General features: G+C 37.4%; 248 protein-coding genes and 1 pseudogene (1 of these 249 only partly in view). 122 read left to right on the plus strand and 127 right to left on the minus strand.

Features of this window, described 5'->3' with window-relative positions:
* Window positions 1–41: 41 nt before the first annotated feature.
* From CCAL9328_RS00005 to CCAL9328_RS00020, 4 genes are read right to left on the minus strand one after another with little or no spacing between them, the layout of a single operon-like run.
* Complete coding sequence (locus tag CCAL9328_RS00005; RefSeq protein WP_169938674.1) at window positions 42–602, minus strand: DedA family protein; 561 nt, start codon at window positions 600–602, stop codon at window positions 42–44.
* Between the two features lie 7 nt (window positions 603–609).
* Window positions 610–1,200: a lipid-binding SYLF domain-containing protein gene (locus CCAL9328_RS00010; RefSeq protein ID WP_169938672.1), complete on the minus strand. Its 591-nt coding sequence runs from the start codon at window positions 1,198–1,200 to the stop codon at window positions 610–612.
* A gap of 6 nt (window positions 1,201–1,206) precedes the next feature.
* Window positions 1,207–2,760 (minus strand): ribonuclease Y, encoded by a 1,554-nt coding sequence (gene rny, locus CCAL9328_RS00015; RefSeq protein WP_169938670.1) that lies wholly within the window; start codon window positions 2,758–2,760, stop codon window positions 1,207–1,209.
* Window positions 2,693–3,310, minus strand: coding sequence for a 5-formyltetrahydrofolate cyclo-ligase (locus CCAL9328_RS00020; RefSeq protein ID WP_169999628.1), 618 nt, complete (start codon window positions 3,308–3,310; stop codon window positions 2,693–2,695). Before CCAL9328_RS00020 ends, rny begins: the two co-directional genes overlap by 68 nt.
* 161 nt (window positions 3,311–3,471) lie before the next feature.
* Here CCAL9328_RS00020 and CCAL9328_RS00025 point away from each other — a divergent pair, with 161 nt between their 5' ends.
* Genes CCAL9328_RS00025 through radA form a run of 5 tightly spaced genes read left to right on the plus strand, consistent with a single transcriptional unit; the run spans window position 3,472 to window position 7,472 of the window.
* On the plus strand, window positions 3,472–4,044 hold the full coding sequence (locus CCAL9328_RS00025) for a TlpA family protein disulfide reductase (protein WP_169938667.1): 573 nt from the start codon (window positions 3,472–3,474) through the stop codon (window positions 4,042–4,044).
* Complete coding sequence (gene ftsY, locus CCAL9328_RS00030) at window positions 4,044–4,910, plus strand: signal recognition particle-docking protein FtsY (protein ID WP_169972208.1); 867 nt, start codon at window positions 4,044–4,046, stop codon at window positions 4,908–4,910. Before CCAL9328_RS00025 ends, ftsY begins: the two co-directional genes overlap by 1 nt.
* On the plus strand, window positions 4,903–5,250 hold the full coding sequence (locus CCAL9328_RS00035; RefSeq protein WP_169938663.1) for a VanZ family protein: 348 nt from the start codon (window positions 4,903–4,905) through the stop codon (window positions 5,248–5,250). Before ftsY ends, CCAL9328_RS00035 begins: the two co-directional genes overlap by 8 nt.
* Window positions 5,231–6,139, plus strand: coding sequence for a DMT family transporter (locus tag CCAL9328_RS00040; RefSeq protein ID WP_169999630.1), 909 nt, complete (start codon window positions 5,231–5,233; stop codon window positions 6,137–6,139). The genes CCAL9328_RS00035 and CCAL9328_RS00040 overlap by 20 nt, the downstream gene beginning before the upstream one ends.
* Entirely contained in the window at window positions 6,132–7,472 is a 1,341-nt protein-coding gene (gene radA / locus CCAL9328_RS00045) for a DNA repair protein RadA (protein ID WP_169938659.1), read from the plus strand. Before CCAL9328_RS00040 ends, radA begins: the two co-directional genes overlap by 8 nt.
* A 25-nt stretch (window positions 7,473–7,497) precedes the next feature.
* Here radA and CCAL9328_RS00050 read toward each other — a convergent pair whose 3' ends face one another.
* The 3 genes from CCAL9328_RS00050 to fliL are packed head-to-tail and all read right to left on the minus strand — an operon-like array spanning window position 7,498 to window position 11,720.
* Window positions 7,498–10,788, minus strand: a complete 3,291-nt coding sequence (locus tag CCAL9328_RS00050; protein WP_169999632.1) for a DUF748 domain-containing protein — start codon at window positions 10,786–10,788, stop codon at window positions 7,498–7,500.
* Between the two features lie 42 nt (window positions 10,789–10,830).
* Window positions 10,831–11,181, minus strand: coding sequence for a holo-ACP synthase (gene acpS, locus CCAL9328_RS00055; protein WP_169999634.1), 351 nt, complete (start codon window positions 11,179–11,181; stop codon window positions 10,831–10,833).
* Complete coding sequence (gene fliL, locus CCAL9328_RS00060; RefSeq protein ID WP_169972204.1) at window positions 11,178–11,720, minus strand: flagellar basal body-associated protein FliL; 543 nt, start codon at window positions 11,718–11,720, stop codon at window positions 11,178–11,180. Before fliL ends, acpS begins: the two co-directional genes overlap by 4 nt.
* Window positions 11,721–11,777: 57 nt before the next feature.
* On the opposite strand from fliL, the gene ybaK reads away from it, so the two are divergent.
* Entirely contained in the window at window positions 11,778–12,263 is a 486-nt protein-coding gene (ybaK, locus tag CCAL9328_RS00065; RefSeq protein ID WP_169938651.1) for a Cys-tRNA(Pro) deacylase, read from the plus strand.
* Window positions 12,264–12,275: 12 nt separating this feature from the next.
* On the opposite strand, the gene CCAL9328_RS00070 is transcribed toward ybaK, so the two are convergent.
* The 3 genes and pseudogenes from CCAL9328_RS00070 to CCAL9328_RS11235 form a co-directional block, all read right to left on the minus strand.
* Window positions 12,276–13,439 (minus strand): acetylornithine transaminase, encoded by a 1,164-nt coding sequence (locus tag CCAL9328_RS00070; protein ID WP_169999636.1) that lies wholly within the window; start codon window positions 13,437–13,439, stop codon window positions 12,276–12,278.
* A 1-nt stretch (window position 13,440) separates the two neighbouring features.
* Entirely contained in the window at window positions 13,441–14,055 is a 615-nt protein-coding gene (locus CCAL9328_RS00075; protein WP_169938647.1) for a trimeric intracellular cation channel family protein, read from the minus strand.
* Window positions 14,056–14,149: 94 nt separating this feature from the next.
* Window positions 14,150–16,416 (minus strand): annotated as a pseudogene (locus tag CCAL9328_RS11235) (molybdopterin oxidoreductase family protein).
* A 186-nt stretch (window positions 16,417–16,602) separates the two neighbouring features.
* Here CCAL9328_RS11235 and CCAL9328_RS00090 point away from each other — a divergent pair.
* The gene (locus CCAL9328_RS00090; RefSeq protein WP_169999640.1) at window positions 16,603–17,259 is read left to right on the plus strand and encodes a lipid-binding SYLF domain-containing protein; all 657 of its coding nucleotides are present in this window, start codon (window positions 16,603–16,605) and stop codon (window positions 17,257–17,259) included.
* Here CCAL9328_RS00090 and CCAL9328_RS00095 read toward each other — a convergent pair.
* A complete protein-coding gene (locus CCAL9328_RS00095; protein WP_169938641.1) occupies window positions 17,256–17,465 on the minus strand; it encodes a hypothetical protein in 210 nt (69 codons plus the stop codon). The two genes, CCAL9328_RS00090 and CCAL9328_RS00095, sit on opposite strands and share 4 nt — an antisense overlap.
* 133 nt (window positions 17,466–17,598) lie before the next feature.
* On the opposite strand from CCAL9328_RS00095, the gene CCAL9328_RS00100 reads away from it, so the two are divergent.
* The 9 genes from CCAL9328_RS00100 (at window position 17,599) to modD (ending at window position 23,197) form a co-directional block, all read left to right on the plus strand.
* A complete protein-coding gene (locus tag CCAL9328_RS00100) occupies window positions 17,599–18,045 on the plus strand; it encodes a Fur family transcriptional regulator (protein WP_169938639.1) in 447 nt (148 codons plus the stop codon).
* Between the two features lie 86 nt (window positions 18,046–18,131).
* Complete coding sequence (locus CCAL9328_RS00105) at window positions 18,132–18,455, plus strand: HMA2 domain-containing protein (protein WP_169972199.1); 324 nt, start codon at window positions 18,132–18,134, stop codon at window positions 18,453–18,455.
* Window positions 18,448–19,092, plus strand: a complete 645-nt coding sequence (locus CCAL9328_RS00110) for a ferritin-like domain-containing protein (RefSeq protein WP_169972198.1) — start codon at window positions 18,448–18,450, stop codon at window positions 19,090–19,092. Before CCAL9328_RS00105 ends, CCAL9328_RS00110 begins: the two co-directional genes overlap by 8 nt.
* A complete protein-coding gene (locus tag CCAL9328_RS00115; protein WP_228026746.1) occupies window positions 19,092–19,415 on the plus strand; it encodes a hypothetical protein in 324 nt (107 codons plus the stop codon). Before CCAL9328_RS00110 ends, CCAL9328_RS00115 begins: the two co-directional genes overlap by 1 nt.
* A gap of 10 nt (window positions 19,416–19,425) precedes the next feature.
* Window positions 19,426–19,734 (plus strand): hypothetical protein, encoded by a 309-nt coding sequence (locus tag CCAL9328_RS00120; protein ID WP_169999642.1) that lies wholly within the window; start codon window positions 19,426–19,428, stop codon window positions 19,732–19,734.
* Complete coding sequence (locus CCAL9328_RS00125) at window positions 19,735–20,043, plus strand: YtxH domain-containing protein (protein ID WP_169999644.1); 309 nt, start codon at window positions 19,735–19,737, stop codon at window positions 20,041–20,043.
* The gene (locus tag CCAL9328_RS00130) at window positions 20,012–22,102 is read left to right on the plus strand and encodes a heavy metal translocating P-type ATPase (RefSeq protein ID WP_228026853.1); all 2,091 of its coding nucleotides are present in this window, start codon (window positions 20,012–20,014) and stop codon (window positions 22,100–22,102) included. Before CCAL9328_RS00125 ends, CCAL9328_RS00130 begins: the two co-directional genes overlap by 32 nt.
* Entirely contained in the window at window positions 22,092–22,361 is a 270-nt protein-coding gene (locus tag CCAL9328_RS00135; protein WP_169938628.1) for a helicase, read from the plus strand. Before CCAL9328_RS00130 ends, CCAL9328_RS00135 begins: the two co-directional genes overlap by 11 nt.
* A complete protein-coding gene (gene modD / locus CCAL9328_RS00140; RefSeq protein WP_169972195.1) occupies window positions 22,358–23,197 on the plus strand; it encodes a ModD protein in 840 nt (279 codons plus the stop codon). Before CCAL9328_RS00135 ends, modD begins: the two co-directional genes overlap by 4 nt.
* Before the next feature lie 35 nt (window positions 23,198–23,232).
* On the opposite strand, the gene glyS is transcribed toward modD, so the two are convergent.
* From glyS to CCAL9328_RS00195, 11 genes are all read right to left on the minus strand, one after another.
* A complete protein-coding gene (gene glyS, locus CCAL9328_RS00145; RefSeq protein WP_169999645.1) occupies window positions 23,233–25,260 on the minus strand; it encodes a glycine--tRNA ligase subunit beta in 2,028 nt (675 codons plus the stop codon).
* 115 nt (window positions 25,261–25,375) lie between these two features.
* The gene (locus CCAL9328_RS00150; RefSeq protein ID WP_169938622.1) at window positions 25,376–26,302 is read right to left on the minus strand and encodes an endonuclease/exonuclease/phosphatase family protein; all 927 of its coding nucleotides are present in this window, start codon (window positions 26,300–26,302) and stop codon (window positions 25,376–25,378) included.
* A complete protein-coding gene (locus CCAL9328_RS00155) occupies window positions 26,299–26,778 on the minus strand; it encodes a tRNA (cytidine(34)-2'-O)-methyltransferase (RefSeq protein ID WP_169938620.1) in 480 nt (159 codons plus the stop codon). Before CCAL9328_RS00155 ends, CCAL9328_RS00150 begins: the two co-directional genes overlap by 4 nt.
* A complete protein-coding gene (gene purU, locus CCAL9328_RS00160) occupies window positions 26,778–27,611 on the minus strand; it encodes a formyltetrahydrofolate deformylase (protein WP_169938618.1) in 834 nt (277 codons plus the stop codon). The genes CCAL9328_RS00155 and purU overlap by 1 nt, the downstream gene beginning before the upstream one ends.
* Before the next feature lie 15 nt (window positions 27,612–27,626).
* Window positions 27,627–28,778 (minus strand): tRNA nucleotidyltransferase/poly(A) polymerase-related protein, encoded by a 1,152-nt coding sequence (locus CCAL9328_RS00165; protein ID WP_169999848.1) that lies wholly within the window; start codon window positions 28,776–28,778, stop codon window positions 27,627–27,629.
* Window positions 28,744–29,112 (minus strand): CiaD-like domain-containing protein, encoded by a 369-nt coding sequence (locus CCAL9328_RS00170; protein WP_322619346.1) that lies wholly within the window; start codon window positions 29,110–29,112, stop codon window positions 28,744–28,746. The genes CCAL9328_RS00165 and CCAL9328_RS00170 overlap by 35 nt, the downstream gene beginning before the upstream one ends.
* The gene (locus CCAL9328_RS00175) at window positions 29,094–29,339 is read right to left on the minus strand and encodes a hypothetical protein (RefSeq protein WP_169938614.1); all 246 of its coding nucleotides are present in this window, start codon (window positions 29,337–29,339) and stop codon (window positions 29,094–29,096) included. The genes CCAL9328_RS00170 and CCAL9328_RS00175 overlap by 19 nt, the downstream gene beginning before the upstream one ends.
* The gene (leuB, locus tag CCAL9328_RS00180; protein WP_169938611.1) at window positions 29,336–30,403 is read right to left on the minus strand and encodes a 3-isopropylmalate dehydrogenase; all 1,068 of its coding nucleotides are present in this window, start codon (window positions 30,401–30,403) and stop codon (window positions 29,336–29,338) included. The genes CCAL9328_RS00175 and leuB overlap by 4 nt, the downstream gene beginning before the upstream one ends.
* Window positions 30,404–30,422: 19 nt before the next feature.
* Entirely contained in the window at window positions 30,423–30,902 is a 480-nt protein-coding gene (locus tag CCAL9328_RS00185) for a 3-isopropylmalate dehydratase small subunit (RefSeq protein ID WP_169938609.1), read from the minus strand.
* Between the two features lie 86 nt (window positions 30,903–30,988).
* Window positions 30,989–31,165, minus strand: coding sequence for a YgaP family membrane protein (locus CCAL9328_RS00190; protein ID WP_169999647.1), 177 nt, complete (start codon window positions 31,163–31,165; stop codon window positions 30,989–30,991).
* A 65-nt stretch (window positions 31,166–31,230) separates the two neighbouring features.
* Window positions 31,231–31,875, minus strand: coding sequence for a Crp/Fnr family transcriptional regulator (locus CCAL9328_RS00195; protein WP_169999649.1), 645 nt, complete (start codon window positions 31,873–31,875; stop codon window positions 31,231–31,233).
* Window positions 31,876–32,039: 164 nt separating this feature from the next.
* Between CCAL9328_RS00195 and CCAL9328_RS00200 the strand changes: the two genes are divergently transcribed.
* Window positions 32,040–32,996, plus strand: coding sequence for an SLAC1 anion channel family protein (locus CCAL9328_RS00200; RefSeq protein WP_169972191.1), 957 nt, complete (start codon window positions 32,040–32,042; stop codon window positions 32,994–32,996).
* A 45-nt stretch (window positions 32,997–33,041) separates the two neighbouring features.
* Here the strand turns inward: CCAL9328_RS00200 and CCAL9328_RS10890 are convergent, their stop codons facing one another.
* From CCAL9328_RS10890 to CCAL9328_RS00235, 8 genes are all read right to left on the minus strand, one after another.
* The gene (locus CCAL9328_RS10890; protein WP_211436814.1) at window positions 33,042–33,188 is read right to left on the minus strand and encodes a hypothetical protein; all 147 of its coding nucleotides are present in this window, start codon (window positions 33,186–33,188) and stop codon (window positions 33,042–33,044) included.
* Window positions 33,157–33,822, minus strand: a complete 666-nt coding sequence (locus tag CCAL9328_RS00205) for an HpcH/HpaI aldolase family protein (RefSeq protein ID WP_211436815.1) — start codon at window positions 33,820–33,822, stop codon at window positions 33,157–33,159. The genes CCAL9328_RS10890 and CCAL9328_RS00205 overlap by 32 nt, the downstream gene beginning before the upstream one ends.
* 121 nt (window positions 33,823–33,943) lie before the next feature.
* Window positions 33,944–34,297, minus strand: a complete 354-nt coding sequence (locus CCAL9328_RS00210) for a ferritin-like domain-containing protein (protein WP_211436816.1) — start codon at window positions 34,295–34,297, stop codon at window positions 33,944–33,946.
* Window positions 34,298–34,314: 17 nt separating this feature from the next.
* Window positions 34,315–34,893, minus strand: a complete 579-nt coding sequence (locus tag CCAL9328_RS00215) for a nitroreductase family protein (protein WP_169972190.1) — start codon at window positions 34,891–34,893, stop codon at window positions 34,315–34,317.
* A 9-nt stretch (window positions 34,894–34,902) separates the two neighbouring features.
* Entirely contained in the window at window positions 34,903–35,448 is a 546-nt protein-coding gene (locus CCAL9328_RS00220) for a glutathione peroxidase (protein ID WP_169999651.1), read from the minus strand.
* 64 nt (window positions 35,449–35,512) lie between these two features.
* Window positions 35,513–36,502, minus strand: coding sequence for a sensor histidine kinase (locus CCAL9328_RS00225; protein ID WP_169972188.1), 990 nt, complete (start codon window positions 36,500–36,502; stop codon window positions 35,513–35,515).
* Window positions 36,503–36,541: 39 nt separating this feature from the next.
* Entirely contained in the window at window positions 36,542–37,213 is a 672-nt protein-coding gene (locus tag CCAL9328_RS00230; RefSeq protein ID WP_169972187.1) for a response regulator transcription factor, read from the minus strand.
* Window positions 37,214–37,359: 146 nt separating this feature from the next.
* Window positions 37,360–37,608, minus strand: a complete 249-nt coding sequence (locus CCAL9328_RS00235; protein WP_169938594.1) for a hypothetical protein — start codon at window positions 37,606–37,608, stop codon at window positions 37,360–37,362.
* A gap of 73 nt (window positions 37,609–37,681) precedes the next feature.
* Here CCAL9328_RS00235 and CCAL9328_RS00240 point away from each other — a divergent pair, with 73 nt between their 5' ends.
* Window positions 37,682–38,083 carry a hypothetical protein gene (locus tag CCAL9328_RS00240; RefSeq protein WP_169999653.1) on the plus strand — a complete coding sequence of 134 codons (402 nt, stop codon included), beginning with the start codon at window positions 37,682–37,684 and terminating at the stop codon, window positions 38,081–38,083.
* Window positions 38,084–38,561: 478 nt separating this feature from the next.
* Here CCAL9328_RS00240 and CCAL9328_RS00245 read toward each other — a convergent pair whose 3' ends face one another.
* From CCAL9328_RS00245 to CCAL9328_RS00260, 4 genes are all read right to left on the minus strand, one after another.
* Window positions 38,562–39,158, minus strand: a complete 597-nt coding sequence (locus tag CCAL9328_RS00245) for a LysE family translocator (RefSeq protein WP_169999655.1) — start codon at window positions 39,156–39,158, stop codon at window positions 38,562–38,564.
* A 128-nt stretch (window positions 39,159–39,286) separates the two neighbouring features.
* A complete protein-coding gene (locus CCAL9328_RS00250; RefSeq protein ID WP_502707290.1) occupies window positions 39,287–40,336 on the minus strand; it encodes a type II asparaginase in 1,050 nt (349 codons plus the stop codon).
* Window positions 40,337–40,430: 94 nt separating this feature from the next.
* Window positions 40,431–40,775 (minus strand): branched-chain amino acid transporter permease, encoded by a 345-nt coding sequence (locus tag CCAL9328_RS00255; RefSeq protein ID WP_169972184.1) that lies wholly within the window; start codon window positions 40,773–40,775, stop codon window positions 40,431–40,433.
* A 60-nt stretch (window positions 40,776–40,835) separates the two neighbouring features.
* A complete protein-coding gene (locus CCAL9328_RS00260; RefSeq protein ID WP_169999850.1) occupies window positions 40,836–41,456 on the minus strand; it encodes an AzlC family ABC transporter permease in 621 nt (206 codons plus the stop codon).
* Between the two features lie 200 nt (window positions 41,457–41,656).
* On the opposite strand from CCAL9328_RS00260, the gene CCAL9328_RS00265 reads away from it, so the two are divergent.
* A complete protein-coding gene (locus CCAL9328_RS00265) occupies window positions 41,657–42,169 on the plus strand; it encodes a YMGG-like glycine zipper-containing protein (RefSeq protein ID WP_169999657.1) in 513 nt (170 codons plus the stop codon).
* Between the two features lie 140 nt (window positions 42,170–42,309).
* Here CCAL9328_RS00265 and flgG read toward each other — a convergent pair whose 3' ends face one another.
* Together flgG and CCAL9328_RS00275 are read right to left on the minus strand one after the other, a co-directional pair.
* Window positions 42,310–43,098, minus strand: coding sequence for a flagellar basal-body rod protein FlgG (flgG, locus tag CCAL9328_RS00270; protein WP_169936569.1), 789 nt, complete (start codon window positions 43,096–43,098; stop codon window positions 42,310–42,312).
* 11 nt (window positions 43,099–43,109) lie between these two features.
* Entirely contained in the window at window positions 43,110–43,922 is an 813-nt protein-coding gene (locus CCAL9328_RS00275; RefSeq protein WP_169999659.1) for a flagellar hook-basal body protein, read from the minus strand.
* A 153-nt stretch (window positions 43,923–44,075) separates the two neighbouring features.
* On the opposite strand from CCAL9328_RS00275, the gene rpoD reads away from it, so the two are divergent.
* On the plus strand, window positions 44,076–45,935 hold the full coding sequence (gene rpoD / locus CCAL9328_RS00280) for an RNA polymerase sigma factor RpoD (protein WP_169999661.1): 1,860 nt from the start codon (window positions 44,076–44,078) through the stop codon (window positions 45,933–45,935).
* A gap of 115 nt (window positions 45,936–46,050) precedes the next feature.
* On the opposite strand, the gene CCAL9328_RS00285 is transcribed toward rpoD, so the two are convergent.
* From CCAL9328_RS00285 to CCAL9328_RS00315, 7 genes are read right to left on the minus strand one after another with little or no spacing between them, the layout of a single operon-like run.
* Window positions 46,051–46,800, minus strand: coding sequence for a flagellin (locus CCAL9328_RS00285; RefSeq protein ID WP_169999663.1), 750 nt, complete (start codon window positions 46,798–46,800; stop codon window positions 46,051–46,053).
* Between the two features lie 55 nt (window positions 46,801–46,855).
* Window positions 46,856–48,151: a histidinol dehydrogenase gene (gene hisD, locus CCAL9328_RS00290; protein WP_169999665.1), complete on the minus strand. Its 1,296-nt coding sequence runs from the start codon at window positions 48,149–48,151 to the stop codon at window positions 46,856–46,858.
* Entirely contained in the window at window positions 48,148–48,996 is an 849-nt protein-coding gene (locus CCAL9328_RS00295; protein WP_169999667.1) for a 1-aminocyclopropane-1-carboxylate deaminase, read from the minus strand. The genes hisD and CCAL9328_RS00295 overlap by 4 nt, the downstream gene beginning before the upstream one ends.
* Entirely contained in the window at window positions 48,993–50,081 is a 1,089-nt protein-coding gene (locus CCAL9328_RS00300) for an OmpA family protein (protein ID WP_169999669.1), read from the minus strand. Before CCAL9328_RS00300 ends, CCAL9328_RS00295 begins: the two co-directional genes overlap by 4 nt.
* Window positions 50,068–51,396 carry a MotA/TolQ/ExbB proton channel family protein gene (locus CCAL9328_RS00305; protein ID WP_169999671.1) on the minus strand — a complete coding sequence of 443 codons (1,329 nt, stop codon included), beginning with the start codon at window positions 51,394–51,396 and terminating at the stop codon, window positions 50,068–50,070. Before CCAL9328_RS00305 ends, CCAL9328_RS00300 begins: the two co-directional genes overlap by 14 nt.
* A 4-nt stretch (window positions 51,397–51,400) precedes the next feature.
* The gene (fbaA, locus tag CCAL9328_RS00310; RefSeq protein ID WP_169936553.1) at window positions 51,401–52,465 is read right to left on the minus strand and encodes a class II fructose-bisphosphate aldolase; all 1,065 of its coding nucleotides are present in this window, start codon (window positions 52,463–52,465) and stop codon (window positions 51,401–51,403) included.
* A 12-nt stretch (window positions 52,466–52,477) separates the two neighbouring features.
* Window positions 52,478–53,305 carry a peptidylprolyl isomerase gene (locus tag CCAL9328_RS00315; protein WP_169999673.1) on the minus strand — a complete coding sequence of 276 codons (828 nt, stop codon included), beginning with the start codon at window positions 53,303–53,305 and terminating at the stop codon, window positions 52,478–52,480.
* Between the two features lie 88 nt (window positions 53,306–53,393).
* On the opposite strand from CCAL9328_RS00315, the gene nth reads away from it, so the two are divergent.
* Together nth and CCAL9328_RS00325 are read left to right on the plus strand one after the other, a co-directional pair.
* The gene (gene nth, locus CCAL9328_RS00320) at window positions 53,394–54,029 is read left to right on the plus strand and encodes an endonuclease III (protein ID WP_169999675.1); all 636 of its coding nucleotides are present in this window, start codon (window positions 53,394–53,396) and stop codon (window positions 54,027–54,029) included.
* Window positions 54,030–54,103: 74 nt separating this feature from the next.
* A complete protein-coding gene (locus CCAL9328_RS00325; RefSeq protein ID WP_169999677.1) occupies window positions 54,104–54,346 on the plus strand; it encodes a hypothetical protein in 243 nt (80 codons plus the stop codon).
* Window positions 54,347–54,419: 73 nt separating this feature from the next.
* On the opposite strand, the gene CCAL9328_RS00330 is transcribed toward CCAL9328_RS00325, so the two are convergent.
* From CCAL9328_RS00330 to CCAL9328_RS00345, 4 genes are read right to left on the minus strand one after another with little or no spacing between them, the layout of a single operon-like run.
* Window positions 54,420–55,697 carry a M20/M25/M40 family metallo-hydrolase gene (locus CCAL9328_RS00330; protein ID WP_169936546.1) on the minus strand — a complete coding sequence of 426 codons (1,278 nt, stop codon included), beginning with the start codon at window positions 55,695–55,697 and terminating at the stop codon, window positions 54,420–54,422.
* 6 nt (window positions 55,698–55,703) lie between these two features.
* A complete protein-coding gene (locus CCAL9328_RS00335) occupies window positions 55,704–55,964 on the minus strand; it encodes a heavy-metal-associated domain-containing protein (RefSeq protein WP_169936544.1) in 261 nt (86 codons plus the stop codon).
* Window positions 55,957–56,280: an aryl sulfotransferase gene (locus CCAL9328_RS00340; protein ID WP_169936542.1), complete on the minus strand. Its 324-nt coding sequence runs from the start codon at window positions 56,278–56,280 to the stop codon at window positions 55,957–55,959. Before CCAL9328_RS00340 ends, CCAL9328_RS00335 begins: the two co-directional genes overlap by 8 nt.
* Before the next feature lie 2 nt (window positions 56,281–56,282).
* Window positions 56,283–57,368, minus strand: a complete 1,086-nt coding sequence (locus CCAL9328_RS00345) for a transglutaminase domain-containing protein (protein WP_169999679.1) — start codon at window positions 57,366–57,368, stop codon at window positions 56,283–56,285.
* Between the two features lie 89 nt (window positions 57,369–57,457).
* On the opposite strand from CCAL9328_RS00345, the gene CCAL9328_RS00350 reads away from it, so the two are divergent.
* From CCAL9328_RS00350 to CCAL9328_RS00360, 3 genes are read left to right on the plus strand one after another with little or no spacing between them, the layout of a single operon-like run.
* On the plus strand, window positions 57,458–57,634 hold the full coding sequence (locus CCAL9328_RS00350; RefSeq protein ID WP_169936538.1) for a hypothetical protein: 177 nt from the start codon (window positions 57,458–57,460) through the stop codon (window positions 57,632–57,634).
* Between the two features lies 1 nt (window position 57,635).
* The gene (gene cmoB / locus CCAL9328_RS00355; protein ID WP_349304181.1) at window positions 57,636–58,526 is read left to right on the plus strand and encodes a tRNA 5-methoxyuridine(34)/uridine 5-oxyacetic acid(34) synthase CmoB; all 891 of its coding nucleotides are present in this window, start codon (window positions 57,636–57,638) and stop codon (window positions 58,524–58,526) included.
* A gap of 8 nt (window positions 58,527–58,534) precedes the next feature.
* Window positions 58,535–59,062 (plus strand): PaaI family thioesterase, encoded by a 528-nt coding sequence (locus CCAL9328_RS00360; RefSeq protein ID WP_169999681.1) that lies wholly within the window; start codon window positions 58,535–58,537, stop codon window positions 59,060–59,062.
* Here the strand turns inward: CCAL9328_RS00360 and CCAL9328_RS00365 are convergent.
* Complete coding sequence (locus CCAL9328_RS00365) at window positions 59,055–59,657, minus strand: MBL fold metallo-hydrolase (RefSeq protein WP_169999683.1); 603 nt, start codon at window positions 59,655–59,657, stop codon at window positions 59,055–59,057. The genes CCAL9328_RS00360 and CCAL9328_RS00365 overlap by 8 nt on opposite strands.
* Before the next feature lie 115 nt (window positions 59,658–59,772).
* Here CCAL9328_RS00365 and CCAL9328_RS00370 point away from each other — a divergent pair, with 115 nt between their 5' ends.
* From CCAL9328_RS00370 to CCAL9328_RS00400, 7 genes are all read left to right on the plus strand, one after another.
* The gene (locus CCAL9328_RS00370; RefSeq protein ID WP_169936532.1) at window positions 59,773–60,528 is read left to right on the plus strand and encodes an NAD+ synthase; all 756 of its coding nucleotides are present in this window, start codon (window positions 59,773–59,775) and stop codon (window positions 60,526–60,528) included.
* 10 nt (window positions 60,529–60,538) lie between these two features.
* Entirely contained in the window at window positions 60,539–61,672 is a 1,134-nt protein-coding gene (locus tag CCAL9328_RS00375; RefSeq protein WP_169936530.1) for a DegT/DnrJ/EryC1/StrS family aminotransferase, read from the plus strand.
* Window positions 61,665–62,588: a tetraacyldisaccharide 4'-kinase gene (locus tag CCAL9328_RS00380; RefSeq protein WP_169999685.1), complete on the plus strand. Its 924-nt coding sequence runs from the start codon at window positions 61,665–61,667 to the stop codon at window positions 62,586–62,588. Before CCAL9328_RS00375 ends, CCAL9328_RS00380 begins: the two co-directional genes overlap by 8 nt.
* A 45-nt stretch (window positions 62,589–62,633) precedes the next feature.
* On the plus strand, window positions 62,634–63,479 hold the full coding sequence (argB, locus tag CCAL9328_RS00385; RefSeq protein WP_169972174.1) for an acetylglutamate kinase: 846 nt from the start codon (window positions 62,634–62,636) through the stop codon (window positions 63,477–63,479).
* 24 nt (window positions 63,480–63,503) lie between these two features.
* A complete protein-coding gene (gene thrC, locus CCAL9328_RS00390) occupies window positions 63,504–64,964 on the plus strand; it encodes a threonine synthase (RefSeq protein WP_169999687.1) in 1,461 nt (486 codons plus the stop codon).
* Window positions 64,961–65,671, plus strand: a complete 711-nt coding sequence (gene kdsB / locus CCAL9328_RS00395) for a 3-deoxy-manno-octulosonate cytidylyltransferase (RefSeq protein ID WP_169936522.1) — start codon at window positions 64,961–64,963, stop codon at window positions 65,669–65,671. The genes thrC and kdsB overlap by 4 nt, the downstream gene beginning before the upstream one ends.
* Before the next feature lie 73 nt (window positions 65,672–65,744).
* Window positions 65,745–66,107 carry a nitrous oxide-stimulated promoter family protein gene (locus CCAL9328_RS00400; RefSeq protein WP_169999689.1) on the plus strand — a complete coding sequence of 121 codons (363 nt, stop codon included), beginning with the start codon at window positions 65,745–65,747 and terminating at the stop codon, window positions 66,105–66,107.
* A 107-nt stretch (window positions 66,108–66,214) separates the two neighbouring features.
* Here the strand turns inward: CCAL9328_RS00400 and CCAL9328_RS00405 are convergent, their stop codons facing one another.
* The 7 genes from CCAL9328_RS00405 to dsbD all read right to left on the minus strand — a co-directional run bounded on the left by CCAL9328_RS00405 (window position 66,215) and on the right by dsbD (window position 72,890).
* Window positions 66,215–66,799 carry a cytochrome c3 family protein gene (locus CCAL9328_RS00405; RefSeq protein ID WP_169999691.1) on the minus strand — a complete coding sequence of 195 codons (585 nt, stop codon included), beginning with the start codon at window positions 66,797–66,799 and terminating at the stop codon, window positions 66,215–66,217.
* Between the two features lie 9 nt (window positions 66,800–66,808).
* A complete protein-coding gene (locus CCAL9328_RS00410) occupies window positions 66,809–67,201 on the minus strand; it encodes a cytochrome c3 family protein (RefSeq protein ID WP_169972169.1) in 393 nt (130 codons plus the stop codon).
* A 30-nt stretch (window positions 67,202–67,231) separates the two neighbouring features.
* Window positions 67,232–68,794 (minus strand): flavocytochrome c, encoded by a 1,563-nt coding sequence (locus tag CCAL9328_RS00415; protein WP_169999693.1) that lies wholly within the window; start codon window positions 68,792–68,794, stop codon window positions 67,232–67,234.
* 336 nt (window positions 68,795–69,130) lie between these two features.
* Window positions 69,131–69,340 carry a hypothetical protein gene (locus CCAL9328_RS00420; protein WP_169999695.1) on the minus strand — a complete coding sequence of 70 codons (210 nt, stop codon included), beginning with the start codon at window positions 69,338–69,340 and terminating at the stop codon, window positions 69,131–69,133.
* Between the two features lie 44 nt (window positions 69,341–69,384).
* The gene (locus CCAL9328_RS00425) at window positions 69,385–70,437 is read right to left on the minus strand and encodes a helix-turn-helix domain-containing protein (RefSeq protein ID WP_169999697.1); all 1,053 of its coding nucleotides are present in this window, start codon (window positions 70,435–70,437) and stop codon (window positions 69,385–69,387) included.
* Between the two features lie 38 nt (window positions 70,438–70,475).
* On the minus strand, window positions 70,476–70,871 hold the full coding sequence (locus CCAL9328_RS00430; RefSeq protein WP_169936486.1) for a hypothetical protein: 396 nt from the start codon (window positions 70,869–70,871) through the stop codon (window positions 70,476–70,478).
* 312 nt (window positions 70,872–71,183) lie between these two features.
* A complete protein-coding gene (dsbD, locus tag CCAL9328_RS00435; protein WP_169999699.1) occupies window positions 71,184–72,890 on the minus strand; it encodes a protein-disulfide reductase DsbD in 1,707 nt (568 codons plus the stop codon).
* A 92-nt stretch (window positions 72,891–72,982) separates the two neighbouring features.
* Between dsbD and ppk2 the strand changes: the two genes are divergently transcribed.
* The 6 genes from ppk2 to CCAL9328_RS00465 all read left to right on the plus strand — a co-directional run bounded on the left by ppk2 (window position 72,983) and on the right by CCAL9328_RS00465 (window position 78,182).
* The gene (ppk2, locus tag CCAL9328_RS00440) at window positions 72,983–73,792 is read left to right on the plus strand and encodes a polyphosphate kinase 2 (RefSeq protein ID WP_169972164.1); all 810 of its coding nucleotides are present in this window, start codon (window positions 72,983–72,985) and stop codon (window positions 73,790–73,792) included.
* 88 nt (window positions 73,793–73,880) lie between these two features.
* Window positions 73,881–74,147 (plus strand): hypothetical protein, encoded by a 267-nt coding sequence (locus tag CCAL9328_RS00445; RefSeq protein WP_169999701.1) that lies wholly within the window; start codon window positions 73,881–73,883, stop codon window positions 74,145–74,147.
* Window positions 74,148–74,162: 15 nt separating this feature from the next.
* Window positions 74,163–75,161: a S6 family peptidase gene (locus tag CCAL9328_RS00450; RefSeq protein ID WP_502707291.1), complete on the plus strand. Its 999-nt coding sequence runs from the start codon at window positions 74,163–74,165 to the stop codon at window positions 75,159–75,161.
* A 3-nt stretch (window positions 75,162–75,164) separates the two neighbouring features.
* Window positions 75,165–75,761: a S6 family peptidase gene (locus CCAL9328_RS00455; RefSeq protein ID WP_169972162.1), complete on the plus strand. Its 597-nt coding sequence runs from the start codon at window positions 75,165–75,167 to the stop codon at window positions 75,759–75,761.
* Window positions 75,762–75,798: 37 nt separating this feature from the next.
* Window positions 75,799–77,055 carry a hypothetical protein gene (locus CCAL9328_RS00460; RefSeq protein WP_169999705.1) on the plus strand — a complete coding sequence of 419 codons (1,257 nt, stop codon included), beginning with the start codon at window positions 75,799–75,801 and terminating at the stop codon, window positions 77,053–77,055.
* Between the two features lie 41 nt (window positions 77,056–77,096).
* Window positions 77,097–78,182, plus strand: coding sequence for an autotransporter outer membrane beta-barrel domain-containing protein (locus tag CCAL9328_RS00465; RefSeq protein WP_169999707.1), 1,086 nt, complete (start codon window positions 77,097–77,099; stop codon window positions 78,180–78,182).
* Window positions 78,183–78,278: 96 nt separating this feature from the next.
* Here the strand turns inward: CCAL9328_RS00465 and dnaK are convergent, their stop codons facing one another.
* The 3 genes from dnaK to CCAL9328_RS00480 all read right to left on the minus strand — a co-directional run bounded on the left by dnaK (window position 78,279) and on the right by CCAL9328_RS00480 (window position 81,543).
* On the minus strand, window positions 78,279–80,159 hold the full coding sequence (gene dnaK, locus CCAL9328_RS00470; protein WP_169999709.1) for a molecular chaperone DnaK: 1,881 nt from the start codon (window positions 80,157–80,159) through the stop codon (window positions 78,279–78,281).
* Between the two features lie 68 nt (window positions 80,160–80,227).
* On the minus strand, window positions 80,228–80,743 hold the full coding sequence (gene grpE, locus CCAL9328_RS00475) for a nucleotide exchange factor GrpE (protein ID WP_169999711.1): 516 nt from the start codon (window positions 80,741–80,743) through the stop codon (window positions 80,228–80,230).
* Window positions 80,740–81,543 (minus strand): HrcA family transcriptional regulator, encoded by an 804-nt coding sequence (locus CCAL9328_RS00480; protein ID WP_169972157.1) that lies wholly within the window; start codon window positions 81,541–81,543, stop codon window positions 80,740–80,742. Before CCAL9328_RS00480 ends, grpE begins: the two co-directional genes overlap by 4 nt.
* A 308-nt stretch (window positions 81,544–81,851) precedes the next feature.
* Between CCAL9328_RS00480 and CCAL9328_RS00485 the strand changes: the two genes are divergently transcribed.
* Together CCAL9328_RS00485 and CCAL9328_RS00490 are read left to right on the plus strand one after the other, a co-directional pair.
* Window positions 81,852–82,103 carry a helix-turn-helix domain-containing protein gene (locus CCAL9328_RS00485; RefSeq protein WP_169936468.1) on the plus strand — a complete coding sequence of 84 codons (252 nt, stop codon included), beginning with the start codon at window positions 81,852–81,854 and terminating at the stop codon, window positions 82,101–82,103.
* On the plus strand, window positions 82,100–82,276 hold the full coding sequence (locus CCAL9328_RS00490) for a hypothetical protein (RefSeq protein WP_169936466.1): 177 nt from the start codon (window positions 82,100–82,102) through the stop codon (window positions 82,274–82,276). The genes CCAL9328_RS00485 and CCAL9328_RS00490 overlap by 4 nt, the downstream gene beginning before the upstream one ends.
* Before the next feature lie 53 nt (window positions 82,277–82,329).
* Here the strand turns inward: CCAL9328_RS00490 and CCAL9328_RS00495 are convergent, their stop codons facing one another.
* From CCAL9328_RS00495 to CCAL9328_RS00525, 7 genes are read right to left on the minus strand one after another with little or no spacing between them, the layout of a single operon-like run.
* A complete protein-coding gene (locus CCAL9328_RS00495; RefSeq protein WP_169999713.1) occupies window positions 82,330–83,607 on the minus strand; it encodes a dihydroorotase in 1,278 nt (425 codons plus the stop codon).
* A 2-nt stretch (window positions 83,608–83,609) separates the two neighbouring features.
* Window positions 83,610–84,539 (minus strand): aspartate carbamoyltransferase catalytic subunit, encoded by a 930-nt coding sequence (locus CCAL9328_RS00500; RefSeq protein ID WP_169999715.1) that lies wholly within the window; start codon window positions 84,537–84,539, stop codon window positions 83,610–83,612.
* Between the two features lie 16 nt (window positions 84,540–84,555).
* Window positions 84,556–84,957 carry a tetratricopeptide repeat protein gene (locus CCAL9328_RS00505; protein WP_169999717.1) on the minus strand — a complete coding sequence of 134 codons (402 nt, stop codon included), beginning with the start codon at window positions 84,955–84,957 and terminating at the stop codon, window positions 84,556–84,558.
* Window positions 84,958–84,976: 19 nt separating this feature from the next.
* The gene (locus CCAL9328_RS00510) at window positions 84,977–85,207 is read right to left on the minus strand and encodes a hypothetical protein (protein ID WP_169972154.1); all 231 of its coding nucleotides are present in this window, start codon (window positions 85,205–85,207) and stop codon (window positions 84,977–84,979) included.
* Entirely contained in the window at window positions 85,204–86,220 is a 1,017-nt protein-coding gene (locus CCAL9328_RS00515; RefSeq protein ID WP_169999719.1) for a DHH family phosphoesterase, read from the minus strand. The genes CCAL9328_RS00510 and CCAL9328_RS00515 overlap by 4 nt, the downstream gene beginning before the upstream one ends.
* 10 nt (window positions 86,221–86,230) lie before the next feature.
* Window positions 86,231–88,420: a flagellar biosynthesis protein FlhA gene (gene flhA, locus CCAL9328_RS00520; RefSeq protein WP_169999721.1), complete on the minus strand. Its 2,190-nt coding sequence runs from the start codon at window positions 88,418–88,420 to the stop codon at window positions 86,231–86,233.
* Window positions 88,421–88,422: 2 nt separating this feature from the next.
* Complete coding sequence (locus tag CCAL9328_RS00525; protein WP_169936451.1) at window positions 88,423–88,827, minus strand: RrF2 family transcriptional regulator; 405 nt, start codon at window positions 88,825–88,827, stop codon at window positions 88,423–88,425.
* Between the two features lie 189 nt (window positions 88,828–89,016).
* Here CCAL9328_RS00525 and rpsO point away from each other — a divergent pair, with 189 nt between their 5' ends.
* Window positions 89,017–89,289 (plus strand): 30S ribosomal protein S15, encoded by a 273-nt coding sequence (rpsO, locus tag CCAL9328_RS00530; protein ID WP_169936449.1) that lies wholly within the window; start codon window positions 89,017–89,019, stop codon window positions 89,287–89,289.
* Window positions 89,290–89,322: 33 nt separating this feature from the next.
* Here rpsO and cmoA read toward each other — a convergent pair whose 3' ends face one another.
* From cmoA to CCAL9328_RS00575, 9 genes are read right to left on the minus strand one after another with little or no spacing between them, the layout of a single operon-like run.
* Entirely contained in the window at window positions 89,323–90,027 is a 705-nt protein-coding gene (cmoA, locus tag CCAL9328_RS00535; protein WP_169999723.1) for a carboxy-S-adenosyl-L-methionine synthase CmoA, read from the minus strand.
* Window positions 90,024–90,887, minus strand: a complete 864-nt coding sequence (locus CCAL9328_RS00540; RefSeq protein ID WP_169936443.1) for a bifunctional riboflavin kinase/FAD synthetase — start codon at window positions 90,885–90,887, stop codon at window positions 90,024–90,026. The genes cmoA and CCAL9328_RS00540 overlap by 4 nt, the downstream gene beginning before the upstream one ends.
* The gene (tlyA, locus tag CCAL9328_RS00545) at window positions 90,853–91,560 is read right to left on the minus strand and encodes a 23S rRNA (cytidine-2'-O)-methyltransferase TlyA (protein ID WP_169936441.1); all 708 of its coding nucleotides are present in this window, start codon (window positions 91,558–91,560) and stop codon (window positions 90,853–90,855) included. Before tlyA ends, CCAL9328_RS00540 begins: the two co-directional genes overlap by 35 nt.
* Window positions 91,550–93,493 (minus strand): NAD-dependent DNA ligase LigA, encoded by a 1,944-nt coding sequence (ligA, locus tag CCAL9328_RS00550; protein ID WP_169999725.1) that lies wholly within the window; start codon window positions 93,491–93,493, stop codon window positions 91,550–91,552. The genes tlyA and ligA overlap by 11 nt, the downstream gene beginning before the upstream one ends.
* Window positions 93,494–93,495: 2 nt before the next feature.
* Window positions 93,496–94,647 (minus strand): dihydropteroate synthase, encoded by a 1,152-nt coding sequence (gene folP / locus CCAL9328_RS00555; protein WP_169999727.1) that lies wholly within the window; start codon window positions 94,645–94,647, stop codon window positions 93,496–93,498.
* Window positions 94,644–95,264 carry a DNA polymerase III subunit delta' gene (locus CCAL9328_RS00560; RefSeq protein ID WP_169936435.1) on the minus strand — a complete coding sequence of 207 codons (621 nt, stop codon included), beginning with the start codon at window positions 95,262–95,264 and terminating at the stop codon, window positions 94,644–94,646. Before CCAL9328_RS00560 ends, folP begins: the two co-directional genes overlap by 4 nt.
* Window positions 95,265–95,807: a HobA family DNA replication regulator gene (locus CCAL9328_RS00565; RefSeq protein WP_169936433.1), complete on the minus strand. Its 543-nt coding sequence runs from the start codon at window positions 95,805–95,807 to the stop codon at window positions 95,265–95,267.
* On the minus strand, window positions 95,807–97,006 hold the full coding sequence (locus CCAL9328_RS00570) for an aspartate kinase (protein ID WP_169936431.1): 1,200 nt from the start codon (window positions 97,004–97,006) through the stop codon (window positions 95,807–95,809). The genes CCAL9328_RS00565 and CCAL9328_RS00570 overlap by 1 nt, the downstream gene beginning before the upstream one ends.
* Window positions 97,006–97,470, minus strand: a complete 465-nt coding sequence (locus CCAL9328_RS00575) for an RNA pyrophosphohydrolase (RefSeq protein WP_169936429.1) — start codon at window positions 97,468–97,470, stop codon at window positions 97,006–97,008. The genes CCAL9328_RS00570 and CCAL9328_RS00575 overlap by 1 nt, the downstream gene beginning before the upstream one ends.
* 98 nt (window positions 97,471–97,568) lie before the next feature.
* Here CCAL9328_RS00575 and hemW point away from each other — a divergent pair, with 98 nt between their 5' ends.
* The 5 genes from hemW (at window position 97,569) to CCAL9328_RS00600 (ending at window position 101,759) form a co-directional block, all read left to right on the plus strand.
* Window positions 97,569–98,615 carry a radical SAM family heme chaperone HemW gene (gene hemW, locus CCAL9328_RS00580; RefSeq protein ID WP_169972146.1) on the plus strand — a complete coding sequence of 349 codons (1,047 nt, stop codon included), beginning with the start codon at window positions 97,569–97,571 and terminating at the stop codon, window positions 98,613–98,615.
* Window positions 98,616–98,684: 69 nt separating this feature from the next.
* A complete protein-coding gene (tatB, locus tag CCAL9328_RS00585) occupies window positions 98,685–99,155 on the plus strand; it encodes a Sec-independent protein translocase protein TatB (protein WP_169936425.1) in 471 nt (156 codons plus the stop codon).
* Window positions 99,155–99,898, plus strand: a complete 744-nt coding sequence (gene tatC / locus CCAL9328_RS00590; protein ID WP_169936423.1) for a twin-arginine translocase subunit TatC — start codon at window positions 99,155–99,157, stop codon at window positions 99,896–99,898. The genes tatB and tatC overlap by 1 nt, the downstream gene beginning before the upstream one ends.
* Window positions 99,895–100,917: a tRNA preQ1(34) S-adenosylmethionine ribosyltransferase-isomerase QueA gene (gene queA / locus CCAL9328_RS00595; RefSeq protein WP_169972145.1), complete on the plus strand. Its 1,023-nt coding sequence runs from the start codon at window positions 99,895–99,897 to the stop codon at window positions 100,915–100,917. The genes tatC and queA overlap by 4 nt, the downstream gene beginning before the upstream one ends.
* Entirely contained in the window at window positions 100,914–101,759 is an 846-nt protein-coding gene (locus CCAL9328_RS00600; RefSeq protein ID WP_169999729.1) for a hypothetical protein, read from the plus strand. The genes queA and CCAL9328_RS00600 overlap by 4 nt, the downstream gene beginning before the upstream one ends.
* On the opposite strand, the gene ruvX is transcribed toward CCAL9328_RS00600, so the two are convergent.
* The 4 genes from ruvX to ilvC are packed head-to-tail and all read right to left on the minus strand — an operon-like array spanning window position 101,745 to window position 105,192.
* A complete protein-coding gene (ruvX, locus tag CCAL9328_RS00605) occupies window positions 101,745–102,128 on the minus strand; it encodes a Holliday junction resolvase RuvX (RefSeq protein WP_169972143.1) in 384 nt (127 codons plus the stop codon). The genes CCAL9328_RS00600 and ruvX overlap by 15 nt on opposite strands.
* Window positions 102,125–102,907 carry a DNA-processing protein DprA gene (gene dprA, locus CCAL9328_RS00610; protein ID WP_169972142.1) on the minus strand — a complete coding sequence of 261 codons (783 nt, stop codon included), beginning with the start codon at window positions 102,905–102,907 and terminating at the stop codon, window positions 102,125–102,127. Before dprA ends, ruvX begins: the two co-directional genes overlap by 4 nt.
* The gene (locus CCAL9328_RS00615; protein ID WP_169999731.1) at window positions 102,904–104,166 is read right to left on the minus strand and encodes a divergent polysaccharide deacetylase family protein; all 1,263 of its coding nucleotides are present in this window, start codon (window positions 104,164–104,166) and stop codon (window positions 102,904–102,906) included. Before CCAL9328_RS00615 ends, dprA begins: the two co-directional genes overlap by 4 nt.
* A gap of 3 nt (window positions 104,167–104,169) precedes the next feature.
* Window positions 104,170–105,192 (minus strand): ketol-acid reductoisomerase, encoded by a 1,023-nt coding sequence (ilvC, locus tag CCAL9328_RS00620; protein WP_169936411.1) that lies wholly within the window; start codon window positions 105,190–105,192, stop codon window positions 104,170–104,172.
* Between the two features lie 145 nt (window positions 105,193–105,337).
* On the opposite strand from ilvC, the gene CCAL9328_RS00625 reads away from it, so the two are divergent.
* From CCAL9328_RS00625 to rpsR, 6 genes are all read left to right on the plus strand, one after another.
* Window positions 105,338–106,156: an HDOD domain-containing protein gene (locus CCAL9328_RS00625; protein ID WP_169936409.1), complete on the plus strand. Its 819-nt coding sequence runs from the start codon at window positions 105,338–105,340 to the stop codon at window positions 106,154–106,156.
* Entirely contained in the window at window positions 106,153–108,081 is a 1,929-nt protein-coding gene (locus tag CCAL9328_RS00630) for an RNB domain-containing ribonuclease (protein WP_169999733.1), read from the plus strand. Before CCAL9328_RS00625 ends, CCAL9328_RS00630 begins: the two co-directional genes overlap by 4 nt.
* A complete protein-coding gene (holA, locus tag CCAL9328_RS00635; protein WP_169936404.1) occupies window positions 108,081–109,079 on the plus strand; it encodes a DNA polymerase III subunit delta in 999 nt (332 codons plus the stop codon). Before CCAL9328_RS00630 ends, holA begins: the two co-directional genes overlap by 1 nt.
* Window positions 109,080–109,152: 73 nt before the next feature.
* Window positions 109,153–109,575: a 30S ribosomal protein S6 gene (gene rpsF / locus CCAL9328_RS00640; RefSeq protein ID WP_169936402.1), complete on the plus strand. Its 423-nt coding sequence runs from the start codon at window positions 109,153–109,155 to the stop codon at window positions 109,573–109,575.
* 14 nt (window positions 109,576–109,589) lie between these two features.
* Window positions 109,590–110,150: a single-stranded DNA-binding protein gene (locus CCAL9328_RS00645; RefSeq protein ID WP_169936400.1), complete on the plus strand. Its 561-nt coding sequence runs from the start codon at window positions 109,590–109,592 to the stop codon at window positions 110,148–110,150.
* Between the two features lie 13 nt (window positions 110,151–110,163).
* Window positions 110,164–110,424, plus strand: coding sequence for a 30S ribosomal protein S18 (gene rpsR, locus CCAL9328_RS00650; RefSeq protein WP_169936398.1), 261 nt, complete (start codon window positions 110,164–110,166; stop codon window positions 110,422–110,424).
* A 216-nt stretch (window positions 110,425–110,640) separates the two neighbouring features.
* Here rpsR and lon read toward each other — a convergent pair whose 3' ends face one another.
* Together lon and CCAL9328_RS00660 are read right to left on the minus strand one after the other, a co-directional pair.
* The gene (gene lon, locus CCAL9328_RS00655) at window positions 110,641–113,052 is read right to left on the minus strand and encodes an endopeptidase La (RefSeq protein ID WP_169999735.1); all 2,412 of its coding nucleotides are present in this window, start codon (window positions 113,050–113,052) and stop codon (window positions 110,641–110,643) included.
* Between the two features lie 17 nt (window positions 113,053–113,069).
* Window positions 113,070–113,717, minus strand: coding sequence for an outer membrane protein assembly factor BamD (locus tag CCAL9328_RS00660; protein WP_169972136.1), 648 nt, complete (start codon window positions 113,715–113,717; stop codon window positions 113,070–113,072).
* A gap of 142 nt (window positions 113,718–113,859) precedes the next feature.
* Between CCAL9328_RS00660 and fliW the strand changes: the two genes are divergently transcribed.
* The 6 genes from fliW to hpf all read left to right on the plus strand — a co-directional run bounded on the left by fliW (window position 113,860) and on the right by hpf (window position 120,565).
* Entirely contained in the window at window positions 113,860–114,243 is a 384-nt protein-coding gene (fliW, locus tag CCAL9328_RS00665; protein WP_169936392.1) for a flagellar assembly protein FliW, read from the plus strand.
* A 44-nt stretch (window positions 114,244–114,287) separates the two neighbouring features.
* Complete coding sequence (locus tag CCAL9328_RS00670; RefSeq protein ID WP_169999737.1) at window positions 114,288–118,031, plus strand: hypothetical protein; 3,744 nt, start codon at window positions 114,288–114,290, stop codon at window positions 118,029–118,031.
* Window positions 118,028–118,606: a prepilin-type N-terminal cleavage/methylation domain-containing protein gene (locus CCAL9328_RS00675; protein WP_169999739.1), complete on the plus strand. Its 579-nt coding sequence runs from the start codon at window positions 118,028–118,030 to the stop codon at window positions 118,604–118,606. The genes CCAL9328_RS00670 and CCAL9328_RS00675 overlap by 4 nt, the downstream gene beginning before the upstream one ends.
* Window positions 118,603–119,481: a prepilin-type N-terminal cleavage/methylation domain-containing protein gene (locus CCAL9328_RS00680; RefSeq protein WP_169999741.1), complete on the plus strand. Its 879-nt coding sequence runs from the start codon at window positions 118,603–118,605 to the stop codon at window positions 119,479–119,481. The genes CCAL9328_RS00675 and CCAL9328_RS00680 overlap by 4 nt, the downstream gene beginning before the upstream one ends.
* Window positions 119,481–119,939 (plus strand): type IV pilus modification PilV family protein, encoded by a 459-nt coding sequence (locus CCAL9328_RS00685; protein WP_169936383.1) that lies wholly within the window; start codon window positions 119,481–119,483, stop codon window positions 119,937–119,939. Before CCAL9328_RS00680 ends, CCAL9328_RS00685 begins: the two co-directional genes overlap by 1 nt.
* Before the next feature lie 98 nt (window positions 119,940–120,037).
* A complete protein-coding gene (hpf, locus tag CCAL9328_RS00690) occupies window positions 120,038–120,565 on the plus strand; it encodes a ribosome hibernation-promoting factor, HPF/YfiA family (protein WP_169936381.1) in 528 nt (175 codons plus the stop codon).
* 34 nt (window positions 120,566–120,599) lie between these two features.
* Here hpf and CCAL9328_RS00695 read toward each other — a convergent pair whose 3' ends face one another.
* Genes CCAL9328_RS00695 through CCAL9328_RS00710 form a run of 4 tightly spaced genes read right to left on the minus strand, consistent with a single transcriptional unit; the run spans window position 120,600 to window position 125,253 of the window.
* A complete protein-coding gene (locus CCAL9328_RS00695; RefSeq protein ID WP_169972131.1) occupies window positions 120,600–121,139 on the minus strand; it encodes a DUF1523 family protein in 540 nt (179 codons plus the stop codon).
* A 29-nt stretch (window positions 121,140–121,168) separates the two neighbouring features.
* Entirely contained in the window at window positions 121,169–122,983 is a 1,815-nt protein-coding gene (gene recG / locus CCAL9328_RS00700) for an ATP-dependent DNA helicase RecG (RefSeq protein WP_169999742.1), read from the minus strand.
* A complete protein-coding gene (locus tag CCAL9328_RS00705) occupies window positions 122,980–124,206 on the minus strand; it encodes a M16 family metallopeptidase (protein WP_169999744.1) in 1,227 nt (408 codons plus the stop codon). The genes recG and CCAL9328_RS00705 overlap by 4 nt, the downstream gene beginning before the upstream one ends.
* Window positions 124,207–125,253 (minus strand): dehypoxanthine futalosine cyclase, encoded by a 1,047-nt coding sequence (locus tag CCAL9328_RS00710; protein WP_169936373.1) that lies wholly within the window; start codon window positions 125,251–125,253, stop codon window positions 124,207–124,209. It lies immediately after the preceding gene.
* 155 nt (window positions 125,254–125,408) lie between these two features.
* Between CCAL9328_RS00710 and CCAL9328_RS00715 the strand changes: the two genes are divergently transcribed.
* From CCAL9328_RS00715 to CCAL9328_RS00730, 4 genes are all read left to right on the plus strand, one after another.
* Window positions 125,409–125,597, plus strand: a complete 189-nt coding sequence (locus CCAL9328_RS00715; RefSeq protein ID WP_169972127.1) for a hypothetical protein — start codon at window positions 125,409–125,411, stop codon at window positions 125,595–125,597.
* Window positions 125,598–125,738: 141 nt separating this feature from the next.
* A complete protein-coding gene (locus tag CCAL9328_RS00720) occupies window positions 125,739–126,194 on the plus strand; it encodes a copper resistance protein NlpE (RefSeq protein WP_169999746.1) in 456 nt (151 codons plus the stop codon).
* A gap of 44 nt (window positions 126,195–126,238) precedes the next feature.
* The gene (locus tag CCAL9328_RS00725) at window positions 126,239–127,456 is read left to right on the plus strand and encodes a copper resistance protein NlpE (RefSeq protein WP_169999748.1); all 1,218 of its coding nucleotides are present in this window, start codon (window positions 126,239–126,241) and stop codon (window positions 127,454–127,456) included.
* A complete protein-coding gene (locus CCAL9328_RS00730) occupies window positions 127,457–128,650 on the plus strand; it encodes an MFS transporter (protein WP_169936366.1) in 1,194 nt (397 codons plus the stop codon). It begins immediately after the preceding gene.
* A gap of 1 nt (window position 128,651) precedes the next feature.
* On the opposite strand, the gene CCAL9328_RS00735 is transcribed toward CCAL9328_RS00730, so the two are convergent.
* From CCAL9328_RS00735 to CCAL9328_RS00780, 10 genes are all read right to left on the minus strand, one after another.
* On the minus strand, window positions 128,652–129,491 hold the full coding sequence (locus tag CCAL9328_RS00735) for a CheR family methyltransferase (RefSeq protein ID WP_169936364.1): 840 nt from the start codon (window positions 129,489–129,491) through the stop codon (window positions 128,652–128,654).
* Window positions 129,481–130,044, minus strand: coding sequence for a CheB methylesterase domain-containing protein (locus tag CCAL9328_RS00740; RefSeq protein ID WP_169999750.1), 564 nt, complete (start codon window positions 130,042–130,044; stop codon window positions 129,481–129,483). The genes CCAL9328_RS00735 and CCAL9328_RS00740 overlap by 11 nt, the downstream gene beginning before the upstream one ends.
* 36 nt (window positions 130,045–130,080) lie before the next feature.
* Window positions 130,081–131,760, minus strand: coding sequence for a methyl-accepting chemotaxis protein (locus CCAL9328_RS00745; RefSeq protein ID WP_169999752.1), 1,680 nt, complete (start codon window positions 131,758–131,760; stop codon window positions 130,081–130,083).
* Window positions 131,761–131,899: 139 nt separating this feature from the next.
* Window positions 131,900–132,166 carry an EscU/YscU/HrcU family type III secretion system export apparatus switch protein gene (locus CCAL9328_RS00750; RefSeq protein ID WP_249317970.1) on the minus strand — a complete coding sequence of 89 codons (267 nt, stop codon included), beginning with the start codon at window positions 132,164–132,166 and terminating at the stop codon, window positions 131,900–131,902.
* Window positions 132,163–133,809: a hypothetical protein gene (locus tag CCAL9328_RS00755; RefSeq protein WP_169999756.1), complete on the minus strand. Its 1,647-nt coding sequence runs from the start codon at window positions 133,807–133,809 to the stop codon at window positions 132,163–132,165. Before CCAL9328_RS00755 ends, CCAL9328_RS00750 begins: the two co-directional genes overlap by 4 nt.
* A 2-nt stretch (window positions 133,810–133,811) precedes the next feature.
* Window positions 133,812–135,032, minus strand: coding sequence for an MFS transporter (locus tag CCAL9328_RS00760; RefSeq protein WP_169972120.1), 1,221 nt, complete (start codon window positions 135,030–135,032; stop codon window positions 133,812–133,814).
* Window positions 135,022–135,537, minus strand: coding sequence for a hypothetical protein (locus CCAL9328_RS00765; protein ID WP_169936351.1), 516 nt, complete (start codon window positions 135,535–135,537; stop codon window positions 135,022–135,024). The genes CCAL9328_RS00760 and CCAL9328_RS00765 overlap by 11 nt, the downstream gene beginning before the upstream one ends.
* Window positions 135,534–135,812 (minus strand): AtpZ/AtpI family protein, encoded by a 279-nt coding sequence (locus tag CCAL9328_RS00770; protein ID WP_169936349.1) that lies wholly within the window; start codon window positions 135,810–135,812, stop codon window positions 135,534–135,536. The genes CCAL9328_RS00765 and CCAL9328_RS00770 overlap by 4 nt, the downstream gene beginning before the upstream one ends.
* A complete protein-coding gene (gene hemL / locus CCAL9328_RS00775) occupies window positions 135,805–137,088 on the minus strand; it encodes a glutamate-1-semialdehyde 2,1-aminomutase (protein WP_169936347.1) in 1,284 nt (427 codons plus the stop codon). The genes CCAL9328_RS00770 and hemL overlap by 8 nt, the downstream gene beginning before the upstream one ends.
* Complete coding sequence (locus CCAL9328_RS00780; protein ID WP_169936345.1) at window positions 137,085–137,468, minus strand: c-type cytochrome; 384 nt, start codon at window positions 137,466–137,468, stop codon at window positions 137,085–137,087. Before CCAL9328_RS00780 ends, hemL begins: the two co-directional genes overlap by 4 nt.
* 83 nt (window positions 137,469–137,551) lie before the next feature.
* On the opposite strand from CCAL9328_RS00780, the gene folD reads away from it, so the two are divergent.
* The 10 genes from folD (at window position 137,552) to CCAL9328_RS00830 (ending at window position 144,887) form a co-directional block, all read left to right on the plus strand.
* On the plus strand, window positions 137,552–138,415 hold the full coding sequence (gene folD / locus CCAL9328_RS00785; RefSeq protein WP_169936343.1) for a bifunctional methylenetetrahydrofolate dehydrogenase/methenyltetrahydrofolate cyclohydrolase FolD: 864 nt from the start codon (window positions 137,552–137,554) through the stop codon (window positions 138,413–138,415).
* 12 nt (window positions 138,416–138,427) lie between these two features.
* Entirely contained in the window at window positions 138,428–139,288 is an 861-nt protein-coding gene (lepB, locus tag CCAL9328_RS00790) for a signal peptidase I (protein ID WP_169999757.1), read from the plus strand.
* The gene (locus CCAL9328_RS00795) at window positions 139,275–139,916 is read left to right on the plus strand and encodes a site-2 protease family protein (RefSeq protein ID WP_169972118.1); all 642 of its coding nucleotides are present in this window, start codon (window positions 139,275–139,277) and stop codon (window positions 139,914–139,916) included. Before lepB ends, CCAL9328_RS00795 begins: the two co-directional genes overlap by 14 nt.
* A gap of 65 nt (window positions 139,917–139,981) precedes the next feature.
* The gene (gene rpiB / locus CCAL9328_RS00800; protein WP_169936335.1) at window positions 139,982–140,431 is read left to right on the plus strand and encodes a ribose 5-phosphate isomerase B; all 450 of its coding nucleotides are present in this window, start codon (window positions 139,982–139,984) and stop codon (window positions 140,429–140,431) included.
* Window positions 140,428–140,760 carry a hypothetical protein gene (locus tag CCAL9328_RS00805; RefSeq protein WP_169936333.1) on the plus strand — a complete coding sequence of 111 codons (333 nt, stop codon included), beginning with the start codon at window positions 140,428–140,430 and terminating at the stop codon, window positions 140,758–140,760. Before rpiB ends, CCAL9328_RS00805 begins: the two co-directional genes overlap by 4 nt.
* A gap of 25 nt (window positions 140,761–140,785) precedes the next feature.
* A complete protein-coding gene (locus CCAL9328_RS00810) occupies window positions 140,786–141,334 on the plus strand; it encodes an adenine phosphoribosyltransferase (protein WP_169936331.1) in 549 nt (182 codons plus the stop codon).
* 1 nt (window position 141,335) lies between these two features.
* Window positions 141,336–141,953: a DedA family protein gene (locus CCAL9328_RS00815; protein ID WP_169972116.1), complete on the plus strand. Its 618-nt coding sequence runs from the start codon at window positions 141,336–141,338 to the stop codon at window positions 141,951–141,953.
* The gene (locus tag CCAL9328_RS00820; protein WP_169936327.1) at window positions 141,931–143,382 is read left to right on the plus strand and encodes a leucyl aminopeptidase; all 1,452 of its coding nucleotides are present in this window, start codon (window positions 141,931–141,933) and stop codon (window positions 143,380–143,382) included. The genes CCAL9328_RS00815 and CCAL9328_RS00820 overlap by 23 nt, the downstream gene beginning before the upstream one ends.
* Window positions 143,382–144,485: a redox-regulated ATPase YchF gene (gene ychF, locus CCAL9328_RS00825; RefSeq protein WP_169999759.1), complete on the plus strand. Its 1,104-nt coding sequence runs from the start codon at window positions 143,382–143,384 to the stop codon at window positions 144,483–144,485. Before CCAL9328_RS00820 ends, ychF begins: the two co-directional genes overlap by 1 nt.
* A 192-nt stretch (window positions 144,486–144,677) precedes the next feature.
* Entirely contained in the window at window positions 144,678–144,887 is a 210-nt protein-coding gene (locus CCAL9328_RS00830; protein WP_169936323.1) for an alkylphosphonate utilization protein, read from the plus strand.
* Window positions 144,888–144,921: 34 nt separating this feature from the next.
* Here CCAL9328_RS00830 and CCAL9328_RS00835 read toward each other — a convergent pair whose 3' ends face one another.
* Complete coding sequence (locus tag CCAL9328_RS00835) at window positions 144,922–146,025, minus strand: FtsW/RodA/SpoVE family cell cycle protein (protein WP_169972043.1); 1,104 nt, start codon at window positions 146,023–146,025, stop codon at window positions 144,922–144,924.
* A 49-nt stretch (window positions 146,026–146,074) separates the two neighbouring features.
* On the opposite strand from CCAL9328_RS00835, the gene CCAL9328_RS00840 reads away from it, so the two are divergent.
* The 14 genes from CCAL9328_RS00840 to mnmC all read left to right on the plus strand — a co-directional run bounded on the left by CCAL9328_RS00840 (window position 146,075) and on the right by mnmC (window position 160,859).
* Complete coding sequence (locus tag CCAL9328_RS00840) at window positions 146,075–147,046, plus strand: RluA family pseudouridine synthase (RefSeq protein WP_169999761.1); 972 nt, start codon at window positions 146,075–146,077, stop codon at window positions 147,044–147,046.
* Window positions 146,979–147,653: a fibronectin type III domain-containing protein gene (locus tag CCAL9328_RS11240; RefSeq protein WP_349304182.1), complete on the plus strand. Its 675-nt coding sequence runs from the start codon at window positions 146,979–146,981 to the stop codon at window positions 147,651–147,653. The genes CCAL9328_RS00840 and CCAL9328_RS11240 overlap by 68 nt, the downstream gene beginning before the upstream one ends.
* Window positions 147,654–147,684: 31 nt before the next feature.
* Window positions 147,685–148,191, plus strand: a complete 507-nt coding sequence (locus CCAL9328_RS11245) for a fibronectin type III domain-containing protein (protein ID WP_322619344.1) — start codon at window positions 147,685–147,687, stop codon at window positions 148,189–148,191.
* Entirely contained in the window at window positions 148,191–149,393 is a 1,203-nt protein-coding gene (gene trmB, locus CCAL9328_RS00850) for a tRNA (guanosine(46)-N7)-methyltransferase TrmB (RefSeq protein WP_169999763.1), read from the plus strand. The genes CCAL9328_RS11245 and trmB overlap by 1 nt, the downstream gene beginning before the upstream one ends.
* The gene (locus tag CCAL9328_RS00855; protein WP_169936315.1) at window positions 149,368–150,039 is read left to right on the plus strand and encodes a cell division ATP-binding protein FtsE; all 672 of its coding nucleotides are present in this window, start codon (window positions 149,368–149,370) and stop codon (window positions 150,037–150,039) included. The genes trmB and CCAL9328_RS00855 overlap by 26 nt, the downstream gene beginning before the upstream one ends.
* Entirely contained in the window at window positions 150,026–150,841 is an 816-nt protein-coding gene (locus CCAL9328_RS00860) for a cell division FtsX domain-containing protein (protein WP_169999765.1), read from the plus strand. Before CCAL9328_RS00855 ends, CCAL9328_RS00860 begins: the two co-directional genes overlap by 14 nt.
* Window positions 150,838–152,079 (plus strand): murein hydrolase activator EnvC family protein, encoded by a 1,242-nt coding sequence (locus CCAL9328_RS00865; protein WP_169999767.1) that lies wholly within the window; start codon window positions 150,838–150,840, stop codon window positions 152,077–152,079. The genes CCAL9328_RS00860 and CCAL9328_RS00865 overlap by 4 nt, the downstream gene beginning before the upstream one ends.
* A gap of 69 nt (window positions 152,080–152,148) precedes the next feature.
* Window positions 152,149–152,865, plus strand: a complete 717-nt coding sequence (gene pyrH, locus CCAL9328_RS00870; RefSeq protein WP_169972048.1) for a UMP kinase — start codon at window positions 152,149–152,151, stop codon at window positions 152,863–152,865.
* Window positions 152,866–152,884: 19 nt separating this feature from the next.
* Complete coding sequence (locus CCAL9328_RS00875) at window positions 152,885–153,097, plus strand: DNA-directed RNA polymerase subunit omega (protein ID WP_169936307.1); 213 nt, start codon at window positions 152,885–152,887, stop codon at window positions 153,095–153,097.
* Window positions 153,084–155,267 (plus strand): RelA/SpoT family protein, encoded by a 2,184-nt coding sequence (locus CCAL9328_RS00880; protein WP_169936306.1) that lies wholly within the window; start codon window positions 153,084–153,086, stop codon window positions 155,265–155,267. The genes CCAL9328_RS00875 and CCAL9328_RS00880 overlap by 14 nt, the downstream gene beginning before the upstream one ends.
* 22 nt (window positions 155,268–155,289) lie before the next feature.
* Window positions 155,290–156,492, plus strand: a complete 1,203-nt coding sequence (gene tyrS / locus CCAL9328_RS00885; RefSeq protein ID WP_236860501.1) for a tyrosine--tRNA ligase — start codon at window positions 155,290–155,292, stop codon at window positions 156,490–156,492.
* Complete coding sequence (locus CCAL9328_RS00890) at window positions 156,492–157,589, plus strand: nitronate monooxygenase (protein WP_169999769.1); 1,098 nt, start codon at window positions 156,492–156,494, stop codon at window positions 157,587–157,589. The genes tyrS and CCAL9328_RS00890 overlap by 1 nt, the downstream gene beginning before the upstream one ends.
* Window positions 157,582–158,988, plus strand: coding sequence for an N-acetylmuramoyl-L-alanine amidase (locus CCAL9328_RS00895; protein WP_169999771.1), 1,407 nt, complete (start codon window positions 157,582–157,584; stop codon window positions 158,986–158,988). The genes CCAL9328_RS00890 and CCAL9328_RS00895 overlap by 8 nt, the downstream gene beginning before the upstream one ends.
* A complete protein-coding gene (gene mnmC / locus CCAL9328_RS00900; protein WP_169999772.1) occupies window positions 158,985–160,859 on the plus strand; it encodes a bifunctional tRNA (5-methylaminomethyl-2-thiouridine)(34)-methyltransferase MnmC2/FAD-dependent 5-carboxymethylaminomethyl-2-thiouridine(34) oxidoreductase MnmC1 in 1,875 nt (624 codons plus the stop codon). Before CCAL9328_RS00895 ends, mnmC begins: the two co-directional genes overlap by 4 nt.
* 7 nt (window positions 160,860–160,866) lie before the next feature.
* On the opposite strand, the gene putP is transcribed toward mnmC, so the two are convergent.
* Window positions 160,867–162,354, minus strand: a complete 1,488-nt coding sequence (gene putP, locus CCAL9328_RS00905) for a sodium/proline symporter PutP (protein WP_169999774.1) — start codon at window positions 162,352–162,354, stop codon at window positions 160,867–160,869.
* A 161-nt stretch (window positions 162,355–162,515) separates the two neighbouring features.
* On the opposite strand from putP, the gene CCAL9328_RS00910 reads away from it, so the two are divergent.
* The 5 genes from CCAL9328_RS00910 to thiE are packed head-to-tail and all read left to right on the plus strand — an operon-like array spanning window position 162,516 to window position 166,039.
* A complete protein-coding gene (locus CCAL9328_RS00910; protein ID WP_169936296.1) occupies window positions 162,516–163,226 on the plus strand; it encodes an amino acid ABC transporter permease in 711 nt (236 codons plus the stop codon).
* On the plus strand, window positions 163,219–163,947 hold the full coding sequence (locus CCAL9328_RS00915) for an amino acid ABC transporter ATP-binding protein (protein WP_169936294.1): 729 nt from the start codon (window positions 163,219–163,221) through the stop codon (window positions 163,945–163,947). The genes CCAL9328_RS00910 and CCAL9328_RS00915 overlap by 8 nt, the downstream gene beginning before the upstream one ends.
* Before the next feature lie 18 nt (window positions 163,948–163,965).
* Complete coding sequence (locus CCAL9328_RS00920; RefSeq protein WP_169936292.1) at window positions 163,966–164,679, plus strand: transporter substrate-binding domain-containing protein; 714 nt, start codon at window positions 163,966–163,968, stop codon at window positions 164,677–164,679.
* Between the two features lie 23 nt (window positions 164,680–164,702).
* On the plus strand, window positions 164,703–165,437 hold the full coding sequence (gene thiD / locus CCAL9328_RS00925; RefSeq protein WP_169999777.1) for a bifunctional hydroxymethylpyrimidine kinase/phosphomethylpyrimidine kinase: 735 nt from the start codon (window positions 164,703–164,705) through the stop codon (window positions 165,435–165,437).
* Entirely contained in the window at window positions 165,434–166,039 is a 606-nt protein-coding gene (gene thiE / locus CCAL9328_RS00930; RefSeq protein ID WP_169936288.1) for a thiamine phosphate synthase, read from the plus strand. The genes thiD and thiE overlap by 4 nt, the downstream gene beginning before the upstream one ends.
* Here the strand turns inward: thiE and CCAL9328_RS00935 are convergent.
* Entirely contained in the window at window positions 166,019–167,329 is a 1,311-nt protein-coding gene (locus tag CCAL9328_RS00935; RefSeq protein ID WP_169999779.1) for an aminotransferase class V-fold PLP-dependent enzyme, read from the minus strand. The two genes, thiE and CCAL9328_RS00935, sit on opposite strands and share 21 nt — an antisense overlap.
* Window positions 167,330–167,441: 112 nt before the next feature.
* On the opposite strand from CCAL9328_RS00935, the gene CCAL9328_RS00940 reads away from it, so the two are divergent.
* Complete coding sequence (locus tag CCAL9328_RS00940; protein WP_169936284.1) at window positions 167,442–168,278, plus strand: DUF234 domain-containing protein; 837 nt, start codon at window positions 167,442–167,444, stop codon at window positions 168,276–168,278.
* Window positions 168,271–169,260, plus strand: a complete 990-nt coding sequence (locus CCAL9328_RS00945) for a sensor histidine kinase (RefSeq protein WP_283240773.1) — start codon at window positions 168,271–168,273, stop codon at window positions 169,258–169,260. The genes CCAL9328_RS00940 and CCAL9328_RS00945 overlap by 8 nt, the downstream gene beginning before the upstream one ends.
* Before the next feature lie 46 nt (window positions 169,261–169,306).
* On the opposite strand, the gene dnaE is transcribed toward CCAL9328_RS00945, so the two are convergent.
* The 4 genes from dnaE to CCAL9328_RS00965 form a co-directional block, all read right to left on the minus strand.
* Window positions 169,307–172,912: a DNA polymerase III subunit alpha gene (gene dnaE / locus CCAL9328_RS00950; protein WP_169999781.1), complete on the minus strand. Its 3,606-nt coding sequence runs from the start codon at window positions 172,910–172,912 to the stop codon at window positions 169,307–169,309.
* A gap of 102 nt (window positions 172,913–173,014) precedes the next feature.
* Entirely contained in the window at window positions 173,015–173,842 is an 828-nt protein-coding gene (locus CCAL9328_RS00955; RefSeq protein ID WP_169972056.1) for a glutamate--tRNA ligase family protein, read from the minus strand.
* 145 nt (window positions 173,843–173,987) lie between these two features.
* The gene (gene rbp / locus CCAL9328_RS00960) at window positions 173,988–174,233 is read right to left on the minus strand and encodes an RNA-binding regulator (protein ID WP_169936276.1); all 246 of its coding nucleotides are present in this window, start codon (window positions 174,231–174,233) and stop codon (window positions 173,988–173,990) included.
* A 220-nt stretch (window positions 174,234–174,453) separates the two neighbouring features.
* Window positions 174,454–175,011, minus strand: a complete 558-nt coding sequence (locus CCAL9328_RS00965) for a DJ-1 family glyoxalase III (RefSeq protein ID WP_169936274.1) — start codon at window positions 175,009–175,011, stop codon at window positions 174,454–174,456.
* 91 nt (window positions 175,012–175,102) lie between these two features.
* Here CCAL9328_RS00965 and CCAL9328_RS11125 point away from each other — a divergent pair, with 91 nt between their 5' ends.
* The gene (locus CCAL9328_RS11125; RefSeq protein WP_257792146.1) at window positions 175,103–175,348 is read left to right on the plus strand and encodes a SelT/SelW/SelH family (seleno)protein; all 246 of its coding nucleotides are present in this window, start codon (window positions 175,103–175,105) and stop codon (window positions 175,346–175,348) included.
* 25 nt (window positions 175,349–175,373) lie between these two features.
* Here the strand turns inward: CCAL9328_RS11125 and efp are convergent, their stop codons facing one another.
* From efp to pheS, 8 genes are all read right to left on the minus strand, one after another.
* A complete protein-coding gene (gene efp / locus CCAL9328_RS00975) occupies window positions 175,374–175,940 on the minus strand; it encodes an elongation factor P (RefSeq protein ID WP_169936272.1) in 567 nt (188 codons plus the stop codon).
* A 20-nt stretch (window positions 175,941–175,960) separates the two neighbouring features.
* Entirely contained in the window at window positions 175,961–177,538 is a 1,578-nt protein-coding gene (gene serA / locus CCAL9328_RS00980; RefSeq protein ID WP_169999783.1) for a phosphoglycerate dehydrogenase, read from the minus strand.
* Window positions 177,535–178,020 (minus strand): hypothetical protein, encoded by a 486-nt coding sequence (locus CCAL9328_RS00985; RefSeq protein ID WP_169936267.1) that lies wholly within the window; start codon window positions 178,018–178,020, stop codon window positions 177,535–177,537. Before CCAL9328_RS00985 ends, serA begins: the two co-directional genes overlap by 4 nt.
* Window positions 178,021–178,025: 5 nt before the next feature.
* Window positions 178,026–179,681: a 30S ribosomal protein S1 gene (locus tag CCAL9328_RS00990; RefSeq protein ID WP_169936265.1), complete on the minus strand. Its 1,656-nt coding sequence runs from the start codon at window positions 179,679–179,681 to the stop codon at window positions 178,026–178,028.
* A 106-nt stretch (window positions 179,682–179,787) separates the two neighbouring features.
* Window positions 179,788–180,612, minus strand: coding sequence for a 4-hydroxy-3-methylbut-2-enyl diphosphate reductase (locus tag CCAL9328_RS00995; RefSeq protein WP_169972058.1), 825 nt, complete (start codon window positions 180,610–180,612; stop codon window positions 179,788–179,790).
* Window positions 180,602–181,876 carry a 3-phosphoshikimate 1-carboxyvinyltransferase gene (gene aroA, locus CCAL9328_RS01000; RefSeq protein WP_169999785.1) on the minus strand — a complete coding sequence of 425 codons (1,275 nt, stop codon included), beginning with the start codon at window positions 181,874–181,876 and terminating at the stop codon, window positions 180,602–180,604. Before aroA ends, CCAL9328_RS00995 begins: the two co-directional genes overlap by 11 nt.
* Window positions 181,873–184,206, minus strand: coding sequence for a phenylalanine--tRNA ligase subunit beta (gene pheT, locus CCAL9328_RS01005; RefSeq protein ID WP_169972060.1), 2,334 nt, complete (start codon window positions 184,204–184,206; stop codon window positions 181,873–181,875). The genes aroA and pheT overlap by 4 nt, the downstream gene beginning before the upstream one ends.
* Window positions 184,203–185,198: a phenylalanine--tRNA ligase subunit alpha gene (gene pheS / locus CCAL9328_RS01010; protein ID WP_169972061.1), complete on the minus strand. Its 996-nt coding sequence runs from the start codon at window positions 185,196–185,198 to the stop codon at window positions 184,203–184,205. Before pheS ends, pheT begins: the two co-directional genes overlap by 4 nt.
* Window positions 185,199–185,336: 138 nt before the next feature.
* Here pheS and CCAL9328_RS01015 point away from each other — a divergent pair, with 138 nt between their 5' ends.
* The gene (locus CCAL9328_RS01015) at window positions 185,337–185,690 is read left to right on the plus strand and encodes a histidine triad nucleotide-binding protein (protein ID WP_169936255.1); all 354 of its coding nucleotides are present in this window, start codon (window positions 185,337–185,339) and stop codon (window positions 185,688–185,690) included.
* Window positions 185,691–186,201: 511 nt separating this feature from the next.
* Here CCAL9328_RS01015 and CCAL9328_RS01020 read toward each other — a convergent pair.
* Entirely contained in the window at window positions 186,202–186,771 is a 570-nt protein-coding gene (locus CCAL9328_RS01020) for an adenylate kinase (RefSeq protein ID WP_169972062.1), read from the minus strand.
* A 285-nt stretch (window positions 186,772–187,056) separates the two neighbouring features.
* Window positions 187,057–188,814 (minus strand): aspartate--tRNA ligase, encoded by a 1,758-nt coding sequence (gene aspS / locus CCAL9328_RS01025; protein ID WP_169999787.1) that lies wholly within the window; start codon window positions 188,812–188,814, stop codon window positions 187,057–187,059.
* Between the two features lie 102 nt (window positions 188,815–188,916).
* Here aspS and CCAL9328_RS01030 point away from each other — a divergent pair, with 102 nt between their 5' ends.
* From CCAL9328_RS01030 to mrdA, 14 genes are all read left to right on the plus strand, one after another.
* Window positions 188,917–189,780 (plus strand): NAD(+) kinase, encoded by an 864-nt coding sequence (locus CCAL9328_RS01030; protein ID WP_169936249.1) that lies wholly within the window; start codon window positions 188,917–188,919, stop codon window positions 189,778–189,780.
* Window positions 189,773–191,293 carry an AAA family ATPase gene (locus CCAL9328_RS01035; protein WP_169999789.1) on the plus strand — a complete coding sequence of 507 codons (1,521 nt, stop codon included), beginning with the start codon at window positions 189,773–189,775 and terminating at the stop codon, window positions 191,291–191,293. Before CCAL9328_RS01030 ends, CCAL9328_RS01035 begins: the two co-directional genes overlap by 8 nt.
* An 85-nt stretch (window positions 191,294–191,378) precedes the next feature.
* On the plus strand, window positions 191,379–192,635 hold the full coding sequence (locus CCAL9328_RS01040) for a GGDEF domain-containing response regulator (RefSeq protein WP_169972065.1): 1,257 nt from the start codon (window positions 191,379–191,381) through the stop codon (window positions 192,633–192,635).
* Window positions 192,632–193,420, plus strand: coding sequence for a TatD family hydrolase (locus CCAL9328_RS01045; protein WP_169972066.1), 789 nt, complete (start codon window positions 192,632–192,634; stop codon window positions 193,418–193,420). Before CCAL9328_RS01040 ends, CCAL9328_RS01045 begins: the two co-directional genes overlap by 4 nt.
* A gap of 12 nt (window positions 193,421–193,432) precedes the next feature.
* Window positions 193,433–194,644, plus strand: a complete 1,212-nt coding sequence (locus CCAL9328_RS01050) for a lytic transglycosylase domain-containing protein (protein WP_169999791.1) — start codon at window positions 193,433–193,435, stop codon at window positions 194,642–194,644.
* Window positions 194,631–195,440 (plus strand): septal ring lytic transglycosylase RlpA family protein, encoded by an 810-nt coding sequence (locus tag CCAL9328_RS01055; RefSeq protein ID WP_228026613.1) that lies wholly within the window; start codon window positions 194,631–194,633, stop codon window positions 195,438–195,440. The genes CCAL9328_RS01050 and CCAL9328_RS01055 overlap by 14 nt, the downstream gene beginning before the upstream one ends.
* A 2-nt stretch (window positions 195,441–195,442) precedes the next feature.
* A complete protein-coding gene (gene hisB, locus CCAL9328_RS01060; RefSeq protein ID WP_194239022.1) occupies window positions 195,443–196,030 on the plus strand; it encodes an imidazoleglycerol-phosphate dehydratase HisB in 588 nt (195 codons plus the stop codon).
* Window positions 196,027–196,515, plus strand: coding sequence for a KdsC family phosphatase (locus CCAL9328_RS01065; RefSeq protein ID WP_169999793.1), 489 nt, complete (start codon window positions 196,027–196,029; stop codon window positions 196,513–196,515). The genes hisB and CCAL9328_RS01065 overlap by 4 nt, the downstream gene beginning before the upstream one ends.
* Window positions 196,506–197,030, plus strand: a complete 525-nt coding sequence (lptC, locus tag CCAL9328_RS01070; protein ID WP_169936235.1) for an LPS export ABC transporter periplasmic protein LptC — start codon at window positions 196,506–196,508, stop codon at window positions 197,028–197,030. Before CCAL9328_RS01065 ends, lptC begins: the two co-directional genes overlap by 10 nt.
* A complete protein-coding gene (lptA, locus tag CCAL9328_RS01075; RefSeq protein WP_169999795.1) occupies window positions 197,006–197,485 on the plus strand; it encodes a lipopolysaccharide transport periplasmic protein LptA in 480 nt (159 codons plus the stop codon). The genes lptC and lptA overlap by 25 nt, the downstream gene beginning before the upstream one ends.
* Window positions 197,482–198,090 carry a ribosome biogenesis GTP-binding protein YihA/YsxC gene (yihA, locus tag CCAL9328_RS01080; RefSeq protein ID WP_169936231.1) on the plus strand — a complete coding sequence of 203 codons (609 nt, stop codon included), beginning with the start codon at window positions 197,482–197,484 and terminating at the stop codon, window positions 198,088–198,090. The genes lptA and yihA overlap by 4 nt, the downstream gene beginning before the upstream one ends.
* Before the next feature lie 3 nt (window positions 198,091–198,093).
* Entirely contained in the window at window positions 198,094–198,552 is a 459-nt protein-coding gene (locus CCAL9328_RS01085) for an N-acetyltransferase (protein WP_169936229.1), read from the plus strand.
* Window positions 198,501–199,007, plus strand: coding sequence for a hypothetical protein (locus CCAL9328_RS01090; protein WP_228026614.1), 507 nt, complete (start codon window positions 198,501–198,503; stop codon window positions 199,005–199,007). Before CCAL9328_RS01085 ends, CCAL9328_RS01090 begins: the two co-directional genes overlap by 52 nt.
* A complete protein-coding gene (gene mrdA, locus CCAL9328_RS01095; RefSeq protein WP_169936227.1) occupies window positions 199,004–200,809 on the plus strand; it encodes a penicillin-binding protein 2 in 1,806 nt (601 codons plus the stop codon). Before CCAL9328_RS01090 ends, mrdA begins: the two co-directional genes overlap by 4 nt.
* Here the strand turns inward: mrdA and ybeY are convergent.
* The gene (ybeY, locus tag CCAL9328_RS01100) at window positions 200,806–201,210 is read right to left on the minus strand and encodes an rRNA maturation RNase YbeY (RefSeq protein WP_169972067.1); all 405 of its coding nucleotides are present in this window, start codon (window positions 201,208–201,210) and stop codon (window positions 200,806–200,808) included. The two genes, mrdA and ybeY, sit on opposite strands and share 4 nt — an antisense overlap.
* Window positions 201,211–201,334: 124 nt before the next feature.
* On the opposite strand from ybeY, the gene queC reads away from it, so the two are divergent.
* From queC to hcp, 3 genes are all read left to right on the plus strand, one after another.
* Entirely contained in the window at window positions 201,335–202,003 is a 669-nt protein-coding gene (gene queC, locus CCAL9328_RS01105) for a 7-cyano-7-deazaguanine synthase QueC (RefSeq protein WP_169936223.1), read from the plus strand.
* A gap of 53 nt (window positions 202,004–202,056) precedes the next feature.
* Window positions 202,057–202,800, plus strand: a complete 744-nt coding sequence (locus CCAL9328_RS01110; protein WP_169999797.1) for a hypothetical protein — start codon at window positions 202,057–202,059, stop codon at window positions 202,798–202,800.
* Between the two features lie 211 nt (window positions 202,801–203,011).
* Window positions 203,012–204,370 (plus strand): hydroxylamine reductase, encoded by a 1,359-nt coding sequence (gene hcp, locus CCAL9328_RS01115; protein ID WP_169999799.1) that lies wholly within the window; start codon window positions 203,012–203,014, stop codon window positions 204,368–204,370.
* Window positions 204,371–204,408: 38 nt separating this feature from the next.
* Here hcp and CCAL9328_RS01120 read toward each other — a convergent pair whose 3' ends face one another.
* From CCAL9328_RS01120 to mobB, 5 genes are read right to left on the minus strand one after another with little or no spacing between them, the layout of a single operon-like run.
* Window positions 204,409–205,392 (minus strand): ferrochelatase, encoded by a 984-nt coding sequence (locus tag CCAL9328_RS01120; protein WP_169999801.1) that lies wholly within the window; start codon window positions 205,390–205,392, stop codon window positions 204,409–204,411.
* Window positions 205,392–207,311, minus strand: coding sequence for a methionine--tRNA ligase (gene metG, locus CCAL9328_RS01125; protein WP_169999803.1), 1,920 nt, complete (start codon window positions 207,309–207,311; stop codon window positions 205,392–205,394). The genes CCAL9328_RS01120 and metG overlap by 1 nt, the downstream gene beginning before the upstream one ends.
* A 17-nt stretch (window positions 207,312–207,328) precedes the next feature.
* Complete coding sequence (locus tag CCAL9328_RS01130) at window positions 207,329–207,538, minus strand: hypothetical protein (RefSeq protein ID WP_169936213.1); 210 nt, start codon at window positions 207,536–207,538, stop codon at window positions 207,329–207,331.
* Window positions 207,539–207,543: 5 nt separating this feature from the next.
* Window positions 207,544–208,401 carry a class 1 fructose-bisphosphatase gene (locus tag CCAL9328_RS01135; RefSeq protein WP_169999805.1) on the minus strand — a complete coding sequence of 286 codons (858 nt, stop codon included), beginning with the start codon at window positions 208,399–208,401 and terminating at the stop codon, window positions 207,544–207,546.
* Window positions 208,401–208,880: a molybdopterin-guanine dinucleotide biosynthesis protein B gene (gene mobB / locus CCAL9328_RS01140; RefSeq protein ID WP_169936209.1), complete on the minus strand. Its 480-nt coding sequence runs from the start codon at window positions 208,878–208,880 to the stop codon at window positions 208,401–208,403. Before mobB ends, CCAL9328_RS01135 begins: the two co-directional genes overlap by 1 nt.
* Before the next feature lie 109 nt (window positions 208,881–208,989).
* Between mobB and CCAL9328_RS01145 the strand changes: the two genes are divergently transcribed.
* Window positions 208,990–209,472, plus strand: a complete 483-nt coding sequence (locus CCAL9328_RS01145) for a hypothetical protein (RefSeq protein WP_169936207.1) — start codon at window positions 208,990–208,992, stop codon at window positions 209,470–209,472.
* On the opposite strand, the gene CCAL9328_RS01150 is transcribed toward CCAL9328_RS01145, so the two are convergent.
* Genes CCAL9328_RS01150 through gltX form a run of 3 tightly spaced genes read right to left on the minus strand, consistent with a single transcriptional unit; the run spans window position 209,393 to window position 212,593 of the window.
* Window positions 209,393–211,030 (minus strand): lytic transglycosylase domain-containing protein, encoded by a 1,638-nt coding sequence (locus CCAL9328_RS01150; protein ID WP_169999807.1) that lies wholly within the window; start codon window positions 211,028–211,030, stop codon window positions 209,393–209,395. The genes CCAL9328_RS01145 and CCAL9328_RS01150 overlap by 80 nt on opposite strands.
* A complete protein-coding gene (locus tag CCAL9328_RS01155; protein ID WP_169936203.1) occupies window positions 211,008–211,301 on the minus strand; it encodes a YggT family protein in 294 nt (97 codons plus the stop codon). The genes CCAL9328_RS01150 and CCAL9328_RS01155 overlap by 23 nt, the downstream gene beginning before the upstream one ends.
* Window positions 211,298–212,593 (minus strand): glutamate--tRNA ligase, encoded by a 1,296-nt coding sequence (gltX, locus tag CCAL9328_RS01160; RefSeq protein ID WP_169999809.1) that lies wholly within the window; start codon window positions 212,591–212,593, stop codon window positions 211,298–211,300. Before gltX ends, CCAL9328_RS01155 begins: the two co-directional genes overlap by 4 nt.
* A gap of 140 nt (window positions 212,594–212,733) precedes the next feature.
* Between gltX and mscL the strand changes: the two genes are divergently transcribed.
* The 6 genes from mscL (at window position 212,734) to CCAL9328_RS01190 (ending at window position 218,042) form a co-directional block, all read left to right on the plus strand.
* Complete coding sequence (gene mscL / locus CCAL9328_RS01165; RefSeq protein WP_169936199.1) at window positions 212,734–213,132, plus strand: large-conductance mechanosensitive channel protein MscL; 399 nt, start codon at window positions 212,734–212,736, stop codon at window positions 213,130–213,132.
* Between the two features lie 91 nt (window positions 213,133–213,223).
* On the plus strand, window positions 213,224–213,862 hold the full coding sequence (locus tag CCAL9328_RS01170) for a cyclic nucleotide-binding domain-containing protein (RefSeq protein ID WP_169999811.1): 639 nt from the start codon (window positions 213,224–213,226) through the stop codon (window positions 213,860–213,862).
* 133 nt (window positions 213,863–213,995) lie between these two features.
* Window positions 213,996–214,562 (plus strand): cytochrome c3 family protein, encoded by a 567-nt coding sequence (locus tag CCAL9328_RS01175; RefSeq protein WP_169972075.1) that lies wholly within the window; start codon window positions 213,996–213,998, stop codon window positions 214,560–214,562.
* Window positions 214,563–214,573: 11 nt separating this feature from the next.
* The gene (locus CCAL9328_RS01180; protein ID WP_169936193.1) at window positions 214,574–215,938 is read left to right on the plus strand and encodes a multiheme c-type cytochrome; all 1,365 of its coding nucleotides are present in this window, start codon (window positions 214,574–214,576) and stop codon (window positions 215,936–215,938) included.
* Window positions 215,939–216,050: 112 nt separating this feature from the next.
* Window positions 216,051–217,166, plus strand: a complete 1,116-nt coding sequence (locus tag CCAL9328_RS01185; protein ID WP_169999813.1) for a metallophosphoesterase — start codon at window positions 216,051–216,053, stop codon at window positions 217,164–217,166.
* Between the two features lie 69 nt (window positions 217,167–217,235).
* Complete coding sequence (locus CCAL9328_RS01190; protein ID WP_169936190.1) at window positions 217,236–218,042, plus strand: phosphatidylserine decarboxylase; 807 nt, start codon at window positions 217,236–217,238, stop codon at window positions 218,040–218,042.
* Window positions 218,043–218,457: 415 nt separating this feature from the next.
* Here CCAL9328_RS01190 and CCAL9328_RS01195 read toward each other — a convergent pair whose 3' ends face one another.
* The 4 genes from CCAL9328_RS01195 to CCAL9328_RS01210 are packed head-to-tail and all read right to left on the minus strand — an operon-like array spanning window position 218,458 to window position 221,937.
* Window positions 218,458–219,006 carry a hypothetical protein gene (locus CCAL9328_RS01195; protein WP_169999815.1) on the minus strand — a complete coding sequence of 183 codons (549 nt, stop codon included), beginning with the start codon at window positions 219,004–219,006 and terminating at the stop codon, window positions 218,458–218,460.
* A gap of 2 nt (window positions 219,007–219,008) precedes the next feature.
* Complete coding sequence (locus CCAL9328_RS01200; protein WP_169999817.1) at window positions 219,009–221,183, minus strand: heavy metal translocating P-type ATPase; 2,175 nt, start codon at window positions 221,181–221,183, stop codon at window positions 219,009–219,011.
* Window positions 221,183–221,386, minus strand: a complete 204-nt coding sequence (locus CCAL9328_RS01205; RefSeq protein WP_169936185.1) for a heavy-metal-associated domain-containing protein — start codon at window positions 221,384–221,386, stop codon at window positions 221,183–221,185. Before CCAL9328_RS01205 ends, CCAL9328_RS01200 begins: the two co-directional genes overlap by 1 nt.
* Window positions 221,383–221,937, minus strand: a complete 555-nt coding sequence (locus tag CCAL9328_RS01210; protein WP_169936183.1) for a GNAT family N-acetyltransferase — start codon at window positions 221,935–221,937, stop codon at window positions 221,383–221,385. The genes CCAL9328_RS01205 and CCAL9328_RS01210 overlap by 4 nt, the downstream gene beginning before the upstream one ends.
* 119 nt (window positions 221,938–222,056) lie before the next feature.
* Between CCAL9328_RS01210 and CCAL9328_RS01215 the strand changes: the two genes are divergently transcribed.
* The 3 genes from CCAL9328_RS01215 to CCAL9328_RS01225 are packed head-to-tail and all read left to right on the plus strand — an operon-like array spanning window position 222,057 to window position 224,600.
* Entirely contained in the window at window positions 222,057–222,764 is a 708-nt protein-coding gene (locus CCAL9328_RS01215; protein ID WP_169936180.1) for a YebC/PmpR family DNA-binding transcriptional regulator, read from the plus strand.
* 53 nt (window positions 222,765–222,817) lie between these two features.
* Window positions 222,818–223,276 (plus strand): peptidylprolyl isomerase, encoded by a 459-nt coding sequence (locus CCAL9328_RS01220; protein ID WP_502707292.1) that lies wholly within the window; start codon window positions 222,818–222,820, stop codon window positions 223,274–223,276.
* 52 nt (window positions 223,277–223,328) lie between these two features.
* Complete coding sequence (locus tag CCAL9328_RS01225; RefSeq protein ID WP_169936582.1) at window positions 223,329–224,600, plus strand: cation:dicarboxylate symporter family transporter; 1,272 nt, start codon at window positions 223,329–223,331, stop codon at window positions 224,598–224,600.
* 87 nt (window positions 224,601–224,687) lie between these two features.
* On the opposite strand, the gene cuyB is transcribed toward CCAL9328_RS01225, so the two are convergent.
* From cuyB to pckA, 3 genes are all read right to left on the minus strand, one after another.
* On the minus strand, window positions 224,688–225,380 hold the full coding sequence (gene cuyB, locus CCAL9328_RS01230) for a cysteate racemase (protein ID WP_169936176.1): 693 nt from the start codon (window positions 225,378–225,380) through the stop codon (window positions 224,688–224,690).
* Window positions 225,377–226,669, minus strand: coding sequence for a dicarboxylate/amino acid:cation symporter (locus CCAL9328_RS01235; RefSeq protein ID WP_169936174.1), 1,293 nt, complete (start codon window positions 226,667–226,669; stop codon window positions 225,377–225,379). Before CCAL9328_RS01235 ends, cuyB begins: the two co-directional genes overlap by 4 nt.
* A gap of 226 nt (window positions 226,670–226,895) precedes the next feature.
* A protein-coding gene (gene pckA / locus CCAL9328_RS01240; RefSeq protein ID WP_194239023.1) for a phosphoenolpyruvate carboxykinase (ATP) crosses the window boundary here: on the minus strand, window positions 226,896–228,372 show its 3' portion. 101 nt of this gene lie beyond the right edge of the window; 1,477 of the gene's 1,578 nt are visible here — the last part of the coding sequence; the start codon falls outside the window, past its right edge; it ends in the stop codon at window positions 226,896–226,898.

Consider the following 228,372-nt stretch of genomic DNA (forward strand, 5'->3'; position numbering starts at 1 on the left):
AAAAACACTACTATGGATTTTTAGATAGTATGTTATTATAATTAACGTTTTTTAGTTATCTTTTGTAAAAAACAATATATCACAACAAGTAAACAAAGCATAATGCTAGGCATAATATACCCATGATCGCTAAGATAATCACTAATTTGCATGAAGAAATTTCCAGCCAAATAGCTTAATACGCCCAAGGAGATGGCCCAAAGTATTGAGCTTATAACATTTAATACACTAAATTTATAAAACGGATACTTTGTAAGACCAATTGCTATTGGAATTAGCGTTTTTAATCCATATATAAATTTTTGAATAAATACAACTTTATCTCCATGTCTTTTCATGAGTAAATGCGCATAAGCAAGTTTGCGTTTGTGTCCTTTCAAGTAAGGCATAAACATGTTTTTATTATATCTGCTTAGATAAAAAAGCAAGGTATCACCCAAAGCATTTGATATCGCTGCAACAGCTATGCTAACACCAAGATCCATTTTGCCGGCATAACTTAACACTCCAGCTGCAATAATAGCAACCATGCCACCGCCAAGTGTATATAAAAAGAGAATAATATATCCGTATGTTGAAAGAGAAGTTAAAATTTCTTGCATTTTATGCCTAAAATTTGGTGTAGATATTCATCAGTTGTTCATATGCATAGCCGGATTGTTTCAAATTTTGGTTATTACGTTTTATTACAACACCACCAAAACTAGCTCCGGCAAAAAAACCATCATTAGTAGCGTAAGCATAGATGTCGCTTGAAAAATTAAAATCCCCGATCTTGCTAACCCGCTCTCCTATCCTAGCGCCAAAAGAAAATGAAGCAGTTGCGTCAAGCGCGAGCTTTTGGCTTTTGATGTCTTCTACGATCGAGTTTTTCATTATAAAAAGAACAAGTGAGCTGTCTTCGTAACCAAGCTGCAAGCCGACACTCCCCCCGCTCATGCTTACAGGGACTAGGTCGGATACGGAATTTAAAGAGCCTACTAGCATAACTCCATCTCCCCCCATCCCGCCAACTACAAAGCCGACCTTTTTTACGCTCGGAAATATCACGATCGCGCTTGATTTTTCCATAAGTTCTCTGGTTGGAACTTCGGGCTTTGAACTCATAGTTTTTACAAAAGAATTTGCACTATTTAAAACCAACTCTTCATTTGCAAAAGCAAAAAGTAAACAAAAACATAAAAGCAAAATTTTTTTCATCACAAATCACTTAGCGTAGTCAATCGCTCTTGTTTCGCGTATTACACTTACTTTTATCTCACCAGGATATTGCACCTTATCCTCTATCTCACTTGCTATCTCTTTAGCTACAAGCACTGCCTCATCGTCATTTATAAGCTTGGCATTTGCTATAACTCGTATCTCACGTCCCGCATTTATAGCGTAAGCTTGTTTTATACCGTCCTTGCTTTTTGCGATATTTTCTATCTCTTCAACACGTTTTAAAAAACTCTCAAGCACTTCACGTCTAGCTCCAGGTCTTGCCGCACTTAATGCATCGGCAGCACAAACAGCAGCACTCTCTACACTTGTTGCCTCTTCATGTCCGTGATGTGCATAAATAGCGTTTATAACAACCGGATGTTCTTTGTATCTCTTACAAATTTCAGCACCCAAATCAACGTGACTGCCCTCAAATTCATGCGTTAAGGCCTTACCTATATCGTGTAAAATTCCAGCTCTTTTTGCAAGTTTTTCATCTCCACCTGTTTCAGCAGCTATAATACCTGCAAGATGCGCTACTTCAAGGCTATGAGCTAAGGCATTTTGTCCGTAGCTAGCTCTAAATTTTAACTTGCCTATTAGCTTGATAATTTCAGGGTGAATTTTGTTAAGTCCCAAGTCCATAACGATATTTTCTCCCTCTTCTTGTATGCTTTGTTCAAATTCTTCAGTAACTTTTTTATGCAAGTCCTCTATCCTGGCTGGCTGAATTCTACCATCTTCAACCAAAAGCTCGATAACACGTGTAGCTATTGCGCGGCGATACAAGTTAAAACTACTTAAAATAATAGCATGCGGAGTGTCATCGATAATAATATCAACACCCAAAACCATCTCTAAAGTCTTGATATTTCGCCCTTCTTTGCCGATTATCCTGCCTTTTAGTTCATCATTTTTAATATTTACAACATTTATCAAGCGCTCTGCTGCAAATTCGCCCGCAAAACGCGATGTGGCCTGTGCTAAAATATAATTCACTCTCTTTTTGGCTTCACGCTTAGCCTCTTCTTCGCATCTTCTTACGATATGCGCTATGTCAGCACGAGACTTCTCTTCTACCTTTTTAAGCACCACATCTCTAGCTTCATCCTCGGTTAAGCCGGCTGCATGCTCTAGGACTTTTAATGCCTCTTCTACTTTGTTTTGATAGGTTACTTTTAAATTCAAACCCTCTTCGTAAACTAGCTTGGCTTCGTTCTTGTCTTTTTCAAACAAAGCTTTGTTTTCTTTTAAAATTTCTTGCTCGTTTAACAAAGACTGCTCTTTTTTATTTAGTTCGTCAAATTTTTGAGAATAATCTTTTTGCAGCTTGGTTGTCTTTTCATCGTATTTTTTCTTAGCTTCAAATTCAGCCTCTTGAACGGCTAATTTTGAGTTTTTAAGTGTTAGCTCTGCCTCGTGCTCTATGACTTTTGCTTTTGCTTTTGCTTGCTCTAAAAATATATTATAATTAGCGTCATTTATCTTTTTAGCATACAGATACCCTGCGCCAACGCCTACCACACCGGCTCCTAAGCCTATTAAAATCTCTATCATAAATTCCTCTTTTTATGTAATTTTGCTTTGGGGTTAGATAGATATCGCCGCGAATATCGTAGTCTTGAGAAAGAATTTTATCGATATAAAAGTCTTTAATCTGCACAAAAACTATCAACTTCGGACGATAGGATAAGCCGCTAAAAAATCTATCATAAAAACCTTTGCCATGTCCTATCCTTGCCATAGTAGCGTCAACCCCGATGACGGGAACTACAGCCATATCAAGCCGCCTAGTGCTGCTTTTCTTGCTTAAAGGCTCTCTAACATTAAATTTAGAGCGCACAAACGGCATTTTCAATTCTACCATTTTTAAACTAAGCCCTACCATAAATGGAATAAAAATATTACATTTTTTGGATAGATTGCGCCTGATAGAATAAACATCAGGTTCATACCTTAAAGGCATAAAAAAAAGTATATTTTTAGACTTTGATAATTCAATCAAATTTAAAAGAGTTTTTAAAACAGCATAATGCTTGGCTTTTGCCGTACGATCTATTATCTTATTCATCTCTTTGAAATTTTTAATTCTTATATCTTTTTTCATCAAATACACCTGCTGTTTTGGTATAAAAATATTACATTATGGCCGGTTAATATTTTATAAAATGCAAAATAAAAATTATAGCGATACATTTGGTTGCGTTTTAGACGATAAATTTAAAAAATTTTTAGTATAATTTTATCTTTAAATAACGAAGGAGTAGTATGAAATTTAAAAATTTAAGCGTAGCTGTTTTAGCTATATTTTTATTATTAGGCTGTGAAAACAAAGAAAGTTCCAAAGATAGTGCAAAAATTGATACAAATTCTACAGAGAGTAAACTCGCACAAAATGCCGTAAAAGTCGATGAAAAAATCGATCTAAAACTCTTAAGCAATGAAATTTTTTCACTGCAAAAAAGAGAAAACGGCTTTGACATAAAAGATAATGAAAAAGCAACTCTTTTTGTATTTTGGGCGACTTGGTGTCCACCGTGCAAAGCTGAAATTCCGCATCTAAATAATCTAAGTGAAAAATACAAAAAAGAGCTAAACATTATCGCTGTTTTGCTTGAAGATAAAAACGAGGATGAGATAAAGGCATTTGCGCAAAAATATCAAATCAAATATGACATCGCAATTGGCGAAAGTAATTATTTATTCGAAAAGGCAATAGGCGGTATTTTCGCCCTTCCGTCTTCTGCTTTATTTGACAAAAACGGCGACTACGCATCAGGATATAAAGGTTTGGTGCCTGAAGAGATGTTAGAAAGAGATATACAAAAGGCGATAGAGTAATGTTTGATTTTATAAAAAAGGGTTTTGAGAGAACATTTGGTGCGATAAATAGTGCCAAAAAAGATAAAAAAATTACAAAAGACATCCTAGAAGATATGCTTTTAGAAGCCGACGTCGCTTATGAGATAATCGAAGAGATAATCTACTATCTACCACCACAAGACGAGGTAAAAAGAGCCGATCTTAAACGAGTAATGTCGAGCTACTTTATCTATGAAAATGAGCGTAAAATAGCCGATGATAAGCCGTTTGTAGATCTTATTTTGGGCGTAAACGGTGCAGGCAAAACCACAACCATCGCCAAACTAGCAAATTTATACAAAACAAGTGGCAAAAGCGTGATTTTAGGTGCTTGTGATACTTTTAGAGCAGGAGCTATCGAGCAACTTCGCCAATGGTCTTTAAAAATAGATGTGCCTATAGTAGCTACACAGCAAGGACATGATCCTTCAGCAGTTGCCTTTGATACGATAAGTTCGGCTCTTGCAAAAGACATCGATCGTGTAATACTTGATACCGCAGGAAGGCTTCAAAACCAAACAAATTTAGCAAACGAACTTAGCAAGATCGTAAGAATTTCAAGCAAAGCATACGAAAAAGCCCCACACCGTAAAATTTTAATCCTAGACGGAACGCAAGGTAACGCAGGCGTCGCTCAAGCAAAGGCTTTTAACGATATAGTTAGGCTTGATGGAGTTATCATCACAAAACTTGACGGTACTCCGAAAGGCGGAGCTTTATTTGGCGTGGCAAGAGAGCTAGAACTGCCGATACTTTACATCGGTGTCGGTGAGAGCATGAACGACTTAGTAAAATTTAACCCAGATGAGTTTTTAGATGGTTTAATGGACGTAATTTTTGGATAAGCTATACAAATTTGGCTTTTTTGCAACGCTTTTTGTGGTAGAATTTTTAGCTACAACTTCAAGAAAAATCACTGTAAATGAGCTGTTTTGGGATAAGACAAATCACATACTCGCCTTTTTTGTCCTTTATGTGCTTTTAAATTTAGCTTTTGAGCTTAAATTTTGGTACAAATTTGTGCTACTTTTGGCTTACGGCATACAAATTGAGCTAGTCCAAAGCCTCTTGCCAAATCGATTTTTTAGTCTTTTTGACGTGTTAGCCGACAGTGTCGGGATAACGCTTGGGGCCATCTTTACGATAATTTTTACAAAAATAAAACATGAATTTATACTTAAATAGCAAAAGCGCCTCTCTTGGGCTTATCGTCGGTTGTGTTTTGTTCGGACTTGGAAGTATTATCGTTTCAACCGTATCACTTGGGGCTTATGCGGTTGCATTTTGGCGCTTAATTATAGCTTCGGTGATATTTTACACCATAGTAAAATACTTTAATAAAAGTTTACCGACAAACAAAAAAGCTAAATTTTACGCCGCTCTATCAGGGTTTTTTCTAGCTTATGATCTAGCCTTATGGCACGAAAGTATATACGCGGTAGGGCCTGGAATTTCCACATTATTAAATAGCTTGCAAATTTTCTGGCTTTCGTTTATAGGATGTGTTTTATATAACGAAAAGCAAGGCGCACTTGGAATTTTAAGTCTTATACTTGCAACACTTGGCGTAGCTCTTATAGCATATCCTGAGCTAAATTCAAACACAAATGCCATCTGGGGGTTTATAGCAGGTATCGGCTCTGGTGGCTGTTTGGCGATATCCATGCTTTTTGTAAAAAAATCTCAAGAAGTTCAAAGGATAAGTGTCTTTTCGTTGATGTTTATCTTAAGTATCAGCGGTGCCATCTCGCTCCTTCCTGTAAGCATCATCATAGACAGTCTAAATTTCTTTCCAAAAAATTTTAAAGAAATTGGGCTTGTTTTTATATATGGTGCTATCATGCAATGTGTAGCTTGGGGGCTTATAGCCTACTGTGTACCGCTTTTGTCACTTTCGCTTACAGGTCTTTTGTTGTTAAGCGAACCCGTTGCGGCACTTTTGATAGATGCGTTTTTGTTAGATAAATTTATAACAAAATTTCAGTGGCTAGGAGCGGCGATAACAATGTTTGCCATATATCTTGGCTCTATAAAAAATAAAAAACAACGGCTTAAAGGAATAAAAAATGGCTAAAAGTAAAACTGTTTTTGAGTGTCAAGCTTGCGGTAATCAACAAGGAAAATGGATCGGCAAATGCCCAAACTGTGGTGCTTGGGATAGCTTTATCGAGCTTAGCGATACACAGATAAAAATATCAAAAGAGCTGGCTAAATTTTCATCATCTCCAAGCAAGGCAGTTAGTATAGATAAAGTAGAGATCGAAAACATCAAGCGCTTTAGCACAGATGATGCCGAGCTTGACTTAGTGCTTGGAGGAGGTGTAATAGAAGGTTCATTGGTGCTAATTGGCGGAAGCCCAGGAATAGGCAAATCAACCCTTCTTTTAAAAATTTCTTCAAATTTGGCAAAAAACGGCAAAAAAACACTCTATGTAAGCGGCGAAGAAAGCGCTAGTCAGATCAAAATGAGAGCCCAGAGGTTAAACGCCGTGGATAAAAATTTATTTTTACTCACAGAGATAAATCTTGAAACCATCTTAAGTGAAGCCAAAAAAAACGAATACAAAGTGCTAGTTGTCGACTCTATCCAGACACTTTATAGCCAAAACGTAAGCTCCGCTCCAGGATCAGTTTCGCAAGTTAGAGAGATAACATTTGAACTCATGAGACTGGCTAAAGAGCAAGAAATTTGTGTTTTCATCATCGGTCATATAACAAAAGACGGCTCGATCGCAGGTCCTAGGATACTTGAGCACATGGTTGACGTCGTGCTTTATTTTGAAGGAGACGCCTCAAGAGAGCTAAGAATGCTAAGAGGATTTAAAAACCGTTTTGGTTCAACAAGTGAGGTTGGAATTTTTGAAATGAGCGCCAACGGTCTTGTTTGTGCTACAGAAATTGCAAGTAAATTTTTCACACGTGGCAACGCGGTGTCAGGCTCTGCTATAACCGTCATAATGGAAGGCTCAAGGGCTTTAAGCGTGGAAATTCAAGCCCTAGTATGCGAAAGCGCCTATCCTAAACGTAGCTCCACAGGATATGAGAAAAACCGCCTTGATATGCTTTTGGCTCTGCTTGAACGCAAACTTGAAATTCCACTTGGACATTATGACGTTTTTATCAATGTTTCAGGAGGAGTTAAGATAAATGAAACTGCCGCCGATCTTGCCGTCGTAGCAGCTATCATCTCAAGTTTTAGAAATCGCCCGATAAGCAAAGATAGTATATTTATCGGTGAACTTAGTTTAAACGGCGAAATTCGAGATGTTTTTAACATAGACGAAAGACTAAAAGAGGCAAAAAGACAAAAATTTAAAAATGCGATCATACCCAGTAAACCACTTGATACGCAGGGCATAAAATGCTTTTATGCAAAAGAGATAACACAAGTTTTGGAGTGGATGTGATGACCGGGATAACACCGGTCATGATTTATTTATTTTCTACACCCATAGGTATCGGCACATAAAGATCCATTTGTGCCTTAACTGCTTGTATCTTTTCTAAAACCACTATCTGGTCCGCCGATATACCGACATCTATCATCGCTTGCTTTAATTTTTGCGCTCTATTTTTGGCTAGCTTATCAAGAGTATCTTCATCAATCTTTCTAGCTCTAACCAAAGCCTCATATGCATTAGTCGGTTGGTTTTTAAACTGTCTGGCGGCCATTTGGCGTATGACTTCGTCTTGTGTACCATTTGTTTTACTTGAAGCCATCATCACGTCTCTATCAAACAACCTCTTTTGGACTGCGTATCTATCCACTTCTTCATCATAAGAAGGCGTAATGATTAAATTTATATCCTTTTTGGCATCGGTTATCTTTTTAAATTCATCTATCTTTTTCATCTGAGACTTCATCATCTCGTCGCTACCTGCCGTAAAATCGATACTGGCTAGCTCATCAGCATTTTCTACTCCAAGCATATTCCCAATAAGTCTAAAAGGAGAAGTCACAACATCTGTAAATATCTGCATGATGGCTTGCAGTACTATACCACCGTAACTAAATTCTGGATTTTCAAGATCACCTCCGACAGGTAAATTTAGCTTTATTACGTTGTTTGAGTCTTGAAGTACCGAGATGGCAAGCTGCAAAGGCAAGCTAACTGCGCTAGGTGACTCCACACTTTCTCCAAGCTTTATGGTGTCTATACGTATGCCATTATCACCTTTCATCTGAGAATCTTCGATATTGTATACCAACGATAAGTCAAGCACCCCACCCTCTATCTTACGTCCAACAAAGGTCGCGCTATATGGAGTTACTTCGTTTAGCTCGATATCTTTAAATTTCAAGCTAATATCGCTAAATTTTTTAGGCTCTAGCGCGTTTATCCTCATTTGGACATTTGCGCTACCTCCTTTGCCTATAGTTCCGCTAGATGTTATCTCTGAGATGGTGTTTTTCCTTATGTTGTCAACTTTTGCATTTAAATTTTTTATCTTAAACAAAAACGGTAAAACCAGGCTAGCATCGCTAAAATCAACACTCATGTCATTTAAGGCAACATCTTGTATCTGCACCCCAAATTTATCGGCACTTTTACTTTTAAGTTCTTTTTTTGCTTCGTTTTGGCTGTTAACTTTTGCCAAAAGCGCTAAATTTAAGCTTTTGTTATCATCAACATGAGCACGAAGATGTGGGCTGTTTATCGTCACGCCGTCTATCTTTACTCCATTTTCATTTAAATTTATATTTTTTATTTTTGCATTTTTTAAATTTATAATTTGCAAGTTATTACTATCGTTTATAACAATATCGTCCAAATTTACATGTGAATTTATCTGATAGCTTTTATCAAATTTAACATTTGCATCAACACTTAGATTGCCACCTGCGATAAAGCCGTTAATATAATGTTTTGAGATCTTATTTAACTCTTTTAGTTTGCTGTTAAGCTTTATGTTTAGATCTGATTTTAGCGGCTCAAGCCTTGCGTTGCCTTTTAAATTTATATCAACTTTTTCACCACTTGTAATGCTTGCATTTATATCAAACGGTTTTGAAAGATCGCTTGAAAAGCCGCCTATTTTGGCATTTTTAAGAACTATCTCATGAGTTAGAACAGAAGGAAGAAAGCCTTGCGTGATGTTTGACTTTGCATTTATGATCTCGATATTTTTGACATTTGCGACAAACTGTTTTTTGCTATCGTTATTTGCTGTTGCCGCTTTTTTATCGGTTTGTTTTGCGGAAGTTTTCTTTAAAATAGCAAGATTATTTATTGCTTTTGCACCGTTTTTGCTTATCTCATCGTTGTAAAATAGCTCAAGCACTTTTATGTTTTTTACATCAAGTATGTTTTCTTTAAGATTAAAACTTACATCTTCAAGACTAAGTTTGTCAAGTCCGCCAAATACTTTATCTCTTGAAAACAGATCGCTTTTTTTGGCGTCAAAAGAGCCAAGTGCAAGTCTTTCATTATCAAATTTAAGCTCATTTGCATTTAGACTATCAATGTTAAGTAGTTTTTCTTCCGCTACTTTTATGACACTAGTTTGTGAGTTAAAATTTTTAAGATCCGCGACAATCTTTGCGTCACTATCTTTTAAAAACACTAAAGTGCTTAGCTCGTTAAATTCAAAGACAGACTGTGATAACTCCGTGTCATAACCTTTAAATTTAATGTCGCTTAAGCCAAATTTTGGCAACCTTGTAGTGATACTTTTAAAATCATCTCTAGCCCTTATGAGCATATCGTCTATATAAATTTTATCACTACTCATGGCTATCTCTGCGTTTTTAAAGCTAATTTTATCCAGCGAAGTTTTGCCGATTTTTACATCTACAACACTTGTCTTAACAAAGTCTCCGTTTAAAGAGATATCATCTAAACTAAATTTATCAAATGAAATGTTAGCATCCAAATTTAGCACTTCAAATTCATTTGCTTGAAGTTTTGCCTTATTTACATTTATATTCACACCATTATCTAGGCTTAGCTCGTAGTTTAGCTTTGCATCAAGCGTGCCTTTTGTTATATTTATATCAGGCTGATTTATGTAGCTTTGCCATATTTTGTTCATTTTTAGTCCACTAAATTTAACATCGCCATATATTTTTAAAGGATTTAAACTAACTCCGCCACTCCAATCAAACGTCTCAAACAAGCTTGAGCTTGTATCAAGATCGTGCTTTCCTGCGCTATACTCTTTTAAATTTATATCATTTATAGTATAGCTTAGATCATTAAAAGAGACCACAAATGGCTCTTTTAAACTCATGTCGGCATATTGAGCGCCGCCGTTTATAATCTCAAACAAATTTAACGTAAAGTTAAAAAAACTCTCGTTATCTGCCTGATTGCTTGCATTATCTTCACTTATTTTACTTGCAACCAAAGGCTCAAAGTTAAAACCAAGCTCCCTATCTCGCGTAATATTTATAAATGGATTTGTTAAGCGAAAGACATCAACATTTACATTTCCTGAAAAAATCTCCTTAAAATTTAAACTCGCGTCGATACTGTCTGCCCTAAAAAGATCATTGTATGTTTTTAGACTTATCTTAGTTGCGTTTAGTTCAAATTTATATGGATGAAATTTAGCCTCTTTGATCTCCAAAGTCGCATTTTTATCGGCTATAAATTTTGGTGCGATATCCGTTATAAGCCAAGGAATACCGAAGAATCCAAATAAAGTATAAAACAAAACAATTAAGCTAAATGAAGTTATGACGATGCAAGATTTTTTATATTTGTGATAGAAATTTTTCAAATTTGACCTTTAAAATTTGAAATGACGGCTAAGCTAGTTATCCTAAAAACACTCCAGCATAACTGCTGCAATGGCAAATCCTCCATCGTGAGCTATGCTTAAACTGGCATTTTTTATATTAAATTTCTCATAAACTTTAGGTGTAAATTTTAAAATGGGTGCATTTTTCGCATCTTTTTCAACGATAATGTCAAAAAAACTGCACTCAGCACTTATACCGACGCCAAGAGCCTTGCTAGCAGCCTCTTTTGCTGCCCAAAAACCAGCAGCCGTTGCGTCTGACTTAACAAGGACTATCTCGCTAGGAGATAAAAAACGCGCCAAAAATGTCTCATTATAGCGCGCTTTTAGCCTAGCTATCCTATCTATGGCAACTATGTCTATACCGATCATTGCACCACGAAATCAGTAAAATAGATGTTTTTAATGTATCCATCGCTAAGAACTTCGTTTAACTTGCCAACTATCTCATCTTTAAGCTTGTCTTTACCTTTTGAGGTGCTTACTTCTTCGTAAGTTTTTGAAGACAAGGTAACTATGATAATATCACGAAGTAGCGCCTTTTTCTTATCAAGTTCAGGTGTTAAAGTCTCAGCACTTTGTTCCATGTCAATTTTAGTTTTTAAGAAACGTGAGCCGTTTTCACTTAGAAGGTTTACTATAAATTGATCAAGAGGGTATATCGGACCCATATTTGCATAATTTACAGTGCGCTTGTTAGACTGAGAAGCCGGGGTAAACTGCGCTACTTGTTGCTGTTGAGGTTGTTGCATAGCAGCATTTGCCTGTGCCGTATCATCATCTCCTAGAAGCAAAAACGCCACCAAAGCACCAACTATAAGCAATAATACAAATATCGCCACAATGATGACAATAAGCACACTTTTTGAGCCGCCCTTTTTAGACTTTCCTTCTTCTATCTCGTCAGCCATTCTCTCTCCTTAAAATTTTGATACAATTATACAAAAAAAAATCAAAAATGAGAAAAGATGATACATAAAACAAATGCCGCACGGATACTTGATAAATTTAAAATTCCTTATAAGATCATAGAATACGAAGTTGATGAGAGCGATCTTTCAGCCGTTCACGTAGCAAACGTAGCCGCACAACCGATAGAAAAAATTTATAAAACCATAGTTTGTGTTTGCGAGCCAAAAAACTATATCATAGCTTGTATTCAAGGAGACTTGGAGTTAAATTTAAAATCCCTAGCCCAAGCTGCCGGAGTTAAGAGGTGTGAGCTTATAAATTTAAGAGACTTAGAAAAGATCACAGGATATATCAGAGGCGGTTGTTCGCCAATAGGAATGAAAAAACAGTTTGCAACTTTTATAGACGATAGAGCGATAAATTTGCAAGAAATTTATATAAGCGCAGGTGTTAGAGGAAAGCAACTTATGCTAAATCCCCTTGACCTTGCAAAAATTTGCGATGCAAAATTTCAAAGCATCGCAAGATCGGTGCGAGAGTAGTCCCTGCAAATTTTAGGCTTGATACTCATCAAGCGCTTTTTGTAGTCTAGCAAAACCCTCTTTCATCTCTTTTTTGCTTATATTTAAAGGTGGTAAAAACCTAAGCGTTTTAACTCCTGATCGAAGTACCAAAACACGGTTTTTAAGCGCAAGAGAGATAATTTTAGCAAGATCGATACCATCTTTTAGCTCAAGACCCAGCATCATGCCAAGACCTTGTTTTTGCTCAAAAATTTTACCGTTTTTCTTTACAACTTCATCCAGATATTCGTTAAATTCAGCTGAAATTTTATCCATCTCACCATCTTTTTTTAATGCCTTTAGTTCTTTTAAAGTCGCAAGTCCTACCGAAGTAGCTAGGAAATTTCCGCCAAATGTAGAGCCGTGATCGCCTGGTGTGAATATACTTTTTTTACTAACGCAGGCCCCTATACCAACTCCGCCGCCAAGTCCTTTTGCAAAGGTTATAACATCCGGTTTTATGTCATAAAGCTTACTTGTGATAAACTCGCCGGTTCTATAAACACCGCATTGAACCTCATCGGTTATAAGTAAAAGTTCGCGTTTTTTAAGCTCTTTTGCAAGACGTTTTACCTCATCTTTGTCAAGAGCTTTTATGCCACCTTCGCCTTGAACCAACTCTATCATTACAGCTACGGTATTATCATTTATATTTTTTATAACATCTTCAATCGTTGAGTAAAATTTAAATCCCTCCATATAAGGAGCGAAAATTTCAGGATGAAATTTATCCTGTCCGGTTGCTTGAAGTGTAGCTAATGTCCGTCCATGAAATGAATTTCCTAAAGAAATAATCTCAAATTTCTTCTCTTTAAAATGAGTTGCACCATACTTTCTAGCTAATTTGATCGCACACTCATTAGCTTCTGCGCCTGAGTTACAAAAAAAAGTGTATGTTTTATAGCCGATTTGCTTTGAAATTTCCTTGGCTAAACGCTCTTGCGGCTTGATGTGATATATATTTGAAGTGTGAAGTAAATTTTTAGCCTGCTTAGTAATTGCTCTTACTATTTTTTTATGAGCGTAGCCTAACGCATTTACACCTATACCCGAAGCAAAATCAACATAATCATTACCATCTTCATCAAAAATAGTAGCACCCTCTCCTCTCTCAAAACCTACATCAAATCTAGCGTAAGTGTCCATTAAATACATTTTAATCCTTTAGCGGCGGCAAACGCCAACCATTATAGTATGCAAACATTCGTATAGTAATACCAAGCGCAAGCAAGCACAGCACGAAAAACACCCCTGTAAAACCTGCCAAATAAAGCAGATAATAGCTAATGCCAACACAAAGACTAATCGTCCCGTAAAGCCCCGTAGTTAAAAACCAAGGCACCTCATTTAGTAAAATATCGCGTAAAATTCCTCCGCCTACGCCGTTAAAAAACGCCATAAGCCCTACGCCAAACACGTTATGACCGTATTCGACAGCAACCATAGCTCCTACTATAGAAAAGCATATCACATCTATAGCGTCGGCAAATATAAATATAAATTTTTTCTCCAATTTATCACGTTTTTTGTGTAAATTCGTAAAATTTGCCACTACAAGCACCAAAATAACAATAATCATAGGCATATAATGTGTAAAACTATAAATCGCCCTACTAACAAGCATATCACGAAGAATACCGCCACCAAGTGCAGTTAAAAATGCCGCCAAAAAAACACCAAGCCAGTCACAGCCCTTCTTTACTCCGAACAAATAACCGCTGAGTGCCGCAGATGCGATACCTATATACTCTATGATTGAGATTATTTCCATCTATACGCTTTAAGTAAATTTTCGGGGTATTTTACAAGTAAAAATATAAATATCGGCTTTAAATTTAGCCCCGCAACCAAACGGGGCTAAAAGCTTAAAACGTCATAGGATGATGATGGAAGTCGTCAAATATGATCTTGTTTGTTTGAAATTTCTCACGCTTTAACTCACGCACGCGTAAAAATTCCTCCTCATCTATCTTTTTGATCTCGATCGCAGCTTTAAATGTCGGCGTCTTGGAGATAAAGTCCCAGCCGGAGCTTGTTAGCTCGTTACAAGAGCTCTCCCAGTAGTGAAAGGTCATCTGTATGATACCGTCAGGCACGCAGTCGGTTATATCGGCTTTTACAACAATATAACCATATCTACTCCAAGCCTTGATAAAATCCCCATGCGATATACCGTAACGAGCTGCCAGCGCGGCACTCATTTCAGCTATCGGACCAATACTATCTCCGCCCTCTTCTATCGCACGAGAACGACGAGTCATCGTTCCTACGGTGTATTGATAAACCTTTCTTGTAGTAAGTAGCTGGATAGGATACTTCTCGTCTGTCTTTTCATCAACACATCCGGCCATAACAGGATAGTTTTTAGGCATTGCGTGCTTTTTAGCAAATTCTGCTTTTGCAGGCTCAATATCTTTGATGCTATCAACAAACAAGCAAGGAACAAAATTTCCTCTGCCATCTGGAGTAAAGAATTTTTTATCAAGATACAAGCTTTGTCCACCAAGACTATTTTCATCAGGACAAGGCCAGTGAAGCCCGTGATGTTTTTTGATACGATAGTAGCTCATGCCGCCGTATCTTCTAGGATCTATCCTGCGAACCTCTTCCCAAATTTGCTCAGGAGACTGATATGTAAAGTGCTCTCCTAGTCCGAGCCGCCTGGCTAATTCACACACTATCCACCAGTCTTGACGCGCATCTCCTGGAGGTGTGATAACAGCGTCATTGTGCTGAACTCTTCGCTCTGCATTTGCATAAAGCCCTTCTTTCTCACTGCTTGCAACACCAGGAAATACCACGTCGGCCTTGCGTGAAGTTTCAGTCAAGAAGATATCTTGCACCACATACATCTCCACCATAGAAATCCCTTTTAAAAAGTGGTTAGTATTTGGCTCTAAGATGACGGGATTTTCACCTATTGTCCAGAAAAATTTAACCTGACCATTTATAATGGCGTCAGGAACTTCTGTCTTGTGTATGCCTATTTTTGCATTTAGATGGCCTTTTGGTAAATGCCACTTGCTCTCAAACCACTCCCTAGCAGCTTGGTCTGTTACTTGACCTAAATTTGGATAAACATTTGGAAGCACACCCATATCGCAACAGCCTTGGACATTCTCCTGTCCTCTTAAAGGCAAGTCGCCAGCGCCTAGCTCGCAGATATTTCCCGTGATCAAAAATAAATTTGACACATCGCAAACCCCGCCTACTCCGTGGTTAAAGTGAGTAACTCCCATACCGTGAGTGATGACGGCAGGCTTTACGGTGGCATAAATTCTAGCTGCTTTTTTATATCGTCGGCATTTAGGCGGGTATATTTAGCTACAACCTCGGGAGCGTAGTCTTTTACCGCCTCTTTTAGGTATTTAAAGCCATTTGTATGGTTTTTTACAAATTCTTGATTTACTAAATTTTCTTCTATTATCGTATAGATCATGGAATTTATAACAGGTATATTATGCTCAGGTTCGAGTTGTAAATGCACATCGGCACGATTTGCAAATTCTGTTTTTATCGGGTCTATCACGATGAGTTTTGCGCCACGATTTAAAGCGCGTTGTATGTGCATGGCAGCGATTGGGTGTCCGTTTTCAGGGTTTGAGCCTATCATAAGCACACAATTACTGTAAATGCCAATTTCCGTAAAGCTATTTGTAGCCGCTCCGTTACCGATAGTTTTGGCAAGACCTGCCACAGTCGGAGCGTGTCAAATTCTAGCACAGTGATCGACGTTGTTTGTCCCTAAAATTCTCATTAATTTTTGTGCAACGTAGTTATCTTCCAAGGTGCAACGTGCAGAAAAATTTCCCGCTAAAGCATCAGCGCCATGTTTGGCAACCACCTCTTTTATCTTGTTTGAGACAAGATCAAGCGCTTCGTCCCACTCTGCCTCTACTAGATCGCCGTCTTTGCTAAACACTCCGTCTTTTTTACGGATCAATGGTTTTACTAGTCGGTCTGGAGAGCCTACATAGTCCCAGCCGTAGCTACCTTTTAAACAGAGACTTCCTTCGTTTACGGGGTTATCCTCAACACCAACGGCTGCTTTTATCACGTTGTTTTCGACAAACAATTCCACCTCGCAGCCGGTTCCGCAATACGGGCAAATGACTTTACCACCACTTTTCATCGTATTCTCCTTTACCTGTTTTACAGGTTATTTTAAATATGTTATTTTTGCATATTTAATTATGCAATTTTTACACAATTAACTTTAAATAAATATAAATTTTTCTTTAATTTTTGAAATTAATTAAATATTTTTATATTATATACTTACTAGAATTTAATATAATTAGAACAAAAAGGAATCAAAATGCGTAAAATTCTACTCATGTTGGCATTTTTTGCCACTATTTTATCGGCCGATATTGTGCAAAACCAAAAAGTAAAACGCGCCATAAACGTCCTAAATGACTTTATCATAGAAAATAAAGATCAAAATTTATTAAAAGACGCTAGCGCGATAGCGATATTTACAGATCTTACCAAGGGTGGAGCCGGAGTTAGCGTTATAAATGACAAAGGTATCTTTGTGGCTAAAAATGATGACGGTCAAATTTCAAGTCCGTTTTTTGTGGATTTTTCAGGAATTGAGCTTGGTGCAACCCTTGGATTAAGCTCTGTTGATCTTATCATCGTTTACAAAAACTCTCGCAGCTATCATAAAATTTTTGAAAATAACTATAGAATTTCCCTAAGCACACAAGCAACGATGATAAATAACGCAAGCGGAGGCGCTATAACCACAAATGCCCCTGAATTTTTTGCTTACGCAAGAGAGTCATCTAACTCAAGAGGAATTTATCTTGGAGTTGGAATTCAAATTTCACATATGGGCATAAACAGACAAGATACGATAGATTATTACGATAGGATATACGACTACGAAGATATTTATAACAATAGCCCAAAAGCTAGTAAATACACAAAGAAGTTGCAAGAACTAGCTAGGCAAAGTTTCAAAGGTTAGATTGTAAATAAAGAGATGAAGCGTTTTTTAGGTATAGGAGAAAACTGCGTCATATACTCAAACGCTTCTTCATAATCCCCATCCGTAAAAGTCGCAACATGCTCTATAAGCTCATAAAGTTCTTCATCATCCATAGAGTCGAAACTGCCGCGATTTTCTAAAATTTCAAGTAAAACCGCATCTAATTCAAGCTCGTCATACGTCATTAGTTTTCCTTAAGTCAAAAAATTGCGAAACTATACCAAAACAACCTTATATTTGGCTTTATTTTCTTTATAGTTAATATGAGGTATTATTATAAATACTTAGTAATTAATATCAAATTTGCGGTGATACAAGATGGAAAACTTTGAAAATTTTTATAAAAATTTATCACATTTTATGAGTGAGTTTAACCATAAAAATTCATACGCAAAAGAGAAAATTTTACTTATTTTATATCATGCCTCATCGCATTTAAGCGCAGCCGATATAAAAGACGAATTTCTTAAAAGACACAAACAAAACATCTCCATGCCAAGCATCTATGCTTTACTAAATTTCTTAAGCGAGTGTAACCTTACAAACGTATATGACGACAACGGCGTAAGAAAATTTGAGTTAAATTTAACCGCACATCACGATCATCTTATCTGTGAAAGATGTGGAAAAGTTAAGAGCTTTAGAGATGATTTTATAGAAGACGCTCAGGATAAAATTTGTAAAGATAAAAATTTCACTTGCATATCGCACTCGATGATACTTTATGGAATATGTGATGAGTGTCTGAAAAACAATTTCTCATAATAATTTGGATTTTGATAACGAGAGGCAAAAAACTTTAAGTAACATTTAAGTTACTTAATTACATAATGCCGACAAAAGGATAAAAAATGGATATAAATTTAGAAATTTTAATGCAAATATCAAGCTATTTTAGCAAGATAGCTCACACTCCGGGTCGCCTTAGAGTTAGGGTTGATCCAAAGATCAAGGACCTTTCGCAAAGCGTAAATTTAGGTGAACTTGACAGTGTTATAGCAAAGATAAACGGCATAAAAAACGTCAAATTTAACAAGATCATCGGCTCTGTAACGATCGAGTATGACAATGAAATTTTCCCTAAAATTTTATGGGACGATCTTCTTGAAGGACAAAATTTAGACCAAATTTCAGTCAAGATAAACAACATCGCAAAAGAGGTGTATTGTGCATAACGACTTTTTGGACGCAGCGTATTTAAGCGAAAAAAATGCTCAAATTTTATATGAAATTTTAAACGAATTTGATGATGTTTTTAGAGAAATTTACGCCCTAAGACAAAATGCCATAACCCTTATACAAACATATGCCAAGGTTAAAAAGCTTAAGCTAAACGAAGATGAGACGCAAAATGCGTTTTTAAAACCGACTTGCGCCCAGGATGCATTTATATGTGCGTTAAATTATGAAATTCAACTAAATAAAATGTATGAAAATTTCTGTGAAAATTTAGACGATGATGAGCTAAAAGATCTATTTTTTAGACTTTGGGCCACATCAAATAACGAATACATCGTCGCCCTAAAAGCAAAACTTTCTAAGACCATGTCTGGCGACAAAGATGATCAAAATAATATAAAAAATTTAATACAAAATTTACAAGAAAAAGGCTATGAGGGTGTTATAAACGAATACCAAGAAAATTTCGCTAAAATAAGCAACGATCTGCAAGATATCATAAGTGGCAAAGCCGATAAAGCCCAGATGATGAAAATTTTAAATAATCCGAATTTTTCGTTTTTTAGCGGTCTTGCGCTAGGCGCTCTTGGTATCTCCATAGTCGGTAAAAATTTAGAACCAAAGGATAAATAATGATACAAAATACAAACAAGAAAGGAGCTAAAATGGCACTTCCATTTATTGCAGGCGTCGCATTGGGCGCATTGGCTGTAGTAGCCTACAACAAAAGAGATAAGGTAAAAGAGTGTGCGGCTGACGGCTTTGAAAAAGGTAAAGAAACCGCAAAAGACCTTTTTAAAAAAAGCAAAGATATCGCAGGTGACGTAAAGGAATTTACTCAAGAAAAGATCTTAAAAACTCAAACAAAAAGCGAGAAAAAACCAGCCGCTAAAAAAAGTGTTAAAAAACCGTCTACTGCTAAAGCAAAACCGCAAGTAGCTAACGATCAAGCATAGGGGATATAATATGAGCAAAAGCAAAGCTCTTATGCTTTCAACAACTAGACTGCCGTTTGACCACTTCGTAAGCGGCGCTCTAGTGGGTGCTATGAGCGCGACTGCGCTTGAGCTAGGAAATAAAAACAAAAAAACTCCCCTTGGTGTCGCAAAGAGAGTTTTGAAATTTAGCCTAGGCGGCGGTGTGGTAGCAGCCGTAGGCATAAGTGCGTCAAACTCTATCGCCAAAGGAAACTACATGAGTGCGGCTACAAAGACCGCCCTTGGTATCGGCGCACTAATTTTAATAGAAAATTTAATAAAACCGGAGAGTAACTAAATGAAAAATCCATATATCGACAACCAAGAAATTCAAGTTCAAGTAACTACACCTCCCCAAAACGGAGTAGATAAAGCTATAAACGAAGCGGCCAAAGAACTACCTTTTGTTCCTGAAAATTTTAATGCCGCAGGCTTTATAAAAGGGCTACTTATCGGCGGTGTAGCAGCTTATGTGCTTACTAATCCCAAAGCGCAAGAGCGCCTTTTTAAAGCTATCATAAAAGGCGGAGAGCTTGTAAATGCCGGTATAGAAGAGCTAAAAGAGCGGTTTGAAGATGTCAAAGCAGAGCTTGAAGCACAAAAATAATCTACGTATCGCACATCACTGCGGTAACCGAATTCGTATCATCTGTGACGAGCTAAACAACAGAAGCGACGTAAGTGTCATAGAGGCCAATATCGGCGAGCACAAAGGCGTAAAAAGCGTGCGCGTAAACAAATACGCAAAAAGTATCGTTGTAGAGTATTTTGGCGATCTTGATGAAATTTTAAATTTCATACAAAATTTAAAGATCCCAAAAAAGCCAAAAGACACTTCCTTGCCAAGTAAGGTCGAGATATACAAGTCAGGTGCCGTAATGGCGATAAGTCCGCTCATCTCTAGCAATTACACAAAAACTGCGTTGGGACTTTATGCAAGTAGTGCGAATTTACTACAAGGCGTAAAAGAACTAAAAGAAGAGGGAGTAACATCTAAAGTTCTTGAGTCTATGGCTGTTGGCGTTAGCCTTGCAAGAGGCGACCATCTAGCCGCAAACAGCACAAATTTCATGTTAAATTTAGGCGAATACATGGAAGAAAGTGCCTCTCATAGAAGCGATGATCTCATAAAAGAGCTTGCAAGACCAAATATCGAAGAGGTTTGGATAGAAATTCGCCAAGAAGACGGCAGCCTAGGACTTAAAAAAGTAAAAACCCAAAAACTTAAAAAAGGCGACATAGTAGTTGTCGGCGCAGGAGAGAGCATAGGCATAGACGGATATATAGTTGACGGAAATGCCAGTGTGAATCAAGTCTCAATGACCGGAGAGGCAGAGCCTATCGCTAGATCAAGAGGCGACCGCGTCATGAGCGGGACTGTCGTCGAAGATGGCCGGATCAAAATTTGGGCTGAAAATGTTGGCGACGAAACAGCTACGGCCCGTATCAAAGAATACATCCAAAGCTCATTAAACGAAAAATCAAGCGTCGGGCTAAAAGCTACAAAGCTGGCCGACAAACTAGTGCCGGTCACTCTATCTTTAGCTGGTGTGTCCTATCTGATAAACCGCGATATGAACAGTGTCGCAAGCGTGCTTCAAGCAGACTACTCTTGTGCGCTTAAGCTAGCAACTCCGGTGGCTTTTAAGTCAAGTATCTCAAAGGCCGGAAGAAACGGGATTCTAATCAAAGGCGCGAAGGCGATCGAAGCTTTAAATTTGGCAGATACTTTTGTGTTTGATAAAACAGGAACTCTAACCCATGGAAGACTTAGCGTGGTCAAGATATTTTCGTTCAAGAAAAATTTAAGCGAAGAAGATATCTTAAATTTAACCGCAAGCGCCGAAGAGCACTACTTCCACCCTGTAGCAGAGGCGATCGTAGAAGCCGCCAATAAACGCGGTTTTCATCATATACATCACGATGAGGTCGAATTTATCGTTGCACACGGCGTCAAAACATCCATGGATAAAAAAGAGGTCGTTATCGGTTCAAGACACTTTTTAGAAGATGACGAAGGTATAAGCTTTGCCGGGCAAGATAAAGTCATACAAGATGCACTAAACAAAGGACTAACCCTACTTTATGTCGGATACGACAAAGAACTAGTCGGCGTCATCGCGATGAAAGATGATATGCGAGAAAACGCAAAAGCCACATTAGACAAGCTAAGAACTCTTGGTGTAAAAGAGATTATTATGTTAAGCGGAGACATAAAAGCAAAAGCTCAAGAGGTTGCTAAAGAGCTTGGTTGTGACCGCGTATACGCAGAATGTTTGCCAACGGATAAAGCAAAGATAATAGAAGAACTAAAAGCCGAAGGTAAAAATGTTGCATTTATAGGAGATGGCATCAACGATGCACCAAGTCTAACAAAAGCAAACGTAGGCATAAGTATGCACAAGGGTGCAGACATAGCAAAGGCAACTGCTGATATAAGCCTACTTAAGGACGATATAGCAAGTGTTGCTATCGCCAAAGAGTTGTCTGTAAAAACAATGAAGCTAATCGGCTCAAATTTTAACTCAACCGTTGGTATAAATACCGCCATCCTAGCAGCAGCAACATTTGGCATGCTAAACCCTATCGCAACCGCAATACTGCACAACGGAACTACGATCTGGTTACTTTTAAATTCAATGAAAGGTGTAAAATTTGCAAAATAAAATTTTAAACGGTTCATTACTAAATCTTGAGACTCAAAGAAAAGTCGCAAAAGTCGGCCTTGGCGTGTCACTTGGAGTGGTTACATTAAGTGCGTTTGGCATGAAAAACAAAACTATAAAAGCGCTACATATCATATCAGGCGTAGCACTTGTCGGCTTTAGCATATATCATCACGGACTTTACAATAATGGTTTTGCGCAAAAAATTATAACCCAACAGTCCAAAAAACGTAAGAAAATAGCCCTTAGCGCAAAATGATAAGTGACGTAAAAATTTGGGAGTATATCCACTCCGATCTCCCGTTAAACGATCTTACAACTTCACTTTGCAAGGGTAAAGAGCGCCCTGCTAAGCTTGAAATTTTTACACGCGAGCGAATTGTTTTAAGCAACGCAGCCACAGCAATACGCATAGCAGAATTTCTTGAATGCAAAGATGTAAACACAGGAAAAGACGGTGAAATTTATAAAGCAAAAGAGCCGATATTTAACGCGAGCGGTAGCTTTGAAAATTTACATAAAGCATGGAAGCTGATACAAATTTTATTTGAATACTCGTGTAAAATTTCAACACATACTGCAGACATGGTAGCTTTATGTAAGGACGCTAGCCCGTATTGTCAAGTCCAAACCACGCGAAAAAACTTTCCTTTTGCAAAAGAATTTTGCCTAAATGCCGTTATAAGCGGCGGTGGACGCATACATAGGGCAAATCTTAGCGACAGCGTGCTATTTTTCGCAAACCATATCAAGGCTTACAAAAGTTTTGAAAATTTCTGCGAACATATAGCCGACTTTAAAACCAATCTGCCAGAAAAAAAGATAATGATAGAGTGTGAAAATTTAAGCGAATTTCAAACACTTTTGCATTACAAGCCGGACGTTATCCAGTGTGATAAATTTAGCCCATCGCAGCTTAGTAAAGCCATAGAGCTTAAAAATAAAACAAATTCAAGCATCATAGTAACTGCAGCAGGAGGTATAAATTTAAAAAACTGCAAGGAGTTTGCAAAGACAGGCATAAATGCGGTAATAACATCGGCACCATACACTCAAGGCACAGCCGATCTTACAGGTAAAATTTCATTTATATAGGCAAAGGGTCAAAGGCTTGACCCTTGTATGTGTTATTAAAAGCTGATCTCTTTAATGTCTGCTATCTTTAAAAATTCTTTATAAATTTGTCCGATTATAGCGATACGATTAGCCTTTATATTTGGATCTTCGTCATTTATCATAACATTATCAAAGAAGCCATCAATACTATCTTTTAGCCCAAACAGCTCATTTAAGCGCCCTTCGTAGTCGCCCTCTTTTTTATCCAGAGCGCCAAATTTATCATTTAGGGCTTTTTCGTATTCGTTCTTAATCAAATTCTCATTTACATTTAAAATTTCGCTATCTTTTATGATATTTGCAAGACGTTTAAAGGTAGAGAAATTTTCTTTAAATTCATCATCTTTTGAGATCTTAGCTAGAGCATTTATCGCCTTACCAAGCTCATTTATATCGCGCTTGCCGCTATTTATGCAAGCTTTTACGATAGAAGAATTTACATCAAAAAATACATAAAGTCTATCAAGTATAAACTCTTCAAGTATGCTGGTGTCAAATTCTTTATATCCGTCCTTGAGTTCTTCTAAAACTTTAACGATATCAAACTCAAAACCCATGTTTTGAACTATCCTGATAACACCGTTTGCCGCACGTCTAAGCGCGTAAGGATCTTTTGTGCCAGTTGGAATTTTGCCTACACTAAAAAGCCCCAACAGTGCATCAAGCTTACTTGAAAGTGCGACGACCGAGCTAAATACACTACTTGGACACTGTGCATCTTCACCGTCTGGCAGGTATTGCTCTTTTATAGCGGTTACTATCGCTTCGTCTTCGCCTTTTGCACGTGCGTAGTAATGACCCATTATACCCTGAAGCTCGGTAAACTCATAAACCATGCCGCTTGTTAAGTCCGCCTTGCTTAGCATCACAGCTCTTTCAAGCTTTGCATTAAAATCTTTGCCAACTTCGTTTTCTAGCCTATCTTTATACATTTTGCCTAAAATTTGAGCTACTCTAACCTCTCTTAGCTCTTTATCGTAAATACTTCCAAGCTCTTTAAGATAAGTGATATTTTTTAGCTTTTCAGGACTAAATTCTGCTTTTAAGTCGCTTTGCCAAAAGAACATCGCGTCGCTTAAACGAGCTCTTAAAACCTTCTCGTTGCCGCGAACTATAAGCGCACTATCGTTACTTATGGCATTACTTACGACAACAAAGTGGTTGCTTAGCTTTGAATTTTTAAACACCGGAAAATATCGTTGATTTTCTTTCATGGAAGTTATGATGACTTCGCTTGGGATTTGTAAAAATTCACTCTCAAATTCACCCAAAAGCGCGGTTGGATACTCGGTTATCGTCACTACTTCATCAAGTAGCTCTTCGTCTATTTCTATCTGTACTCCGTTTTTCTTTGAAATTTCATCAAATACAGCCAGCACAATCGCCCTGCGCTCATTTGCGTCAAGGATGATACCGCGTGATTTTGATCCGCTAAAATACTCGCCGATGTTTGCGATAGAAATTTTATCATAACCAATACTTCTGTGAGGATAAGTAGAGCCTTCGCTTTTTACGCCAAATTTTTCAAATTCTACAAACTCATCACCAAAGATACATAAAAACGAACGCACAGGACGGATAAATTCAAATTCGCCGTTGCCCCAGCGCATAGACTTGCCAAAGCTAAGAGATAGTAAAAACTTCTCTATCATATCGCCAAGCAAGTTTTTACTAGCTTCGCCTTTTAGCTCTTTTTCGTAAAATAAAACCTCTTTGCCATCTATCTCTTTAAATTTTAGCTCACTTTCGCTAATACCGCATTTGCCGGCAAACGACAACGCCGCTTTTGTAAAAGCACCGTCTTTTAGCGCAACATGCTTTGGCGCGCCGATAAATTCCACCGTGCTATCAGGCTGTGAGATGCTAAAATTTTTGTGTAGAAAAACTAGCCTTCTTGGCGTATAGTAAAATTCAAACTCGCCATCCAAGCGATACTCTTGTAGCACTTTATGCCATTTTGTTTTGATATTTGGCAACTCTTTTAGAAACGGTATCGCAGGAAGCTCTTCAACACCGATTTCGATCAGCAACTCTTTTGTCATTTTTTGTCCTCTTTCCTTTTTTGTTTTTCGCTTATATTAAGTGCAACGCCACGTAGCATAAATACCAAAAATGCCACAAATAAGGCGGTCATGAAAATATCAAGAATTCTATCCATTACATATTTATCCGATTTAAAAATTTGCTCATTATACCGCAAAGCAAATTTTTATCAGTTGAAATTTCAAAAACAAGCGGCAAATGATCAGAATACACACTTAAATTCTTCTCACTTTTTGCGTATTCGCCATCCATCATAAAATTTGGCTTAAACACCTTAAAACTATCACAAACATAGACAAATTGACCTTTTTTGTCCATAAATTCGGGACTTAAAAGCACATGGTCTATTGCGCGCTTGTTTGAACCCGATCTTGCATACGAGTAGCGCTGTTTATACTCTCTTACCTCGCTCCAAAGATTTGTGTAGTTTTTAGTAGTCGTGATGTTGTATAAAAGCGATCTATCCGACGTAGAATAAACAGTGTTAAAATCCCCAAGCGCGATAGCATTTTTATGCTGCGCTAAAGCCACCCTAAGAGTTCTTTCTGCTCTTTTTTGCGCCTCTAAGCCGTTACGTTTAAAGGCTGGAAAATGCACGACAAAAAGGCTAAATTCTCCATCTTGAAGTTTAAATTTAACCCTTAAAATATCACGCGTTTTTATACCGTAGACTTTATAAGCCTCACTTGAGCTTGGCTTTATCTTTGATATCACACCAAGCCCTACAGGAGCATTTTTGCTCGTGCTAAAATTTATATACTTATAGTTTGTGCCGGCTATGAGTTCTTTTAAAACCTCTTCGTTTTCTACTTCTTGAAGAGCGATGATATCAGCATCTAAAGCAGTTATAACCTCTTTTATACGAAGAAGTTTTTGCCTAGCCTTTTCTTTGCTCCACTTGCCTTTACCTATACGAAAGTCAGAGTATTCGTTACCGTTATTTACTCCGTCAAATAAATTTTCAACGTTATAAGTTGCAATTTTTATATTTTGACAAAACGCAAAAACGACGCAAAAAACAAGTAAAACAACCGCTCTCAAATCGGCACCCTAAAGTCAAATTCAGCTATATTTTGCCTTATAGCCTCATAAGCCACGATCGCCACGCTCATTGCTTGATTTAGGCTTCTGCCTTGCTTTCCCATTGGGATTGTTATTTTGTTATCTTCGTTTATTTTCATTAGTTCACCAGGCAACCCCGTGCTTTCTCCGCCGAAAAATATAAAATCCCCACTTTTAAATTTGGCGTCAAAATAAAGCTTATTTGTCTTAGTCGTAGCAAAGAAAAATCTATCTTTAAATTTTAAATTTTGCTCTAAAAACTCATCTAAGCTTTCCCATATAACAGGATCTAATACCTTCCAATAATCAAGCCCTGCACGCCTTACCGCCTTTTCATCAAGACTAAAAACGGTTGGTTTTACGATGTGAAGCTTTAAATTTGCATTTACACACATTCGCCCTATAGCTCCGGTATTTTGCGGAATTTGCGGGGAAACTAAAACTATGTTAAACATTAAAAAACTATCACTTTGTTTTCATTTATAAAAAGTCTATCATCAAACGCAAGGTCAAGTGCTTTTGATAAAACGCTTTTTTCGCATGTGCGTCCCGCGCGTTGCATATCTTGCCAGCTCATTTCATGATTTACATGTATCACATCTTGAGTGATGATAGGACCTTCATCTAGGTTGTCGTTTACAAAATGAGCCGTTGCTCCGATGATCTTAACACCTCTCTCATATGCTTGCTTGTAAGGATTTGCTCCGATAAAAGCAGGTAAAAATGAGTGATGTATGTTTATGATTTTTTGCGGGTAAGCATTGACAAATTTTGGCGTTAGGATACGCATGTATTTAGCCAAGATCGCGTAGTCAAATTTATACTGTGACATAACTTCAAGCACCGCATCTTCGTGGTCTTCTCTACTCATGCCTTCAGCCGATACAACATGAAAAGGTATGTTAAACCTCTCAACCAAACTTCTTAAAATTTCATGATTAGCGACAACGGCAACAATGTTTGCATTTAGCTCTCCGCTATCAAATTTAATAAGTAAATCACCCAAGCAATGTGTCTCTTTTGTCGCTAAAACAATGATATCTTTTTTTGCTTTTGCAAGGCAGCTTATCTCTGCATCGCTTGGTAAAACAGCTTCAAGTACACCGCAAAACTCACCTATGTTTAGTTCTCCGCTAAGCTCGGCACGCATGAAGAAGCGATTATTTTCCTTATCAACAAATTCATTGTTTGTTTCGATATTTAGACGATGTTTAAATATAACATCAGAAACTCTATATATCAGCCCTTTTTCGTCACTACATTTTATTTTCAAAATGTATTTTTGCATACTAACTCCTAAAATTTAGTCTTGGATCTTATCAAATTTTGACTTGTTTAAGCCTTTTTCGGCAAGAATTTTTTCTATCTCTTCATTTTTTTTAAGCTCTATTTGTTCGCCTACGGCTTTGCCTGTAAAGCCTTGTTGTATTATGCTGGCTGCGTCGATCTTTATCTCTAATTGTTCGTCGTAATAACCTAGCTTTTTAGCCCTATCGACACGCTTTTGGCTATAGCAGCCAAGCCACTGCTTAAGTGGTAAATTTTGCGCGATTTGCAAAAACTCAAAATCACTCGGCTGATCCTTATAAAACGGCTCTTTTAATATCTTTTCATAAATTTTAGGCAACTTTAATTCTTTTAAAATTTGCGTCAAATTTAAAGAAAATTCATTAGATAAAAGATACAAAAACAGCTTTGAACTATCTATAAATTTACGTGCGTTTTGCAGCTTTTTGCAAAAATCATCAAGCTCGTCTCGTGAAATTTTAAGGTTAAACAACTTATCAAAAAGTCCAAGCTCGTAAAGGTAAAATGTGCCGACTTCAAGATGTTTTGCTTTAAAAAATTTAAGTAGTTCACAAGCTATCCTATCTTTACTAAGCCAGGACAGATCAAGAGTTTTCATAAGCTCTAATGTTTTTTGAGAGATTTTAAAATTGAGCCTTGATGCAAACTGAACAGCGCGCAAAACTCTAAGCGGATCTTCGCAAAATTTCTCATCATCAATGTGCCTTATAGATGAATTTCTAAGGTCGCTAAGCCCGCTCCAGTTATCAATCAGCTCGCCGTTAAAGATATTTAACATAAGCGCATTGATACTAAAATCACGCCTTTGAGAGGCTGCTTTTTCATCATTGCAGTAGCTTACCTCAAAGTCGGTATGTCTTAAGCCGATTTTATTTTCCGTACGTGGAAGTCCTAGGTCAAATTCTTTAAATTTGTAGATAAAATAGCTCTTGCCTACACCGCTTGCACCGACATCTTGCATGATATTATCAAATTTATCAGGCGATATATCATAAACTTCAATATCATAATCATAAATTTCACGCCCCAAAATGGAATCTCTAACACAACCGCCTACAAGATAGGCTCGTGAAGTATGAGGCGCTAAAATTTCTCGCACCTCATCCAAGGCTTTATTTTGATAAATTTTCAAGCCTGTTTTCAACATTTGCAAGAACAAATTCAAGAAATTTAAGCGTGAGTTCTAGTCTTTGGGGTAGATCTTTTTGTGGCATCTCGTTTAACCCTTCAAAAAGAACTTCTATACGCTCTTTTAGGTTACGTAAAAATATCTCTTCGCTACCTATTATCTCTTTGGCACTCTCTTTTGGCTCATCTACTTTTTGCAAAGCGATATCTTCTTGTGCTTCATCCTCTTTAGAACTTGATAAATTTTGCTCTTCCTCAACCTTGGTCATATTTTCTATCTTCTCAAGCTCCGCGCTAACCTCGTCTATCGCCATTCTTGCTATATCATCAAGCTTCATATTCTTATTAACCACCTTTTAAATTCCGTTATCTCTTCAGGTGTATTCATGTCTATAAAAAAATCCTTCATAAGTTCATTTTGTATCTTGCGACCTTTGCGAAGTCCGCTTAAGCGCCTTATCGCAGCAAGTGCCTCTTTGTTGTTCGCATCATTTTTAAGGATGTTTTTATAAATCTCAAGGGCGTCGTCTTTTAGCCCTTGAGCCTCATATATCAGTGCTTCGGTAACGGTGTTTTTCATTGCTCTATTATTTTAACGATCACATCGCCGATTTCACTTGTGGTGCAAATTTCTTTTGCTCCATAAGCGGCGATATCTTTTGTGCGATAACCTTGGGATAGTGCTGTTTTTACGGCATTTTCTATGCAGGTAGCTGCTTTTTCTTCATTTAATGCGTATCTTAACATCATCGCAGCGCTTAGTATAGTTGCGATCGGGTTTGCTATACCTTGACCTGCTATGTCTGGTGCAGAGCCGTGTATAGGCTCGTAAATTCCTACTTTGCCGCCCATACTTGCGCTTGGTAGCAAGCCGATAGAGCCTACGACCATACTTGCTTCGTCACTTAATATATCTCCAAATAAATTCTCTGTCAAAATAACGTCAAATTGGCGAGGATTACGCACTAGCTGCATGGCGGCGTTGTCAACATACATAAACTCAAGGCTTACATCAGGGTATCTTTTAGCAACTTCACTTACGACTTCACGCCAAAGCTGACTTGTCTCAAGAACGTTTGCCTTATCTACCATGCAAACGCGTTTTTTACGCTTTAGTGCAGCCTCAAAACCTATCTTTGCTATACGTTCTATCTCGGCTCTTGTATATGTCATAGTGTTAAATGCACTGTCTTCTGTCTTCTCTCTAGGCTGACCAAAGTAAATTCCTCCGGTTAGCTCGCGAACAACCAAGATATCAACATCGCGAAGGACTTCAGGCTTTATAGTGCTGGCCTCTACAAGCTCATCATAAATAACAGCGGGACGTAAATTTGCAAAAGCTTCAAGACCTTTTCTAAGCTTTAAAAGTCCGCTTTCAGGACGTTTGTCGCGAGGCAAATTGTCCCATTTTGCACCACCTATAGCACCAAAAAGCACTGCATCTGAGCTAAGAGCACTATCGAGTGTTTCATTTGGTAACGGCTCAGCAAAAACATCATAAGCCGCGCCCCCCATTAACTTATAATCATATTCCATCTCAAAGCCAAATTTCAAGCTTGTCGCCTCAAGTACTTTAATCGCCTCATCAACTATCTCAGGACCGATACCATCGCCTTTTATAACGCAAATTTTATATCTTTTCATTTTTGTATTTACCTTAATTTTAAATTTTGCTTTTTGCGTATTCTATAAGTCCACCGGCACTTAAAAGCTCTTGCATAAAAGGTGGGATAGCGTTAAATTTATACTCTTTTTTGCTAGTTAAATTTAGCACCACACCGTTATCAACATCTATCTTTAGCTCATCACCCTCATTGATCTCATCGGTTTCATTTATCTCAAGGATTAAAAGTCCGGTATTAAAGCTGTTTCTATAAAAAATTCTCGCATAGCTTTTTGCTATAACGGCACTTATGCCGGCAGCTTTGAGGGCGATAGGAGCATGTTCACGCGAGCTTCCACAGCCAAAATTTTCACCCGCTACGATAATATCGCCTTTTGAAATTTTCTTTACAAAGTCGGGGTCAGCGTCTTCCATGATATGTTTTGCTAGTTCGTTTTCGTCAGATGTATTTAGATATCTTGCAGCGATGATAATATCAGTGTCGATATTATTTCCAAATTTCCATACTTTATTTGCCATAATACGCCTTTAAATAGTAAGTTTTTGCGATTTTAACCAAAAAAAGCTAAATAACAAATCAAACAATAAAAAGGCGTCTTTGAAATTTATCTTTTTAAAGAGCATTTGCCAAGTATTTGGCATGCGGGGCAGTATCCTGTAATACCTATTATTATAGGAACAAGGCCTATTAATGCCCAGTAGCTTTTAAATAAAAGCCAAACACCAACCATCAAAAATAACCCAAATATCACTCTAAAAATTCTGCTCTTTTTGCTTACCATATTTATCTCCTTTTAAAAATTTTACGAGATATTAGCGCAAATAAAAGTTTAAATTTGTGATAAAGTTACACTGCATGACGTAGAGTAATAACTCCTCTTTTTTGCTCTATTTGTCCCTCTTTTTCCATCTCTTTTAAGACTCTTGAGACAGCTTCCCTGGCGCTTCCGATGTGGTTTGCCAGCTGTTCATGAGTGATCTTAATGCTTGAATCTGTGCTGTTTTGCTCTAAAAAATTTTTTATACGTTCAACAAGCGGTAGAAACAAAGCCTGCTCCATAACGGTAATAACACTTGCAAATCTTGTTGAGATTAAATTTAAAGTAAAACTCATGATCTCTGGATAAATGTCCCTTAAAATTTTATAACTATCAATAGGTATCAAAACTACTTCGGTGTCTTCATACACCTGTAAATTTATCTCTATCTCGAAATTTTTCTTGACACAAGAGGAGCATAACACACAACTTTCATTATCTTTTAGGCTAAAAACAGTGATTTCTTTAAAGTTACTAGAGGCGATGTAGGCTCTTATATTGCCGCTCTTTACTACGATAAAACCCTTGCAACCGTCTTTTGTATAGATGATCTCATCTTTTTTAAAAGTCTTGATTAGACTTTTTTCCATAACAAGTTGCTTATGGGCGTCCGAAATTTCAAACTTAGACAAAAAACTTTCGTCTAAAAATTTACGATCAGCTTCATTTAGCATTTTATTCCTTGAATTATGTAATTCCAGTATTGTATTGAAAAATTCTAAACATCTTCTTAGTATTTATTTATTTTCATGTAATAAAATTCTTTAACAAAGTGATTTTATCACTGAAATTTTGCCATTATAAGAGTAATATTTTAAAAAAATTTTAAAGAGTTATTATGAAAAATGAAGAAACATCATCTAAACTTGCCAACTTTCCCATTATGCTTTTTGCTGTTATTATGGGACTTGGCGGGCTTACATTATCATACGAGAAATTAAATTTAACGCTTGGTTTATCAGATATCATATTTGAAATTTTACGTAGCGCAACTAGCCTAATCTTTATCGCTATCGCTGCACTTTATGGAATAAAAATAATTAAATTTAAAGATGATGTAAAAAAAGAGATATCTCATCCAGTTAAGATAAATTTCTTCGCCGCATTTGCCATATCGCTGTTTTTGCTTTCTGCAATGTGGAGTGAATTTGCCTCTTTGCACAGCGTGCTTTTTTACATCGCACTTGTTTTACAGACTTTTTTTACATTTTATGTCATCGCCTTTTGGATCAATAACAACCTACTCATAAACCACTCAAATCCCGCCTGGTTTATCCCGATAGTTGGCAACCTTGTAGTAGTCATCGCAAGCGATAGTAAGAGCGAGTTTTTGTGGTATTACTTCTCTATCGGGCTCTTTTTTTGGCTCGTTTTGTTTACGATCGTCTTTTACCGCATCATCTTTCACGATCAGCTCGCACAAAAATTCATGCCGACCCTTTTTATCGTCATCGCTCCGCCTGCGATCGCATTTTTAGGCTACACGAGACTTGTGGAGAGCTTTGATGTATTTGCTCACGTGCTTTTAAATTTGACGATATTTTTTACGGGGCTGATACTATTTATGTATAAAAATTTCATGAAGCTTAAATTTTTCCTATCGTGGTGGGCGTTTACCTTCCCGACAGCGGCGGCTAGCATGACTTTTGTGAAGGCTTATGAGTTAAGCCGTGAGCCGATTTATCTATACTTTGGCGTGATAATGTTTGTGCTTTTGCTATTTTTCATCGGAGTTGTCGGATACTTTACTATAAAAGCTATCAAAAACGATGAAATTTGCGTAGCGGAGCACTAAATTTACACCACTAAACCGCGATGACTTAGTGGCGTTCATCTCATTTTAAAGCTTCCTTTTAAACGTTTCAAGCGTGCTATCGGCTGAGTTTGCCAAAAACAGAGTATCAACCCCAACGCCTAAAAAGCTAACGCCCATATCAGCATACTCTTTTACCTGCTCAGGCGTAACAGCGATAGTGCCTACCGGCACACCAAGCTCTCTTATGCGCTTTATACTTCATCGCCTCCACCACCTCAGGATGAAAGATATTTAGCCCATGACCCATATCCACAGCTAAGTCGATAGGCTCTAGAAACACACCGCCGATACCCGGTGTCGTAGCTATCGCCTCAAGGTTTTCTATACCATTTTTGCTCTCTATTTGTGGTAAAATGCATATCTCTTTTTCTATACGCTCTAAATAGTCAGGATACCTGCCATATCTCGCCGCTCTTACCGCACCTGCACCCATACCGCGGTTGCCCCTAGGCGGATACGAAGCCCAGCACATTATCTGCTCGGTCTCCTCGCCACTTTCTACCTTTGGGATGATGATGTTTTGGATACCAGAGTCAAGGAGCTGTTTAAATATACCAGTGCCTGCTTGCGGTATCCTAACCACAGGTGTCATATCGTAAGGCGCGATAGCACGAGCTATATCAACGATAGAGCGGATGTCGTGTGCGCCGTGTTCGCCATCGACAAATAGCCAGTCGTATTTAGTCGTGGCTAAAACTTCAGCCACCTCCGCACTAGGTATCTCTTGCGCTACGCCAAACTGTAAATTTCCAGCGTTGATATTCTCTTTAAAGCTGTTTTTTAGATAGTCTTTAACCATTGCCATTTTTTATCCTTTGCGATTTAAAGCTGAGCTACTAGCCAATTTTGTTTGCCGATCATTTCGATAAGCTCAAGTTGATTTTCTAGCCAATACATATCGCTCTCTTCATCTTTATAATACTCTTTTAGCAAATCATACGTAGTGTAGTCAGCCTTTGCGTTTTCGACAAAAGTAGCAACTTCGCATAGTCCATTTTAGATACTTCAAAGTCAGCCTTTATAAACTCCACCGCGTCTTTATAGACCTTATCCCTTTCTTTTGACTCTAGTTTTAGCTCACCGCCCAAGTCAAGGATCCTATCCATAAATTTAACCACAAACTCACGCTCTTCGGCCGCGTGTTCTTTGTATTTTTCGGCTAGTTTTGAAAAGCCTTGACTAGCAAAAATCCTAGACTGCATAGCGTGCAAATCCGCCGCTTGTGAAAGGTTTGTTACAAGAAACTGTAATGATTTGATAATTTCATTTTTGTTTGACATATTTTTTCCTTTAAATTTTAAATATAACTTATGCCATAATGGCTTCTATTTGGCGCTCTAGGCTCATCTGAATTTTTATCACTCTTGCCAAGCACGATAGAGCAAAGCGGAGAGTAGCCATCAGGTATGCCAGCCTTTTTAGCAAGCTCTGGCTCATCAAATAGTGTAACCACGACTGTATTTACAAGGCAAGAGCTAAGCCCAAGCTCGGTAGCGCGAAGTTGCATATTTTGCATCACTGAGCCCATCGCCCAGTAAACGTTTCTATGCATATTCTCAGGCTTTAAAAACTCCCAGCCTTGTGGCATCTTTTCGACTAATTTTCCCGAAAGTAAAATATAAACCGGCGCATCGTAAAGGGTATTTTTAACGCCCATCATATCAAGCGCGCCGCCAAATTTCTTTACCGCCGCCGCGTCAAGCTCGTGCAAAAGCTCCTTATCAGTGATGACGCTTATGTGAGCATCTTTTGTCGTAAATAGTGTCGGCGACAAACACCCCGCATCTATAACCGCCTCTATCTCCTCTTTTGTAGGCACATATCTGTTAAACTCACGCACACTTTTTCGTTTTTGCATCGCTTCTAAAAGTTGCATATTTGCTCCTTATTTAAGTAAATTTTCTATGCTATTTTTTATCTTATCAAACGAAGCTGTCGGCTCAAAACGCGCTACAACCTCGCCATTTTTATCCACTAAAAATTTAGTGAAATTCCACTTCACGCCATCACCTTTTAAAATTTCAGGGAAGTTTTTCTCTAACGTTTCACTTACTTTCGCACTTAGCGGATGCTCCTTGTCAAAGCCCTTAAATCCTTGCTTTGAGGTTAGAAATTTAAATATCTCTGCCGCGTTTTCACCTCTTACGTCGCCCTTTTTTAACAGCTCAAATGTCACACCAAAATTTAGCTGACAGTTTTTAGCTATGTTTTCATCATCAGGCTCTTGGTTTGCGAAGTTATCACTTGGAAAGCCAAGTACACAAAACCCTTTGTCTTTAAACTCCGCATTTAGCTTTTCTAGCTCGGTGTATTGACCGGTAAAGCCACACTTGCTAGCTGTATTTGCGATTAACAGCACCTTGCCCTTATACTCGCTCATAGACTTGCTCTCGCCACGATTTGTAGTAACATTTATGTCGTAAATTTTCATTTATTCTCCTTTATTTTTGAGAATTATACAGCTCTTATGTGTCCTTAATGTGTCCTTTTAAATTTCACACTTTAAATTTTACACATGCTTGCACGCCACACTCTGTGTTTTTATACTCTATCTCACCCCTTAAATGCTCTAAAATTCGCTTTACGATAGATAGCCCAAGTCCGCTTCCTTTCTTTTTATGTGACTCCTCACATTGATAAAACTTATCATATATCCGCTCTAGCTTACTTGGCTCTATCCCCTCGCCATCATCTTTTATACGCACGACTATTTCGCCGTTTTGCTCAAAGCACTCTATGCAAATTTTACTTTTTGAGTATTTTAGGGCGTTATCTAGCAGATTTATCCACACTTGCATAAGCATAGAGGCGTTAATTTTTAGGCTTACGGGGTTTAAAAGAAGCTCTAGCTCATGCTCACTTTTGTGCTTTTGTATGAGTGCGGATAGTGCCTTTCGTATCTGTTCATCAACGCGGATGACGTCATTTTGTGGCACGATAGTGTTGTTATCAAGTTTTGAAAGCAGTAGCATATTTTCGCAAAGCTCACTTAGGGCGTTTGCCTCGGCGTGGATGAGGTTTAGGTATCTTTTCCTGTCCGCTTCATCTGGCTCATCAAGTAAAATTTCGCAAAATCCACTTATAACGCTTAGCGGTATTTTTAGCTCATGAGATACGTTTGAGATGAAGTCTTTTTGCAAGAAATTCATCTTTTCAAGCTCGCTAACCGTTTTATTTGTGCTATCGGCTAACTCATCAAGCTCGTGCAGGTAGATGAAATTTCCTCTAAATTTATCTCTGTTTCGCTCCACTCTCACGCTAAAGTCGCCATCTCCTATCCTTTTAGAAGCCTTGTTAAACCTCTCAATATATCTTAAAAAATAAGCCGTGCCAAAGTAAAATGTCGCCGTGCTTAAAACCGTAGTAAGCACGCAAACTATCGCAACGCTAAAAAACAGACTTAGCCGTATATCAAAAAGCCAAAGTATGAGCGCGACCAAAGATGATGAAAATATGGCAATAAATAAAAATGTGAGCGAAGACATTATGGCGATATAGGATTTTAGGCTGATTAGATACTTTTTTTATGAGATTTTACCCTTGTAGCCAAGACCGCGGATAGTGACTATCTCAAAGTCGCTTGTGTGCTCAAATTTTTGCCTTAGCTTTTTTATGTGAGTATCGACGACTCTCTCATCGCTACCGCTTTCAAAGCCCCAAATTTCTTGCATTATCTCAAAGCGAGTGAAAATTTTATCCTCGTTTGAGAGCAATAAAAAGAGCAGGTAAAACTCCTTTGGCGTAAGCTCCACCTTTTCGCCGTTTATACTCACACTTAGGGCGTTGTAGTCAAGCTCCGTGTCTTTAAATGAGAGCCTCTTTTCATTTACTATCTTTGCACGCCTTAGCAAGGCATTTACCCTTAAAACTAGCTCTTTTAAATTTATAGGCTTACTCATATAATCATCGGCTCCGCTTAGAAAGCCCCTCTGTATATCCACTATCTCGCTTTTGGCGGTTATCATGAGTATAGGCAGGCTTTCTTTTATGAGCTTTGCCTCTTTTGCTAGGCCGTATCCATCACGCAAAGGCATCATAACGTCAGTGATAAGCAGGTCAATATGCTCACTTTCTAAAATTTCCACCGCCTCCACGCCGTTAAACGCGCTCTTTACGCTAAAGCCCTCGTTTTTTAGCTTTACTTGTATCATCTCGTTTAGTAGTTCATCATCCTCGGCAACTAAAATTTTAAACATATAAGCTCCTTAAATTTATGAAATTATAGCTTATATATGTGTCCTTAATGTGTATAAAATTATATGTATTAAAAATTTTATAAAGCTCTAAAACTTCATAATTTACTTTAAAAAATTATTTGCGTAAATTGCATACATTTTTATTTTTATCGCTTGAGTATCTTTAAATTTACCACCGTAAATTTATAAAATATCACCACGAAGCTAAGCAAAGTGAAAAACGCGATGAAAACGCACATAGGAACAGCCGAGTGCCTCTTAAAATAGGCATACACTAGCGATGAGATGACGCCACTTCCGTATTGAAGCGAGCCGATGAGCGCCGAGCCCATGCTTGCTATTTTGCTACTCTTTAACACCACACAAAGGGCGGTAGAATGATTATGCAAAATCATTGCCTAATCCTGCAAATTTGCATTTTTTAAATTTAAAAAGATAGAATTCATAACAAACCTACAAGGAGTGGAAATGTCTATATTAAAAAGCTTTTTTATGGCTATTTTACTAGCAAGTGTGGCAGTATATGCAGATACAAAACCAATCGATATGCACTCCTTTTTCTACTACGAGGATGTTGCAATGAACCGCTTTGGTGGCGAGAGCTACAAGGTAGAGAGAGCAGACGGCAAGGCGCTCATCACCATCGACGAAGACCACCCTTTAAGCGGCACGATAGAGGCGGACGCTGGGATATTTAACGAGATACAAAATATCGTTGATAAATACAATATGCACAAGTATAAAGCGGAGTATAAGCCAGACATGCCGGTCTTTGACGGTGGTTCGTGGGCGCTAGGCGCAAGCTACGATGACAAGAACAAAAACATACGAAGTCGTGGCATAAACGAAGCCCCTAAAAACGCCAGATAGGCATTTGGTGCGATAGAAGCACTGTTTCAACCATACCGCGACAAGCTGTGGAAAGGCACATATGCAGGAGGTAATCAAGGCCAAAAAGATGGCTACTCACTAAGTATCGGCAAGATAGAGAGCAATGGTGCGACACAGATAAATTTAAGCCTTGTTGAACATTATGAAGTCGTATGTAAAGGTATAGTAAGGAGCAACAGAGTAGATATATATTTTACAAAAGTAACAAAAGGCGAGTTTATAAATTTAGATGGTATTGATAATACAAAACCACTATTTATGCTATTTCGCGGACTTGACCTAAAGGATAACCAAGGGTTAAAAATCTTTGGCAAGAACGAGAACTACGTATATTTTAAAAAGGTAGAGTAAAGAGTAAATGCTTCGCGCTTGATGGTATATTTAATCGCTTTGGCGACTAAAATTTAAACATATAAGCTCTTTAAATTTGGGCTCTGGCTTATAAATGTGTCTAAATTTAGCTTAAAATCATCCAAATCCCAATAAAACACATCAAACTAGCAGTAAAAATTTCTAACATTCGAAGATGATTAAAAAGTATCCTTTTTAGTGCCGCACCACCCAAAGAGTAGATACTAAGACAGGTAAATTCTACAAGAGCGAGCAAAAAGACAAGCAGACACATGCCAGTCCTAAACGGATCTTGCTTATCTAAAAAAGGTGGCAAAATAGCCGCGAAAAATATCCAAGCCTTTGGATTTGAAAACGATATTATAAGTCCTTGTGTAAATAAAGTTCTTTTATTCATATCTCCCTTATAGCTTTTTACAGATAGTTTGCCACGACTAAAAAATAGCATAATGCCAAGATATATGATGTAAATCGCACCGCAAATTCTTATCATCTCAAACACAAATTCATATCTCATTAGTAGCGTAGCGGCCCCTAAAATACACAAAAAACTAACCAAAACAACACCTACAAGTTGCCCTAATATCATAGGTATAGCTCGCATATAGCCCATACTCATACCAATACTTAAAGCAAGAGTCATATTAATGCCTGGCATAAAACTAATAGGAAAAAACGTAACAACAAAGAGAAGATAGTTCATGATGCGCCTTAAGTGGCTGAATTAAGTCGAATTTTACGAAGTAAGCACGGTATACACTGCAAAAAAACAAAACACTGTAAAAGCACGCAAAAGGCTAACTTGTAACCTTTTGCGCTCTATCTACTATATTAATGAGTTAAGAATAGTTCTTGAATTTTAGCTTTATCTGTTGTTTGTGTAAGAGCTAGCATTAAAAGAACTCTAGCTTTTTGAGCGTTTAGATTATCACTTGCCAAAAAGCCGTATTTAGCATCATCAACTTCGCCGTTTAGAGTAGTCTCACCTGTTCCTACACGAGAATCCCTAACTACTACAACGCCTTTTTTAACACCTTCTCCAAGTGCCTCAAGAACAGTTGGAAATGGATTGCCGTTACCCATACCTGAGCTGATTATGCCTTTTGCACCGTTTTTGATAGCGATATTTGCAAAGTCAGGATTGTCATTTGCATGGCTATAGATGATGTCAACACGTGGAAGTTCGTTGATCTTAGTGATATCAAATGCTGAATTTACAGTGTGTTTGCGGATAGGGTTCATATAGAATTTTACATTTCCGTAAAATACAGTACCGATTTTACCGCTGTTTGGCGACTTAAATGTATCAACTGCAGTTGTGTTTGTTTTTGTTACTTCGCGAGCAGCATGAATTTCGTCATTCATTGTAACCAAAACACCTTTACCTACAGCTTCTTTGCTTATAGCTACATTTACAGCGTTAAATAAGTTCAAAGGACCGTCTGCACTTAGTGAACCGCTATTCCTCATAGCACCTACAAATACGATAGGTTTGTCACTTTTTACTGTTAAGTCAAGAAAATATGAGGTCTCTTCCATAGTGTCAGTACCGTGAGTGATAACGACACCGTCAGCTTTGCCGCTAGTTAGTAATTCATTTACGCGAGTTGCAAGTTTTAGCCAAACCTCGTTGTTCATCTCTTGAGAGCCGATTTGTGAAATTTGCTCACCTTTGATGGTTGCGATCTTGTTGATCTCAGGAACTGCGGCGATTAGTTTATCAACCGTAACTGTGCCCGAAGTATAACTAGAATCAAGAGCGCTTGCACCTGAACCAGCTATGGTACCACCAGTAGCTAAAATGTAAATCGTAGGCTTTGCAAAAGCCGCAACAGCTGAAAGAAGCATAATTGCCACCACCTTCTTGAATGAAAAACTCATGATACATTCTCCTTTAAAATAAAATGGTTTTTATAAAACTTAGGAGAAATTATACATGGTAAAATTTAGAAAGTCAATTAATATTTTAATTTTATTAAATTTTAAAAACTCTAATAAAAAACATATAAAACAAAGTTGAAATGACAATACTAACTAGGGTGTTTTTAAATTTAAGATGAGCCAAAATGGCAATCAAAACAGCCATCGCTTCACTTGCCCCGTATGGATAGGCATTTAGCCTAGTATCCTTTAACGCATAACATACCAAAATCACCATTATCATTAGTCCCATATGTTTTTGTATTGCGTTCAACCATGGGCTTGGTTTATAGTTTTTTATCATATAAAATGGTGTTACACGGGTTATAAATGTTGCAATAGAACTTAAAATAACAGCCAAAAAAAGTATCCATTCGTTAGATATTGTGCTTATATTCATGCAAATCTCCGTGTTAAATTTAAAGTGTTACGATAATGTAGCAAAATCTTATCTTAATAATCACAAACGATCCTTAAATATTAAAATAAATACAAAACATGCAAGCATCGAGCCAACAAGTAAAAATTTAACCGGTAAAAGCGCAAGTCCTAAAATTCCAAAAATACAAGCCGCACCAAGGACTTTAAAATTTCTATCTGTTTTAAACATCTCAATAACTATGACTATAAAAAGTGCGGTTAGGCTAAATTCAAGTCCGCTCATATCAAATTTTATAAGCATACCAGCAAAACTTCCCGTTGCCGTTCCTAAAGCCCAGTAGCTCCAAGAAAGAAAATTTAGCGCAGTAAAAACGCGACCTCTATCGTCTAAATTTTCGATATGTAATGTTTTAAAGATAGCAAATGTTTCATCCGTTAAAGTAGCGATATTAAAAATTTTAAATTTTAGTCCGTTGTATTCTTTTAAAAGCGAAAGTCCATAAAAAGTATGGCGTAAATTTACAAGATAAGACACAACAAAAACTTCTAAAAAAGTAGTTTTTGCCGCAAAAAGCGAAAGCATCATAAATTGCGCGGCCCCTCCGTAAGAAAGCATACTAAGCATAAGAGCTATAAAAGGACTTATGCCTACACTATGAGCAACTATGCCAAATGCTATACCCAATGGAAAATAACCCATAAAAACAGGTATGGAGAGTTTAAAGATGAATTTATTATCTAAATTTTGTTCCACTAAAATGCCTTAAAAACGCGAATAATACAAAAACATAACTTAAATCTCAGTATAAGGAAAAATTTAAAATAGTTTTCTTAATGTAATAAAAAATACTCATTTAAAATTTAAGTGTATAATCAAAATGACTTTAAAAAGGAGAAGCAATGAAAGATAAATTTATCTCGCTTGCAATTTGTGGTGCGTTATTTGCAGGATGTGGTGCAAAAACTGCCGATACAATGGGTGGCAACGTATATAATCAAGGCGAATTAAACAGACAACAAAGCGTAAAAGTAGTAACAATACTTGAAGTCTTGCCTGCAAGAGTTGCAGTTGAAGATAGCGGAACAAAAACACAAAGCACAACCGTTGGAGCGGTGCTTGGCGCCGCAGTTGGTGCGGTTACTGGCTATGCATTAGGCGGCGGTTCGTCGGATAAAGGTGCAGTGATCGGAGGAATAGTGGGTGGTACACTTGGCGGAGTCGGTGGCAGTAAAGTCGGCGATGAAGCCACTATCGTTGATGCAGTAAGTTTGGTGTATAAAATCGGCGATGAGGTATTTACCTCTACACAAGCAGGAAAAGTATGTGAGTTTATAGCCGGAGAAGCCTACATGATATCATCTCAAGGCTCTGATACTCGTATCCAACCAAATACAAAATGCCCGGAAAAGTAAAATTCTAGCCCACAAACGGGCTAGAAAGTCATAAATTTATTTTGAAAATTTATGGGCTTCTTCGTTTGAAAAGTATAATATATCAGCCACCCAAATCAACACAATAAAACCGATAATTAAAAGCATATAGCTCATTTTACTTACCTTTTAAGTCCGTTTACGATCTCAAGCATCGCATCACTTGTCGTGATCCCTTTTGAATTTGCCTCATACGCGCGTTGCCCCGTGATAAGATCAGTCATCTCTTCAACAAGCTGCACGTTACTCATCTCAACAAATCCTTGTCTAATAGTTCCAAGTCCATCTAAGCCCGCAACACCTACGACAACATCTCCGCTTGCTGCCGTTTCAAGATAGTTATTATCCCCCATAGAGTGAAGACCTGCTGGATTTATAAAATTTGCAAGCTCTATTTGTCCGATTTGCGCCATATCGGTTTCGCCGGCTTGAAGCACGGAAACAGTTCCGTCAGTACCGATAGAAATTTGCGTAGCGTTTGCAGGAACGGTTATCTGAGGTATCAAAGCGTATCCGTCAGAATTTACGATCGTACCTTCACTATCAAGCTTAAAGGCGCCGTTTCTAGTGTAAGCCGTTGTGCCGTCAGGTAGCTGAATTTGAAAAAATCCATCCCCTGCGATGACAACGTCAAGGTTATTGCTCGTCTCTTTAAAATACCCTTGCGAGAAAATTTTATTTATCGCAGTCGGTCGAACGCCAAGTCCTACTTCGATACCGGTTGGGCTTGTAGTAGTCTGACTTGTGGCAGTTCCTGCATACTCCATTACTTGATACATAAGATCTGCGAATTCTGCGCGATTTTTCTTAAAGCCGTAAGTATTGACGTTTGCAATATTATGTGTGGTAACGTCTATTTGCGTCTGCTGGGCTATCATGCCTGTTGCTGACGTATAAAGTGATCTCATCATGTTTTTATCCTTTATCCTCTACTTGCTGCAAGTTTATCAATAGCGTCTTGGTTAAGATCAGTCATATGACTTGTCATTACTTTTTGATACATTTCAACCAACCTTTGTGTCTCTATAAGTCCAACCATTTCGGTTACAGGATTTACATTTGACATCTGTGCATATCCTTGTAAGACAACATTTGCTTCATTTATATCTACTATATCATCTAAATTTTTCGGCTTGTAAAAATTATCCCCTATCTTTTCAAGAGCTCTTATCTCTCGTGGTTGAGCCATGTAAAATTTAGCTATTTGCTCGTTATTGGCATAAGCGTTTCCTCTTGTATCCACTCTAAAGTCCTCTCCTTGAGGCACCTGAATGCCTCTTTGAGCCAAAGGCATAGTTTCATATCCACTAGGCAATACACGGTAGCCTTCTTGCGTAACAACAAAACCGTCTTCATCAAGACTAAAAGAGCCATTTTTACTTAATCTAACACCACTTGGAGTATCGATTAGAAAAAATACATCGTCTCGCTTAATTGCAAAATCAAGCGTATTTGTGCTATTTTTTATCCCTCCCATGCTAAAATCAATATATTGCTCGCTTACCTGCGGAACTCTATCTAGCGTTCTGTTTAAAAATTTAGCAGCATCTTTGGTGTGGTTTTTAAGTGGAAGCTCATCGTGAACCTCTTTAAAAATTCTCTCAAAATCCCCCACAACCACGCCGTCTTTTTTAAATCCCATAGTGTTTACGTTTGCAAGGTTATTTGTTATGACATTTAGTCGGTTAAACTGCGTAACCATACCTGCCGTTGCCTGATAGTAGCCATTTTGCATAGATTTTCCTAGTTCAAATTTATATCAAAACGAATTAAAGCAAAATACGTTCCAACTTTAAATTTATATACGTTTAATAAAATTTCGGTATAATCCACATTTCTTCAAAACATAGTCAGATATTTTTAAATCGCCAATCGGAAAGGAAATTTTATGAGTACAAGCAAAGACGCGTTTAATCAAATCGAGGAACTTTTTGTCGAGAACGCAAAGGGTTTTGTTACTTATGAAAAATTAGTAAAACTACTTGAAAAAGCCCCAACGGCAACAGTGGTTAAAAAGATAGAAGCATTGGCTAACGCAAACAAAGTTCAGCTTATGACTGCCGCAGAGGTTGCAAAAGCAAGAAATATAGCAGATGCTAAAAAACGCCAAAAAGAGAGCGAAAAAGAGCAAAATTCAAATGAATTAAATTTAGAAGAAGAATTTGACCTTGCAAACGATAACGACTTTTTAGAATGGTCACGCTCAGATAGTCCAGTAAGGATGTATCTACGCGAAATGGGGCAAATAGCGCTTTTAACAAAAGAAGAAGAGATAGAAATCAGCAAAAAAATCGAACTTGGCGAAGATATTATCATAGATGCATTTTGCTCGGTGCCATTTCTTATAGACTTTATACTTGATTACAAAGAGCCGCTTATCAACCGTGAACGTCGCGTAAAAGAGCTTTTTAAAAGCTTTGAAGATGATGGTGAAAGTGAAAATGAAAACGAGGAAGAAGAGAGCGATGAGGAGGAAAATGAGGATGAAGAAACTCCTAAAAAATCACTCAAAAACGACAAACGCGCTGAAAAAGTTATAGAAAGCTTTAAAGCACTTGAAAAAGCCAAAAAAGAGTGGCTAAAAACAGCCAATAAACAAGAAAAAGTTGAGAACGAAGATACTGCGTCAAAACTTACTCTTGCATTTAAAAAGAAAATTCTAAAAGATAAGCTTATGGATCTAGGCCCAACAAGCAAGCTTATAAGCGAGATCGTAAAATCAATGGAAACTGCGCTAAAAAGCGACGACGAATTTGATAGAGAACTTAAACGCCTTGAGTATCGCTTGCCAATGTTTAGTGACGAACTTAAGAAAAATCACAAAAGCATACTAAAAGACATAGTAAAACTATCAAAAGAAGAGATAGCTACACGTGTTCCTGAAGCGACAATGGTTTCAACTTATGTTGAGATAAAGAAATTGTTTCAAACAAAAGAGGCTAGCAAGCAAGGATTTGACCTTGATCCAACCGTCTTAAAAGAAATTTTAGAGCAGATAAAACGCGGAAAGAAAATTTCAGACGAGGCAAAAGCCAGAATGGCAAAATCAAATTTACGCCTTGTCGTTAGTATAGCAAAACGCTACACCAACCGTGGCTTGCCATTTTTAGATCTTATCCAAGAGGGAAATATCGGCTTAATGAAAGCTGTTGATAAATTTGAATACCGAAAAGGCTACAAATTCTCAACTTACGCAACATGGTGGATACGTCAAGCCATATCTCGCGCGATCGCCGATCAAGCAAGAACTATCCGCATACCGATACACATGATAGAAACGATCAATCGTATCAATAAAATCAACCGAAAATACCTCCAAGAAGAGGGGAAAGAGCCCGATGTAAGCATCATTGCAAAAGAGGTCGGACTAAGCATAGACAAGGTAAAACAAGTCATCAAAATCACAAAAGAGCCTATTAGCCTAGAAGCTCCGATAGCAAACGAAGATGATGGAAAATTTGGAGACTTTGTCGAGGATAAAACATCATTAAGCCCAATGGAGCAGATATTAAAAGGCGACCTTAGAGAGCAGATAGACGAGGTTCTCTCTCAGCTAAACGACCGTGAAAAAGCTGTTATTTGCATGAGATTTGGTCTACTTGAAGACGAAAGCGATAGAACACTAGAAGAGATAGGCAAGGCTCTTAATGTAACTCGTGAGCGTGTTCGTCAGATAGAAAGCTCAGCCATTAAAAAGCTAAAACACCCTAAAGTGGGCAGAAAACTCAAAAACTACATCGAGGGATAATTTCTCTCGATCTTCTTTTTTTGACAAAACTACATTTTAATACATTGTAATTTTCAAATTTTTAATAGAATATATAAAAATTTAAGCAGATAAAAACATAAGCCCAAATTTGGGCTTATGAAAGAAGTCTATCAAGTTGGGTTTGCAAGCTTGTAATATTATGTGTTTGCGCCAAAATGGCTGCATTTATGCTCAAATTTGCATTTTGAAGATCATTTAAATTCTTGGCGATATCATTGTTTTGCAGGTTACTCTCACTCTCTTTTAGTGCTATACTTTGCGCAACAGAAGCATTTATGCCTGAAGCTATACCATTTTGCGCAGAGCCTATTTGAGTGCGAAGAGAATTGATATTAGAGATTATATCGGTTGCATTAGAGCCATCTTCATCTATTGTCATTAAAGAATTTGTGTTTAAATTTATGCTCTCCATGCCATTGCCTGTAACAAAATTTAGCTCTGATCCAAAAACATTTCTACCGTTAAACGTAGCGTTACTTAGGCTATCGCTCATAGAATTTGAAAGTGCGTTGATCTCACCTCGTATCATTGAGCGCTGGCTGTCATTTAACGCAGCATTATTTAAAGATACCGAAAGTTCATTTATACGATTTGCACTTTGGCTTAAATTTGACAGCGTGGAGTCAGCGATTTGAAGCATGCCTATGGCATCGTTTGCATTAGCAATACCTTGCTCAAGAGTGTTACTTTGGAGCATAAGGGAGTCCGCGATAGCAAGGTTTGAGCCGTCAATCCCACCTAAAGCACGCGCGACAGCGATATTTTTCAAAGCTTTTTCTTGCTGGTCGTTATTATTTTGTGCAACATTATACATATTTGTCGCAGATAAGTTGTTCAACTTCATTTTAACCCCTTTACTCTATTTACAAGGCATTGTATAGTTTTAAACTAAATTTAACCTAAAAATCCTCTAAGCGAACTTTTACCGATCTTTCGTGTGCGCCAAGCCCCTCTGCATCGGCTAAATTCATACATGCTTTGCCAAGCTCTTTTATGCCTTTTCTGCCAATAGAGATTATAGAGCTTTTCTTCATGAAATTTTCAACCCCTAGAGGCGAGTAAAATCTAGCGCTTCCGCCCGTTGGCAAAGTATGATTTGGTCCGGCTAGATAATCACCCATGGCTTCTGGTGTAAAATGTCCGAAAAATATCGCTCCGGCATGCCTTATGTCGTTCATATAGCTTAGTGCGTCATTTGTCGCGATTTCAAGGTGTTCTACAGCTAGTTCATTCATAAGCTCAACGCACTCTTGCATGTCTTTTGCTACTATTATCGCGGCTTTATTGCGTATGCTTTCTGCTGCGATAGCTTCGCGCTTTAGACTCTTTAATTCACTTGCAACGTGCTTTGAAACTTTATTAGCAAAAGCCTCTACCGGAGTTATTAAAAAGCTACTTGCAAGCTCATCATGCTCTGCCTGACTTAAAAGATCGATCGCGATATGGCGAGCATTTGCGCTGTCATCCGCTATGATACCTATCTCGCTTGGACCCGCTATCATGTCTATGTTTACTTCACCATAAACAAGCTTTTTAGCGGTTGCTACGTAGATATTTCCGGGACCTGTTATAACATCCACCTTTGGAACACTCTTAGTTCCGTATGCCATGGCCGCTATCGCACTTGCTCCGCCTATTTTAAATGCCGTTTTGATACCACAAAGATGCATGGCTGCAAGTAAAAGAGAGTTTACGTTGCCGCCGATAGCAGGGGTGCAAACCACTATCCCTTTTACTCCTGCAACTATGGCAGGAACAGCATTCATCAAAAGCGAACTAGGATATGCCGCTTTACCACCCGGTATATAAAGTCCCGCTCTATCTACCGGAGTATACTTAGCACCCAAAAGCACATCGTGCTCATCACGCATACTCCAAGTTTTTGGCACGGATTGCTCGTGATAGGCTTTTATGCGCTCGTAAGCTAGCTTTAACGACTCTCTAAGCGTGTTATCAAGCGCGTCATAAGCCTCTTGCATTTGTTTGGTTGATATCAATAGATCCTGTGTGGATGTGGGAGTAAATTTATCAAATTTTGCTATTTGCGCAAAAAGTGCATCATCTCCGTCTTTTTTTATATCTTCGATGATTTTCATAACAGTCGGCATAACACCGCTCATGTCCATATCAGAACGCCTTACTAGTTGTGAGAATTTATCCCTAAAATCAGCGTCGTTTGTGTGTAAAAATTTCATAATTCTCCTTTAAATTTTCTCTCATATCGCATTTTTTGGCTTATATTGCCAAGAATTCCTCCTTGGTGAATATAAAGGATATCGCCGCTAAATGCGTCCAAATTTGAAAATAGCGTTAAAAAGCCGACCGGATCGTAAATGAGCTCAAACTCAACTCCTGTTTCGTTTAAAATTTCACGCCAAATTTTATAAAGCTCAAGTTTTAAATCCCCAAAATGATACTTCTTAGGAGGATTTAAAATTTGAACTTTTGAATTTTTATCAAGAGCAAAAATTTCATCTTGTAAAAATTTAACATCGCCGACACAAGGGCAAGTAAATACTCTTAAATTTGAATTTTTAGCAAGATAAGCTGCACTCGTTCCTGTACCTGATGGCAAAAAGATATCAGGTCTTATGCTATTTTTTTCGCACCATTTTTCTATTTGCATAGCTTGTGTTTTAAAGCCAAATTCGGCTTCAGTCATCGCCACGCCCTCTTCTATAAAAAAAGCATCATCTTGGCTTGCTAGCTCTTTTGCAAGTGACCTTCTATCTTGCGCGACAAATATCTTCATGCCGTTTTGTAGGGCAAATTTAAAATTTCCAACAGGCTTTTCTTGCAAATTCGAGTTTAAATGAGAAACCACAAAGCAAAATTCAAGACCTCGCATCTTTGCAAACACACTAAGACTATACATGGCATTTGACTGACTTGAACCATGTGAGACTATGCGTTTTATACCTTTTAAGTCGCTATTTAAAAAATACTCAAGCTTTCTGGCCTTGTTGCCGTTAAATTCGCCAAGCAGATCGTCTCTTAGCAAAAACATCTCACGTCCGCAAAATTTAAACTTCTCTATCATGGCGTATGTTCCAAAAATTTCTCTATCTCTTTTATCGCCTCTTTGTTTGAGATCAAAAATTTTATCTCTATCCTTCGTGAGGCGTCTTTGTCTTCTACTCCATCTTTCATTACAAGCTCGTTAAAGCTACGGCCGCTTGCAACGAGATGTTTTCTTAAATTTTCATCGCTACTATATGAATTTATAAAATCCATCACAGCATAAGCTCTGCGCTGCGAAAGCTCGAGGTTATAAAGATAGCTTCCGTCACTATCGGTAAAGCCCTCTATCATAATTTGATCGATGTTTTTAGATATCTCTTCATCATTTAAAAGCACATCGAAGTATTTTTGTAAGGTAAGCTTTAATTCATTTTTAACTTCATCTTTTATCTCCGCCCTACCCTTATCAAAAAGGACAGAAGAACTTAGTTTTAAAGCTCCTGAATTCGGATCTATAGCGATATCGCTTCCGAGTCTTTCTTTAAGAGCCCCTATAACCTTTACTCTAATGCCTGTTAAATTTTTAATACGACTTTTTGTTATATTAAGGTCTCTTAAAATTTCATCATATCTAGCCTCTTTTTGGCTTACCTGCTCGAGCAAAAAGGCGATTTTAGCTAAATTTTTCTCATTATCTTCGCTTTGAGTTGTTGCGTTTTCTTCAGCCGCTTTTAACTCGTCTGTTAGGATTATCATTTGTTGATTTAAATTTAAAATACTCGCATTTAGGTCTTTTATACTTGTATTTGCGTCTAAATTTTCATTTACAGCTCTCTCTAACCGCTCTTTTAGCGCATCAAGCTCAACTATGTAAATTTCATTTGCTTTTTTAAGCTCTAAATTTTCATCGCCTATTTTTGCAAGCTCGCTTTTTAAGGCTGCATTTAGCCTATCAAGCGTGATATTTTTACCTTGTTCGTCTTTTAAATTTGCAAGAGCTGCGATTATGGCTTGCTCTTTGCTTGCCAGGGTATTTTGAGAAAGAACATACTTAACGACTATCGCGCCGATAAGTAGCATAAAAACAAAAAGCAATCCCGCTATAAGGTCTGCATACGAAACCCAAAATGTCGAGGATGCTTGGTCTTTTTTATCTATTTTCATCTATCAAATTTGCATTTTCTATTTTTTGTATGATTAAGCTAGCTTCTTGATCGATCTCTTTTACGCTTTTTTTAAGTTCCGCGATCAAGACATCACGCTCTTTTTCTCTTTCAGAACTCTTTATCTCCTGCTCATAAACACTTTTAAATTCGCTTACTCCATCAAAAATACTTTGCCTAAACGACTTCATAGCAGCATTTTGCTCATTTAAAAGTTTAACCGAAAATTCTTTTAAACTTAAGTCAAAAAGTTTTAAATTTTCCGAGAATTTAGCCACACTTTTATCAAGACTTACCATCTTGCTCTCATTTAGTTCGCTTGCTCTGTTGTATTGGGTTGAAATTTTTAACTCCAACTCTTTTAAAGAGTCGTTAAACGAAGACATGACATTTAAAATATCTGAATGAATTTTAATAAATTCGTCCTGTCTACTTGCGGCTTTATTTAAAATTTTTACATTTTGCTCTAAAGTCTCGGAAGCTTGAGCGACTATTTTTTGCTGCGCTTCTTCAAGCTGCATAAAGTTGCTAAATTTAGCCTCAGTAACGCTATCAAGCCGTTTAAAATACTCTTCATTGCTTACTCGGGTAAACATGACTTTCATATCTTCAAAATGTGAACTTGCAGCACTCATATACAACTGTTCAAGCTCGTCTTTTTGCCAGAAAAATTCTCTACTTAACTCTTTTTGTTCGTTGGCAAATTTTTCAAATTTTGATATACCTATCTTTTCAAAAAACATCCACCAAAGCGCAAGAAATATACCGTATATCGACACATAAAATGCCGTACCAACACCGTTTAGCAAGATAGCTATCTCTTTTTCAAGCTCTCCGGCCGTACCTGAACTAAACGAAGGCATAGACATGGCTATACTTATAAATGTGCCTAAAATTCCAAGCATAGGAAATACGGCAGAGCCTATACTTGCTAGATTGTCATTTCTAAAATTTCTTGTGTATTCGTCTAAAAATTCATTAAAACCGGCTCTTGACTTCTTGAGTCCTGAAATTTCAAGCAAATGTGAAACGATAAATTTTTTAAGGCTTTGCCTAAAATCATCGCCTCTTGCACGAAAAATACTATACGCATACTCCGCACTATGACGAGTAAATATCACGGCTACGATCAAGATAATAGCCATCATCACTATCGTGTGCGCTTTCATCTCAAAGTTGATAACTTCAAGGTATGCAAGCAAGGCTAAAACAAAGGTAGCAACCGGTAAAAAGATAATCTTAAAAAAAACAAAGATAGAGCGGTCTGCCTTGGTTTGAGGTAAGGCAAGATCGCTAAAGTCGTTATTGACCGACATTTTATTAATTCCTATTTAAACAGTTCAGATCAGAAAATGCAACTTGCAAGCGTTTTATCACGCTCTCTTCGCCACACCTTATCCATTTTCTTGGATCGTAATATTTTTTATTCGGCTTATCATCGCCTTCGGGGTTACCGATCTGCGCTTGAAGGTAGCCTCTATTTTTGGCTTCGTATTCGCGCACACCATCCCAAAACGCCCACTGCGTATCAGTGTCGATATTCATTTTTATCACGCCGTAACTTACGGCATCTTTGATATCTTTTAGCTCGCTGCCACTTCCACCGTGAAATACAAAATTTACAGGCTTTTTGTCGCTTGTATTAAATTTCTTTGCGACATACTCTTGTGAATTTTTAAGAATTTCGGGACGTAAAACAACATTGCCGGGTTTATAAACTCCATGAACATTGCCAAAACTTGCGGCTATGCTAAATTTATCACTTATCTTACTAAGTCTTTCATAAGCAAGAGCTACATCTTCGGGTTGTGTGTATAAAAGTGCGTTATCGACATTTGTATTATCCACCCCGTCTTCTTCGCCACCGGTTACACCCAGTTCTATCTCAAGGGCGATGTCAAGATCGCTAAGTTCTTTTAGATACTTTTCACAAGTACTTAAATTTTCTTCCAAACTCTCTTCGCTAAGATCAAGCATATGAGAGCTAAAAAGTGGTATACCATGAGTTTTTTTATGCTCCTTTGAAGCCTGTATAAGAGCATCTATCCAAGGCAAAAGCTTACGAGCGGCGTGATCGGTATGAAGCACTACCGGCACTCCGTAAGCCTTTGCTAGCAAGTGAACATGCTTAGCTCCAGCAATAGCACCTAAAACATCTCCACCCTGACAGCTTTTACCTGCGTAAAAACTGGCTCCACCGTTGCTAAATTGAATAATAACGGGCGAATTTGCCGTTTTTGCCGCTTCTAGTACCGCATTTACAGAGTTAGAACCTACGACATTTACTGCAGGTATAGCAAAACCTTGCTCTTTTGCATATGCATATAGCTTATTTAGATCCTCGCCACTTACAACACCGGCTTTTACAACATCTAAAACGCCCATTTTATCCTCCGATTACTTGTATTCTATTTTAGATTTAGAGCGAAGCGCATCTGTTTTTTGTCTAATTTGACCTTGAAATTTTTCTAGTTTTAAATTTTGTTCAATTTGACCTTTAGCTTGATCAAATGAAACTGTTCCGGCAGGCCTTGAATCCTCTTTTAAGATAACATGATATCCAAATTGAGTTTGAACAGGCTTTGCAGAAATTTCACCTTTTTTAAGTGCAAAAGCAGCATCGGCAAAAGGTTTAACCATCTGGCTTTGACCAAACCAGCCAAGCTCGCCACCGTGTGCCGCAGAGCCTTTGTCGATTGATTTAGCGCTTGCTAGCTCAGCAAACTTCTTAGTTAGTGCATCACCTTTTAATTTTTTAAGCTCAGCTATAACAGCCCCAGCCTCTTTTTCGTCACCCAAAAGTATATGGCGAGCACGGGCTTGAGCCGGTTGAGAGAAATTTTCTTTGTTTTTGTTGTAAAAATCTTTTATCTCGGCATCACTTACTTTAATGCCGTCAAACATTTTTTTCATATATACGTCAAGAGCGATACTATCACGAACATTTTGCATAGCTTTTGTAAATTCAGGATCTTTTTCTATGCCTGTTGCTTTAGCGTCTTTAAGTAAAAGTTTTCTATTAATCAAATCATCAACAACGCGTTTTTTACCATCAGCAGGAAGCTGTGAAAGTTGGCTCGCGTCAAATCCAGGCATAGCAGCGCTTAACAAAGCAGCAACCTCGCTATCTTCTATGCTCTCGCCATCAACTGTAGCCATAACGGCAGCATTTAGGCTAAGTGCGGTAGCCAAGCTTAAAAACGTTGGAAATAAAAATTTCTTCATAAACATCCTTTATAAAATTTTGTTTTAAACCAGTTATTATATCCAAAGAATACGTTACTTTTTATTAATTAAATGCTAAAATCACAAAATGAGAACGAAAAAAGATATATCGAAAATCAAAAATTTATTTTTGCAAAATTACAAAGATGCAAAAAGCGAACTTCAGTGGAAAAACAACTACGAACTAATAGTCTGCGTCATGCTATCGGCACAGTGCACCGATAAGCGTGTAAACCTAATTACTCCGGCACTTTTTGAAGCCTATCCCGATGTAAATTCCTTATCAAATGCCAATCTTGCGAGCGTGAAATTGTTTATAAATTCTTGCAGTTTTTTTAACAATAAAGCACAAAATTTAATAAAAATGGCAAAAAGTGTTGTTGATGATCACGGTGGAGAAATTCCGCTCACAGAGAGCGAACTAATAAATTTAGCAGGAGTTGGAACAAAAACTGCCCATGTCGTCATGCTAGAAGCACTTGGTGCTAATGTAATGGCAGTAGATACGCATGTATTTAGAGTTTCACATCGTCTTGGTTTAAGCAGTGCAAAAACCCCACAAACAACCGAGGCTGATCTTATTTTAGCTTTTAAAACAGATCTTGGCAGGCTTCATCAAGCAATGGTGCTTTTTGGTAGATATGTCTGCAAGGCTCAAAAACCACTTTGCGGCGAATGCTTTTTATATGAGCTTTGCAAAAGCAAGGATAAAGTGCAAATTTAATGTAAATTTTATATCATATTAAGTTGCAATTATCTAAAAGATACTATAATATAAATAAAATCAAAAGGATAAAAATGCCTACTTCAATAAATTCTTACGGAAGTTATCAAAGCTATGATATCTACAAAAATCAAAACAAAACGCGAGAGCAAAATGCTCAAAACAAAAATAACGAAGAGCGAATTCAAAACACACAAGCATCTCAAGCCGAGCAAAGTCAAAGAGCAAACGAACAAAGACAACTAGAACAAACCGAGCAGAGTCAAAACCAAGAACAAAGCAGGCAAGAAAGAGGAAGCCTAAACATCTTAGTTTAAGCGTTTATGTAAATTTAAAATGCTTATAGTTTCTAAGCATTTTAAATGAAATTTTATGTAAAATTTTACAAATTTAATATCTGCTAATTATATTTCTAACGACACTTGCTATAATATCAACCGAAGCTAGCTCACATCTTTCGTGAGTAGAGTGCGGAGAGTAGATATTTGGTCCTATGGAACAAGTCTGCATATCATCTCTGCCCTCACAAAGCACACCACACTCAAGCCCTGCGTGTATAGCCTTTATCTTTGCATCCGGTTTAAATTTTTGAAGTTCATCCAAAACAGCATAAGCAAATTCATCTGCACTAGGCTCCCAGGGATTAGAGCGCTCATTGATACTAATGTCAAAACCAAGCGCACTAGCCATTTCGCCGATCTCAAACTCGAGCCTTGAAATTCCATCCATACTCATAGAGCGAGCGTAAAATTCCACCCAGGTCTTACCGTTGTGATTTTTTACGGTAGATAAATTTACACTATCTTTTGGTAAATTTAACTCCACATCATAGCTTCTTACGCCCTGCGAAAAACCATTTATAAAAGCTAAAATTTGATCTGAATTTTTTAAAATTTTAGCAGTACCGTCAAGCTTCTTAACGCAAATATGCAAGTCATCGCTTTTTAATTTGTTCTGACTTACTACGACAGCCTTTGCGTTAACCGGTATAGAGTTGCTTCTTTCGCCGCCTTCTATACTTACTAGCTTCGCACCGTTTTGTCTTATAAAGCGAGCTAAAATTTTAATAGCGTTTGGTATATCTTTTTGTATCTCAACACCGGAGTGTCCACCAGGATATCCGCTAACGATAACTTCATAAACATCGCCGCTTGATACAGTCTTTGTATCTGCGTCAATGCATGCAAAGATATTTATACCTCCTGCACAACCAACTATAACCTCGCTGTCATCTTCGCTGTCTAAATTTAAAAGCTTTTTGCTTGCAAAATTACCGTCAAATCCATTTGCTCCTATAAGCCCAACCTCTTCGTCGTTTGTAAAAAGACATTCTAAATTTTCAAATTCCTTCATCATCTGCATCATGATAGCGACACCCATGCCATTATCGGCACCCAAAGATGACTCTTTAGCGCTTAAAAAACCATCTTTTTCGACAAGCTCGAGCTTTGGCGTATGGCCCACACAAACCATATCATAGTGACTTTGCAAGCAAATTTTAGGCTCACCTTTTATCGCGTGGATATTTCCAACCTCATCAACGTCCACGCTATATCCGTGATTTTTGGCATAATTAGCCAAAAAGTCGCGCAACTCTTTTGTATTAAAACTGCAATGAGGAATTTGTGAAATTTCCTTAAATTTGTCTAAAATTTGAACTTCTTTCATGAGTGCCTACTTTAAAACAATACCAGGATAGCCTATAGCCTCTATAGCTTTAAGCAAGTCATCTTCCTTAACTCCATCCACCGTAATAACATCCGCCGTTTTACTACGTAAAGAAACTTTGGCACTTTGAGTGCCCTCAACTCCAAGCAGTGCTTTTCTAACCATTGACGTGCAAAGTGGACAATGCATAGCCTCTACTTGTATCTTAAAATTTTGATCCGAAAATGCAACCGTACAAATTAGTAGTGCAAATAAAATTTTACTCATAAAAGTCTCCCAACAGCTCTGGATAAACAAGCATAAAAACAATCAAAATCCCCAAAAGAACATATATAAATATCCACTTTTTCTTAGCATAATTTAGCGCGCAAGACTTTGGCTTATAAAACACAAAAAATGCCGAAGCAACGAAAAATATCACCGAAAGTATGCTAAAAAACGTGCGATACTCATAAAATGCGCTAGTCCAAGACAAAAATGAAAAAGAGGTTCCAAACAGTAAAAAAAGTAGCGCAGGTAGGCAACAAAGCGTTGCCATAAATGCGCTAATAGCCGAGGTTATGATAAACCAAACGTGCTTCAAATTTAAATTTCTTTCGATACGTAATCGTAGCTAAATTCTTTTGGGTTGTAATAATCTAACGTGTTGCCATCAACCTCAGCATATGGATAGCCAAAGTTATTTATAGGTCTTTGCTCGGCAAGTGGCTTTAGGTCAAAGTCTCTACCGTAGTTAAAGCCTATCCAGCACATTTCCCAGTTACCAAATAGATAATCACGAATTTGAGCCAATTTTGTGTCGCTGTTGCTTAGTTTTTCGCCCAGTCTTACCTTTGTAACATCAGCAGGATCAACAGGCACCCAGCCATATCCTTTTAGATAAAATTCCGCCCTACAGTGCTGTCCGCCAGATATATGACTTAAGCCGTCCTCTTTTGGAGCTGCGCCCATTTGACCTGAAAATCTCGAAGCACCAACGCGGATACCAAATAACTCACGAGCAGGAATTCCAACCGCCCTACAAAGTCCGACAAACACACTGTTTATATCGGTGCATTTACCGACTAGTTTACCGCTTTCAAGGATAGCTTTTACATCTCCTCTGCCACATCCAGGCACGCTATTGTCACGCTCCATAGTGTTTGCGACCCAGTTATATATCAAACGAGCTTTTTCTAAGTCACCTTTTGTTTTACCGATGATCTTGTCAGCAAATTCTTTAACTATGCCTGTTGTAGGAATTTGAGCGGTTGCTTTTAGATAAAACTCGATCTCTTTGCTTAATTTTTCATTTTCGTTAAAATTAACCTTTGAAAAGTCGGTATTTCTCTCAGTAGTTCTTACTTTAAATTCAACATCTATTGCTGGATCTACTTGACCCTCTTTAAAGTCGGCAAATAGCGTTGGGATGGCAATATCTGAAATGTAATACTCTTTTGCATTTGTTGTTATCTTATAGTCGCTTACTAATTGTTGAAAATCGGTTGAAGTAACAAGAGGTAACCAAAAACGAGCGTTTTTACCCTTTTCTTTTAGTAAATGACTTAATCTAACGTCAAACGTCCTAACCGCACTACTTTTGCTCTCGTTAGCAGCCGCAAATGCTACGCTTGGCAGCACGCTTGCCGCACCCAAAACTCCACCTATTTTAAAAAAATCACGTCTTTGCATGAAATGCCTTAATAATAAAATGGCTAACCTAAGCCCTAAAAACGAACATTTTACTATAAAATATTAAATTTTATGCTAAAATCAAATCCATGAATAAATTTCTTAAAATATTACTTTTAATGCTTATTGTTTTTGTTTTTAACGGTTGTATTTTTTTAAATGAGCGCGGAATTTCAACACAGTATTACAACGACTGTAAAGAGTATTATGACGCGACTGGCACATATCGCAAAGAGTGTCCGCACAACATCATAGACTGGAAGTAGCGTGCAAAATTTCATAAAAGAAAGACAAAAGATATTAAATTCATCTAAAAATTTAGAACTTCTTTCACGCATAAATGCACTAGGAAAGTTTGATTGCGAGTGTGAATTTAACGATATTGTTAGTATTAAATTTAACGGTCTAATCACTCAAAAACAAGAACAGATAGAGGCGATCGCAAAAGAGCTTAAGCCATGGAGAAAAGGTCCGTTTGCGCTTGGAGAGCTTTTTATAGATACAGAGTGGCAAAGCTTTATAAAATACAACCTACTTAAACCACATATAAATTTAAAAGATAAAGTTGTAGCCGATGTGGGGTGCAATAACGGATATTACATGTTTCGCATGCTTAAAGAAAAACCAAAAAAATTAGTCGGCTTTGACCCTAGCGTGCATACGTTTATGCAGTTTAATTTCATAAACCATTTTGTGCGCTCAAATATCATATATGAGCTTTTAGGAGTTGAGCATTTAGCGCATTACGAGCACAAATTTGACACCATCTTTTGCCTTGGCGTGATATATCACAGAAGCGATCCGGTAAAAATGCTAAAAGAACTTAAAGGTTCACTTAATAAGGGCGGAGAAGTATTTTTAGATACGATGTATATAGATATGCCGGGTGATTTTGCATTAACACCAAAGCTTACGTATTCAAAGATACCAAACATATACTTTGTCCCTACTATCGGTGCGCTTGAAAATTGGTGTGAAAGGGCTAAATTTAGTGATTTTGAAATTTTAGCCACAAAACCTACCGACGTAAACGAACAAAGAAAAACCGAGTGGATAGACGGACAGAGTTTAGAAAATTTTCTTGATCCAAACGATAGCTTAAAAACTATCGAAGGTTATCCTGCTCCAAACCGAGTGTATATAAAAATAAAAATTTAAGGATAAAAATGGCTGAAAACAGCATTTATGAAGAGGTTGGTGACTCTCAAATCGTCCTTCCTGAAGACGAAAATCCATTTCGCAATGAGATAAAAACATCACCAAATATCAAGTTAAGCCTAACCGGCGTAACGACATTTTTAGAAAAAAATCACGCAAAAACAAAATTTTTTACCACAAACGAAATGGTAGCCGACGGCTCTGATCTCATCCATAGCGGATTTATATTTTCCGCGGCAAACTACGCGGCTCTTGTTGCCATCAATGAAGAATTTTGCGTCACCATAAATGCTCGTATAAATTTTTACGGCCCGATCAAACTTGGAGAGATCGTAGAATTTGATGCAAGAGCTTACTTTGACGAGTCGCGCAAACGCGAAGTAAGAGTCATAGGCAAACTTCACGACATGAAGGTATTCGAGGGGACATTTCAACTCGTTGCACTCGAAGAGCATATTTTCTTAGCACAACAAAAAAATATCCAACGCGAAGGCGCTATTAGACGTGCTAAAGAGCGACAGGATAAGGCTAAATAGAAGCCACTATCCTTATCCACATATCAAGCCTGCTTTGCTCCGCACTTAGGCTGCTTGGCTCACCGTGTCCTGGATAGAGCTTGTAGTCACCGCTTATTTTTGAGCATTTTTCAAGGCTTTTTAGCATATCTTCTTTGTTTGAATACGGAAAATCCCACCTGCCAATACTATCTCTAAACAAGAAATCACCGCTAAACATACAGCCATTTATCTCTATCATTGAACATCCTGGCGTATGTCCTGCAAAGTGATGGAATTTTATATTAAACGAGCCGATAGTAACGCACTCTTGGTCTTTAAAAAATACATCTGGAGTAAATAGCTCATATCCATATCCAAAAATATCATTTTGCGCCCAAAATGCGTCCTCTTCATGGATATAAATAGGCGCCTTAAACTTATTTTGGACCTTTAAAACATCAAAAATATGGTCAAAATGCCCATGTGTACAAAGTATAGCCTTTAAATTTGTAACATTTTGACCAATCCACTCAAACGAACCTTTACCTGGATCTACAACAAGTTGCATACCGTCTTGTTCTACTATGTAACAGTTTGTAGCGTATTCTCCAAAACTTTTTGATAACACTTTCATTTTAAATACTTTAATTTATTTTTTTAAGAATTTTACAATAAAATTATGAAAACTTAACTAAAAATTTATATATGTTAAGTATAATAATACAAATTTTTTAAACAATGATACCAAAATGAGAGATTTTAAAGAGTTAGAGCTAAAACTGGTTGCTTTTATAAGAGACTACTGTAAAAATATCGGTGTCGAAAATTTACTTCTTGGTATGAGCGGAGGGCTTGATTCTGCTATAGTGGGCGCACTTTGCGCAAAGGCAATGCCTCAAAATACACACGCCCTAATCATGCCGACTAAAAATTCCGACCCAAAAAATATAAAAGATGCAACTGAATTTTGTCAAAAGAGAAACATTAAATTTAAAATCTTAAGCATAGAAAGCATTTTAGGCGCATACCAAGAGAGTATAGACACAAATTTAAACAATATTCGAAAAGGAAATTTAAGTGCAAGAATAAGAATGAGCCTTTTGTATGACTACTCGGCAGACATAAGAGCTATCGTTGTGGGAACTAGTAACAAAAGTGAACTCATGCTTGGATACGGAACTATATTTGGCGATATGGCATGTGCAATAAATCCTATCGGAGAGCTTTATAAAACTGAAATTTTTGAGTTTGCTAGGTATCTTGAGATAGACGGAAATATCATAAACAAAGCGCCATCAGCCGATCTTTGGGAAGGCCAAAGCGACGAAGAAGATATCGGATATAGCTATGAAGTGGTTGATGAAATTTTAATAGCGACAAAAAACGGTGAAATTTATAATAAACAAATCGAAGAAAAATTTGGCAAAAAAACAGTTCAAGAGATACTAAAAAGAGTAAAATCAAACGAATTTAAGAGGCGAATGCCTCTGATAGCAAAAATTTAGGGGGCAAGACATGGAAGAAATTTCATTTTATAAACCAACCATTACGGAGCGCGAAAATGAACTTATACAAGATGTTTTAAAAAACCAAAATTCAAACAAAACCATTAAAGCACTAGAAGATACTTTGCAAAAATATTTCGGTGCAAAACATGTCATAAGCACAAACAACCTAGCCGCAGCACACCACTTAGCCTTAAGTGCAATGGAGATAAAACGTGGAGATAAGATTATTTGCTCGGTAAATTCATTTCCAAGTGTAGCCCAATCAATCAGGCACTTTGATGCCGAGCCGATATTTGTCGATATAAACGAAGATGACTTTAACATAAACCCGGACTCACTTGAAAAAGCCCTCAAAGAGTATAATCATAAAAAACTAAAAGGAATTTTTGTAAGTCACATAGCAGGACAAAGTGCTCCGGTTGATGAGATAAACGAGATAGCAAAACATTATGACGTAAAAGTATTAGATGATGCAAATCGCTCTATCGGACTAACATACAATGGCGCCAAAATCGGCAATGAAAACTCATTTTTATCATGCTTTCAGACGTATTCGCAAGTAAACAACCCTATCGCAACAGCTGGATTTTTCACAACAAATGACGACAAGATTGCGGAACGCGCGAGACTTCTTAGAAACTACGCACTTATAAACGGTATCGATAAATACGGCAACTTAGGCTATATTTATGACGTAGTTGACATCGGTCTTAAATACGATATAAGTGCATTAAATGCCGCATATGCCACTGCCCAGATAGAGAAAAACGATATGTTTATCAAACGCAGAAAAGAGATAGCTGAAATTTATAACAAAGAGTTAGCAAACTGTCCTCACATAACAACTCCTATTAAAAAACGTGACCATGTATACTCTCAGTATATAATCAAAATCGATAAAAACCGCGACAGTTTTGCACGTGAGCTACTGGAAAATGACATCCATACTTCGTTACACTATATACCGATACATCTTTTAAGTTACTACAAGGCTAAATACAACCTTAAAGTAAACGCCTACCCTAGTGCACTTAAGGTATATCAACAAGTGCTTTCTTTGCCTATTTATAACGCTTTAAAAGACGAAGAGGTTTATTATATTTGCGAAAAGATTAAAGAGATATCAAAATCACGTGTCTAAAAGCACATTTAAACAAAATTTATACATTTGGGCGGAGAATTATTTTTACCGCCCTAATTTCACTCAAAAGCTTCTTTCTTTTATACTTTTACCACTGTCTTTAATATATGCTTTTGTTATTTATATCAAAAAATACACAAGTAAAGAGAAGGATCTTGGTATTAAAATTTTAAGCATAGGCAACCTTAGCTTGGGAGGAAGCGGCAAAACTCCGCTTGGTATCGCGATAGCAAACGAATTTGACGGTGCTTTTATCATACTAAGAGGATACGGCAGAAGTAGTAAAGGTCTTGTAAAGGTATGCGTAAACGGTCAAATTTTAACAGACGTAAAAACAAGTGGCGATGAGGCGATGGAGTATGCCATAAGTGTAAAAAATACAAACGTCATCGTTAGTGAAAACCGAGATGAAGCTATATATGAAGCAAAAAAAATGGGTGCAAGGTATATTATTTTAGATGATGGTTTTGGTAAATTTCACATTAAAAAATTTAATATCCTAATCCAGCCAAACCCTCTTCCAGCGCTAAATTTTACCATACCTAGCGGGGCTTATAGATATCCTGTTGGCTTTTATAGATTTGGGGATTTCATAGCTAAAGAGGGTGTTTCGCACTTTAGAAAAACTCAAATTTTTAACCAAACAGATAAGATGCTTTTAGTCACAGCAATAGCCAATCCAACGCGCCTAGAGCCATTTTTCAACCAAACAGTAGCGCAAATTTTTTATCCAGATCATCACGACTTTAATAAACAAGAGCTTGCAAAGCTTCTTAACTCTTACAAAGCTACATCCTTACTTATGACACAAAAGGATTTTGTAAAAGTAAAAGACTTCAATCTCCCTATCTCGCTTATAAAACTACACACAACGCTTAGTAATGAGCTAAAAAACGCCATAAAACAAGCAATTTAAACGGTTTTTTGCTATAATCTAGGATTTTAAATACAAGGAAAAACTTTGAAAGATAAACTTCAAACCGCACAGGTGATCATATCTGCTCTACCATATATCCAAAAATTCCGCGATAAAATTTTCGTTGTGAAATATGGCGGCTCGGCTCAACTTGATGAAAATTTAAAGAGTGATTTCATCAAAGATATCGCCCTACTTCAGCTTGTAGGCTGCAAGGTTATCGTAGTTCACGGCGGCGGTAAAAAGATAAACTCATATCTTGATAAGCTAAATATAAAAAGCGAATTCGTAGACGGTCTTAGAGTAACAGATAAAGAAGCCATGGAAGTCGTCGAGATGGTTCTTAGCGGAAATATCAACAAAGAACTAACTGCACTTTTAAATAAAAATGGCGCAAGAGCCATAGGTGTTAGTGGCAAAGATGCAAATTTATTAAAAGCTAAAACGCTAAATAACGGCAAATACGGCTTTGTCGGCGAGATAGAATACGTAAATACAGCCGTGCTAAACGGGCTTTTACAAAATGGGCTTATACCTGTTGTGGCACCTATTGCAACTGACGATGAGGCAAATAGCTACAACATAAACGCCGATCTTTGCGCAAGCAAGATAGCAAGTGCGCTAAAGGCCGAAAGAGTAATATTTTTAACCGATACTCAAGGAATTTTAGATAACGATAAAAAGCTCATCAGCAAACTAAACGAATCACAGATAAATGAGCTAAAAAATACCGGCGTTATAAGCGGAGGCATGATACCAAAAGTCGATGCGGCTTTAGAATGCGTAAAAAGCGGCGTTAAAAACGCACACATACTTGATGGGAGACTATCGCATTCATTACTTCTTGAGCTATTTACCGACGACGGTATAGGAACTATGATAAGACAATAAATTTAAGAGATCAAAGGAAACAACATGAAACTGCACCCAACAAGAGCCAAGAAAAACGAAAAATCAAAAAAAGTCGGTTTAAAACGCGCTTTACTTAATCCAAGTAGCGAACACGGCGGACTTTACGCACCAGTTAAGCTACCAAAGATAAGTGATAAAAAATGGCGCGAACTAAGCAAGCTAAGCTATGAAAAACTAGCCCTTTATATAATCTCTTTATTTAAATTTAACATAGATAAAAACGTCTTTAAAAAAGCAGTAAAAAGATATAAAAACTTTGACAAGCCAGCATCTCCGGTTGAATTTAAAAAACTTGGTAAAAATTTATATATAAATGAACTATATCACGGTCCTACACGCGCTTTTAAAGATATGGCTCTTCAGCCTTTTGGAGAAATTCTAAGCTCTCTTGCGCAAGAAAAAAACAAAAACTATCTCATCATGTGCGCTACTAGCGGCGATACCGGACCTGCAACACTAAAAACCTTCGCTAATGCTAAAAATATAAAAGTCGTCTGCTTATATCCTGCAAATGGCACCAGCGAGGTTCAGCGCCTACAAATGGTATGCATGAAGGGCGATAACCTAAAAACTATCGGCATCAAAGGCGATTTTGACGACGCGCAACGAGCACTTAAAACGCTTTTGGCAAGCGAAAATTTTAAAGCGCAATTAGCCAAAAACAAACTCAGTCTAAGTGCCGCAAACTCCGTAAATTTCGGAAGAATTTTATTTCAGATCATATATCACGCATACGCTTATGCAAGACTTTTGAAAAATGGTAAATTAGCAAAGGGCGAGAGTTTTGACATCATCGTGCCTAGCGGAAACTTCGGTAATGCCTTAGGTGCATACTATGCTAAAAAAATGGGCGCTAAAATCGGCAAAATCAAAATCGTTTCAAACGCAAACAATATCTTAACAGAACTCTTTAATACAGGAATTTACGATCTTAGGGGCAAGAAATTACTTCAAACGATAAGCCCTGCCATGGATATTTTAATTAGCTCCAATATCGAAAGATTGCTGTTTGATAAATTTGGCGCCGTTCGCACAAAAGAGCTTATGGATAAGCTAAGTAAAGATAAATTTTACAAGCTTGATAAAAATGAGCTGAAGGCATTAAAAGCTGAATTTGAAGCGGACTTTTGCACTGATAGTAAGTGTGAGAGTTATATAAAAGAATGGATGGACAAAGGCGTAGCTATCGACCCGCACACCGCAACTTGCTTTAAAATGGCAGATAGCTCACGTATAAATGTCATCACTTCAACGGCACATTGGGTTAAATTTGCGCCAAGCATGCTAAAGGCGTGCCAACAAAGTGCAGATAGCGAAAAAGAGGGCTTAAACACGCTTGCTTCAAAACTAAATGAAAGTGCACCAAGCAGTATTGAAGAGCTTTTTGATGCTAAAATTTTACACCCTGATGTTATCGAACAAAATGAGATAGAAGATAAAATTTTAGAATGGATAAAAAAATGATAATCATACCTGCTAGACTAAGTTCTACTAGATTTAAAAATAAAATTCTTTGCGATATAGGCGGAGTTCCAATGTTTGTAGCAACTGCCAGACGAGTGAGCGAGTGCGACGAGGTCGTCATAGCAGTTGATGACGAGAGTGTTTTAGATATAGCAAAAACTCACGGGCTAAATGCCGTCATGACATCAACTAGTCACCAAAGCGGGACAGATCGTATAAATGAGGCATGCAGAAATTTAAACCTAGATCAAAACGATATAGTCATAAACGTGCAAGCAGATGAGCCATTTATCGAGCCTGAAAATATCGCAAAATTTAGAGAATTTTGCAAAAAAAGACAAAATAAAGCATTCATGTTTTCATGCTACAAGTTAATAAACGATGAGCTTGTTGATGATAAAAATTTAGTTAAAGTCGTAACCGATATAGATGACTTTGCACTTTATTTCTCACGCTCACGCATACCTTTTAACCGCGCAGAGTGTAAAACATATAAGGCTCATCTTGGAATTTATGGATACAGCGTAGCTAGCCTAAATGAGTTTTGCTCACTAGCTCCGTCAAGCCTTGAAAATACCGAAAAACTAGAGCAACTTCGCGCGCTTCAAAACGGCAAACGTATAGCCATGCTTGAAATTTCAAGCGAAAGTATAGGCATAGATAGTGCCGAAGACCTAAAACGTGCTAGAGTAAAATTTGATTTTTAAGAGCAATATAGTCTTGATGAAACTCGTAAACAAATTTTATCATTTTTCGATAACCTTTTGCTAAAGGACAAAAATGACTAATGAAAAATTTGCTTACGAGGTTACGACTGTTACTAAATTTATACAAATTTACTGCACAGATAAGCACAAAGAACTACCAAAAATAAAGCAAGAAAAGACATTAACCTATGAAGGAGTGCCTGATGTTGTAAGTGTGAGCTATGAACTATGCAAAGACTGTGAAAACATGCTAAACTACTCCTTTGCAAGGCTTTGCGCATGCCCACATGTGCAAAAACCACGCTGTCACACCTGCCCACATCCATGTTATGAACTACCAATGTGGAAACGAATGGCAAAAATGATGAAATACAGCGGCATGAAATTGGGACTTAATAAGATAAAGAGGTTGTTTTTAAGAGATAAAGATGGGTAAAAAATTAAATTTTTACCCATAACCCACACAAGAGAATAATAAAATTTTACTTATTTTTTCTACTCTCTTGATACATATTCTCCCACTCATCCCAGCTATTTGCAATCCTATGTTTTTTGTTCGATTAGCATTTTGCCAAGCTCTTTATGACCCACATTTTTATGACAGTCGGTACATTTCATCTCATCGCCAGTACCTTTAAATTCAAGATATTTCATATGCATTCTACCCGCTTCACTTAAAGTAGCAATCTCTTCTGGCAAGCTATTTACAGGCAGAATTTGCCTTGTAGCGTTAGCATCCGATGTTTTCACAATGTCCGCATGGCAGTTTAGACAAGAGCTATCAAAAGTATAGTTTTTGCGTGCATATTCGCGATTGGCTATCCAATCTTTTTTGTCTGGATCACCAGTTAGTGTCGTGATGCCTTCTGCTATACCGTTTTTAGCTTTTGTAAAAATATAATTAGCCAAGCTATCATGAGGCAAGTGACAGTCAGTGCATTTTGCTCCAAGACCTTTTGGATTTGAGCCACCGTGAATAGGATCGGCTAAATTTGTTTGTGCTATGGCTCCATCCCACTCGTGACAACTTCCGCAAAATGGATATTCTCCAGTGGCTTTTATCACATGGTATCCGCCAAAAACAGCCACCAAAGTTAAAATTATCGTTAAAAATAATACTTTTTTCATTACTGCCTCCTACTTCACGATCAAATTTTTCATGCTGTCTTGCGTATGACAACGCAAGCACATATTTACGCTTGGTTGGTGCGATTTATGACAAGTGTCACAATCAAGCGATTCGTAATGTGGATTAGCATGGATATTATCGTTATGTCCTAGATGTCCTGTGGTTTCGCCTAGTTTTGAGTAACTTCCATGACACGAGAGACAAGAGTTATTCATTGCAGAAGAGTAATCTTTTTGCTTTTCATCTTTATGACAATCAATACAGGCTAAATTTAGCTTTTTATGAATACCTTGGATAGGAAAAATCTTTGGACTAAAATCTGTTGTTATTTCACCTTTTGAGTTGCGCAACATCTCAGATAAGCTAGCATTTACATCTGCTGCGCTTAAAGATATAATCAAAATAGAGAGTATAAATAAAAATTTTTCTCATCACGCACCCCTTTTGGCGTTATAAATTTGCGCTAGTTTTGTACCTGCTCGCTTGCCATAAACCAGACAGTCAAGTACGGCATTAGAACCAAGGCGGTTAAAGCCGTGGCGACCGCCGGTCAGCTCACCGCAAGCGTATAAATTCGACACCAAAGCTATATCGTTATTGTATACCTCGCAATCAATCGTAGTCTTTATCCCACCCATACAGTGATGCACTTTTGGTCCCGGACGAGAGGCAAAGAACGGTGGCTTTTCCACTTTAATAAATTTGCCTTTGTAAGCGGAGAAATTTCGTTTAAATTCAGGGTCGCAATACTCTTTGTCTTTAGCAGCCTCATCTACAAAAGAATTATAGCGCTTAAGCTGATCCAAGAACGGCTCTTTGTTGATACCATAATGTGCGATTAGCTCATCTATGGTGTCAAATTTCTTCACTGCTCCTACGCTTAATCCACGCTGGAAGTCTTTGACATCGACGGTTTTTGTGCCCTCTATGTCCATTATTAATACAGGATGATTTTTTCCATTTTCATTCATGCTCCAGATCGCGTCCGAGCCTATTTTACGATCAGCTATCTCGTTTACGAAACGTAGACCAGTTTTTGGATTTATCATTATGCCGTATGCATAACCGCGCGTGATCCAGCGATACGCAAAGCCGAAAAACGGCTCATCTGCAGAAGTGACGTGCAGGCGCTGGATATATTGCATATCAATAAATTTAATGTCATCCAAGATAAGTTTACGAGCCGTGTAGCCAGTAGCTCCGATTAGCACGTCAGCGCGAAGAGCGGGGTCGAAATTTTGTCTAAATTTAATGTCTGCACCCCAACCTCCTGTGGCTAATATCAAACCACCTAAACAGCGATAAAATTTAACCTGACCACTTTTATTGTCATTCTCGTCAAATTCTCTATCAAAGTTAAATTCATACTTTTCACGTACTTTGATCCCCACAACTTCGTTTTTATCATTATAAATAATCTCATCCATTATTACACGAGTGGCGATCTTACCTCCGCGCTCTATAATCTTACGCTGTAGAGGACGAGTAATATAGCTACCTGCACCTGCGGAGTGTGACCTAGGTACAGTGTGTCCACCACTGCGACTCACCAATTTAAAATTTACGCCATTCTCAACAAGCCAATTAAAGGTTTCTGGGCCTTTATAAATCATCTCTCGCACAAGCTCTTTATCATTTAGATCATGACCTCTTTTTAGAGTGTCTTTTATCTGGCTTTCAGGGTCATCTTTAATACCGTCGCGCTCTTGTATAGGCGTACCGGCAACCGCCATAGATCCACCGCTATAAGCAGAGTTGCCACCAAGATACTGCATCTTTTCTATCATTATGCAGTTTGTTATGCCGTGATCTAGTAACGACAACATAGCAGCAGAGCCTGCAAATCCGCTTCCCACTACTACAGCATCAAATTCCTTATCCCATCGCTTTACATCGCTTGCATTCATCTTACCAAACACTAAATTTGGAACAGCAATAGCAGTGGAGCAACAGGCAAGCGTCTTTAAGGTTCGCCTTCTTGATGAGTCAAACATCATCTCTCATTTTATATGAATTTAAAGATTTTTAATAAGATCTTTAAATGAAATACTAATATAAATTTTTTGGTTTGTTTCATGATAAAAAATGCCAAATAATGGCAAAGCATTTTGTATCAATAATTGTGAAGCTCGTTTTTACAGGATTTAATCTAAGTTTAGCATAAAATATTAACTTAAGCTAATGTGTGTTTTAATCAGTAAAATTTCTAAATTTTAAAGTATATAAAATCCATATTTTTATCATCAGTTAGCGAAAAATAAATTTGAGGAGCTTTAAATTTGTACAGATTTGGATCATAAAATATCTCGCAAGCCTTGTCTAAAATATCCTCAATTGGCAAATTCATGCATCTTAGCCCATGTTCCACCGCTTAATTCTACATATGACGATAGTGAGCCATCTTTGCTATAAGCTGCATAAATTTTACTATTTATATCTCCGTTTTCAAGCAAAACTAAGATATCGTCACCGCTTTGCTTTGATTTTAAAAACTCTATATTTTGAGGCTTATGTGTTACAGCTAGCTTAATTTCTGGCAACTCTATCTCCTCGTATAATAGCTCTTTTTTAGGAATTTTACCTCTTATGTTTTGTCTATAACACTTACTTTTTCGTCACTAAATTTTAATAAAAACCTAGCACGCTCAAGACGGAACGAACGTAGATATTCAGCTACATTAGTGTTGGTATAATTTTTAAATAATCTTTGCAAATGAAATTTGGAATACCCGCCAATTTTGGCTAATTTTTCCACACAAAGTCCATCATCTCCGATATTTTGCTTAATAAAAATCATTAATTTTTCTACATATGGATTATAGAACTCATTATATGTTTTTTGAGACTCTTGTTCTTGCATTAAACTGACGTCTTGGAATAAAAATGACAGACCGTAAGGAGCATGATCGCCGATAGGCGCAGTTGTTATCAGATATTTCTTAACCTCATTTTCTTTTGTAAACTCTATATTAAAATACCTAAATTTCAAACCCCGACTTGAGATAGCTATCTCATTAAGAAAATTTAACTTTTCATCATCACTAAGAAATTTACTGTTTCTTATGGCCTCTTTTAGGTTTGCAGCACCATTATAAAAATCATAGAAATTTGCAAATTCATCACCGGCATATATGATCTCAAGATCTTCATTACAGCTAATAAAAACTCCATTTACCTGCTTAGTAAGCACATCTTTTATATAAATGTTTTGTTCATTAAGTTGCTTTGAGCTTATACTGTTTTTTCTAAGCCAAATGAAATTAGTAAAAATATATATCAAGACACAAAGTGCGTAAAGTAACAAATTTATAAGTAAATATTTATTAAGCTCATTCGTATAAAGCTCTTGATCTTTTTCAAAAACTATACTCCAATTAGTATTTTTGATAGGGATCGCCATGTATTTGTCGTTTGGTAAATTTACATTTTCAAAAGATATCGTATCATTTATATTGCCAAAGCTTGCTAATATCTCACCGCCTTTATTGATAAGATATAAATTTTTATCGTATAGGGTTTTATACTCTTTAAAATAGCTCCTTATAACCTCGAATGGTTGTCCTCCGCAAAAAACACCTCGCTTATCTACTAATTTGATAGGAGTGCAAATAGATACGCTGCGAAGTCCAAGTCGCATAGAGATGTATGGATTTGAAGCTATCGTGCCACCTACCTTTAATGTGTCGTTATACCAATCGCGAGTTTTAAGGTCGTAATTGTGAGGCGTAACGTAATCATTATCTGATATGTAAAATTTCCATCATCAAGCCCCATGATGAGATACGGAAAATTTGAGCTTTGTTGAAATTTATGAAGCAAGGGCTGAATTTGTGTCGCGCTTTGTATATGTTCATTTTGCAAAAGTTTTGCAATTTTTTCTACATCTTTAAAATTTGAGTTTGTCCAATCTTCAATTTTGGTATGTACACGGCTAAAAATTCCGCTTTCATAACGCCTTATATTATCCTTTAAAAGCTCGTAGTTAAAATAGTAATTAAGTCCGATAAAACACAAAAAGACTATGCTTATGATGATAAAAAATTTATAATCTTTCTTGACTAAAATTTTCAAAATACACCCTTAAAAATTTTAATTATTATCTCAAAAATTATCTTTATGTTTATTTATATTTTTTGGTCATTTGAAATAGTTTTATGAAAACAAAAGCTATTAAAATCAAAAATTAATTTTATAATTAAATTTTTTAAATATTATTTTTATAACTTCATGATAAAAATTGTCCTTTAAAAATAGTAAAACCTTTGCTTTTTAAAGGGTCTTAAATTAAATTTTGATATATTAATTTAATATTTTAATAGTCAATTGCTTCTGACATAGATAATAATTAAAATTTTAATAAAATGATATTTATAAATACTGGCGTTAGATATCAGAAACTTTCTCTAAAAATTTCTGTGGCTCTATATAGCCGATTATTCGTTTTGAACTTATCTCCAAACCATCTTTAAAAAACAAAAGCGCAGGTGGATCTATAAGTGAAAAATACTTAAGCATTTCACGGTTTTGACTTAAATTTTGTGTAACATCGATCTTTATAACGGTAAAATTCTTAAGAGTATTTTTTACGCCAAGATCACTAAAAGTCCTATCGTCAAGTTCTAAACAGCTAACACACCAGCTAGCCCAAAAATCAACCATAACAGGCTTTTTTGAGTTATTTATAGCAGCCAAAAGCTCTTGTAAATTTTGAACTTTTTCAAATTTAAGTTCATCTTTAGCGGATGCACTTAAATTAAAACCGCTAAGTGGCGAAAGGGCATTTTTAGAACCTAAAAATCCACCGATAATAAGCATAACCGAGTAGACAAAAAACAAAATTGCAGTCGCCTTTTTAAATTTCAACCAGCCAGAGCCAGCTGCTTCAAATGCTCCAAAAAATACAGCCGTAAATACACCAAGAACACCGTATCCAACAAGCTCAAAAACACTTCCAAACACTCTTGAAAGCAACCAAACACTCATAAATAACATCAAAAAGCCAAAAAGACTTTTTACCCCATCCATCCAAACTCCAGGACGAGGCAAAATTTTACCAGAACTAGCGCCTATAATAAGAAGCGGAACACCCATGCCAAGCCCCATAATAAACAACATCACTCCACCGTAAAGTAAATTACCGCTTTGAGCTATATAAAGCAAGGCTCCGGCTAACGGGGCGGCAACACAAGGAGAGACTATTAGCGCAGAGGTAAAACCCATGATAAAAACACCGAGCAAGCCGCTTGAGTTTTTAGACTTTTTATTTATAAAATTTTCAATCACAGACGGAAGTTTGAGTTCATAAAAGCCAAACATACTAAACGCCAGCAAAACGAAAATAACAGCAAATGAGCCCAAAATCCATGCATTTTGAAGCATACCTTGCACTCCAAAACCAAGTGCGCTAGCTCCGACTCCGGCTAACGCATAAGCAAAACTCATCGCCAAAACATAAACAAACGAGAGCAAAAAGCCCTTTTTAACACCCAAATTCTCCCCACCCTTAGCAACTATAATACTTGAAAGTATCGGTATCATAGGAAACACGCACGGAGTAAGAGCAAGCAACAACCCATATCCAAAAAAAGTCACAAGCGATAGTAGAAAGCTCTTTGATGAGAGCTCATTTGCGATACCTTGCTCGTCTGAAATTTCTTGTTTAGCATCACTATCAACGACTTTATATCCACTTTGAACTTTGCTTACGATATAAGTTTTATTTTGCGGACGGTAGCAAATGCCGTTTTTGGCACATCCTTGATATGAGATGGAAATTTTTGACAAATCGTCTTGTAAGTTCTCTTCTATGAGTTTAAGCGGTATTAGGAGCGAAAAGTCGGTTGGTATTATCTCGTATTCGTTTGAAATTTCTGTTTTTGGCATATCAATGAGCGAATTTATAGGCTTATCTGCAAGCTTTATCTCAAAAGTTTGATTATAAATATAAATATCTTGTCCAAATTTAAAATCAATCCTAACATTTTGCTCATCGATAGATGATCTTAGCTTAAAAGCCTCTGCGGTATCTAGTGGCGCAGATAAAAGTGAAACAAAAAAGATACAAAAAGATACAAGCACTCTAAAAAACATGAATTTATTCTCCTTAAAAACGTATAATTCTAATATTTTTTGTTAAATTTAGAGTAAAATTTGCTTAGCATACCATTTATAAAGGAGTCAATATGCCAAAAAACAGTCAAAAAAAAGAGAAGGCAAACAACTACGAAGAAGAGCTAAGAACACTTCAGATCGAACTCCTAAAATTTCAAAATCACGTAAAAGACAAAGGCTTACGAGTGCTAATCCTCATGGAAGGACGTGATGCTGCAGGAAAAGGCGGCAGCATAAAGCGCCTAACAGAACATCTAAATCCAAGAGGATGTCGCATAGTGGCCCTTGAAAAGCCAAGCGACGTTGAAAAAACGCAATGGTATTTTCAGCGATATGTAGAACATCTGCCAAGCGCCGGAGAGATAGTGATATTTGACAGAAGTTGGTATAACCGAGCAGGAGTTGAGCCTGTTATGGGCTTTTGCACACAAGAAGAGCATAAGGAATTTTTACGCGAAGTGCCAAAATTTGAAGAAATGATCATAAATTCCGGGATAATTTTCTTTAAATTTTACCTATCCATCACAAAAGCAGAACAAAAAAAGCGATTTAAAGAGCGCATGACCGATCCTCTAAAACAGTTTAAGATATCTACCGTGGATCAAAAAGCACAAGAGTTGTGGGATCAATACTCCATCGCCAAGTACTCCATGCTTTTGGCAACTCACACAACGATCTCTCCTTGGACTATCATCGCTTCGGATAACAAAAAGGTTGCCAGACTAAATATCTTTAGATATATCCTTTCAAATGTCGAGTATCCAAACAAGACAGATAAAAAAATACTTAGCTACGATAAGGAAATCGTGAGAAGCGGTGAAGTAGAGATAAAGCGTATAGAAAGTGGATTAAATAAAGAGGGGCTTAAGAGCATAAATTAACTTTAAATTTACTTTAAAAAAACTAATTAATTTTTAATATATTATCTTGTATAATCTTTTTCGGAATTTTTAATAGTTAGGAAAAGTTATGAAGAAAAAATCTACAAAAACAACTTGTGCAAAACGCGTATCTCTCTCCTTTGCGCTTGCCAGCGTGCTTTGCACAGGTGCTTTCTCACAAAATATGTTTCTTGAAAATTTCCACTACAGAGACTACCTAGACTTAGGACAAAACAAGGGTTTGTTTAGCACACCGGATCAAAAAGCTATAGTTCAAATGAAAAATGGCGAAAATTTTACATTTGAACGAATACCAAATAACTATGCCAGAACAAACCATGGTAGTTTTACATAACTTGGTAGAAACTATATGGTAAGTGCCATGCATGTTAGAAAAGACTTTAAAGAGGGGGAAAGCTATAATCCTCTAAAAGGCGCTTCAGACAAGACAAGTTTTGGTCAGACCGGATATGAGTTTTTAACCGGGAGCTTTAACACAAAAGATACAACTGCCGACTACGCAAGAGACACATTGTTTTTAAGAGCTTCAAAATATATAGTTGAAGGTGAAATTTCACCCGTTGACGTGCCTGGGCTAAAACTATCATCACAAATAACTAGCTCCACAAGTGTGGAAATGAGAAATAAAATAACTGATTATTTCAAAACAATGGACGATAACAACGATGATAAGCTAAATGTATATCAAGCCGGAAGTGGTTTTTTAATGCTTAATGATTCGAGCAATTTAAGCGGAACAAGTGGCAACAAATCAAAAGGTGGCGGACTGCATACTATCTACACAGATATCAGGCTGATGGACTATCTTAAAGCCGGGATACACTCCGGTTCTGGTGTTATGTTGCATGAAGGTATAATAATAGGCTCGTCTTCTAATGATTTGTTTAAAAACAATATAACCACGGGAGATAGCAGAAGCGGTGTATTTTTATACGATAAAAATAAAAAACAATGGGTAATGATAGGCGTTGTATCAACGAGCAAGAATACCTACACAGGACTATCTCTTGTAAGTATGGTTGACTTTAACGACTATAAAAAGAAATACGAACACATACAAACAAACAGCATACTTTCTGACGCAGACTTAGTGCAAGATAAAGATAATATCATAAACAAATCAACCATGATAACTATAGACAACGCATATGACATGGGGCATGGCGGTATCGTCGTGGTAGAGAGTGGAGATGTTACGATAAAAGTCAGTGGAAGTCTCAAAAAATTTGTGGGATTTGACATAGCAAAAAATACAAACGTAAATTTAGAGGTCAAGGCAGACGAAACTATACACAAGATAGGAGAAGGTAAGTTAAGCGTAAATACCAAAACCGATATATATATCTAAGGCTTGGTTGATATAAACGCAAATGACGCATTTAAGAAAATTTACATCACAAGCGGTAGAGCCACGCTAAAAGTAGGCGATGCCGTTAGCAACTTTGACCTAAATGAGGTATTTTTTGGCAATGGTGGAGGCAAGCTTGATATAAACGGCAATGTATTAAATGTAAAAAATATATCCGCAAACGATAAAAACGCAAATATCATAAATTCAAACAGCAATCAAGCTTCACTTACCATAAAAGGCAACGATGGTGCAGACACGATAGTTCATGCAAGTATCGGCGGCACGCAAAACAACAAGATAAATTTGATAGCAGACCCTAGCAGTCATAACTTGGTCTTTAACTCAGATGTTGATATAGATGGTAGCTTTAAGGCGACAAATTCAAAAATCACCCTACAAGGACACCCAACTACTCACGCAACAAGAACACCAACCGTAGAGATCTCGACGATAAAACAGTATGATAAAACCATACCTGCATACATGGATCTTGACCGCCCGTCTACGCTTACACAGCCTGACTGGGATGGTATGAAATTTAAAACTAGCAGCGTAGAACTAACAAATTCAGAGCTAAACGTAGGCAAAAAAAGCTAGTCTGGAGTCAGATATAACGGCAGATAGTGGCTCTACTGTGAATTTTGGCGGAGATACGCTTTACTTTATCGATAAATTCGATGGTCAAAACACAAAAAGCGACCTATCGTATCAGCAAAAAGTAGAGAGCAAAAAACTTGACGTAAAAGATCAAGGCAACGACACCATAGTATACACAAAAACCATAGTGGCAAAAGGCGGATCTAGTATAAATTCAGCTATCATAAATTTTGCCCCTACTATAGAGCTTGAAGGCTCAAAGCTTGATGCTAAATTTTTAACGATAAATAACGAAAATAACGTGAAGCTACAAAATTCCTCTAATGCAAAGGTTGCAAATTTAGTATTTCAAGGCTTAAACGGGGAGCAAGAAAAGATAACAAAAGATGCGACTTCAAATTTCAACATAACAGAGTCGCTAGTGTTTGATAAAACAACAAATTTTGATATAGTAAATTCCAGCATAGACAACCTTGACAGTCTAAACATTATAGCCAAAAACAAAAGTGCGATAAAATCAGGCGCCGATGTAACGTTAAAAAACATCACTCTTAATGACTCCACATATAGCACGGGAAAAACTCTTTCTCTAACAAATAGCAACGTGGTGCTAAAAAACAACTCTACGTTATCGGTCGATAGCTTAAACCTTACAAATATAAAAAATGCAAATTTTAACATCCAAAGCTCAAACATAAAAGCTAAAAATTTAACAACCGACAATTCTACGCTAGATCTAAAGAGTTTAAATTTAAAAGGACTAGAAAGTATAGAGGCTAAAGGCTTAAGCACATTGTCGCTAAATACTTGGGATACCGATAAGATAGATAAGGTCACAACAGACGAAAACTCAAAATTTGTCTTTGATGATTTAAATTTCAACCTTTCAAACGATAGCAAAACAGTGAGTGCAAACGTCAAGCTTACATCATCTTTGACACTTAAAAATATAGATCTAGCAGCAGATGCAGGAGCTGATGAATTTAAACTAAACACTCTTAAATTTGAAAAAACACTTACTTTTGCCGACGCACTAAAGATAGACATTAGCTTTGCCGATGCACTAAAAAATAAAATGGCAAATATCGACTATGATAAAGAGTATGAAATTTTAACCGCCACACGTATAGTTTCAGAAGGAACTCCTTATATAAAATTTAACGAGGGCAAAGGCGTATATGCCACCAGTCTGCTATCAGGAAACGCTATAAAGATAAAATTTACAAAAGAAGATCCTACGAGCTTATCAAGCCTATCTCGTCTCTCAAACAATGCAAACACAACGAGCTTTTAAACGCTTTGATAAATCATGCCAAAAGCGGAGCAAGCAAAGAGATGGCTAATGAGATAGAGCAAATAGGCTACACTCAAAACTCCAAGCTCTTAAACGAGCTAATTGTAAAAACACAAAACGAGCTAAAAACCATCGGTGAGAGCTCAAATTCACAAATTTCAGGCGCCATACTACTATCAAACAATATGTTTATAAACCAAAGGCTCTCTCATATAAAGTTAGCTCCTAAACTAACTATGCAAAATGCCTTTAAATACGCTCTAGCAAGCGGAGAAAGTGACGCCGAGCCTAGCCTGGCAAAGGTCATGCAGGCCATAGAGGCAGATAGAGCCAGAAATAGCTTTTGGTATAACGTGGGCGGTGGCTACATAAAAGAAAACAACGGCGGCGATGTGAAATTTTACGGCACAAGTCTAGGATACGATAAGACTTACGACTTAAGTAGCGGAAGCGCGATATACGGTGTTATGTTTGGTGTAAATAAAGCAAAATACAAAAACAAAAGCTACGAAGACCTGTCTAAGTCTTATAGCGTGGGTGTTTATGCTGACTATGAAAGCGTAAATAGCCATGAATTTCAAAGCAACTTAAACCTGGCATACATACGAAGTGACAAAAATTTCATGATCCTAAATGAAACACAAAAAGCTAAAAATAACGGTTATGGTATGCTTTTATCTACTTATTATAAATACTGCTTTGACCTACCAAAAAACGGCACTTATAACCACAGCATAAAACCTGTAGTCTTGATAGAAGTAGGACATAACGGCGTAAATGCTTTTGCGTCAAAGCACTACAAGCAAGACAGGATCAAAAACACTAACATCGCTTTAGGACTAGGCGCCGAATATACCATAGTAAGCGACAACCAGGCCCACACTCTCCAGGCGATACTTAAGAAAAATGTCCATCAAACAAACGATAGTGTGAAGGTAAATTTAAGCAATGCGAACTCGTATCTTGAGTATGACATAAAAAACAAGCCTCTCTCTTATGAGGTAAATTATATAGGTGAGACTAGACTAAATGATAAATTTGTATTTCAATACGCAGTGGGAGGCACCGCTAACGCCAAAGGAAGCTACGGCACAAAAGCCAGTGTGAAGCTGGAGTATAAATTTTAATACACATTAGTCGTGAGTAAAATATACGGTTTATTAAAAATTATGTAGATAAAATTAATGAGATTTAGCCCCACTTTGGGGGCTAAATTTTGTAGATTACTCGACTTCGGCGTCTATAATGTCGTCGTCTTTTTTCTTATTTGCTCCGCCTTGCTCAGCGTTTGCGTCACCATCTTTTTTATACATAGCTTCGGCTAGTTTGTGACTTGCTTGACTTAGATTTTTTACATTAGCATCGATTTGCTCTTTGCTTGAGTTTTCATCTTTTAGCACCTCTTTTAGCTCGTTTAGTGCAGCCTCTATGTTTGCTCTATCTTCGGCAGGCACTTTTTCGCCTAGCTCATCCATTGATTTTTGTGTTTGGTGAACAAGTGCGTCAGCTTGGTTTCTAGCCTCAACTGCCTCTTTTTTCTTAGCGTCTTCTTCTTTGTGAAGCTCGGCTTCTTTTACCATTTTGTTTATCTCATCATCACTTAGACCGCTTGAGCCAGAGATTGTGATATTTTGAGCTTTGCCAGTTGCTTTATCTTTTGCAGATACCGTCAATATGCCGTTTGCGTCGATGTCAAACTCAACTTCGATTTGAGGCACACCGCGTGGTGCTGATGGGATACCCTCAAGGTTAAATTGACCAAGAGATTTATTGTCCCTTGCAAACTCGCGCTCGCCTTGGATAACATGTATCGTAACTGCACTTTGGTTATCCTCAGCAGTTGAGAAAGTTTGGTTTTTCTTAACTGGTATGGTTGTGCCTTTTTCGATGATTTTAGTCATCACACCACCAAGTGTTTCGATACCAAGTGAAAGCGGAGTAACGTCAAGAAGTAGCACGTCTTTTACATCGCCCTTGATAACCGCACCTTGTATCGCAGCACCGATAGCTACGACTTCATCAGGGTTCACGCTCTTATTTAGCTCTTTGCCAAACGCCTTTTTGACTTCCTCACCTACAAGTGGCACACGAGTAGAGCCACCGACCATTACGATCTCTTTTACCTCTGACTTGCTAAGACCCGCGTCTTTTACGACTTCGTTTATCTTATCTATCGTCTGAGCTACTAGTTTTTCTATCATACCTTCAAATTTTGCTCTTGTTAGAGTTTTTACAAGGTGTTTTGGACCAGTCGCATCAGCTGTGATAAACGGCAGGTTTATGTTGCTCTCTTGTGCTGAGCTTAGCTCTTTTTTAGCGTTTTCAGCAGCCTCTTTTAGACGCTGTGATGCCATTACATCGCTTTTTAGGTCGATACCGGTTTCACTTTTAAACTCACTAGCTAGCCAGTCGATAACAAGGTTATCAAAGTCATCACCACCAAGGAATGCATTACCACCGGTTGCTAAAACTTCGACCACATTATCGCCTGTTTCAAGCACCGTAACGTCAAATGTACCACCACCTAGGTCGTAAACTAAAATTTTCTCAGCCTCTTTTTTATCAAGACCATACGCAAGTGCCGCAGCAGTCGGTTCGTTGATGATACGAAGCACATTAAGCCCTGCTATAGTTCCAGCCTCTTTTGTAGCCTTTCTTTGGCTATCGTTAAAGTACGCAGGCACGGTGATAACCGCATCAACTACTTTTTCACCAAGATATGCTTCAGCGTCCTCTTTTAGCTTCATAAGCACTTTAGCCGAAATTTCTTGCGGAGTATAAACCTTGCCTGAAATTTCTATAGCGCACGCACCGTTTCTATCCACTACGTGATACGGAAGTCTCTCTTTTGCCTCACGTGCCGCGTCTTCGTTGCTCATAAGACCCATTATTCTTTTGATAGAGTATATCGTTTTTTCTGGGTTTGTTACTGCTTGACGTTTTGCAACGTCTCCTACTAGCACGTCTCCCTTGTCAGTGAATGCCACAACTGAAGGAGTCGTGTTTTTACCCTCTTTGTTTGGGATAACCTTGCTTTCGCCACGCTCATACACACTAACGCATGAGTTTGTTGTTCCTAGGTCGATACCTATTACTTTTGCCATTTTCTTTCCTTTATTTTGATTTTATTTTTAAAATTTATATGCGTTTTCACGCCGTTTTAAACTAAAATTTAATTTGCAATACTTACCATCGCAGGGCGTAAAACTCTACCATTTATTAAGTAGCCCTTTTGCATGACTTGCACGATCTTGCCACTCTCTACGGTGTCGCTATCTACTCTCATGATGGCGTTATGAACATTTGGATCAAATTCGCCATCGGTGCCAACTGCCGTTACACCATGCTTCTCAAGGGCTTTTTTAAATTCATTTATAGAAAGTTCTATGCCCTCTTTTATCTTTGAAGAAAATTCATCTTCCGGTGTAAAATTTGAGCCTATCTCAAGCGCATCTATCACAGGAAGCAGATCCCTCGCAAATTTCTCGTTTGAGTAGCTTGCGATATCAGCCTTCTCTTTTTCCACACGCTTTCTTAAATTCTCAAAATCCGCATTTGCCCTATAGTACTTATCTGTTAATTCTCCAAGCTGTTTTTCTAAGTCTAAAATTTTAGCACTCTCTTGGTTTATTGCTTCAAGCTCTATATTCTCATCAGCAACTTGCTCGGTTTTTATATCCTCACTCACGCTACCTCCTTTATTTGATTTAAAAATTTAACATAATCACTATATACGCTACCTGCGCATATCATAGTTGAAGGCTTATCTTGGTAATTAACATTGATCTTTAACCCCATAAAGTCCTCCGTAAAAATCGGTGCAAAACTTAAACCTTGCTGCATTTTTGTAGCAAAACTTGGCTCAAGTATCATCTTAAAACGCTCATCATCAAACATTTTAAAGGCTAAAATTTCATTTTCTTGAAAGTAAATTTTCGTCCTTTTTAGCTCTCTTATCTTACCTTTAAGCTCACTTAGACCAACTTGAGAGCAGACAAGTTCAAGCTTGTCTAAGTCTATACCGATTAGGTTTTTTAAAAATTTCTCAACGCGAATATCATATTTTAAAACAAGTTCGTCATTGGTAAAATTTAAGAGTAAAAATTTATTATTTACATTTAAAATTTCGTCAAGCTCTTGTTTAAAATCCCCAAAAACCATACAGTAAAGCTCAAATTTATCACAAAGCGATTTAAGCATAAATTCGTTTTTTATGTAGAGCAAAACCTTATCAAAGTTAATCTCTCCAAAAACATCATTCCAATAATCAGTCATCGCTCTTACGGTAGGAATTCTGCCACTACTAATGTGAAGCTGCGTGATAGCACCCTCGTCCGATAACTTTTTAAAATAGACCCTTATCGTAGAGGCCGGCATCGCAACATTCATGATAGAGCCAAGCTCACTTGAACCTATGGGAGAGTTGTTGTTTAGATAAGCTTTAATGATAGAATTTAGTATCAAATCTCTTTTATTTACTCTGTTCATCTTCTTTTTCTGCTTATTATTAGCACTCTTTATTTTTGATTGCTAAGTGAATTATACAATATTGAGTATACTAATGTCAAGTAATAAAATTAAATTTTTTTATTTATTTATATTTAGTCTATATAACTAAAGAATATTATGTAAAATAATTTAGTTTTAAATTTTATTTTACATTTTTATACATTTTACCGTATAATTTATATGTTATAATTATTTATTTATCTTATAAACTTCATTAAATATAATTATATTTGCTATTTATATTAAATTTAATACATGTTTAATTATAAAAAATGTATAATTTGCGGATGATTGAAACAAGCGACATTTTCAACCTGCTTCATAACGCAGTTGAATCAAAAAATATCGGTAAAAAAATTTCTCAAGCGCAAATGGCAAAGCACCTAGGTGTTTCGATGAGGACATATCAAGACTGGAGGCTTGGCAACTCAAAGCCACAAGCCGCACTTGCTATATGCCAGTTGCTTTGTGAGCTTGACGAAGATGATATTTTGTTTGTAATAAAAAAGATGAAAAAATTAATAGGAGATAGTAAATGAACGGACTTACTCAAAAAGAGCGTATGGAGCTTGAAAGTGTTTTTTCTGCGATATGCACAAAAAAAGAGGGTAAATTTATACGTTTTTATAGAGAATTTTATTCACTTACTTTTAACAAAATAACACAAATAAAGCTTAAAGTAAAGAATGTAAGGATGTTGAAGAAGTTTTAAAAAGAATTTTAGACGTAAAATTTTGCGTTGTTTTACGCCTAAAATTTTAAAATTTATTCGCCGAATTTATAAACTATCTTGCCACTTTTGATAGTAACAACCGCGGCTCCCTTTAAATTTTTACCAAAAAGAGGTGAATTTATAGACTTAGAGCGATTTATCTTTTCGTCATAGATATACTCAATATCAGGATCTATCACAGCGATATCGGCTAGCATTCCTTCGGCTATGCGACCTTTGTCCTTTAAATTTAATATCTTCGCGGCATTTGCAGAAGTAAGCTCAACCATCCTTTCAAGACTTATCACGCCCTCTTTTACTAGCTTTAAGGTAAGTGGAACAAGAGTTTGAAGACCGATGATACCAAACGGGGCACGATCAAATTCTACTATCTTTTCATCATTATGATGAGGAGCGTGATCTGTGGCAATCACATCTACAAGTCCACTTTTTAAAGCCTCTCTGATAGCTTTTATATCGCTTATTTCACGAAGTGGAGGAGACATTTTAAAATTTGCGTCATAGGCATTTTGTAAAATATCATCATCGCTAAAACTAAAGTGATGAGGAGTGACTTCGCAAGTAATATTTATGCCTTCTTTGCGTCCCATTTCGATGATCTTTAGAGAATACTCCGAGCTTACATGCGCAATATGAATGTGCGCATTTGTTAATTTTGCAAGCAACATATCTCTGCTAACGGCTATCTCCTCTTTTTCTCTTGCCATACCTTTTAGTCCTAGTATCGCAGAAACTTTGCCCTCATGCATAACACCCTGACGACAAAACGAGCAGTCTTCAGAGTGGCTTATGCAAAAGCTACCAAACATCTTTGAATACTCAAGTGCAGCTCTCATGACGCTTGAGCTGCTAACAGGCAAGCCGTCATCACTAAAAGCCACCGCACCGGCTTCGATAAGATCGCCCATCTCAACAAGCTCCTTACCGCCAAGACCTTTACTAATGGCAGCTATTGGCATAAGGTCTATAAGTCCGCACTCTCGCGCTTTTCGTATCATCTCTCGCGTAATGGAAGCGTTGTCGTTTACCGGGTTTGTATTTGCCATGCAAAGACAAGTAGTAACTCCGCCAGCAACTGCCGCTTGTGAGCCTGATATGATATCATCTTTATACTCATACCCTGGATCTCTAAAGTGAACGTGCATATCAATTAGACCAGGCATTATAAATTTACCGCTAGCATCTATCTTAACATCGGCTTCTATCTCATCGCTTGTTATCTTTACGATCCTATCGCCTTCAATAAGGACGTTGGCTTTAAATTGTTCATTATTATTAACTATGGTTCCGTTTTGGATAGCTATTTTCATATTTATCCCCTATTTTTGATTAAGGTATTTAGTATAGCCATACGCATAGCTACACCACTTTCAACTTGATTTAAGATGACAGAGTGCTCGCCATCGGCAACATCCGAATTTAGCTCCACACCACGGTTAATAGGTCCGGGGTGCAAGACGATAGCATTTTTATTTGCCAAAGCTATGCGTTTTTTATTTAGACCAAAAAATTTAGAATACTCTCTTGAGCTAGGAAAAGACACGTCACCGTCGCCTCGTTCGAGTTGGATCCTAAGCATTATGATAACATCACTTCCCTCACACGCCTCTTCCATATTTTTACAAATATGAGCGTTAAAAACCTCTGCATTTTTTGGCATCATCATAGTTGGAGCAAAAATTTTTACATTCATACCAAGGGTGTTCATAGCCCAAGCATCAGAGCGAGCAACCCTGCTTCTAGCGATGTCACCTACTATCGCTACAGTAGTATTACTATCAAGGCTTTTGCCAAATTCCCTTAATGTAAAAAGGTCAAGCAGTGCTTGAGACGGATGTTCGTTCATACCGTCTCCCGCATTGACTATGGAAGCATCAGTGTGTTTGCTTGCAAGTTTTGCGGCACCTGAGCTTGGATGGCGAAGCACGATGATATCGCTCTTCATCGCTGCCATATTGTTCATCGTGTCAATTAGCGTTTCGCCCTTGTTTACGCTTGAGTTTGAGGAACTGAAATTTATAGTATCGGCTCCAAGTCTTTTGGCTGCTATTTCAAAGCTAGTACGCGTCCTGGTAGAATTCTCATAAAAAGCATTTATAGTGGTTTTACCACGTAGATAATCAACCTTTTTGATATCTTGTAAATTTAAATTTTTAAATTCCTTAGCAGCATCTAAAAAATATAAAATTTCATCAGTGCTAAGGTCTATCGTGCCGAGTAAATCCTTGCGTTTATAGCTCATTTTATCCCCTTTTGGATTATTTTTGCTCGCCAGCCCACATACAAGCAGGCTCGTATCCGCCCTCGCATGCCTTTTTAAACAATGCACGCGTTCTAGCCTCGTCTTTTATTTTATCTTTTGTTAATCCATAAGCTTGCATCTCAGCTAGTTTTGCGCACGCAATAGGCTCGTTTTCATCGCACATTTTAGTAAAAATTCTCTCAGCCTGCTCGTTATCTTTTTTAACACCATCTCCGTTAAAAAGCATAATAGCATTCATCGTGCAAGCTTTTTTTACACCCTCTCCGCACGCTCTATTATAAGCAGTATAAGCCTGCGCAAATTTACCGTCTTTATAAAGCTCTACAGCCTCATCAAAATTTGCATTTGCACCAAAAGCAAGTGCACCTAAAACTAAGAAAGTTAGTAATTTTTTCATGTTTTTCCTTTATTAAATTTTATTTTTCAAATAGTTTTGGATGTTTTTTCTTCATAAACTCGACTATCGCTATAACCTCGTCAACACCTTGTGCATCTGAATTTTCAAGCGCATCGTCTATACACTCCACATAAACTCCAGCAGCCTCTTCAAGCTTTGACTTTTTAACTCCAGCATAGTGAAGCAATCCTTCTAAAACTACACTAAGCTCGTAACTTAGCTCCTCAACGCTCACGTCTTCTTCTCTCATAATGCCTCCTGTGTTTTTTTATTTATCAACTCTACGACTTGTGTTTTTATCGCTTCATAGCTAAAACCGTCTTTGAAATTTGCAAACATTCCGCCACTTGCGTTTACATGTCCGCCTCCTCCTACTAGATGTTTTGCCATCGCACTTACATCGACTTTTCCATTTGCTCTAAAGCTCATTGTTTTTTTATTTGTAATGTCTATGAAAAAGTCAAATTCAGGATTTGCCACTAAAAAATCATTGCCTATAACGGAAGTATTTCCTATATTATATGTCAAAATTCCTCTAAATTCATTATAATTTATGCTAAATTTTTCTTTGTTTTCACTAAGTAAATTTACGACATAGTTTGATATGAGATTACTTAATGTATCGTCTTTATTAAATTTAAAAAACTCTTTTTTTATGGCATGTATTTGCATATCAAGCCCGATATAGTCGTTCTTTTCATTAAAAAATTCCGCGGCATGTTTTAAGAGATGAAACTGATAAAGCGTATTTTCACGCTCAAACATTATCTTGTTTATCTCTTTTGCGTTTGCAACAAGACCCAAACACACCTTTCCCATTTCGAAATTTTTATCATCTTTTAGCCAAATATCAACAGCATTTACAACGTCGCTAAATTTTTTAAGCTCTTCGTTTTCTTTAAACATTGCAGCAAAAAAGTCATGAGTTATCTTTGTGGCACATCTTGAACTATCTAAGAAATACCACTCAAAAGCGCTTGCGCACTCGGCTCCACTTTGATGATGATCGAGTAAGAAAATTTTAGCATTTTTACCCTCTAGCTTTTGAGAAAAGTCCGCGCATTGAGCCATCGTTAAATTTAGATCCGTGATTAAAATAATGCTTTTTTTATCATCAAGATCAGATACGATTTGGTTAAATTTCTCATCGATCTCTCGTCCGTAATTTGAGTTGCTAAATTTTACGTTATTAAAATAAAAATTCGTAATAACCTGCGCACCGTATCCGTCAAGATCGGTATGCGACAAATGATAAATTTTCATTATTTTCCTTTTATAAATTTTCTATTTCTATCACGCCGATTGTTTCAAAAGGCGTATTTGCGGAAATTTCCGCAAAGCTAAGCACGACTATATCGATGCCAAAATTTGAGCAGATATTGGCTATAAATTTACGCAAACTAGGTTCAACGCAAATTATCATAGGTCCATGATGGCTTATAGGTCGTTTCTCTCGCTCTCTTCTTAAGGCTTGGACGATAGATGAAGTCTGGGCGACATTTATCATGAGGTGATAAGCGCCGTCTTTGTACTGAACTGCGTCCATTAACTTTTGTTGGTTGCCGGCATCAAGGATATAAAAGCTAAGCTGGCCTTTTTCATCGACATAAAGCGAAGTTATCGCACGAGCAAGCGCAGCACGGACATGCTCGATTATCATGTCTAAATTTTTAGTAACCTCGGCTATATCACCGATGGCTTCAAGTATACTAAGTAGATCTTTAATGGGTATCGCATCTTTAAGCAGGGCTTTAAGCACCTTTTGTATAAGGCTTATCGGAGCTATACGCAATGTATCTTCAACAACCACAGGATAGTCTGTTTTTAGTTTATCAAGTAAATTTTGCGTCTCTTGACGCGTTAAAAGTTCGGCTGAGTTTTGTTTGATAAGTTCACTCATATGAGTGCTTATCACGCTTGCGGGATCAACTATCGTATATCCGCTAAGTATGGCGTCTTCTTTTGTGTTTGCGTCTATCCATAAGGCATCAAGTCCAAATGCCGGCTCTTTTGTGGGAATTCCCTCTATATCCTCACTCACAAGTCCGCTATCCATAGCCAGAAATTTATCCGCATAAATTTCACCCTGACCTATCACGACACCTTTTAGCTTAAACCTATACTCATTTGGAGGAAGTTGCAAATTATCCCTGATACGAATTTTGGGCATCAAAAAGCCAAATTGAGAAGCGATATTTCGGCGCATGGCACGAATTCTCTCTATAAGATCGGCATCGGCTAGTTTTAACAAGCCATAACCAAGATCTAGTTCTAAAATTTCAAGTTTTAAGATATCGTTTATCTTGGTCTCTTCCTCTCTTGCTATCTCTTCATCGCTTTTTTTAGCCGGTTTTGCGGCACTTGCACCATGAGCGATTTGACCTGCTGTGCCGCCTTGTGCACCCTGGGCGGACTTAGCTTTGGCAGATCCTGCAGCAGGGATCATTATGTGTCCGTCTTTGGTTTGTTTTATAATATATCCAAGACCCAAAAATAGCACCGCTATAAAACCCAAAGAAAGTGTTGGAAGTCCTGGAACTAGGGCAAACATAAAAAGTATAAAGCCAACGATTAATAATGTTTTATAATCGCCCAAGAGCTGGTTTATCGAGCCTTCGGCAAAGTTATCACTCTCCTTACTTGCACGTGTTATGATAATGGCTGTTGCAGTAGAGCTGATAAGCCCCGGAATTTGGCTAACCAAACCATCTCCGATAGTTAATATCGTATAGTACTGCGCCGATGTTGCCATATCAAGATCATGCTGAAAAGCGCCTATGGCAAAGCCGCCTATGATGTTTATAATCGTGATGATGATCCCAGCTACGGCATCACCTTTTATAAATTTAGACGAACCATCCATTGCGCCGTAAAAATTTGCCTCCGCAATAACAGCTTCACGTCTTTCTCTTGCGGTTTTTTCATCGATCAAACCGGCGTTTAAGTCGGCGTCTATCGCCATTTGTTTTCCGGGCATCGAGTCAAGCGTAAAACGAGCTTGAACCTCTGAAACACGAGTTGAGCCTTTTGTTACGACCATGAAATTTATAAGCACCAAGATACAAAAAACTATAACGCCTATAACATAATTTCCACCGACGACAAACTGCCCAAAACTTGATATGATCTCACTTACCGCCTCTGGTCCATTGTGTCCTTCGCTAAGTATCATACGAGTTGTAGCGATATTTAGCGAAAGACGAAAGAGCGTGATAATAAGTATAAGTGTCGGAAATGTCGTAAGATCAGTTGGCTTTGGCACATAGATGGATATTAAAATGATCAAAACCGAAATTGAGATCGAAAGCGCAAGGAAAAAATCAAGAACTCCAGCAGGAAGCGGAACGATAATAATGGCCAAAATCGCCACGATTACGCCAACGATACTTAGACTTTTAAAACGTAAAATAGGGGCTAAAAATGGCGCAACTAGAGTTAAGATGGTGTTTTTTTGCTTTGCCAAGATTACTTCTTGATAATATCGCTTAGTTTTATATCATCAAGCATCTCATCAACTTTGCTTTGAAGAGTGCTAAACATAGACCAAATTTGACACGTTGAAGCCCTTTGCGAAGAACAGCCTTCGGCAGAGCCGGAGCACTCAAATACGCTCATGGGACGCTTTTCTGCGCATTCTATTACTTTTTTAACACTAACAGTAGTTGGATCACACTCAAGTGTGAAACCGCCGTTTGCGCCTTTGTAGGATTTTAAAATTTTTTCTTTTGCTAAATTTTGTAAAATTTTGGCTAAAAAACTTTTTGAAATTTGTAATTCGTTTGATATCGTATCAACATCTACCGGAGATGATTTTTGAGATATTAGTATAAGCGATAGCAGTGCGTATTCACTAGCTTTTGTAAAAAGCACATTTTCTCCTTCGAAAGTATAATCAGCTAGATATTTTATAAAAAATTTGCTAGATTTTTACTTAACCATAAAAGCGTCAAATATGCGTCAAAACTATTTTATTTTAATTAAAAACATCACTTTATCTATTTTTATGTTTTTTATGATATAATCGCCGTCTAATTTTAAATCACCAATCAGGAGGTCATCATGGCTTTGGATTCGGCTAAAAAAGCGGAAATAGTTGCGAAATTCGCCAGAAAAGAGGGAGATACAGGTTCTCCGGAAGTTCAAATAGCACTTCTTTCAACTCGTATTGCAGAACTTACAGAACACCTTAAGGTTTTCAAAAAAGACTTCTCTTCACGTCTAGGTCTTTTAAAACTAGTCGGTCAAAGAAAAAGACTTTTAAAATATCTTAAAAACAAAAACTACGCTACTTATTCTAAGTTAATCGTAGAATTAGGCATAAGAGATAAATAACAAAAATTTCTAAGAGAGTTTCTCTCTTAGATCTTATTTAGACGCTACAAAACTAACAAAATTCCCCCACTTAAACACACTTTCGATACGCTTAAATCCTGCATTTAAAACCATTTGGCGATTTTCATCTTCGGTATACGGGATAAGAACATTTTCTAAAGCTTCACGTTTTTGCGCTATCTCGTAACGAGAATACCCCTGCCCTGCTTTATAGTTTTCATAAATTTCTATTATATTTTTTGCAAATTTCTTATCTTCGTAAATTATCTTTTCGCTAAAAACAAAAATTCCGTTCTCATTTAAACCATCATAAATTTTAGATATAAACTCGGCTCGTTTTATAGGGCGGATAAATTGTAATGTATAATTTAATATCACCGCATCAAAGCCTGAAATTTCACACTTTAAAATATCATCTGTTTTAAAATTTATCCTTGCGCCAAAAGCCTTAGCTTTTTTTTGGGCATTTTCAAGCATGGCTTGTGAGTTATCTACTCCATAAAGCAAAAGATCTTGCCTAAAGGCAAAAAGAGCTAAAAGCGAAGTTGCGGTCGAACAACCAAGATCGATAACTTTGGCATTTTGCGGTAAAGCTTTGGCCAAAATTTCACTTATCAGCTTAACGCTAACATCATAAAACGGCACGCTGCGCCCTATCATATCATCAAAAACACTAGCAACCGAAGCATCAAATTCAAACTGTTTTTTTATCGGTTCTTTAAAAATTTCATCTCTCATTTTTGACTCATTAAAAATAATTCACAAACTCCGCTAAACTGTTTTGCTTGCTCTATGTCTTTTTTTATCTGCTCTTTGAGCTCGGCGAGGCTGTTAAATTTTTTATTTTCACGAAGCGCCTTAACAAAACAAACCGCGATACGCTCCGCACTTGGATGAACCTCCTCGCCGATGATGTGAGTTTCAACGCTAAAAGCGCCATCTGTGCTAACGCGGTTGCCCACAAACGTAACAGAGCCGTAAGTCTTATAGCCTATCCTAGTTCTTGTGGCATAAACTCCCGCCTTTGGCAGCAAGTAGCTCTGGATACGTAAATTTAGTGTAGGAACAAGCTCTTTTGCTCCGATGCCTTGCCCTTTTACGACATCACCCTCTATCGAATACTCGCGTCCTAAAAGTGCATTTGCATGGGCTATCTTGCCATCTTTGATGTATTCACGTATGGTAGAGCTATGCACACCCATTTCGTTAAAACAATACTCATCAACAACATCAACCTCTCCATCAAAAATACGCATCAAATCGCGCTTGTCCCAAGCTCTATTTCTTCCAAACCTAAAATCAAATCCGACGACTATCTTTTTTAAATTTTTAAAATCGCGCTTTAAAAGAGCGATAAACTCTTCGCCGCTAAGTCCTTTAATGCTTTCAAAATCATACAAAAAACACGGATAGCTTGAGTATTCAGCGCGTTTTAACTTTGGCGTGATATTAGCTTTATTTTTATCGATTATAACAAGTCCGCCGTATTGACCAAGCCTTTTTAAAAGCTGTTTATGACCGCGATGAATACCGTCAAAATGCCCTATCGCAACCGCTGTTATGTTATCTTTTGTTAAAAGTGTAGAAAAATTCGGCATTTCCTTCCTTTCCTTTTATCTCGCACTCCATTGTATCAAGAAGCGTCCAACCAAACTTTGCGCACGCGAGTTCAAATTTTTTCATCGCAAGTAAGACTGCATTTTTATCGGTTACAACGCCTTTTTTGTTGCGTTTTACATCTTTTCCTACTTCAAATTGAGGTTTAAAAAGTATGATGATCATCGCGTTTCTATCGGCGTTTCTATCAATAGCCTCTAAAATTTCAACCACAGATATAAAGCTAACGTCACAGGTAATAAGCTCGAATTTATCACTGCTTTTAAAGAGACGAACATCTGTATTTTCATAAATTTTAACGCGCTCGTCTTTGCGCAAGCAAGTATCCAACTGGTCACTTCCAACATCAACACCAGTGACGCTTTTTACGCCATTAGCCAGCAAGATCTGCATAAACCCGCCTGTGCTAGAACCTATATCAAGGGCATTTTTGCCATAAATTTCAATTTTTTTGCTTTTTAGGTAGCTTTTTAGTTTTAATGCCCCTCGCCCAACGTAAATTTCATCAAGAAGCCCCACTTTTCCGCCTTGCACGTCAAGGCTAACCTTATCGCAAATTTCATCATTTAGTGCGATCTTGCCGTTTTTTATAAGCTCGCTTGCCTTGTTTCGGCTGATATTTAACTCTTGCGCGACGTATAAATCAAATCTCATTTTTCATGCTTTCATATCGCTCTTCATCGATCACACTTACGCCAAGTTCAAGTGCTTTATCAAGCTTGCTACCTGCTTCGCTACCTGCTAAAACAAAGTCTGTTTTTTTAGAAACCGAGCCGGCAACCTTGGCTCCGTAGCTTTCTAGTTCGCTTTTAAACTCATCGCGTGAGCGACTCAAAGTACCCGTTATAACAAAGGTTTTGCCGCTAAAGGCGTTTGTTTTTATCTCTAGTTTTAAAGCTACGGGCTTAACGATCCCCGCTAGCTCTTTGATACTTTGGTGATTTACTTCGATAAATTCGATCAAGCTTTTAGCCATTTGCTCGCCAAAACCCTCTAAATTTTTAACCTCATCATAGCTTGCCTCAAGCCATCTATCTCCAAAAATCTGCTCTATCTTTTTAGCCGCAACCTCGCCGATATGCTCACATCCAAGCCCTGATATAAATCTTGCAAGGCTGGCGTTTTTGCTATCTTCTATAGCTTTTAGCAAATTGTTGATCTTTTTATCTTTAAAGCCTTCAAGTCCTATCAAGTCATCAAATTTTATCGAGTAGATGTCTATAACCTTTGAGATGATGCCCTTTTCATAAAGCAAATTTATGATAGCATCGCCAAGCCCGTCTATGTTTAGACATTTTTTAGAGGCATAATGAATGATTGAGTTTATTACTCTAGCCTTACAGTCTAAATTTTGACACTTTATAAAAACACCCTCATCAAGTAGATGTGAACCGCACTCAGGACAAATTTGAGGACGCATTATCGGTGTTTGCGTTCCATCTCTTCTTTCTTTGAATACTCCCGTTATCTTTGGTATGACATCGCCTGAGCGTATCACGCTTATCATGTCACCTCTCATAACCCCAAGGCGCTCTATCTCGTCAAAGTTATGAAGTGTTGCCGACTTTACGCGAGCGCCGTCTATAACAACCTCTTCAAGCACTCCAACCGGAGTTACGACACCGCTTCTTCCTACTTGAAGGGCAACATCAAGCAAACGCGTAGTTTTTTCTATGGCAGGAAATTTATAAGCTACCATGAATTTTGGAAATTTAACCGTATAACCAAGCTCCTCGCAACGCTGCAAATCATCAACCCTTACAACCATGCCATCCATCATGATGCTTTTTTCATCGCGCTTTGCCAAAAGCTCCTTGTAAGCATCATCAAGCATATCGGTGGTTAAAATTTTAAAAAATTCATCCTGTTCAAAGCCCAAATTTCTAACAAAATTCATAATCTCGCTATGGCGCGTAAAATTTAAGCTATTTTCACCAACCCCCCACGGGATAAATAAAAGTTTACGCTTTGCCGTTACAGCACTATCAAGCTGCCTTAAACTACCTGCAGCTGCATTTCTGGGATTTGAAAGTGGCATTTCGCCATCCTTTGCCCTTTGCTCATTTATCATATCAAAGTCATCTTTTTTTATAACGACCTCGCCTCTAATTTCTATTCGTTTATCGTAATCTATCCTCAAAGGAATGGACTTTATCGTTTTGGCGTTATTTGTCACATCTTCTCCGACCACGCCGTCCCCCCTTGTGATGGCTCTAACCAAAACTCCGTCTTCATAGAGTAAATTTAAGCTAGCTCCGTCAAATTTAGGCTCAACAACAAAGCTTAAATTTTCTTTTTCGCCGCGTTTTATCCATGCCATAAGTTCTGCATGGGTAAAGATGTCTTCCATGCTCCACATGCGTTTTATATGAGAGGCTTTGCTAAAACCCTCACTCACTCCTCCTCCAACACGAGTAGTAGGAGAAAATATCGAAATATCTTTTGGACTTAACCTTTCATACTCTAAAATTTCATGATACAGCCCATCATACTCTTCGTCGCTAGCAATCGGCTCGTCAAGCTCGTAATACGCCTTTGCCCAAGAATTTAACGTCTCAACGGCATTTTCATACTCTGTTTTTGTCATTATCAAGCCTTATCCTGCCATAAATTTACATTTTGCATCCCGCTATGCAAAGCAAACATCTGCACATGCTCGCCAACATCGTGAGTGCGGATTATACTTGCTCCGTTTTCATAGGCTTTTAGATGTAGATAAAGCGAGCCCGGAAGCCTGTCTTTGACATCTGTTTTTACATAGTGATTTATGACTGATTTTCTGTTTGCGCCGATTAAAAGCGGATATCCAAAATGCAAAAAATGCGAAAGATGTTTGATTAAAAGCATATTTTGTTCAGCAGTCTTGCCAAATCCTATCCCGACATCTAAAATTAATTTCTTAGCACCAAGTGCTGTTGCTCGCTCTATTTTTTGAGCAAAAAATTCATCTATCTCGCCCATCAAGTCGTCATAATGCGGAGCGATTTGCATTGTCGCAGGATCACCAAGCATATGCATCATGCAAAATTGCGCATCATATCTTGCAGCAAGAGAGGCTAAATTTTCATTTGCGGTTATATCATTTATCACGCTAAAGCCGTGATTTAGAGCAAATTCCAGGCAGTACTCATCAAAACTATCAAGGCTAAACTCAACCTTTTCGTATAATTTTTGCCTATAAATTTCACTAACAATATCTTTTATGCGATCAAATTCCTCATCTCTTCCTGGATAAACGCTTCCAGGTCTTGAGCTTACGCCGCCAAGATCGATATATCTAGCACCTTGCTCTATCATCTTTTCTATACGGGAAATTCCATTATCGCCCGTTATGCGACTGTTTTCGTTAAAGCTATCTTTATTTATGTTTAAAACACCCATGATCTGGGCTTGTCTTGGTTTAACAAAACTTTTACCTAAAAATACAGCCAAATTTTTAAGACCAAAATCCTGCAATTTCTCCTTCTTTGAAAGTGCTTGAAATTGCGCATTTGTACCCATTAAAAGCGCAGAAGAATTTAACTGCATGCCAAATATCGTATCCTTGTGCGTAACAAGCTCAGCTCCAACGCTAATGACATCTTGCTTTAGGATATTTGCCGCAGGAGAGCGGATATCATCGATTAGTACAAAATTTAATTCGCTCTTTTTTGACATTATATTTATCCCGCCAGGGCTTGGTTTTATGTATTCACAAAGTGCGTTAAAGTCGGAATTTTCGTTTATTTTATAAAATTTCAAGGACGTCCCTTTTGTAAAATAATCAACATTAAAGGAGTAAGCAGTTGCGTGCATTTAGCATTCAAGTCGGCTAAAATCATCAGCTTATAAAAATATTCAAGCTCATCCGCGCTAAATTTAAATCCGGCTTCACAGGCTTTAATGATCACAGTGCTTATAAGCGATTTTAGTTCGTTTTTATCGAAATTTTCAGAACGCTCAAGCTCTATATACTCATCTATAAATTTCATAACATCTTTTAAATCAAGGCTTTTTAGGTTTAAATTTATATCCATTTGCTTCGGTTTTTCAAGTCTATTCTCAACGATCATACGCGAACGAATAGTTTGTAAAAGTAAATTTTTAGAGTTTGTTGCGATTAAAAATTTAACATTTCTAGGGGGTTCTTCGATGATTTTTAGAAGCGAATTTTGCGCTTCTGTTTTGTAGTTTTTTGCCATTATAACCAGAAGTTTTTCTTCTTTTTCCGCTATATAGGCTTCGTTTACGACCTCTTTTGCATTTTCTAGCAAAAAATCATCGCTAATAAAAAATCTTAAATTTTTACTCTCAAACTCATTTTCAAGCTCTAATTGCAAAGAGCTAAAATCGTTTGTTATAACGATTTTATTAAGCATTTACAAAACAACCTTTGCAAAAAGTACCGCATCGATACTTTTATCAAAAAGTCTAAATAAAGTTATAAGTTTTATGTCTAAATTTTCATCATTTGAGCTTAGATAAAAGCTATTTTGCGCCTGCTCATCAAAGAGCCACATATAGCTATCGTCAGCACCCTTTGCGATCTGAGATCTTTTATCGACGCTTTTTCCGATGTAAAAATACACATATCCGTTTGGAAAAGCAAGGCTTAACATATCCTCAAGAAGTAAAATTTGTTCTTTAGAGTTTATTTCATCAAGCATTGGATAAAGCGCACGAAGGCTAACAAACGGCAAAAGCGGTCTTGCGCTTGAGGCTCTGTTGATCTTTTTAATCAAATACTCCTCAAACCAAGTCCTCTCGTCGTCCGTTATAACGATAAAAGTCCTGCCATCAAGGAGGTATTTTAGTCTTGAAGCCAAAAGAGGAGTCCATTCAACCCTTCGCTCCTCCATCCAACTCATAAGCGATCCTTCGTTTCTGATCGCTTCGAGTGTCCATTTTATGAGATCTTGCATTATTTATCTAGCTTATACGCTTCATGCAATACACGCACTGCAAGTTCACCGTATTTTTGATCCACAACTAAAGAAATTTTTATCTCACTTGTGGAGATCATTTGTATGTTTATGCCCTCTTTTGCAAGCGTCTCAAACGCTAAACACGCTACGCCACTATGACTTTTCATACCAACGCCCACGATAGAAACTTTAACTATCGCATCATCATACTCTACGTGTTTTGCGGCATTTAGTTTCTGCATAGTTTCTTTTGCTATTTCAAGCTCGTTTTGAGGCACCGTAAAGCCTAAATTTGTTGTTCCGTCAAGCCCTACATTTTGTATAATCATATCCACATTTATATTTTCATTTGCCAAAGCGGTAAAAATTTCAGCAGCTATGCCCGGTTTATCAACCACACCGCGTAAAGTTACTCTTGCTTGATTTTTATCTAGTGCTATTCCGCTTACTAAAACTGCTTCCATACTATCCTCCTGAGTTATTAATGTTCCTTCGTTGTGGTTAAAGCTACTTCTTGTTACTAGCTTGACGTTAAGTTTTTTGGCCATCTCTACAGAGCGGTTTTGAAGCACTTTTGCTCCGGCACTTGCAAGCTCCAACATCTCGTCATAGCTGATCTTTTCAAGCTTTCTGGCCTTTTTTTCTATCCTAGGATCGGTAGTATAAACACCATCTACATCTGTAAAAATTTCACATAGATCAGCCTTTAAGGCTCCCGCAAGCGCAACTGCGCTAAGGTCGCTTCCGCCACGACCTAAGGTTGTTATATTGCCGTGCTCATCTATGCCTTGAAAGCCTGCTACCACAACTATCTTGCCTGAATTTAGTTCTTTTTTTATACGTTTTGTGTCTATTTTTTCAATGCGAGCTTTTGTATGAATATCATCGGTGATTATGCCTGCCATTGCACCGGTTAAACCGACTGCTTCATATCCTTTTGCATTTAAAGCTATGGATAGTATCGCCGTAGTTACTTGTTCGCCAGAGCTTAAAAGCATATCCATAGCAACACCGTCTGGATGTTTTGAAAAATGCTCGCCGTATTCTACAAGTTGGTTTGTAACGCCACTCATCGCAGACACTACCACCACCACGTCTGCTCCCGCATTTTTGGTTTCTATTACGCGATTTGCCACCGCTTCGATACGCTCAAGCGTTCCGACGCTCGTTCCGCCAAATTTTTGAACAATCAGCATTAAAAAAATCCTTTCTCTTTAAAAAAACTTAAAGCCTTGATATAAATAGGCTTTTTAAAGTGGTTTATCTCATCAAGTACATTTTTGACATTTATAAATTTAAATTCGTTAAATTCCGGGTGCTTTGTATTTAAATTTACTCTTGCATTCGACTTTAGACGAACTAAAAAATACTTTTGCGTCTGCCCATCAAACGGATACAATTTCTTTTTTGCATTAATCGGAAAATCATAGCTAAGCCACTCTGGATACTCGTATAAAATTTCAACATCACGAGTTCCGATCTCCTCCTCAAGCTCTCTTAAAAGCGCGTCTTTAGGTTCTTCGCCCTTGTCTATGCCTCCTTGCGGAAACTGCCATACATCACTCAAATCAACCCTGCGAGCTACAAAAATTTCACATTTAAACGGATATGCACTTGAAAGAATGACAGCTGCAACATTTGGTCTGTAGTTTTTCTGCATCTTCCTTGCCCTATTTATAAATTTTTGGCTTTGATTTTAACCAAATTCGGCTTTAAATTTATTTAGGCTAAAATACAAAAAATTAAGAAAGAGAAAATTTGTTACTTTATATACACATTCCATTTTGCGAAAGCAAATGCCATTACTGCGCATTTGGCTCAGTCGTAGGCAAAGATAATCTAGCTAAAAGTTATTTTGATGCGTTACTAAAAGACTTGAAATTTCAAATTCAAAAATTTAAGATAAGAAATTTTAAAAGCGTGTTTATCGGTGGAGGGACTCCAAGCGCCGTTGATGCCAAATTTTACGAACCGCTTTTTGAGCAGATTTTATCTTTTTGTCAAAAAGATTGCGAGATAACAAGCGAGGCAAATCCAAACTCAGCAGATACAAACTGGCTTACACAAATGCGAAACTTAGGGGTTAATCGCATAAGTTTCGGCGCTCAAAGTTTCTTTGAAGACAAGCTAAAATTTCTAGGAAGAACACACGATGCAAAGCAAATTTATCAAGCCGTTAAAAATGCTAAAATTTCAGGCTTTAAAAATATCAATATAGATTTGATTTACGGCACGAAATTTGACACAAAAAAAAGACTCTCCAAGGAGGTTGAAAACATTAAAAATTTAGAAATTTCACACGTTAGTGCTTACTCGCTAACACTTGAACCAAATACTCCGTTTTTTCGTAAAAACGAGTATAAAAAGGATAGCCCGATACTGGCTAAATTTATAATGAATGAGATAGAAAATATCGGCTTAAAGCAATACGAAATTTCAAATTTTGGCGAAATTTGCAAGCATAACCTAGGGTATTGGCAAGGTAAGGACTATGCAGCCATAGGCGCTTATGCAGTTGGCTTTTGTGATGATTTTCGATTTACCGCATGTGCAAATTTAGAGAAATTTATAGCAGATCCCACACAAAAAACATACGAAATTTTAAGTAAAAACGATATGAAATTTGAAAGGATCTTTCTAGGAGCAAGAAGTATCGTAGGCATAGAAGCTTCGTGGCTCAATAAACACGAGCAAGAGCGAGCGGAAATTTTAAGAAAAAGCCGAAAATTAGCCTTTAAAGACGGCAAATACTTTGTTAAAAATTTCCTACTTGCAGACGAGATCGCATTATTTATCGTCGGCTAAAAAATTTATTTAACTTTGAGCAAAATAAAGCTAAAATGTTGAGCTTAATTTAATAAAATAGGGACAAAAATGTTTGGTATGAGTTTTTCGGAAGTACTTATAATAGCCGTGATAGCAGTCTTAGTTCTTGGACCTGAGAAGCTTCCTGACACGATGATACAGATAGCTAAATTTTTCAAAATGCTCAAAAAAGGCGTGAATGACGCCAAATCAACCTTTGATCAAGAGATGAAGATAGCAGAACTAAAAGAAGATGCTAAAAAATACCGCGAAAATTTAGAAAAAACCACTGAAAACGTGCGAAAAAAACTAACTTTTGAAGAGCTTGATGCTTTAAAAAGCGGTGTAAACGATATTACGGGTGGGTTAAACGATGCCGTTAGCGGAGTAAAAAAGGCTGTTGATAGTGTTAAAAACCCTACCGAAGCTATAAAAGACGCAGTTTTAGGCAGCGGTGAAAGCCCTAAACAAGACACTCAAAGCCAAAACAGTATTAAAACCGAAAACAAAAATATAGAAAATCAAAACAAAGAGGCATAATGTTTGAAGAGTTAAAACCGCATTTAGTTGAACTTAGAAAGAGGCTTGGTCTTAGCGTAGCAAGCGTTATTCTTGCTTTTGTTGTTTGTTTTACGGTTTGGAACCCGATCCTAGCATGGATGACCGAGCCTTTAAAGGCCGTCTTACCGGATGGAAGTAACATCATCTTTACGCAAGTGCAAGAGCCGTTTTTTACGGCGATGAAAGTTGCATTTTTTGCCGGACTTATCGTTTCTTTGCCTATTATATTTTGGCAGTTTTGGCTATTTGTAGCACCCGGACTTTATGAAAACGAGAAAAAATACGTCGTTCCTTTTGTGCTTGCGGCAACGATAATGTTCTTATGCGGTGCGGCTTTTTGTTACTACGTAGTTATACCGCTTGGCTTTACGTTTTTGGTAAATTTTGGCGGACAACTCTTTACCGCACTTCCTAGTATCGGCGAATACGTGGGATTTTTTACCAAACTTTTAGTGGCATTTGGTATCGCCTTTGAGCTTCCTGTTATAACATTTTTCTTTGCAAAACTTGGTCTTGTTGATGACATCATGCTTAAAAAATACTTTAGATACGCAGTTGTTATTATATTTATCTTTTCAGCTATCGTTACTCCGCCTGATGTTATAAGCCAATTTTTAATGGCATTTCCACTTATGGGTCTTTATGGTCTTTCTATACTTATCGCCAAGTCGGCAAACAAAAAAGAAGAGGACGAAGAGCCCGCACAAGAAAACGAGAAATGAAAGATATAAACGACATTCTTAGTTACGATTATAATCTCCCGCCAAGCCTTATCGCAAGCGAACCTATCTTACCAAAAGAAGAGGCTCGCTTACTAGTTTATCTTAAAGATAAAGACGAGATACATCACCTTAAATTTAAAAATTTAGCAGAGCTTATACCAAAAGATACCGCGGTTATATTTAATGATACAAAAGTTATAAAAGCACGAATTTTAGGATATAAACAAAGCGGTGGGGCTTGCGAAATAATGCTTAACCAACCACTTGGAGAGAACAAATTTAGCTGTTATATCAGAGGCAGGGTTAAAGAAAATTCTATCTTAAATTTTGATAATGGCATAAGTGCAAAAGTTTTAGCTTTAAACAGCGACGGCACGCGTGCGGTTAAATTTTATAGATCAAATTTGGAACTAAGCGCATCGGATCTTTTTTGCGAACTTGAAAAGATCGGACATGTGCCACTACCGCCATATATAAAACGAGCCGACACTAAAGATGATGAGAGCTGGTATCAAAGTATATTTGCTAAAACCAGCGGAGCTGTAGCCGCGCCGACTGCAAGCTTGCACTTTAGCGAGGACATGATAGATAACATCAAAAAAGATCATGAAATTTCATATCTAACTTTGCACGTGGGAGCAGGAACATTTAAAGGCGTAGAGTGTAATAATATCAAAGATCATATCATGCATTCTGAATTTTATGACATACCGCAAAACACCCAAGAGCTTATAAAAAGCGATAAGAAAATTTTAGGAGTTGGCACAACCGTAACTAGGTGCGTGGAAGAATTTGCCAGAAGCAATAGCGCAAGCGGATTTTGCAAGTTGTTTTTAAATTTAAACAACCCGCCGATCCGACAAAACTATTTACTTACAAATTTTCATCTACCAAAATCAACTCTAATAATGCTCGTAACAAGTTTTATCGGCCTTGAAAAAACAATGCAAATTTATCAAACCGCTATCAATGAAAAATACCGTTTTTACTCATACGGAGATGGGATGCTTATCATATGAAACTTAAAGAGATAGACTTTATAGAAAGAATAAATTTATTCTTAGAGACCATATACTACGACGGCGAGAGACATGCGAATACCATACTTTTCGAATACGACCCATCATATCCGCGTGTATATAAGATAGACGCTTCTAATACGATAAAATGTATAGAAAATTTGACTAAAATTTTTCTTTTTTTTCAAAGTGAATGTGAAATTTTAATCAAATTTAAACTAGCCAACTATAATACAAATAGGATCCTTTTTAATATCCTAATCTCATCAAGCGAACGACTTAAAGAATTTGACCAAGAACTACTAAACGCGGCAAAAGAGTATGGTGATAAAGCCGGTATCATCATACGACAAGATAAAAACGGCAACTTTATCCTTGATATAGAAGTCGAGTTGGCTTCCGACGCACAACCCACAAAAAGCCTTGACATCAATAATCAAGCTATGAAAAACTACAACGCCATAATTGCTTACGACAATAAAAACGGCTTTAAAATCCTCTCAAATCAACTAAAATTTATAGGTATAAACGTAAAGCCAAGCAGTGACTATGAAAGCTTAAAACAACACATTACAGACGCTATATATAACCCTGATCTAGTCTTTGTCCAAAAGGTATTTTTAGAAGATGAGCAAAATTTAAACGAACTACTAAAATTTAAAAAGATGAAACATTTTTGCATAGTAGCGATTTGCGAAACAGATGAGATCTTTAAGCCAGAAATCAAACAAGAACTCATCATCTTAAGAGAACCATACTCTTATGATATCTTGCGAGCAGTGCTTGATATGTGTTATGAAAGAAAAGAAAGAGTTAGGGGCGGAGTGTTAAACAACTCCTAAGTATCGCTTAAGTATAACCGCAGCAGCCATGCTGTCAAGCTTCCCGTCGCGCTTTGTATCTGTATAAATTTCACTCGCCTCAAAACTACTTAAACTCTCATCTTGATAGACTATGCGCCCGCCAAATTCAAGAAGTGATACAAAATGTTCTATCCTACGCCTCATCTCATCCTCACTACTTCCGCCAAGCGGTAAGCCTACAACTAAAACATTTACTCCATACTCTGCAACTCTTTGCGACACGTCACGAGCGGCTTGGTTGCGATTTTTACGAAGTATGGGCTCTTGGGGCAAAACAACTTGCCCTACTCCAAAGGCAACACCTATCCGCTTAAGCCCAACATCTATCGCCATAAATTTTTCATTCATATCTTACTTTTTACCTTTAAATTTATAATCTCCACTAAGCCTTCCAATTCGTATTCGTAAATTTTATCGCCAAATTTTGCAAGTGCCTTTTCAAGCGAAACAAAGTCTTTACAAAATTCTAAAATATCATCATTTCGTGCAGGCGTTTTGTTTAGACAAAGTCCAAATTGCGAAGAAAATTCATCAAAATCATTTATCAGTTTTGCCTTACCTTTTGCTAAAAGCATATTTGTCCCCTCGCTTTCACCCATTCGTTGAGGCAGGACAAATACTGGAACGCCAAGCTCTCCGGCAAGTCTGGCACTTTGCATGGAGCCGCTTTTTAAGTCTGCCTGGGCTACCACAAGAGCTTGCGAGAGAGCGACTACTATGCGGTTACGCTCAAGAAATTTATATCCTATGGCAGGCGAGCCTGGGCTGTATTCGCTTAGTGCTAGCCCCTTATCATAAATTTCTTTTATAAATTTTGAATTTGAACTAGGATAAAAGGTATCAAGCCCAGTCGCAAAAACTCCGATCGTTAAGGGCATGGCGGCTTTATGTGCAGCTATATCGACGCCCAGTGCACCTCCGCTTACCACGCAAACATTATGGTTTTTAAGACTTGCACAAAGTCTAGCAACGCACTCTTTTGTATAGACACTGGCTTTTCTTGAGCCCACAACCGCTACTTTTGGCATGGCTAAAAGATCTATATCACCCTCATAGTAAAGCTCTTTTGGAGGATTTGTAAGCCTATCTAACTTACTTATAAATTTATCTTTTGCTAGAATTTTCATAAAATTTCTTTAAGATAAACCACTTCTACATCTTTTAAGATGGTGTTTTTGCTCTCTTTAATGATGTCTATAGTGTTTTTCTTAGGATGACCGATAGCTATAGCGTAAGAGCGTTTTTTGGCTATCCTTACGGCATTTTCAAGCTCTCTTTTTACGGCTGATCTTGATGGGTCATCGTCTAAAAATACATCTCTCGAGATGTATGGTTTTGAATATTTGCTTACGACTTTGGCAACTACGCTTGTGCCTATAGTTCGACTATCTACAAATACAAAATTTTGACTTAAAAGCGCACGATAAGCCCTGTCCATAGCATCGAAATTGCTCGTAAATTTTGACCCGGTGTGATTATTTATATATACCGCCTTTGGAAAGTCAGCTCTTATCTTTTTAACCCTCTCAAGCATACTTTCATAACTATCTGTTACATTTAAAGTGCCGATCTCGGGTCTTTTAAAATTTTTAGCTTGCATAGGAAGATGTATCATAAAAAACTCAAAACCTTGGGCTATCTTTGGCGTATCAGGGTGAGCCTTGGTTGCCGGAAATATAGAAGGAGTTAGTTTAAGTCCGGTTGAGCGTATCATATTTACATGTTCAAAAGTCGCCACGTCGTCTATTATAATAACAAGTTTTGGCTTTCCAAAAAGGCTTTTTGTAGGTGTGAGTGGCACAAAAGCCTCCTCTTTGGGCAGTGGCTTTTTATCGGATTGAGTTGCTTGTTTTGCGGTTTTGTTTTCATCTTTTTTTGAAATTTGCTTTTCTTGTATTTTTTCTTGAGGTATTTTTTTACTAACGTTATCTTCATTAAATTTATCTTGTGTTTTTACCGGCGACTCTTTTTTTGTATCTTTTTCAACATCTTTTATTTCGTGCTTTATCGATGCATTTACTTCGGTTTCATCTTTTTGTTTTTGATAAATTTGAGGCTTTTGATTTTTAAAAATTTCATCTTTGTTTTTTGGGTCTATAAAAATTTTAGTTAAATTTTCATCTTCATCAAATTTTACTACCTTATGTTGTTTTTGGACGGGTTTTTTTATATCTTCAACCCTTTTATCGGTTATGGTAGTTACATTTTTTACATTTATAGTGGTTTGATTTATATTTGCTGTTTTGTCTGATTTTTGGTTGAGCGCGACTATCAGTGTTATGATGATAAGCAAGGATAAAAGCGCGATACCAAGAAATGTTTTATTTAAAGGACGCCCTTTGAGGGATTTTTTAGAGCGCCCTTTTGTGGTCTTTTTTTTATTCAAGACTTAGTTTTTGTTTTGGTCTACGATTTTGCCGGCACTTATCCAAGGCATCATCGCGCGAAGTTTTTTGCCTGTTTGATTTAAAAGACTTCTTTCAGCTATGCCACGCTCTGCGTTCATTTTTACATAGCCGGCTTTTCTTTCTAGGATGAAATTCTTAGCAAAAGTTCCGTTTTGGATCTCTTTTAAAATTTCTTTCATAGCCTTCTTACTGTTTTCATCAACTACTCTTGTGCCACTTACGTAATCACCGTATTCAGCAGTATTTGAGATAGAGTAACGCATGTCAGCCATTCCGCCTTGATACATTAGATCAACGATGAGTTTTAACTCATGCAAACACTCAAAGTATGCCATCTCAGGCTCATATCCGGCTTCAACAAGTGTTTCAAAACCTGCATTTACAAGTGCACATAAACCGCCGCAAAGAACTGCTTGCTCTCCAAAAAGATCTGTTTCAGTTTCATCTTTAAATGTAGTTTCGATGATGCCTGTTCTGCCACCGCCAATAGCTGAAGCATAGCTTAACGCGATAGCTTTTGCCTGCCCGCTAGCGTCTTGATCAACAGCGATTAGATCAGGTATACCGCCTCCGCGAACAAATTCACTTCTTACAGTATGACCAGGTGCTTTTGGGGCGATCATTATAACATCTATGTTTGCAGGAGCTTTTATCTGTCCAAAATGAACGTTAAATCCATGTCCAAACGCGATAGCAGCGCCGTCTTTTAGGTTAGGCTTGATCTCGTTTTCAAAAATTTCAGCTTGAAGCTCATCGGGAGTTAATATCATAACTACGTCTGCGTCTTTTGTAGCATCTGCCACACTTTTAACTTCAAAGTTTTTAGCCTCTGCTTTTGCCCAGCTTTTTCCGCCTTTTGCTAGTCCGATAACTACCTTTACACCGCTATCGCGTAGGTTCTCCGCATGTGCGTGACCTTGTGAACCAAAACCAACGATAGCAACTTTTTTACCCTGAATAAGACTTAAATCACAGTCTTTGTCATAATAAATATTAACAGCCATATTTTCTCCTATATAAAATTTTGGCATAGATTATACAATTTACGAACTCAAATATCGCTGAAGTCGCAAATTTTATATCCTTTAAGTTTTATAACAAGCCATTTTAGATAAAATAGTGCAAAAATTTTTAAGAAAGCTATCTATCATGAACGACTCAATATATAAAAAAATAAAATCCCTTCCTCCGCTTGACGATACGATTATCCAAATTCAACGCATTTGCGCTGATGAAAATAGCTCCATTAGCGATCTAACAAAGGTCGTAGAGCAAGATCCGATGCTAACGGCAAACATCTTGCGCTCGGCAAATTCTCCACTTTACGGCTTTAGCAAGGAGATCACTACCGTAGCAAGAGCGATATCTCTTTTTGGAACGGTAACTATACGAGGTTTTGCGCTTTCAAGTGCCGTAAAAAAGAGCTTTAATATAAATTTAGAGCCCTACGGAATAACTAGCCAGGACTTCTTAAATATCTCAACCATACAAAACGCTTTGATGTATAACTGGTACTCAAAAATAAAACCAAAAAGCCTTGAAATACTATCTCCAGCCTCTTTCATGCTAGAGATCGGAAAGATCGTTTTAGCTCACGAGCTTAACGAAAACGACGAAGCGGAAGAATTTAACTCAAGATTAAAAGATATCGTTTATCCTAGTGATTTAGCACTTTTAGAGAGTGAGTTTTTAGACATCACAAACGAAGAAGTCACTGCTAAAATTTTTGAGCAGTGGAATTTAGAAAATGAGCTCATAAATTCTATCTTCTACTCAAATGACCCAGAAGATGCGCCTGAGCACATAAAAGAGTATGCAAAAGCACTCAAGGTTATCAAAACAAGTGTAAATATCTTCAACCAACTTGATGATATAAGCATACAAAACACTCTTCCTTTACTTGATGAATACGGCTTTAGCCAAGATACTTTCTTGATGGCTACGGCAAAGGTAAAAGATAGTCTGTGAGAGAATTTTTAGAAAATTTAATCGACGGGATAACAGAAAAGGAAGTCTGTGCCTCAAACAAAGAAATTTTACGAAATCTCTTAAATTTAAATGCCGTTACAAAATACAACAATAAATTTTATCTAAACAACGGTTTTGTTTGCGGAAAACTTGACATAAGCTCGAACGGAACCGGTTTTTTACTACCTTATGATAAGCGTTTTAAGCAAGATATATTAATCGAAAATAAAAATTTAAACAACGGTCATTACGGCGATATAGTCCTCGTAAAACTCCTAAAAAATGGTAGAAAACGCGAAAACGGCAAGGTTGTAATGAGTCTAAAACTCGCAAACGAAATAAGCGTAGTTTACACAAAAAGTTTTGGCGCGGCAGTGCTTGGAGTAAATTTAAAAACCGGACTAAGCCTCGCCTTAAAGGCTAGTCAAAAAAGCCTAAAAGCCCTACCTACGGGCACTTTACTTAAAATAAACAACCTAAACAACGACATAGTAGAAGTCTTAGGAAATATCGCAGATCCTGCAAGCGATGAAAAAATTTCATTAGCCGTTTATAACAAAAACGACGAATTTACCGACGCTTGTGAAGATGAAGCCAGAGCTTGGGGTGACGAAGTAGATCCTAGCATGTATCCACAGCGAGTCGATCTTAGCGATCTTGACTTTTGCACGATAGACCCTATCGACGCCAAAGACTTTGACGATGCGATATATTTTGATGAAAAAAATCTTGAAATTTATGTAGCTATAGCCGATGTTAGCGAATACGTAAGCAGTTACGGCGCTATTGACAAAGAAGCTAAAACTCGTGGTTTTTCGATATACTTTCCTCACAAATCAATCCCGATGTTGCCACGAGCTTTAAGTGAAAATATCTGCTCACTAAAGCCAAATGTTGCACGTCTTGCATTTTGTTTTAAAATCTCTCTTGATAAAAATTTAGATGTAAAAAAAGAAGAGCTTTTTGAAGCTATAATCGTCTCCAAGAAAAGATTTAACTACGATCAGATAGATAAAATTTTAAAAGATGAAGAAAAAAGCGAGATCGACTGGATAAAACCTTTGCATAAATTAACGATCAAACTACGACAAAAGCGCCTAGTTCACGCGTTTGATTTTCGCACTCAAGAGCTTAGAATGAGTCTTGATGAAAACGGCGAAGTATGCGCAACTAGATTTGAAAACGACTCTGCTTCGCATCAATTAGTAGAAGACTGTATGTTGCTTGCAAACAAAGCAGCCGCCAAACGTATAAAAAAGGGTGTCTTTAGAAATCACGGCTCACCAGATCTTAAAAAAATCACAAATTTATTAAACGACCTTGCCTTACTTGGTCTTGACTTCTCTTATGAGAGCGACTTAGCAAATCTCATACGTAAAATTCAAGCAAAAGCAGAAATTTTAGGCAATCGCGAAGAGATCGACAAGCTAATTATAAAAGCACAAAAAAAGGCCGAATACGCAAGCGAAAACTTCGGACACTTTGGACTTGGATTTGACCGTTATACACATTTTACAAGTCCGATTAGGCGGTATTCCGATCTTATTTTGCATAGATTGCTAAAGGCAAATTTGTCAAAAGACGACAGGCTTTATAACTATCTACTTTTAAATATAGAAAATACGTGCTCAAATTTAAGCGAGCTTGAACGCGAAGCCGACAAGACGGCATTTGACTTTATGGATCGTAAATTTGCAAGGTGGGCAAGTAAAAATATCGGTAAACACGTCAAATGCTACATAAGCGAAAACCAAAACATCCTGATCGCAAAATTAGATGACGAACTAAAAGGCGCTAGGATATTTATACCAAACTACACCTGCGAGTTATTATCGCATGTTCTAGTAGAGATAACGCAAGCCGATATCGCCACAGCTAAAATCATCGGTAAGATCATAAAAAAGTTTGATAAAAAAGAAAAGTAATGTATAAAAGAGAGCTTGAAAATGCGCTTTTAAATGGCAAAATAGCAAATTATTTTTTACTTTTTGGCGCTGATGAATACCAAATCGAGCTCTTTGCAAAGGAAATTTTAACCATTTACAAAAAAGAAGAGACAAATATTTTAAGCCTTTACTTTAACGAATACGACTACACAAGAGCCTTGTCACACCTAAGTGAACCGTCTCTTTTTGGTGGAGAAAATTTACTTCATATAAAAACCGATAAAAAGATCGCTTCTAAAGAGCTAAAAGAGCTGATAAAAGCATGTGAAAAAGATAAAAATAATTTCTTTTTATATGAATTTTACGAGTTAGATACCAAGATAACAACCGAGATTCAAAGAACGTTTGGCTTAAATTTCGCTAGATTTTTTAAACCAAACAACCCCGAAGAGGCCTTGCAACTACTTGCCAGACAAGCCGGAAAAATAGGACTAAATATAACCAAAAATGCACTTTACGAGCTTTACTTCATACATAATGAAAATTTATATCTTGCAGCAGGCGAACTTAACAAACTTGCGAGCTTAAATACCCACATCGAACAAGACACAGTAAGAAAGCTTGTTTTTGGACTTGGAAGTGTAAATTTTGATGATTTTTTTAATAAATTTATCTCACTAAAAGATATCAAAAAGGACTTTTTTACATACGAACAAGATCCGATATTTAACGAAATTTTATTTATTAACTCGCTTTATAAATCATTTTTTAGACTATTTAAACTCTACTCATACATAAAAATAAATGGCAAATTTGATATCAAAGAAGCTATCGGATATGCACCTCCTCAAAACGTTGCAAATGCGCTAAAAACACAAAGTTTATCTTTAAATTTAAAGACCTATGCAGATGTTTTTATCCAGCTAAATTTAGCCGAATCAGAGCTAAAAACAAACCCCGGTATAGATAAGTCGGCATATCTTTTATCAACCATTCTAAACCTGCAAAACATAATATCAACAGCAAAAATTAAGTAAGAAAAAGGTATAATCCTAGCTTGCTTAAAGCATCCTTGCTCGTTCGCGAGCTTAATACCCACAAGGAGAATCAATGAGACATTACGAGCTTTTATTCATTCTAAAGCCTACGCTTACAGAAGAAGAAGTTAAAGCAAAAGTTGATTTCGTAAAAGAAGTCATAACCAAAAACGGCGGCGAGATAGCCAATGTTGTAGAGATGGGCACAAGAAAACTTGCCTATGCTATTAAAAAATATGAGCGCGGCACATATTTTGTTATCTACTACAAAGCACCTCCGGCACTTCTAGCAGAACTTGTTAGAAATATCAGAATCACAGAAGATATAATCAGATTCTTAAGCGTTAAATACGAAAACAAACGCGAGATAGCCGCATGGGAAAGAATGGTAAAAGGTATCAGACAAACAATCGCTCGCAAAGAGCCACGTGAGCCAAGAGCACCACGTGAGCCAAGAGTTGAAAAAGTAGAAGAACAACCGCTTACAGAAGAGTAATTTAAGGATAAAAAATGTTCAATAAAGTAGTTTTAGTCGGAAATTTAACCAGGGATATCGAGCTAAGATATACAACAAGCGGTTCTGCTATCGGAAATTCTGGCATAGCAGTAACACGCCGTTTTACGGCAAACGGTGAAAAACGAGAAGAAACTTGCTTTATCGACATATCTTTTTTTGGAAAATCAGCAGAGATAGCCAACCAATACCTAAGTAAAGGTTCTAAAATTTTGGTCGAGGGTCGCTTGAAATTTGATCAGTGGACAGACAACAACGGCCAAAATAGAAGTAAACACAGCATAAGTGTTGAAAACATGGAAATGCTTGGAGGTGGCCCTTCTTCGCAAGGTGGATTCAATCAAAATAATCAAGGCGGATATCAACAGGGCGGTTATAATAGTGGGTCAAATTTCAACTCACAAAATAGCGGATATAACCAAAATGCACCGCAAAGAGCTCAAAATCAGCAATTTAACAAAAGAAGCAATGAAGATTATTATGAAGAAAAAATCCCTGAAGTAAACGTTGATTCGGATAATGTAAAATACGAAAGCGACGATACAATACCGTTTTAATTAAGGATAAATTATGGCAGAAAAAAGAAAATATTCACGCAAATATTGCAAATACACAGAGGCAAAGATAGATTTTATCGACTATAAAGATACTTCACTTTTAAAGTATTGCTTATCAGAAAGATTTAAGATAATGCCACGCAGACTAACTGGCACATCTAAAAAATACCAAGAAATGGTAGAAAAAGCGATCAAACGTGCTCGCCAAGCAGCGCTTATACCATATATAGTAGATCGCGATAACGTAGTAACAAACCCATTTGAGGGCCTATAATACTACTTTACTTAGCCCGTATTTGGGCTAAGTACTTTTATAAAAATTATATTACTTTCTTCTTTAAATTTAATCTTCTAAAACCTTTATATAAACATTTTTATAAAAATTTATTTAGCTTGCAAGATATATTTGTTGTTAAATTTAAAGAAAAAAGAGATAAAAATTTAAAATATTTTCCGGCAAGTTTTAAAAACCTACCGGGAAAAATGAATTTTACTTAACCAAAGCGTTTTTCAACACATCTTCTATCGTATCAACGGCAATAATGTTGATATCTTTTGTTACTTCATCAGGGATGTCGTTAAGATCTCGTTCGTAGTTTTTACGTGGAATAAGAGCCGTTTTGATACCCGCCTTGTGAGCAGCAATAAGCTTTTCTTTTAGCCCCCCTATTGGAAGTACTTTTCCGCTTAACGTGATCTCGCCCGTCATAGCAACATCATGGCGAACTTTTATGTCAGTTAGTATAGAAGCTATGGCTGTAACCATCGTTATGCCGGCACTTGGACCATCTTTTGGCGTTGCACCTTCTGGAACATGCACATGCAAGTCATATCTACGGTAAACATCGCTAGGCTCAAGCTTGCGCTTATCATCTTCAAATTTTGGCACGATAGCCATCGGAACTTTTAGCTTTTTATTATCGATTAGTACCTTTACCACACTAAATGCTATTTGTGCAGACTCTTTCATTACATCGCCAAGCTGCCCGGTTATTTGCATCACGCCCTTGCCCTGTATACGTATGGCTTCTATACGAAGCACATCGCCACCTACGATAGTCCAAGCTAGGCCATTTACCTGACCTATCTGGTCTTTTTTATCGGCTTGCTCTATCTCATAAACCTTTTTCTCTAAAAATTCTTTTAAATTTTTAGCCGTTATAGTAACTTTGCCCTCGCTATTTTTAGTTAGGATATTTTTAGCAACTTTCCTAAGTATATCAGCTATCCTACGGCGTAAATTACGCACTCCGCTCTCACGTGTGTAGTCTGAAATGATAAGTTCAAGAGCCTCTTTATTTATACTAATATCGCTTGGTTTTAGTCCATGTTTTTTAAGCTCTTGAGGGACTAGATATTTTTTAGCTATCTCAAATTTTTCTTGTGGAGTATATGAGCTAAGCTGTATAAATTCCATCCTATCGCGTAAAGGAGCAGGAATTTGACTTACGTCGTTTGCGGTGGCTATAAATATCACTTTGCTAAGATCAATATTGAAATTTAGATAATAATCACGAAATTTATTATTTTGCTCCGGATCTAAAATTTCAAGTAAAACAGCAGTCGGATCACCTCTATAGCTTCGCCCTACTTTGTCTATCTCGTCAAGCACCACAACAGGGTTCATTTGCTTTGCCTCTATAAGCCCTTGGACAATACGTCCAGGCATCGCGCCTATATAGGTTCTACGATGTCCTCGAAGCTCATTAACATCCTCAAGCCCACCCAGAGCTATACGCACTAGCTCGCGCTTTAAAGCTTTTGCGATAGAATTTGCTAGACTTGTTTTACCAACTCCCGGAGGTCCCGCAAAACAAAGTATGGCACCGTTGTTTACTTTCTCGCTAACACCACGAAGTTCAAGTAATTCACGTAAAGCAAAATACTCCTCAATACGCTCTTTTGGCTTTTCTAAGCTGTAATGGTCAGCATTTAAATGCTTGCTTACCTCAGCGATAGACGACTTTTTCTTTGCTAAATTTTCAAAAGGTACCTCAACAACCCAGTCAAGGTAGCTTTGTAAGGTATTTGCGTCGGCGCTGTCAGGGTGCATGCGAGATAGTTTGTCTATTTGCTTTTTTATCTCTTTGTATGCATCTTCACCCATAAATTTTTTCTTACTTTCAAGCTTTTTGCGATACTCTTCTATCTCTTCATCACGGTTTGAGTCAGCACCAAGCTCGGCTTGAATTTGCTTTAATTGCTCTTTTAGAAAATACTCTTTATTTGTCTTATCTATCTTTGAATGAACTTTATTTTTTATCTCTTTTTGTAGCTTGTTTGCTTCGATCTCTTCTATAACATAGTCGATTAGCTTAAGCAGACGCTGCTCTAAATTTTCTTCGATAAAAAAACTATAAGCGATCTGTTTTTTAAGTCTAAGTGCGCTTGAAACAAGATCACATACACGCACGGCTTCTGCACTCTCTTCTATCGTTTTAAGTAAATCAGGCGGAAAGAAATGGCTTACTTGCGCTAGTTCGCGCACCTTTTCTCTAAGAACTACGATCAAAGCATCGGTTTTAACCTGCGAAGGACGTACTACATGTAGCGCATCAACCATTGCCTCAAGAGGATTTTCATTTATAACGTGTAGTATGCGACCCTTTTCCATGCCTTGAAAAAGTATCTTTACTCTACCATCGGGTAAAGGCACACGCCTCATGATAGTGCCGATAACTCCTGCGTCATACACGCTTTCAAAATCCCTAGCTCCGTCGTTTTGAGGTTTTGCAGGAACTATTAGCACAGGCGTTTCGTCAGCTAGCGCAATATCAAGTGCACGTAAATTTTCTTCGTCACTTAAAAATAGCGGCGTTATCATAAATGGATATAAAAACAGTTCATCTTCTACAATTACAGGCAATTTTGCCGGTAATGTCTTGTTATCGTTTATTTGCAAATTTATCACTCCTAATTTTATTCAAACATTTTTCTATACCAAGGAAGCACCGGCTCAAGCAAATTTGCATCTTTTAGCGGTGAAGCCTCTATCTTTTGTCTATAAATTTCAGCCGAGGTTTCACGTCCTGTGCGCATATAGAGGTCATATATTTGGGTGTCTAGATAGTAGATAGCAAGCTTAAATTTAATAAGCATAGTCTCTATAAGCGGCTTATACTGCGTATTTGGATACATATATAAAAATTTCTCTATCTCAACCACGCTATCTTCCATTAGCTTTTGGTTGCGATTTGGCTGTGAAAATGAGTCAAAATTTGCTTTTATCTTAAGGTATTGAGCAAATTCCGTCTTTGCCGCACCATCGCCATATCTTTTTATGTATTCGTCAAGGTAGTAATTTGCCAGTATATACTCTTCTTCGTTAACATGCGCTTGTGCTAGGATCAAAAGCATTTGTTCTAAAAGTGGGCTTGCTACGTGCTCACTAGACATCGACACATAGTGCTTATCCGCGCTCTCTAAATCAGCATCCTTTATATCAGCGATAATTTGTGCATACCACTCATCAGGAGTGAGATTATAAAGTTCTGTGTATTTTTCTGCACAACCACTTAAAATCGCGCTAAAACCGACAATAATAATAAAATTTAAGATCCTACGCATAGTGTTCCTTGAAATTTGATTTTTTGCTATTCTACATTTTTTGGTATTATTTTTGCATAAATTTGTAAATTTTTGTTTTTCTTAGACTAAAACATGGTAAAATAAAAGTCAACTCAAATAAATTAAAAAACAAGGAGTAGGTATGACATTTAGCGTTAAAAGTCCGATATTAGGCTTTGAACACATTAAAACAATGGAGATAATAGAACTCGATAAATTTTTCGTAAAGCTTCAAAGTAAGGACGATAACACTTCTTTTACCATGATAAACCCTTTTGCTCTTAGGGATTATGACTTTGAAATTCCTACTTATTATGAAGAGCTTATGCAGATAAAAGACAGCAGTGAGCTTAAAATTTACAACATCATTGTTGTTTCTTTACCTCTTGAAACATCAACTGTAAATTTTATAGCTCCCATAGTTTGCAATATGGACAACATGACATTATCACAAATAGTGCTTGACGCTGCCATGTATCCGCAGTATGGACAAGCAGAAAAGATAGAAAACTTTATACAAAAGTAACCAGCTTAGACCGATCTTGGTCTAAGTCCCCCTAAAGGCTTGCAATGATAAGATTAAAATTTATCGTATGTGTTTTTGCTGTATTTTTTGGCGTAAATTTGCTCGGAGCTATTTACAAAGACACAAACGGTTTAAGCCATGATGTCATCAAAGAAAATACCGGCTTTGGCAAGAATGGATACAGAGATATAAAAACCGATAACGTCTTAACAAAAAAAGGCATCAGCAAGCCAAGTATATACGGCGACATGGAGGTAACAGGAGCTACCATATCCATACCGACCGAGAATGAATACAACTTCAATCCATTAAATTCACGAGAAGAAACCGTTGGTGTTCCTATAAAATTTGTCAAAGAAGACGGCATAAATTTTACGACTAACTCATCGAGTGCTACGCTTGATTTTAGCGACAAGAGTGAATTTGAGCAAAAAAACATAGACGGAAGCAAAGTTATATTTGCAAAGCTTTACTGGGCTGGAGCGATATCAAACAAATGGAACCTAAGTCTATTTAGCGCAGATAGATTTTTATGGGAGCGATACAACTCGGATATTAAAAATTTTAATACAATTAAATTTAAAACACCAAACGGCAGAATTCACCATCTGACAGCCAAAGAGGCTGATACAAAATGGTACGGCTCATACACTGCTGACGGTATGCAATTTATGTATCAAGCAAATGCGGACGTAACCGAGATAGTAAAACAAACTTTGAGCAAAACAAATAGAACATTTACCGCAGGAGATATATTATCTAGCACGCAAACCCCGTTTGTCTTGACCGGATACAGAGATGACTCTTGGCAACAAAATTTGATCGCTCCTTTTTATGGCGGTTGGGCTTTAGTTATCGTATACGACTTTGGCACGGACTACTACGACAGACTAGCACCAAAAAACGTAAATATATACGACGGTCTTACTATACTAGCCCCGATAAGGATTCAAGACACAGAGCTATATAGAAGCGACAGTATGAGACTTACCTTTAGTGACTTTTATACGCCAACTAGGGGCGAGATCAAATCATCTCTTTCTGTTTTAACATTTGGAGCCAAAAAAGAAGTGGCCGGAGAAAATATCACTATCAAAAAAGACAACAAATGGCTTCCCGTAACATCACAAAACAATCAACAAGGCGAACAGCTTAACAGCACTATAACCAAATACGGCAAGCATTTAAATCCAAACAAAATTTACAACAACCAAATGGATCTTGACGTTTATGGGTTATCAAATTTCATAGGCCACAGCGAAACAAGCACTACGGTAGAGCTTACCGCAAGTATCATAAGAAAAGATTATAGCACTAGACAATCAGGACGACAAACATATTATCTTGGAGGTAGAAAGCTTGGCGAGCGTGCTAATATCGGTATGGTAGGCTTTTCGACTATACTTTATGTTCCTGAAGTATGCTACATGGAAAAGATAGAGTATAAAAGGGGTGATTCTGATTTTATTGAGATAAGTACCGACGAGAAACAAAAAACACAACTAAGGATCGGTGATATCCTAAAAAATACACTCATTATAAAAAATAAAGGCAACGAAACAGCCGAAGGTGTCGTTGTAACGGCTGAATTTGACTCAGAAAATGCCATCAAAAACACCTATATCGTGCCTACTCGTATCTCAGAGTCTTTTGACATACTAGACTCAGAAGTAAACAAAGCAAATTTATACACTTTAAACGGCAAGTTAGTAGATTTTTATGTAGGAAAGGGAGCGGACAGCGGCGAAGGAGGGTCGTTTGATAATATTAATCGTGCACTTATACGATTTGAAAATGTATTAAACGGCGAATTTAAGCCAATCGACTATAGAGTGTCATTTAAAAATAAAAGCATGGACTATAAATACGAGTCCGGTTTTATAAGCAAATGCGAAAGTAAAAAATACCAAATAGAAACAATACTTCCGGAAAAAAACGAGATAGACGTTGTTAATAAAAACTATGTAAAAAACAAAAAAAGAAGCTTATTTACACAACTTTCAGGAAGAGCGTTTGATGTCAAGCTTATGTTTTTTGATGAAAATAATGCCGTAGCTACGACTCCTGCCATATTTATAAAAGACGATGTAATGACGGTTGGTGTTGTTTCCGGGGGTTGTGATGCGGATTTTATCGAAAGTACGGCGCGCGAGATAAACACAAAAGGCAAAACGGAGTTTGACATGGAAAGAGTTTTGGTAAACGGATCGTATAGTTTCTTAAAATTCAAAATGGTATATAAGAACCAATTTGACGAAACCATAGAAAAATGCTCTTCAGACTCATTTGCTGTTAGACCGGACAAATTTATACTACAAGAAGATGGTCAAAATATCAACTCTCTCATAGGCGGCAAAAACTATGACAACATCACCATCAAAGCCCTTAAATACGGTGGCACTATCGATGATAACTTTGGTGCAAGGATAGGAGATATCAAATTTACGCAAACAAATCCAGACGGTTGCGACATTGAGCTTGACGAACTTAAAGGGCTAAAATTTAACGCCGATATAAAACATGGCGAAGGAAGATTAACAAAAGAAACAGGCGGCGTAGCGGTTGCCCAAGATCAATCCACAAATTTTTACTACCCAGACATAGGCTTAGCAACGATAAAAGCGGCAGACACCAAATACACAAGCACTGATAGCATAAACAACGACTGCGTTATAAACAGTAGCGCATCAAACGAAAACATTAATGGCATGATAGGGTGTGATATCCCGCTAGATCAAAGTCTTACGTTTACACCAAAAGACATACGTGTAGATAAATTTAGCTTTCCTAACGATAAAGCAGCAGTCTATCTAAGCCAAACTATCGACAACAATAGCCCTGCTCACACCTACGCAAAAGCGCAGTTTCAGATCACGGCAAGGCTTTATAACGATAAGCCCGCTCTTATGTATAGCAATGGTTGTTATGCAAAAGATGTTAAATTTAACATGTCCTTTAACCCAGGCAGTGACACTGACACAAACATAGCTAGCACGAAAGAAAAGATCCACTACTTTATGGATGACTCCAAACTAAAGCAAAATGAAGATGATAAATTTAATGCACTCGCCGAAGGTTTTGCAAGAGGTGTTTTTAACGGCGAAGTCAAAATAAATTTTGCACGAGAAAAAAACCTAGCCATAAATCCATTTCAAATCACAAACGATCAGTTTGAATTTAGCGATATAAAAGACGCTGATAATGTCAATGGCACAACATATATAAAGCCACAAGGTGATGAAATAAAGTCGGCAAATTTTTACTACGCCAGACTTTATGCACCGTATTTAGAAGGTCCAAAAAACGGATTTGACACAAATTTGTATTATGGAATTTACTGCAACAACTGCGATAGCGCTATATTTGACGCAAGCAATGCTTCTGTCTTGCCAAATACCGGCGGCTGGTATATCGACAAAAACGCCGGGCCCGATAAAGCAGTTGCAATAACCTTTGATCCAAAACCCACCTCAGCAAAGGCACGGATCAAAGAAGGCTATACTTTAAATAATGGTAAAATGCCTATAAATTTAAGTAGCACTGTGGCCGGATATGCACAAATCAACATGCAAGACCTTCCTGAATGGCTAATTTACAACCAAACAAACAAAGACGCCACCTATAATGACTTTGTCGTTAAATTTTTAGACAAGGGAGGCTGGGGCGGTAGCTCTCTTGGGCTAAAAACCAAAGATAATGACGGCAAAAACATGGGCGAAGGAAAATTTATCGGCGGTAGCGACTTTGAAGGAGTTTCGGAAAGAACAAACAGAAGGATAGAGTGGTGAAAAAGGCATTTTCGCTTATCGAAGTCGTTTTAGCGCTGATCGTGGTCGCTATCGTAAGTGTAAGCATACCTATCATCATAAAACAAACAAATGTCGCAAACACAAAAGCCTTGACACAAGAAAGTATCTTAAACGCTAAAACATACATGTCTTTGGTGCTCAAATCCGCCTTTACATGCGATTATATAAGCGAAAATGAAAACACGCTTGTGCCGATATTTAACGATACAAATTTTTATGAATCAAATTCCATCTCTGGTGACGGCAGAAGAAATTTTCAACCAAAAACCGGAGCTAACCTAGATAAAGCCTGCCCGGAGAGCATAACCAACATAAAAAGCATAGCAAATTTTACCGGCAACGTAAACATGGAAGCAACAAAAGAAAGAGACTACATACTCTCTTCAACATACAACGTCACAGTGTCTAACTTCAACTCAAACAACGATATAAAGCGCATAGATATAAAAACAAAAGCCTACGACAAACAAAGTCATGAAACCGAAGTAACTCTAAGTGGTTTTGCGGTAAATATCGGCGATAGCGGGCTTTTAAATACTAAAGAGTGGCAGTGAGAGCAACAAAAAAGGCATTTACTCTAATCGAACTAATCATCGTTATCGTTGTGCTTGGTATCGTAGGTTTGATGACACTTCAAGTAACAACAACTGTTTTTAAAAACTATGTGCAAAGTAAAGCGATGAATTCGCTGCAAACTCAAACCGAACTTGTGCTTGAACAGATCTCAAAAATGCTTAGCTATCGCATAAAAGAAAGCGTTATCGCAAGAAAAGGCACAAGTAGCAACATACTACCCTTAAATAACGATCAGGTAAATAACGAATACACAACGCTTGAGTTTATAACATACGCTCGAGAGATGTTTAACGATGGTATTTATAGCGGATTTGCCGACTTAGAGCCAAGCAGCAAAGCAAATGGTCTTATAACTCCAGGAAGCAAACTTTCTAGTCTAAATCAAGAAAATGGCATTTTGGATGACTTTGGTGTAGCGATAACCGACCTAGCCGTGATATTTAAGGGTTTAGCCTATGATGCCACAACTTCTTTTGGCTATAACAACACAAACTCTCTTGATGTCGCAAAGATAACAAGCGTTGAGGATAATAAAATACATTTAACTCACGACGGCGAAATCTCAGAACAATACCACATAGCTTACAGCGCATATGCTATCGCTGTTAGCGATGAAAGCAAGCAAAGAGGCGACTTTACGCTAAAGCTTTACTACAACTATCAACCATGGCTTGGCGAAAAATTTCAAAATGCAGATAGTGCGATATTAGCAGAGAATGTGACTAGATTTAACTTTACCGAGCAAAACGGCGTAGTAGTCATAAAACTTTGCATGCACGAAGCAGGCAAGTCAGGGCTTATGTTTGATAAGAATTTTGACTTTACCGTATGCAAATCAAAGGCGATATACTAATGAAGCGTGGTTTTAGCTTGCTGGCGGCGATATTTTTTGTGGTAGTCATATCAAGTCTTGGCATATTAGCACTCGAACTATCAATGGCTAGCATGCGACAAACAACTGAAATTTATCTAAGAGAGCAGGCTGAGCTTTTGGGGCAAGGTGCAACCGAAATGGCAATGCTTGAAATTTTTAACCATGATTTTAGCAAAGGTTGCCCTAGTAATCCAATAATATCCGATCAAAATTTCAATGATATTTTTGACTACTCGGTTTATGTGCATTTTTTTGGCCAGATTGGTAATTGCGACGATAGCGAGCTAGTAACTGACATACAAACCCCTCAAAGCATAGGAACAGTCAGGTTAGATGTCTTCGTAACAACAAAAACAAAGATAAATAGCGAAGGCGAAGAAGAAAGCATCACGCCAAATCCAATAAGCTTTCACAAACGAACACTGCAAAAACTATAGTTTTTTATTACAAAATTAATTTTCTTTATTAAATTTAAGCTAAAAATTTTAAGCTTGGTGTGCTATAATAATGTTACTTTCAAACAAAGGAGTATGCTATGAATATAAGCATTGTAGGAAGACAACTTGAGCTTACAGAGCCGATAAAAAGCTATATAGAAAACGCTTTTGAAACACTGGGAAAATACAATCTAGACATAATATCAGGCAGATGTGTTGTTTCAGCTGACGAAAAACAAGGCAAAAAAGGTTTTAATGCAGAATTTGCGTTGAATATGGCACATAAAGATACGATCGTTATCCGCCAAAAAGACAAAGACCTTTATGCGGCAGTTGATCTAGCAATAGATCGTGCATCTAAAGTTTTACGCCGTGAGCACGATAAAAAAATCACAGTTAAAGGCAAAGATGACGGCAAAGAAGTTCGCGCTCGCATAGCAGAAGAGCCTGTTGAGGGTGTAGACGAGATCATCCCTATGGAACTTGAGCTTTATAAACCGCTTGAGATCGAAGAGGCGCTTGAACACCTTAAAAATAGCGAAATGCAATTTTATGTATTTAACGATATTGACGCTAAAATGCGTGTGATATATAAAAGAGCCGACGGTAAATTCGGACTTTATTGATACTTCCTGGGGGCGGTTAAACGCCCCTTATTTACTACTTGTCAAACAATCTTTTTATAACTCTTACACTAAAACCAAACGAAACCAAAAGCAAAACATAAAAAACATAAGTCATGATAGGATTTGAAAGTTCGCTTGCATCTTTTATCTCTCGTATGGATATTATGTTTCTAAATTCATCAAGCAGAGCTATCCGCCAACCGTAAAATTTGACCTGAACTAGCTTTTGTTCACCCGCAAAACTTTGCGCTACGGCCTGCATATCGGCTGAGTTAAATTTAAAATAAAATGGAAATCCCCATCTTGTGTCTTCATTACGATAAGGCATGACCTTTGTGCTATTAGCCTCTTGTGTGTAGACAAAATACACATCTCTAGTTGGTCCGTCGGCAGGATTTGCCGTGCTTACAAGCCCATCTTTATCCATGCGTTTTACTTCTCCGCCGGTTATAAGAGCGTCATCATAGTGCGGAAATGCATAGTTTACTGCAACGGCTAACATAAAGTGAGCCAAAAGCGAAACAACTATGAAAGAAATTTTTGCCGATCTTTTTAAATTTTGCCCAAAATTCATAACAATCCTTTAAATTTTAGTGCATTTTACTATAGAATTCTTAATGCTTTTAACCTATCTTGTGCGGCTTTTGTAATATCTTCCTCATACTCGTAATACTCAAAAGTAGCACCATGCTGAACACTTCCGTCAAGAATATCGCCGCTTTGACGATTTTTAAGATCAAGCTCGGCTATTTTAAAGCCATCAAGAGTTTGAGCAAATTCTATAAGTCTTGAAGGCGTTTGCTTAAGCTTGGTAAATAAAAAACAATACCCATCGCCACCATTTCTTCCTACCCTGCCACGCAACTGATGAAGAGTAGCAAGGCCTAACCTCTCGGCTCCTACGATCAAAATAGTGCTAAGACGAGGCAATGAGATGCCGACCTCAACGATGGTTGTTGCCAAAAGCAGATCACCATCTTTTTTAAATTTAAGCAAAATTTCATCTTTTTGCTTGTCTTTGCCGTGCGTTATATATACATTTTTAAAATTTTGAAGCCAAAAATCACTCGCCTCACTTAAGCTTTGATAGTTTAACACCTCAGAGCTTTCAACTAGTGGATAGACGATCACAGCTTGACGATGGTTTGAAATTTCAGAGCGAAGATGTGCCATAAACGCACCAAAATCAGCACTTTTGATCACCTGTGTATGTATATTTTTTTTAAAAGGAATTTCTTTTAAAAAGCTATAGCTAACAAGCGAAGAGTTTATCATAGTTAAAGTGCGCGGTATCGGAGTAGCGGAAAACTGCACAAAAGTGGCACTCCTTTCACCGTCTCTAACGAGCTCCTCGACCTTGTTTCGTTGCGCAGAGCCAAAACGATGTTGCTCATCAACCATGACGAGCACAGATTTTGGCAGTTTTGTGTAGAGTAAAACATGTGTTCCGATGATTAGGTTTGCATTAGCTAGATCCGGCTCTTTTTCTCCACTTTTAACAAGCACGACATTCATAAAGTCCGGCAAAAGTCTGCATGCCTCTTCATAAAGTTGATTTGCTAAGATACTAGTTGGTGCCATCAAAATACTCTTGTTTGGATATGCGCTAAGTGCAGCACCTAAGATAACCAAAGTCTTGCCGCTACCAACGTCTCCCATAATAACTCGCCGTTTTGCCTGCGTGCTACTCATATCTTGTCTGATATCATTTATGGCGTTTAACTGGTCATTTGTCGGGGTAAACGGCAAATTTTTAAGCCACTCATTAATATCAAAAGGCTCAATTTTTTGATTTTTAAAGTATAGTTTTTTAGAATTTAGCTTTTTTATATAGTTAAAAATTTCAATAAATTTTATTACACGAGTGTCAACTTCGCCATTTTTTAGCGAATTTAGCAAAGATATACTATTTTCATCGCCGTTTTGGATAGCGACTAAAAATGAAATTTCATTTTCGTTTAAACCCTCGGCCCTTAAATTTTCGTTTGTTATGTATTTTTTGATTAATTTTTTTAATCTTTCATCTTTCATATCACGTCTAAATTTCGGACTTATGACGCCTGTTTTTGTGATGATTTTTGGATTAGTTATCTGCCATGCACCGTAAGCATAAGCACACGTCCCGTTTAAGATAAGCTCTTTATGTTGTTTAAAAGCACCGTAGTGCCAAGGTTTTGCGTGAAATATAACAAGCTTTATCTCACACTCCCAAGTTTGACAAAAGGCAGTTGCAATAAGCATGCCGCCACTTGCTCGTCGCAAGGTTAAAATTTCAGCCTCTACACAAACCACGCCTTGTCTTGGCGAGCTTGTTATAAAGCTACTTTCAAAGCTTTTAGGGAGCACCAAAGCTAGATCAAGCAAGCTATAAACACCGATCTTGGCTAGCTCTTCGCGCTCGTTTGCTTCAAATTTCATTTGCCGTCATAAAGCACACAAAAGCTAAGCTTGCTTATCTCGTCATGAGTGGCGATAAAGTCGTTTAGCTCCTTAAGACTAAGCGCTTCTATCTTTTTAAGCTCATCCATAAAAGAGCCTAATTTTTTACCTTGATAAAATTCACCCTCGGCTATACCAAGCCTACGAAATAACGTCTCAAGCCTTAAAGGAAGCGAACCTAGTAAAAATTTCTTCGCCTGAGCCAACTCGTTTTTGGTAGCGCCATGCTTTATAAATTTATCAAATTCACTTAAAACAACCGCCATGGCTTCATCTTTACTCTCATTTTTAGTTTGTAAATATCCATAAACTTGGGTGCTACTAAGGTTATAGACCCCGCGCGCATAAGCCGAGTACGCAAGCCCGCGTTTAACACGAATTTCTTCCATGATACGTGAACCAAAACCACTCTCGCCAAGTATAAACATCGCCACATTTGCTTTAAATCTCTCGTCCTGAATTACGTTAAACGGAGCTCCAAAATACACATACGCTTGCTCGCTTTGCTTTGTTATAAATTTCTTTTCACATTTATCGCTTGTTGTTAAAATTTCAAGCTCGCGTTTTTTACCAACTTCTAGTAAATTTAACGCATCTTTTAAAAGCCAAAGATCATTTTCGTTTACATCTCCGCCAAAAACGATAAATAAATTTCCAAGATCCATATGAGAGGATAAAAATTCTTTTATATCATTTAAACTTATGGCCTCTATGCTCTCTTTTGTTCCGATGTTTGGCATAGCTAAATTTGTGCCTTTATAAAGCAACTCATAAAGTCCACATCTTGCCACGTAGTCGTTATCGTTTGCTAAATTTGATATCTCACCAAATGTTGTTATCTTGCACTTATCAAGGCTTTCTTTGGTTAAATTTGGCTCAGCAAGCAACTCTGCTAGTTTATCTAGCGCAAAATTAAAATACTCTTTTAAGCAATTTATATCTATCGCCAAGGTTTCATAACCTGCACTTACTTCTAGGTTTATCGCCCTTGTTTCAAGCTCGCGCGCAAATGCTATACTCCCTTTGCTTTTTGTGCCTTCATTTAGCATATTTGCCGCAAGCCTAGCAAGACCGGCAGTTTTGTTCTCGCAAGCGCCAGCTACCTTAAAAATAAGCTTTAAGCTGGCTACAGCAAGGCTTTTTGAACTTTCAAAAACAACAGGGATATCTACATTTTTTACATTTAAATTTGTAACTTTCATCTAAAATCTCTCTAAGATGTCGTAATTTGTATTGCGTTTGGCAGGAATTTCACCTATATCACGGATTAGCGCGATCATCTCATCTTGACTCATCCTATAGCTAGCACCTGCTGCTTTCACAACATTTTCTTCCATCATTGTCGAGCCAAGATCATTTGCGCCAAATTTCAATGCAAGCTGTCCCACATAACTTCCTTGCGTAACCCAGCTGCTTTGTATGTTTTTAAAATTATCCAAAAACAGTCTTGAAACCGCAAGCAGTCTTAAGTAGCGATTTGAACTTTGCTTTTGAATTTGTGGATACTCTTGCATGAGTTTTGTATTAAGCCCTTGAAAACTCCACAATATAAACGCACGAAAACCGCCCGTCTCATCTTGTAAATTTCTTATGTGATCCCAGTGCTCAACTATCTCACGTGTAGTTTCTACCGTGCCAAACATCATTGTTGCGGTTGATTTTATGTCAAGTTTGTGTGCTTGTCTGTGCACATCAAGCCAAATTGCGGTGTCACACTTTCTAGGAGCGATGATATCTCGCACCCTATCGCTTAAAATTTCAGCACCCGCTCCCGGTATCGAGTAAAGACCTTTTGCTTTTAAGCGACTTAAAACTTCAGCTATCGTTATCTTTGAAATTCTAGCTATATAATCTATCTCAACTGCCGAAAATCCATGTATCGTAATGCTTGGATATTTTTTACTTATATACTCGACTAAATCCTCATACCACTCGATCTTAAGCTTTGGATGAACTCCGCCTTGAAATAAAATTTGAGTTCCGCCTATCTCTAATAGCTCCTCGATCTTTTTGCCGATCTCTTCAAAACTTAAAACATAAGCGTCTTCTTCTTTTGCATGGCGATAAAATGCACAAAATTTACAATCTACCCAGCATACATTTGTGTAGTTTATATTTCTATCGACGATAAATGTGGTAATCGCGTCTGGATGTAGCTCTTTTTTTCTAGCGTATGCCATACGTCCAAGCTCATGAAGCGGTGCGTTTTCGATAAGCCAAACCGCCTCGTCTATACTAAGTCTTTTCAATTTTACATAACCTCTTTAAAATTTTATGGTAGTTTATCAAAATTTTGCTGTTAAAACTCAAAAAACAACAAATTTTAAAGGGTGTTAATAAAATTTTTAAAAACAAACTATAGTATTCAAAAATTATTTTTACCAAATTTCAAAAAGGAAATATAATGAAAAATTTTGCCCTTATCGTAGTTGTAGCTACATTTTTAGTGGGTTGTGCTAACCAACCTAAAACCAACAATGCTAACGACCAAGTAAGCTACGGTACTTGTAAAGCCGGACAAAACTGCACACCTGTGATACAAAGTTGTGGCTGTCAAAGAGGCATGATGCAAAATCCCGCAATGCAAAAATAAATTTAAACCCTAAGCCCAAAATTCTTGGGCTATCCTTATTTCAACAACAAATTTCTTCTTAAATTTTTTATCGCTTAAATTATAAATTAACATTAGCTCTACTATAATACATCTTAATTTTTAAAATCAAAAGGAAAAATAATGAAAAAATTTAAGTTTATCACTCTTTTAGCAAGTGCTATTTTTATGGCTGGTTGTTCTAGTTTTAACCAACACATAGATGTTCCAAAGGGCGAGACTTGCACTATTGATGACGATAAAAACAAAGCACCAAAATGCAAGATCCAAAGCATTCCTGTAGCAGGAATTTATAAAGCAACTCTTCCTTGTGCTAGCTGCGAAGCGATAGAAACTACTTTAAATTTAAATGCCGACGGCTCTTTTACTTGCAAAATGACATATAAGGGCAACCAAGACTACACCGACTTGCAATACGGCAAGTATGAAATCGCCGGAGATATCGTAACAACAACTGACGAGTATAAAGAAAAAATGAGTTATAAATTTGACGGAACAAATTTGCACCTTTTAGACTTTGACGGCAATGTTGCAAAGGGCGAATTTAAGGACTTATATACATTTAAAAAGAGCAATTAAGCATAAAAATTTGGCTTGATTTTCGTTATGTTTAAGGAGCTGTTATGAGAAATTTTATAGTATTTTTAACGGTCATGCTCTTTTTGGGCTGCGCCGACAATACACCTCAAAAACCAACCCAACAAGAGCTACAAACCAAAGAGACAAAAACACAAGAAACAAATAAAAATCAAAAAAAAGAAATAAAGTCAAATCTCATTCTTTCAAAAGCGATATTTTCGACATATCACACCATACTTCCCTGCTCTAACTGCGAAGGGATAAAAACGATACTAACGCTAAACAAAGACAAAACTTACACAAAATCCATGCTAGAAATTTCAAAATCAGCCAATACTTACGAAGAAAAGGGGACATTTGACACCGAGGGTAAATTCTTGGTGTTAAAAAGCGAAAACGGCAAAACTTGCTACTTTGAGCCAAACAAAGAATCCCTCTTGCAATTAAACGATAACAAGCAAAAATTTGCTGGCGTCTTATCGCGAATTTACAGCTTTGAGCCTATAGATAAAGAGTATAAAAACGGCTTTTACGGTGAATTTTTTAAATTTAAGAACGAAAAAAGCTTTCAAAGCATAGTTATTAGCACCTATAAAAATGAAGCCAAAATTAACGTTTACTCATCTTTAAAGGCAAACGAACCCACATGTTCGCTTAGCGGTGAACTAAACTACAACAAAGGTGTGTTTTACTTTAAAAATAACGATGTTAGACTTAGCTTGCATAGGATCAATGATGATATATTTATCCTAAACCATACTCCAAATGCCAAAATTTGCAAAAGCGGCTATATAGCAGGTAAATACAAAAACAAACAAGATACCAAACAAAAATTCGGTAAATTTTTTATCAGTGAGCTTACCGAAGATATGAACCATGCCGATATAGTTAGAATTTTTGGCACAAAAAATATCCACAAAGATACAAATACAAAAAATAACTCACACATAATTTATAACGAGAAAAAAGAGCCGCTGTTTAAATACACTCTCTTAAACGGTATCATAACTCAGATAGACGTGTTGTCTTCGCAGTTTAAAACACCTGAAGGGATAAATTTAAACTCAAATTTCGAGCAGATCAAAAGTAGTCTTAAAATAGAAAAATTTGCCGTAAGTAAAAACCAAATTTCGCTTAAAATACCATCTCGCGACATGGTTATAAAGCTAAAAAAACCGCAAAATTTAAAGAAATTTATAAAACTTGAAGAGATACCAAACGATACTAAAATAGATCAAATTCTACTCATTTGGAATCAATAAATGAGGTATCTCACGCTTTTAAAGCAAGAAAGAAATTTCAGGCTTTTAAGCTTGGTGCAGCTTATATGTTATTTTGGAGTTTGGTTTTCGCATACGGGAATTTTTACTCTTCTTATCAGCCTTGACGCACCGATCTGGGCGATCACGCTAAGTGCCGCGATGGCTTATATCCCTGGAGTTGTTTTAGCGCCTTTTAGCGGTGTTTGGGTGGATAAATTTAGCGCAAAACCGATGCTTATCATCATCGCACTTATAGAAACCGTTACCGTTTTTATGCTGGTTTTTATAAATTCGCTTGATCTACTTTGGCTACTTTTGGTTTTGATTTTTATTAGAAACGGCACGGGCGGGATTTATTTTCAAGTAGAGATGAGCCTGTTTCCTAAAATTTTAAGCAAAGAAAACTTAAAGCTCGCAAACGAAATTCACTCCATAATCTGGGCAGTCGCCTATACTGCTGGCATGGGTATGGCTGGAGTTTATATACACTTTTTTGGCATCAAGAGTGCTTTTATACTTGATGGGGTTATTTATATTATTAGTTTTTACTTTCTTTTTGCACTCAAAATTCCAAATTTCAAACCAAAATTTGTAGAGCCGACATTTAAAATGCTACAAAGCGGGCTAATATACTTAAAACAAAATAAGCTCGTCATACACCTTATACTACTTCATAGCATAGTCGGAGTTACTGCCTACGACGCACTTGTAGCGCTTTTGGCGGACTATACATATGCAAACATCCTCTCTATCTCACTAGTCATCGGACTTATAAATGCATGTAGAGCAGTATCGCTTATGATTTCTCCGATAATACTTGGCAAATTTGCTAATAAAAAAACTCTACTGTATTTTTATATAGGACATGGGGTCGGGATAATCATCTGGGCGATCTTGCAAAGTAATTTTTATCTTGGGTTTCTAGGACTTTTGGCTGCCGGATTTTTCACGTCTACACTTTGGAGCTATACATATACTCTTTTACAACAAAACTGCGACGCTAAATTTTACGGAAGAGTGATAGCATATAACGACATGGTATATCTTGGCATAAGCGCGCTTGTCTCGGTTGCTATCGGGCTTTTATTTAGACTTGGAGTTGGCCTTGAGATCATAACGGCGCTTATGGGCATGGTGTTTTTTGCGGGGGCTTTTTACTATCACAAAATTTCAAAATTTTATGATATAAAATAACTCATATCATCTGATAATAAGGTGATCCGTGCACAAATTTCTTCTCATAAAGCGGTGTAAACGGCACAAGATCGGCATGTCCGGTATAAAGTCTACCGCCATCTTTTAAAAGTCTATGAAGTCTCTCAACACATTTTAATCTAAAATTATCATCGAAATATATCATCATGTTTCTTGAAAGTATCACATCAAATTTACCAAGTGAAAATATCGCATCGTCAAAGACATTCATGATCTTAAACTCACATTTAAAAGCAGGATCTTTTTTAAAGACAAATTTATCTCCGTCTTTTTTAAAAAATCTCTCTTTTTGATAATTATCAAGCCTATGCAAGCTTCTGCTGCTATATGTTGCACTTATGCAGTCAGATATAGCCTGTGAGTTTATGTCGATACCAACCACACTTAATGCGCCTGCTCCAAGAGCGTATTCGTGTGCTAGCATAGCAAGAGAATAAACTTCATCTCCGCTTGAACAAGGAGCACATAGTATCCTAGCACTACCAAGCTCTTTGACGTAAGATATCACTTCTTTTAGTTGAGGAAGTTCACGGTAAAAATAAGTCTCATTTACAGTGATTAAATTTAAAATATCCTGCCTTAGCTCTTTGTTATATTTTATAGAATTTACTATCTCTTTAAATGTAGGGATTTGTCTATTTTTAGCAAAAGTCTTTAGCCTTTGAAGGACTATCTCGCGTTTTGACTCAAGATCGACCCCGCAAAGAGTTTTTAAGGTATTTAAAAATTCATTAAACCCATCCATGTCGCTTGGCGCCACAAAAGAGGTATCGTAGTTTGTATTTATTAAATTTTGCTCGCTATTTCTCTTAAAAAACATTTAAAAATTCCTCAAGCTCTTTTTTTATCATACTTAAATTTAAAGATTTTGTATTTGGATTTAGCTCTTTAGCACGTTTTGGCATACCGTAAACTATTGCACTATCTTCACTTTCGGCGATACACTTGGCTCCTGCCTTATAAAGGTTGTTAAGCCCTATAGCCCCATCATCACCGATACCCGTTAAGAGTATAGCCATGACATTTAAATTTTTACAAATCCCAACCGCCGAGTTAAAAAGTACATCAACATTTGGCGTGTATATCGTTTTTGCATCGTGGTTTGGCTTTGCGTTTAGCGGGATGTTTTCTCCGATCATGAAATTTTGATCGCAGACATAAACTTTGTTTTTAAGTATGGTTTTTTCATTCAAAAGCTCCACATCCAGCCCACACTCTCTGCCTACTTGCGTTACGAACGACTGGATAAACATCTTATTCATATGTTGTGCGATAACTATACTAGTATCTGTTATTTTAATGTCTTTTAAAAGCTTTTTGATATGACCGGGACCTCCTGTAGAGGCTCCGATCAAAACTAATTTTTGAGCCATAATTAGCCTTTTAGTTAAATTTAAAATGCCCGCCTATCAAGTTCTAAATTCAGATAGTTTCGCATTTAGCGTATCTGTCATTTTATTTAGGTGTTCTGCGGCACTTGCGATCTCTTCGACGCTTCTCGCATTTTCGGTTGATATGGCTGTGATACCATCGATATTTTTAACTATATCATCGATATTTTTACCGGTATTTATATAATCTTGTATCGTCTTATCAGACATTCCGATAGCACTACTCATAACATCACTCATAACATTGATAGTCTGCTCAACATTGCTAGCAACATTTGTAAGCTCTTGAATTTGATGTGAGTTTTTACTCATTTGCTCGCTAGAGTCCGAGATCGCTTGAACGATAACATTAATAGTAGCATTGATCTCTGTTAAGCTCTTTTGTGTGCGCTCTGCTAGTTGGCGAACCTCATCGGCAACGACAGCAAAACCGCGTCCGTGCTCACCTGCACGTGCAGCCTCGATGGCAGCGTTAAGGGCAAGTAGGTTTGTTTGATCGGCGATATCGTTGATCACCACCAGAACTGATTTTACCTGCTCGGCATCTTTGCTTAATTGGTTTATCTTAACAGCCATTTCGTTTTCTACATGCGCGGTATTTACGATATCAGATGATAAAGTAGCGATCGCTTTGTTTGCCTCGTCAACATACTTAAGAGCTTTTTGTAAGTCGTCTTTACCGTCTTGAGCTAGCTGTATAGAGCCTCTCATGTTAGTTTGTATAGAGTTACAGTCTTGACTTGTTCGTGTAACAATAGTTGTTGAGTCTTCGACGCGCTTTCCTGTTTGAAGCGATGTTGAGCTTAGCTCATTTGCGATAGATGAGTTTTCGCTTGATAAATTTTTAGCATCATTAATTAGCACGCGAACTTTTTCGATAAAGTCGTTTATCGCGGCACTTGCTTGAGCGATCTCATCGTTGCCTTTTATCTCAAGCTTCCTGGTTAGATCACCGTCGCCGCTTGAAAGGTCACGAGCTTTATCGATTAATAAATTTAAAGGTTTGGTTATTGAAAATTTAGCATAAAGCATAGAAGCTATCAGAGCAATTATCATAACAACGATAGATGCTGTAACAAAGACTTTTAGACCGGCGATCATCTCATCTTTTAAGATTTTAACTTGCTCGCCGCCTATACGATATGCGTTTTCTAGGTCAGCTATAGCCATAAACACCATATCTTCGCCCGCTACATTTAGTTTTTGACTCTTACCAAGACGTCTGATATTTCCATTCTCGCCTGCAAAAGTAAATTGTACAAACTCATCAGTATTAACAAGTTTTTCTATATATCTTAATCCATTAACATCTGCAGCATGTATACGGCTTGTTCCGTTAAATTTCGGATTTCCCGGGTTTATGATAGCAATACCTTTTGTGTCATAGATAGAGATATAGTTTCTACCGCCCGCACCAAATCTAACTGCCCCTACATAGTCAAGTAGATCTTTTCTAAGAGTTTCCGTATCTAGCCCGTGTTCTTTATAGTTTTTTTCTATTTGTTTAACCATCGTAGCAGCGATAGCAAGTTCGCCCGCTAACTCAACTTGTTTACCACCGATGATAGAATTTATCAAGTCTTTTTCAACATGCTTAGCATTCATTTGATGTTCATAATAGCTTATGCTTACTAATGCAGCAAAAAGCAACAGTAGTGAAGATACGACCATAGCCGTGACTTTGGTTGAAATATTCATTTAACCCTCTCTTGTTATTTTTAAATTTGCAATTAATTTACATTAAAAACGCGTGATTATATCAGAAAAAACAATTAATATCATTAAAAAAAATTTATAATTTAAATTATAAATAAAATTTTATTTTCTTAAAATAAATTCACTTATTATTTGTAACTTTATAAAGAAATCCAAAGATCTCAGCAACCGCTTTATATAGTTTTGGTGGGATTTCTTGATTAACTTCGACTTTGCTTAAAATTTCTATAAGATCTGGGTCTTCTTTTATGGGTATCTCATGCTTTTTTGCGACAGATATTATCTTATCCGCCATATAGTCACTTCCTGAAGCCAAAACCTTAGGCGCATTATCTTTTTTTCTGTTATATCCTAGAGCAACTGCTCTTTTTTTAGTAATTTTCATCATGCCTTCTTGTCATACCCAACCTCAAGCCCGCCAAAATCCTTAAATTTCTGCTTGATTTGTTTTTTATCTAGCACTCGTAAATTAAAATTTGAAATTATGAGCCCTACTTCAGATATGGCTTGTTTTAGTTCCACTGAATTCTCAAGTATGACACTTTTAAATTCGGCACTTTGAGTGGCGATAGAGATATCTATATAGCGCTTATCGATAAGTCCCACCATGATATTTATCTGTCCAAATTTTTTAAAATTTAGGTCGATTTGCGCGTAATACTTATCCTTTTTACCACGCTTAAACGCAACATTTGCGCCATCCACGCCGTCCCAAACATATGGCATATATGTTTGTATACCGCCTCCTATACTAGAAACCATTTGATGCATTTCGATTTGAGAGAGCATTTTGTTTACGGCTTGGTTGATTTGTTGATTTTGAGTTTTATCTTGTATGGACAAAAGCGTGCTTTTTACATCACTGCTTAGCGTTTTGGCTATCTCTTGTGCATTTTTTGGCTCGATTTTAGATATATCGTTTGAGGCTAAATTTAGTTGTTTTATGAGGGATTTTACCTCGTTTAAATTTGCTTTTGCGCTACTTGCCTCACGGTCTGCTATATTTATGGTTTGAGCAAGTCGCCTAGCCGCACTAGTTAGTTTATCTTGTAGTGTTGCTTCTTCAAGAGATGATGTTATGTTGTTAAAAAACTTGATCACTCCCGCCTCATCGCCTATGCTATTTAACGCCTTTAAAGTATTTTTTATATCTTCAAGAGCACTCTTAAGTGACTTAAAATTTGAATCAAAGGCTGAGTTTTGGCTAAGTTTTTCATTAGCAAGAGTTAAAACTTTAGACGTTAAAACATCGACAAATTCATTTATCTTAGCAGCTTGCGACCTTATCTTATCGCCGCTTAAGTCCTCTTTACTCTCTTTGTTTAAAAATTTGGCAATATTATCAAGCTTGCTAACGTCGCTTAATAAATTTTTAAATAAAGAGTTGTTTAAAACCGCAGCGGCATCATTTTTAGATGCTTGAAGCATTTGGTTTAGTTTGATAAAAGAGCCGTGGTTGTCTAAATTTTCATCCGCAGCAAGACTTAATATATTAGCAAGTAGCTCTTTGTTTGAGAGGTTTTTAATGTCATTAAGCAAATTTAGCATAGAGCTTGGCAGTTTTTGACCATTTAATGCCTCTTTTAAATTTGCTTCAAGCATTATGCCTGAATTTTTTATCTGCTCGTTAAAACTACCTGTCTTTATGTCGGCGATCGGCTTTAGAAATTCTTTTAGTTTTAAGGCAAATCCTTTTAGCGCCCCATCGTTTTCATCCTGCGTCTCAAGCATTTTCACCAACGACTGCAGATCTTTTGATAAATTTGGAGAAATTTGAGTATCTTTTGCCTGCTGTAAAATTTGCTCCGCCTTTGTTGTGCTTCCGGTTGATTTTAACTCCTCAAGGACGCGCCCTACAAGCTTATCTAGGTTATCAAGTGCTTCTTGTGATCTTTGATTAGTTACATTTTGCTGGGTTGGCTGGTTTTTAAACAAGCCCTCTTGTTGTGCCAACCTTCCTGGTTGATTTGAGGCGATATTACCTGCATTTTGGGTATTTACTTGAGTGCTTAAAGAATTTAAAATTTCCATTATCAGCTTTTACTTGAATTTAGTGCCGACATCTCACCCATGTTATGCATAGGATGCTCTTCATATGGCTTTCTAAGATGCATGGGAACAGTTTTTTGTGTCATAGCAAATGCGATTAGTACTGTAAGCAGTAAGATATAAACATATATAAAGCCCATCGCCCCAAAAAATTTCATACTAGCGCCCATCAAAAGCGGCGAGATAAGAGAGCCCGTGCAATAACTAAAAAGCAATGCCCGACCAACTTCTATGCTATGAGTTCTATCAACTAGCATATCGTTTGCTCTAGCCAAAGATAAGCCGTAAAGACAGAAAAATCCGCTCCCTAAAAAAAACGATAAGATGTATTGAGTTAGACTACTTCCTGTGGTAACCAAAAACAAAACAGCAGATATCAAAGAAATGATAGCACACCCCATTATCGCGGGTCGTCTGCCAAATTTATCACTCAATGAGCCTATGCTAATTTGCGCGAAAAACCCGCCAACCATCGCCGTAGTCATAAAAATAGATACCTCTTTTGCGCCCTGCCCTTGTAGCATAACAAATAAGCTAGCCATCGAGAAAAAGCCGTTTATCAAAACACCTGCTATTACACTACCGACAAGGGCAAGTGGAACTATGCTAAAAATTTTGGGTATGCTTACGCTCTCTTTTTTGGGAATTGTTGGCTCTTTTATGCGTATTAAATTTAAAGGTATGCTTGAAAGCATGATAAACGCGGCGCTGATGATAAAAATTTCAAATGTATCCAACTTAAAAAGAAGTATCAAAATTCCCGCACTAAAGCTAAAATAAAATACGCCCTCGTAAAACGCTATAACGCGCGATCTTATGAAAGTTGCGGTTTTTGCATTAAGCCAGCTTTCTATCACCATCAAAAGTCCGTAGTAGCAAAACCCCAAAAGTGCGCGCAATAACGCCCAAAAATATAAATTTTGACTAAATCCATGAAACATCGCAGCCACGCCAAAAACCGCCGAAAATATCGCAAATGACCTGATGTGTCCGACCTTTGAAACGATACGATGAGCTCCTATCGTGCTAATTAGAGCGCCGATAAAAAAGCAGGTATTTATAGCGCCGATCTCAAGCTCACCAACACCCATCTCCTTAAGCTTCACACCGCATGAACTAATAACAAGACCATTACCAACAAAGAGTAAGCTCATACCAAAAAAAAGCGGCAACATCGAACGGATCATGCGGATACTACTTGACATTTTTACTAACTACTCCAAATAAAAACGCCCCGATAGGCATAGGCGCAAGACCGATTAAAATACCTGCGATGTCAAGCATCTCTTTTCTTTTAAGCACTAAAAATCCCAAAATCAAAACCGCATAAGCAAGTAAACGATAAGGCACAAATGCGGCTGTTAAATTTAGATCTTTTAGTTTGATCTTTTGCTTTTTAAGCCTTTCTTTTTCATTTTTTAGACTAAATTCTTTAACATCTTCGCCCTGCTTATATTGGCTATCTTGCTCGCCCCACTCCTCTTCCTCTTCATCATCAAGCTCTTTTTGCATGGCTAAAATTTCATCTTTATCGTCTCTCATGCGAGCGTTTACTCGTCTTTGATAGCTTTTAAACGTGGCAAAAAGTATAAGTAGCGACGAAAAAAATGCAACCTGAGAGCTAAGTATGAAATTTAGCGATACAAACGAGCCTAAAACAAGCAAAATAAGCCAAAAAACAAGATAAAGCAAGGCAAGAGTTTTAATCACTCATCATCCTCTTTTGCGTCTTTGTATCCTTTGTATCTGTTTTCGTCCTTTAGTTCGTCAAGACTTTTTATCTGAGCCTTGTAAGCTTTATGGACGTTTAGTGCAGCAGCAGCGACACCAAAAGCAAGACCAACAAATATCATGGCGTTCCAGCCAGTTAAGCTTTTTAGCCAAAAGCCAAGCCCTACGCCGATAGCTACGGCTACGACCATGGATATACCAAGACTTAACTTCTCGGCTCCGTTTACAACTTCGTTTATTTTGATTTTAGCCATTTTTTATCTCGTTAAATGCCTCTTTTGCAGCGTTTACCGCAAATTCTATATCGCTTTCATTCATAGGCTCGCATATAAATCCCGTCTCAAACTGACTAGGAGCTAGATAAACTCCGCGCTTTAGCATAGCTGCATGAAATTTAGCAAACATTTTTGTATCGCTTTTTAATGCATCTTCGTAATTTCTAACAGGTTTGCTAGTAAAAAAGTATCCAAACATAGAGCCCCTAACATCGGTTTGGATGTCTATACCGACACTTTTTGCTGCGTCTTTAAAACCGTCCGTTAATTTTCTTGCTAAATTTTCAAGCTTAGCGTATAAATTTTTATTTGAGTTTATCTTGCTAAGAGCTGCTATACCCGCGCTCATAGCGACAGGATTACCGCTTAATGTCCCTGCCTGATAAACCGCACCATCAGGACTTAAGCAGTTCATTATCTGCGCTTTTCCGCCAAACGCCGCAACATTAAGCCCTCCTCCTATAACCTTGCCAAATGTCACAAGATCAGCCTTTACTCCATGAAAAGGCAAAGAGCCAAATTCCGAAGCCCTAAAACCGCTCATAACCTCATCAAGTATCAACACTGCGCCAAATTTATCGCACAACTCCCTAAGAGCTGCTAAAAACTCCTTTTGCGCAGGGACAAGTCCCATATTTCCCGCGATAGGCTCGATTATCACGGCTCCGATTTGCGCACCTGAATTAAAAATTTTCTCAACGCTTGATATGTCGTTGTATATTGCTAAATGCGTATTTTTTACCGTATCTTGCGGAACTCCGCCGCTTGAAGCATTACCGTAAGTAGTAGCGCCGCTTCCTGCTTTAATAAGCAAAGCATCAGAATGTCCGTGGTAACAACCTTCAAATTTGATAAGTCCATCTTTATTTGTATATCCTCTAGCAACTCTTATGGCACTCATTGTAGCTTCCGTGCCCGAAGATACGAAGCGAATTTTTTCTATATTTTCAAATTTATCGCAAACCATTTTTGCCAAAACTGTTTCATTTAATGTCGGCGCACCAAAGCTTAAGCCCTTTTTGGCTGAATTTATAACGGCATCTTCTATATCTTTATCGCAATGTCCAAATATTAGCGGTCCCCAGCTTTGAATAAAGTCAAGATATTTTCTGCCCTCGATATCATAAATATACGCACCTTCGCCATGGTCTATTATCAGCGGTTCACCGCCAACACTACCAAATGCACGAACAGGCGAATTTACGCCTCCCGGGATAAATTCTTTAGCTTGTTTAAAGGCCTCTTTATTTGTCATTTTTTCTTTCCTTTTGATTTAGTTTTTTTACTTTCTTCTTTTAAATTTGTGATGTATTCATATAGTATCAAACTCTCTTCTTCGGTCAAAAAGTAGCTTGGCATCATGCCTTTTGGCTCTTCTAAAGCCCGCTCAAATACCTCATAGCTTACATTATTTATCGCAGGAGCTCTTAGCTCTGCATCAACAAACTTTTCGCTATCTTTACTCTTTTGTTTAAATTTTGATATCACGCTACCTTGGGCGTTAGCTCCGTGACACTTATCGCAACCTATGCCGCGAGGGTTTGAGTATAGCATTTTTGCGTATTCTTTTTTAGTTATAAAGTCGGCTCCATATACCGAAAATAAAATCAAAAAAAATAAAAAAAATGCTCTCATCTACCTTCCGTTTTTTAAATTTTAATAAATTTTTGGATATGATACAATCTTTGTGATTAAAATAGCATTTAAGCGAGGTAAAAATGACCATTTTAGACGGAAAAGCCGTTAGTGCAAAAGTAAAACAGGAAGTTGCCATAGAAGCTAGCAAACTAAAAGCAGCAGGCGTTGAGCCGGCTCTTGCAGTGATATTAGTCGGAGAAGATAAGGCTAGTCAAACTTACGTAGCGTCAAAAGAAAAGGCTTGTATAGCTGCAGGTATCGGCTCTATAATGCACAGACTTCTGCAAAGCACAAGTCAAAGTGAGCTTTTAGCACTTATAAATGTTTTAAATTTAGACGATAGCGTTGATGGGATTTTAGTCCAACTTCCCCTTCCAAAACACATAGATACAAATAGCGTCCTTGAAGCGATCCGCCCTGAAAAAGATGTAGACGGTTTTCATGCCATAAATGTCGGAAAACTCGTTAGCGGACTTGATGGTTTTGCGCCGTGCACTCCATTTGGTATCATGAGAATCTTAAAAGAGTATAACATAGATGTAGCTGGACTAAACGCCGTTGTTATCGGACGAAGCAATATAGTCGGCAAACCTATGGCAAATTTACTTTTAAACGCGTCTGCTACAGTTACAGTAACTCACAGCAAGACTAAAAATTTAAAAGAAATTTGTGCTGGTGCAGACCTTATCGTGGCGGCCATCGGAAAGCCTTATTTTGTAACCGCGGACATGGTTAAAGAGGGGGCGATAGTCGTTGATGTGGGTATAAATCGCCTTGATGACGGAAGACTTGTTGGGGATGTGGACTTTGACGGGGTTGCTTCAAAATGTAGTTTTATCACGCCGGTTCCTGGAGGCGTTGGACCAATGACAATAGCCATGCTTTTAAACAACACTATAATCTCAGCTAAAAATCGCGCAAAAAAATTAGGATTAAATTTTTAAAGAAAGAAGATAATGAAGAAATTTTTAGGTAAATTATACGATTTTTCAAGTAGCTGGACAGGTACTGTTATAATCGTATTATTAGTTATATTTTTTGTAGTACAGGCGTTTGTTATACCGTCTGGATCTATGAAAAATACACTTTTAATAGGCGATCATTTATTTGTTAAAAAATTTAGCTACGGGATTCCTACGCCTAGAATTCCTTGGCTTGAAGTAAAAGTCATGCCTGAGCTAAACGGCAACGGACATCTAATCACAGCCGATGGCCCAAAACGTGGTGATATCGTTGTTTTCCGCTATCCTTACGATGATAAAATTCACTATGTTAAAAGAAATTTTGCGATCGGCGAAGACGAAGTCGTCTTTAGTGAAAAACAAACTTTTTTGCGACCGCATGAAGGCGATGAGTATATAAGAGCAAATTACGATCAAAACGACATAGTAGAGCTTGATGGCAAACTCTTTGTTAAAGAACCTTATAAATTTAGCGGTGTTCACTATGATGAAAACGTAAATATGTTTGAGCAAATGATTTATTACCTAAATGCAGGCAAACTAGCCATGAAACCGCTAAGAGTAAGCTCTCTAGCACCAAATGACAAATACGGCTTTAACGCATTTTACTTTAAAGTGCCAAAAGATGAGTATTTTATGATGGGAGATAACCGCGATCACTCAAATGATAGTAGATTTTGGGGAAGCGTAAGATATGAGCATATAGTTGGTAAGCCTTGGTTTATTTACTTTAGCTGGGATAGCGACTATCGCATAAGATGGGAGCGCATAGGAAGATTTGTCGATACGGTACAAAACGACGATAAATTTATAAATTTTGCACTAAAAGAGAATGAAGTAGATGGACTTCACTAATATAAACATAGTTGAAATTTTAACCATAGTAATCTGCCTAGTCATAGCCATTGTAGGTCATGAGATAGCCCATGGCCTAGCGGCTTATAAATTTGGCGATATGGCCGCTAAAAATCAAAATCGCCTAAGTATAAACCCTATCCGTCACATTGATATGTTTGGCACGATAATCATCCCTGCGGCACTTTATCTAACAAGCGGTTTTGTACTAGGATGGGCTAAACCAGTCCCCGTTAATCTTACCACCGTTATGAGAAACGGTGGTCATAAAGGCGCTATCATAGTTGCTCTTGCTGGCATAGCATACAACTTTATCCTAGCGGCATTTGCATTTTTTGTGCTAAAATTTTTAAATTTTGGATTTGCGGAAGCTAAATTTATCTACACTTTTCTTGTTATAAATTTATTCTTAGGGCTTTTTAATCTCTATCCGATCCCGCCACTTGACGGATCAAAGGCATTAGAATACGCTTTAAGATCTTTTAGACTTAGCAGCATGGCAAATTTGATAACAAGCCTTGAAAAATACGGCTTTATTATACTTGTTGTGATATTAATATCACCGTTTAAAGAGCAGTTTTTTGCACCTATAACTTATATTTTTAAGCTACTTCGTTCCATGCTTTGAGATTGAATTTTAATTTAATGCTATTTGCGATATAATCTTGAAATTTTAAATCAAACGGAATACTCATGCAAATAGACAAAATTTTTATCGCTAGTGATCATGCAGGTTTTGGACTAAAAAAAGAGCTTAAAAACTCACTTTCAAACATCGGTTACGAGATCATCGACCTTGGTGCAGACGACGCTACTACAAGTGTTGATTATCCTGACTTTTCTCACAAAATGGCAAAAAATTTAGATGATAACTGCTATGGAATTTTAATATGCGGAACAGGTATCGGCATATCAATCGCAGCAAATCGCCACGCAAACATACGTTGCGCACTCTGCCATGATGAATTTACTGCTCGCCTAGCAAGACAGCATAACGACGCAAACGTCATCGCAATGGGAGCTAGAACTATAGGCACAGGAGTTGCACTAGATATGATAAAAGTCTTTCTAAACACCGAATTTGAAGGCGGAAGACACGAAAGAAGAGTTAAAAAGATAGAACCGCAAAAGGAAAATTCATGATAACCGAGTGGATATTTCTTACCTGCTTGATATGTGCGTGTATATATTTAGCAGTTATGGTTTTTTACTTTAAAACCTTGCTAAAAAAAGAGCGCGTCACAAAAGATTTTATGAAAAACAACCTCCAGGACACAGAGATCGTTATACGAAAACTACAAATCCAACTTCAACGAAGCCTTGGAAATATCGACATACTAACAGACGAACTAAACAAAAGCAAAAACGATGTAACTTCACTTAGAACGAGAAATTCGCAATACCGCTTAGAAAACGACAAACTTCGCGGCAGAATTCGTGAGCTTGAAGGCAAGATCGAAGCATTGCTATAAATATCATAAATTTTTAAGGATCAAGATGAAAGAACTAAATTTAGAACAAAAAGAGTATTTACTAAACTCCATCCGCCAAGTGCATGACTTTCCAAAGCCCGGTATCGTGTTTCGCGATATAACCACGCTTTTAAACGACAAAGAAGCATTTAACTTTTTAATAGACCACCTGGTTGCAAGATACGGCGAGATGGAGATTGATTTTATCGCAGGGATAGAGTCGAGAGGGTTTATATTTGGCGCGGCGCTTGCAGCAAGACTAAGGCTGCCTTTTGTTCCGATACGAAAACCTAAAAAACTGCCCTATATCACGATCTCTCAAAAATACTCACTTGAATACGGCGTTGATGAAGTGCAAATTCACATCGATGCCTTTAGAGAAAAACAAAATGCAAAAGTTCTTTTAATAGACGATCTAATAGCCACCGGAGGCACTGCAAAAGCCTCTGTAGAGCTTATAAATCAAACAAATGCAACCTGCATTGAAGCCTGTTTTTTAATAGATCTAAAAGAGCTTGGCGGGAGTAACAATCTAAAAAATTTAACCAAAATTTACAGCGTATTGGAGTTGTGAGATGGAAGAGACATTAAAAAATTTAATGTTAAACTACCATCAATACGCTTATGTTATATTGTTTTTTTGGTGCATTATGGAAGGGGAACTAGCTCTTATTTTAGGTGGTATACTAGCACACGAAGGTCATGTGGATGTGGCTTTGGCTATATTTGTAGCAGGTATAGGAGCTTTTGTCGGGGATCAAATTTACTTTTATCTAGGCAGGTACAATAAAAAATACATAGCTAAAAAATTAGTCGCTCAGCGGAGGAAATTTGCCATAGCGCATATCATGCTTAAAAAATACGGCTGGCCTATTATCTTTATCCAACGCTACATGTATGGATTTCGTGTAATAATCCCGATGAGTATCGGACTAACTAGATATAGCGCTAAAAAATACGCATTTATAAATTTAATAAGTGGCTGGTGCTGGGCTGCGATCACGATACTTTTAGCTTGGGTGTTTGGACAAGCCATTTGGGATACGATAAACATCATCGAAGCGCACTGGTATGTTGCCATACCGCTTATAGGTGCATTTTTGGCTGCTTTGTTTTTTGGTTTTAGAAGCATAGAAAATAAAATTTTAAAAGAAAGGAAAAACAGAAGAGATGAAATTTCAAATAACCGATAAAAACATCGGTAGCGTAAAAGCTGACTGTGAGTTGGTTTTTATAATAGATAAAAATTTTGAAAATAAATTTATAAAAGATAAAGAAGCTTTTGAATTTTTTGGTTTTGACGGAGAGGGAGCGCAACTTGTTCAATCTTCAAATACAATTTACGTAGGCATACCAAAACTCGAAGCAGACGAACTAAGACTTGGTGCGTCAAAAGCTTATGGCGCGATTAAAAATTTAAAGATAAAAAGTCTAAAAGTAGCAAGCTATCACGTAGGTTGCGATAGATTAAGTATACAAAGTATAGTAGAAGGTTTTTTGCTTGGAAGTTATGAGTTTAATAAATACAAAAGTAAAAATAAACCGGTTTCATTAGAGGAAGTGATAATCTCAACCCAAGAGCTAAATGACGTAAAAATCGACCTTGACAAAGCCAAAAAAGGGGTAAAACAAGGTGAAATAATAGCAAGTGCAACAAATTTCAGCAAAGATATCGTAAACGAAATTCCTGAAATTTACACTCCTTTAAAAATGGCAAAAGATGCCAAGGATCTTGCAAAAGAGCTAAAAAACGTAACTTGCGAAGTATACGATGAGAAATTTTTAGAAAAAGAGAAGATGAATGCCTTTTTAGCGGTAAATCGCGCCTCGGCAAATCCTCCTCGCCTAATACATCTTACTTACAAACCAAAAGACGCTAAAAAACGCATAGTATTTGTAGGCAAAGGGCTTACTTACGATAGTGGCGGACTTAGCTTAAAACCGGCTGACTATATGCTAACAATGAAGTCGGATAAGAGCGGAGCTGCTGCTGCTATGGGTATCATAAAAGGAGCGAGCGAGCTAAATTTGCCTTTTGAAATTCATGCGATACTTGGTGCTACGGAAAATATGATAGGCGGTAACGCTTACAAGCCGGACGACGTGCTTATCTCACGCTCTGGCGTGACTATCGAAGTGCGCAACACCGATGCCGAGGGTCGTTTGGTTTTAGCCGACTGTCTAAGTTTTGCACAAGACTTAAAGCCTGATTTGCTTATAGATATGGCTACTTTAACAGGTGCTTGCGTAGTAGGACTTGGCGAATACACTAGTGCAATAATGGGCAACAACGAGGAGCTAAAGCACGAATTTAAGACAAAAAGTAAAGCAAGCGGTGAGTTAACCACGGTGCTAGAATTTAACCCACATCTAAGAGAACTTGTAAAAAGCCAGATAGCAGATATAAGCAACACGGCTTCAAGTAGATACGGCGGAGCTATAACGGCAGGCATTTTCTTAGATAAATTTATCAAAGATGAGTATAAAGATATCTGGATGCACCAAGATATCGCAGGTCCCGCATATACCGAAAAAGCCTGGGGCTATAACCAATCAGGCGCTACTGGTGCCGGAGTAAGAATGAATTTATACTATCTAAACGCCATGGCAAAGGAGCTGTAATGGGATTAAGCGTAGGTATTGTAGGACTTCCAAATGTTGGTAAATCAACCACTTTTAATGCACTAACAAAAGCACAAAATGCCCAAAGCGCCAACTATCCGTTTTGCACTATAGAGCCAAACAAAGCCGTAGTGGCTGTGCCTGATAAAAGGCTAAACGAGCTTGCAAAGATAGTAAATCCAAATCGCATACAATACTCAACTATCGAATTTGTTGATATCGCGGGTCTTGTTAAAGGTGCAAGCACCGGCGAAGGGCTAGGAAACAAATTTCTATCAAACATCAGAGAGACCGAGGTTATACTGCATATTGTGCGTTGCTTTGATGATGAAAATATCACGCACGTTGAAGGCGGAGTTGATCCTATAAGAGATATAGAGATCATTCAAACCGAGCTGATACTAGCCGACATAGAACAACTAAATAAAAAATGCGAACGCCTAACTCGTGAAGCCAAAGCAAATGCAAAAGGTGCTAAAGAAACTCTTGCTCTAGCAAATGAACTTCTAAACCATCTAAACGAAGGCAAAAGTGCTAGTAGCTTTGAAAAACGAGAAGATGAGGCTTTTATAAATTTAAATAAAGAACTAAGACTACTTAGTGCCAAAGAGGTGATTTATGGCGCAAATGTCAATGAAGACGGTATCGCAGAAGATAACCAATACGTAAAAGCACTAAAAGATTTTGCCAAGAGCTCTGATCACGAGGTTATCAAACTATGCGCAAAGATAGAAGAAGAGCTTGTGGGTATGGATGATGATGAGGCGCATGAGTTTTTGGCTTCGCTTGGAGCACAAGAAAGCGGTCTTGAAAAGATAATCCGCACAAGCTTTGCCAAGCTAAATTTGATCAGCTACTTTACTGCCGGAGTGGTTGAAGTTCGAGCCTGGACGATCACAAACGGCTGGAAAGCCCCAAAAGCCGCAAGCGTCATACATAACGACTTTGAAAGAGGGTTCATTAGAGCCGAGGTTATAAGCTATGACGACTTCATATCGTGTGGCGGCGAAAACGGAGCTAAAGAAGCCGGTAAAATGCGACTTGAAGGCAAGGACTATGTCGTTGCCGACGGAGATGTTATGCACTTTAGATTTAACGTATAAGCTTGTTAAATCTCAATCACAAATTCTCAAATTTAAAACACAGCACAAAAACGGCGAGAAATTACTCGCCGCTAATTGTTTTTTACTCTTAAATTTAACGACTCATGGTTGTTTTAATACCCTTTTAAACAATACACGCTTTAAATTTTAAACTTTTTTAGCTAAAATTATTTAAATTTTAAAGGAGAAAATATGGCAAAAGATGCAAACGGAACAGAGCTAAACGCAGGAGATAGCGTAACTTTGATCAAAGATCTTAAGGTAAAAGGTGCCGGTGCAACACTTAAAAGAGGTACTCTTGTAAAAAATATCAAACTTACAAACAAAGACACAGAGATCGAGGGCAAGATCGATAAAATGGGCGTTATAGTGCTTAAAACAGAATTTCTAAAGAAAGCATAACAACAAATGCCTACTTAAATTTGTAGTAGGCGCCCTACTTTATCTTTATAAAATTCCTCGTAAAGTCAAACCTAAAAGTCAGTAAATTTTGAAGTATACCAAATAGCACCATAAATGTTATAAAACTACTGCCGCCGTAACTAAAAAATGGCAATGGAACGCCGACTACAGGGGCGTAGCCGATAGTCATCGAGATATTAACCCCTACATATATAAATATCAAAACCGCGATCCCCGTCGTCACCACTTGTGTAAAATAATCTTTTTTAAGCATGTAGTTTAAGCTCAAAAGATGAAAGATCAAAAGTCCATAAGCCCCAAGAAGTCCGAGTGCACCGTAAAACCCAAAACGCTCGATATTATAAGCAAATATAAAATCACTAGTCGCAATGGGTAAAAATTTAAAATGCGTCTGAGTGGCTTCATCTTTTGGTTTGCCTTTTAAGCCACCGCTTCCGATCGCGATTATACTTTGTTGAACGTGATAGCTGGGCTTTTCCGATAAAAAGTCGGTTATGCGCTTTTTTTGATAATCATGTAAATTTTCATAAAGTATCGGAGCGCTAACACCTATTATCACGGCTATGCTTATCCAAATTTTCTTATCCACACCGATAACAAAAAGCACTGCGTAACCAACTAGTAAAAGCACAAGAGCCGTGCCAAGATCGGGCTCTTTCATTATCAAAACAAAGGGCAAAATTATATAAAAACTAAGTCTAAAAAACTCTTTTAAATTATAGCCGTTTTCACCCGGCGGTCGTTTTTTTATAAGATATGCAAGCATTAATAAAAATGCCGGTTTCATTATTTCCGAAGGTTGTATAGTAAAGTGCACGAAAGGGATTTCAAGCCATCTTCTTGCACCAAGCTTACTTACGCCAAATATATCAACCGAAAGCAAAAGCAAGATATTTACCCAGTAAAGTGCCGGTATAAGCCACTCAAGCCTTCTAATTGGTAGTAAGAAAAAAAACATAAAAGCCAAGCCGCCGACGCCAAAATAAACAAGCTGTTTATTTGCTAAAACGGCATTTGCCTCAGATACTAAAACATATGAAAGCACGATAATCGGAAGTATAAACAAAGGCTGCAAAAAGTCAAAATGTGTTAAAATACGCCTATCAAAAACTATCAATTACGCTAACCTTGTTTTTGGTTTAATCATAACACGAAAAGGTAAAATTTTGGTTGAAGTCATAATAACTTGTGCCGACAGACTTGACGTAAGCGTTGCAAATGAGCTTAAAATTTCACGCAACCAAGCTTCAAAACTTATTAAAGACGCCCTTGTAAAGGTAAATTCTAAAACTATATTAAAACCATCTTTTTTGACATCTTTACAAGATAAAATTTCTATAAATTTCGGCGAAGCAAAAGAGATTAAAAACGAATTTGAGGTAAATTTTGACATACCTATCATTTACGAAGACGAGGATTTATTGGTCTTAAACAAACCCCCACACATAGTGGTTCACGGTGCGCCAAGTGTTAAAGAAGCCACTCTTGTTGAGTGGTTAAACGACAAAGAATATATGCTTTCAAATTTAAACGGCGATGTTAGAGCAGGCATAGTTCACAGACTAGACAAAGGCACTAGCGGGGCTATCGTCGTAGCTAAAAATAACACCACACACGCCGCATTAAGCGAGCAGTTAAATGACAAAAGCATGGGAAGAATTTACTTGGCGCTTACAGACTTGCCGCTTAAACAAAACTGCATCATCGATAGAGCTATTGGGCGCAATAGCTCCAACCGCCTAAAAAAAGCTGTCGTTAGCGACGGCAAAAGCGCAAAAAGCGCATTTTTAAATTTAGTCTCAAATGACGGCTTAAATTTGATCGCCGCAAAGCTTTTTACGGGCAGAACTCACCAAATTCGTGTTCATTTAGCAAGTATTAATCGCCATATTTTAGGAGATGATTTATACGGTTTTAAGAGCGAAAAGAGTAAAATAAATAGAGTTATGCTTCACGCGTATATGCTTTACTTCATCCACCCGCGAACCGGCGAGATGGTCGAATTTGTCGCGCCGTTGTATGATGATTTTAAAAATTTACTAGATAAAAAAATATCCAAGGAGTTACTTGATGAAAAAATTTGTCCTAAGTTTATTAATGCCTCTTTTGGCGATACTTCTAGCTGGTTGTGCATCTAAAGTTCCGACACAACAAAGCGCCTCTTTGCCGACCATTACAAATTTAAAAACGATCTCGGATATGACCGAAATCGGTTTTGAGTGGACGCCGACAAACGACGAAAATGTCGCCGGCTACTACTTATATCGCTCAAATCCAAACACACCTAATGCAAGTATGCAAATCGTAGCCGACATAAAAGATCGCTTTGCAACTCACTACGTAGATACAGACTTAGCACCTGAAACCACATACTCATATCAAATGAGAAGCTACTCGCAAAATGCGATTTCACCGGCTGGTGCTACAGTAAATGCAACGACTAAAGCCCTGCTTGAGTCAGTTCCGTTTCTACAAGCAATAGCAGGACTACCAAATCGCGTAAAAATCATCTGGAGACCACATCCTGATCTTCGCGTAGTAAGCTATGTCGTAGAAAGAAGCAATGCTTCAGAAAACAAATGGAGAAGCGTTGCAACCGTTAAAGGTCGCCTAAATGCCGAGCATATCGACACTGATGTTAAAAGTGGAAGATCTTATGAGTATAGAATTCTAGTAAAAACAAGCTCCGGGGTAACATCAAAACCAAGTGCGGTCGTAAAAGCAACCACAAAGGAGTTGCCCTAGCCCGGTTATAAATTTACAAGCAACGACCAATGTGCCTAAAAAGATCATTCTAAGCTGGGACAGCAACGTTGGAGAGGATTTTGCTCATTATAGAATTTATAGAACCTCAAGCAAAATTTTACCTTATACGCTAGTTGATAAAACCACGTCAAATTCATACGAGGACCTTATAAATTCCAACGGCGTTCAAAGATATTATAAAGTAACGGTTGTGGACAAGGATCAGCTTGAAAGCCTAAAGCAAAAAGAGCCTACAGCCGGTCAAACGCTTAGTTCGCCAAGCACTCCTGCCTTTACTTCGATAAGTTTTGACGGCACAGCTATAAATTTAAGCTGGAACGGGGTTGATAGAGCTGTGTCATACACTCTTTATAGAGAGGGTGGTGGAGTTGAAAAAATCATAAGCGATATAGCTCAAACAAACTATAGCGACGCAGCGATACAAGTCGGCGTTACTTATAATTACAGGGTCATTAGCGTCGATGAATTCGGTCTTGGCTCGGACAAATCAGACAAAGTAGAGATAAACACAAAATAATGCCAAATTTCATAGCTAAAAATTTAAAAAACAAACCTTACCCATTCGGCAAAGACGATGTGGAATTTTTATGGGAAGCCTGCGGTAGAACAGAAAAACTCATCTACACCAAAAGTGGCGATGAAGACTTTTTTATCATTACAAAAAAACAAGGTAGTGGCGAGAATTTCGTTATTAAAGGCGAAAAGCTTACCAAGCCTTCACGTGTAGGACTTTTGCAAAAAGCACTTTGTGTTTATCGCGACGAAAACACGAGCGAGATTTTAAGTGAAGCCTTTGCGGTAAAAAACAATCGTTTAACTCAAAAAACAAGCTTTATCGCAGATATTAAAGAATTTTTAGAAGAATTTAACGAACTAAAAGAAAAATTTCCTAAAATTTTTATAGAGATAGGATTTGGCTCAGGAAGGCATCTTCTTTTTCAAGCGCAAAATAACCAAGACGCACTAGTTGTCGGCATAGAGGTTTATAAGCCGAGTATCGAACAAGTAGCAAAACTTGCAAAAGTTAAAAATTTAGACAACATACGACTTATAAACACTGACGCAAGGCTACTTTTATCACTTGTGGGCTCAAATTTGGTAGATAAAATTTTCCTTCATTTTCCTGTGCCTTGGGATAAGGCAGAGCATAGACGCGTGGTGTCAAAAAGCTTTGCCATAGAGTGCGAACGAGTGCTTAAAAGCGGCGGAAATTTCGAGCTCAGGACTGACTCTAGGGAGTATTGCGACTTTAGTATTATGCATTTTTTAAATTTTAAAGACTCAGAGCTAAGCATATATAAAAATAGAAATTTACAGATAAGTAGCAAATACGAAGATCGATGGAAGATGCAACAAAAAGACATCTATGATGTTATATATACCTGCAAGAATGATTCCGAACAAGAAAAATTAGATGATAGAATGGACTTTGCAGGTGGCTATGACGTTAAAAATTTAACTAAAAATTTCAAGAATGAAACATTTAAATTTGATGACTTCTTCATACATTTTGAAGAAATTTATACTATAGACAACAATGAAATTTTACTCAAAGTAGCTTTTGGCGCATTTAATAAACCGGAACAATGCTTTGTTAAAGTAAATGAAAACGAGTGTGAGTATTTCATCAAAAAACCACTTTTAACAAGAGAGAATTTAAAAGCTCATAATGTCTTAAAGGAGTATTTGGCAAATGCAGCAAATTATCAGCGCTCGTAACCTAACCCTTGCTTACGAACGTAATGAAGTTGTTATAAATAGCGCAAATTTGGATATTTTTGCAAATGACTTTGTCTTTATAACAGGCAAAAGTGGAAGTGGTAAATCAACCCTACTAAAGTCATTTTATGGGGAGATAACGCCGAGTGCGGGTGACTTAAATATCTGCATGACCTCACTTGTGGATATCGATACTAAAAAATTAAGCGAACTTAGACAACGCATAGGTATTATCTTCCAAAACTATCGGTTAATAAACGAGTGGAGCGTGGAGCGCAATGTCATGCTTCCGCTTATCATAAAAGGCATAGCCCAAAGTGTATGCAAAAAGCAAGTCGCAAAGCTTTTAAAACATGTTAATATGCTACATAAAGCCGATAAATACCCAATGGAGCTAAGTGGTGGAGAGCAGCAAAGGGTTGCCATGGCAAGGGCGTTAGCGCACAATCCAAATTTGCTTCTTTGCGATGAGCCAACAGGAAATTTAGACGAATACTCAAGCGATGTTATATGGTCGCTACTTAAGTCTGCAAGGGAATTTTTAGGCACAACTATAGTTGTTGTAACTCACCACATACCGCCTACTTTTCGCATACCGTATAGGCATTTTTCTATAGAAAACGGGGGCGTTCATGAGATCGCTTAAAAACCACCTAGGCTTTCTTTTACCTCTTATCGCCTTACTTTTTGCGGTAGAATTTAGCATAACTTCAGACAAGATCGTAAAAAACTATGAAGCTTTAATGGGCAGAGACTACAACATTGTAATAGTCTCTCTTAAAGAGCTAACCGATACCGACATAAAACCGGTCATAAAGAGCTTTTTATCGCTTGAGCAGCTAAGCGCACAAAAGATAATAGACAGGCTAGCAGATGATATTTCAGCTAAAAATTTATCTATCCTGCAAAATGCTTTACCGAAATTTTACTCGTTAAAACTTAGCGAATTTCCAACCCCAAAAACCATGAACGAGATAAAAGATAAAATTCAAAAAATGGAAGGCATAAGTAAAGTAGAAACTTTTTCAAGCACACACGACAAAGTCTATAAAATTTTAAATTTAACAAAAATGCTATCAAATATGTTCATGTGGATACTTGCCTTTGTAGGCTCTATGCTTATGTTTAAACAAGCTAGAATTTGGCTTTACGAACACAAAGAACGCATAGAGATCATGACGCTTTTTGGTGCACCGTTTTGGCTTAAAAGTGCTATGCTTTACAGGATCGCCGTAATAGACAGTATACTTTCTTCGATTTTAGTTAGTGTATTTTTTTACTTTTTGCCAGACATTGAGTTTTTTAACTCAATCGCAAAAGAGATAGATGTGGCAGTGCCAAGACTAAATTTCGAGCAAGAACCAGCCATGCTTTTTGGCGTGGCAATAGCGCTTAGTATATTTACCGTAAGCCTTGTTATGAGAAGAGTTAAAAAAGATAATATATGAGAAAAATTCTTTCTTTGCTACTTATTTGTGCACTTTTTAGCTTAAATTTAGAGGCTTCACAAACAAAAGAAAAGATAAAAAGCTCAAAAACATCTCTAAGATCGAGCGAAGAAATGTCAAAGCAGCTTAACAAAAAACTAGAAGACCTTGCAAGCGATATCGTAAGCGGCAACAAAAAACTTAGACAAATCACAAACGATATAGCAAATTTAAAAGAGCAAATTTCAGCCCTTGAAGCAAACGCCACAAGTGCAAATAGCGAACTTGAAAAGCTAACCAAGCAAAACAAAGAGCTGATACAAACACAAAAAGAGCTTGAGCAAAATATCATTAGAATTATCGCTGAAGATCTCTCTTTTGAATTATTTTTATCACAAGATGAAAAGAGCCAAAGCACAGACTCCATAATGGTTTCTCAAATTTTAACAAAGCTAAATAGTATAGTTAAAGAGGATTATAAAAAATTAACAAAAACATACGAAGAGACCGTTAATCACATCAAAAACCAATCAAGCAAAATAGAAAAAATTCAAACAAGTATAAAAAACTATAAGCAAAAACAAAATGAACTTCTAGCACTTGAAGAAAACCAAAAAAGCACGATCAGTAGCCTAAAACGCGATAAAGAAATTTATACAAAAAAGCTTGCCAAACTACAAATTCAACAAGACGAACTTAGAAAAACACTAGAACAACTATCCATCATGCAAAAAAGAGAGGACGCAAAAGCAGCCGAACTTGAACGCCAAAGACAAGCCCAAGCCTCTAAAAGACAAGGCGGCACAAAGGATAGCAACCTAGATGTTAAACAAATGGGCTCAAGCTACCAAACAAGCGCGGTTAAAAAATACACCGGTACCAAAACTATAGCTCCGCTTGACGGATTTAGCGTAAAGCAAAAATTTGGCAACTACGTGGATCCGATCTACAATATTAAAATTTTCAACGAGTCCGTAGTTCTTCGCTCAAATACGCCAAACGCAAAGGTTAAAAGCGTGTTAAACGGCAAAGTGGTCTTTGCTAAAGAAACACAGCTGCTTGACCGAGTAGTTATTATCGAAAACGAAAATGGTATACACACGATATATGCGCACCTTAGCCAAATAGCACCTACTATAAAAGTCGGCACAAGGGTTCAAAAAGGCTATGTTATCGGACGCGTTATAGACGACTTAACATTTGAAGTAACGCAGAAAAACTATCACATCGATCCGCTTGAATTAATCAGCTTAAAATAAATTTACTTGGATATTAGCTAAATTTAAACCCTTTTTAGTTAAAATTCATGAATTTTAAGGAGCATAATAATGAGTAAAAAGAAGCGTGTATTGGTAAAATTTTCAGGCGAGGCATTAGCCGGAGAAAACGGCTTTGGCATTGATAGCAGTATACTAAAATTTATTGCAGGCGAGATAAAAGAGCTCGTAGAAAACAACATTGAAGTCGGCATAGTGATCGGCGGAGGAAATATCATACGCGGAGTAAGCGCAGCAAAAGATGGTATCATTAGACGAACAAGCGGTGATCATATGGGTATGCTTGCAACCGTCATAAACTCTATCGCCATGCGTGAAGCACTTGAAAGGGGCGGGCTTGACGTTCGCGTTCAAAGCGCCATCAAAATGGAAGCGATCTGCGAAACATTTATCGTAGGAAGAGCCCAACGTCATCTTGAAAAAGGCAGAGTTGTTATCTTTGCCGCAGGAACAGGAAATCCTTTCTTTACAACCGATACTGCAGCTACGCTTCGTGCTATCGAGATAGGATCTGATGTTATCATAAAAGCAACAAAGGTAGATGGAGTTTATGACAAAGATCCTAATAAATTTAGCGATGCAAAACTACTTAAAGCCCTAACTTATGAACAGGCTATGAGTGACGATATAAAAGTTATGGATGATACGGCAATAGCCTTGGCAAAAGATAATTCACTGCCGATTTTAGTATGCAATATGTTTAAAAAAGGCAATCTTTTAAAGATCATAAACGAAGACGAAAACGCACTATACTCAATTGTCAAATAAATAAATTAAAAGGATAAAAATGAGAACAGAACAAGTAACCGCAAGAGCACTAAAGCAAACCGGAGATGACCGCTATAAACTATCACTTATCGTAGCTAAACGCGCCGAGGCACTAGCAAACGGTGCACCTGCGCTTGTTGATACGGATGTGAGCAAGATGAAATTTGCCGACATAGCACTGCTTGAAGTTGCAGAAGGAAAAATCGGTTTAGAGGCTATTGTTGAAGAATAGTATATTCATAGAAGAGCTCATAGACGAGATAGTAGCGTGCAAAAACGTCTCTGACGCTACGGCTTTGTTGTTTTCGCTATACGAACGAAGTGAACTGATAGAAAAAGGCGTAGAGCGTTGCATTATCTCACATGTTGGACAATACAGAAAAAGCGGTGAGCCTTACGCCATCCACCCAATACTTGTTGCTTGCATAGTAGCATATATGGGCGGAGATGAAAGCATGATAGCAGCCGCTCTTTTACATGATGTAGTAGAAGACACAAGTGCTACGCTTGAGGATGTAAGAAGTGAATTTAGCGATGAAGTAGCAAAGCTAGTAGAGGGGCTTACAAAAATAGTTGCGATCAGAGAGGACAAGCTTGTAAGCTCGGACAGCAACGAAAAACTTGCAAATTCAGCTCTTACTTTTAGAAGAATGCTTCTTATATCGATAGAGGATGTTCGCGTTTTAGTCGTTAAACTTTGCGATAGAACGCACAACATGCTAACCCTTGAGGCACTTGCCCCTGAAAAGCAAAGAAGGATAGCCGAAGAGACGCTAATGGTTTATGCGCCTATCGCTCACAGACTTGGAATTTCTTCTATCAAAAATATACTTGAGGATCTTAGCTTTAAATACATACTTCCTCAAGAATTTCAAAAAATTCATGACTATCTTGACGAACACAAGCAACAACTTGCACTTAAACTAAATTCTTTTCATGAAAAAGTAAGTCAATTTCTACTTCAAAACGGTTTTAGCGAAGGTTCATTTGAGATACAAAAACGTATCAAACATTACTACTCGATATATCTAAAAATGCAAAGAAAAGGCATTTCGATAGAAGAGGTTCTTGACCTACTTGCCATTCGTATCATAGTCAAGGAGCCACTTGATTGCTATCTTGCGCTTGGAAATTTACATATAAATTTCAATCCGCTCATCTCGCGTTTTAAAGACTATATAGCACTTCCAAAGCAAAACGGCTACCAAACTATACACACAACGATATTTGACGCAAAAAGTATTTTTGAAGTTCAAATAAGAACTTACGACATGCATAATACCGCCGAATACGGCGTAGCAGCCCACTGGAAATACAAAAATGGTGGCACTATGCTAAATCCAAAGCTTGACTGGCTAAATGATATAGGCATGCAAAATGAAGCCGAAAACAATCCAGAAGAGCTTTACGAATACGCAAAAGACAGCCTTTATATCGAAGATATCGCGGTATATTCGCCAAAAGGGACGGTATTTACGCTTCCTAGAGGCGCTACGGCTCTTGATTATGCCTATGAGGTGCACACAGAGGTTGGACTTTACGCAAAAGAGGCCTTTATAAACCGCATAAAAGTTCCGCTTCTAACCGAACTTAAAAACGGAGATATCGTTCGTATCGTAACAGGAGACGAAGCCAAATACCGCTGCTCATGGATAAGTAGCGTAAAAACAGGCAAAGCAAGAGCAACGATACGTTCATTTTGCAAACAAAAGATAAAAGACATAAATAACAAAATAGCGATCGATATACTAAAATCAGCCTTTGATGTGCCAAAAGAAAAAATTTTAGATTGGCTAGAGCAAGAAAAATCAACCAAAAAGATATTTAAAGCCGCAACCGACTCGATCTATCTACAAGAAGTAGCAAATGCACTTAAAAAATATGTCAAAAAAGAGAGACCGTTTTTATTAAGTCTTGGCGACAAATACCAAATCAAAAAGCAAAAATTTGAAAATATCGTGATATATTCAAACCACAAAATTTCAAATGTAGAATTTGACTACTGCTGTAATCCAAAACGCGGCGATAATATCATCGGCTTTAAATCCGGTCACAATGTCATCGTTCATCACAAGCTTTGCGAACGAGCCGCTAAGATGCTAGAAAAAGATGAAGAAGTTATCTTTGTAAAGTGGACCAGAAATGCTCCACATAGGTATAAAATTTTGCTTAATCTTGAAAACCGCAAAGGAGCTTTGGCTGAATTTTTAACATATCTTGCACGACTTGACGTAAATTTGGCTACAATCACATTAAACGAATCAAAAGACGTGACAGGCGAAGTGTTTGTTCTAAGCATAGAAATAGCAGAAAACATAGATGCCAATATGATAAGAGATAAGCTTAAAGAGCGTTTTAAGATCATTGATTTTATCTCGACAAACGACCCGTATCATAATTAAATTTAAGTAAGGAGAACGAGTGATTGATTTAAATAAAATAATGCAAGAGATCAAAAAAGGCGTTGCCGAAATGATCGATGAAGAAAGAGTGCTTAATCTTATAAAAAATTTCTACGAAAATGGCGAGAATTTCTACGTAAAAGCAGGATTTGACCCAACAGCACCCGACTTGCACTTAGGGCACTCGGTTGTTTTAAACAAAATGGCACTACTTCAACAACACGGAGCCATTATACAATTTCTAATAGGTGATTTTACTGGACAGATTGGTGATCCTACCGGCAAATCTGCAACTCGCAAGAAGCTTGACCGAGAAACGGTTTTAAAAAATGCCAAAACATATGAAGAGCAAGTTTTTAAAATTTTAGACCCAAGCAAAACCAAGATAATGTTTAACTCTACTTGGTGTAACGAACTTGGAGCGGCAGGTGTTATCGAACTAACTAGCACATTTCCTGTAGCTCGTATGATAGAGCGCGATGACTTTGAAAAAAGACTAAAAGCAGGAACCCCGATAAGCATTAGCGAATTTATGTATCCGCTACTTCAAGGATACGACAGTGTTGCTATGAAATGCGACATCGAAATGGGAGGAACGGATCAGAAATTTAACCTCTTAATGGGACGAACTTTGCAACGTGTTTATAATATCGGTAAAGAGCAAGCAGTTATCATGATGCCTCTTCTTGAAGGTCTTGACGGTGTTAATAAAATGAGTAAAAGCTTAGGCAACTACATCGGTGTAACCGATAATGCAAATGATATGTTCGCTAAGACGCTAAGCATATCAGACGAGCTTATGTGGCGCTGGTATGAGCTTTTAAGTCAAAAAAGCGTTGATGAGATCGCAGCTCTTAAAGAGGCTGTCAAAAACGGCTCTTACCATCCTAAAAAAGCAAAAGAGGACTTGGCTTTTGAGATAACAGCTCGCTATCATGATGAAGAAACGGCCCAAAAAGCACGTGATGAGTTTAATAACGTTCATGCCTCAGGCGAACTTCCAAGCGATATAAAAGAATTTAGCATGAATGAACCGGCTTGGATAGTAGAGGCATTAACACACTGTGGACTTACTCCTACAAATTCTCAAGCAAGGCGCGATATAGCGGCAAATGCCGTAAGTATCGATCAAAATAAAATAAAAGACGAACAGCTTAAACTAAACAAAGGCGAATACGTCTTACAAGTTGGCAAGAAAAAATTTGCCAGATTAAAGGTTATATGATGGACTTAAAACCGGTTAAAATAGGCCAATACGAGCTTAAAATTCCTATCATTCAAGGTGGCATGGGTCTTGGTATAAGCTGGGACAGGCTTGCTTCTGCAGTTAGCATGGAGGGTGGACTTGGAGTTATTAGCTCCGTTGGAACAGGTCACTATGAAAATCGCAGCCACATAAGCAAAGAACTAAATTTAAAACCTCTTGGAAGTGAAAATTTCTACTCTGCAGCAGGATTAAAAGCCATAATAGACAACGCTCGCAAAGTATGCGGCGATATACCACTTGGCGTAAATATCATGTATGCAGCAAACGACTACGCAAGAGTAGTAAAAGACGCATGTGAAGCGGGTTTTAACATAATCATATCCGGCGCGGGACTACCTACAAATTTACCTGAATTTACACAAGAATTTAAGCATATTGCGCTCGTTCCCATCGTAAGTTCAGCCAAAGCACTCAAAATAATCTGCAAGCGCTGGACACAAAGATACAACCGCTTGCCAGATGCCGTTGTTCTTGAGGGGCCTTTAAGCGGAGGACACCAAGGCTTTACATATGAGCAATGCGTAGACCCCGAGTATCAACTTGAAAAGCTAATCCCGCAAGTAAAAGAAGAGATAAAGCAATGGGGCGACTTTCCGCTCTTTGCGGCAGGAGGAATTTGGGATAAAAACGATATCGAAAAAGCTATCTCTCTTGGTGCGGACGGTGTTCAAATGGGAACTCGTTTTATCGGAACTCACGAGTGCGATGCCAGTGATAACTTTAAGCAAATGTTGCTTGATGCAAAACAAGAGGATATAGAGCTTATAAAAAGCCCTGTCGGCTACCCTGCAAGAGGTATTAAGACAAATTTATTTTCACTAATCGAGAAAAAAATAGCACCCAAAATTCAGTGCATAAGCAACTGCGTAGCGCCTTGTGGACACGGCAAAGAAGCAAAAATGGTAGGATACTGTATCGCCGATAGACTTTATGATGCTTATGCCGGAGTTAAAGAAACAGGTCTGTTTTTTACAGGCACAAACGGATATAGACTAAACGAGATAATAAGCGTGAAAGAGCTGATCAAAAAGCTAACACAAGGCGAAAATGCATAAATTTTTAGCCCTGTTTTTGTTTTTAGCAATAGCACTTTTTGGTGCTAATGAGAGCCAAGTGTTTGCAAATTTCGACAAGAGCTTTGCAAATGCTACGGCTACACAAAAAGCAACAATGCACGAAAATATTAAGCGAATTTATGTCCAAGCCATCATAAAAAACGATATAAATTTAAAAAAAGAGAGCTTGGAGCGACTTATAACTAGTGCAAAAGCACTAAAATTAGACTCAAAGTCATATGTAACCGATCTAAACAAATTAAGGGGCATAAAAACAACAACCCAAACCACAAAAAGAGAAACTCCACAGCAACAATCCGCAAAACCTCTTTACATGCTAAGCGCAAGCAAGGTGGATGATACATTGGTTTTAAAATTTAACCAGTCGCTTGATGATATAAAACTTAAAAATTTCTCCTTAAACCAAAAAGGGGCATATAGAAATGTCATCGACATAGAGGCGATTTTAAACGGAAAAAGTTTAAATTATAAAAATTTCATAGTCGATAGTATCCGCATAGCGCAATTTGATAAAAAAACAGTTCGCATAGTATTTAGCGACTCTTCACAAAAAACAATAAAAGCGGACGTAAAAGACAATACCTTAATCATCACTACGGATAATTTCATATCAAAAGAAAACGTAAAAAACGTAAAAACCAACACCAAAATACAAGCTCAAACACAGAGTAAAGCTATACCGCAAACACCGGCAACAAAGAAAAATAAAATAATAGTCATCGATCCCGGTCATGGCGGAACAGACCCTGGAGCGGTAAACGGCAGTTTAAAAGAAAAAGTTGCCGTCTTAGCAGTCTCTCAAAAACTTGGCGAATACCTTCAAAAAAGTGGTTATACGGTGTATTTTACAAGAAATAACGACAAATTTATCAACCTAAGAACAAGAACAAAATTTGCAAATGACAAAAACGCAGATTTATTTTTATCCATACATGCAAATGCCGCACCAAACGCACAAAAAGCAAAAACGATGCACGGCATAGAGACATTTTTCCTCTCTCCCGCAAGATCTGAACGAAGCAAAAATGCTGCCGCTCTTGAAAACAAATCAGATATCGAAGAGATGAATTATTTCTCCCAGCAAACATTTTTAAATTTCTTAAACCGCGAAAAAATCATCGCTTCAAACAAACTAGGCATAGACATGCAACGTGAAATTTTATCGCAGGCAAGACGTGTTTATAAAGCTACGGACGGCGGAGTAAGAGAAGCTCCGTTTTGGGTGCTCGTAGGAGCATTAATGCCTGCTGTGCTAATAGAAATCGGTTATATCACACACCCAACAGAAGGCAAGATGTTATATGATAGTGCATATCAAAACGCACTTGCAAAAGGTATAGCAAACGGCGTTGAGAGCTATTTTGCTAAAAACAGATGAAAACGGCAATTATAAATTTCAAAGACAAGATCGCCTTTAACGAAGAATTTAACGATATTTACTTTAACACTAGCGATCCTCTAGGCGAAAGTAAATACGTTTTTGCAAGCGCTATAGATGAAATTTTTGAAGATCAAAACAGTTTCATCGTGGCAGAGCTTGGCTTTGGGGCAGGCTTAAATTTCTTAACGCTTTGCAATAAATTTAAAAATACAGACAAAAAGCTTCACTTTGTTAGTATTGAAATGACCCCCATTTCACCAAACGATCTACAAGAAATTTATAAAAAGCTTAACGCCTTTAAGCTTTTGAGTAAAAAACTAATTAGTCTATATCCTCCTATCATTAGTGGTATACACAGGATAGAATTTAGCCCAAATATCACTCTTGATCTGTGCTTTGGCGAAGCAAAAGAAATTTTACCGGAACTTGACTTTGAGGCTGATGTTTGGTTTATGGATGGCTTTGCTCCAAGTAAAAATAGTTCAATGTGGGACGAAGAAATTTTTAAAGAGGTCGCTCGTTTAAGTAAGATAGAGGCAGTTATAAAGACATATTCGTGTGCAAAAATCGTACGCGAAAATTTTATAAAATCAGGCTTTGAACTAACTTTACTAAAAGGATACGGCAAAAAACGACAGATGAGTCATGCGGTATTAAAGCATAAAACACAAAGCAGCGTAAATCCATGGTTTCAAAGAGCAAAAACTACAAATTTAAGTAAAAATTCACACGCCATTATTGTAGGCGCGGGCATAGCAGGTCTTGCAACCGCTTATGAACTAAGTAAAAACGGCATACGGGTAACCTTAATGGAAAAAGAAAATTCAGTTGCCACAAACGGTTCCGGTAATATCTCCGGAGCGCTAATTCCGTTAATCACAAAGCCTGAAGTAAATTTAGGTCGAATGCATCTTAACGCATTTTTACAAGCGGTAAGATTTTATAAAAACACTCTAAGCAAACAAGAGATAAATTTTACAGGCTGTATCGAATACGCCTATGACGAACTTTTAAAAAGACGTTATGAGAGCAGGTTTAGCGATGACTCAAAAGGTATTTTTGACTATGACGAAAGCGCAAAGCCATATCCTGCACTGCTCATAAAAGACGGAGCGCATGTTTGCCCCATAAAAGCCTGTAAAAAACTAGCCAAAGAGTTTGAAGTCTTACTCTCGCACAAATACCTAAGCCATAAACACCTAAAAAACGGCAAAATAAGCATAAAATTTAAACACGATAAAAAGACAAAAAGCATAAAAGCCGACTTTTTGATCTTTGCGGCAGGAAGCGAAAGCACGGAAATTTTTGGCGACAAAGATATCACTATAAGTTCAGTTAGAGGACAGGTTACACATATAGAAAAAATTTTAAATAACACCATGCCTCTAAGTGCACTTGGCTATATCTGTCCTGCTAAAAACAACATACAAATAATCGGCGCAACATATGCCAGAGGTGATATTGACCCCAATCCAAGAGCAGATGATGACAACGAAAATTTAAACAAACTAAGCGATTTTATAGATATTAAAAATACCAGGATTATCTCGCAAAAAGTAGGATTTCGAAGCTATAGCGCGGATCGTTTCCCAATTATCGGCGCGCTACATGACGAAGAGTATTATAAAAGCGTTTACAAGGATTTGTTTTGGACAAAGCATAAAGCAAATAACGCCCTACCCAAATACGAACAAAATGTTTTTGTAAATTTTGCCCACGGTTCAAGAGGTCTAGGCACTGCGATACTTGGCGCAAAACTCATAGGAGATCTTGTTTTAAATCGCCCTCTTTGCATAGAAAAAAGTCTATTTAACGACCTTCATCCGGCTAGATTTTTAGTGAGAAAACTAAAACGAGCTAAAATTTAGCTCGCCGTTAAAGTCTGGTTTTCATCCTATCAAATTCGTCTTTTATGACTTGTTCGTTTGGCTCGGCAGTCATTTTATTTATCGCATCTCCCCAGATACTTACAACCACAATAGCAATACTTGAAGCTATGATACCCGGTAAAATTTCATAAACATAAGAATTTAACCCGGAGCTTATCCAAAACAACACCGTTGCACCGCCTGCTATCATCCCAACCAACGCACCAAGCGCGCTCATACGCTTCCAATACAAGCTAAAAAGTAGCACAGGACCAAAACTAGCTCCAAACCCAGCCCATGCGTTACCAACAACATTTAAAACGCTCTCTTTTGAACCAAAAGCTAAAATAGTGGCCACCAAAGCAACTGCCACAACAGCGTATCTACCGATAGCAACCTGCGTCGAAGTTGAAATTTCTTTTTTATAAAAAGCTAGGATAAAGTCCTTTGTCACAGAACTTGAGCTAACCAAAAGTTGGCTTGAAATAGTGCTCATGATAGCGGCTAAAACAGCCGAGATGATAATTCCTAGCAAAAACGGCGAAAACAACTCTTCGCCAAGCTTTAAAAAGACCGTTTCAGGGTCTCCAAGCCCTCCTCTTGTAGAAAAATAAACAAATCCTATAAGTCCGCTCATCATAGCTCCGGCAAGACCTATCGTCATCCAGCCTATGCCGATACGACGAGCCTGGGCAAGCTCTTGCGAATTTCTTATCGCCATAAATCTAACAATGATATGCGGTTGTCCAAAGTAGCCAAACCCCCACGCCATAAGACCCAAAATTCCCCAAAAAGTTTGGTTGGTAAAAGGGTCTAAATGGGCAGTGCTAAGCTTTGAAATTTCCGCCCATAAATTTGTATTTTCCGGTAAATTTAGATTAAAAAAGGCAGTTAACGGGATAGCGACAAGCACAAAAAACATAAGTGTTCCTTGAAAAGCGTCTGTTATGCAAACAGCGCGAAAACCACCAAAAAAAGTATAAAACACAACTATTGCCAAGGTAAATATCGCTCCATAATTAAACGGCAAACCAAAAAAGGCCTCGAAGCTCTTTCCGCCTGCGATTATCCCGCTACTTACATAAAGCGTAAAAAACACAAGGATGATAAGCCCTGATACTATACGTAAAATTTTGGTTCTATCCTTAAAGCGATTTTCTAAAAAATCAGGTATTGTGATGCTATCACTTGCAACCTCTGTATAAACACGAAGACGCTTTGCTAAAAGCAAGTAATTCAGATAAGCTCCTATGATAAGTCCAATCACCATCCAGATATTTGCGATACCAACGGCATAAAGTGCTCCAGGCACGCCAAGAAGCATCCAGCCACTCATATCGCTAGCTCCCGCACTAAGCGCTGTAACTATGGGTCCTAAGTGACGATTATCAAGTAGATACTCTCCCATATTTGCGTTTTTATTATACGAATACCTTCCGACAAAAAGTAAAAATCCAAAATAAAGCGCAATCGCGACATAAGCCCCAATGCCCATGATAGTCCTTTTTAACAAAATATAAAGTTTTTATTTTATTAAAAGTTTTTTTAAAAGCTAATCAAACCCGCTTCAATTGTTGCAAATTTGATAAATTTAAGCAAAAAAATATCAATTTTTTCGTATTATTATAAGCTTATGAATTTGATAAAGGGCGAGTATTGTTTAACGAAAAATTTTTAAAAATTCTCTTTTTTGTTCTTATAGTAACCATAGGCGCTTACTACACATATCCGACAGAAATGAACGAGATACAACAAACGGCATACTTAAAGAGTTATGGCGTAACGCTTGGTCTTGCATTTGGTGGCATACTAATCGGCATTGCGCTTGGGTTTTTCCTAGCGTTTTTAAAATTTTTAAATGTAAAAGTATTAAATTTTATCATCGACGAGTATATTGATATACTTCGCGGAACTCCGATTATTATCCAGCTTCTTATATTTTCAGTAGTTATATTTGCAACTTGGAGTGATAACTTTTATGTAGCCATCATTGCACTAGGACTAAATAGCTCGGCTTATGTAGCAGAGATCGTGCGAAGCGGTATAAACAGCGTAGATCGCGGTCAAATGGAGGCCGCGCGAGCAATGGGACTAAACTACTATGTTTCCATGCGCGAGATAGTTATGCCGCAAGCTACTAAAAATATCCTACCCGCTCTTGCTAATGAATTTATATCTTTATTTAAGGAAACTTCGGTCGTAGGTTATATAAGCGTGGTTGACATAACTATGCAAAGCAAGAGCTTGCAGGCTGTATTTTACAACCCAAAACCGATACTTTTTACAGGACTTGTTTATTATGTTAGTATTAAATTTTTCGCGCTTTTGGTTAGACTACTTGAAAAAAGGCTAAATCGCCATGATTGAGATTAGAAATTTAAACAAAAACTACGGTGATTTGCAAGTTTTAAAAGACATCAACGTTGACATTAAAGAGGGCGAGATAATCGCCATAATAGGTCCAAGCGGTGGAGGTAAAAGCACATTTTTGCGTTGCATAAACCGCCTTGAAGAGCCGTCAAGCGGACATATAAAGATAAAAGGCGAAGATATAACTGACAAAAACACGGATATAAATAAAATTCGCCAAAAAGTAAGCATGGTTTTTCAGCACTTTAATCTTTTTGCAAACAAAAACGTCCTCGAAAATTTAATCCTAGCTCCGATAAAAGCGGAAATTTTAAACAAAGAAGAGGCCATCAAAAAGGCTGACGAACTACTAAAAAGTGTCGGACTAAGCGACAAAAGAGAAGCTTTCCCACACAAACTGTCAGGCGGTCAAAAACAACGCATTGCTATAGCAAGAAGTTTGGCCATGAGTCCTGATGTTATTTTGTTTGACGAGCCGACATCAGCCCTTGACCCAGAGATGATAGGTGAAGTGCTTGATATAATGAAAGACGTTGCAAACAAAGGACTTACGATGCTTGTTGTTACACATGAGATGGGCTTCGCTAAAAACGTAGCAAATAGAATTTTCTTCATGGACGGCGGAAGGATAACGGTTGATGATACGCCTAAAAATGTATTTGAAAATCCACAAAATCCACGCTTAAGAGAATTCTTGGGTAAAGTTTTAAATCACTAAATTTTAAAGGAGATAGATATGAGAAAATTTTTAGCACTTGTTGCTGTTGGGCTTTTGGGTGTATTAAACGCACAAACGTTAAAAGTTGGCATGAGTATGGATTACCCGCCGTTTGAATTTATAAACGATCAAGCTAAACCTAGTGGATTTGACGTAGAGTTAATAGAAGCAATATCTAAAAAAATAGGCGTTGAAGTAACTTTACACAACATCAGCTTTGACGGACTTATCCCTGCATTAAAAGCAGGCAAGATAAATGCCGTAATGTCGGCCATGAGCGCAACTGACGACAGAAGAAAATCGGTTGATTTTACAGACTCTTACTATGCTACAGAGAATTTATTTATCCGCAAAAAAGGCTCTGACATAAACGAAAACAACATAAAAGGTAAAAAAATAGGCGTTCAACTAGGCACTGTTCAAGAGGCTGCAGCAAACATGATAGAGGGTGCTAAAGTGGTTCCTTCTGATAATATCCTAGGCGCTATTATGGGATTAAAAGTAGGCAAAGTAGATATCGTTTTAGTTGATAGTTCTATCGGATATGGTTATTTAAAACAAAATAGCGACTTAGAAGAATTTTTAAAGCTACCTGACGGAAGCGAAGGCTTTTCGATAGCATTTGATAAAGGTAAACAAACAGAAATCATAGGCAAGATAAACAAAGCTCTAGAGGAGCTAAAAGCAGACGGCACTTTTGACGCCATAGCTAAAAAATACGATCTACAATAAGTCTTTAAATTTTAAGGAGAAGTGTGAAAAACATACTTATTATCGCCGGTTCTGATAGTGTAGGAGGAGCCGGCGCTCAAGCCGACATAAAAACTTGCGAAGCCTTTGGTTGTTATAGCGCAACAGCAATGACGGTTTTTGTTTGCGAAAACACTCAGGTTACTTACGATATTTCAGGTATTAGCGCGAATTTTGTTGATTCACAAATTAGAGGCATAACCGAAGAGCTAGAGATAGATGCGATAAAAGTCGGTATGCTTTTTAACAAAGACGTCATACAAGTTGTTAAAAACTGGCTACCTAAATTTAACGTCCCTATCGTAATCGACCCTGTTTGCATCAGTAAATCAAACGTAAAGCTAATCGAAGATGAAGCCATATCTGCACTCAAGGAGTTGCTAAGCTTTGCAACAATTGCTACTCCAAACAGATATGAGGCAAGAGAGCTATTTAACAACGACTTTACAAACATTCCTTGTGATGTTATCGTTAAAAAGCAAGTTGTGGACGACAAAAGCGTTGATACACTATATAGAAAAGATGGCTCAAGCCAAAATTTCGCCACTCCTTTGGCCGATCCGCTAATCATGCACGGAGCCGGTTGCACATTTTCAACCGCCATCGCTTGCTCTTTAACACAAGGCTTAAGCTTGGAGGAGTCTATCGCGAAAGCTAAAAACTATGTCTATCAAGCCATACAAAATGGACTTACAACAAAACTTGGTAAAAATCTTCTAAACCATAAAATAAAAATATGAGTGAAATTTACGCTTTAAGCGACGATGTTTTAACGCCCGATGAAACTATCGTCGCACAAGTGGATGAAATTTTACGATTTGGCGTTAAATACTTTCAATTTCGCTCCAAAAAAGCTGTTAAAAATCAAGCAGTAGCGCGTGAAATTTTATCACTTTGCCAAAAATATAACGCCAAATTTATCGTAAACGATGACATATATTTTGCAAAAAGTATAGGAGCAAATGCCGTTCATTTAGGTAAAGATGACACTGATATAAATAAAGCTCGTGAAATTTTAGGCAAGGACACATTTATCGGGGTTAGCTGCTACAACGATGTAAATTTGGCCATAAAAGCCCAAGAAGACGGAGCTAGCTATGTGGCGTTTGGCTCTGTATTTTCCAGCCAAACCAAACCAAACGCACCGAGAGTTAGCCTAGAAACATTAAAAAAAGCAAAAGAAATTTTAAACATTCCAATTTGTGCGATAGGAGGGATAAATGCTAGTAATATAGATCAAATTTACGACCTAGACATCGACCTAATCGCTGTTGTAACCGCCATATATCGGCCAAATTCTATCACTAAAAATTTAAAAGCCCTATCCCATAATCGCATATAAAGAGCGCTCTTCCGCCCACATATCGCGATACTTTTTGATACTCTCTTTAATGGCATTAATCAAATAATCAACATCCTCAAATGTATGTGTATAGTGTAAACTTACCCTGACCCAGCCAGACTTTTGCGAAGTGGCAACATCGTCTTTCATACCAAGTAGCTCATGACCATAAGGTCCGGCGCATGCACACCCTGCCCTAGTTTGTATGCCATAGTCGTTGCTTAAAAGAGCAGCAAAATCATACGGCGAAATATCTTTAATATTAAACGAAAATATTGGTAGTTTTTTAAGATCTTTCGGGCGATAATTTATCAAGTCTGGAATTCGAGCTATGCCTTGCTCAAAATACTCTCCAAGCTCGTTTTCATTTTCACAGATATTATCAAACCCTATCTCGCCTCTTAATTCATACGCAAATCTAGCTCTAACAAGCTGAGTAATGGGAGGTGTTCCACCTTGCTCTAGCTGTTCTGTATCTTTAACAAACATATGCGATCTTCTACTAACGTAACTTACGGTGCCTCCGCCGGCAAAAGTCGGCTCCTCATCGGTTGCTAGCTCTTTTTTGATAGCAAGTAGTCCACAGCTTCCAACTCCTCCAAGGAGTTTATGCGGAGAGAGAAAAAGAGCATCAAAGTAGTTGCAATCAACATTTGCATATGCACTAAAACTCGCTGCATCTAACGCCAAAATACCACCATAACGCCTTACAAGCTCATATACTTTCTTATAATCACTAATAACGCCAGTTACGTTTGAGGCTACGCTAAAGCTAGCTATGATCTCTCTTTTTGAGTTTAGTTGTAAAATTTGCTCTAAATTCGTAAAGTCTATGCCGCCCTCTTTGCTAAGCCCCACTCTTACAACATCACACATAGCCTCTCTAAAACTTACTTCATTTGAGTGGTGTTCATAAGGTCCGATGATAACAAGCGGGGAGTTTGACGTAGGTTTTATGTGGTATCTTTTTCTGGTTTTTGGAGGTATATAAAGCCCTGTTAGCTCTTGAAATTTTTTAATAGCTGCCGTAGAGCCGTATCCGCAAGGAAGCAGATAAAAGCTATCATCAAGCCCTAGCAATTGTTTAAGTTTTTTTCTTGATTCTTCATATAAATTTTGAGTCGCAACCGCGCTTGAAGAACTATCCGAGTGTGTATTTGCATAGCTTTTAAGCATCTGTCTTATGCGGTCTTCTATACTTTCATAAGCTAGTCCTGAAGCCGTATAGTCAAAATAATAAATTCCATCTTGTAAGATAATATTTCTTCTAATATGCTCTAAATTTATCAAAAAACAACCCTTTTATTTTAAGTGAAGATTATAGCCGTTTTTGCTAAATTTTATGTTACAATAAAGTCGCAAGGAGCCAAAAATCAAATCTTTAAACTCAACATATATCAGAATGAAACACCTTGAGATCGATGAACTTATTAAATTTCATCTTGTGTTTGATGATTTTGAGCTTAAAGGATCGTATTACGATGTTTTTGAAGCGATAGAGAGTGAAATTTTAAAAAACTACAAAAATTTCATGGCTAGATTTTACTTTCAAAGCGATAGAGAGCAAGCCATAAAATCAGCTCTTATAAAACTAGCAAGAAGCGATAGAAAAAAATTTAATATCCTTAAAATTCTACCTAAAAATTTAGCCAACAAAGTCTATGCCGAGCTTTTTAAAAAGGACTTTTTATTTGTAGAAAAAAGCAGAGAAGAGCCTGTAAAACGCATAAAACACCAGAGTTTAAAAAAGAGCGAACGCAGATATAAGATAGAAGATAAAATGCACTTTAGCAGCCATTTCTCAAGATTTTGGTTTAGGTTTATAGAGCCAAATTTAGAACTTTTAAAAAACGGGGACGAAAAAAAGCTTTTAGAGATCATCAAAAGCGAATTTGACCAATACGCAAGCCTTGGCTTTGAGCTTCTTTGCGGCGAGTTGATGGCTAAAATTTTAGGCATAAAAGATCATATAGACAGCTTTTGGAAAAAACGAATAGAGATAGATATTTTTTTGCAATTTAACGATAAGCTTGTAGTTGGTGAAGCAAAATACAAAGAGAGAAAAATTTGCAAAAACATATTAAATTTACTACTTTATAAGTGTAAAAAACTTGACATAAACCCGGACATTATAATGCTGTTTTCAAGAAACGGCTTTAGTAAAGAGCTAAGAGAGCTAAAAGATGAGCGGGTTAGACTTTATGAGATTAAAGATTTTGAAAGGTTGCTTAATGACTAACCAAAACATCCAAGACGGCTTAAAAAGCCTAATCGAACAAACATATCTTATCGAACAAGAGTATAAAAATTTACACTATTCTTATGAAAATCTACAAAAGATCATAAAAGACGTGGTGGACGTCATGCCTACCGCACTTTGGGTGCTAAATAGCGACGGAACGCTTTTTTTGCAAAATTCACAAGCCATAAAAGACTCCGAACTTTTTCAAAATATAAATTTAAACACTCCTGGCGAGATAGAATTTAAAGGTTGTGTTTATCTCATTAAAATCGCAAACAAAGATGATAAAAAAATCGTCTCCGCAGTAGATATAACAAATGAAAAACGCAATGAAAGACTAGCTTCTATGGGACAAGTGGCGGCTCATTTAGCCCACGAGATAAGAAACCCCATCGGCTCTGTCTCGCTTTTAACAAGCACGCTTTTACGAAAAGCCGATGATAGGATCAAACCTATGGTTGGTGAGATACAAAAGGCGATCTGGCGAGTAGAACGTATCATAAAAGCAACTTTGCTCTTTACAAAAGGTGTTCAGATAAATCCTGATGTATTTAATTTTCTAGAGCTCAAAGAGGAGTGTGAAGAGGCGATAAAATCCTACACATACTCAAAGGATATTAAATTTGATCTCAGGTTTAAAAGCGCCTTTTATAACGCCGATAAAGACTTGCTTGGCATGGTTTTTCAAAATTTAATATTTAATGCGATAGACGCGATAGAAGAGAGTGAGGATGAGAGTGGCGAAGTCGCACTAAGCTATGAAAAGACCCCACAAGAGCATAAATTTTATATCAGAGATAGCGGAGTGAAAATCAATGATAAAAAGATGGTTTTTGAGCCATTTAAGACAAGCAAGCTAAAAGGCAACGGACTTGGTTTGTCCCTTTGCCTGCAAATTATTCTAGCTCACAAGGGCAGCATAGAAGTAACCTTGTCGCCAAAAACTTTTTGTATAAGCTTGCCGATATATAAAAAATAGCAAAAACTACTAAATTTGATGTAAAATTTAGTAGTTTATATGCGCTTTATCCAGCCATTAAATTTAAGGCTTTTTGTCCGAAGTTATCTCCAACGATAAATTCCGTGTTGTAGACAAAAATTTCATCCGTTTGGCTGTTTTTAATCTTTAACACAAGGCGTTTGTTGTTTTTATCGACTCCTGCTTGATGTTCGTCAAAACCAAGCGTGTAAAGTTTTGTTATCTTGTCTTTACTTAGTTCATTTAAATCCAAAATAACCTCTAAAAGCTCGTATTCTTTTACTTTTTGCGGAGCTTGTTTCTCATCTTTTTTAGCATAGTTGCCAAACTGTTTTAGTTTTCTAGTTTCAAATTTAAGCTCACCTGCCTCACTAAGAGTGTGGATGGAGTTTAATTTTGCTCTTATAAATTGATCATCTTTGCTTATGTTTATCTTAAATGCAAAAGGTAAATTTTTCTCCTCACTGCTTGCTAGAATTTCTTCCACTCTAACAAGCTCTCTTTCAAAGACCGCTATCTCGATACTTCCATGAAAGTCAAGTATGTTTATAGTGCCCATTTTTTTACCGCTTTTGGTTATCCTGGTACTAAAGTCCTCTATCTTACCTACTACCATTATCTCTGAATTTTGCGGCAAGGTATCAAACTGCGAGCTTAGAGTGTATTTGATACTTTCGATCTGCACTTTATACTCATCAAGCGGGTGTCCAGAAAGATAAATTCCGACACTTTCTTGCTCAAACTGAAGCATATCTTTTTTGTTATACTCGACATCAGTTGGTAAAAGTTTGACCTTAACTTCATTCATGCTTTCATCCTCGCCAAAAAGGCTCTCTGTGGCATTTTTGCGAAGTGTGGCGGCATTTTTACATGCTTCTAGGATATTTTCTATATTATTTATCAAGCAAAATCTAGTCAAGTGAAAACTATCCATTGCGCCTGATTTCACAAGACTTTCAATAACCTTTTTGTTAACTTTAAACGAATCTACGCGAGAAACAAAATCATCAAGATCTTTAAAGCCGCCGTTTTCTCTCTCACCTATCATGCTTTCTATCGCGGCTCCTCCGACACCCTTTATCGCGCCAAATCCAAATATGATCTGATCTTTACCATCAGTTTCAACAACACTAAATTCTTTCATAGAGTGGTTTATATCAGGTCCTACCACATCAATCTTTAGCCTTTTGCTCTCATCGATGTAGCGCACGATCTTGTCGGTGTTGTTTTCCTCGCTTGTTAATAATGCCGCCATAAATTCAGCTGGATAGTAGGCCTTTAGATACGCGGTTTGAAACGTGACGTAGGCATAAGCCGCTGAGTGTGATTTGTTAAAGCCGTATCCCGCAAATTTTAAGATAAGGTCAAACAAGTCACCCGACTTATCCGCATCAAAGCCCATCTTTATAGCGCCTTCAACAAATAAATCCTTTTGCTTCTTTAGCAGCTCTGGGTCTTTTTTACCCATGGCACGACGAACAAGGTCGGCACCGCCAAGGCTAAAACCACCTATTTTCTGAACTATTTGCATAACCTGTTCTTGATAGACTATAACTCCGTATGTAGGGCTTAAGATAGGCTCAAGCTCAGGAAAAGCATAAGTTATCGCCGCCTCTCCGTGCTTACGCTTAACGAAGTCATCAAGCATGCCACTCTCCATAGGTCCCGGACGATAAAGAGCAAGCATCGCGACGATGTCTTCAAAGCAGTCGGGTTTTAGGCTAGTTCCTAGCTTTCTCATGCCCTCGCTTTCTATCTGAAATATCCCTATCGCATCGCCGCCTTGTATCATGTCGTAAACTTTTTTATCGTTCTTGTCGATATTTTCCCAAACTATGTCTTTGCCGGTTCTTGCCTTAACCAGCTTTATAGCGTTATCTATAACGGTTAAAGTTTTAAGTCCAAGAAAGTCGAATTTTATCAGGTCGACATCTTCTAAATATTTTAGACTATACTGCGTCACATAGTGATCTTCAGGACTGTTTGGTTGGCGAAACAATGGTGTCTTGTTCCAAAGCTCTTCGTTTGAGATAACCACACCTGCAGCATGCTGACCTGCGTTTCGGTTTAACCCCTCTAAGTCAAGCGCAAATTTCCAAACACGAGCCGCATTACCGTCTCTTGATATGAGCTCAGAAATTTTTGGTTCTTTTTCAAAGGCGTCTTTTAATGTTATGCCCAGCTCGTCCGGTATGAGCTTTGCCATAGTATCTGCTTCGGCATAAGGCATACCACAAACCCTGGCAACGTCACGTATAACACCCTTTGCAAGTAGCTTACCAAAGGTTATAACTCCTGCGACGTTAAATTTACCGTATTTATCAGTAACATAATCAATAATCTCACCGCGTCTTGTTTGACAAAAGTCCACGTCTATATCGGGCATGCTTACACGTTCTGGATTTAGAAATCTCTCAAAAAGCAAGCTATAAGGTATCGGGTCAAGGTCAGTTATCTTAAGCGAATACGCAACCAAACTTCCCGCAGCAGATCCACGTCCCGGACCCACCGGAACACCGCGCTTTTTCGCCTCATTGATAAAGTCCCAGACTATCATCATATAGCCCGGGAAATTCATTTTATTTATGATATCTATCTCTGTCTTCAAGCGACTTCTATACATCTCATGTTGTTCTTGAGGAACGAATTTTAGCCTCTCTTCAAGCCCTTTTTTACATTCGTATTCAAAAAATACCGCATCATTTACAAAGCTATATCTGTTTTGCGGCTCAGGAAGCTCTAGTCCACGCTCGTTGGCGTATTCGATAGTAAATTTAAAATTCGGAGGAGTTGGATTGCCAAGATCAAGCTCTAAGTTACATTTATTTACTATTTCCTGCGTATTTTCTATCGCTTCTGGGATATCTAAAAAAAGCTCATTCATCTGCTTTGGAGTTTTCACAAAAAACTCATGAACACTGTGACGCAAGCGATTTGGATCGTCTAAGTTTTTGTTCATCGCAATACACATAAATACTTCATGAGCATCTGCTCTTTCCTTGAAAGTATAGTGTGTATCGTTTGTCGCGATAACCTTTATGCCAGTTTCTCTTGAAATTTTTAGTATATCATCATCGATCCTGCGCTGATCGCCTATACCGTGACGCATGATCTCAAGATAAAAATCATCTCCAAAAATTTCTTTATATTCAAGCGCTACTTCTTTTGCTTTTTCGTAACCTTTCGCTCCGTATTTTAGGTTTCTCTCGCTTAAATTTAAATGCCAACTAACCTCACCTTGCAAGCACGCAGCAGTACATATCACGCCCTCGCTATGCTCTTTAAGTATTTTTTTATTTATGCGCGGATAGTAGTAAAATCCCTCGACATAGCTCATCGAGCTTAGATACATTAAATTTTTATATCCGGTTTGGTTTTTTGCGATCAAGATAAGGTGAAAACGCTGCTTAGTGCTTTTATCATTTAGCTCGTCTTGGTTGTGGATATAAGCTTCGATGCCAATAAGTGGCTTTATGCCCTCTTTTTTCATGGTTTGATAAAAGTCGATAGCACCAAACATGTTGCCGTGATCAGTAATTGCAGCGCTTTTTACGCCCTGCTCTTTTAGTGTCTTGGCAAGCTCTTTTATCTTGTTTGCCCCATCTAACAATGAGTATTCCGTATGTAGATGCAAATGTGTAAAATCACTCATATTTTTCCTTTTTAATGGCGCAAATTCTACCCAAAAATAGCTAATAAACGTATGAAATTTGTATGAAAAATTTTATATTAAATTTATACTTTACGCGGATGTTTAAAAAGAAATTTTTGTTTGAAATTCATAAAGTAAATTTGACAAACTATCGGCACAACCTGGATTTAATTTTAGCCTTTTAGCCACAAGCGAGTAGTAAATTTTTGGATCTTCTTTTAAATTTATTGCGAGAGCATTTGAGGATTTGCTTAACTTTTTACCATCTTTTATAAGTAGTTCGTGATGGATGATTTTAGCGTCAAAAAATCTAAAACCAAGCTTTTTTGCAAGATAAATTTGAGCCGCGGAGCACTCATTTAGATCCTCTCCTCGCACGATAAAATTTACACCTAAAAGTTCATCATCAACAACACTTGCAAAGTTATACGATGGCGTATCGTCTTTTTTAAATAAAACAAAATCCCCAAGATAAATTTCACCATTAGTATTTATGCGAAGTGCTGTTTTGTCTTTTTCGTATTTTAAATTTTTATCTCTGCAAAGACCTGTATAAACGCCGTCCACATAAGCGTTTGGTGTCTTTTTTGTGCAATCGCAAAAATACGTATCGTCAAGTCTTAAAAGCTCTTTTTTGTAAATTTCAAAGCGGTGCTTAAAGCTAAATTTACTCTCAAACTCAAGAACACTTCTAGCCCCACCATCGTAATCAACACCCAAAAATTCAAGCACATCAAAGATATTTTGGACATACTGCCTTTGATATCTAGTGACATCATAGTCATCTATACGTAGATATAAAAAGCCGTTTTTTGAGCGTGTGTAAAGATAGGTCAGTAGAAAGTTATAGGCATTTCCCGTATGCAAAAAGCCACTTGGAGTCGGTGCTATACGCGAGATTATTTGATTATTTTCATGAATGCAAAGCATGAATGAGATATAGAATTTAGCTACAAATATAAAATGTTTAACTAAAAATTTACACGCTATAGCACGAGATATCTTTAGATAAACATATAAAAAGCAAAACTATATAAAAGTTTAAATTTGCCACCCATCCGGTGGCAAATGGTTTTTAATCTCTTGGGCGAGCTTCGTTAACTCTTAACGCACGTCCGCCGATCTCTTTACCGTTTAGTTCAGTAATGGCATTTTGAGCGGCCGTATCATCATCCATCTCTACAAAACCAAAACCTTTTGAGCGGTTAGTCTCACGATCCATAACGACTTTAGCACGTCTAATTTCACCAAACGGCGCGAACGCCTCCTTAAGCTCTGCGTCTGTCATACGGTATGACAAATTTCCAACATAAATATTCACAGGAATGTTTCCTTAAAAAAATTTCCGATAACTCGGTTGTTGTATTGTATCTAAATTTTATGCAAAAAGCTATAAAATTTAAGAAATTAATTTAAAAATAAAACATTAAATTTTTAAAGTGTGCAAATAGCCTAAAAATAGTCGTTTTCTGCTAATTTTAATTTTAAATTTTTACTCTAAACTTAAGAGGTATAAATTTAAAAAATAAATTACATATTTTTTATAATCTATCATAAAGTAATTCACTCATAACACTCTCATACACGCCGATGCCTTTTAACTCTTTAACAAGCTCAAGCGCAAATTCCATAGCCATAGCAGGACCGCATGATGTAATTATATTATGATCAAAGACAACTTTTTTATCACTCGTATAGCCTGATTTGTTGGCTCTTACACTGCTTTCAAAGCCAGGATAGCATGTAAATTTTTGCTTTAAAACACCGGCTGCTTCAAGCGCCATCGGTGCAGCACAGACAGCAGCTATTAATTTTGCGTTATCATCAAATTTTCTAAGCAAAGAACATAGCTCTTCACTTTTTGCTAAATTTGTAGCTCCAGGAAGACCGCCTGGCAAAACTATCATGTCAAATTCCATCTCGTTTAACTCAGAAAGCAAGATGTCGCTTTGCACTGCGATACCGTGCGACCCCGTAACAAGCGCTCTATCAAGACCGACAGTTACGGTATCAATCTGTGCGCGTCTTAAGATATCAACAACACTTAAAGCCTCTATCTCTTCAAAGCCGTTTGCCAAAATAACCGCAACTTTATTCATTTTTAGTCCTTTAAATGGTTTTTTATATTATAAAACTATTTAGTAAAATTTAGATAAAATCTCTCTGCCTAAAAGGCGGAAAGGATAAAAGATGCAAGTAAAAATCACTTACTGCAACTCTTGAAACTATCGTCCTGTAGCTTCTCGTGTAGAAGAAGAGTTAAATAAAAATTTTGACGATATCAAGGTTGAGAAGATCATAGGAGATGGTGGAAATTTCATCGTTGAGTTAAATGGAGAGGTTCTTTTTTCAAAAAAAGATCTAATTGGCACAAATGAGCCACGTTTTCCACATGGAGACGAGATCACTCGCCTGATAAGAGCTAAAATAGCATAAATTTAAGGGGCTATTTGCCCCTATATTATTTATTTGCGCGTTCGATGTATTCGCCTCTAACGGTATCTACGCGTATAACCTCGCCCTCAAGCACGTGAAAAGGTATCTGCACAACAGCACCCGTTTCAAGAGTAGCAGGTTTTTTACCACCTTGAGTATCACCTTTGAAATTTGGCGGAGTCTCAACAATCTTAAGTTCAACCACTTGTGGAACTTCAACTCCGATCGCTTTACCGTTGTGAAATAAAATATCAACCATCATTCCATCAATCATCCATTTTTTTGCGTCACCCACATCTTCATCTGATATTGCAACTTGCTCATAAGTAACAGTGTCCATAAATTGGCAATATTCGCCATCGTCATAAAGATATTGCATTTGTTTATCTTCAAGATTGGGCTGTTCGCATTTATCTCCTGCGTGAAATGTTTTTTCAAGAACTTTTCCATCGATAAAAGACTTGATTCTAGCACGAACAAATGCCGCACCTTTACCAGGTTTTACATGTTGGTATTCTACGATCTTGTAAGGAACACCGTCGATTTCGATTTTTAAGCCTTTTTTTAAATCCCCCATTGAATATGAAGCCATATTTTCTCCTAATAAATTTATTAAATAACTGCGTATTGCGCCCAAACGCAAGTTTCAAGCGCATTTAGTTTTGCTAAAGTCTCTTTGCTGATGTTTTCATCAACCAAAATAACAGCAAGTGCCATGCCGTGCTCATCTCTACCAAGACGGAAGTCTGCGATATTGATCTTTTCAGAAGCAAGTATTGTGCTGATTTGTGCGATAACACCTGGAACGTCGTTGTTTTTAAAGACGATCATCTTGCCTTTTGGCTTAAAGTCAGTCTTAAAGCCATTAACTGTTACGATGCGCTGCTGATTTTCGCCAAATACTGTTCCGCCAACACTCACAACATCATTTTCTGTTGTGATGCGAACGGTAATTTTGTTTTTAAATATACTATCGCCGCCAACTGTAGCTTCAGTTGCTATACCTTTTTCATCACATAAAAATTTAGCGTTTACATAATTAATCGCATCTCCCAAACTCTCTTTAAGTGCTCCAACTATCGCAAATGTAAGCATTGAGTTTGCATAGTTGCTAATAGCGCCGTGAGTTTCTATGCGAATAGCTTTTATCGCTTTTTTGTTTAGCTGGGCAGCTAAGAAGGCCATCTTGCTTGTTAGCTCGATATAAGGCTCAACAAACGGCGGTAGATCGTCTGTCTTGATCGGTAAATTTAAGGCATTAGGATAGCTAATACCTCTTGCCGCACTAATAGCTTGCTCTACTGCTTCTACTGCGATATTTCTTTGTGACTCAAGCGTATTTGCTCCAAGGTGCGGAGTAACGCTAACATTTGGTAAGTCTAAAAGAGGATGAGAAGTTGCGGGCTCTTTTGTAAATACGTCAATGCCAGCAAAAGCTATCTTGCCACTTTTTAAACCCTCTGCAAGCGCTTCTTCATTATAGAGTCCACCGCGCGCGCAGTTTATTAGGCGCACGCCGTCTTTCATTTTAGCTATTTCATCTTTACCGATTATGTTTGTTGTTTCACTATTTTTTGGTGTATGTATAGTTATAAAATCGCAAGCCAAAATGTCATCGAAATTTCTAGTGTATACACCTCCCATATCAACGACTTTTGTCGGGTCGATATATGGATCATATACAATGATATTCATACCAAATGCCTTTGCACGAACCGCAACACGAGAACCAATATTTCCAAAGCCTATAACACCAAGTGTTTTGTTAAAAAGTTCTACGCCATACCATTTCTCACGCTTCCAAATTCTATCTATCTTTAAGTCATTGTGAGCATACGGGAAATTTCTAGCAGCTGCCAGCATGTGTGCCATAGTAAGCTCAACTGCCGCAATAGTGTTAGCTGTCGGGACATTCATCGCTATTATACCGCGACGAGAGCAGCCATCTATGTCTACGTTGTCTACACCAACACCCGCACGAACGATAGCTTTAAGTTTTTTACCTGCATTTAAAAAGGACTCATTTATCTCAGTAGAGCTTCTAGTTATAGCAACATCAGCCTCTGGCAATATCTCTAAAAGTTTATCTTTTGGCACATTGACAGCATCAATGATTTTTAGGTTTTCTTCCTTGTTTAAAAGTTCAAAACCAACTGGATGTATAGCATCACAAACGATAATAGTCTTCATAGCTTAACCTCTCTTACACTTGAATGAATGTCGTAGTTTTTAAGTTCCAATATAATATTTTGAAGCAACTTTGAGTCCTGAGTATTTAAAAAAATTTGGCTTTTAACACCATCTTTTATGACCGTAAAATCAACAAAAGTATTTTTTAGTGTCTGCATTAGACAAAATATCGAGTAGATATCATTTTTATCGATTATAAGTTCATATGCGGTAATTTGACTTTTTTGAACCTTTGGCTTATTGTATTCGATAAAAATTTCATTAGCCGATAAAGCATAGTCTTTTTTATCGATGGAAGCAAGCTCACCCATCCAACCGCTATTATTTTGTGTTTGAACTTGGGTAGACACATCTTCTTGGCCAAAATGCTGAGTCGGAGTCTCCGCCAAATTTAAATTTGCGTATCGCCATAAAAAGAACCCGCAAACTCCGAGTATCAGCAATAAAAAAATCACTACGCCAAAAAGAGCATTTCTACCCATTTACACTACTGTAATTGTTCCTTGATAATGTCGCCAAGAGTTATCTTGTCATCATCATTGATTTCATTTAATACTTCGCGCTCTTTTTGTTTAGCAAGACGACGAATGCTTAAGCGAATTCTATTTTTCTTCTCATCTATAAACGCTATAGCAGCCTCTATCTCATCTCCAATTTTAAGCGTGTCACTATCAACGCTTCCAAGATCTTCTTTGCGAATAAGCGCATCAACGTTATTTCCAAGCTCAACAAAAACGCCAAAGTCTTTAATATCACGGATAGTACCTTTAACGATATCTCCGATATTAAATTTGCTGGCAAATTCCTCAACAGGACTTTTAACAAGATCTTTTAAGCTAAGAGAAATTTTTTGCTCTGCATCATCGATCTTAATGATCTTAACTTCAAGCTCATCTCCGACTTTAAACATGTCTTTACACTTGTTGTTTCTATCCCATGAAGCATCTTCATTATGAAGTAGTCCTTCAACGCAATCAATGCGAACAAATGCACCAAAATTTGTTACTGTCGTTACTACACCTTTTACAACATCACCCTCTTTAAATTTTGCTTTAAATTCATCAAAAGGTTTAGGAAGTAAATTTTTAAGACTAACTCTTAAACGATGTCCCTTAGCGTCGATCTCTATAACCTCTACATCGATCTCTTCGCCTTCGGAGATGTGATCTTTTGGATTTTTAATGTTTTTATCCCATGAAATTTCAGAAATATGTAAAAATCCCTCTATATCATTACCAAGATCTACGAAAGCACCGTATGGCTCGATATTGCTAACGATAACTTTAATAGTATCGCCAACTTCTAGACCATCTTTTATCTCTTCCCAAGGATTTGGCATAGCAGCTTTGATAGATAATGATAAATGACGTTTTTCATTATCGTAGCTAATAACTTTAACAGGAACTTTATCGCCCTCTTTATATAAAGAATTTGGATTTACCGGACCTTTGTAGCTGATCTCACTATAGTGAACAAGACCATCAACTCCGCCAACATCAACAAACATGCCGTAAGTTGTTATTTTTTTAATAGTTCCCTCAAGCACATCGGTATTATCAACTATGCTTGATAAAGCCTCTTTGCGTTTTCTGCGCTCATCATCTAAAATTTTCTTGCGAGATACAACTATGCTTTGCTCATCTTTATCTACTTTTATAACTCTTACTTTGCAACTTTTACCAACAACATCATTTGTGTTTTTAAAGCCACTTTGAGTTTTAGGTAGGAAAAATTCAATACCATTTGCATCAACAGCGATAAATCCACCCTTGTTTTTATTTATGATTTTTACGTCAATCTCGCCTGAATTTTCAGGATCAAAAGAGTCTATAAAGGCTTTTACTTTCTCTTTTCTAAGAGCTTTTTTGTGTGACAAAACAGGTCTTCCACTGCGTGAACCAGTTATGGCAACCTTGATAGTATCGCCAACTTTATACATTAAATTTCCATCTGCGTCAGTGATCTCAGAAATATTTAAAATACCTTCTGATTTCTTACCTACGTTTACAGAAACCTCTTCGCCTTTTATATCGACGATAACACCGTCACTATCCTCTTCAGTCTTTTTAAAAGACTCCTCTAACATCGCAGCAAAATCTTCTTCTTCATTTGCTTCAATTTGAACGTTTTTGTTCACAGCCATCTTGGTCCTTTTTATGTTTTTTTATGCCACGCAGGGCAAAGTATTTTATTATATTTAATAATCGCTTATTTGCGGTTGAATTTCAAGAAAATTTATTGCGGGGAATTTATATTTTTTCTATTTTATTAACAACTTTTTGAATGATCCAATCAGGAGTGCTAGCTCCAGCGCTAATCCCACAAAGCTCTTTGTTTTTAAACCACTCTTTATCGATCTCATCTTCGCTCTCGATAAGATAGCTATCTTTGCAGAAATTTTTAGATATTAAGTAAAGTTGTTTTGTGTTTGAGCTGTTCTTGCCGCCGATAATAATCATAATGTCGGCTCTTTTTGAAAGCTCTTTTGCTGCTTCTTGGTTTTCAAAAGTTGCATTGCAGATTGTATTAAAAACACGAACTTCTTTAACTCTAAGCATGAGATAATTCACAATTTGCATAAATTTTTCAACTTTGCGCGTTGTCTGACTAACTACGGCTACTTTTTGTTTTAGTTTGATATCATCTAGCTCATTTTCTTCAAGCACTACAAAAACACGCCCATGAGAGTATGATTTTACGCCTTTGACCTCTGGGTGATTTTCATCGCCAAATATCACTATATCATAACCCTCTTCGCTCATTCGTTCACAAATTTGTTGAGGCTTGGTTACAAATGGACAAGTCGCGTCTATCACATCAATACTACTTTGTTTGAGCTTAGCAAGATCGTCTTTTGTTATACCGTGTGTTCTAATGATAGCTTTTCTTTCATCACTTAGCTCATTTATGCCATTTAGTGTCTTGACATTAAAATTTATGGCAAGGCGGTTTATCTCTTCGTTGTTGTGTATCAAAGGTCCTATAGTGGCGGCATTTCCTGCGCTTTCTGCGATTTTTATCGCCCTTTTTACGCCAAAACAAAAGCCGTAACTACTAGCAAGTTCAATCTTCAACGCTAACGCCTATCTTTCTTAAAATACTTACAAAATTTGGAAAAGATGTTGCGATAAATTCGCTTTTTTCTACCATCATGCCACATTTTAAACCAAGGATAGCAAAACTCATGGCTATACGGTGATCACCGTGACTATCGATAATAGCACTGCTTGCAACCCCTCCTGTAATCTCAAATCCATCATCTAGTTCTTTTGCATCTATACCGCATTTGCGAAGTCCTGCAACAGTTACAGCTATACGGTCGCACTCTTTAACACGAAGTTCTTTCGCATTTCTTAGCACGCTTGTGCCTTGTGCATTTGCAAAAGCTATGGCAAGAGCCGGTGCCTCATCGATCAACCAAGATATATTTTCACTAACATCAACCGACTTCAAAGGAGCATATTTGATTTCAATTTCGCCGATCGTTTCGTATTTATCAGAAAGCTCTTTTATCTTAATATCCGCACCCATTTTTTGCAAAACCCTATAAGCTTCAATACGAGTTTTGTTTAAAAGTATATTTTTTAAAACAATATGCGACCCAGGAATTATCGATGCGGCAACAGCAAAGAAAAATGCCGAACTAGGATCATTTGGCACATCTATGTCAAGAGGAGAAAGCGGCTTTTTCATCGCTTCTAGCGTGATATTTAACCCATCACTTTTTATATTAGCACCCATCCCTTTTAACATTCTTTCCGTATGATCACGACTTAATTCATCCTCGCTGAATTCACATCCATTTGAATAAAGCGCAGCAAGAAGCAGTGCGCTTTTTATCTGTGCTGAAGCGACCGGACTTTTATAATTAAATCTATCAAGCTTTTTACCGCGTATGCAAAGTGGAGCCAAATCACCGTTTTTTACTCCATCTATCTTAGCGCCCACTGCCATAAGCGGCTTGCCAACACGAGCCATTGGTCGCTTGTTTAAATACTCATCTCCGCTTAAAACAAAAAACCCATCTTGAGCGGCTAAAAGCCCCATAAAAATACGCATCGCAGTACCGGAATTTCCGCACTCAAGTACGGAATTTGGTTCGCAAATTTTACTTGGTGGAGTGATGAGTATCTCATCACCGTTATCTTGCACCTTTGCACCTAGTTTTTGTACTATTTGTAGTGTATTTAGAGTATCTTCGGCGCGTAAAAAATTTCTAATACGTGAAGGCTTGTCACTTAAAAGCGAAAATATCGCACTTCTATGCGAGATAGACTTGTCTGAAGCCACACGATCTAGCGTTATATTTATAGGTTCTTTTAAAATACAAATTTTCATCTTATACCTATATTTAATTTTTCTTTCAAGCTCACTAAAATTTTATCCATAAGCGCATTAATCTCCTCGTCCTCAAGGGTTTTTTGCATATCTTGGAATGTAAATTTAATGCTTATACTTGATGCATTCTCAAGTCCTGTTCCACGGTAAATATCTACAGGCAAAAATTCTTTTAACTCTTTAAGCTCTAAATTTTTTATACATTCGTAAATTTTTGCAAACTCAAAACCATCAGGAACTACAAGGCTTAAGTCTCTACTCACGCTTGGGAATTTAGAGTATGCATTTGCTTTAATGCTTACAAATTTTAACTTATCAAATTCTATCTCACAAAAATATGTCTTTGGTAGATCTCTTGAGTCCTCTACTCTAATATCAACACGTCCGATATAGCCGATAACTTCTCCGTTTTGACAAATTTTAGCTTGCTCGTAAGGGCTTAAAAATTTCTTCTCATCGCTTGCTATTAGCTCAAATTTCCCAACCACATCTTGAACCATTGCAGCAAATGAATAAAAACTTATCTCCTCACCCTTTGCACCGTTTATCAAAGTAGCCTCTTTTGCAAGTCCACACACCACAAACGCAATGTTTGAGCTTTGAACTCCATCTTTGTTAAATACCTCGCCTAACTCAAAAAGCCTGACTGATTTTTTAGAATTTTTGATATTTCTTTCGCAAGAATTTAGCATGTGATTTAGCAGTGTTGGTCTAAGCATGTTAAGTTCGTTGTTTATCGGATTTGCTATCTGAACTTTACAAGGCTCAAAACCTAACTTGGCTAGCCTATCAGCATCATCAAAAACATAATGAATACTCTCGAAAAATCCACAATCCGCCGCACGCTTTCTTAAATTTAAAGAATTTTTATAATTTATATAAGTATTTGTTAAACGATTTTGTTCTGCAAAAACAAGCGGAACGGAGGTGATATTATCAATGCCTACGATACGAACGATCTCTTCGCAAATATCGTGAGAATTTAGTATATCGTGACGGAAAAAAGGAACTTTTACGTTAATACTTTCTTGTTCGACATTTACGCTAACTTCAAAGCCTAATTTCTTTAAAATTTTAACTATATCATTACGAGCGATCTCTTGTCCGATCATATTTTTAAGCTCGTTTAAAGAGATGCTTAGTGTCACTTGCTCTTCTCTCATAGTTGATTGTTGCGAGCCGGCAAAGAGGCTTAAATTTTTATGAGAAGACAGTCTTTTAAAAAGGTAATCAGCGCCATAAGCAAGATTTGGCTCACTTCCGCGAGTAGATCTATAAACATGGTCTCCTTTTGGTAAATTTTTATTTTCACCGATAGTTTCAGCAAGCACAGAAGGGACTGAGTAGTTTGCTTCGATGATTACAAATTTTGAGTTCTCATCAAGCATGCTACATTCGTCTTGATAAATTCCTGTTATGCCTAAATTTTTACCATTACAACTTACATAAGACTCTCCGTGCTTTCCGTTTTTAATGTCAAAAACCACGCGCTCGTCCACTCCGCCAAGTTTAGCGTAATCATACGCCTTAAATAATACACCGGTGCAATGCGTAACATAATCAAGCAATCTTTCAACTACATTTGTCTTTTTGCTTTCTATCAAGGCAAGACGCAAACGAGTTAATAAATTTTCATTTATATCGCCCTTGATCTCAAACGCACGATATAAAAATGAGCTTTTTTGCCCCTCATCCGCTCTTGTTGCCACAACTCTGCCTATGCCGAGCAAATTTTCTCCATCTTCATATGGTAAATTTTCTCTTGGACTAAGATCAAGTGCAGCGCAAATTTCACGAGCTATGCCATTTATGCTTTGGCAGTCGCCTCTATTTGCCGTGATATCTACTTCTATAATAGCATCTTTAAAAATTTCAAATTGATTTAAACTTGCACCCAGTTTTAACGCTCCGATACTTTCGTCAAGCACCATGATCCCGTCATTTATCTTAACCATACCAAGTTCGGTAGATGAGCAGATCATGCCACAACTTTCTATGCCGCGAAGTTTTGCTTTTTTTATCTCAAGCCCATTCGGCATAACAGTACCTATAAGCGCAACTGGGACAAACTGACCAGCGGTGACGTTTTTTGCTCCGCAAACAATTTGCAAAATTTCGCCTCCGACATCGACTTGGCATACATTTAGTTTGTCGGCATCTGGATGTTTTTCTTTATTTATCACATATCCCACAACTATACTATCTGGGATCTTGATCTCCTTATAACTATCAACCTCAAGTCCTATAGAATTTAATGTCTTTAAAAGTGTTTCACCGCTAATATTTTTAAGATCAACCCACTCATTTAGCCAGCTTTTTGATATTATCATTTAAATTGCTCCATTAATCTTAAATCTCCTTCAAACAAAGAGCGCAAATCAGGCACGCGGTGCAACAACATCGCAAAACGCTCAACTCCAAGACCAAATGCATATCCGCTTACATTTTTATACCCGACCGCGTTAAATACATTTGGATCAACAACACCACATCCCAGCACCTCAAGCCAGCCGGTATGCTTGCACACTCTACAACCCTCTTGTTGGCAAAATATACAACTAATGTCAACCTCTGCACTTGGCTCGGTAAATGGGAAAAAGCTAGGGCGAAAACGCACTTTTACATCGCCAAACATATGTTTTAAAAATTGTTCTAACATGCTTTTTAAATTTGCAAAACTCACCTTATCTCCGTCTTCCACAACAAGTCCTTCGACTTGATGAAACATCGGAGTATGAGTAAGATCCATATCGCGACGAAAAACAGTTCCTGGAGCTATCATGCGGATAGGAGGCTTGTTTGCAAGCATGGTTCTAACTTGCACAGGACTTGTGTGCGTGCGAAGAAGTCTAAAGTCGTTTAGATAAAACGTATCTTGCATATCTCTTGCCGGGTGGTATTTTGGCAAATTTAGAGCTTCAAAGTTATGAAAATCATCCTCTATCAAAGGACCGGTCTCGAGTGAGAAATTTTGTAACATAAAGTACTCGATAATCCTATCCATCGTAGCCATAACAGGATGTAGTGCTCCGGTTGAAATAGGCTCATTAAATAGCGTAACATCAACGGCTTCACTTTTCATTTTTAAAGCAACTTCAAGCTCACTAAGTTCGCTTTTTCTAGTTTCGATAAGCGCACCCAATTCATCGCGTTGTTTATTCAAAAGAGCGGCAAATTCTTTCTTTTCGTCTTCGGGCATATACTTAAGCTTAGCAAATCCCTCCGATAAAATTCCTTTTTTGCCAAAAATCTCAACTCGAACTTTTTCAAGATCCGCAAGTGTTTGACACTCGTTTTTTATCCTATTTACAAATTCTTCCAATTTTAAGCCTTTAAAATTTTTAATAGATTGTATAGAAAAATGTTTAAAAGATAGATAAAATACCTTTATTTGGTGCTTAAAAATTTAAATTTTAAGTGCCTCTTTGATATAATTATGCAAATTTACTAAGGAGTTAAAATGACAATATTTGAAAAAATAGTCGCAGGTGAAATTCCTTGCAACAAAGTCCTGGAAAACGATAAATTTCTTGCTTTTCACGATATCAATCCAAAAGCGCCGATACACATCTTAATAATCCCTAAAAAACATTTTGAAAATATTCAAGAGATGGAGCCTGAACTTATGGGAGAAATGCTACTTTTTATCCAACAAGTAGCAAGACTAATGGGTGTAGACAAGAGCGGTTATCGCTTGGTTACAAACTGCGGTGAAAACGGTGGTCAAGAGGTTATGCATCTTCACTTCCATATGCTTGGTGGCGCAAAATTAGGCTGGGTAGACAGCGCTACTGATCCACAATCAACATTTTAAAATTTTACTCCTAAATTTTCATAAATTTTAGCTTTCTTGCTTTTATTTTTTAAATTTAGGGGGTTACCGCTTTTTATGATAAAAATTTTTCCAACATATTTATAAGTCGTGCTTTAAAGCATGCCATTTGCATAACTGTCTAAAGCTCTCATGCTAACGCCATCTTTTACCTCAAAATCTAACACATTTTACCGGTCTCATTATCAACTAAGCCTCATGCTTGTCTTTGGCTACGCTAAAGCCCACAAAATAGCGTAAAGCCATATTGCGTTCATTGTATTGGGTTAAATTTTAACTCATCCCCTTTGATATTATTTTCGGATAGAAGCTCATGATTTTTATTTTGATTTGTTAAAAAAATTGTTTTGCATTTTTAAAGCAGTATCATAAAATCGACAAATTTAAACCTTTTGGAGACTAAAATTTGGTAATAAAATCGTGAAATTTGAGTGTAATATAAATTTTAGAAATAATGTAGTACTTTTGGGCTAAAATTTAGCCCAAAATTTTATTATAAAAGTGAATTTATAAGATCCTTCATGTCGGCAACGATCGGCTCAATACCTCTTTCGCCGTTTATCACATGAAGCAGACTTTTGCCTTTATAAAATTCGCGTATAGCCACGATTGGCTCTAGGTAAACTTTCATGCGATTGCTAAACACTTCATTGTTATCATCAGCGCCGCGTGCACGACCTAAAACACGCTCTCTAGCTACATCCTCGCTAACATCAACTTCTATAACGCCTTTTAAGACGATCTCATTTTGCGCTGCTAGAACTTTATCAAGTTCGCTCATTTGCTCTACGCTTCTTGGATATCCATCTATTACTACATTTGGCGTTTTGGCGCTTTTGATAGCTGAAACTATAGTGTTTACAACTACTTCAAGAGGGACCAAATTTCCTTTTGATATGAAGCTGTCTATAAGTTTGCCAAGCTCACTTCCGCTTGCAACTTCCGCACGTAGTAAATCGCCTGTAGAAAAGTGCGTAAAGCTCTCGTCAGCCTTTGCGATCAAGTCCGCGTCTGTTGTTTTACCGCTACCAGGAGCGCCGATGATTAAAAATAGTTTTTTCATTTTCTTTCCTTTTACGGCTTGCACCGCTTTGCTATGTGTTGCTGGATTTAAATTTTACTCCACAGACTTTTTGCCTAACACAAACTTAAATTTAAGATCCATAGCCTAGCTTTTTTGTTTTACTACGCCAACAACAAGCAGAAGCGATGCCTCGCCTTTAAATTTTTATAATTTGCCTAATTTAAATATTATTAGGTAAAAAATCCTATCAATAATAGGCTTTGCGCCGAAAACCTTTCATAGGATTTATCATTTGCGACTAAAATTCGCTATTTATTTAGCTTCTTAAGCTTGCTTTTCTTTCTCTCTAAGTCTTAGCCCAAGCTCTCTTAACTGCTCGCTATTTGCCTCACTTGGTGCTTTTGTAAGCGGGCATTGGGCGCGTTGGGTTTTAGGGAAAGCTATAACATCTCTAATGCTGGTTGATTTGGTTGCTAGCATTATAAGGCGGTCAAATCCTATCGCAATACCACCGTGTGGTGGCGCACCAAAGCTTAGCGCATCAAGCAAGAAGCCAAATTTCTCACGTTGCTCTGCCTCATCTATACCAAGTAGCTTAAATACTTTTTGCTGAACATCATTTTTGTGAATTCTCACAGATCCGCCACCTAACTCAAAGCCGTTTAATACAACGTCGTGAGCAACAGACAGTATGTCTTCTAAATCCTCTTCATCTATATTTTTTGGCATAGTGAATGGATGGTGCATTGCCGAGTAGCTTCCGTCATCATTTTGCTCAAACATCGGGAAGTCAAGCACCCATAAGAACTCCATTTTTTCCTGATCGATTATACCCATTTGCTCGGCTAGGAAAATTCTAAAGCGTCCCATATAGTCAAGCACGACCTTTTTCTTACCTGCGCCAAAGAATACGACGTCGCCGACCGCTAACTCGCATCTTGAGACGATCTCATTTAGATCACTTTCTGAGAAAAATTTACAAAGTGGTCCTTTTAAACCATCCTCTTTCATTTGGAAGTATCCTAGGCCTTGAGCGCCAAATTTACGGACAAATTCCTCAAATCTGTTCATCTCGCGCTTGCTAAATATATTATCTCCATTTGGAACTTTTAGCGCTTTTATGCGGTTACGCTTAGTATCTTTTGCGATAGAACTAAAAATTTCATTTGTAGAACGCTCAAAAATATCAATAACATCAATCATTTTAAGATCATATCTCAAGTCGGGTTTATCGCTTCCGTATGTTTCGGTAGCCTCTTTGTAGCTCATACGACGAAACGGTGTTTTAACCTCATATCCGCAAGCGGCAAAGATATCTTTTAGCATGTTTTCAGCCATATTTAGGATATCTTCTTGCTCGATAAAGCTCATTTCAACGTCGATTTGCGTAAATTCAGGCTGTCTATCGGCGCGCAAGTCCTCGTCACGGAAGCATTTTGCTATTTGGAAGTATTTATCAAATCCGGAGCACATTAAAAGCTGTTTAAAAAGTTGCGGGCTTTGCGGAAGTGCGTAAAATTGTCCAGGATAAACACGACTTGGGACAAGATAGTCACGTGCGCCTTCGGGTGTTGCGCGGGTTAAGATAGGTGTTTCAAATTCTATAAAGCCCATTTTGCTTAGGCTGTTTCTAGCTGCTATCGCTGCCGCCGAGCGCATTTTAAATATATTTTGCAATCTCTCATTTCTAAGATCAAGGAAGCGGTATTTGAGGCGGATATCCTCATTTACGCTTTCGTCGCCTATCATAAATGGCAACGCCTCACTTGGATTTTCAACTATTAATTCACTTACCACAACTTCGATATCACCTGTTTTTAAGCGTGGGTTTACAAGTCCTTCGCCACGCGCGCGCACTTTACCTTTTATGCGTAAAACATACTCGTCACGCACCTTTGAAGCAGTTTCGTGAGCTGTCTTGCTATCTGCCGGATCGCATACAAGCTGTATAAGACCAGTGCGGTCGCGAAGATCGAAAAATATAACTCCACCGTGATCCCTATAAGTATTGACCCAACCACAAAGCGTAACCTCTTTGCCGATATCTTCTTTGTTCAAATCGGCGCAATAATGGCTTCGCATTCAAACTCCTTTAAATTTCAGTTTAAAACCCCTGATTATACTAAAATTTTGCTTTTGCACAGCTTTGTTATTTGTTAAATTAAAATATGATAAAATCAACTCATGAAAATTTTAGATATACACAATATAAAAAAAGTCGGTATAGTCGCAAAAGTAAACGCCGAATTTATACAAAATTTAAATGTTATAAGCGAAATTTTAAATAAATTTAATATTGAAATTTTACTTGAAAACAGTTGTGCAAAAGCTGTAAACAAAAACGGATACGATCTAAATTCCTTAGCCTTGCAAAGCGATTTTATCATCTGTTTAGGAGGCGACGGAACCATCATCAGCGTTTGTCGCAAAAGCGCTGAGATTTCTCCTTTTATTCTAGGTATCCATGCTGGAAGACTTGGTTTTTTAACAGAAATCACGATGCAAGATTGCGAGTGGTTTTTTGATGAATTTTTTAAAGGAAATTTCATAGTTGAAGAGCCACACATGCTTGACGTAAGACTTAATAAAAACGGCAAAATAACACACAAAGTAGCATTTAACGATGCAGTTATCATGCGACCAAAACCGGCTTCTATAGCAAACGTCGAAGCTTTTTTAAACAAAAAATACTTTAACACATACTTTGGTGACGGCATCATCGCTAGCACTCCGATCGGCTCAACGGCTTACAACATGAGTACTGGCGGAGCTATCATCTATCCACTTAGTAATGTTTTTTCGCTAACTCCGATCTGCTCACACTCTCTAACGCAACGCCCCATAATCATGCCTAAAAATTTAACGGTCGAGCTAAAAGCCTATAAAGACGAGGTGCTTGTAATAGACGGTCAAGATACCTTTAAAATGAAAGACTACGAGAGCGTTTGTGTAGGTCTTAGCGACAAAAAGGCAAAATTAATACGCCATGTATCAAGGGATTATTTTCAAATTTTAAAAGAAAAACTTCATTGGGGTCATAATGATTGAGCGAATTTTAATTAAAGATTATCTTAATTTTAGTAATGTAGAGTTAAATTTCAAAGATGGGCTTAGTGTCTTTACCGGTGTTAGCGGCGCCGGCAAGTCGGTGCTTATGAGTGCTATAATGGCTATTTTTGGCTTAAAAGACAGCGAAGCAAGAGTCATAGAAGCTGACATCGACCATAAATTTGATATGGATGAATTTGGTATCGAAAACGAACCCATAAATAACTTCAAACTTATCAAAGATAAAGCGACTCGTTACTTTATAAATTCCCAGTCTGTTTCAAAGAAAAATTTAGCAAAAATAGCAAAAGAGCATATCAAATATCTCTCGGCAAAAGAGATAAACGAGTTTGAAAATGAGAGATTTTTAAATTTACTCGACTTTTTGGAGTGCAAAAAAGAGCCCAAATTTAAAGCTTTAAAGGAGGAATTTAAAGACAAATTTGAAGAGTTTATCAAAATAAAAAAAGAGCTAAATTCCATCTTAGAAGATGAAAAAAAGGTTGAAGAGCTAAAAGAATTTGCTGCTTTTGAGATAAACAAGATAGAAAGCGTAAGCCCAAAAATAGGCGAATTTGACGAGCTGATGGATATTAAAAAACGTCTTAGTAAAAAAGATAAGATAAATGAAGCATGGAATAAAGCAGAAGCGATATTTAGCACGGAAAAGGCTGTTATTGACGCACTTCATATAAGCGATATTGACGTTAGTTTTTTTGAAGAAACCATGAATGAGCTTAGGATCGTAAGAGACAACTTAAACATGGACGAGCTTGAGGATATCGATATCGAAGCAGTGCTTGATAGGATCGAGGCGTTAAATTCTATCGTGAAACGCTACGGCAGCATAGAAGAAGCGCTTCAAACACTTGAAAAAAGAAAGATCGAGCTTAATAAGTATGAAAACATAAGTTTTGAAAAGGGTCAATTAGAGCAGAAATTTAAACAAACAAGCTCGGAAATAAACAAACTGGCTAAAAATTTGAACAAAGCTAGAAAACGAAATTTAACAGAGCTTGAAAATTTGATAAATTCCTACTTAAAAGAGCTTTACATGAGTGAGATTTCACTCTTTATAGAGCCAAAAGCTCTTGACGAACTAGGCATGGACGAGATTATTTTAAAGCTAAATGAAACTGCTCTTAAAAATTTAAGTTCAGGCGAACTAAACCGTTTAAGACTAGCATTTATAGCAAGTGAAACACAGATAACACAAGAGGGAAACGGAGTTATAATTCTAGATGAAATAGATGCAAATTTAAGTGGAAAAGAGGCGATGAGTATCGCAAATGTCCTGTTAAAACTAGCCAAATTTTATCAAATTTTTGCCATCTCACACCAACCACAACTTAGCTCAAAGGCAAATTCTCACTTCTTGGTTGAGAAAAACGGCGAAATTTCAACCGTTAAAGAGCTTGAAAAAGGCGAAAGAGCAAACGAGCTAGCACGTATGATAAGTGGCGAGCACATCAGCAAAGAAGCTATGGAATTCGCAAGAGGGCTTTTGAAGTAGTAAGTTAAAATTTATTTTTAAGTTACATAAAATAAAAATTCGATAAAATTGAAAGTTACAAATTTTAGATTAGATAGGTAGACAAATGGAAAAAATTCTAGTAGTTGACGACAATAAAGCTTTAGCAAAACTAGTAGTAAAACAGATGGAAAAAAACGTAACCGACATGCTAGTAGACGTTGCGTATGACTTTGCTCAAGCCAAACAACTCATAAAAGACAACCAAGATGAATACTTTATGGCTCTGCTTGATCTAAATTTACCAGACGCTCCAAATGGCGAGATAGTTGATTATGTATTATCCAAAGGAATTCCTGCAATAGTCTTAACCGGCAGTCTTGATGAAGAGACAAAATCAACATTTATACATAAAGATATCGTAGACTATGTCTATAAAGGCAATATGGACGATATAAATTACATATTTAACATGATAAACAGGCTAAGTAAAAACAGACAATACAAAGTCCTAGTCGTAGAGGACTCCATGCCTTTTAGAAATAACCTAAAAAAAATATTAACAAGCCTTCAATTCCAAGTTCTAACCGCTGCTCACGGCGAAGAGGCGATGAATTACTTTGCCGATAATCCAGACATCAAACTTATAATCGCAGACTACAGAATGCCTGTCAAAGACGGTCTTGAGATACTAAAAGATATACGTAAAGAATACGATAAAAACAAAATAGGCGTAATAATCCTAACCTCGCCTGACGAGCATGTAAGCGCAGCTACTTTTCTTAAAAGTGGTGCAAACGACTTTATAGCAAAGCCTTTTGGCAAAGAGGAGTTGATATGTCGTGTAAATAACACCATCGAAGCCATGGAAAATATCAACAAAATCGCAAATTTTGCTAACAAAGACTTTCTAACTGGAGTATATAATAGAAGGTATTTCTACTCCGATATGAACGAATACCTAGCCATGATCCAAGACACTGATGAGCCTTATGCAGTCGCCATGATTGACATAGATCGTTTTAAACACATAAATGACGCTTATGGACACGAGGCTGGGGATAAGGTTTTACAATACCTTTCAAAAAAACTGATAGACGAAACAAAAGACAAAGATTTGGTTGCGCGTTTTGGCGGAGATGAACTTTGCGTAGTTTTAAAAAATACAAGCAATGAAGACGCAGTCAAATTTTTCGTAAATTTAAGAACAAGCATAGCTTCTCATAAAATTTCACTCAAAAAAGATACGATAGAATTTACAGTATCTATAGGTCTTACTTTTGGTGGAAACGACTATAGTGTAGACGAAATTTTGGAGCTAGCGGACGAGGCTTTATATATTGCAAAAGAGAGTGGAAGAAATCGCATCGAGGTTACTAAGTGATCATTGACACACATTGTCACTTAAGCGATACTTGCTACGATAACGACCTAGACGCCGTTATATCTAATGCTATAAATTCGGATGTGATTGGCTTTATACTTCCGGGTGCTGATGTTAATGATTTACCAAAAGCGGCTAGAATATCGCAAAAATACAAAAATGTCTATTTTGCCGTTGGTGTTCATCCATACGACATAAGAGGCTATAACGAAGAGACCTTACGCAAATTTGCCTCGCATGAAAAATGTGTAGCTATCGGCGAATGTGGGCTTGATTATTTCCGTTTACCAAAAGACGAGATGGAAAAGATAACCGAAAAAGAGGAGCAAAAACGTGTTTTTCTAGCTCAACTTGAACTTGCAGTTGAGTTAAACAAACCCGTTATACTTCACATCCGTGATGCAAACGAGGATTGCTACAATGTTCTAAAAGAGTATGCGCCAAGGCTTACGGCAGGAGCTGTTTTGCACTGCTACAACGCTTCACCATTACTTTTAGAACTTGTAAAATTTGGAAATTTTTACTTTGGCATAGGTGGTGTTTTAACCTTTAAAAACGCTAAAAATTTGGTTGAAATTTTACCAAACATACCAAAAGATAGGATAGTTATAGAAACCGATGCTCCGTATCTTACCCCAGAACCTTATCGCGGTAAGAGAAACGAGCCGATGTTTACGACATTTGTTGCTAAAAAGATAGCTGAAATTCTAAGCCTTAGCGAGAGTGAAGTTAAAGAACTTACCTCAAGCAATGCCAAAAGATTATTTAAGTGTTTTGACACGTAAAAAAGGACAAAAATGAAAGCCATGCTTAAAATTTTTATAATATTTGCCTGTGCGATAAGCTTATTTGCAAATACATCCGATAGAGATTTTTATGAAGCTCAAGTTAAAATTTTAAAAGAGCTTGATATAAATCCTAGCTTTATAAAAACTTCATACTATACAAATATGAAAAAAAGCATAAAAAATTCCCACATCAAGACTTTTACGGATGCTCTTAAAAACGGATATGTCTATATTCCGATGATTAAAGAGCATATACAAAACTCAAAAGTCCCCGACTCGTTTTTCTATCTTGCGATGATAGAATCTGGCTTTTCAAACCATACGGTTTCAAAAGCAAAAGCTGCCGGGATGTGGCAATTTATGCCAAAAACAGCCAAAATGCACGGACTTAACATAAACGAATATGTTGATGAAAGAAGAGACCCATTTGCTTCAACAAAGGCGGCAACAACATATCTAAGCACGCTTAAAAAGCAATTTGGCAAATGGTACCTAGCCGCAATGGCCTATAACTGTGGCGATGGATGTCTTTCTAAGGCTATAAAAGCCGCCGGCACAGATGATCTTGCGACGCTTATAGATCCTCAGAAAAAATACCTTCCACCAGAAACTAGACAGTTTGTCATTAAGATTTTAAGAGCGGCATATATCGCGAGAGAGACAAATTTCTTGCTTTCTAAGGACTCGTCGCTACTAAATCCAAAAGGTGGGCTAAAGCTTGTTCAAGTAACAGTTCCTGGAGGAACTAATCTAATGCACGTAGGTGACGGCATAGGTTTAAGCCTTAAAAAAATGAAAACAAATAATCCACATTTAAAATATGTATTTACCGAGCCTAACTTAAAAAATACCTATGTGTATATACCTGAAAACAAAAAAGAGATTTTCTCACAAAATTTTAAACCGCTTACAGGCAAGAAAGACTTTTTTGCATATACAGTAAAAAGAGGAGATACGCTTTTAGCTATAGCTAAAAAAACCGGCGTAAGTCATAAGGCCATAAAAGATTTTAACGAGCTTAAAACAAATGCTATTTCTCAAAACCAAAAGCTAATAATCCCTCGCTCAAAAGATAATTCTATACAAAACTACACTGTGCAAAACGGCGAAACACTTGCTGAAATTTCAAAGAAATTTAATGTCAAAGAAAAAGATATCCGCGATGTAAATTCTTTAGCTAGCTCAAATTTAAATGCCGGAGAAAGCATTGTCATACCTTAATATCAAATTTGCGATACCTGTATTTATAATATTTTTATTCACCGGATGTTCTTGGAGCGGTGCTCCATTTACTCCAAGTGGGCCGACTAGCGTTAAGCCAAACAACTCTCCCGCCGTTCAAAGAGCGACAATGCGCCCATACACCATAAACGGCAAAACTTACTACCCGACAGTAGTAAGTGTCGGAGATAGAGCAAGCGGCATAGCAAGCTGGTATGGACCAAATTTCCACGGCAAAAAAACATCAAATGGCGAAATTTACAACATGCACAATATGACGGCCGCACATAAGACATTGCCGATGAACACCGTGCTAAAAGTTGTAAATTTAAGAAACCAAAAAAACGTAATCGTGCGTATAAATGACCGTGGTCCATTTGTGGGAGATAGGGTTATAGACCTTTCAAAGGCTGCAGCAACAAAGCTTGACATGATAGCTGCAGGAACTGCTCCTGTTAGTATGGAAGTTATAGGTTTTAACGCGCAAACCATGACAGTGCCGGTTCAAACACAAAGTCCTAAACAACAGCAAACAGGCGTTTCGATATCAGCTCAACAAAGCTTTATCGGTGGCGAATTTATGGTGCAAATCGGTGCCTTTAAAAACCAAAGCGGTGCAAATAGATACCAGCAAGAGCACAGAAGTATCGACGGATATAAATCTGTGGTTAAAAGCTTCATGCTAGACGGCGAGACAATATATCGCGTATTTTTAAGCGGATTTAGAAGCGAAGATGAAGCTAGAGACTATGCTAGAAGCGGAAAATTTGTAGGTGCATTTATCGTAAGAGGATAAAAATGAAAGATGAAATTTTAAAAACACAACGAACAACAAAAGAAACTGACATAAACGCAGAGCTTAAGCTTTACGGCAATGGAAAATGCGAAATTTCAACAGGTATTGGTTTTTTTGACCACATGCTTGAAGCATTTGGCAAACATGCCCTGCTTGACCTTAAGATAACCTGCAAGGGCGATACGCATGTTGATTTTCACCATAGTGTTGAAGATGTGGGTATCGTTATAGGCTCGCTTTTAAAAGAGACGATCTATCCGGTTAGTGGCGTAGAACGCTTTGGAGATAGCGTTGTTGTTATGGACGAAGCAGCAGTTAGTTGCGCGCTTGATCTTAGCAACAGAGCATTTTTAGTCTATGAAAATTTAGACGAAAAAGGCAAGATAGGTGAATTTGACATAGAGCTTGCCGAGGAATTTTTTAGAGCGGTTGCGATGAACGCAAACATAACGCTACATATCGCAAAAATAAGAGGCAAAAATAACCATCATATTATCGAAGCTACATTTAAAGCCTTTGCGGTAGCTCTTAGACGCGCACTTAGCAAAAATAACCGCATAGCCACTCCAAGCACGAAAGGTGTTTTATGATAGATATTATTTTTTTAGATATTGACGGCTGTATGACCGACGGCAAGATCGTGTATGATGCAAAAGGTGAACTTTTAAAGTCATTTGACGTAAAAGACGGCTGGGCGATAGAGAGTTGGTTAAAACTTGGTAAAAAAGTAGCCATCATAACAGGCAGAAAGTCAGAAATCGTAGAGCAAAGAGCCGAAGATCTAAAGATCACACACGTTTATCAAGGCGTTGGAGATAAACTAGAAGTTGCCAAAGAGATACTTAAATTTGAAGGTCTTAGTTTTGAAAACGCAGCCGCCATCGGCGATGACTACAATGACTACAAAATTTTAAATGCCGTGGCTTGGAGTTTTAAACCAAAAGATGCGATAAAAGATCTTGAAGTAAGGACAAAGCTTAAGCACAAAGGCGGCAACGGTGCAGTTAGAGAGATGATAGAAATGCTCATTGAAGCCGAGAATTTAAAGAGCGAGTGGTCTAAACGTTGGTTATAAAAATTTTTTATTTCGTCGTTGCTGTTTTTAGTGCAGTGATGATATTTTTGGCGTTACAAGATCCATATTTTGCCGAGCAATTTAAACGCGACATGAGTGTTTCAAACATGCAGATGAACGATGTAGTTAATCACGAGATAAACTCAAGTATAGTAAGTGGAATTTACGAAGCTGATGAAGTAAATAGATACGCCAAAAAGGATGAATTTTTAAAATTTAAAGCCGACATTATAAGGGGAAATTTAAATCACAAAATGAGTTCTGACGTAGCCATTTCACAGGGTAACTTGTTTATATTTAAAGGCAATGCCAAGTATGATAATAACGAGAGTTTGAACTTTATCTCAGAAGAAATTTTGTATAATCTCAAAACCAAAATCGTAGCTTCAAAGGTTGATTTTGTGATGACGCAAAATGGCGACAAGATAACTGGCAACAGCATAACATATAACACAAACAAAAAACAGACGCAAATAAAAGGGTTAAAAGCATGGATAGAGCAAGAGCGGGATTGATACTGGGATTAATCCTAAGCTTCACAAGTCTTAGCGCAGAACAAGTAGAGATCACTTCGGATAGTTTTTTCGCCGATGAAAATAAACAAATAAGCGAATTTAAAGGCAATGTTCATATAAAAAAGGGCTCTTATGATGAGCTTTTTGCAGATAAGGTCGTCGTGCATTTTGACGCTAAACGCCAACCTACAAAATACATAGCCACAGGCAATGCTAAATTTAAGGTTTTCATGAAAGAAAAACACTATAACGGCAAGGGCGAGACGCTTACTTATGAGCCTGTAAAGGAAATTTATACGATAAGCGGTAACGGTCGTTTACATGAGCAAGAAAGCGATAAAAATGTTTACGGAGAAAAGATCACGATCAATCAAACACAAGGCACATATAACGTAAATAGCAACGACAACAAGCCTGTTAAATTTATATTTCAGATCGAGGACAAACAAAAGTGATAAGAGCAGTCGGAGCCAAATTTATAACCTCAAGCGCAAACATCAGTCAAGCTCCTGACTTTGCTTCAAGTGAAATTGTATTCCTAGGTCGTTCAAATGTTGGCAAAAGTAGCCTTATAAACGCTCTAGCAAACCACAACGGCTTAGCCAAAAGTTCATCAACTCCCGGCAAAACTCGCCTTATAAATTTCTTTGAGATAGAGCTTATGGAAGATGATGATACAAAAGACAAGCTAAAGGTTATGTTTGTCGATCTTCCAGGTTTTGGATATGCAAAGGTAGCCAAAACTATGCATGAAGAGTGGAAGAAAAGCTTAGATGAGTTTTTAAAATTTCGCTCAAATATAAAATTGTTCGTTCATTTAATCGACGCAAGACATTTTGACCTTGATATAGATACAAACGTGAATTCATACATAAATAGCTTCCTAAGAGCGGATCAAAAAGTTTTAAATTTATACACAAAAGCCGATAAGCTTAATCAAAGCTCAAGAAGTGCCGTAATGAAATTTGACCCAAAAGGAATCCTGGTCTCAACGCTTAATAAAAACAACATAGACAAAGCAAGGGATAAGATCATAAATTTAGCCCTAGGCAGGGAATAGCCCGTGATAACACTAGTAAAGCCAAAACCAAAAGACATAAAAAATATGCAAGAGCTTGTAGCTCCCGAAGTGGCAAGCGGAGTGATACTTCCTAGAAGCGACGACGAGATCAGCACAAATATCCGCTCATACATCATAGCAAAAGATGATGACAAGATAGTCGGCTTTTGCGCTCTTCACATCCATGCTCCAGATCTTGCCGAGATAAGAAGTCTTATAGTGGATAAAAATTTACGAGGTGGAGGGATCGGCTCTATGATGGTAAATGCTCTTTTAAAAGAAGCTAAAGAGTATGAAATTTCACGAGTTTTTACCTTAACATACCAAAGGCATTTTTTTGAAAAATTAGGCTTTAAAGAAATACCTAAAAGCGAACTACCTGCACAAAAAATTTGGGCGGACTGCATCAAATGCAAACACTTTCCCGTATGCGACGAAATAGCACTAATTCACAATTTATAACCAAAATATCAAGCGTTGCGTTTTTATTTTTATATGAGATCGCAACGACTCAATTTGGTTTTTTACCGCCCCTGCTTGGACTTTTTTTTACATTTTTAATACTTGAATACAATAAAAAACAAAAATCATACGAAAATTTTGACATATCGTGGTATTTTTGCCTTGCATTGTTACTTTTTACCGAACAAATTCATGGATTTTATCTTTTTTCAAGTATCGTAGCATTCTTACTATTTTTTCATTTTGTAGTTGACTGGCTTATTTTAACGCTTAAATTACGAAATTTGCTTCTAGTTGTGTTTGTTGCAAGCGGATATACTACAACATTTTTAATAAATAACATCATAGCCTACACGCAAAATGCACAATTTTTAAATTTTGATATAGAGTGCCTGTTTTATATTATTATCGAAAGTGCTTTAGCGGTTGTATTTCTAAAAGAGCGAGCACTATGAGACTTCGTATAGTTTTTACCATCATCGCTTTATTTTGGATAATTTTACTAAGCAGAATTTATCATCTAAGCGTAAATTCAAACGAATACTACGAAAGCATAGCCGAACAAAATGCCGTAAAAACGATATATCTTCCTCCCGTTAGAGGCATCATCTTTGATGCGAAAGATCGTCCGATGGCGATAAACAGACTAGGCTTTTCCATACTTTTAAAACCTCATCTTAATAGAAAAAACGGCACATTAGATAGTGAGATAGACGAGATCGTAAGGTATTTTCCCGATCTAAATGCCACAAAACTTAAAAAAGAATATATAAAAAACGACTCACCATATAACCAAGAATTTATAAGCGTCGTGGAGTTTATCGACTATGATAGCTTTTTACCACACTTTGCCACGCTATCTTTAAGGGAAAATTTAAAGGTAAATCCAACAAGCAAACGTCACTATCCATATGACAATCTAGCCTCGCACGTCATCGGTTATGTAGGAAGAGCAAATCAAAAAGATATGGATAACGACCCGCTAACTAAGCTAACAAACTACATCGGACGAAGCGGAGTTGAGAGGTATTACAACTCTGTTTTGCAAGGCAGCGAGGGCTCAAAACGCATAAAAGTAAATGCCCTAAACGAAGAGATAGAGCAGATAAATTTCAATGCCCCAAAAAGCAAAGACATAAAGCTAAGCATAGACCTTGAGCTTCAAAAATTTGTAATGGATATTTTTGACAAGGACGCAGGAAGCGTTGTTGTTATGAACGTGCACGATGGCGCTATACTAGCAGCCGGAAGCTTTCCTGAATACAACCTAAACCCATTTGTATCAGGCATAAGCAAAGACGAGTGGGATAAACTTATAAAAGACCTTGATCACCCGTTTACAAACAAGCTAGTAAACGGTCTTTATCCTCCCGGGTCTGTAGTTAAGATGGGTATGGCTTTGGCATTTTTAGATAATGGCATGAGCAAGAACGATAGCTTCTTTTGCTCTAGCTCATATGAGCTTGGCGGACGCAAATTCCGTTGCTGGAACTCATACGGTCACGGTAACGTAAACATGAACACCGCCATAAGAGAGAGCTGTGATGACTATTTTTACAAAGCCAGCCAAAAGATCGGCATAGACGCTATCGCACCCATACTTGAAAGGATAGGTTTTGGCGTAAAAACAGGGGTTGACCTACCAAACGAATTTATAGGAACGCTCCCTAGTCGTGAATGGAAAATGAGAAAATACGGCAAAGCCTGGTTTCAAGGAGAAACACTCATAACATCCATCGGTCAAGGAAATTTTCTAGTAACCCCTATGCAAATAGCAAGACACACGGCGATGCTTGCCACAGGACTAAATGTCACGCCTCACTTTCTAAAGAGCATCGACTCCCAAGATGTAAAATTTGAACCAAAAGATGACATTTTCACAGACTTTGAAAAGGCTCAATTACCAGCCATTAGACATGCTATGTATGAGGTGGCAAATCACCCAAGAGGCACGGCAAGTAGACACTTTGCTTCATCAACGATAAAGGTAGCAGCAAAGACCGGAACAGCACAAGTCGTAGGTATATCTCAAGCTGATAAAAAACGTATAAAAGAAGAAGATATGGCTTACTTACAACGTTCGCATGCGTGGATGACGACTTATGCACCATATGATAACCCACAATATGTCGTCTCAATGGTTATCGAGCATGGCGGACACGGCGGAAGCGCCGCTGGTCCAAAGATAGTTGAAATTTATAAAAAACTAATCGAAATGGGATATATAAACCTAGAACAATCAGCGCAAAAGCCCTAGTCCATAGTTCTGACTATCAAGCTTTTAGGTAGGTTAAATTTCTCTATGACCTCGCACTCTTTTTCCCTCATCTCACCTTCGTCCTTCTCATGGTCAAAACCTAAAACATGCAAAAGCCCATGCGTAAAAAGCAAGGCTGTTTCCTCATCATTACCATGGCCTAGTTCGGTTGCTTTTTGTTCTACTAGGTCTAAATTTATAACTATACAGCCAAGCGGTGCATGCAAGACTGTTTCAAAGGGAAAGCTTAAAACATCAGTTGTCTTGTCTATATTTCTTTGAGATAAATTTATTTCTCTCATCTCATCGCTACGAACAAAACTAAGCTCGACCTCTCCAATTGTCAAATAAGAACAAATTTCATCTAAAATTTGAGGATACGCCTCATCACAAAGTATCATTTTTCTCTTTCAGTTAAATTTTAGTATAATTCTAGCGAAATTTTAAAATTTAAGACATAAAACTTTCAACAAACAGCCTCTTTATGCTAGCGATATAAATTTGATACACAAAAAAGGAAATCACATGAGTAAAAAAGCCGTTGTCATAATGTCAGGTGGCATGGATAGCACGCTTTGTGCCACGATAGCCGTTAATGAAGGATATGAAGTTATCGCGCTTCACTTTGACTACGACCAACGCACGATGAAGCGAGAAAAGCGCGCATTTAATGAAATTTGCGATAAATTAGGCATTCAAAAAAGACTAAATTTAAACGCAAATTTTATAGCTGATATAGGCGGAAATTCACTAACAGACAAAAGCCTATCGGTGCCAAAAACCGGTTTAAGCGATGATGTGCCAAATACCTATGTACCGTTTAGGAATGGAATTTTTATCTCCATAGCCGCAGCCGTTGCCGAAAAAAACGGTGCCGAAGCGATATTTATCGGTGTAGTTGAAGAAGATAGTAGCGGGTATCCCGACTGCACGCACGAATTTATAAAACAGATAAACCTAGCTATCAACCATGGAACAGCACCAAGCTTTAAAACCAAGATCATCACTCCGCTAGTAAATTTAAGCAAAGCTCAAATCGTAGCAAAATCCCTAGAGATAGGCTCTCCGCTTGAGTTAACATGGAGTTGTTATGAGAATGAAAACGAAGCATGTGGATTATGCGATAGCTGCCGCTTAAGACTAAACGGCTTTGAAAAAGCAGGAGCAAAAGACCCGATAAAATACATAAGTTAAGCAAACATCCATGTGGTAGTATAATAATATATATTTTTATAAAGGTTGGTTTTATGAAAAATTTAATTACTATTTTAATCTTGATTTTTACATTTAACGGATGTGCGATTAGTAGCAACAACAACCGTTTAAGCTTGAATGACGAGCAGCGTTACTGCAACGAATTTTATGCATTTTCTCGTGCTTTACTTGGAGACAGCATCTCTCACGAATACCAAAATAACACAACAAAGCAATATGCAAAGGCGGAAGTAAAATTTTATGAAATCCTCTCAAGTGTCGTTAAAACAGGTAAAATCTCAAAACAAGAGCATACGGAGTTTTGGGCGTCTATAAATGAGCTTCAAAAGTTTCACTACATCGAAAAAGAATGCATAGACAAATACCCTGCCATGATGGGCTTTTTATCCGAGTTTTATCGATCGGCCAAGCTGAGTTATGAAAATAAAAGCATTGTTAAGACACAAGGCTTAACAAAGATACTAAACCACCCGTCACAACTTAGACCAAAGTCATGCTACTACGCAGACGGAGAAAAATACAACCGACTATATGTTGCCACCCATTTGCCACGAGTATACAGACAAGAATTGAGCGAATTTAAAAAATGCTTCGCACCATATAATGATATGCTTTTGCAAATTTCACAAAGAAAAGATGGCGTGAGTTTTAGCACTCACGGCGGACGACTTGTTAACACATATGAATTTAATCAAGACGCTTACAAGCAAATCGCAGAACACGCAAAAAAAGCGGAAGAGTCGCTTAAAATTTTACTAAACAAGAATTATCAATAAAAAACCATTCGCACCTAAATTTATTTTAATTTATAAAATTTTTAATCCAAAACAGACAAGAGTTACACTCTTGTCTCATGCCATAAATTTATCTTTCAAAAATAATCTTGCCTCTTATTAGGATATATTTTATCTTGATTACTATCAATTACTTATTTTTAAAATTTACGTAAAATCGCACTTACCGTTTAACTAAAAATAAGGAAATTAAATGAGCAAAGAATTACAAATGTTTTGTCATCAGTGTGAAATGAGTATGGATAATGGCTGTGGCTCAAAGGGTCAGCCTATGGGAACCTGTGGCAAAGATGCGACTTTGGCACGCTTGCAAGATACAATGGTTTTTGGGCTAAAAGGACTTAGTGCATATCGCCATCATGCCGCAGAGCTAGGCGCTGATACAAACAATGTTGACCGCGTTATGACTGATACGCTTTATTTTACGCTAACAAACTCAAATTTTAATTTTAATGAACATATTAAACAACTCCTTGCCGTAGGAAGCGCCGGAGTTGAATGCATGAACCTACTAAGTGAGGCTCATACGGCAAAATTTGGAGTACCGACACCAGTAAAAGTTAGTCAAAACAAGGTTGAAGGCAAAGCGATACTTGTAAGCGGTCACAACCTAAGAGCGCTTGAATTACTACTAAAACAAACCGACGGCAAAGGCATAAATATCTATACTCACTCAGAAATGCTTCCTGCACACGGCTATCCTGAACTTCGCAAATACTCCCACTTAAAAGGCAATGTCGGCAAGGCATGGTTTGATCAGACTAAACTTTTTAATGAATTTAAAGGTGCGATCTTGATGACAACCAATTGTATCGTGCCACTTCGCTCAAACTGCACATACCAAGAGCGTTTGTTTGGCTACCAAATAGCCGGCACAAACGGCATAGCACAGATAGAAAATGACGACTTTGCGCCTCTCATAGAGTGTGCGCTTGCTTGCGGTGACGTAAGTGGATTTGACAGTGATGATACGCTAGTAACAGGAGCACATTATAAGACGATTTTAGGTTTAGCGCCACAAATTTTAGATGCCATAAACACTGGTAAAATTCGCCGTTTCTTTGTGATAGCAGGTTGTGACGCGCCTGGCAAAGGACGTGAATACTACCGTGAGTTGGCTCAAAATTTACCAAGTGATTGCGTGATACTAACATCAAGCTGTGGCAAATTTAGATTTAATGACATTGACTTTGGTCTAGTGCCAGGCACTCAAGTCCCACGCTACCTCGATCTTGGTCAGTGCAACGACAGTAACGGAGCGGTTAAGATAGCTATCGCCTTAAGCGAAGCAACAGGTATCGCCATAAACGATCTGCCGATATCTATCGTACTTATGTGGATGGAGCAAAAAGCGGTAATAATCCTACTCGCGTTATTTAGCCTGGGTGTAAAAAATATAAATATAGGACCAAGTGTGCCACAGTTTTTTAACGAAGCGATAGTAAATTTCTTGGTTGAGAATTTTAATCTTCGCCTAATTAGCGGTGATGCGAAAGCAGACATGAAATTTTTCCTTGGCGAGGGAGAGGATCCTAATAAAATAAAAGCATAAGCACAAAGCGGATGGAGAGCAGATCTCTGTCCGAAAATTTAAAAAAGCGAATCTTGAATTTCGCTTTCGCTTAATAAATTTAAAATTTCACTCTTTTGAGACAAAACAAGCATATAGCGGAAATTTTTAAGCTCTTTTATCTCACATAAATTTTCAAACTTCACAGCATTATCAACCTGCAACAAGCTATCTTTTGGCAAACATATAACGACTTCTGAAGGATCAAAATTTTTCTTTAGATACAAGGCTTCGATGGCAAAAAGCTCTTCGTCATTTTCAATAATTATCGCGCGAAAACTTGATCCAAATGGCGCTTGATGGAAATTTTTATCTATAAAAATAGGCTCAAAATGCCCAAGCGAGCGAGTATCATTTAGCTTAAAAGAGATATTGTTTTGTTTAAGATAATGAAGCAGTCCGCATAAAGCTCCGATAAAAACACGAGGTATATTTAAATTTTGATAATAAACATCATCGCATATCATCGTAGTAAAAAATATCGAGCTAGGATTTAACGCTTGTGCTTTAATATCAGTCCAAACAGTATCATAAAGCGGAGTTATGCGCTGTAAAATTCGAATTTCATCTCCAAAAAAGATGTCACCGTTTTTTGACGACATGATCTTGTAAAACAATTCGGTTAAATTTTTTGGTATGATAGCTGCATTTTTACCAAGGCTAGAATGTTCCAAAATAGCCATTTGCACAGCATTTACCGAGCAAAATTTCAAATTCTTATGTGTAGCTTCAAACCGCATAAGTCTAATAAGAGCAGTTTGAAAATTATCTACTTTAATGTATGCTATCTCAGTATCGCTAGGCGTTATCTCCTCGTCGCTTATAACAGCATATGCACCGTGTTTTACGGCTAATTCTATCTCTTTTTGGTCTGCATCAACAGCCATAAAGGCAAAACCACGCTTAACGTTTTTTGCCTCGAAAGCAAAACCTAAAACGCTAGAAACGCTAGGCTTATTTAGTGTTTGTCCGTTGATAAGACGAACCAAATTTTCTATTGTCATTAGCCTACTATCGAGCCGTTTTTAACTTTTGCATCGGTGCTAAGAAGCGAGAGAGAGCCATCTTCTGCGCTTAAGATCATGCCTTGAGAGACGTATTTTTTCATCATAGTTCTCTCTTTTAAATTTGCTAACACACAAACTTGTCTACCAACAAGCGTACTAGGATCGTAAAATTTAGCTATGCCTGATAAAATTTGACGCGGTTTTTCCTCGCCCAAGTCTATTTGAAATTTAAGCAGCTTATCACTTCCTTCGACCTTTTCGCACTCAAGCACAGTTCCTACTTTTATAACGATCTTTTTAAAATCATCAATCGTAATAATGCTTTCATCACAGCCATCTTTTGGCTCTTCTTTTAAAGCAGCTTCAGGCTCACTCGGTCTTGCCATAAGCTCTGTTTCTATGCGAGGAAACAGCGGTTGCGTAGGTTTGGCTATAAAATTTAAAAGCTCATTTTGTAAAATTATTTTATTATAAATTTCAGTTGAAATTTCAAAACCTAAAGCCTGCGCTATCTTATCGCAAGTATGCGGCATAGCAGGACTTAGTATCACTGCTATTTTAGCAAGCAAATTCGCACAAAGAGCAACGAGAGTGTTTGCCTCTTCGCTCTTTCCTGCTTTTATCATGGCCCATGGCTCATACTTGGCAACGGCACCGTTTGCAAGCGCTACAACTTTCCATATCTCTTCTAAGTAGCGATTTGTCGCAAAATTTTCTAAATTTTCAATAGCATTTTTAAGGTACTCGTGCGCTTCGTTTAGCTCGGCTTCGTAAAATTTAGCAGTTTGCATGGAGTTGATTTTATACTCGCTATACTTTGAGCTCATGCCGATTATTCTACTCAAAAGGTTACCAAGTCCGTTTCCAAGCTCGGAATTTATCCGCTCGATTAGAGCCTTTTGACTAAAGTCGCCATCTTGACCAAATGGAACTTCACGAAGTAAAAAATATCTAAAATTTTCAAGACCGTAAGCACTTGCTACCTCGTGAGGATTTACGACATTGCCTTTGCTTTTACTCATTTTCTCACCATCTCTCGTCCACCAACCATGCGCTGCGACATGTTTTGGCAAAGGGAGATTTAAGCTCATCAAAAACGCCGGCCAGTAAATCGCGTGAAAGCGCAAAATATCTTTTCCGACGATATGAGTAGTATCTTGCCAAAATTCCATTTTGTCATCGCCGCGAGTGTAGCCAAGAGTGGTTAGATAGTTTAAAAGCGCATCAAGCCAAACATACATAACATGCTTTGGATCGTTTGAACTTGCTGGTAGTTTTATACCCCAGTCAAAACTTGTGCGTGTTATAGAAAGATCTTTAAGCCCGCCTTTTACAAAGCTAATTACCTCGTTTTTCTTTCCTTTTGGGATTATACAACGTTCATTTTCTTCATACCATTTAATAAGCGCATCTTGGTATTTTGATAGTTTAAAAAAGTAGCTCTCCTCTTTTACAATGCTTGTTTTGCGTCCGCAATCAGGACAGCACTCCTCATCAACAAGCTGTGTTTGCGTAAAAAACGTCTCACAGCTAACGCAATAAAACCCCTCATACTCACCCTTGTAAATGTCGCCGTTTTTTTGCATTTTTTCAAAGGCATTTTGCACGGTAAGTTTGTGATCGGCATCTGTTGTGCGGATAAAATGATCATAACTTATCTCAAATTCATCCCACAACGAGCGAAATTTGCCGCTTATCTCATCAGCATACTCTTGCGGTGTTTTATTACGAACAAGGGCTGCTTGCTCGATCTTTTGCCCGTGCTCATCAGTCCCTGTCATAAAAAATGTATCATATCCTTGCAAACGCCTAAAGCGTGCTAAAGTATCGGCTATTATAGTGGTGTAAGCGTGTCCTATATGAGGGACGTCATTTACATAATAAATCGGTGTGGTTATATATTTTTTTTCTTTCATTATTTATTCCTTTAAATTTAAAAATCAAATCCGCCTTCGTCGGTATCGCTTTTTGACATCGATTTATAAGCACTATCCACATAATTTTTTCGCGTTTCACATTCAAAAAATTCACTACATTTCATGCAGCTCATCAAACCCTTTTGACTTTGGCATGAAAGTAAAATTTCAGAATACTGCTTTAAGGCAAGTTCAAATTTGTCAAGATTTTGCGAGGATTCACTCATTTTGCTTACTCATAAAATTTATGCATAAGATTTATCTCAAATTTAGAGCCGAAAAAGCAAGGTGTAGTCTGGTGAGTTTTACTTATCGTTATATCAAACAGACTATCGTTTATACCATTACTTGTTGCTCCGCCGGCATTTTCATATATAAATGCAAAAGGTAGCACTTCAAAAAGCACTCTAAGCTTACCATTTGGCGCGTCGCTGGTTGCAGGGTAGCTAAAAAGACCGCCGCCTTTTAATAAAATTTGATGCAAGTCGCTAACCATGGCTCCTGAGTAGCGAAGTCTGTGACCTTGTAAAAATAGCTCTCTTATAAATTTAATATGCTTCTCGCTCCAGCCTTTTTGCGTGGCCCCGGTAGCATTTAGCTTACCTTTTTCGTTTAGTTTTAATTCTTTTACAAATTTAAACTCTCCGTCTTTTGCCAGCCTATAAAGAGATGGCAAAGAGCCCTTTTTGTCATTTATCACAAGCTCTAAGCGAGGACCATATATGCTATAAACGGCAGCAACTAAATTTTGAGGATTTAACTCGTTTTCATAAATTCCAAATATCGAGCCGACAGCGAAATTTACATCAACAAGACTTGAGCCGTCAAGCGGATCATAAGCGATTATATATTTTGAATTTTCATTTAAATTTAAAGCATCGTCTTTTTCTTCACTAACCAATGCTTTTACACACTCTAGCTCTTTAAATTTCGCGGTGATGATCTCATCGCTTAAAACATCAAGCTTTAGCTGCGTATCGCCGGTAGCGTTCTCATGCGCTGTATAGCCTAGATCGGCATACTTTATCTCTTCACTAATGCGTATCGCTACTTCTTTTATAGCCTTAAAAATTTGCTCTAATTGTGTCATTATACAGCCTTTGCATGTTTTAATATCCACGCGCAAATCGCGTCTATATCGTCTAAATTTATATTTTCTATTTTATAATTTAAATCAGTTTTGTAACTAGCTATGGCGTCTGAAAAGCCAAGATAGCTTTCATCAATCTCATCTTTAAAAATGCTAATACGAGGAAGAGGAAGCGTTTTTAAGCCTTCAACAAGCAGTATATCAAACTCTCCGATCATCTTTATAACATCATCAAGATCCGACTTATCTTTGCTAAAATACGTCGTTCTTGTTGGGCTAAGCACCACAACATCAGCTCCTGTCTGGCTAAATTTAAAGCTATCTTTACCTTCTACGTCAAAACAAGCCTTGTCGCCCGGATCGTGCTTGATAACTACGCATTTTAGGTTTTGCTTGATAAAATTTTCTAAAACTTTTAAGATTGTTGTAGTTTTGCCGCTATTTGATGGACCGGAAAACGCGATAGCAAGTCGTTTCATTGTCGCCTTTTTGTACTTTTTCACGTGATTATAGCTAAATTTGGCTTTAAATTTAATGAGTGATTATAAAATAAAATGCTAAAATACGATTAAATTTAAAAGGCAAAATATGAAAAAAACTATAATATTTTTATGTCTCGCACTATTTTTTATCGGCTGTTATGATAAAAAAATCGTAGTCCACGAACCGCTTAAAAACGAACTTTTGGCTTATACAAGCAAGGCTGAGATCATAGACGAGCAAAACCACATTTTAATCATAGCAACCTACCTAAACCCGATCTATCAAAGTAAAATTTCAATCAACAACGAAGAAAAATTTCTAGTAGCCGTAAGTCCTAAAGAAAACGCCATAAATTTAACAAGTATAAAAGTAAATAACGACGCAAACACAATCGTGGCAAGAGAGCTTGAGCCAAGTGACGAGCTCTTAGAACTTGCAGGATTTAACATGCCTTGGGCCGGGTATTATGAAATTTCATCGCCCACAAAAGATAGTGACAACCTAAAACTTACTTTCGAAATTTATCCGTCAAATCAGGTAGAGTTAGACTTTCGAAAAGTGTCGAAATCTTTATACTGGAACCCATAAGCGAGCGGTAAATAACATAGTTTGAAAGCACTTTTTTACCGTAATTTCTAGTTTCTGTCACAGGAACTAACTCGAGCGATAAAAATGGCTCGTATCTGCCCTCTTTAAACATATCATCCCTAGTTATAAGCTTTTTAGTAAAACCTATGCCGCCGTTATAGGCATAAGCAATAAAAAGTGGATGATATAGAAATTTCTCAAGATAGTTTAAGTGGTGATTTGCAAAACGATAGGCGATATCCGGCTTAAACATGTCATCTTGATCAAAATTTTTTATCTTTAACTCTTTTTTACCGATAGCATTAGCAAGAAACGGCATAAACTGCATAGTTCCTAGCGCATAAGAAGTTGAAATCACAGCCGGGATAAAAAGGCTCTCTTGCCTAGCAAGTGCGAATATAAGCGACTTTCTTGCTATATTTACATCCTCAAGCTCCACACTTTTTGGCATCACAAAATACTGCTCATCCCAACCGTTTGCCATCTGCATAAAGTATGCATATGCACCAAGACTTTCATTTGTATAAAATTTTTTTGCGTATTCTTGTAGCTGCTGTGGTGTCATATTTTTAGCTTTTAAAACAGTTTCTTGCCATAAAAACGGATCGCTGACGTCAAAACCGCTTATTTTTTGCTTGTTTGGTTTAGGGACGATAACTTCAAGCGGCTCGCTTTTGATAAAATCCCTAGCGTATAACGAGTAGATATTTGCATCTTTGCTCTTTGAAAGCTGGGTTAAAAACTCATCATCTCTTGTTACAAGATACAGCCAGTGCGTTGCATTATCTTTTTGCCACTGCCTCTCAAAGCTGTCTTTTGCGCGTGTAAAAAATTTAATCGCACTCTTTTCATCATTAAGCGTGACAGCGTTTAAAGCTAAAAAAAATGCGTCGTTTTGCGAAGTCTTTTCGGGGGTTATTTTTAGGAAATTTTGCCTAAATTTATCAAATTTTCTCTCCAAAACAAGCGAATTTAAAAATGCCGAAAAGCCCTTTTCGTCATAAAGCTTATCCATGAATTCAGCCGAGAATTTCTGCGAGAAAAGCTCCTCTTTTTTATCTTGTTCGCTTGCGTTAAAAAGTGCCATAAAATGTGCTGTTAAAAATTTATCCGCAAATTTTTTTGCAGGATTTTTTTGATTTAGGATATTTAGAATTTCAGCCTTGTTTGGATGAGTTTGAGCAAGATTTTGTGCTATTTGCTCGCGTGTTTGAGGAGAGAGCTTTAGGCTAAAGGCTATCGTTGTTCGAATATTTTGACAAGTAGCGTTTGCATCAAGGATATTTTTAACGCCCACACCATTACAAGGATCTTCTTTTTGAGCAGGCGGTAAAATTTTATCGATATTTTTTTGAACCAAGCCATTTTTACGAAAAACATCGTTTGAAAGATCCAAAACTTGCTTTTTTGTGTAATTTCCGTCGTTGATAAGACGGTTTATATAGTAGTCTTTTGCAAGACCTTTTGGTTTGCCTTTTAGCTCCTCATAACTTAAAATTTTTGCGTCTAAACAGAGCAAAAACAAAGCAAATACACTAAATAGACGAAGCAAATTCAAGCAAAAGCCTTACTAAAAACAGATCCAAAAACTGAAGTGCAAGTAAAATAATAATCGGAGCTATATCAATACCTCCAAAAACAGTCGGTATAAAACGTCTAACAAAGGCATAAGCCGGCTCGGTTACCCTGTAAAGTAGCTGGACAATTTGATTATATGGGTCAGGTCTTACCCAGCTTACTATCGCAGCTGCGATTATGACCCAGATGTAGATGTTTATAACCGTATGCAAGATCGTGGCTATCGCCGAAATAAAGGTTGAAACTATCATTTTGCTATCTCTTTTAAATTTGTTTTTATAAGCGGATAGAGCTCGCTAAGCTCCGGCCCATGCAGTTCACCTGTTAAGAGCGCGCGTAAAGGCATGAAAAATTTCTTACCCTTTAGACCGCTTGATTGCATTAGCTCGTTTTTAAACTCATCATACGTTTGGCAATCTTTTAAAATTTTAATACTATTTTTTAAAATCTCAAACTCATCTTCGTATTCGCTAGGTGCGACTTTTTGACTGAAAATTTTTTCTATCTTTTCTTTTATCTCAGGCAACAAAGAGCTCTCTTGGGTGTAAAATTTAATAAGCTCCGCCCTGTTTTCGTCAAGTCCGGTAAGCTCGCTCAAGCGTTTTGGCGATGCGAGTTTTATATGCTCGCGATTAACGTGTTTTAGCATATTCATATCAAATTTAGCAGGAGAGCGTGAAATTTTACTTATATCAAACCACTGCGCCGCTTGTGTAATGGTAAAAATTTCAACCGGAGTTTTGTTGCCAAGCAAGATAAGATAGTTAGCTATAGCTTCTGGCATAAATCCGCTTTGAAGCATCCATTTAACACTACTTGCGTCATCGCGCTTGCTCATCTTTTTACCTTCTTCGTTTAAGATAATAGGCAAGTGCGCATAGTTCATCGTCTGCGTATAGCCAAGTCCCTCACGTATAAGGTCTTGTTTTGGGGTATTGCTCACGTGATCTTCGCCACGTATAACAAATGTCACTCCCTCAAGCATATCATCAACCGCGCAAGCAAAGTTATAAGTAGGCGTCTTATCGGCTCTCATAATGACAAAACTATCTACCGCTTCGGGTTCAAAACTAAGTTCGCCCTTTATAGCATCTGTAAATTTCATCGTGTTTTTTGGCTTTTTCATACGTATGACAAACGGCTTTTCGCAAGCTAAGACTTCCTCATCACTCATGCGCTCACAAGTGCCATCATATCTGTATGCCCTGCCCTCGTTTTTAGCCTGCTCCTTTTTTGCTTCAAGCTCTTCTTGCGTGCAAAAACAAGCAAAAGCCTTTTTGTCTATGAGAAGTTTTGAAGCTAACTGTCGATGGAATTTTAAATTTTCGCTTTGTATATAAATTTGTTTTGGCGTTATGCCAAATTTTGCTAAAATTTCTACGATCTCTTTCTCCTTACCGTCAATATTTCGTTCATTGTCAGTGTCTTCTATGCGAAGTATAAACCCGCTTTTATCTTGCAAAGAGCAGATGTAGTTAAATATCGCTGCGCGTAGATTTCCTATATGCATATCACCCGTTGGTGACGGAGCAAAACGATACATTTATAGTCTTCCTTACATTAAATTTAGAACGGAGATTATATCATCTGCTTAATAAATTTAAAGTTAGATTTTTTCTTTTAGACGTTATAAAGTAAATTTTAAATACAATCCCTAATTCTTAAAAAACAAAGGAGACAAAGATGAGTTTCATTAAGGAATTTAAAGAATTCGCGATGCGTGGAAACGTCATCGATATGGCAGTCGGTGTTGTCATCGGCGGAGCGTTTGGAAAGATCGTTTCGTCATTAGTTAGTGATGTTATCATGCCTGTTGTAGGCGTTTTAACTGGGGGAGTAAATTTTACAGACTTTAAAATCACACTAAAAGAAGCGGTTGATCAAGCGCCTGCGGTCACGATAAACTACGGAAATTTTATCCAAACTGCGGTTGATTTCTTGATCATTGCATTTTGTATTTTTTGTGCTATTAAAGCTTTAAATTCGCTAAAACGCAAAGAAGAGCCGGCGCCAGAAGCTCCTGCTAGCGTGCCTGCCGACATCGAACTTTTAACACAAATTCGCGACCTACTTAAAAAATAATCCCTTTTGAAGAGCTTAGTCTCTTCAAAATTTCACTCTCATTAAGTTTAAATCACTAAAATATCCTCAAAATAAATTTCGGAGAGATAAGGTGCTAGATAAAATTTCCATATTTAAAAACCTAAGCAAAGAGCAACTAGAAGAGCTTGAGGAGATAACTTTAGTCAAAAAATATAAAAAAGGCGAATTTTTATTTATCGAAGGCGAGGAGCCAAAATGGCTCATATATCTACTTAACGGTTCAATAAAACTTTACAAAACGACACAAAGCGGAAAAGAAATTTTTCTTCATCAACTGCCACCTATGAATTTTGTTGCGGAGATGGTAAATTTTGAAAATATACCGTATCCTGCAAGTGCGATATTTGTGGTATCTGGCGAAGTTTTAAAGATAGATTACGAAAAATTTAAAGCCAAATTTTTAAATGATCCAAAAATTTGCATGAATTTAATAAAATCAATGTCCGAAAAGCTAAGGATCACAAGTAATTTACTCCATCAAGAGTTAATTTTAAACTCTGAGGCAAAGGTTGCTAAATTTATACTGATGCACGAAGATTTATTTAATGAATTAAAACATACAAAAATCGCATCCATCTTAAACATAACCCCGGAAACGTTCTCAAGAATTTTAAATAAATTTAAAACATTGGAGATAATAAAACTTAGCGAAAAGAACGAAATACTCGAGAAAAATGTAGATAAGCTAACGGAGATTTATTCGTTCTGATAGTTAATATCAAATAAATATTAATTGATCTACATCAAGAGTTTTTTATTTAATTTATGATAATATCCGTTTAAAATTTATTAAAAACTTAAACAAATTAAATGAGTTTATTAATAAAAGCTAGGAGGATATTTTGGCAAACGTTAAAAAGAAATTTTTTGTTTGGTCTTCGGTTGTTATCGGTATAGTCGTAGGTCTTATAGCCTCGATGGGAATTTCCGATGCACTACACGCAACAGGAAGCGGCTTTGTTTGCACTATGTGTCACACTATGGATCCTATGAATGCCGCATATCATGAAGACGTACACGGGGGAAATAACAAACTTGGCATAAAAGCTGAATGTTCAGCCTGTCACCTTGACCACACAAGTGCTTATACCTATGTCTTAACAAAAATCAAAGTCTCGATCAATGACGGATATAAAACGTTTTTTACAGATACAGACAAGATCGACTGGCGTAAAAAACGCGAACACGCTTCGCATTTTACATACGACAGTGGTTGTTTAACCTGTCACTCTAACCTAAAAGATGTTATAACCTCAGGTCCATCATTTTTACCACACCGCGATTATTTTGTACTCGGAAACAAAGCCGAAAAAAGCTGTGTTGATTGCCATAAAAATGTAGGACATAAAAATTTAGGCTTTCACATTGATAAATTTGAAGCAAAAAAATTAGAAGATAAAACCAAATAAGGAGGAAAGAGATGTTTAAAAAAGTCGCTATATTACTAGCCTTTGTCGCATCTGTTGCTTTTGCAAACACTGATGCGAATCAAAGCTCTGACGTCAAGATAAACCTTGTTAAAAATATCAAGGTAAATCACAAAATGACTAAAGAGTCAAAAGCCTGTGTTGAATGCCACGCAGAAAAAACACCTGGTGTCGTTGCTGACTGGAAAGAAAGTCGCCACGCCCACGTTGGTGTTAGCTGTATGGACTGCCACGCTGTAAACGCTGACAACCCAATGGCTTCTGTAGAGGTTCACCCAAAAGGTTCAGATACGCACGTTTCTATGCTAGTTAGCCCGAAAACCTGTGCTAAATGCCACGAAGACGCATACAAAGAGTATACTCAAAGTGGTCACGCTAGAGGCGGTATGCAGATGTATGCCAACCCTGCAATGGTTAAACTAATGTATCACTACGAGGGTGCCGATCATCCTGAGTTCAAAATGTCTCCGGATATTACAGGTTGTGCGCAATGCCACGGCTCTATCATCAAACTTGATGCTAACCACAAGCCAACACCTGAAACATACCCTAACTACGGTATAGCAAACGTATATCCTGACGGAAGCGTAGGCGGTTGTAAATCTTGCCATACTATGCATAAATTTAGCATAGCTGAAGCCAGAAAACCTGCGGCTTGTGCATCTTGCCACCTTGGACCTGATCATCCGGATATTGAGATCTTTAACAACTCAAAACACGGTCATATCTATAACGCAGAGGGCCATACATGGAAATACGACGCAGCTCCTGATACTTGGGACGTACCTGACTTTAGAGCTCCAACTTGTGCGGCTTGCCACATGAGCGGCGTAGGCGAAACAAGCATGACTCACAACGTTTCTAAACGTCTAAAATGGAACTTATGGGCTCCAAGAACAGAGTTAAGAACAGGCGGATACGATAAAGCTGTAGAGACATTTGAAAAAACAGGCAAAATAAACGTAGGAACACCACTTGCCGGACACCCTGAGGGTCCTGAGGCTGCAAGAGCCGAAATGAAACAAGTATGTAAAGCTTGCCATACAACACATAATACAGAGAACTTCTTTATTATGGCTGATAAGCATATCCAACTTTACAACGTATACTACGATGAAGCCAAGAAAATGCTTGACGATCTAAAAGCTAAAAATTTATTGCTTGATGATATGTGGGCTGATGAATTCCAAGATGTGTTCTATCACCTATGGCATCACGAAGGTCGTCGTATGAGACAAGGTGCTGCGATGAATGCGCCTGACTATGCTCACTGGCATGGTGTATTTGAGGTCAAAAACGACATCAGAAAACTTCGCAAAATCTACAAAGAGAGAATCGAAACCGGCAAGGTTCATTAAGATACTCTTCTAGTAACAGGGCGGAACTTTCCGCCCTTTTTAAATTTCATCTAATTTTTATTCATATTTTTCTTATATAATCTTTCATTTAAATTTAACTTCTGGAAAACAAATGGGTTTATTGCGTATTATTATCGGCGGTATTATTTTCTCAGCACTTATAAATTTATACTCTTACAAACGTTTTGTAAAAAATATCGGCTTTTTAAGGCCTTACTTGCGTTATATTCGTATCTTTTTTTATGTTATTTCGATACTTGAATTTGGCTTTGTTTTACAAATTATATTTCATTTCTTTAACATTGAAATGTATATTTTTACAGGAACGCTTATAGGATTTTCGCTATTTTTGTTTGCCGTAAGCTTTGTCTATGATATTCTAAGAGTGCTGTTTAAAAAAACAAAATTTGACTCAAATAGGCGCAAATTTATAAAGCTTTGCTTTGATTTAACATTTTTCATACTGCTTTTTAGCTACTTTTTTAAAGGCATGTTTAACGCCCTAACTCCACCTGTGATACGTCACACACAAATAAAGCTTAAAAATTTAAAAGAGCCTATGCGTATAGCTATGATTACAGATGTTCATATAGGAGAATTTTTACAGAAAGAATTTTTAGCATCGCTTGTTTATCAGATAAACAGCACAAAACCAGATCTTGTCGTGATAGTTGGTGATATGATAGATTTTAGCAGCGAGCACATCGGAGACTTTTTAGATCCATTAAAGGACATAAAGTCAAAACATGGTATCTTTTATGTCCCTGGAAATCACGAGTATTATCACGGGATAGATGGAATTTTAGCAAAGATAAGTCAAACAGGAGTTAAAATTTTAGGCAACGCAAACATCAAAATAGATGGGATAAATTTAGCCGGTGTTTATGATATAGCAGGTTTTAGGTTTAAACATTTAGAGCCTGATTTAGACAAGGCGCTAGAGGGCACGGATAAAAATTTACCAACCGTCCTACTCTCACACCAGCCAAAATTTATAAAAACAATGACACAAGATGTTGATCTAGTGCTTTGCGGGCACACGCACGCAGGGCAAATTTTTCCTTTTCAAGCCCTTGTGCTTATCGATCAAGGCTATCTGCACGGGCTATACACGCATAATGACAAAATGCAAGTTTATGTTAGCTCGGGAGCCGGCTTTTGGGGTCCGCCTGTTAGAATATTTGCTCCAAGCGAGATCGCGGTTCTTGACTTAAAGCCCGACTTGTAGATCCTTAAGGCTTTGGTTTAAGAACGAAATGATAAAATAAAAAGCTTAAATTTAAATTCGGAGACGATAATGAACTTTGATAAGAATTTTTCCAAAATATTTGGCATAATAGGCGGCTTAAAGCTACCGAAATTTATACAAAATTTCATAAACAACCAATACGTTAAATTTTTTAACATCAACATGAGTGAATTTGAAAAACCTGAAAAATACAATAGCCTAAACGAGCTTTTCACGCGTTCACTGCTTTTGCCTCGTAAATTTGACGAAGACGAACAAATCTTCATAAGTCCTTGCGACGGCACATGTTTAAGCTCGGGAAGCACAAGCCAGGGCATGGCATTTAGCGTTAAAGGTATGAAATACAGCCTAAAAGAGCTTCTTGGAACAGCCATAAGCAACAAAGAGCTAAGTCTCCAGTATGACTTTGCAAACATCTACCTTAGCCCACGCGACTATCACCATTATCACGCTCCTTGTGATATGCAAATTTTATCAGCCACATATATCCCGGGTAAGCTTTATAGCGTGGCTAGAAGCTGGCTAAAAAAAGTAGACGAACTTTATGCCAAAAACGAACGCGTTGCCTTAAAATGCAAAATACGAGATAATAAAATTTTATGGCTTGTATTTGTAGGTGCACTAAATGTCGGCAAGATGAAATTTAGCTTTGATGAGCGTATACAAACAAATGCCAAGGCTGACTTTACACAAATTTACGGTTATGAAAATTTATATGTTAAAAAAGGCGAAAGGCTTGGAAATTTCGAGCTTGGTTCAACCATCTTGATTATTGGTGAAAAAGACGCAATAGAGTATAATTTATTTGAAGAAAAAGAGCTAAAATTTGGAGATAGTATAGGTATAATCAAGTAAATTAAAATATGTCGATTTAGATTGCAATACCGCTAAAAGCAAAGGCATAAAACGCAGATAAGTGATCTAAACGACATTCGTCTTAAAACCTAAAACCACAAAGCATTAAAAATTCAAACCAAATTCATAATCCAAAATTTAAAAGCACTATCGCACTAAAAACAAATCAAACAACCAAAACCAACAGTTTAAGCACTGACACAGACGATATAAAAAGCAGTTACAAAAGCTACAACAGAAGCTAAATAAGATAAGAAAACAAATAGCACAACTTGCACAGAAAAAGATAAAACATCAACACAAAAGCTTATATCTAAATGCAGCTCAATCAAATATAATAGCGCAGATCATAAACCTGCAGCCAAGCTTATAAAGGCATGAAAATTTAGCACGGCATAAAAGCAAGAAGCTGCCTTTATGCTCTTTGTTTTATACCAAAAATATCTTGTAAATTTTTACAAAAGTCCTCTAAAAAATATCCCATCGCACCATAAAATTTACTCTGCGCTTTAGCTTTTATATCTTGGCTTAGGGCCGTAGCATAAGGTAAGAAAAACCCGGTTAAAAACGCTTTTAAAATTTTCTCCGAGTTTTCGTTTAGTTCGTTTTTTAGCACAGCAGCGATAAAAACAAGCTGGTTTGATATACTATCTACTTCACCCATTTTAGGAGTAAAATTTATGCTTTTATAAAATTTAGCCAGATCCTCATCAGCTGCGTTAAAATAATATCGCGCCTTAAAATACGGCTCTAAAATAACAAAATCATCACAAAGCGCCGCGCTACTTTCATTTTGTAAAAATTCGCTATAAAGTGCCAATCCTGCACGAGAAGCCTGAGTATCATTTTGCACGAGCCAAGTTTTTGACTTTTTTATCTGCATAAACTGCGTTACATCTAAAATTTTGTTAAAATGATTAGCTAACGCGATAGCTAAAACACCATAAATTTCACCAACTCTCACATTTAACCTCTAAATTTTAAAAATCTAAGTCTAATTGAATTTAACACAACCGTAACCGAACTAAAACACATAGCTATGGCGCCGTATATTGGATTTAAAAGTAGTCCAAATACAGGATAAAGCACACCGGCAGCGATTGGGATACAAATGATATTATACACAAAAGCCCAAAATAAATTTTCTTTTATCGTTCTCATCGTGCTTTTACCAAGCTCTATAACATGCAAAACGCTTCTTAAGTCATTTTTAACAAGCACGATATCTCCTGCGCCTTTTGCTATATCAGAGCCGGAGTTCATCGCTATACCTACATCAGCTTGTTTTAGTGACGGGGAGTCGTTTATACCATCTCCGACAAAGATAACCCTGCCTTGTTTTCCAAGCTGTGATATAAGCTCAAATTTATCATTTGGAAGTGCATTTGCATAATACTCATCAACACCAAGTGCAAGGGCTGATGCACTAACCACACTCTCATTATCACCAGAGAGCATTACGGTTTTTATGCCGTGTTCTTTTAGCGTCGAGATAACATGCGCACTCTCGTCTCTTAGCTCATCGCCAAGAGTTATAAAGCCTACAAATTTTTGATCTATCGCAACAAGTATAATTCCGCTTCCGTCTTTTACGATCTCAGCCATCTCGGCTCTTTGCTGCGCATCTATCTTTATACCTTCATCTCTTAAAAGTTTTTCGTTGCCGACGATAACCGAATTTTCATCATCATAGTATGCCACACCGTGACCTACTATGGTTTTAAAATTTCCGGTAAGTTTTTTTATTTTGATATTATTCTGTTTTGCGTATTCAACTACAGCCTTTGAAATAAGGTGTTCGCTTAAATTTTCCACGCAAGCTACAAGAGATAGATGATGCTCGCTTAAAGAGTGCTTTTTAACGGCAATTTTACCCTTGCTAAGCGTTCCTGTTTTATCAAAAACAGCAAATTTTACATCTTTAATAATCTCTAATACTTCTGGATTTTTAATCAAAATTCCGCCCTTTGCACCACGTGCTAATGCAGATATTATCCCTATAGGAGTAGCAAGCCCAAGGGCGCAAGGACAAGAGATGATCAGCACGCAAATCGCATTTGAGATAGCGTAATCAAAATTTTTACCAACTAGATACCAAACTAAAAATGTAGCAATCGAGATCAAAATAACGCTTGGCACGAAAATATTTGCCACACGATCTACAAGTCTGGAAATAGGCATTTTTTTAGTACTTGCATCGCTTAAAAGAGCCACGATCTGCGAAAGAAGCGTTTGAGTATGTTTTTTGGCGGTTTTTATACTAAGATAACCGTTTGTATTTAACGTTCCAGCAAATACATTATCACCAACCGCCCTATAAACAGGCAAGCTCTCCCCTGTTAACATCGAGGTATCTATCTCGGCTCCGCCTTGCACGATAACGCCGTCACACGGGATGTTATATCCGCTTTTAACAACTACGATATCGCCGATATTTAGCTCATTTACATCAACTTGTATATTTTGACCGTCAGGTTTTATCACAAGTGCGGTTTTTGGTGAAATTTTAAGCAATGTTTTTAGATAATCCCCCGCTTTTGCCTTTGAACGCTCCTCTAAATACTTACCCAAAAGCACAAAAGAAATTATCATAGCAGATCCTGAAACATACATGTTTCTAAGATCGCTAGGTAGAAAGTCTGGAAATAAAAATACAAATAACGAATACAAAAATGCGCTTGCCGTGCCAAGTGCCACAAGGACGTTCATGTCGTAATTTTTATTTCTCACAGCACCCCAAGCATGGACGTAAAAGCTTCGTCCGCTAAAGCAAAGAACAAATAACGCAAGCAAGATCATGGCTAAATTTATAATAAAACTAGACTCGCCAAACATTTCAAGCACCATAATGACGGCGCTTATAACTATGGCTGCTATAAAACGGTCTCGCAAAGAGGCTATATGACGCTTTCGTTTTTGCTCAAATTCATCAGCGTCAAAAGCGATGTCATATCCTAATTTTTTTATCTTGTTTTCAAGCAAAGCCTGCACCTGGGCGTTTGATACTTCAAATTCACCCAAGCCATTTGCAAAATTTACCTTTGCAAAGCTTACTCCTTCGATCTTTTTAGCAACTCTCTCAATTGCATTTGAGCAATTTACGCAAGTCATTCCTGCTATATTTAGCTTAATTTTTTGCATTAAATTTCTTCTATAACATCAAATCCTAAATCGCTCATTTCCGATTTAAAATTTGCAACTTTTTCGTCTGAAATTTCAAGACTAACCACTCTAGGCTCAACGCTTAAATCAACTTCAATCACTCCAAAATCATCCTCTAGTGTATTTTTTATAGTATTTGCACAATTAGAACAATGAACGTTTTCAACTTTAAATTTTCTCATATTATCTCCTTAATCAAATGGTTGTACTCATGACCGTAAATCATCTTTTTCTTATTAAATTTAAAACCCAAGCTCTCATAAAACAGCAGTGTTTTTGGCTTATCTTCATCAACAATGAGTGAAATTTTACTAAAATTTCTCTCTTTTGCAACCTTGCAAACATATTCTATGAGCTTTGTGGCGATGCCCTGCCCTCTAAATTCTTTGCTAACGGCGATACTGTCGATATAAAACTCATCCTCTTCGCATTCGTCAGCAAGAGTAAATTTACTATTTTTATTGCTATAGTTTTTTAAAATTTGAGCATCCAGCGACTCTAAATCACCGCCAAAATACACGCAAATCGCACCTACGATTTCGTCTGAAATTTTAAAAACATAGACATTATTATAGCTTACTCTGTTTACTTCACTTTGAAAAAATTTAACTAAAATTTCATCGCAAAGCAAGTCATTGTCGGTCCCCGCAAGATAATAAGCGGCATCTTCCATAGCAAGCCTAAGTAAGGCTATACATCTGCTTGCTTCTTCTTTTTTGGCTTTAAAAATCATTCGCAAATTATAAGCTTTTTAGCTTAAATTTTTTGCAAACACCGCATAAATCTCACTCTTTTTAAGTAAGCCTTTTGTATAATATGGCTTTTTATTTTAAATATTCGCAAAGGAAACTTATGGGACGAGCATTTGAATACAGAAGAGCCGCCAAAGAAGCACGCTGGGATAAAATGAGCAAAGTTTTTCCAAAACTTGCCAAAGCTATCACTGTCGCAGCTAAAGAGGGCGGAATAGACCCTGATATGAACCCAAAACTTCGTGCGGCTATCTCTGCGGCAAAAGCCGAGAATATGCCAAAAGACAACATAGACGCTGCTATAAAACGCGCAAACGGAAAAGATAGCGCAGATATCAAAACTATATTTTACGACGGAAAAGCAGCACATGGAACACAAATCATCGTAGAGTGCGCTACGGATAACCCGACACGAACCGTGGCAAACGTCAAAGCGATATTTCACAAGAACGGAGGTGAAATTTTACCAAGCGGAAGTCTTAGTTTTATGTTTTCAAGAAAGAGCGTTTTTGAGCTTGAAAAACCTACCAAAGATATCGAAGAGCTTGAGCTTGAGTTGATTGATTTTGGGCTTGAAGAGATAGAACGTGAAGGTGAGTCACTTTATGTCTACGGCGACTATACAAGCTTTGGTACACTTAGCGAAGGTATAGAAAAGCTGGGGCTTGAAGTTAAAAAAGCAAGACTTGAATACATCCCTACATCAAGCATATCTTTAAACGAAGAAGAGATGTCTGAAGTAGAAAAACTTCTTGATAAGTTAGAAGATGATGATGACGTTCAAGCTGTTTATACAAATATAGAATAAATTTAAAAAGGAAAAATATGCGTTTTGACGAATTAAAAATTTACGAACCAAACATGGATGAATTAAGTAAGGCTAAATTTGCAATTTTAGACACAGACAAGGGAGAGATAAAACTTGAACTTTTTGCAGATGAAGCGCCTCAAACAGTGGCAAATTTTGTTGAGCTTATAAAAAGCGGCTTTTATAATGGGCTAAATTTCCACCGTGTTATACCAAATTTCGTTATCCAAGGCGGATGCCCTCACGGCACAGGCACCGGCGGTCCAAGCTGGAGAATAATATGCGAATGTGACGATCAAAATGTGCGCCATGAACGCGGAAGTCTTAGTATGGCTCATGCCGGACGTGATACGGGCGGAAGTCAATTTTTTATCTGCCACAGCGCACAGCCACACCTTGACGGCGTGCATACCGTGTTTGGCAAATGTGTAGACGATGAGAGCTTAAAAGTGCTTGATAGCATAAGAGCGGGAGATAAGATAAATTCGGCTAGCGTTAAAGAAAACCTCTAAAGGATAAGCCTTGACAACAACACAAGCAAAAAAACCTTTAGCGATCAGGCTAATGACAAATTTAGCCTTTTGGGTCGTAGTAGGTATCGTAGGCGGTATTTTAGTTGGCGTTTTTGCACCAGATCTTGGTGTGGCAAGTAAGCCTGGTATTGATTATTTTATCAAAGCTCTTAAAATTTTAATAGGTCCTATTATATTTTTAACGATAGTTTCTGGCATAGTCGGACTTGAGAGTTTAAAAGACCTAGGAAGTATAGGACTAAAAGCATTTATATACTTTGAAGTGGTAAGCACTCTAGCTTTGGCTTCAGGTATATTTTTTGGCGAAGTTTTACGACCTGGTCATGGCATGAATCTTGACTATACAACGCTTGATCCAAGTAGTGTCGATAAATACACTCACGTTGATCGCGATGTAGGCTCAATGTGGTCGATATTAAAAAGTGCTGTTCCAAGCGACCCGATAAGTCCGTTTATAAATTCAAACACTCTTCAAGTGCTTTTTATGGCTCTTGTTGTAGCGATCGTTCTTTCGTTTTTAAAGCATGACTATAAAAAAGCATGTCTAAGACCACTTGAATTCGTTCAGCATTATGTGCTTAAGCTACTTACTTGGCTTATGTTATTTAGCCCTGCGGCTGCATTTTCAGCAATGGCATATCTAATCGGCAAATTCGGCCTTAGCTCACTTTTTGGCATGATGGAGCTTCTTGCAGTAATGGCACTTGCTAGCTGCTTTTTTATATTTGTCATACTTGGCATTATCTGCTACTTTGCAAAAGTCAATGTCTTTAAATTTATGCGCTTTATATCAAAAGAGGTTTTGGTTGTATTTGCAACAAGCTCAAGCGAAACCGCTCTTGCACCGCTTATGCAAAAGCTAGAAGCTGCCGGTATCCACAGAGGCGCAGTAGGACTTATCATACCTACAGGATACTCTTTTAACTTAGATTGCACAAACATCTATCTAAGCTTAAGTATTATATTCCTAGCACAAGCCTTTAACATACCGTTAAGCTTCGAACATCTAATCAGCATACTTATCGTGCTAATGATAACAAGCAAAGGCGCGGTTGGTGTTACAGGTTCTGGATTTATCGTATTAGCAGGAACTCTAGCAGCTCTTCCTTCAACAGGTATCCCGGTTGTAACAGTTGCAGTCTTACTGGGAGTTGATAAATTTATGTCAGAAATGCGTGCCGTTGGAAACCTATGCGGCAATGCCGTAGGATGTCTGATCGTATCGATTTGGGATAAAAAGGTCGATATGGAAAAATTCAGATATGCTATCGATCATCCTGAAGAATTTCACTTTCATGCTTAAATTTAGGGCGATTATCCGCCCTAAATTCATCTAAAAACAAATTTGGGCTATGGTTTGGGTATAAAATTTATACCATAGCCGCTTAATTTAAAATATCTCTCTTTCAAGACCAAACTCGACACCGACTTTAGCAAGCTCAAGAGTAGCGTCTATAAATTTATAATCCCCATCCAAATAAGGTAAAAACATAGGAATTTCAGTGCATGCAGCGATATAAACATCTGCCTTAATCTCGCTTATTATTTGGTTAAATTTAGGCACAAATTCTTGCGTTTTACCGGCTTTTACTCCCTTATATATACAGTCCATAAGTCCGTCTTGTTGCTCTTTGCTAAAACCAACGCTATTTAAACCATATTCTTTAAGAATATTGTCGTAAACTCCGGCTTTCTTTGTTCCGCTAGTTGCTATAACAGCGATATCTTTTGCATTTGGATAGCGCTTCTTTACTGCATCTACGGCAACTTTTGCGATATGTAAAATTTTTACACCGGCTTCTTTTTCTACATCAGGAGCAAAGAAATGCGCCGTGTTGCAAGCCATAAGCATAGCCTCGCAACCCGCCTCCTTTAATCTTTTAGCACTCTGGACTAATTTAGCAAGAGGACTCACGCCCTCTCCCATTATAAATTTTGTTCTATCCTCGATCTGTGCGAAACTGTCTATGACTATATGTAGATGTTCCTGGTCACAAGTAGCCGGGGTTAGATCTATGATTTTTTTATATAAATCCGCCGTAGCAAGGGGTCCCATACCGCCTATTATACCTAGCTGTTTCATGAATTCCACACCTTTTCATTAAGTTCGTTTTCACTTTTTGCGATAACAACCGCGCCCATCATATCTCCAACTACGTTCATAGATGTTCTACCCATATCAAGTATAGCATCTATGCCAAGTATCATGCCGTAAGCGATAGCTACTACACTACCTGCCTCTACTTTTAATCCTACTGACTCAAGTACCATAAGTAGCATAATGGCTCCAGCTCCAGGTACTCCGGCTGTTCCTATAGAGGCCAAAACAGCTGTTAGAACAACGGTAAGCTGCTGTGATAAATCAAGCGGAGAACCGACCACGTTTGCTACAAATATCGCACAGACTCCAAGATATATCGTTGTTCCGTCCATATTTATAGTAGCACCAACAGGAAGAGTAAAGCCAAATATACTTCTTGGAACACCCATGCTTTTTTCTGCTGTTTCCATAGATACAGGTATCGTTGCACCCGATGAACGAGTAACAAATGCCGTAATCATCGGCGGTCTTACCTTTTTAAGAAAAGTCATAGGACTTAGTTTACAGAAAAAGCAAATAGCACAGTAAACAAGCACAATTTGCAATACCAAACCAATATAAACACTGATCGTTACATTAGCAAGCGGTCCAAACGCCTCCGCGCCATTTTTGGAAAATACGATGAAAATAAGAGCAAAAACACCTATCGGAGCATACTGCATAACCCAGCCAACAACTCTAAACATAACATCGCTCATACCTTCAAAAAAGGCATAAACCGTATCGGCAGCTTTTTTTATGTTCTCTTCTTTACTATCTCTACTAAATGCAAGAGCGATACCAAAAAATATACAAAAACAAATGATAGGCAAAACATCACCTTTTGCAATTGATCCAAATGGATTTGTAGGGATGATATTTAGTAAAATTTCAACAAGAGTAGGCGCTTTGGCTTCTTTTGCCACACCTGAAATATTAGCAAGTTCAAGCCCCTCTCCAGGAGATAAGACTACACCAACTAAAAGACCTATAATGATAGCGCATAGCGAGGTAAACATATAAAATACAATAACCTTTAAGCCGACCTTGCCAAGATGTGATGGCGCAATAGAACTAGTTCCTACTATAAGCGTGCAAACTATCACCGGCACCATTATCATTTTTAACAATCTAATAAATAGATCGCCAAATGGTGCTAAAAATTCAATCGCTCCATTTGCTTTTTGAAAAACAATACCAAAAATTGCACCCAAAATAAGACCTACCAGAATTCTAACAAGAAGGTTTGTTCTAAAATATAGGGAAAATATCCCGCCTTTGTTCTCACTCATATCAAGCTCCTAATTGTGATTTAGTTCATTATTATCTTACTCCCTAAAAGCAAAAATTTTTTTTAAATTTAAAAAAAATATACTATCTTGATATTTTTATTCAAAAAGTGTTTAAATTTTACCCATAATTAAAAAAGGTAAAAATTTATTTTAAGATGATTTTAAATTTTTGTGTGAAAATTAACAAAAGAAGAAGAGCGATGAGACTTGCTCATCGCTTAAAATATTAGTTTTTTGGACCTGCTTTTGCGTACTCGATACCCTCTTTAACATCTTCATAACGCTTAAAATTTGCCTCAAACATAGCAGCAAGCTTATCACGAGTTACACGGTATTCATCAGCATTTGCCCATGTATTTATAGGATTAAGAAGTTTTGTTTCAACGCCATCAAGTGCCTTTGGTATAGCTAGATTAAATTTATCAAAATTTTCAAATTCACACTTTGTTATACTTCCATCCAAGATAGCATTTATGCAAGCACGAGTAGCTTTTATGCTCATTCTCTTGCCTACACCGTATGCTCCGCCACTCCAGCCGGTATTTACAAGATAAACATTTACACCGTGCTTATCGATCTTTTCGCCAAGAAGTTTGGCATAAACGGTTGGATGCAAAGGCATGAAAGGCTCACCAAAACATGCGCTAAATGTAGCTACCGGCTCTGTTATACCACGCTCTGTTCCTGCTACTTTTGCAGTATAACCACTTAAGAAATAATACATTGCTTGTTCTTTTGTAAGCTTTGAAACAGGAGGTAGTACGCCAAATGCATCTGCAGTTAGGAAGATAATATTTTTAGGATGACCTGCGCTTAGACTTGGCTCATGGTTTTGGATATGTTCGATAGGATAGCTTACGCGAGTATTTTCTGTTTTACTACCATCTTTGTAATCAACAACGCCGTTTTCATCTGCTACAACATTTTCAAGCAGAGCATTACGTTTGATAGCGCCGTAAATTTCAGGTTCACTAGATGGGTCAAGGTTTATACACTTTGCATAACAGCCGCCCTCAAAGTTAAACACACCATCATCATCCCAGCCGTGCTCGTCATCTCCTATTAGCTTGCGGTGCGGATCGGTTGAAAGTGTTGTTTTGCCTGTTCCGCTTAGTCCAAAAAACAGTGCAGTATCTCCGTCTTTGCCGACATTTGCCGAACAGTGCATACTAAGCTTTCCTTCAAGCGGAAGCCAGTAATTCATCATGGAAAAAATTCCTTTTTTCATCTCGCCGCCATACCACGTTCCGCCGATAACAGCGATGTTTTCTTCGACATTAAATATAACAAAAACTTCGGAATTTAGTCCATCTTCTTTAAAGCTATCATTTACGCATTTACAAGCGTTAAAAACAACAAAATCAGGTTTAAAATTTTTAAGCTCTTGTTGGCTTGGACGGATAAACATATTTTTTACAAAATGAGCTTGCCATGCAACTTGAGTTACAAAGCGAACCGAGCGTTTTGATTTGGCACTTGCACCACAATAAGCATCTTGAACATAAAGGTCGCTTCCGCTCAATTGTTTTTTTGCTTTAGCTAAAAGCTTATCAAAAAGTTCTTTTGTGATAGGTTGGTTTATCTTACCCCATGCAATGTATTTTTGGCTTTCGTCTTGTTTTACGAAGTATTTATCTTTTGGACTTCTACCTGTAAAAATTCCAGTATCCACCATAAAAGTACCGTTGTCGCTTACTCTGCCT

Source organism: Campylobacter sp. RM9328 (genome assembly GCF_012978615.1).

Excerpts from the sequence above, each read along its gene's own strand:
- CCAL9328_RS00805 (WP_169936333.1), top strand. The coding sequence starts at position 140,428 with ATGATAACCGAGTGGATATTTCTTACCTGCTTGATATGTGCGTGTATA.
- mnmC (WP_169999772.1), top strand. The coding sequence starts at position 158,985 with ATGAAAACGGCAATTATAAATTTCAAAGACAAGATCGCCTTTAACGAA.
- tlyA (WP_169936441.1), bottom strand. The coding sequence starts at position 91,560 with ATGAGATTTGATTTATACGTCGCGCAAGAGTTAAATATCAGCCGAAAC.
- CCAL9328_RS00350 (WP_169936538.1), top strand. The coding sequence starts at position 57,458 with ATGAATAAATTTCTTAAAATATTACTTTTAATGCTTATTGTTTTTGTT.
- CCAL9328_RS00275 (WP_169999659.1), bottom strand. The coding sequence starts at position 43,922 with ATGCAAAATGGCTACTATCAGGCAACGGCAGGTATGGTTACGCAGTTT.
- mrdA (WP_169936227.1), top strand. The coding sequence starts at position 199,004 with ATGAGACTTCGTATAGTTTTTACCATCATCGCTTTATTTTGGATAATT.
- CCAL9328_RS00985 (WP_169936267.1), bottom strand. The coding sequence starts at position 178,020 with ATGGGTAGAAATGCTCTTTTTGGCGTAGTGATTTTTTTATTGCTGATA.
- rpsR (WP_169936398.1), top strand. The coding sequence starts at position 110,164 with ATGGCAGAAAAAAGAAAATATTCACGCAAATATTGCAAATACACAGAG.
- fbaA (WP_169936553.1), bottom strand. The coding sequence starts at position 52,465 with ATGGGCGTTTTAGATGTTGTAAAAGCCGGTGTTGTAAGTGGCGAGGAT.
- CCAL9328_RS00500 (WP_169999715.1), bottom strand. The coding sequence starts at position 84,539 with ATGAGCTATAAACGCAAGGATTTACTCGGCACGATAGACCTTAGCACT.
- CCAL9328_RS00305 (WP_169999671.1), bottom strand. The coding sequence starts at position 51,396 with ATGTCGGTCAATAACGACTTTAGCGATCTTGCCTTACCTCAAACCAAG.
- CCAL9328_RS00815 (WP_169972116.1), top strand. The coding sequence starts at position 141,336 with ATGGAAGAGACATTAAAAAATTTAATGTTAAACTACCATCAATACGCT.
- CCAL9328_RS00990 (WP_169936265.1), bottom strand. The coding sequence starts at position 179,681 with ATGGCTGTGAACAAAAACGTTCAAATTGAAGCAAATGAAGAAGAAGAT.
- CCAL9328_RS00215 (WP_169972190.1), bottom strand. The coding sequence starts at position 34,893 with ATGCAACTTTTAGAAGCGATGCAAAAACGAAAAAGTGTGCGTGAGTTT.
- CCAL9328_RS00285 (WP_169999663.1), bottom strand. The coding sequence starts at position 46,800 with ATGAAGTTGAACAACTTATCTGCGACAAATATGTATAATGTTGCACAA.
- CCAL9328_RS00200 (WP_169972191.1), top strand. The coding sequence starts at position 32,040 with ATGAAAAATGAAGAAACATCATCTAAACTTGCCAACTTTCCCATTATG.
- rpsO (WP_169936449.1), top strand. The coding sequence starts at position 89,017 with ATGGCTTTGGATTCGGCTAAAAAAGCGGAAATAGTTGCGAAATTCGCC.
- CCAL9328_RS00005 (WP_169938674.1), bottom strand. The coding sequence starts at position 602 with ATGCAAGAAATTTTAACTTCTCTTTCAACATACGGATATATTATTCTC.
- CCAL9328_RS00915 (WP_169936294.1), top strand. The coding sequence starts at position 163,219 with ATGATTGAGATTAGAAATTTAAACAAAAACTACGGTGATTTGCAAGTT.
- CCAL9328_RS00760 (WP_169972120.1), bottom strand. The coding sequence starts at position 135,032 with ATGTCAAGTAGTATCCGCATGATCCGTTCGATGTTGCCGCTTTTTTTT.
- CCAL9328_RS00565 (WP_169936433.1), bottom strand. The coding sequence starts at position 95,807 with ATGCAAGATCTCATAAAATGGACACTCGAAGCGATCAGAAACGAAGGA.
- ppk2 (WP_169972164.1), top strand. The coding sequence starts at position 72,983 with ATGCCAAAAAACAGTCAAAAAAAAGAGAAGGCAAACAACTACGAAGAA.
- CCAL9328_RS00360 (WP_169999681.1), top strand. The coding sequence starts at position 58,535 with ATGGCTGAAAACAGCATTTATGAAGAGGTTGGTGACTCTCAAATCGTC.
- modD (WP_169972195.1), top strand. The coding sequence starts at position 22,358 with ATGATAAGTGACGTAAAAATTTGGGAGTATATCCACTCCGATCTCCCG.
- CCAL9328_RS00515 (WP_169999719.1), bottom strand. The coding sequence starts at position 86,220 with ATGAAAATTTATCATTTGTCGCATACCGATCTTGACGGATACGGTGCG.
- lptA (WP_169999795.1), top strand. The coding sequence starts at position 197,006 with ATGGATAGAGCAAGAGCGGGATTGATACTGGGATTAATCCTAAGCTTC.
- CCAL9328_RS00480 (WP_169972157.1), bottom strand. The coding sequence starts at position 81,543 with ATGAACAGAGTAAATAAAAGAGATTTGATACTAAATTCTATCATTAAA.
- CCAL9328_RS01065 (WP_169999793.1), top strand. The coding sequence starts at position 196,027 with ATGATAGATATTATTTTTTTAGATATTGACGGCTGTATGACCGACGGC.
- ybaK (WP_169938651.1), top strand. The coding sequence starts at position 11,778 with ATGATACATAAAACAAATGCCGCACGGATACTTGATAAATTTAAAATT.
- CCAL9328_RS01015 (WP_169936255.1), top strand. The coding sequence starts at position 185,337 with ATGACAATATTTGAAAAAATAGTCGCAGGTGAAATTCCTTGCAACAAA.
- CCAL9328_RS00240 (WP_169999653.1), top strand. The coding sequence starts at position 37,682 with ATGTCTATATTAAAAAGCTTTTTTATGGCTATTTTACTAGCAAGTGTG.
- CCAL9328_RS00740 (WP_169999750.1), bottom strand. The coding sequence starts at position 130,044 with ATGGCTCAAAAATTAGTTTTGATCGGAGCCTCTACAGGAGGTCCCGGT.
- efp (WP_169936272.1), bottom strand. The coding sequence starts at position 175,940 with ATGGCTTCATATTCAATGGGGGATTTAAAAAAAGGCTTAAAAATCGAA.
- CCAL9328_RS00400 (WP_169999689.1), top strand. The coding sequence starts at position 65,745 with ATGACTAATGAAAAATTTGCTTACGAGGTTACGACTGTTACTAAATTT.
- putP (WP_169999774.1), bottom strand. The coding sequence starts at position 162,354 with ATGGGCATTGGGGCTTATGTCGCGATTGCGCTTTATTTTGGATTTTTA.
- CCAL9328_RS00940 (WP_169936284.1), top strand. The coding sequence starts at position 167,442 with ATGAAACACCTTGAGATCGATGAACTTATTAAATTTCATCTTGTGTTT.
- lepB (WP_169999757.1), top strand. The coding sequence starts at position 138,428 with ATGAAGAAATTTTTAGGTAAATTATACGATTTTTCAAGTAGCTGGACA.
- CCAL9328_RS00105 (WP_169972199.1), top strand. The coding sequence starts at position 18,132 with ATGGATATAAATTTAGAAATTTTAATGCAAATATCAAGCTATTTTAGC.
- CCAL9328_RS00330 (WP_169936546.1), bottom strand. The coding sequence starts at position 55,697 with ATGAAAGAAGTTCAAATTTTAGACAAATTTAAGGAAATTTCACAAATT.
- CCAL9328_RS00795 (WP_169972118.1), top strand. The coding sequence starts at position 139,275 with ATGGACTTCACTAATATAAACATAGTTGAAATTTTAACCATAGTAATC.
- thiE (WP_169936288.1), top strand. The coding sequence starts at position 165,434 with ATGAGTGAAATTTACGCTTTAAGCGACGATGTTTTAACGCCCGATGAA.
- CCAL9328_RS00890 (WP_169999769.1), top strand. The coding sequence starts at position 156,492 with ATGGACTTAAAACCGGTTAAAATAGGCCAATACGAGCTTAAAATTCCT.
- CCAL9328_RS00115 (WP_228026746.1), top strand. The coding sequence starts at position 19,092 with ATGATACAAAATACAAACAAGAAAGGAGCTAAAATGGCACTTCCATTT.
- pyrH (WP_169972048.1), top strand. The coding sequence starts at position 152,149 with ATGAGTAAAAAGAAGCGTGTATTGGTAAAATTTTCAGGCGAGGCATTA.
- CCAL9328_RS01035 (WP_169999789.1), top strand. The coding sequence starts at position 189,773 with ATGATTGAGCGAATTTTAATTAAAGATTATCTTAATTTTAGTAATGTA.
- metG (WP_169999803.1), bottom strand. The coding sequence starts at position 207,311 with ATGAAAGAAAAAAAATATATAACCACACCGATTTATTATGTAAATGAC.
- dnaE (WP_169999781.1), bottom strand. The coding sequence starts at position 172,912 with ATGAGTGATTTTACACATTTGCATCTACATACGGAATACTCATTGTTA.
- CCAL9328_RS00715 (WP_169972127.1), top strand. The coding sequence starts at position 125,409 with ATGAAAAATTTTGCCCTTATCGTAGTTGTAGCTACATTTTTAGTGGGT.
- CCAL9328_RS00575 (WP_169936429.1), bottom strand. The coding sequence starts at position 97,470 with ATGCAGAAAAACTACAGACCAAATGTTGCAGCTGTCATTCTTTCAAGT.
- CCAL9328_RS00745 (WP_169999752.1), bottom strand. The coding sequence starts at position 131,760 with ATGAATATTTCAACCAAAGTCACGGCTATGGTCGTATCTTCACTACTG.
- CCAL9328_RS01020 (WP_169972062.1), bottom strand. The coding sequence starts at position 186,771 with ATGAAAAAACTATTTTTAATCATCGGCGCTCCTGGTAGCGGTAAAACA.
- pheT (WP_169972060.1), bottom strand. The coding sequence starts at position 184,206 with ATGATAATATCAAAAAGCTGGCTAAATGAGTGGGTTGATCTTAAAAAT.
- CCAL9328_RS00830 (WP_169936323.1), top strand. The coding sequence starts at position 144,678 with ATGGCAAAAGATGCAAACGGAACAGAGCTAAACGCAGGAGATAGCGTA.
- CCAL9328_RS00155 (WP_169938620.1), bottom strand. The coding sequence starts at position 26,778 with ATGTTTAACATAGTTTTAGTTTCCCCGCAAATTCCGCAAAATACCGGA.
- CCAL9328_RS01235 (WP_169936174.1), bottom strand. The coding sequence starts at position 226,669 with ATGAGTGAGAACAAAGGCGGGATATTTTCCCTATATTTTAGAACAAAC.
- trmB (WP_169999763.1), top strand. The coding sequence starts at position 148,191 with ATGCCAAATTTCATAGCTAAAAATTTAAAAAACAAACCTTACCCATTC.
- CCAL9328_RS00955 (WP_169972056.1), bottom strand. The coding sequence starts at position 173,842 with ATGCTTTGCATTCATGAAAATAATCAAATAATCTCGCGTATAGCACCG.
- CCAL9328_RS00695 (WP_169972131.1), bottom strand. The coding sequence starts at position 121,139 with ATGAATTTTGGGCAAAATTTAAAAAGATCGGCAAAAATTTCTTTCATA.
- CCAL9328_RS00100 (WP_169938639.1), top strand. The coding sequence starts at position 17,599 with ATGGAAAACTTTGAAAATTTTTATAAAAATTTATCACATTTTATGAGT.
- acpS (WP_169999634.1), bottom strand. The coding sequence starts at position 11,181 with ATGATCGGTATAGACATAGTTGCCATAGATAGGATAGCTAGGCTAAAA.
- ruvX (WP_169972143.1), bottom strand. The coding sequence starts at position 102,128 with ATGAATGAAAAATTTATGGCGATAGATGTTGGGCTTAAGCGGATAGGT.
- tatB (WP_169936425.1), top strand. The coding sequence starts at position 98,685 with ATGTTTGGTATGAGTTTTTCGGAAGTACTTATAATAGCCGTGATAGCA.
- CCAL9328_RS00810 (WP_169936331.1), top strand. The coding sequence starts at position 140,786 with ATGAAAGAACTAAATTTAGAACAAAAAGAGTATTTACTAAACTCCATC.
- CCAL9328_RS01130 (WP_169936213.1), bottom strand. The coding sequence starts at position 207,538 with ATGAGTGAATCCTCGCAAAATCTTGACAAATTTGAACTTGCCTTAAAG.
- CCAL9328_RS01090 (WP_228026614.1), top strand. The coding sequence starts at position 198,501 with ATGCAAACACTTTCCCGTATGCGACGAAATAGCACTAATTCACAATTT.
- hisD (WP_169999665.1), bottom strand. The coding sequence starts at position 48,151 with ATGAAATTTTTACACACAAACGACGCTGATTTTAGGGATAAATTCTCA.
- CCAL9328_RS00365 (WP_169999683.1), bottom strand. The coding sequence starts at position 59,657 with ATGAAAGTGTTATCAAAAAGTTTTGGAGAATACGCTACAAACTGTTAC.
- CCAL9328_RS00195 (WP_169999649.1), bottom strand. The coding sequence starts at position 31,875 with ATGCTAAATGAAGCTGATCGTAAATTTTTAGACGAAAGTTTTTTGTCT.
- CCAL9328_RS00670 (WP_169999737.1), top strand. The coding sequence starts at position 114,288 with ATGATAAGATTAAAATTTATCGTATGTGTTTTTGCTGTATTTTTTGGC.
- purU (WP_169938618.1), bottom strand. The coding sequence starts at position 27,611 with ATGCAAAAATACATTTTGAAAATAAAATGTAGTGACGAAAAAGGGCTG.
- CCAL9328_RS00685 (WP_169936383.1), top strand. The coding sequence starts at position 119,481 with ATGAAGCGTGGTTTTAGCTTGCTGGCGGCGATATTTTTTGTGGTAGTC.
- holA (WP_169936404.1), top strand. The coding sequence starts at position 108,081 with ATGTATAAAAGAGAGCTTGAAAATGCGCTTTTAAATGGCAAAATAGCA.
- radA (WP_169938659.1), top strand. The coding sequence starts at position 6,132 with ATGGCTAAAAGTAAAACTGTTTTTGAGTGTCAAGCTTGCGGTAATCAA.
- dnaK (WP_169999709.1), bottom strand. The coding sequence starts at position 80,159 with ATGGCAAAAGTAATAGGTATCGACCTAGGAACAACAAACTCATGCGTT.
- hisB (WP_194239022.1), top strand. The coding sequence starts at position 195,443 with ATGAAAGATGAAATTTTAAAAACACAACGAACAACAAAAGAAACTGAC.
- glyS (WP_169999645.1), bottom strand. The coding sequence starts at position 25,260 with ATGACAAAAGAGTTGCTGATCGAAATCGGTGTTGAAGAGCTTCCTGCG.
- CCAL9328_RS00230 (WP_169972187.1), bottom strand. The coding sequence starts at position 37,213 with ATGTTTAAAATTTTAGTTGCCGAGGATGATGAACTACTAAACGAGATG.
- CCAL9328_RS01190 (WP_169936190.1), top strand. The coding sequence starts at position 217,236 with ATGAACTTTGATAAGAATTTTTCCAAAATATTTGGCATAATAGGCGGC.
- CCAL9328_RS00020 (WP_169999628.1), bottom strand. The coding sequence starts at position 3,310 with ATGAAAAAAGATATAAGAATTAAAAATTTCAAAGAGATGAATAAGATA.
- CCAL9328_RS00750 (WP_249317970.1), bottom strand. The coding sequence starts at position 132,166 with ATGATGAAAATTACTAAAAAAAGAGCAGTTGCTCTAGGATATAACAGA.
- leuB (WP_169938611.1), bottom strand. The coding sequence starts at position 30,403 with ATGAAAAGATATAAAATTTGCGTTATAAAAGGCGATGGTATCGGTCCT.
- CCAL9328_RS00185 (WP_169938609.1), bottom strand. The coding sequence starts at position 30,902 with ATGGCAAATAAAGTATGGAAATTTGGAAATAATATCGACACTGATATT.
- dprA (WP_169972142.1), bottom strand. The coding sequence starts at position 102,907 with ATGAAAATTCTAGCAAAAGATAAATTTATAAGTAAGTTAGATAGGCTT.
- flgG (WP_169936569.1), bottom strand. The coding sequence starts at position 43,098 with ATGATGAGATCACTTTATACGTCAGCAACAGGCATGATAGCCCAGCAG.
- rpsF (WP_169936402.1), top strand. The coding sequence starts at position 109,153 with ATGAGACATTACGAGCTTTTATTCATTCTAAAGCCTACGCTTACAGAA.
- CCAL9328_RS00075 (WP_169938647.1), bottom strand. The coding sequence starts at position 14,055 with ATGGAAATAATCTCAATCATAGAGTATATAGGTATCGCATCTGCGGCA.
- CCAL9328_RS00095 (WP_169938641.1), bottom strand. The coding sequence starts at position 17,465 with ATGACGTATGACGAGCTTGAATTAGATGCGGTTTTACTTGAAATTTTA.
- CCAL9328_RS00325 (WP_169999677.1), top strand. The coding sequence starts at position 54,104 with ATGCCTACTTCAATAAATTCTTACGGAAGTTATCAAAGCTATGATATC.
- gltX (WP_169999809.1), bottom strand. The coding sequence starts at position 212,593 with ATGTATCGTTTTGCTCCGTCACCAACGGGTGATATGCATATAGGAAAT.
- CCAL9328_RS00090 (WP_169999640.1), top strand. The coding sequence starts at position 16,603 with ATGCGTAAAATTCTACTCATGTTGGCATTTTTTGCCACTATTTTATCG.
- CCAL9328_RS00625 (WP_169936409.1), top strand. The coding sequence starts at position 105,338 with ATGAACGACTCAATATATAAAAAAATAAAATCCCTTCCTCCGCTTGAC.
- CCAL9328_RS00260 (WP_169999850.1), bottom strand. The coding sequence starts at position 41,456 with ATGGGTTATTTTCCATTGGGTATAGCATTTGGCATAGTTGCTCATAGT.
- CCAL9328_RS00510 (WP_169972154.1), bottom strand. The coding sequence starts at position 85,207 with ATGAGAGAAGAAGACGTGAGCGTTGAGGAGCTAAGTTACGAGCTTAGT.
- CCAL9328_RS01050 (WP_169999791.1), top strand. The coding sequence starts at position 193,433 with ATGAAAGCCATGCTTAAAATTTTTATAATATTTGCCTGTGCGATAAGC.
- CCAL9328_RS00505 (WP_169999717.1), bottom strand. The coding sequence starts at position 84,957 with ATGAAAAAATTACTAACTTTCTTAGTTTTAGGTGCACTTGCTTTTGGT.
- CCAL9328_RS00165 (WP_169999848.1), bottom strand. The coding sequence starts at position 28,778 with ATGTTGAAAACAGGCTTGAAAATTTATCAAAATAAAGCCTTGGATGAG.
- CCAL9328_RS00965 (WP_169936274.1), bottom strand. The coding sequence starts at position 175,011 with ATGAATAAAGTTGCGGTTATTTTGGCAAACGGCTTTGAAGAGATAGAG.
- CCAL9328_RS01120 (WP_169999801.1), bottom strand. The coding sequence starts at position 205,392 with ATGACAATAGAAAATTTGGTTCGTCTTATCAACGGACAAACACTAAAT.
- CCAL9328_RS01180 (WP_169936193.1), top strand. The coding sequence starts at position 214,574 with ATGTTTAAAAAAGTCGCTATATTACTAGCCTTTGTCGCATCTGTTGCT.
- CCAL9328_RS00495 (WP_169999713.1), bottom strand. The coding sequence starts at position 83,607 with ATGAAAATAGCTATCCAAAACGGAACCATAGTTAATAATAATGAACAA.
- CCAL9328_RS00450 (WP_502707291.1), top strand. The coding sequence starts at position 74,163 with ATGGTAAGTGCCATGCATGTTAGAAAAGACTTTAAAGAGGGGGAAAGC.
- CCAL9328_RS00295 (WP_169999667.1), bottom strand. The coding sequence starts at position 48,996 with ATGATAGAGAAGTTTAAATTTTGCGGACGTGAGATGTTTTTGCTAAGA.
- CCAL9328_RS00465 (WP_169999707.1), top strand. The coding sequence starts at position 77,097 with ATGGCTAATGAGATAGAGCAAATAGGCTACACTCAAAACTCCAAGCTC.
- CCAL9328_RS00490 (WP_169936466.1), top strand. The coding sequence starts at position 82,100 with ATGAACGGACTTACTCAAAAAGAGCGTATGGAGCTTGAAAGTGTTTTT.
- CCAL9328_RS00920 (WP_169936292.1), top strand. The coding sequence starts at position 163,966 with ATGAGAAAATTTTTAGCACTTGTTGCTGTTGGGCTTTTGGGTGTATTA.
- CCAL9328_RS00175 (WP_169938614.1), bottom strand. The coding sequence starts at position 29,339 with ATGAAAAACACCGTTACCGAAGCACTGATATATGAGGCTCAAGGGCTA.
- hcp (WP_169999799.1), top strand. The coding sequence starts at position 203,012 with ATGAGCAAAGAATTACAAATGTTTTGTCATCAGTGTGAAATGAGTATG.
- ilvC (WP_169936411.1), bottom strand. The coding sequence starts at position 105,192 with ATGGCTGTTAATATTTATTATGACAAAGACTGTGATTTAAGTCTTATT.
- hemL (WP_169936347.1), bottom strand. The coding sequence starts at position 137,088 with ATGACAAATAAAGAGGCCTTTAAACAAGCTAAAGAATTTATCCCGGGA.
- ftsY (WP_169972208.1), top strand. The coding sequence starts at position 4,044 with ATGTTTGATTTTATAAAAAAGGGTTTTGAGAGAACATTTGGTGCGATA.
- CCAL9328_RS00705 (WP_169999744.1), bottom strand. The coding sequence starts at position 124,206 with ATGAAAGTTACAAATTTAAATGTAAAAAATGTAGATATCCCTGTTGTT.
- CCAL9328_RS01110 (WP_169999797.1), top strand. The coding sequence starts at position 202,057 with ATGAAAAATTTAATTACTATTTTAATCTTGATTTTTACATTTAACGGA.
- CCAL9328_RS00660 (WP_169972136.1), bottom strand. The coding sequence starts at position 113,717 with ATGCGTAGGATCTTAAATTTTATTATTATTGTCGGTTTTAGCGCGATT.
- mscL (WP_169936199.1), top strand. The coding sequence starts at position 212,734 with ATGAGTTTCATTAAGGAATTTAAAGAATTCGCGATGCGTGGAAACGTC.
- CCAL9328_RS00210 (WP_211436816.1), bottom strand. The coding sequence starts at position 34,297 with ATGTCAAACAAAAATGAAATTATCAAATCATTACAGTTTCTTGTAACA.
- cmoA (WP_169999723.1), bottom strand. The coding sequence starts at position 90,027 with ATGAGAGATGAAATTTTTAAAGAACCGATAAAAAAACAGTTTGAATTT.
- kdsB (WP_169936522.1), top strand. The coding sequence starts at position 64,961 with ATGATAATCATACCTGCTAGACTAAGTTCTACTAGATTTAAAAATAAA.
- CCAL9328_RS00895 (WP_169999771.1), top strand. The coding sequence starts at position 157,582 with ATGCATAAATTTTTAGCCCTGTTTTTGTTTTTAGCAATAGCACTTTTT.
- CCAL9328_RS00190 (WP_169999647.1), bottom strand. The coding sequence starts at position 31,165 with ATGGTAAGCAAAAAGAGCAGAATTTTTAGAGTGATATTTGGGTTATTT.
- queC (WP_169936223.1), top strand. The coding sequence starts at position 201,335 with ATGAGTAAAAAAGCCGTTGTCATAATGTCAGGTGGCATGGATAGCACG.
- CCAL9328_RS00770 (WP_169936349.1), bottom strand. The coding sequence starts at position 135,812 with ATGGCTAAAATCAAAATAAACGAAGTTGTAAACGGAGCCGAGAAGTTA.
- CCAL9328_RS00485 (WP_169936468.1), top strand. The coding sequence starts at position 81,852 with ATGATTGAAACAAGCGACATTTTCAACCTGCTTCATAACGCAGTTGAA.
- CCAL9328_RS00070 (WP_169999636.1), bottom strand. The coding sequence starts at position 13,439 with ATGTATTTAATGGACACTTACGCTAGATTTGATGTAGGTTTTGAGAGA.
- CCAL9328_RS01205 (WP_169936185.1), bottom strand. The coding sequence starts at position 221,386 with ATGAGAAAATTTAAAGTTGAAAACGTTCATTGTTCTAATTGTGCAAAT.
- ligA (WP_169999725.1), bottom strand. The coding sequence starts at position 93,493 with ATGACAAAAACAGAGTATGAAAATGCCGTTGAGACGTTAAATTCTTGG.
- CCAL9328_RS00315 (WP_169999673.1), bottom strand. The coding sequence starts at position 53,305 with ATGAAGAAATTTTTATTTCCAACGTTTTTAAGCTTGGCTACCGCACTT.
- CCAL9328_RS00235 (WP_169938594.1), bottom strand. The coding sequence starts at position 37,608 with ATGATTTTGCATAATCATTCTACCGCCCTTTGTGTGGTGTTAAAGAGT.
- CCAL9328_RS00600 (WP_169999729.1), top strand. The coding sequence starts at position 100,914 with ATGAAACTTAAAGAGATAGACTTTATAGAAAGAATAAATTTATTCTTA.
- CCAL9328_RS01210 (WP_169936183.1), bottom strand. The coding sequence starts at position 221,937 with ATGATTTTTAAAGCCAAAAAAGAAGAAGCAAGCAGATGTATAGCCTTA.
- CCAL9328_RS00560 (WP_169936435.1), bottom strand. The coding sequence starts at position 95,264 with ATGCTTAATAAAATCGTTATAACAAACGATTTTAGCTCTTTGCAATTA.
- CCAL9328_RS00730 (WP_169936366.1), top strand. The coding sequence starts at position 127,457 with ATGAGGTATCTCACGCTTTTAAAGCAAGAAAGAAATTTCAGGCTTTTA.
- CCAL9328_RS00300 (WP_169999669.1), bottom strand. The coding sequence starts at position 50,081 with ATGAAAATAGATAAAAAAGACCAAGCATCCTCGACATTTTGGGTTTCG.
- CCAL9328_RS00125 (WP_169999644.1), top strand. The coding sequence starts at position 19,735 with ATGAAAAATCCATATATCGACAACCAAGAAATTCAAGTTCAAGTAACT.
- CCAL9328_RS00720 (WP_169999746.1), top strand. The coding sequence starts at position 125,739 with ATGAAAAAATTTAAGTTTATCACTCTTTTAGCAAGTGCTATTTTTATG.
- CCAL9328_RS00425 (WP_169999697.1), bottom strand. The coding sequence starts at position 70,437 with ATGCGACTTGGACTTCGCAGCGTATCTATTTGCACTCCTATCAAATTA.
- tatC (WP_169936423.1), top strand. The coding sequence starts at position 99,155 with ATGTTTGAAGAGTTAAAACCGCATTTAGTTGAACTTAGAAAGAGGCTT.
- aspS (WP_169999787.1), bottom strand. The coding sequence starts at position 188,814 with ATGCGAAGCCATTATTGCGCCGATTTGAACAAAGAAGATATCGGCAAA.
- CCAL9328_RS00335 (WP_169936544.1), bottom strand. The coding sequence starts at position 55,964 with ATGAGTAAAATTTTATTTGCACTACTAATTTGTACGGTTGCATTTTCG.
- fliW (WP_169936392.1), top strand. The coding sequence starts at position 113,860 with ATGACATTTAGCGTTAAAAGTCCGATATTAGGCTTTGAACACATTAAA.
- CCAL9328_RS00370 (WP_169936532.1), top strand. The coding sequence starts at position 59,773 with ATGAGAGATTTTAAAGAGTTAGAGCTAAAACTGGTTGCTTTTATAAGA.
- queA (WP_169972145.1), top strand. The coding sequence starts at position 99,895 with ATGAAAGATATAAACGACATTCTTAGTTACGATTATAATCTCCCGCCA.
- CCAL9328_RS00445 (WP_169999701.1), top strand. The coding sequence starts at position 73,881 with ATGAAGAAAAAATCTACAAAAACAACTTGTGCAAAACGCGTATCTCTC.
- CCAL9328_RS00120 (WP_169999642.1), top strand. The coding sequence starts at position 19,426 with ATGAGCAAAAGCAAAGCTCTTATGCTTTCAACAACTAGACTGCCGTTT.
- CCAL9328_RS00205 (WP_211436815.1), bottom strand. The coding sequence starts at position 33,822 with ATGGCAATGGTTAAAGACTATCTAAAAAACAGCTTTAAAGAGAATATC.
- folD (WP_169936343.1), top strand. The coding sequence starts at position 137,552 with ATGACCATTTTAGACGGAAAAGCCGTTAGTGCAAAAGTAAAACAGGAA.
- CCAL9328_RS00735 (WP_169936364.1), bottom strand. The coding sequence starts at position 129,491 with ATGTTTTTTAAGAGAAATAGCGAGCAAAATTTAATAAATACAAACTAC.
- CCAL9328_RS00860 (WP_169999765.1), top strand. The coding sequence starts at position 150,026 with ATGAGATCGCTTAAAAACCACCTAGGCTTTCTTTTACCTCTTATCGCC.
- nth (WP_169999675.1), top strand. The coding sequence starts at position 53,394 with ATGAGAACGAAAAAAGATATATCGAAAATCAAAAATTTATTTTTGCAA.
- CCAL9328_RS00855 (WP_169936315.1), top strand. The coding sequence starts at position 149,368 with ATGCAGCAAATTATCAGCGCTCGTAACCTAACCCTTGCTTACGAACGT.
- CCAL9328_RS00220 (WP_169999651.1), bottom strand. The coding sequence starts at position 35,448 with ATGAAAATTTACGACATAAATGTTACTACAAATCGTGGCGAGAGCAAG.
- CCAL9328_RS01040 (WP_169972065.1), top strand. The coding sequence starts at position 191,379 with ATGGAAAAAATTCTAGTAGTTGACGACAATAAAGCTTTAGCAAAACTA.
- CCAL9328_RS00645 (WP_169936400.1), top strand. The coding sequence starts at position 109,590 with ATGTTCAATAAAGTAGTTTTAGTCGGAAATTTAACCAGGGATATCGAG.
- hpf (WP_169936381.1), top strand. The coding sequence starts at position 120,038 with ATGAATATAAGCATTGTAGGAAGACAACTTGAGCTTACAGAGCCGATA.
- CCAL9328_RS00255 (WP_169972184.1), bottom strand. The coding sequence starts at position 40,775 with ATGAATATAAGCACAATATCTAACGAATGGATACTTTTTTTGGCTGTT.
- cuyB (WP_169936176.1), bottom strand. The coding sequence starts at position 225,380 with ATGAAACAGCTAGGTATAATAGGCGGTATGGGACCCCTTGCTACGGCG.
- CCAL9328_RS00130 (WP_228026853.1), top strand. The coding sequence starts at position 20,012 with ATGTCAAAGCAGAGCTTGAAGCACAAAAATAATCTACGTATCGCACAT.
- CCAL9328_RS01220 (WP_502707292.1), top strand. The coding sequence starts at position 222,818 with ATGGATGAATTAAGTAAGGCTAAATTTGCAATTTTAGACACAGACAAG.
- CCAL9328_RS01145 (WP_169936207.1), top strand. The coding sequence starts at position 208,990 with ATGAAAAAAACTATAATATTTTTATGTCTCGCACTATTTTTTATCGGC.
- CCAL9328_RS00010 (WP_169938672.1), bottom strand. The coding sequence starts at position 1,200 with ATGAAAAAAATTTTGCTTTTATGTTTTTGTTTACTTTTTGCTTTTGCA.
- CCAL9328_RS01030 (WP_169936249.1), top strand. The coding sequence starts at position 188,917 with ATGAAAATTTTAGATATACACAATATAAAAAAAGTCGGTATAGTCGCA.
- fliL (WP_169972204.1), bottom strand. The coding sequence starts at position 11,720 with ATGGCTGACGAGATAGAAGAAGGAAAGTCTAAAAAGGGCGGCTCAAAA.
- CCAL9328_RS00540 (WP_169936443.1), bottom strand. The coding sequence starts at position 90,887 with ATGCCGAATTTTTCTACACTTTTAACAAAAGATAACATAACAGCGGTT.
- rpiB (WP_169936335.1), top strand. The coding sequence starts at position 139,982 with ATGCAAATAGACAAAATTTTTATCGCTAGTGATCATGCAGGTTTTGGA.
- CCAL9328_RS00875 (WP_169936307.1), top strand. The coding sequence starts at position 152,885 with ATGAGAACAGAACAAGTAACCGCAAGAGCACTAAAGCAAACCGGAGAT.
- mobB (WP_169936209.1), bottom strand. The coding sequence starts at position 208,880 with ATGAAACGACTTGCTATCGCGTTTTCCGGTCCATCAAATAGCGGCAAA.
- CCAL9328_RS01155 (WP_169936203.1), bottom strand. The coding sequence starts at position 211,301 with ATGATAGTTTCAACCTTTATTTCGGCGATAGCCACGATCTTGCATACG.
- CCAL9328_RS01225 (WP_169936582.1), top strand. The coding sequence starts at position 223,329 with ATGACAAATTTAGCCTTTTGGGTCGTAGTAGGTATCGTAGGCGGTATT.
- recG (WP_169999742.1), bottom strand. The coding sequence starts at position 122,983 with ATGAAATTTGAAGCAAACGAGCGCGAAGAGCTAGCCAAGATCGGTGTT.
- CCAL9328_RS00375 (WP_169936530.1), top strand. The coding sequence starts at position 60,539 with ATGGAAGAAATTTCATTTTATAAACCAACCATTACGGAGCGCGAAAAT.
- CCAL9328_RS01185 (WP_169999813.1), top strand. The coding sequence starts at position 216,051 with ATGGGTTTATTGCGTATTATTATCGGCGGTATTATTTTCTCAGCACTT.
- dsbD (WP_169999699.1), bottom strand. The coding sequence starts at position 72,890 with ATGTTTTTTAGAGTGCTTGTATCTTTTTGTATCTTTTTTGTTTCACTT.
- CCAL9328_RS00865 (WP_169999767.1), top strand. The coding sequence starts at position 150,838 with ATGAGAAAAATTCTTTCTTTGCTACTTATTTGTGCACTTTTTAGCTTA.
- CCAL9328_RS11240 (WP_349304182.1), top strand. The coding sequence starts at position 146,979 with ATGAAAAAATTTGTCCTAAGTTTATTAATGCCTCTTTTGGCGATACTT.
- CCAL9328_RS00225 (WP_169972188.1), bottom strand. The coding sequence starts at position 36,502 with ATGTCTTCGCTCACATTTTTATTTATTGCCATATTTTCATCATCTTTG.
- CCAL9328_RS00265 (WP_169999657.1), top strand. The coding sequence starts at position 41,657 with ATGAAAGATAAATTTATCTCGCTTGCAATTTGTGGTGCGTTATTTGCA.
- rpoD (WP_169999661.1), top strand. The coding sequence starts at position 44,076 with ATGAGTACAAGCAAAGACGCGTTTAATCAAATCGAGGAACTTTTTGTC.
- CCAL9328_RS00245 (WP_169999655.1), bottom strand. The coding sequence starts at position 39,158 with ATGAACTATCTTCTCTTTGTTGTTACGTTTTTTCCTATTAGTTTTATG.
- CCAL9328_RS00250 (WP_502707290.1), bottom strand. The coding sequence starts at position 40,336 with ATGAGTTTTTCATTCAAGAAGGTGGTGGCAATTATGCTTCTTTCAGCT.
- CCAL9328_RS00755 (WP_169999756.1), bottom strand. The coding sequence starts at position 133,809 with ATGGAAATTTTAAATTCTTTAAGCACTCAAGTAAATACCCAAAATGCA.
- thrC (WP_169999687.1), top strand. The coding sequence starts at position 63,504 with ATGAAACTGCACCCAACAAGAGCCAAGAAAAACGAAAAATCAAAAAAA.
- CCAL9328_RS00025 (WP_169938667.1), top strand. The coding sequence starts at position 3,472 with ATGAAATTTAAAAATTTAAGCGTAGCTGTTTTAGCTATATTTTTATTA.
- CCAL9328_RS00415 (WP_169999693.1), bottom strand. The coding sequence starts at position 68,794 with ATGTTTGACTCATCAAGAAGGCGAACCTTAAAGACGCTTGCCTGTTGC.
- CCAL9328_RS01135 (WP_169999805.1), bottom strand. The coding sequence starts at position 208,401 with ATGACACAATTAGAGCAAATTTTTAAGGCTATAAAAGAAGTAGCGATA.
- CCAL9328_RS00725 (WP_169999748.1), top strand. The coding sequence starts at position 126,239 with ATGAGAAATTTTATAGTATTTTTAACGGTCATGCTCTTTTTGGGCTGC.
- CCAL9328_RS00780 (WP_169936345.1), bottom strand. The coding sequence starts at position 137,468 with ATGAGAGCATTTTTTTTATTTTTTTTGATTTTATTTTCGGTATATGGA.
- CCAL9328_RS01215 (WP_169936180.1), top strand. The coding sequence starts at position 222,057 with ATGGGACGAGCATTTGAATACAGAAGAGCCGCCAAAGAAGCACGCTGG.
- rny (WP_169938670.1), bottom strand. The coding sequence starts at position 2,760 with ATGATAGAGATTTTAATAGGCTTAGGAGCCGGTGTGGTAGGCGTTGGC.
- ybeY (WP_169972067.1), bottom strand. The coding sequence starts at position 201,210 with ATGATACTTTGTGATGAGGCGTATCCTCAAATTTTAGATGAAATTTGT.
- aroA (WP_169999785.1), bottom strand. The coding sequence starts at position 181,876 with ATGAAAATTTGTATTTTAAAAGAACCTATAAATATAACGCTAGATCGT.
- CCAL9328_RS00945 (WP_283240773.1), top strand. The coding sequence starts at position 168,271 with ATGACTAACCAAAACATCCAAGACGGCTTAAAAAGCCTAATCGAACAA.
- CCAL9328_RS00405 (WP_169999691.1), bottom strand. The coding sequence starts at position 66,799 with ATGAAAAAAGTATTATTTTTAACGATAATTTTAACTTTGGTGGCTGTT.
- CCAL9328_RS01200 (WP_169999817.1), bottom strand. The coding sequence starts at position 221,183 with ATGCAAAAAATTAAGCTAAATATAGCAGGAATGACTTGCGTAAATTGC.
- CCAL9328_RS00820 (WP_169936327.1), top strand. The coding sequence starts at position 141,931 with ATGAAATTTCAAATAACCGATAAAAACATCGGTAGCGTAAAAGCTGAC.
- ychF (WP_169999759.1), top strand. The coding sequence starts at position 143,382 with ATGGGATTAAGCGTAGGTATTGTAGGACTTCCAAATGTTGGTAAATCA.
- CCAL9328_RS00040 (WP_169999630.1), top strand. The coding sequence starts at position 5,231 with ATGAATTTATACTTAAATAGCAAAAGCGCCTCTCTTGGGCTTATCGTC.
- CCAL9328_RS00345 (WP_169999679.1), bottom strand. The coding sequence starts at position 57,368 with ATGCAAAGACGTGATTTTTTTAAAATAGGTGGAGTTTTGGGTGCGGCA.
- serA (WP_169999783.1), bottom strand. The coding sequence starts at position 177,538 with ATGAAGACTATTATCGTTTGTGATGCTATACATCCAGTTGGTTTTGAA.
- CCAL9328_RS00570 (WP_169936431.1), bottom strand. The coding sequence starts at position 97,006 with ATGCTGATTGTTCAAAAATTTGGCGGAACGAGCGTCGGAACGCTTGAG.